Consider the following 230,686-nt stretch of genomic DNA (forward strand, 5'->3'; position numbering starts at 1 on the left):
TTGCATTTCTTAATATGCTCTTTAAAAATTTCAGCCTGTTCTTGCTGCTGTGTAAATCCTTTACTGATTCTAGCATAAATACGCTGTGATTTTTTCTGATTTACATTATCAATATCATCAGAAATCTCGCTTACATCTGGAGATATCTTAATGGATTGCAAGTGCATATTATAGACACGAATAATATCTTTTCCGCGCTTAATATCAGCATAAACAACATTATTATCTGATTTAGGAAAAACAATCTTTCCTTCGTCTATAATAGGAAATTTAGAAAAAATAGCCTGTCCCGTTTTAATTTTTTTACCATCAATAAAAATATAACGGTGCGGATATACTTTTAAATCTAAATGTGCAGAATTTGAATATTCTTGAATACACAAAATGTCAGGATCTTTTTCGTCGATAAAAGATTTAATATTGGACGGAATATCATCACGATCCAACCACTTAAAGACATTAAACAGACGTACATTATAACTCATCACAGAAAAATCCTTTTCGTCCTTCACATACTCTTTTCCAGAAAACTTATAAAATTTACTAATAAATGTAATTCCTGTTAGCAAAACCAAACCAGACAAAATAAGACGTTTTTTAAACTGAATTCCCCAATAGATAAAAAACAATGTGTTGGCCACAAAAAAGGCCGGCATAAACAAAGTAAGCACCGATAAAAGCGGAAAACTTTTAGGTGCTAAAAAAGGCAAAACATAGACGCTAAATGTAAGCACAGTCAGCACTATGTTCAAAAAGAACATTATTTTATTAAACCAAGAAAGGTTTTTCATATTTATCTCCTACAAGTTTATTTTCCAGCTTTAAATAAAAACTCTTTTTCTTCTTTTGTCAAGCAGTCGTATCCTGACTGGCTTATTTTGTCTAAAATCTCATCAATCTGTTGCTGCGTTTTATCTTTCGTAACAATTCGCGATGTGGTTTTTTCTGTAGGTTTTCTGTAATTTTTATGAACTTTTGTAAATGGGGTCGTAGGTGATTTTTTAAAGAGATTCGCAAAGAAATCTAAAGTTTTAGAAACGATAGTACTTAAATCGGTACCGTTTTGTAGCAATTTAATATAAAGAAAACCGAAGAAGGCACCAGCTAGATGAGAAATATGCCCACCCATGTTTCCAAGACGAAACTGCATCAAATCTAAAATTATAATAACAGCAGTAATATGCCAAAGCTTTACATTTCCAAATAGAAACAAGCGAACATTCATTAGCGGAGAATAAGTTGTTGTAGCGACCAAAATTGCCATGATGGCAGCAGATGCTCCAACAATGGAACCTCCAATATTAGACAGATAAAAACTCAGTGCAAAAGCCACTCCTGCAAAAAGAGCACTTAAAAGATATAATCCTAAATATTGCTTTTGAGTAAAATATGTTAGAAACAAAGAGCTGGCAAAATTAAGCACCATCATATTAAACAATAAATGCAAAAATCCATCATGAAAGAAAGCGTACGTTAAAAAAGTCCAAGGTTTAAACATAAAAACCTGAGGATCTGAAGACAAAGCAATCCAACTCGGAAAATTAAAAAAACCATTTGAATAGTTATAGAAGAAAATAAGCGATACAATAAAACATGCTATATTCCAGTACATGACACGCATGGCAATACCTCCTAATCTATATTGTAATTTTAAATCGTCTAAAATATTCATAGAAACTCTTTTGTTTTAGAATTTGTACTTTAAAGTTAAAAATTAATTCCAACGGTTGTTATTAAACTGATTTTTTTTCCAGTACCACATCATTAAAAAACCAGTAATTGCACCTCCAACGTGAGCAAAATGCGCTATACCTGTACCACCACCGCCAAACAGAGAAGTACCTTTAACACCTAAAAACAAATCCATTAATAAAAGTCCAGGAACAAAGTATTTAGCTTTGATTGGAACTGGAATAAACAAAAGTGCCAATTCTGCATTAGGAAACATAAAAGCAAAAGCAGTCAGCAAACCGTAAATAGCACCAGATGCCCCAACAACAGTTCCAATGTAAGAGCTTGTAAATCCGTCAAATTGAGCTGAACTTACTAAGCTTTGCCATCTCGTATCGATTTTTCCCTGACTTAAAATATTTAAGATATCAGCTTTATGAAATCCGTTTGCTGTCAATATATTAATGGTATCCTCAAAAAAGTAATAATTTACCGCTGTATGAAGCAATGCCGAACCTAAACCACAAGAAATGTAAAAAAATAAAAACTTTTTACCTCCCCAAAAATGCTCTAAAGCAGATCCAAAAGAAACCAATGCAAACATATTAAACGCAATATGCATAATTCCGCCATGCATAAACATATGCGTAATAGGCTGCCATACACGGAAACTTGGATTTTCTGGAAAGAACATCGCAAAATACTCGTAAGATACTGGCACTAATTGAGAGCCAATAAAAAATATAATATTAATAATAAGCAGTTGTTTAACTACTGGAGTCATATTCATCATAAAGCAAACTTTTTATCTATATCTTCAACACGCATGGTAATGAAGGTAGGTTTTTGAAAAGGTGAAATATTCGGATCTTTACAAGCAAACAATCCGTTTACCAAATTATCTTGTTCTTTTTCGGTTAAATAAGATCCCGTTTTAACCGCTAAACTTTTGGCCATTGACTTGGCAATTGTATCGTTCTGACTGTAACTATTTGCTGGAATTCCATCTTGCAAATCACTTAATAATTGCTCTATTACCTGCGAGACTTCACTTTCTGTAATATTTACAGGGATTCCAGAAATTACAACATGATCGGTTTTGCTTTCATCAAAAACAAATCCGGTAGTTTCTAAAGAAGGTTTTAATTCTTCAATTAATTCCATTTCAGATGCCGAATAAAACAAATCTAAAGGAAAAAGCAACTGTTGGCTCGAAGCTTGATTAACGGTCATATTCAGCAAAAATTGTTCGTACAAAATTCGCTGATGTGCACGCTGCTGATCCACAATAATCATTCCTGATTTTATAGGCGAAACGATATATTTTTTATGAATTTGATACGTTTTCTGCGTTGCTTGTTCTACATCTTCATCATTAAATAAAGAAGAAGTCACTTCTTCATTTTCGAATGTGAATGGCGAGCTTTCTATGCTTTCTGGATTTTCGACATCTAAACCAACATATAAACTTTCCCAGCTTGTGGTTGGTTCTACCCTTTTGGAATAACCAGAATACGATGACCCAGAAGAAGATGATCCCGACGAAGATGAAAAAGAAGACCCCGAGCTATATCCTGATGATCCCGAAGCTGCTTTACTATAATGCTGATTGGTTTTATCGTCAGTAAACGGATTAAAAGTCCCATCTACCTGAATCGTAGGCACTTCTGCCTCAACATTTTTATAATGATAAGGTGTATCTAAATTAGCATCCCGATCAAAATCTAAAACCGGAGCAACATTAAACTGCCCTAAACTATGTTTGATAGACGCTCTTAAAATAGCATACAATGCTTGCTCGTCATCAAACTTAATTTCTGTTTTAGTTGGATGTATATTGATATCAATTGTATTTGGAGGAACTTGCAGATACAAGAAATAACTTGGTTGCGAACCATCTTTCAATAATCCATCGTATGCAGACATTACAGCATGATGCAAGAAACTGCTTTTTATAAATCGATCGTTTACAAAAAAGAACTGTTCTCCTCTATTTTTCTTAGCAAATTCAGGTTTGCATACAAAACCTTGAACGTTTATAATTTCGGTATCCTCGTTTACGGGAACCAATTTTTCATTAGTTTTTCCAGACATGATACCAACAATTCGCTGGCGATATCCTGCTGCAGGAAGATTGTACATCTCACTGCCGTTATGATAAAAACTAAAATGAATATTTGGATGTGCCAATGCTACACGCTGGAACTCATCCATCACGTGACGAAATTCAACCGTATCGGACTTTAAGAAATTACGGCGAGCTGGAATATTAAAAAACAAGTTTTTAACCGCAAACGAAGTTCCTTTTGGCAAAACTGCCACCTCTTGCGAAACAAATTTACTTCCCTCAATTACAATATGCGTTCCAAGTTCGTCCTGATCCTGTTTGGTTTTCATTTCCATGTGCGCAATCGCCGCGATAGAAGCCAAAGCCTCTCCGCGGAAACCTTTTGTTCCAAGCGAAAATAAGTCTTCTGCCTGTCGGATTTTGGAAGTAGCATGACGGGCAAAACACAAACGGGCATCTGTAACGGTCATTCCAACACCATTATCAATTACCTGAACTAGCGATTTACCAGCATCTTTTATAATTAATTTGATATCAGTTGCTTTGGCGTCAACAGCATTTTCTAACAATTCTTTTACGACTGAAGCTGGTCTTTGAACCACTTCTCCAGCAGCAATTTGGTTAGCAACGTGATCAGGAAGCAATTGAATAATACTCGACATTAAGCAAAAATAATTTTAAAGTTTAGATTAGGTTTTTTATAAACCAAGAAGTACAAATTTAGTGAATTTTGATTGGCTTTTAGAATAAGAATAATCATAAAAAAAACAAAAAAACCTATACCGTTATTACACAGTATAGGTTTTAATATTTTTTAAAACAAACGTGCTTATTCGTTTTCTATTTTTTTCGGAGAATCTTCAATTTGAATGGCTCCCGAAGCTAACAATGGCTGATTATAAACGTGAGCTATTGAAGCCTGCTGACGAATATAGGCCATTTTTATTGCCGCAATTGCCGCTTCAGTTCCTTTGTTTCCGTGAACTCCCCCACTTCTATCAATAGATTGCTGCATATTATTATCTGTTAAAACACAGAAAATAACCGGAACATCAGTTTGAACATTCAAATCTTTAATTCCTTGTGTAACGCCTTCACAAACAAAATCAAAATGTTTAGTTTCTCCTTGAATTACGCATCCAATTACAATAACTGCATCAACATTTTGTGTCTGAAGCATTTTTTTAGCGCCGTAGATTAGCTCAAAACTTCCTGGAACATTCCAACGGATAATTTGTTGGGCAGGAACATCGCAATCCACCAAAGCATCAAAAGCACCATTATAAAGTCCTTCTGTTATAGTATCATTCCATTCAGAAACAACAATCCCAAACCGAAAGTCTTTCGCGTTTGGGATTGTGTTTTTATCGTATTCTGATAGATTTTTATTTTCAGTAGCCATCTGTAATATTTTAGATTTTTGATTTTAGAATTTAGATTCGTAATTACAAATCTACAATCTTAAATCTAAAGTCTAAAATTTTTATTGTGCTAATCCAATCAAAGCATCAACAGACGCTGCTTCTGGAGTATTATCGTAATTATCTTTAATATCATTAAAGTATTTCAAAGCATCTTCTTTTTGCCCTAATGCTAAAGCAGTTTTTCCAGCTTTTAACAAGAAACGAGGTGTTGTAAAATCGTTTTTGTTAGACTCAGCAGCTTTTACATAAAAATCTAAAGCTTCTTTTTGCTGATTTTTTTGAGAATAAGCATCTCCTGTAGCGCCTTTAGCTAAAGCACTTAAAACTACATCTTCTGATTTGAATTCACCTAAATATTTAATTGCCTCATCAAATTTACCAGTATTTAAGTAAGCGATACCAGCATAGTAATTTGCTAAGTTTCCAGCATCTGTTCCAGAATATTCGTCAGCGATTTTAATAAATCCGAATTTACCTTCTGAACCGTTTAATGATAATTTGAATAATGAATCGCTAGAAACACCGTTTACAGCTTTTTCAAAGTTTTGTTGCGCAACAAACATTTCACTTGCAGCCTCTTCTTGTTTAGGAGTTGCTATAAATTTTTGGTAAGCTAAATATCCAATTGTAGCAACCGCAATACCAGCAACTAAACCAATAATGATTTTTTGATTTTTAGCCACCCAATCCTCAGTTCTTGAAGCTGTTTCGTCTAATTTTGAGAAAACTCCAGCTGTTGTGCTGTCTTTTTCATCAATAACTACTTGTTGCTCTTCAGTAACCACTTCTTTTACTTCCTTTTCTTTTGGTGTCTTATATCCTCTTTTATTGTAAGTTGCCATTTAAAATTTATTTAGTGAACGGCAAAAATAAAATTTTTATTGAAACTGAGGTAAAAAATTTCAATTTTATCACTATTTTAAAAGAAATATTTTCATGATTCGCTTGCCCTTTCGCAAAAGCGGTAAAATAAATAAGCCTAAGAAAGGGCTAAAGCCAATTATATCGATAATTTTCGGTAATTTGCAGCCTCAAATTTTTACTGCTCAAAAGCCGTAAATATTACACTTGGAGTCCTTACAAATGCATTTAAACAAAATCTCATTATTTAATTACAAGAACTTTTCTGAAGCAAGTTTTGATTTTGACATCAAAATAAACTGTTTTGTTGGAAAAAATGGCATTGGAAAAACTAATGTGCTCGATGCTATTTATCATTTGGCATACGGAAAAAGTTATTTTAATCCGCTTGCTGTTCAAAACATCAAACATGGCGAAGAGTTTTTTGTGATTGATGCCGAACTCGAAAAAAATGAGAGAACCGAGCAAATTGTTTGCAGTTTAAAAAAAGGACAGAAAAAAGTTCTAAAGCGAAATGGAAAACCTTACGACAAATTCTCAGATCATATTGGTTTTATTCCGTTAGTTATTATTTCGCCGGCAGATAGAGATTTGATCGTTGAAGGAAGCGAAACGCGCCGTAAATTTATGGACAGTGTGATTTCCCAATTAGACGCTACTTATCTGCACGAATTAATACAATATCAAAAGGTAATCACACAGCGAAATGCACTTTTAAAATATTTTGCTTTGAATCATGTTTTTGACAATGATACCTTATCTATATATAACGAACAATTACAAGGCTATGGAAAATCGATTTTTGAAAAACGAAAAGATTTCCTAGAACAGTTTATACCTATATTTAATAGACACCATCAGGCAATAACGGGATCTGAAGAAAGTGTGCAATTGGTTTACGAAAGTCATTTGTTCGAAAAAGACCTTTTAACGCTTTTGCAGGAAAACACCAATAAAGATCGAGCGCTGCATTATACCTCTGTTGGAATCCATAAAGATGATTTGTCTTTTGAAATTGATTTGCATCCAATAAAAAAATTCGGGTCTCAAGGTCAGCAGAAATCTTTTCTAATTGCTTTAAAATTGGCGCAATTCGAGTTTTTGAAAAAACAAAGCGGTGTAAAACCTATTCTTTTGTTTGATGATATTTTTGATAAACTGGACGAAACGCGTGTAGCCAAAATTGTAGAAATGGTAAACAGCGAAACGTTTGGACAGCTTTTTATTTCGGATACGCATCCAGAAAGAACCGAAGCGATTGTAAAATCGACACATCAGACTTATAAGATATTCAATTTGTAATTCGGGAAATTTGGTACAATTTGTATCAGTTTTCAGAATTAATCACAAAATAGAAATCAGTAAATTAGCCTGAACAAAAAAAACTTAAAAACAACTGCAATAAAATATATAAGGATTATGTTAACGAAAGAATCATTGCAATTTTTAGACGATTTAAAAAAGAACAATAACCGCGAATGGTTTCAGGAAAATAAAAAACGATATGAAGTTTTTAAGAAAGATTACCATCAATTGGTAAGCGATTTTCTAGATGCGATGAAACCGCTTGATCCTTCATTGGAATTATTGGAAGTTAAAAACTGCACATTCAGAATAAACCGTGACATTCGTTTTTCTAAAGACAAATCTCCTTATAAAGCACATTTAGGCGTTTGGATGTCAGCTGGTGCAAAAGGCGCAAATCGTGCCGGATATTATGTTCATATAGAAAAAGGTGCGAGTTTTATTGCTGGCGGATTTTATTCGCCTGAAGCGGAAGACTTAAAGAAAGTCCGTAAAGAAATCGCTTTTTTTTACGAAGATTTACAGGAAATTTTAAACAACAAAAACTTCAAGAAAGAATTTGGAAGTTTAGACATCAACGAAAACAATTCACTTAAAAGCATGCCTCGCGGTTATGAAAAAGATCATCCTGCAATTGAGTTTTTAAAATTAAAAAGTTTCACCGCAACTCAGGTTTATAATGTTTCTGAGGTGACGGAAAAAGATTTCGTAAAAAAAATGAGCCAAAAACTTATTGCTTTAAAACCTCTAAACGAATTCATCAACCGCGCTTTGGATACTGAAGAATTTTAGTTTTATTTGCCACAGATTTCACAGATTCTCACAGATTAATTTTTCGCAATTGCAAAATCATTTTAATCTTTTTAATCTGTGGCAAAAAACAACAACAGAATGAAAAGGAAAATACTTTTTCTTGGAGAATCTTATCGCGCCGATGCTATCACTTGGATGAAAGGCCTGAAAGAATTTGGTAATTTTGAAATTATTACTTGGGAACTTCAAACTTCTAACAACCATAGATTTAAACGTATTTTAGAGTATTTCTTCTCTCCCCTTTCTATTCGAAAAACAATCCAAAAAGAAAAACCAGACATGGTAATTGCTGAAAGAACCACTAGTTATGGTTTTCTTGCAGCGATTTCTGGCTCTAAAACCATTGCAATCGCACAGCAAGGACGAACCGATTTATGGCCTGAAGAATCTAAATTGTATCCTTTTAAAAAATTCATCCAAAAATACGCTTTCAAAAAAGCACATTTAATTCATGCTTGGGGTCCCGTTATGGCAATTCACATGAAAGCTTCTGGAGTTAACATGAACAAAGTTCTGATTCTTCCTAAAGGAATTGACTTGTCGCTTTTTACTCCATCAACAAATAATTCAAACAAAATTGAAGCAATTGTTACGCGCTCGCTTCAGCCAGAATACCGACACGATTCTATTTTAAAAGCTTTCGGAATTTTGAATCAAAAAGGAATTGATATTTCATTAACGATTGTTGGAGACGGAACAAGACTGCAATATTTAAAAGATTTGGCGAGAGAGCTGCAAATCGAAAATAAAGTGATTTTTACAGGAAGAATCCCAAACACAGAACTTCCAAAATTATTACAGCAATCGAATATTTATATCAGCATGCCAATTACCGAAGGCGTTTCGGCCTCTTTGTTTGAGGCAATGGCTTCTAATTGTTTTCCTATTGTTTCTGATATTCCAGGAAATCAAAGTTGGATTAAACATCGAGAAAATGGTCAATTAATTACAATTGACGACACTGAAATGTTAGCCAATGAATTAATCTGGTCTTTTGAAAATCCCCAATTGCGAAACGAAGCGATTACTCGAAATAGAAAATTTGTGGAGGAAAATGCGAATTATGACATTAATATGAAGGTTATTTCGGAGAAGTATCATGAATTGCTGAATCTGCATGATATTTAAACGCAAAGAACGCAAAGCTTAGCGAACTTTGCGTAAACTTTGTGCCTTTGCGGTAAAATACAGCCACAAATAAATTATAATTCATACTTTTGAACTATATTAAAAAGCCTTTTATTTATGGAAATCCAATCCAATTTTTCTTTAAAAAAATATAATACTTTCGGCATTGAAGCCAGTGCCAAACAATTTGTTGCCGTTCATTCTATTGCTGAATTAAAAACAGTTTTAGCAGCAAACAAAAACGAGAAAAAATTTATTTTAGGAGGCGGAAGCAATATGCTTTTGACAAAAGATATTGACGCTTTGGTGATTCATATCGATTTAAAAGGCAAAAAAACAATTAAAGAAGACGACGATTTTGTTTGGGTTGAAAGTCAGGCTGGAGAAACTTGGCACGATTTCGTACTTTATACAATCGACAATAATTTTGGCGGATTAGAAAATATGTCTCTAATTCCAGGAAATGTCGGCACAACGCCAGTTCAGAATATTGGCGCTTATGGAACGGAGATTAAAGACACTTTCGTTTCTTGCGAAGCCATGAATATTGAAACTCAGGAAATGAGAACTTTCAACAATGCTGAATGTAATTTTGGCTACCGCGAAAGTATTTTCAAACATGAAGTAAAAGACCAATATATTATTACTTCGGTTATATTTAAATTAACCAAACGCAATCATAAAATCAATACCTCTTACGGAGATATTTTGGCTGAATTGGCTAAAAACAATATTACAGAACCAACATTAAAAGATGTGAGTAATGCCGTAATCGCTATTAGACAAAGCAAATTACCAGATCCGAAAGAACTAGGAAACAGCGGAAGTTTCTTCAAAAATCCGATTTTATTGAAATCTGATTTTGAGAAAATCCACCAAAAATTCCCAGAAATGAAATTTTACGAAGTTTCAGAAACCGAAGTAAAAGTTCCTGCTGGCTGGCTGATTGAACAAGCAGGTTTTAAAGGAAAACGTTTTGGAGATGCTGGAGTGCATAAAAACCAAGCTTTAGTTTTAGTAAATTACGGAAACGCGACAGGACAAGAAATTTTAGCCGTTTCAAAAGAAGTTCAGAAAACCGTTTTTGAAAAATTCGGCATTCAAATTGAGGCAGAAGTAAATGTGATTTAAAAACAAAACTTCATTAATGAAATCTTTTTAATGAAAAAATTAAACGTAGGGATTCTTATAATTCATTTTTTAGGAATGATTTTCCTAATTGATGGCATTTATCAATTACGATTATTTACTGTTGCAGATAAAATTATTTGCATGAAGCATCAATTTCAATTTCAGAAACCTGAAATCTGGAATAGATTATTCCCTACAAATGAAGATGCTTTAAATTTCTGGCCAAGTGTCTATATCTGGATCTTTTTAGCTCTTGTGGTTGGCATTTTTTATGTGGCATTCCTGAACTGGAAAAACAGACTTTCTTCTATAAATACTATATTATTGGCACTTGCGCTATACATTCTTTTAAGATTAAAGTTTTTCAGAAAAGAAATATTTTCACATCTTTTCCGACCACTTAGAGTATTGCTTTCAGATAGTTTTGCCATACAATGTTTAATAGAAGGAATTATCTTTACCATTATTGGTTTTGTCCTTATTTATTTCGGCGCAAATTCAAAATTGTTCAACTTAAACAAAGCAACAATTGAGAATTAAACCTTGAGTTTATTTGTAAAACCTCTTTCTTAAACCACAAATAATGTACACACCTGATTTATATAAAAACGAAGATGCAGAGGAAATCAGAGCTTTTTTGAAAGAAAATAGTTTTGGAATCCTGATTAATCAGACCAACGGAAAATTATGCGCTACTCATATTCCGATAGAATTGGAAGTGAATGCTGACGGAAAAGAAATTTTGCAAGGACATATTTCAAAACTGAATCCGCAAGCCGAAGGCTTCAGAGAAAACGATCAGATTTTGGCCATTTTTACAGGTCCACACAGTTACATTTCTTCTTCTTGGTACGATCATGAAAATGTGCCAACTTGGAATTATTTAGCTGTACATATTTACGGAAGAATCAAAATTGTGGATTACGAAACTTCTGTAGAACAATTGAAAAAGCTTGTAGACAAATACGAAGCGAATTCTAAGAATCCAGTACGAGTTGAAGATTTATCTGAAAAAACAATGCGAGAAGCTCGAGGAATTTTTGGTTTTGAAATTGAAATTGACGAAATTCAAGCCACAAAAAAACTCTCCCAAAACCGCGACGATCATAATTATAAAAACATAATTTCGGAATTGGAAAAAACCGAAAACCCTCAGTCTATTGCTGTTGCAAAAGAAATGTCAAAATGCCGAAAGTAAATCTGCTTTAGCTATTGAAATTATCGAATTGATAAGTACATTTGCAGTCGCAGAACGTGAAAATTAATAGAACCAAATAAATCAGATGCTTATATACATATTTTACTTTTTTATTGCTATTGTCGTAGTTCAATTATTTTATTATTTAGGAGTTTTTGGGAAATTTGCTTTTGCCAAGCCACAACATGTGAAGCCTAAAAATCTACCAGTTTCTGTAATTGTTTGCGCTAAAAACGAAGAAGAGAATGTAAAAAAATACGTTCCGCTTTTGGCACAGCAAGATTATCCAGATTTTGAAATTGTCTTAATTGACGATGCATCTAGCGATGAAACTCTTGAAGTTTTTGAAGAATTTGAAAAAGAATTCTCTAATATCCGTTTGGTAAAAGTCGAAAATAATGAGGCTTTCTGGGGAAATAAAAAATACGCTTTAACGCTTGGAATAAAAGCGGCGAAAAAAGATTATTTACTTTTTACAGATGCAGATTGTTTCCCAAATTCAAAAGATTGGATTACTTCTATGACTTCTCATTTTACGATGAACAAAACAATCGTTTTAGGATATGGAGGTTATGAAAAAGTAGAGCGTTCGTTTTTAAACAAAATTATTCGCTTTGAAACTGTTTTAACAGCAATACAATATTTTTCTTGGACAAAAATGGGACTTCCTTATATGGGAGTCGGCAGAAATCTTGCTTACAAGAAAGAAGAGTTTTTTAATGTAAATGGTTTTATTGACCACATTCAGATTCGTTCTGGCGATGATGATTTATTCATTAATCAGGCCGCAAATAAAACAAATACTACTATTTCTTATACGCCTGAAAGTTTTACCTATTCAAAACCTAAGACCACTTACAAGGAATGGTTTACTCAGAAAAGAAGACATATTTCTACCGCAGAACATTACAAGTTCTTTGATAAAATGCAGTTAGGATTATTCTTCGTTTCACAATTATTTTTCTTTTTATTAGTTATTGTATTATTAGCATTTCAATTCCAATGGATTGCCGTATTAGCAATTTTAGCAACACGCTATACGGTTGTATGGACCGTAATTGGATTTTCAGCAGGAAAATTAAAAGAAAAAGATATTAAAATTTGGTTTCCAGTTGTTGAGATAGCGCTTATATTAACGCAAATTAATATCTTTATAACTAATATCTTTTCAAAACCCGTATATTGGAAATAAATTCTAAAATAGAAAAAGCAAAAAAAGGCGATCAGATCGCCTTTACTTTTTTATTAGATCATTATTGGAATGAGGTGTATTCGTTTATGCTCAAACGAACCGAAAACGAAACCACCGCAGAAGATATTACCATAGAAACTTTCTCTAAAGCTTTTGATAAAATAGCTTCTTATAATTCAGAATTTCAGTTTAACACCTGGCTTATTGCAATTGCAAAAAATGTCTATATTGATTTGCTTCGAAAAAAGAAAACCAATCTTTTTATAGAAATCACAGACAACGAAGACCAGCAGGCATATAATATTGCCGACCCTACTCCATCTGCAGAAGATGCTTTAATTAAAGAACAGAATCTTTCCCGTCTGCTTCTATGCATCAAAGAACTTAAACCACACTATCAAGAAGTAATTCAGCTTCGTTATTTTCAGGAAATGTCTTATCAGGAAATTGCCGTTAAGATAAACGAACCCTTAAGTAGCGTCAAAGTGAAACTTTTGCGAGCTAAAAAATTATTAGCCGAAATTATCGAACGTAACAGATAATTTATTATCTTTAAATAAAGAATAAATAATTACTCGTTTTATTCTTAAAATAAACAGATTTCCATAATAATAAAACTGCAACTTTTACGTTGTTAGCTCAAACCTAAACCTTTTCTGCGTATGATTTAAAGTTACTTAACCTTAAAACCCAAAAATTATGTCTAAATTAAGCATTTATGAAAACAAGTGGACCGATCTTGTTTTCGAGAACAAAAACAAAGAATACGGCGCTTATCAGCTACGTCAGGAGAATTCCAAAAACTCTGTTACAGCTCTCTTTATGGGTTTATTGTTAATAACGGCTTTAGGAAGTGCACCTGTACTTATTAGTAAAATTACGACTTCAACTATCGAAGTTGAGCCAGAACCAACAATCTACAAACCTACGGTTATCCCCGTGGATCCAATTGTTGTGCCGCCACCGCCAGCTCCACCTGCACCTGTGGTTGAACATAGTTCAGCACCAAAAACAGATGCGGTACAGCTAACAAATCCTGTAGTTGCGAGAACACAAGATGCAGTTGAAAATATTGCAGCAAATACAGAAAATGTACCTGCTACAGACAATAATACAACTGGAAATGGGCCTGCAATTAATGCAATGCCTTCTTCTGGAGGAAATGGAGATGTTGCTTCGGTTGCACCGCCAACCAACGATCCTGTTTCTGTTGCGGTTTTGGACAAGCTTCCAGAATTCCCAGGTGGAATTGGACAGTTTTACAAGTATGTTGGAAACAATTTCCGCAGACCAGAACTTGATGTAGAAAAAACATTAAGAGTGTATGTATCGTTTGTAGTTGAAAAAGACGGATCGCTTACAGATATTATGGTAAAAAACGATCCTGGTTACGGAGTGGGAAAAGAAGCGATTAGAGTTCTTAAATCATTGAAAACAAAATGGGCTCCAGGAATTCTAGACGGAAAACCAGTGAGAACTGCATACAACCTTCCAATCACAATAAAAACAGAAGTCGAATAATATAAATATTTTGAAAAGTGAAAAAGCAGAACTTAAGTTCTGCTTTTTTGTTTACATTTAATTCATCAATAAAACTCTATCTAATTAAAAACTCAGCCTTAATGGTTTTCTATAACAGCATTAGTAATCGGAAGTCTTACTCCTGATTTCGAATATTTTCTCCGCATGAAAGTTAAAAGTGATTACAGCCATACTCTAAATGGTATTTTCTGGTTTGATTTACCTTTTGCTCTTTTACTAACTTTTCTCTTTCATAATTTAACTAAAAATCTCTTGTTTCAAAATCTTCCATTTTTTATAAAAAACAGAATTCTAATTTTTGCAGATTTTGACTGGAATGTTTATTTTAAAAGAAATTGGTTTATCGTTTTAATCTCTTTATTGGTTGGAATATTTTCCCATATTTTCTGGGATGCTTTTACACATAAACATGGTTATTTTGTCAATCAGTTTGATGCTTTTCAAAACATCGTATCAGTATTTGGAGTAGAAATTCCGTTTTGGAAAATAGCGCAGCATTCAAGCACTCTTTTTGGAATTATTGTTATAGTATATGCCTTCTCTAAACTTCCAAAAGTTTTTTATCCCCAAACCGCTATTAATAAACTGTATTGGATTGCTGTTGTTTTATTTACCGTTACGATTATATCAATGAGATTTGCATTAAATCCAAAAGCTTTAAATATTGGAAATTTAATTGTGACTTTTATAGCATCCTTTTTAATTGCAATAACAGTAGTCCCGTTAATAATTAAATTTAAATCAAACCCAAAAAATTAACAAAATCGACTACATTTACTCCTTCAAAACGGAAATCATTTTAACTAAATTAAAACAGAATAATGGGAATATTTTCAGCAATTCTTGGCAATGCAGGTTCTGTAAGTCAGGAAGATTTAATTAAGAAGTACGGGCAACTTTTGACGGCAAATGAAGAAATCGAAATGGGTTTTAAACTTATTCGCGATACTTTTATTTTTACCAACAAAAGATTAATCTTGGTTGATGTACAAGGAATTACAGGAAGTAAAACAGAATACAAATCTATTGGTTATAAAAGCATTACTCGTTTTAGTGTAGAAACAGCTGGAACTTTTGATTTGGATGCCGAATTAAAAATCTGGATTTCAAGCGAACAACATCCGAGTATTGTAAAACAATTTAATAAATCGGTTAATGTTTATGAAGTGCAAAAGATTCTTGCTTTTCATGTTTTAGGATAAAAAATAAACCCGGCAAAATGCCGGGTTTGTTTTTTATGATTACACACAACTCTTATTTCTTTTTGGTTGTAGTTTTCTTAGTAGTTGTCGCTTTTTTAGTTGTAGTGGCTGCTGGAACTGTATTTACAATCTTTTGTTGCACATAAGGTTTATACAAACCGTCTTTTTCTGCTCTTTTCTTAGCTTCATCTGCTCTTTTCTGAGAATCTGGATGCGAGCTCATCATTTGATCAATAAACGAAGCTTGTGATCCTTCGCTCATTTTTGCTAAAATCCTAAAAGCAGATTCTTCAGCATTGACATCGTAACCATTTTTCTTCATGAAATTGTAAGCAAATAAATCTGCCTCAGATTCTTGTTTACGACTGTATTTACTATCAATAATTGCGCTTCCAATTTTTCCAAGCTGACTATCGGTAACCGTCGCCACTGTTGCTGACTGAGAAGCTGCTCCATCCATTAAAGCTTCTTTTTGATAAGCCGCGCGAATAGCATCTCTGGAATCATTGTTTGCTACGTGTCCGATTTCATGCCCAATTACAGCAATTAATTCATTGTCGTCCATAATATCCATTAAACCTGAATATACACGAACGCTTCCGTCTGCAGTTGCAAAAGCATTTACTTCTTTCAACTTATATACTTTATAATTTAAAGTAAATCCGTCACCAGAAGCATGTTTTCCAAAAACACGATTTAATCTTAAAGTGTAGCCATCTGTTGGTCCAGCAATTTCATGTTCGGCATCTAATTTATCAACTGCTTCCTTAGATAGTTTTGCTGCATCGGCATTACTAAAAGTAAAACCTGTAACACCTTTTTGAACTGCACCAATAGCCTTATCGCCAAAATTAATCTGTGCATTCATTTTAGTTAAACCAAATGCTGCAAATAAAAGTCCTCCTATTATAAATTTCTTTTTCATATTTTTTACAATTACAATTTAACAACAAATGTAGCATAACAAAATGCTATTTTAATTTCACACAAAACTTGTTTTTCAACAAATAAAGATATAACATTTTCATGAGCTGATAATCAATCTATAATGGATTTTGCTTCTATCCTAAAAAGAAAAACCGGCAAACTCTTTAGATTTACCGGTCTTGAATCATGTATAGCTTATTTCTTTTTTGCTGTACTTGTTTTCTTTGTTGCTGTGGTTGTCTTTTTTGTCGACGTTACAGGAGTTGTATTGACAATTTTCTGTTGCTCATAAACATGATACAAACCATCTTTTGTTGCTTTTTTCTTAGCATCGTCTGCTCTTTTGCCAGAGTCAGGGTGCGAACTCATCATTTTGGTCATAAAAGAAGCCTCTGCACCTTCACTTAAATTTTGAAGAATTCTAAAAGCTGACTCTACAGCATTTACATCATAACCATTTCTTTTCATAAAATCATACGAAAATGAATCAGCCTCAGATTCCTGCTTTCTGCTGTGTTTGCTATCAATCATTGCACTTCCTATTTGACCCAATTGAGATTTGGTCAAAGTCTCAATTTTTCCTGACTGCGATGATGCAACATCCAATAAAGCCTCTTTTTTATACGCCGCTTTTATCGCATCTCTTGTATCATGATTAACAACATGTCCAATTTCATGGCCAATAACAGCAAGCAATTGATTATCATCCATAATATCCATTAAACCTGCAAACACACGAACACTTCCGTCAGCACACGCAAAAGCATTAATATCTTTTACTAAATATACCTTATAATTTAAAGTAACTCCTTCATTTGCGATGTGTTTCCCAAATAAACGATTTAAACGAATTGAATATCCATCTTTTGAATCGGCAACTGGATTATTTGCATCCATTTCTGCAATAGATTGCTTGGCTAAAGCTGCTGCATCTGCATCACTAAAAGCAAATCCTGAAACACCTTTTCCTAAAGCTCCCATAGTTTTATCTGAAAGTATTTGCGCATTTGTTTTGGTAAAGCTTAAAATTGCAAATAAAGTCCCTAACAAAATAATTCTTTTTTTCATGTTTTTAAAACTGTTAAAATTAAAAGCAAAATTAGTACAGCCTATTTCTCACAAGATCCTAAGAAGCCAAATTTGTAACAGATTAAGGTTAAAACTTTATATTCGATAAAAATCAAATCGAACATCAAAACATTAAATACAAGCTAAAAAAACAGCCTTTAAATATTTTTAAAAGCAACCTATTAACAATTTAACGCAATTATCTTCAATATCTCTCGCAAACATGATATGTAAAGGAAAAGCAAATAAACATCTCAAAATAAACTACATTCCGTATCTTTGTACTTTGAACATTGATATATGGAAACAGTCACTGAAAATATACAAACCACAAAACCAAAGTGGTTAAAAGTAAAATTACCTATCGGACAAAAATATACTGAACTTAGAGGTTTAGTTGATAAATATAGTTTAAATACCATTTGTACTTCTGGAAGCTGTCCCAACATGGGAGAATGCTGGGGCGAAGGAACAGCAACTTTCATGATTTTAGGAAATGTTTGTACGCGTTCTTGCGGTTTCTGCGGTGTAAAAACAGGCAGACCAGAAACGATAGATTGGGATGAGCCTGAAAAAGTAGCTCGTTCTATTAAAATCATGAATATCAAACATGCTGTAATCACCAGCGTTGACAGAGACGATATTAAAGACGGTGGTTCTATCATTTGGATGGAAACCGTGAGAGCCATCAGAAGAATGAACCCTCAAACTACTCTTGAAACTTTGATCCCAGATTTTCAAGGAATTGAAAGAAACCTTGATCGTATTGTAGAAGCAAATCCTGAAGTTGTTTCGCATAACATGGAAACTGTACGACGTTTGACTCGCGAAGTTCGTATTCAAGCTAAATATGGCAGAAGTTTAGAAGTACTTCGTTATCTGAAAGAAAAAGGAATCAACAGAACAAAATCTGGAATTATGCTCGGTCTTGGAGAAACTGAAGAAGAAGTTTTCCAGACTATGACCGATTTAAGAAATGCAAATGTAGATGTTGTAACAATTGGACAGTATTTACAGCCAAGTAAAAAACATCTTCCTGTAAAAGAATTTATAACACCTGAACAATTTGCCAAATATGAAAAATTTGGTCTTGATTTAGGTTTCAGACATGTTGAGAGCGGACCTCTTGTTCGTTCTTCCTATAAAGCGCAAAAACATATTTTATAAAAAAGTTTAATCGTTTAATCGTTTAATTGTAAAACCGATTAAACGATTAAACAGTTAAACGAATAAATAAAAAATTGAAAACAAGAATTGCTATTAATGGATTTGGAAGAATTGGAAGAAATTTATTCCGATTGCTTTTAAATCACCCCGAAATCGAAGTCGTTGCTATAAATGACATTGCAGACAACAAAACCATGTCGCATTTAATTAAATATGACAGTATTCACGGTGTTTTGAAATCAGAAGTAAGTCATGACGAAAATAGTATCATTGTAGACGGAAGGCATTTTTTCTTTTTTCATGAAAAAAACATTTCAAACATAAACTGGAAGTCGCATTCGATTGATATTGTGATTGAATCGACAGGTAAATATAAAACGCATGAAGAATTAAATGCGCATCTGGAAGCTGGAGCAAAAAAAGTAATTCTTTCTGCTCCATCAGAAGTTGACACGATCAAAACGGTAGTTCTTGGTGTAAACGAACATATTTTGGATGGAAACGAAGATATAGTTTCTAATGCAAGCTGTACAACAAACAATGCAGCTCCGATGATCAAAATTATCGAAGAATTGTGCGGAATTGAGCAAGCTTACATTACGACTATACATTCTTTCACGACAGACCAAAGTCTTCATGACCAGCCACATAAGGATTTACGCCGTGCGAGAGGTGCCAGCCAGTCGATTGTTCCAACAACTACAGGTGCAGCTAAGGCATTAACAAAAATTTTTCCTAAATTGCACAATAAAATGGGTGGCTGTGGTATTAGAGTCCCAGTTCCAGACGGTTCATTAACAGACATAACCTTCAATGTAAAACGTGCCGTGAGCATTGAAGAAATAAATAAAGCATTCCAACAAGCCTCAAAAACAAATTTAAAAGGAATATTAGATTATACCGAAGATCCGATTGTTTCGGTTGATGTAATTGGCAATACAAATTCTTGTTTATTTGATGCACAGCTAACTTCGGTTATCGATAAAATGGTAAAAGTTGTAGGCTGGTACGATAACGAAATTGGCTATTCATCAAGATTGATCGATTTAATTTTACTGATAAGGAAAAAATAAGATTCATTGTAATAGCATTGCCATACATGAAATACTATCTTTTTATTGTTGTTTGTTTTTTTAACTCATTTTTGTATTCTCAAGCTAAAAAGAATACAGATAGTATTACCTATTATAACAAGCTGGCTAATTCTAACCTTAACAATAAAAAGTTTGATCAGGCGGTTTATTACACCGAAAAGTCGATTAATTTCTGCGAAGAAAATGGCAAAAAAGAGAACCTGGCCAATCAGACTTTTAAGCTTGGAAAAATCTATTACAATCAGAGAAAATTTGAAGACGCTTTAAAAAACTTCCATAAAACGGTTTCTTTATTTGATACTTTAAAACCAAGCTGCACAAAAGTTTTGGCATTGCATTATATTGGCGTAACCAATACTGCAAAAGGCGATTACAAAACGGCTAATGTTTATTATACAAAAGCCAAAGATTTACTAAAAAACCTGAATATCAATGATAATGCAGAAATATTAAACTATCAGAAAGCTTTAGCATTTAAAACCAATAACGATCTTAAATCGGCTCTAAAGACTTTTAAAGCGATCACTAAAAAACCAGACAACAATGCAATTATAAAAACCAAAGTAGATACCTACTATCAGCTTGGTTTAATTGAAGGGCAACTTAAGAGAAATGATTCGGCAATTATATATTTTAATAAAGCCTTAGATTACAATGACAAAATCAATGATTTTCCGAAGAAATCGAAAATCGTTTTAGCCATAAGCCAATACTACAAACAAAATAAAAACTATGATTTGGCATATTCCTACCTAGACGAGCATTATCAGCTGGAAAATTATATGCTAAAACTAAAAAATGCCAAAATTGATTTGGATGAATTTCAAAAATTTAAAAAAAATCAATCTTTAAGCAACACAATTAAGAAAGAAAGCGAAGAAAAATTTCAACTCAAAACATATCGCTATTCTAAATTGGTTAGTATTTTGGCAATTGCTTTGATTTCGATTTTATCTCTTTTGAGTTTAGCACTGTACAAAAACAATATTATCAGAAACCAGAACAATTTATTGCTTCGGGAAAAGAATAAAGAATTGATTCTGGCCAAAAACAAAGCTGAAAAAGCATCAAAAGCAAGATCTGAATTTTTGTCTACAGTAAGTCATGAACTCCGGACACCTTTGAACGCAATTAACGGAATTACCCATATTCTACTGGAAGACAAACCGAAGAAAAAACAATTAAAATACTTAGAATCTTTAAAATTCTCTGGGAATTATTTGACCACTTTTATCAACGAAATCTTAGAGATCAACAAAATTGATTCGACTAAAGTCGAAGTTGAAAATATCAGTTTTAATCTTAAAGAACTGCTTTTCAATATTCAAAGTTCATTAAAAGAACTGGCAACCGCCAATAAAAATTACTTCAACCTAGAAATAGACAAAACCATTCCTGACAATCTCATTGGAGATCCAACAAAATTATCTCAGATTATATTAAACTTAATCAACAATGCTTTAAAATTTACTCAGAACGGCCACGTAAATGTTATCGCAAAACTCTATTCTCAAGAAGAAGAAAACGCAACGGTTTATTTCGAAATTGTCGACACTGGAATCGGAATTCCAGAAGACAAACTTCAATCTGTTTTTGAGAGTTTTTCTCAAGGTTCTATCGAAGTAAACAGAAAATATGGAGGAACAGGTCTTGGTCTTACAATTGTAAAAAAATTAATAGAACTTTTAGGAGGCGAAATAAAATTAAAAAGTGAAGTAGGTAAAGGCTCTACATTTACCTTCAAGTTAAACTTCAAAATCAACAATGAACCATTGGAAGTAATCGAAGAAGTAAAACCTTATAATGACAAACAATTGAAAAACAAATCTATTTTATTGATTGAGGACAACAAGATCAATCAAATGATCACTCGCAAAATGTTGGAAAACAAAAATATCACTTGCGAAATTGTTGACAATGGAGAAGATGCTGTCGAGCTTTTAAAAATTAAACGCTTCGACATGATTCTAATGGATGTTCATCTTCCTGGAATTAACGGAACGACAGCTACCAAATTGATTCGCGAATTTGACAAAGCGACTCCAATTATTGCCTTAACAGCTATTTCGCTTGATGAAAACCGAGATATGCTTCTTTCTTTTGGAATGGATGACGTAATTACAAAACCTTTTGTACCAGACGATTTCTACACTACTATTGCTAAGTTTTTTGATTAACTGAGACACTAATTTTCTGAGATGCTAAGATTTTGAGTTTTCTTTTACATACTCTAAAATCGTTGCATCAAAATCTTGCTGATGGTTGATGAAAGAGTTTTTTATTGGCAAATAATACAATTGATCTACTAACTCAGAGTCTTTCAATCTTACATAATCTTTTTCGGTGGTGATTATTTTTCTTCCGTTTGCTTTATTTCGAATTGAATTTAAATCTGCATCAGAAAAATGATGATGATCTGGAAAAGTTAAGCATTCATCACTTTCATTTTTTAGGTAGTCAAAAAATGGTTTTGGTTTTGCAATTCCAGCCAGCAGCAATTTTGATTCTGGTTTGATTTCGCTAACGGCAATTTTTTCGTTTTTACCATAAATGACCATATCGTAATCTATAAAAGTAAAAAAGACTTTCTGACTGCCTTCCAACTTCAATTTCAATCTAATCTCAGTTTGTTCTTCTTCTGTTAAAATTTTAGGACATTTTGTAACAACTACTATACTCGCCCTTTGTGCTCCGCTCCTGCTTTCACGCAAATTCCCTGTTGGCAGCATAAAATCGTCTGCATATAAATCACCATAAGAAGTCAGTAAAATATAAAAACCGGCTTTTACTTTTCGGTGCTGATAGGCATCATCCAACAGAATAATTTCTGGCTTTTTGTTTTGAGAAAGTAATTGCTGAATTCCGTTTGTACGATTGGCATCAACAGCAACCATTATATTTGGAAATTTTTGATAAAACTGAAAAGGTTCATCTCCCAAAATTTCGGCATTCGAATTTTCATTAGCCAAAACAAAACCTTCCGACTTTCTTTTATAACCGCGGCTTAAAGTGGCAACTTTATATTTATCAGACAACAATCGAATCAAGTATTCTATTTGTGGTGTTTTACCAGTTCCGCCAACACTTAAATTTCCAACAGCAATAACTGGCAGATCAAATGAAGTGGATTTTAGAATTCCTTTATCAAAAAGAAAATTACGGATTGAAGTAATGAATCCGTATAAAATGGCGAATGGAAAAAGTATTTTTCGAAGTAAGTTCATTATTTTAGTTTATTCAGAACATTAGATTTTATTAAAGATTTCATTTGTTGAATAGCAATTTCATTCAATTTTAGCAATCTTTCATTTTGAACTACATTTTGTTGAATCAACATAGCATTTATACTTTCAAGATTTGACAACACTACTAATTGTTCAATTGACGCACCATCTCTTATATTACCTTTTTCATCTGGATTTTCATCTCGCCACTCTTTTGCCGTTTTACCAAACAAGGCAACATTTAGCAAATCAGCCTCATCAGCATAAATAAAGTTTTTTTGATTTTTACTTACAATTAACGGAATTAGTTTTTCTTTAATAGCATCGGTATGTATCGTATAATTGATTTTTGAAATAGTCCTTTGCAAACTCCATTCAAGCTTTTTATTACTGCTTTCTTCTTCTTTTAATCTTTGAAATTCTTTTATAAGATAAAACTTAAATTCAGCACTCAACCAAGTTGCAAACTCAAAAGCGATATCCTTATGTGCAAATGTCCCTCCATATCGCCCAGATTTGGAAACGACTCCTATAGCATTTGTAGTTTCAATCCATCTTTTTGGAGTTAATGAAAAACTATTAGAGCCTGCCATATTTTTAATTCCATCGAATTCGATGGAATTAAAATTTGGGTTATTAAATTTTTCCCAAAGACCAATGAATTCAATGGTGCTCCTATTTCGCATCCAGTTTTGCAGAATATAATCGCTTCGCTCACTATCTCGTTGTCTTGCAATATCAGTAAGAGACATAAAATCTTCTTTGTTATCCTCATAAACTGCAACATCAATTCCCAGAACATTTATTTTCTTATTCTTAGCCATACCATCATATTCATTTTACGAAAGTATAATTTTTTTCGTTAATTTGTTTGAGGTTTCTTACCACATGCGAAAACTTGAAACTTGAAACCTTCAACTTGAAACAAAATTAAAAATGAAAATCAAAAATATTATATCGGCTCTTGAAGAAATGGCTCCTTTGGCTTACGCCGAGGATTTTGACAATGTTGGACTTTTAGTCGGAGATTCTGAAACTGATTGTACAGGAGTTTTAGTCTGTCATGATGCCTTAGAAAGTGTTATTGATGAAGCTGTTGCTAAAAACTGTAATCTAGTTGTTTGTTTTCACCCGATATTATTTTCTGGAATTAAAAAAATTACAGGCAAAAATTATGTGGAACGCGCTATTTTAAAAGCGATCAAAAACGATATTGCTATTTATGCCGTTCATACCGCACTTGACAATCATTCGCAAGGCGTAAATAAAATTTTCTGCGATGCATTAGGATTGATAAACACTAAAGTTTTGATTCCGAAACAAAATTTCATTCAAAAATTAGTCACTTTCACCGTTCCAGATAATGCAGATAAAGTTCGAAATGCCATGTTTGAAGCTGGAGCCGGAACAATTGGAAACTATGACAATTGCAGTTTCAACACGCAAGGTTTTTTTACTTTTCAAGGAAATGAAGACAGCAATCCTGTAATTGGAGAAAAAGGAAAACTGCATACAGGAGAAGAAATTAAAATTGAAGTGGTTTTTGAAAAACATCTTCAGTCCAGAATTTTAAAAGCACTTTTTGCGAATCATATTTACGAAGAAGTCGCTTATGAGATTTACGATTTAAAGAATGCTCACCAAAATATTGGTTTAGGAATGATTGGTGAGTTTGAAACTGAAATGGATGAAAAAGATTTCCTTGTTTCTGTAAAAGAAAAAATGATTGCCGACGGAATTCGTCATTCTGCTTTTTTAGGCAAAAAAATAAAAAAAGTTGCCGTTTTGGGAGGATCTGGAAGTTTTGCCATAAAAAATGCAATTCAGGCTGGAGCCGACGCTTTTTTGACTGCCGATTTGAAGTATCACCAGTTTTATGAAGCTGAAAACAAGCTACTTTTGGCAGATATTGGTCATTTTGAGAGCGAACGCTATACAAAAAATTATATTGTTGATTATCTTCGAAAAAAAATTCTTAATTTTGCAATCATTTTATCGGAAGAAAATACAAATCCAGTTAAGTACTTATAGAATATGACGAATACGAAAGAATTAAGTGTTGAGGACAAGTTAAGAGCAATATACGATTTACAGCTTATTGACTCTAGAATTGACGAAATCAGAAACGTTAGAGGAGAACTTCCTTTAGAGGTTGAAGATTTAGAAGATGAAGTTGCAGGTTTGAGCACTCGTTCAGAAAAACTGAAAGGTGAACTTGAAGTGATTGAGGAGCAAATCAAAGCAAAGAAAATTGCTATTGAGGAGCATAAAGAGGTTATCAAGAAGTACACTAAACAACAAGAATCAGTACGTAACAACAGAGAATTTAATTCTTTGACAAAAGAAGTTGAATTTCAAGAATTAGAAATTCAATTGGCTGAAAAGCAAATCAAAGAAATGAAAGCTTCTATCGAGCACAAAAAAGAAGTTATTTCTAATTTAAAAGAAAAACTTGATGCTAAAAGCTCTCATTTAAAACATAAAAAATCTGAGTTAGATGCTATCATGGCTGAAACTCAGAAAGAAGAGACTTTCTTAACTGAGAAATCTGCTGAATTTGCAGCACAAATCGAAGACAGATTATTGGCTGCTTACAACAGAATCAGAAGCAGTGTTCGTAACGGATTAGCTGTAGTTTCTATCGAAAGAGGTGCTTCTGCTGGATCTTTCTTTACAATTCCACCTCAAACTCAGGTTGAAATTGCTTCAAGAAAGAAAATCATCACAGATGAGCATTCTGGAAGAATTTTAGTTGATACGCAATTAGCTGAAGAAGAAAAAGAAAAAATGGAACAATTGTTCGCAAAATTCTAATATCAAGTCCCGATTAAATCGGGACTTTTTTTTTGCCTTTATTTTGCCACTAATTCCACGAATTTTGACAAATTATTTTTTTAATCTATTCGTTTTGAGAATAAAAAATTCGTGCCCATTTGTGTAATTCGTGGCAGACCTTTTTTTATCTTTAGAAAAAATTTAAGTTTTGGGAATTAAAAAAGGCATTCGTTTTATCACATTAAAATCAGTCGGATCTTATATTAATTTTTTGAGTTATGTGCGTCCGCAAAAAGCAATGGAGCTTTCTTATGCTCTTTTTAGCCAACCGCGAATTGGCCGATTGAAAAAAGAAGAACTTCCGAAAGTTTTGCGACATACAGAAACAGAAACGTTTCATCATAACGAACATCATTTTCAAACCTACATCTGGAAAGGAAATGAAACTAAAATCCTATTAGTGCACGGTTGGGAAAGCAATGCCGCACGATGGAAAAAAACATTACCTCACCTTCAAAAATCCGGAAGTACTATTATTGCCATTGACGCTCCAGCTCATGGACAAAGCAGCGGAAAAGAATTTAATGTGCCACTTTATGCTGAGTTTATCAATAAAGCAGTAGAAAAATACCAGCCAGAAATTATCATAGGACATTCTATTGGTGGTGCAGCCTGCGTTTATCATCAGTATTTGTTTCCGAATACCAGCATTAAAAAAATGGTTGTTCTTGGCGCACCTTCTGATTTAAAGACTTTGATCGACAATTATATTACGATGCTTAGTTTGAACAGAAAAATGCTACCTCTTCTAGAAACCAAATTTGTAAATCGTTTCAACTTTAAACTAGACGATTTTTCAGGACAGAAATTTGCTTCAGAATTTACTATTCCTGGTTTTATTGCTCATGATACTTCAGATAAAATTGTGGCTTTCGCCGAAGGGAAAAAAATAGCAAGCAATTGGAAAAATAGTCAGTTTATTGAAACCTCTGGTTTAGGACACGGAATGCATGATGATGAATTGTATGACAAAGTGATTGAGTTTCTTTTTTCTCCTGAAGGTTCTGAGCCACTAAGTCGCTAAGGCACTAAGTTTTTCCCTTAAAAAACGGCAGTATTGTCATTTCGACGAAGGAGACTCGAGCGATAGCGAACAGGTGAAGCAAATCTTCGCAAGTAACTCCGTAACGAAAACCCAATCTTTGTCGAGCTTCTCACGAAGATTTCTCCTTCGTCGAAATGACAAGATTGCGTGAAATCTATTAATCTAAAATCTGCAATCTAAAATTTTCAAACAACAATCTTAAAATACTTCAGCAATTCCTTCTCTCCTTTTCCAGTAACAGTAATAGCTCTCGAATTTTCAGTTTTTCTGAGCCAGTCTTCTTTCAGCATTTTATTAAAAAGCAATGTTCCAATTGAACCGGCAATATGATTTCTGCGTTCGCTCCAATCCAAGCACGGTTTTAAGAAAATTCGTTTTTGTTTTTGTGCTTCTTCCAAATTAATTCCAAAATCTGAAAACCACTTTTCCCCATCTGAACTTATTTCAAAAGTGTTATTTTGATTAACGATTATTTTTTGCTCCAATAAACTATCCGTTAAAGCCACGCCAATCTTTCCCGCTAGATGATCATAGCAAGTTCTGCAGAATTTTATGGGAGGATAAGTTTTATTTTTCGAAGCAACTACAGGTTTCGGAACTAAACTTGCCATTGCTTCAAGCGCGTACGCGACTTCTTTATTTGAAAATCGGTAATATTTATGACGTCCTTGTTTTTCTACACAAAGCAAATCGGCATCGAGAAGCTTCCCTAAATGCATACTAATATTTTGCGGAGATGTGTTGACGCTTACTGCCAGTTCTGTAGCTGTAAAAGCCCTTCCGTCCATTAAAGTCCACAAAATTGAAGCGCGCGTAGGGTCGCCAATTAAGGATGCTGTTTTTATAAATTGATCTTCCATTTAGATGTTCATAGTTAAGTGCAGAATGAACTATTGCCTTGTAAAGTTAAATAACTTTGCTAAAAACATTCCACATGAATTCAACTTTATTCCTTCAATCTGAAAGCAGCGATCCTTATTTGATCTATAAAACCATGTTGCAAAACAATCCCGTTTATTGGGATGAAAACAATAAAATATGGGCAATATATTCTTATGAAGATTGCGTTTCTATTTTGAAAAATCCTAAAGCCGAAATTCCGATTATCAATCCAAACAACGAACAAAAACTAAACAAAAAGGCATTAGAAATTTTAAATAACTTGACAAGATTATCAAACGGGATACAGCATGAAATTTCAAAAGAAATCGCAATGCTGTTGTTTTCAAAAATGAAATCTGTAGATATCAATTCAATTATTTCCCAATTAATAAAAAGCAATTTAGTTGAAAATAAAATGGATTGGGTAAATTCGGTTTGCAAAAAACTGCCAGTTCTAGTCGTTTTGAAAAGTTTTAATTTTGAAGAAAAAGATTGTGAGTTTATTGCAAACCAAATAGAATCTTTGGTTAAAATAATGCTTCCGCAGAAAACAGAAGAACAAGTAAAATCTATAAATGAAGTTTCAGCAACAATATTTTCAATCGTAGAAAAACAGCTTTTTCAATTAAACTTTTATGAATCTTTATCAGCCAAAATTTCGGAATCAAATTCTCATTCGCTTGACGAAATTAAAACAATAAGCATTAGCAATTTAATTGGATTATTTATTCAGAGTTTTGATGCGGGAAGAGGAATTTTGAGCAATTCGCTATTGCAGATTCTGAATAATAAAACTTTTTCTAGTAAAACAGAAATTGAAAAATCGGTAATAGAAACTTTGCGCTTTGATCCTCCAATTCAAAATACTAGACGAATTGCCGTTGGAGATATTATCATCGGCGAAAGCCCAATTAGAAAAAACGATTCCATTTTAGTTGTACTTGCGTCGGCAAATCGAGACCCGAAGAAATTTGAAAATGAATCAAAATTTGACATTGAAAGAAATAATAATGCTGAAAATCTAACTTTCGGAATTGGCGGTCATATGTGTCTAGCGAAACATTTCTCTATTCATTTAACTACCGAAGCTTTATGGTTTCTGTTTAATGAATTTAAAACCGTTACCATTTTAGAAAATAATATTCAATACGAACCCATGATCAATGCCAGATTACCGAAGAATATCTGGATTTCATTACAATAAAAAAAAAATAAAAATATGATAGCTGTAATTTTTGAAGTAATTCCGAACGAAGGAAAAAAAGAAGAATATCTAGACATAGCTGCAAGTTTGCGTCCAGAATTAGACCATATTGAAGGATTCATTTCTATAGAACGATTTCAAAGTTTTACCGATCCTTCAAAAGTGTTGTCTTTATCATTTTGGAAAGATGAAGAAAGTATTCAGCAATGGAGAAATCTGGAAATGCATCGTCACGCACAGGCAAAAGGCCGAAATGAAGTTTTTAAAGATTATCATTTGAGAATCGCGACTGTGGTTCGTGATTACGGAATGTTTGATCGAAAAGAAACGCCGAGTGATAGTTCAGTTTTTCATGATTCGTAGAAAAGTTGCTAAGATTCTAAGGTTCTATGTTTTTTCTCAAAAATCTAAAATCTAAAGTCTAAATTCTAAAATTCTAAGATATCTAAACTTTTGCCTACTTTTGCAGTATGGAAGAAAATTTGAAACGTCTCAATAAATTTATAGGAGAAACTGGTTATTGTTCTCGTCGTGAAGCCGATAAATTGATCGAAGAAGGACGCGTTACAATAAATGGCGCTGTGGCTGAAATGGGAACTAAAGTTTCGCCAGATGATGAAGTACGTATTGACGGAAAATTAATCGTTGAAAAAAACGAGAAACTGGTTTATCTGGCTTTCAATAAACCAGTGGGAATTGAATGCACTACCAACTTAGAGGTTAAAAATAACATTGTTGATTATATCAATTATCCGAAACGTATTTTCCCAATTGGAAGATTGGACAAAGCCAGTGAAGGATTAATTTTTATGACCAATGACGGCGATATCGTAAACAAGATTCTTCGTGCTAGAAACAATCACGAAAAAGAATATACCGTTACCGTTGACAGACCAATCACAGATCGTTTTATTCAGCGAATGGGAAATGGTGTTCCGATTTTGGATACGGTTACTAAAAAATGTAAAGTAGAGCAAATTAGCAAATACACTTTCAAAATCATTTTAACGCAAGGATTAAACCGTCAGATTAGAAGAATGTCTGAATACCTGGGTTATGAAGTTACGGCGTTAAAACGTATCCGAATCATCAATATTTCTTTGGATGTTCCTGTTGGAAGATATAGAGATTTAACCGATGCTGAAATAAAAGAATTAAATCAGTTGATTGAGCCTTCGAGTAAAACGGAAGAAGCAAGTTTTCCTAAAGTTGAAACTTCGCCTTCAGCTTCCACTCCAACTAGAAGAAAAAATTTCATTTCAAAACACGATCCTCGATTTAAAAAAAGAGGAGATAATAAATAAACAAAAATCCCATTCAACTACCAGAATGGGATTTTTCATTTTATTCTATTTCTTTTCTTTATTCAAAAAATCATAATACAAAGCTTTAGATAAAAAGCTAGCGTCTTGATAGTTCCATATCATTTCTTCTCTAACTGATTCTGCATATTTTCCATCTAAATTGTTCTTTTTAAAATATTCTCGTCGAGCTTCATCATTAAAATTTAACCCGCTAAGGAAAACTGGCTCTACTCCTTTGTTTACAGAAATATTGTAATTCGTAATTAAACCACCCCAGTTTATATAACTGCATAAAAGAATCGTTCCGTAGAAATACCAAAGCATTTGATTGAAAAGAAAAGCATTTGTTTTCTGTTTGCTGATTTTTTGAAATGAAACTACTAATCCGATAATGGCTAAAATTAGAAAAGCATACACTCCTAACCTTTTATAAGTAAGACCATAAAAAGAAACATATTCTGAATTTTTAATAATCGCACTGATAATTAAAACTACATTTAGCCCAAGCCATACTTTAGCCAGCATTTTTAAAGAAGAAGCTTTTTGATCAAAATTAAACCCTCCTTTAAAATAAAATAAGATTACGCCCACTGCCATTAAGATTGAAAAAATTACGGCGTTTACGCGTTCGTGCGTATCAGAACTTAGATTTGTTTTTTCTACTGCTTCAAAAAACTGTTCGTAATTGTAGGTTGCTATAAAAACTAGCAGCATTATATTTAAAAGAAACAAAGTAATTGCGCCACTTTTCCTTTCAAAATCAAGATCTAAAAACGAAAAAGTACTTTGATTTTTTACTTCAGAAATATTGCTGAAGTCATTACTTAACTTAGGATTGTACTCATAACAAGTGTCTGGAACCCAATAATTCCAAAAACTGAATGAAATGTAAAATCCTAAAATGCACATTGCAATTAATTGCGGAAAATTGATATCCAATTCATAATCTGTAAATAATGAAGAGAAATGATCGCTTCCGAAAGAATACACGATAAAAAACAATCCGAGAAAAATAATTGGAATAAGAACAAAGGCAATTAATTTTTTAGCAAAATCATTGTGGATTTTGCGCTCTGGAAGCCATTGCTTAAAAATAAATATTCTACCCACAGTAGTAAATCCGTTTAAAACTATTAGAGGAAAAACCTGAATCATTTTCTGTTCTCCATTTTGTGTTTTAAATTGTAAAAATAAAATGGATAAAGCTAAAGCAAAAAATGATGCTGCATCTCCGTACCATGCAAAGGCGAAACAAGACAAGATAGAGGTCATTACAAGAACTAAATGCGATCTGTCGACAAACTTCTCCTGAAAGAAATAACTAATCAAGAGCGTAAGAACTACACCGAAAATAGAAATATTGATTCCCACAGATTGATTGTAAAAAAGCAGTATAAAAACCGCTGTACAGGCTAAGATAATTTGAGGTTTTTTCATGATTGATAGATTTAAAAGTACTTTGTAATTCAAAGTTTTTGGGTAAAAAAATAGAGTTATTTATGATTTCATTAATTTTTCAAGGTATGATAAGTGCTCTTTAAAAGCTGCACGCCCCAGATCGGTTACCTGATAAGAGGTTTTTGGCTTTTTGCCCACAAATTCTTTCTTCACTTCGATATAAGCTGCTTTTTCAAGTGCAGAGGAATGACTCGCTAAATTACCGTCGGTGATATTCAAAAGCGCTTTCATCTCGGTAAAATCTACCCAGTCGTTAACCATCAGAACGGACATTATACCCAGTCTGACACGGCTTTCAAAATCTTTATTTAGTTTATCAATAATTCCCATTGGGTTATTTGTATTTTTTGAACATCACTAATCCATATACAATATGTAGGATTCCGAATCCGATAATCCAGAAAATCAAACCATATCCTATATTAAAAAGTGCAATACATCCTAAAATCAGTTCCGAAAAACCTAGATATTTAATATCCGAAAATGTATATTTTTCTGCGTTTATAACGGCTAATCCGTAAAATATTAATGTCGATGGTGCCACTAAACCAAAGTAACCGTGGTACATCATTGCTAAGGAAAACACTCCACCTGCTAAAAGCGGAACACCTAGATTGAACAACATCTTTTTTGTTGCTGAAGTCCAGATTGGCAAATTGTATTTTCGGCTTTTTCGAATGGTAAAAAAGATTCCGAATGCAAAGGCAAATACTAAAATTGTGATTCCGATCCAGAATAATTCTGAAACGAGATTGGCAGAATATAATCTATGCTCATCATTTAGATAATCCATTCCGCTTGCTTTAAAAAGCTGGTAAACATAGATTCCGCCAATTAAAGCCGAAAGACCCGCGAAAACTCCCGAAAGTCCGCTTAATGATATAAATCGTGAAGAGCGCTCCATCATGGAACGAATATGTGCTAAATCTTCTTGGTGCTTTTGATTCATAATTAAAGTACTTTGCGATACAAAGTTATTATTTATTTTGAATTGACAAATAAAAAAAGTGAAAATTATTTTTCAAAAATAAAATACATTGCTGCAAGGCTTTGGAAACCCTTGTAGATCTGAAGAAATATATAATTTACAATGAGATTCAGATTTTATTTTAAGCCTCAAAAATACCTACAAGGTTTTGGAAACCTTGCAGGAAACTGAGTTTATTTATTACCGTAAAGTTGCGTGAGGGATAGGAGCATGCTACCGAAGTAGCACGGATAGCCCGACCGTCCCGATATAAGAAGGCGTATTTACATAAAGTATATTGGCCTTCTTATATCGGGATGGTCACGCCCAAATTATAAAAGCGAAAAAGCCCATTCTTAACGAACAGGCTTTTACTATTATGAAATTTCGAATTAAAACCATCTTCTTCTTTTGAATAGAAGAACTCCGAAAGTAGATAGAATTATAGAGACTAAAAGCAGAATCCAGATTCCATATTTACTTTCTTCTAAACCGTTTGGCACGTTCATTCCGTACAAACTGGCGATTAGGGTTGGAATCATTAAGATGATCGAAATAGAAGTCATCTGTTTCATGATTGTATTCATATTGTTTGAAATGACAGAAGCGTAAGCATCCATCATTCCTGTTAAGATGTTGTTGTAAATATTGGCGGTATCTTGTGCCTGATTTAATTCGATTTCGACATCTTCTAATAATTCTGGGTCGTAATTGGCTTTGTGTGCTTTTAGATTTTTAATTCTTTGAAACAAAACGTCATTTGCCTTTAATGAAGTGATGAAGAATACAAAACATTTTTCGATCTGAAGCAGCGCCTGTAATTCTTCATTTTTGATCGATTTCTCTAAGTTATCTTCGGCAAGTTTTATTTTATGATTGATTTGTTTTAGATATTTCAAATACCAAACACTTGATGACAAAAGCAATCTTAGTACAAGATTGAAATTATCTTCAATTTCAATGTTTTTACGTTGTGAATACGAGACAAAATCGGCAATAATTTCTGTTTTATAAAAACTGATTGTCACACAGATATCATCTTTAAAAATGATTCCGAGAGGAACGGTATGAAAAGGAATTTTGATATCACCACTCTTAACTGGAATACGCATAATAATAAGCGTCCAGCCGTCTTCGATTTCGATACGGGGTCTTTCGTCGATATCCTCGATATCATTGTAAAAAGCTTCGGGAATTTGAAGTTCTTCTACTAAATAGTTTTTGTCTGATTCTGTTGGAGATTCGATATGAATCCAGCAATTTGAAGTCCATTTTTGGATTTCTACCAATCCGTTGTTGTTTGTGTAAAAGGCTTTCATTTCAAAATACAGGTTTTTAGCGCAGCATTTTGAAATTTCAAAAGCTGCTTAATTTAATACTAACGAATAATAATAATCGTCCATTTGGAGAAGTGTTTTTTAAGTGGTGCAAAAGTATCCTTTATTTTTAAGAACCAAAACTTTAAACTATTAATTATATATTAAAATGATATTTTTAAATTCCAAATTTAAAATTCCAAATTCCAATTTTTCAACGGCAAAGAACGCAAGGCCTTTCTTTAATCCTTTACATGTTTTGAGTTCGCAGAGCTTCGACTTAAATCAATCATAGCCAGAGTCAATCTTGTTCTATGTGTTATTTTTTTTAGTTGTATTATACAAAAAAGCCCGTTCAACAGAACAGGCTTTGTAATATATTCTTAGAAAGAGAATTATTTTCTTGCGCTTCTCATTTTTCTTGCTAAAAGTGTATTTTTAAGCAACATTGCAATTGTCATTGGTCCTACTCCACCAGGAACTGGCGTAATAAACGATGCTTTTTTACTTACTCCGTCAAAGTCAACATCTCCTTTGATCACGTATCCTTTTGCGTTTGAAGCATCTTCTACGCGTGTAATTCCAACGTCGATAACGGTTACTCCTTCTTTTACCATATCGGCTTTTAAAAATTCTGGAACTCCTAAAGCTGTAATAATAATATCGGCGTTTTTAGTGAATTCTGCTAAGTCTTTTGTACGGCTGTGCGTTAACGTAACTGTAGAATCACCTGGATTTCCTTTACGGCTCATTAAAATACTCATTGGACGTCCTACGATATGACTTCTTCCAATTACGACTGTATGTTTTCCTGCTGTTTCTACTTTGTAACGCTCTAGCAATTCCATAATTCCAAATGGTGTCGCTGGAATAAAACTTTCCATTTCAAGCGCCATTCTTCCAAAGTTAGTTGGGTGAAATCCGTCAACATCTTTGTCTGGATCGATTGCTAATAAAATTTTTTGCTCGTCGATATGTTTTGGCAAAGGCAACTGAACGATGTATCCATCAAGATTATCATCTTCGTTCAATTCTTTAATTTTAGCCAATAATTCGTCTTCTGTAATCGTTTCTGGTAAAGCAACCAAAGTTGAATCGAAACCAATCTCTTGGCATGATTTTACTTTACTTCCTACGTAAGTTAAACTTGCTCCGTTGTTACCTACTAAAACGGCTGCTAAATGAGGCACTTTCCCTCCAGCTGCTTTTATTGATTGAACTTCGGCTGCAATTTCGTTTTTAATGTCGTTAGATGTTTTTTTACCGTCTAGTAGTTGCATTGTGTGTTGTTTCAGGTTTTAATTTTTGTTTCAAGTTTCAAGTTTCATGTTATTGTTGAAACTTACTATTTATTGAATTAAAAAAGTTTCAAGTTTTGGTTTCTTAACTTGAAACCTTAAACTTGAAACTCTTTTTATTATTTCGGCATTCCTCCTGGCATACCACCCGGCATCCCTTTCATACCTCCCATCATTTTCATCAGATTTTTTCCGCCTGGGCCTTGCATCATCTTCATCATTTTGCTCATTTGGTCAAACTGTTTCATCAGCTGGTTTACTTGCTCGACTTTAGTCCCCGAACCTTTTGCGATTCTGGCTTTTCTTTTTACGTCGATAATCGCTGGTTTGCTTCTCTCTCCTGGAGTCATCGAATAAATGATCGCTTCGATATGTTTGAAAGCGTCATCTTCGATCTCAACATCTTTCATGGCTTTTGAAGCACCTGGTATCATTCCAACCAAGTCTTTCATGTTACCCATTTTCTTTACTTGTTGAATCTGCGTTAAGAAGTCGTCAAATCCGAATTCGTTTTTAGCGATTTTCTTTTGAAGTTTTCTTGCTTCTTCTTCGTCAAATTGCTCTTGAGCTCTTTCAACAAGAGACACAACGTCTCCCATTCCTAAGATACGCTCTGCCATACGTTCTGGATAGAAAACATCAATTGCTTCCATTTTCTCACCAGTACCAACAAATTTGATTGGCTTGTTTACAATCGATTTGATTGAAAGCGCAGCTCCACCACGAGTATCACCATCTAATTTCGTTAAGATAACTCCATCAAAGTTTAAGATATCGTTGAAAGCTTTTGCTGTATTTACAGCGTCTTGTCCTGTCATAGAGTCGACAACGAACAATGTTTCTTGTGGCTGAATTGCTTTGTGAACACGAGCAATTTCGTCCATCATTTCCTGATCTACTGCTAAACGTCCTGCTGTATCGACAATAACAACATTGAATCCGTTTGCTTTTGCATGTTTAATTGCGTTTTGAGCAATTTCTACAGGATTTTTATTTTCTGGTTCTGAGTAAACCTCAACACCTATTTGATCTCCTACAACATGCAACTGATTAATCGCCGCTGGACGGTAGATATCACACGCTACAAGAAGTGGTTTCTTGTTTTTCTTTGTTTTTAAGAAGTTAGCTAATTTTCCAGAGAAAGTCGTTTTACCAGAACCTTGAAGTCCTGACATCAAAATCACTGTTGGATTTCCTGAAAGGTTTACTCCAGCAACGTCTCCACCCATTAATTCGGTAAGTTCATCTTTTACTAACTTAACCAATAATTGTCCTGGCTGTAATGTTGTTAATACATCCTGACCAATTGCTTTGTCTTTTACTCTAGCGGTAAAATCTTTAGCAATTTTAAAGTTAACATCGGCATCAAGTAATGCACGACGAACTTCTTTTAAGGTATCGGCAACGTTTACTTCTGTAATTTTACCGTGTCCTTTTAATATATGGAACGCTTTATCTAACTTATCACTTAAATTATCAAACATATCATTTTCTTTATATGAAGTGCAAAGATAATCTAATTAGATATTTCAGGCAATTTTTATTTAAGCGCAATTTAACCGCAAAGTACGCGAAGGTTCACGCAAAGAACGCTATATTTTTTTGCTCGCAAAGTCGCTAAGTCGCAAAGTTTTTTTCCACGCAGATTTAAAAAGATTTCAGCAGATTCGCGCAGATTATTATTTAAAATCTAAAAAATAAAATCTGCTAATATCTGCAGAATCTGCGTGAAAAAATCTTTTCAATCCTTTTAATCTGTGGCTATAATAAAAAAAGCGCAAAGAATAAACCTTTGCGCCTTTGTTGCTATGTCTCTTTGAACCTTTATTTTAGAATTGAAAATAAATGAAAGGCTGTGAACCGGCTACTGCGGTTGCATAAACAATCCAATAAACAAATCCTAAGATTATTGCTTTTACTAATAATGGCGTTTTATCGAAAACAGATTTCATTCCGTTTGTGAATGAATCTGGCAAGAAATGCCAAACATAACCGAACAGCATCAATCCGAAAACATTTTTATAACCTAATACAATTGTTTTCCAAAGTTCTGGTTCGAATGTCAATTGACCAATATTATTAATTACCTGCAAAGCTGTTTCGAAATCTCTAGCTCGGAAGAAAATCCAACAGAAAACTACAAAATGGAATGTGATTAGGATTGAGAAAAATCTCCACAAGAAATTTGGACTTTTGTCTTTCTTCGAAGGAAAAAATTCCATAAATATTTTATGAACTGCCAATGCTAATCCGTGAAGTGCTCCCCAAACGATAAACTGTGCTCCTGCTCCGTGCCACAAACCTCCTAAAAGCATCGTGGTAAACAAATTGAAATTGGTTACTAAGGTTTGTTTTATTTTGCTTGACAATAAAAATGACAAAGCGAAAATTAAAATACTGACTCCTGCAATGATAAGCGGAATTATACTTTCATTATAACAAGACATTCCCCAAAGCAATAATCCGAAGAAAAATAAACTTGGGAATAAATATCCTGCAAAAGAACCTTCTCTGTTTCCTCCAATCGAAATGTATAAAAAGTCTTTTAACCAAGTCGAAAGCGAAATATGCCATCTTCTCCAGAAATCGGTAATCGAAGTCGATTTGTATGGAGTTCTAAAGTTGACTGGCAATTTAAATCCAAGCAATAACGCAATACCAATTGCCATGTCTGAATATCCAGAGAAATCACAGTAAATCTGAATGGCATATCCATACGAAGCCATTAAGTTTTCGAACGAAGTATAACTCATCGGCGTATCAAAAACACGATCAACAAAGTTTACTGATATATAATTTGAGATAACTGTTTTTTTGATTAAACCTCCAATAATTAAAAACAAAGCGTTGTTTACATCTTGTTTGGTCAGGTTTAATTTTTGATAAATCTGAGGCAAAAAGTCTTTCGCGCGTACAATTGGTCCAGCAACTAATTGCGGGAAAAACGAAACGAAGAATAAATATTCGATGTAATTTTTTGTCGGTTTAATTTCTTCTCTATAAATCTCAATAATGTAACTCATGGATTGGAACGTATAAAACGAAATTCCAACAGGAAGAAAAACATTGTGAAGTGCAAAATTACCATGAAACATATCATTGTAAGTCACAATCAAAAAGTTCATGTATTTGAAATAGCCTAAAAGGGCTAAGTTCAAAATAACACTTATCACCAAATATAATTTCTTAACACCATCTCTGCTTTCTCTATAAATAATCTGGCTCAAACCATAATCTACAACCGATGAAAGCAATAGCAGTAGAAAGTAAATTCCGCTTGATTTATAGTAAAAGAATAGTGAAAAGAGAATAACATACGTTAATCTCAAATAAAATGTTTTGCGTAAAAAACCATACACAAAATAGAAAACCAGAAATAAACCTAAGAATAAACCGGTATTGAATAAAAGTTTTTCGTCTTCATTATAAACGAACCAACTTTTAACTTGCTCTATTGTAATTGCACCAAAATTTTGAATAAACCAATTATTAATGCTATCTATTGTTGTCAACTTACTTCTTTGATTTAAAATTATCGTATGATCTTAAAAACGCCTGAGTAAACAAATCTCCTTGTTTCTCGTATCCTCTTTTTGAATAATGAACCCAATCGGGTCCTATTAATCCTTGTACTTTTAATTGTCTGATGCCGCTCATTCCTCCAAACTCCTCGTATAAATCCCAAACGGCAAGATTTTCTTTCTGAGCTATATTAAGAATTTGTTTGGCATAATCATCAACATAAGTGTTTGGTTTTCTTCTTAGCAAAGATGGCGGAGGTGTCATTACAATGATCGGCGCATCTATTTTCTGTGCTCTTATATTGCTTATAAATTCTTTTAGCTCCCGAATGTATTTTTCTGGATCTAAATGATCATAGCTTTCATTTGTTCCTAAAGAGAAAACCAGTAAATCTGGATGCAATGATTTTAATTGCTCAAAGAATAACGGATATTTATTGTAATCTGAATATTTTGCTCCGTTTACTCCAATTCCGCTGTAAATAATTCCGGGAGTGTCTTTTTCTAAAACAATTCCGTTTAACTCGTAATCCTTTGCTTCTTTGTTCGGAATCAAGAAAATTCGGCTCAAAGCATTTTCAGAATTATAATAGTGCGAATACGAATCTGATTTTATTGCTAAAGGAACAAATTCTGACATTGAAATCGTCTTTTGTCTCGTTTCCTTTGTGGCAATTTTTAAGGTTCTTCCCGCTCTGATATTATTAGACTTTAAATGATTGTCTCTTTTAATTTCTGTAATCGAAACATTGTATTTGTCTGCAATTGTACCCAGCACTTCGCCTTTTTTAATTTTGTGTGTAATAACTTTTGGCTCTGTTGTCTGGATAGAATTGATTTTTGACGAAATTGCCAAATCAAACATATCCTGATTTTGTGGCGTAATAATTTTTATCGTATTGAATTTGTAAGCTAAATCTTTTACGTTCATTTCCATCACAAATCCGCCAGAATCTCTCCAAAGCCCTATTCCGCTTAACCCAATCGGACAATTCTTAACTGGGTGAATGTTTCTGTAACTTTCCCAAGTCCTATTCGATTTGAAACGTTCGTTGTACGAACCATTTGTTTTAGCTAATTGATACGGAAATACTAATCCGCGTCCAGCATTACCAAATTTCTGCTGCAGTTTTTTTCTGATCTCATTAGTCATCAAATCACCTTGAATGTGCGAATCTCCGATATGCACAATATTGATTTTTTGACTCTTCTGATCTTCGTTCTTTTCCAGTTTCTGAAAAAAATCGTTTAACGCTTTTGCATTATAAATTTGACCATCAGAAGGAGCATCAATTATTGCTGTATCTGCTTTTTGAATCATACTTTTGGGTGTTGGATGTACATCTGTTTTTGGCGTTTTTTCATTTGTTGCAAAAAAAAGACAACAAAAGAAAAAAATAAGTTTGTTTATCATACACTATCTTTTGTTACTGAAACGGAATCGGGTCTGGCTTTTCTTACTGGTTTTGGCTTAGTTCCTTCAGCATCTCTTTTTTCTCTGAGCACTTTATATTCTTCGTATCCTTTATTCAATTGTCCGTATAGCAAATTACCAATTGCTTTTGCACCACGTTGGTTAAAGTGGGTATAATCTTTATTTGCTTTTGCAGGAGTTTCATCAACCCATTTAATCATAGAACCATCTCCTCCCATCAAAGTATATAAATTCACAAATCCTGCCTGCGCTTCCAACGCGTAGTGTTTTTGTGCTTTCATTAATGGAACTACAGCAGAATCGGTCTTCATTTCTAAATCATATTTTGTTGATTTATCAGCAGTAGAAACAATCAGGATTGAAACTCCTGGGAACGATTCTTTAATTTTATTTACGGTTTTAGTCATTCCTTTTTCATACCAAGAATAATTTTTTGTTCCGTAATTTAAAACATTTGTTCCATAATGTAGAATAATTAAATCGTATTTCAGACTATTATTAAAAGCTCTCATTACATCGGCATTGAACATGGAAATTGGAAGTCCAGAATTTCCTCTCTGCGAGAAATTATCAACATGAACTCCACTTCCGTTATCAAAATTAAATCCGTAAATCGGAATAGAATCTGCTTGAACGAAGTTTGCTTTGAAAGCTTTTAAACTTCCAGATGAAACTTTTAGTGTATTTACTAGACCATTTGGAGAAAGGCTTTTCTTAATGGTATCTTTTCCAATAATGAAATTAACTTTTCCTGTTTTAGAGGAATGCCCATAATATAAGGTTGCATTATCTAAAGAAGTAGAATATTTATTAAGTCCAGCTTCGTACTGAACCCATGTTGAATTGGATTTATCATTTGCAAAAAACACATGTCCGTTAACTCCGAACGGACTTATTGGTCTTTTTACATTTAAATAAGATTGTGTTTTCCAGTTTTTAGAATAGGTTGATTTAACTGAACCTCTAGAGGCTGCAGATTCTGAAGTAATCGAAACAAAACCAACGCCATTTCCTCCAAAACGCTCCTGATAATTAGTACGAACGTCTTGTACAATTAAATCTCCATCGGTCATGGAATCTCCATAATAAGCAATCCTAACCTTATTCTGAGGATTTTTTTCTAACTGATACAATTTCTCGTAAAAGGAAATCAGGTATTGATAACCTTTGTAGTTTTCAAATGTTTCGGCTGGAAACTCGATTCCTTCGGTTTCATCAAAAACAATTTTCTGCCCGTTTAGTGCTCGCTCACTTTTTGCAATACTGTCTTTATCTAGCGATAATGAATCGTCGGCAACAGACTCTAAAAGCAGACTGTCTATCAATATATTTTTAGAATCTAATTTAGTCTCAGAAAATATTTTGTCTGGAAGAATTTGCTTAAACCCAATAAAAGCAACCAGCGCTAACGCAACGATCGCAAAAGACTGAAAAAAATAAGATTTTGTATTCACCTAAATAATTATAAAATATGAAGAACTGCATTCAAAAATTAAACCAATCAAATAATGGTTAACTTATTGCAGAAAAAATTTGTGCAAAGATAGAATAACATTTTGTTTCTAATTCATTTTAACAAGAAAGAAGAACAAAAAAAAGAGGTTAGAATTTCTAACCTCTTGAATCAAAAAAAAAATAAAAAAAACAAAGCTAATGATTAACTAAAATTTAATGCCGAAGCATTTTTAAGTTAAAATGAAATATTCTTTATAATCTTTAGATTTTTTCATTTATGAATTTATTTTAAGATCGCATATTGGAATGTTGGATAACCTCTTTCTCCTGCTGCACTTAAACCTCCTGTAAATTTCAATTTATAAATATTTCCTGCAGGATCTTTAACAACATAGAAACGATCTGTTCTTAAAACAAATTGAGAAACAGGAAGACCAGTAGGCCCAATCACACTTGTTCCTCTCCAGTTAGAACCAATATTTCTTGGATCGTTGTTAAACTTAGTGTTATCAACATTTGCCAATGTAAATGCTTCATATGTAAATGCACTTGTAAGAACTTGATAAGTCTGAGCTCCTCCTTTACTATTATTTACTACATAATCAGCATACAAATAAGGAGTTAATCCAGTTTGTCCTGGAATAACATTTGTAAATGAAGTAAAGTTTAGATCCCATTGTACTTTTTGTGGCTCAACGCTAACTGTTTTCTTATCTAAAAGGCTAAAGAATGTAAAGTTAAATGCACTATTTTTTGAGACTACAACTTCATCGTGAGTTGTTGCGTCAATGTTTGCATATTGAATTTTATAATCATTTCCGCTTTTCAAAACTCTGATTTTTTTCCAACCTCTTGAAGTTCCAGCCACAGCTCCTTCAGCTCCTAGACCAACAGCTGCCGGATTATTCCCCATATTAATCAAGTAAACCTTATTTTCTGAATCAGTTGCAGAAACTGCTGCGATAGTAGTTTTTGTAAGGTCTCCAGTTGGATCATCAACTAAAGCAGGATTTCCGGTTCCTTGAGAAAATAGCATCGTTGGATCTTCAGCTTGAACTTCATCAATATTAGTTGTCTCTAATGCTTTAGCAGACATTTTTAAAGATGAATTTAATACTACTCTGAATTCTGATCCTGAATAGAAACCCAAATCCCAAGAAGTTCTTACTACACTAGTCAGTTTTCCGCTGCTTAAGTCAACAAATACCTGATTTGCTTGAGCAGAACCTCCTAATTCAGGAGCTAAAGCAGATCCTAAAGAAGCTGTTTCGTTAAAATTAACCTGAATTGTTTTGTTTTCAGCTATTGTAGAGTTTATTGTTGCACTTGAAATTGTAAACACAACATTTTTCACTTCTCCTTCAATAGCCTCTTTTAATTTTTTAAAAGTAAAACTAACAGAAGAAACATTTTGTTCGAAAGGAACAATTATCTTATTTGCAGCAATAGCTGGCGTAGTGCTATAATCTGTACCATTTGCAACTGAAGTTTCAGTATAGATAATAGTCAATGACCCAGCAGATGCAGTTGGAGAAGCAAATTTAATTTCGATTGGAGTCGATTCATTTGCTAAATTTACTGATGTCGCAGCAAAAGCAACCGAGTTTACAACCGGCTCAGCATCGTCACTATTACAAGCTGTAAAAGCCAGTAAAATAAAGGACATAATTAAAATAAAGTTTTTTTTCATTGGATTTATGTATTAATTAAAATTTAGGTTATATGTAAGTTTAAGAAAGTAAGAGCGTCCGTATCCTAATAATAAATCGGGACTTCCAGAAGCGTGTGCGCCACCTGTTGAACCTCCACTTTGAACAGTCTGCACATTGGTTATGTCAAATAAATTTCTAGCGCCAACTGTGACTTCAAATTGATTCTTGAAAAATAATTTTCGAACAGAAGCGTCCATCCAGCTGTAAGGACTGATCTCACTTAAAAAGAATTTAGCACTTCCATCTGTATCCGTTCCCGCTACAAATTGCTGTTGTTTTCCATTGTACTTATAGTAAAGAGCAAATAGTGTATTCCACTTCGGAATATTGTATGAAATACTAGAGTTTAAGTTTAAAGAATACAAGAATTTATCATCAGATGTTACATTCAAAGCTGCCAGGTCCAATTTTCGAGAAATTCCTACCAGTGCAGCTCCTACTTTTATATTCCAATTTTTATAAGAATACTGTTCTGTGGTAGAGATATTCCACATTTGGTATTTATTAATGTTTACATATTTATAAACTAACGGATTTACATCTGTCAAGACCATATCGATTCGGTCATCGACATTCAAATAAGTAACTGCCAAATTATTTGCAATCTGAGCACCTGAATCAAAAAAGCAAGATCTTTTAAAACTAAGCTCATATGAAGTACTATTTTCGGGAACTAAATCGGGATTTCCTTGAAGATTATGATTTGAATCGACAAAATAAGTGTAGAGTTCATCAAAATTAGGTGTACGATAAGATTTTCCAAGTGAAGCTCTTGCTTCTAACCCTTTTTTAAAGAGATATCTCAATCCTAAAGAACTTGCGTATTGATTATCAAATTGTGCTTGAAAAGAGTATCTAAGACCTGGGCGTATAGAAAATTTATCATTTAGATTAATTTCAGCTACAGAGAAAATATCATAATTTTCAAGTCTTTTCCTTACGTCTTTAAATTGCTGCTGATCATCTTTAAAAGTTCCTGCTGCTGAATTATAAAACCCATTCTCATTTGTGATTTCATATCCCATTTGAAAATCAACTTTTTTACTATCAAAGAAATTACTTAGTGTTCCTGTAGAATAAAATACTTCCTTAGACTGGTATGTTTGTCTATCGTTAGCGAATTCTTTTTCTGTTTCAAGCTGATAATTGAATTTCTCCAAATCCCTTTCTTGCTTTTGATGCGAAACTGAAACATTGTAATTAAGTTTAGAAAAAAGCTTTCCGTTAGAATTTAAATGGTGATAAAAGCGATTTGTTATAAATCTTTTATCATTTGTATAATAGGTATTTGGAAAAGGAAAATTATCCTGCGGAATTATAATTGGATTATAATAATGAACATTTTCTCCATAGTAATCAAACTTGTAAAAAATTCTAAAGTCATTCTTTTGATATCCCAGCATTGCATTTCCTACTAATTGTTCTTTTGGCAACCAGCTGAAACCTCGCAAACCATCATTTCCAGTATAATCTTTTCCTTCTTTATCGTCATAAAAGCCTGCGAAATCATTACGATTTCCTCCTATATTTATAAACCAGTTTTCATTAAAGTTATGGGCTATCTTAGCTGCCTGAATATGACGACCTTTATCAAAAAGACCATATTCATTTCCTACGGTTTCTTCTTGAACTGTTGCGCTTATCTGCCATCTATAACCACCACCTTTTTTAGTTATTATATTCAAGATACCTGTCACTGCATTTGCACCATGAGTTACTCCCATAGAGCCTTCTATAATCTCGATACGCTCCACGTCATCAAGATTCACTTGCGTTAGATCTACATTTGTCCCCATTCCAGTGTCACTTACCAATGGTATATTATCAACTAAAATTTTAAAATACTGTGAATCCAATCCAAACATAGAAACAGTCGAGCGTCCATCACTTCCACTATTTCGAATTGTAATGTTTAAGTATTGGTTCAAAACATCCGCAAGATTATTTGCTGCTAATTGTTTAATATCTTCTTTTGAAATTACACGTACATTAAAAACAGACTTCTTTATAGATTGTTGCTCAAACTGCCCTGTAACAACAACTTCCGATAATTTTTCAGCCGATTTAATAGTATCTTTTTGCTGCGCAAAAGAATAAGTACAAAAAAGTAGTCCAGCAAAAAAGGTAATTTTAATTTTCATTATTTTTATTCAGTCTTAATAATTGATGCAAATATATAACTATTTTTAATTGTTCTAAATTAAATTTATATATTTGCGAAAAATTTAAAAACAAAACAATAAGTTATGATTTCAAAAAGCCTTTTTATGTCAGCCGCTTTGGCTTTAACATGTAGTCTTGGTTTTAGTCAGGACAAAAAACAACAAGACATTAAGTCAATTAAATCAATGTGTGGTTGTTACGAAGTGAAGTTTAATTTCACAGAAACATTTTCATATCCAAAAGACACTCTTACCTATAAGCCATCAGAAACAAAACATGAATCTGCATTAGAATGGGTAGAGTTATTAGAGGATACTCCAAACAAAATTGTTATGCAGCACTTATTGATTGTAAGTGACGATATGATCATCAAACACTGGAGACAAGATTGGCTATACGAAAACACAGACTTATACTCTTTTGACAAAGGCAATACTTGGAAATACAAAAAGCTAGACAAAAAAGCGGTTAAAGGACAATGGACTCAAAAAGTATATCAAGTAGATGATAGTCCAAGATATGAAGGGTCTTCAACATGGGTTCACGTTGACGGGCAAGATTACTGGGCAAACGTTGCTGATGCACCGCTTCCAAGAAGAGAGCAAACAAAACGTAACGATTACAATGTTTTAAAAAGAAGAAACATTCACGAAATCACTTCTACAGGATGGAATCATGAACAAGACAATGACAAATTGGTTCGTGACGATGCTGGAAAAGATGTTTTGTTAGCACAAGAAAAAGGATTTGACGTTTATACTAAAGTTGCAGATGTTAAATGTCTGGCAGCTCAAAAATGGTGGAAAGAAAACAACGCGCTTTGGAAAAATGTTCGTGACAAATGGCAGACTCTTTTTGACAGACACCAAGATTTAAACCTAGAGGCAAAAGTTGACAGAAAAGCACTTTACTCTCTTTTATTTGATTTAAAACCAGATACTGCAAAAGCAGAAACAGATAAAATCATTGACAAATTTGTTAAGTAATTAGAATTAGTTGTTAATAAAAAATCCGGAAGTTTTTAAAGCTTCCGGATTTTTTTGTTTGTTCTATTAATTACTGAGCACACTCAGAATAAGTAACAGCGTGTCTTGATAAATCTGTCCATTTTGGATCTGCTGCAGATGCAGTGATTAATTTGTCACATCCGCTCCACAACGTTGCAAATTCTTTTTTGTATTCTTTTTTCTTTAATAAAAATGCAGGTGCATCTTTTTTAGCAACATAGTAAGATTTAGCATCTCCACCTACAAATTTAATACCTCCAACTCCTAAAGAAGTAGTTTCTTTTGCATGTGGATCACAGTATATTTTAAATTCTTTACTAAATGCAGGGTTTAAAAGTTGCATTAATAATTTTGATTTTTTCTTTTTGATTTGCACATCAGCAGTTTCAAAATATGCGTAACCTTCCTTTAAGTACTCTTGGTTCAGTTTATCATCGTTCCATTTTTGAAAATCTGTACCAAAATCAATTTTTTTAGTCAAATTATCAAGCCCACTAGGTGGCAAGTACATAAATTTAATATCTTCTGGTTTTAATTTGTGCTTTTTTCCAGCAGCGTCTTGTAATTTAATAAATTCAATTAACCCTTTGTCTCTATCAATATCACGAATAGTTCCGCTAATTTCTGTTCCGTCTGCTAGCGTAATGTAAGCTGTTTTACTGTGCGAAAATCCATAAGATGGGTTAATTAAATCTTGAGCTTTTGTTGCTGTAAATGCAAAAAGAAGCATCATTAAAAGTAAAGGTTTTTTAATCATTTGTTTTTGGGTTTAAATTTTGCCTACTCTCACGATTTTCGGCTTCCTCGTATTTATTTTATAATATCGTAAGCCGATTTTTCTTCTTTGTTTATTGGCACTTTTAGCTGTAAAATAACCAATTATTTCCTCCTGTAAACATACTTATAAAAACAACATACACAAATCTCGTTAATACTTATTTACACGAAAATTCATTTAAAAAAAATCCGGAAGTTTTTAAAGCTTCCGGATTTTTTTATTTTTTAATTTTTATTATAATGGATTTTGCACAATTAATGGATTGGCATCAATTTCTGCTTGTGGAATCTGAAAAATAAATTTATTGTCTCCAACTGGAATATTAAATTTACCAAATGCAGTATGATTAGATCCTACATAATCCCTTCTAAGAGCTACCCCTAAACGTTTCATATCAAACCAGGCGTAGCCTTCTCCCCATAATTCAATTCGTTTCTGAAGAATTATTTCGTTTATCAAGTCATTTCCAGTATTTGTTGACAATATATATGCTGGATCCCTAGTAACTGTTATATCATATAAAGTTTTCCTAGCCAATGCTTCGTTTCCTGATCGTGCGTAAGCTTCAGCTTCTATGTAATACATTGATGCTGCTCTTAAATAAATATAGTCCCCCGCATCGATTGTTGGATCAATAAATTTTAAATTAGCGTAAGCAGGCAATGATGGGTATGTGGAATTACCTATTGGAGACACAAATGCATTTCTCCTAAAATCGGTATTAGGAATTAAATCATATAGGCTTTTGTCGATATTTTTATAAATACCTAAACCTCCCGCATATCCAGATTCATTAGTATTATCAAAATGAGAGAAAAAACTTGCCACAAAAGTACTTTGTGCAGATGTTATTGATGCTCCCCACATTGTATCTTTATTACTAACATCATAAAAACCTTGCATCCATTCGTTCTCTGTTAACAATGGATAATTCTGTCTAGCAGTATTTGCTAAAACAGCTGCTTCAGAGTATTTACCCATTTCCAGATAAACATCGGCTAAAAATGCTTGAGCAACAGATTGATCAACTGCGTTATTGTTTTTACGCTTAAATCCCTGAAGTAATTCAACCGATTCATTTAAATCAGCTTGAATCTGTGCATACACTTCAGCCACTTTAGACCTTGCTTTACCTTCAAAAACAACTTCAGTATAAAGAGGAACACATAATTTATTTTCATTGCCAATATAAGTTGGTCCGTACATACGTGCCAACATAAAATAAAAATAACCTCTTAAAGCTAATGCTTGTCCTCTAATTGCTTTTAACTTATCATCTGTAACTTCTTCTGGAATTCCCGCCAATACGACATTTGTAGTTTTAATTTGTGGATAATATGTACTCCATGCTAGTCGCGACCTATTATTAGTTTGCTGTCTTGCTTGATAATTATAAAAATTACTGTACCAGCTTGATTTTGTCATAAGCATGTCATTACTCATTAAATCTGTAGCGGTTAAAATAGATTTGTGTCCATAATCTTCATGATTATTTATAGATAAGCCATAGGATCTTAAAGCAGAATAAATTCCGTTTACAATTGCCTCATTTGCTTCTGCTGAAGAGGCTAATTGCTCATCATTAATAGTAGATTCTGGTGTCGTGTCAAGAAAATCGCTTTCGCAACTTGTAAAAATCAACAACGACAATGATAATATTATTATTTTTTTCATGTTTTTAAAAATTTACAGTTAAACCAAACGATACAGATTTCATAACACCGTATACATTTAGAGATTGTCCGTTGTTAGTTCGTGCACCTAAATTGTTCAATCTAGGATCCATCCCTTTTCTTTCTGACCACAAAGCTAAATTTGACCCCATCAAACTAAATTTTGTTGATTGAATTCCAAGATCTGAAAGCTGACTATTTTTAAAATCATATGATAGTGAAACATCTTGTAAACTGATATAGTTAGATTTTATCAAGAAATAATCTGATGTTGCCATTTGAAGAGTTGAAACATGATCAATTCTTGGAATATCAGAATTTGGATTGTCAATCGACCACGCTTTGTTTACATCTTTATGATAGTTTTGTCCAATATTATCTGAACCTGAATACATCGATGTTTGATAGAGGCCATCATACAAATATCCTCCGAACTGGTATGCAAAACTTCCTTGTAATGTGATATTTTTATATCTTACCATAGTTCCAAATCCTCCATAAACATCAGGATTCGCATCTTTTTTACTTAAGTATTGTGTTGCATTTCCATAAACATTAGTAGTTACTTTACCTACTACATTTCCAGAAGTGTCTTTCTGATCCATATACCATAAAGCGTCTCCATTAGTTTTATCTACACCTGCAAATTCTCTCATATAATAAGAATATGCTGGTGCCCCAACTTCGAATCTAAAAATACCATTTGTAAATGGACTAGGCAATGCGGTAACTTTGTTTTTGTAATGTGTTGCATTGGCCCAAATATTAAAATCAACAGTGTCAGATTTTAATATATCAAGACCTAAGTTGACTTCTATCCCTTTATTTGACATATCTCCAATATTCTCAGTGATAAAAGACACTCCTGTAGATGGCGAATTAGGACGGTTATAAATTAAATCACTTACATTTCTTTCAAAATATTCAGCTTCAATGTTTAACCTATTAAATAACTGAATATCAAATCCAATATTTAAGTTCTTAGATTTCTCCCATTTAATATCTTTGTTTCCTTGATAAACTGTTAGAATACTTGCGTTTCCGTCAGCATCAGGTACAATTTCGTATTGAGTCTGGTACGCATAATAATTTCTTGAACTTCCGAAATAAGAGCGGTGACTTATTTGTGATGTTGAAGGATAATAAATATTATCATTTCCTTGTTCTCCATAACTCCCTTTAATTCTTAAATCGGTAATCGTTTTAGACTTAGGAAAAAACGATTCTTTTGCAACAGACCAGGCTCCTCCAAATCCGTAGAAATTACCCCATCTATTCTCAGGAGAAAAGACAGATGAACCATCTCTTCTAAAACTACCATTTATGAAGTACTTACTTTTGTAGTTGTAATTAAATTTAGAAAAATAACCTTCAACTTTATACAGATCATTATACCCGTCAAAATAGCTATACACTGTTGCATTGCTTACAATAGTTAAATCAGGTATTACAATATTATTTTTTTGTCCAGCTAACATTTTTGATGTAAAATCAGATGACTCATGACCTACTAAAATATCTAAACTATGATTTCCAAATGTTTTTTTCCAAGATAATAATTGTTGATTCGTTATGGTATAATCAGTTTTTGTGGCTGTTCCAATTCTACCATTAACCCCGATTGCATCTCCTCCAAGTCCAGTGGCTGTATTTAAATAATAACCTGATAATAGGTCATAACCTAAATTATATCTAAAATTAAAATCTTTTAAGAAATCTATAGAAACATAGCCTCGAGCTCCAAATTTATTTTCTTCATTTAAATTTGTATTCAACAAAGTAGTTGCGTAAGGGTTAAGATTGGAACCATAAGGTCTATCACCAGATTTATTAAATTCATAAGCTTTTGTACCATCCGCATTCATAATAAAGCTCCCGTTATTATCTCTTTGCCAAATTGTATAAATAGGTGCAATATTTCTTGACCAGTAAAATAAATTACTATAAGTAGTAGATGAAACTTGCGATATTGGTGCATTTTGATCTGAATTTGCATAATTTAAATTGGCACCAACTTTAACTTTACTATTTACTGTATAATCTAAATTTGCTCTAACAGTTGTACGTTTAAAATTAGAGTTAATAGTATATCCATTGTCTGCAAGATATCCTACAGATAAATAAGTATTAAGCTTCTCGGTACTCCCTGAAAGACTAAGATAATGTTCTGTTCTTAACGCATCTCTAAATAAATTTTTAGCCCAATTATCATGGTATAATAATTTAGCATTTGAGTTAATTTCTCCAGTAACAGGATCTATTACTTGATTGTCTGGAACATTGTAATTATTATATCCTAAAGAGTAAGTATCTCCATTAATCAAATTTTGAGTTGCTGTCACTGATGCATTTGCAGATGTTTGGCCTTGATAAATTAATCCATTTCTAATTCTATTATAAATAGCTTTATAATATTCTCCCGGATCAGTAATCATATCATATTCTGGAACTGCTCTCGAATTAACTCCAATTTTAGTTTCATAAGTTACATTCAACTGTCCTTTTTTACCTTTCTTGGTTGTAATAATAATTACTCCATTAGCTCCTCTGCTTCCATAAAGAGCATTTGACGACGCATCTTTTAAAAAACTAATAGATTCAATATCTTGAGAAGCAATTGCATTAATATCTCCATTATATGGTATACCATCAACTACGTATAATGGCTCATTAGATGATGAAATAGAGCCAATACCTCTAAATCTTACTTGAGGCTTATCTCCTGGTTGTCCAGAATTAGCAGCGATTTGAACACCAGCCACTTTTCCGCTTAGAGATTGAACTGCATTTGAAGATTGAGTATTTTCTAACTGTTTGGAATCAATTTTGGTCACGGCTCCTGTAATTTCTTGTTTCTTTTGTGTCCCATAAGCCACCTGAACCACAACTTCTTCTAATTGTTCACCACCTTCCTGCATTTTAATATTTACAGAAGATGAATTTCCAACGGTAACCGACTGATCTTTCATCCCCATGTAAGAAAAAACCAGAACATCTCCTGTTTTTGCTTTAATCTTGTATTTTCCATCAAAATCGGTTTGAACTCCATTGCTAGTTCCTTTTACCACAACATTCGCACCTGGAATTGGTCCGCTGCCATCTGATACAATTCCTGAAATTGTTTTTTCCTGCGCAAAAAACAATTGAGCAGTCAACAAAAACACAAGAATTGCAAATCCTTTAAATTTTCTTTTCATTATAGTTTGTTTGAATTAAGGGGCGCAACTTATAAAATTAAATTAATTTTAACAAGATTTTACACTTATTTAACATCAATAAATATAATAATAAACTTACAAATACTTAAAACAAAAAAACCATCTATTATTAGATGGTTTTAATCCTTTATCATTTATACTAAAGCTTACTAATTCAAAATAGTTAAAAAACGAATATTAGGAGATATCTTAATGACTATGCAATTAAATACTGTGAAATATGATGCAAAACTAATATAGAATCAAACTGCAAATATTACCGGATAAGCCAAAAAAGCAATAAAAAAAGCCAATAGTTCGAAAACTATTGGCTTTAAAATTTCTTAGGCTTTAATTCTTACATTCTCTCTGGAACTTCAATTCCTAATAACTGGAATGCAGATTTGATTACCTCTGCAACCTTTTGAGAAAGCTGCACTCTGAATATTTTTTTAGTTAAATCAACTTCTCCTAAAATATGTACTGATTGGTAAAAAGAGTTATATTCTTTTACCAAATCATAAGTATAATTGGCAATTAATGCTGGACTATGATTTTGAGCCGCATTCTGAATTACTTCTGGAAAAAGTTCGATTTGTTTTACCAATTCTTTCTCTTTTTCATGCAATTCTTCGATTTCAATTTTCGCAGAGAAATCAAAATCGGCTTTACGGATTATGGACTGAATTCTCGCGTAAGTATATTGAATAAACGGACCTGTATTTCCAGCAAAATCGACAGATTCTTCTGGGTTAAACAAGATACGTTTTTTAGGATCTACTTTTAAAATGTAATATTTTAAAGCTCCCAATCCAATTGTTTTATACAGTATTGCTTTTTCTTCGGCAGAATAGCTATCCAATTTCCCTAAATCTTCTGCGATTTGTTTGGCTGTATCGGTCATATCTTGCATCAAATCATCAGCATCGACAACTGTTCCTTCACGGCTTTTCATTTTTCCAGATGGCAAATCTACCATTCCGTATGATAAGTGATATAAACTTGAAGCCCAGTCAAAACCTAATTTCTGTAAGATTAAGAATAATACTTTAAAGTGATAATCTTGTTCATTTCCTACAGTGTAAACCATTCCTCCAACATCTGGCATGTCTTTAACACGCTGGATTGCAGTCCCGATATCTTGGGTCATATAAACCGCTGTTCCATCAGAACGTAAAACAATTTTTCTGTCAAGACCTTCGTCTGTCAAATCAATCCAAACAGAACCATCTGGATCTTTTTCGAAAACGCCCTTATCCAAACCTACCTGAACAACATCTTTTCCTAATAAATAAGTATTGCTTTCGTAGTAATATTTATCAAAATTAACTCCAAGATTACTGTAAGTTGTTGCGAAACCTTCATAAACCCATTCGTTCATTTTTTTCCAAAGCTCAATCACTTTTTCGTCACCAGCTTCCCATTTCTTAAGCATATCTTGCGCTTCGATAATAATTGGCGCTTGTTTTTTGGCTTCTTCTTCCGTTTTACCAGTTTCTATTAAACCGTTAATTTCATTTTTGTAAGCTTTATCAAACTCAACGTAGTATTTACCAACTAATTTGTCCCCTTTTAAACCAGATGCTTCAGGCGTTTCTCCGTTTCCGAATTTCTCCCAAGCCAGCATTGATTTACAAATATGAATTCCTCTATCGTTGATAATTTGAGTTTTATACACTTTTTTACCAGAAGCTTTTAAAATCTCTGCAACAGAATATCCTAACAAATTGTTACGAACGTGTCCTAAGTGCAAAGGTTTATTAGTGTTTGGAGAAGAATATTCTACCATAATTGCCTTCTCTGCCGGATTTGGAGCTACAAAACCAAACTGTTTTTGATCTTTTATTCCGTTAAAGAAATTCACATAATAACTGTCTGAGATAACAATATTCAAGAAACCAGAAACTACATTAAAGCGAGCAACCTCAGAAACATTCTCAACAAGATAATTTCCAATTTTATTTCCCAATTCAGCCGGATTACTTTTAATCACTTTTAGCAAAGGGAAAATTACCATTGTAATATCTCCTTCAAACTCTTTTCTAGTAGTTTGAAACTCGATTTTATCAACAGTAACATCAAATAATGCTTGTATTGCTTTTTGTATAGAAGGTGTAAGAATTTGTGATAATGACATGTAAACTTATTTTAAAGTGAGCAAAGATACTGCTTATTCATCAATTAGAGAAAATCAAAAACATATTAAATTCAGAAAAAGAATTTCAATTTGACAAAAAAGCACATTTTTTAATTGTTAAAATTATCAAAAAATCAAAACCGTAATCTCTTACAAAACAGCCAACGAGAAAAAAAACACACTTTTTTATTTAATTTCTTGTAACATATCAACTGTAAAAGAGTCTTAATAGAGACTCTAATTTTTTAAGGTCAAGAAAAAGAAAAAAAGAAAAAACTAACAAAACGAAATCATCATCATCAATCAAATCAAAAATAATCAGTAAAAAAATCATGAAATTAAAATTCTTTCTGTTTGCGTTATTAGGTATAATCGCAACTGCACAGGCCCAGAATACTGGAAGTATTACTGGAAAAATTACAGAAAAGTCGAACAATGCGCCGATTTCTTATGCAACTGTTTCGCTTAAAGAAAATGGAAAAGTGGTTTCTGGAGTAAATACAGACGATAACGGAGACTATTCATTTAAAAACATTGCTTTAAAAAGTTACACTATCGAGATTCAATATATTGGATTTAGAAAATATATCGGTTCTGTTCTTTTGAGCGAAAACAAAAAAAATGCTACTGTAAATGTAGCTCTTGAAGAAGAAGCAACGCAATTAAAAGGGGTTAACATTATCGCAGAACGTTCTACAATCGAACAAAAAATTGACAGAAAAGTAGTTAACGTTGGTAAAGATTTGACAACTGCAGGAGCTTCGGCATCTGACATCATGAACAATATTCCTTCTGTAAACGTAGATCAGGACGGAAAGCTTTCGCTTCGCGGAAATGATAATGTTCGTGTATTAATTGATGGGCGTCCAACGAATATTGATCCTGCTCAATTGTTAAAACAAATTCCTTCAACTTCTATCAAGAAAATTGAATTGATTACGAACCCAAGTGCAAAATACAATCCTGAAGGAATGTCTGGAATCATTAATATCATCTTGCACAAAAATGCAAACACTGGTTTTAACGGAAGCTACAGTGGCGGTATTACTTTTGGTAAAACGGCAAAATACAATCAGTCTTTAGATTTAAATTACAAAACCGGGAAAGTAAATTTCTTTGGAAATGTGGGGCAAAACTTTGGCACTTACCAAAACACAGGATTCATCCAAAGATTTGATCAAGATATAGTTCAAAATATAGCTGTTTTGAATGATAATGATTCTTACTTATACAAAATCGGAATGGATTATTTAATTGATGATCATAATACTTTGTCTTTCTACACCAATCAAAACAAATCTAACGGAAAAGGTTTTGTAGACACTGATATTGATTACAATAATGTAACGGGTTCTGATATTTCTAATATCTTTCAGAAATCAAGCTATTGGGGACCTGACAGAGTTGGAACATACAATTTGGCCTACAAACACATCTTTAAAAAAGAAGGTCACACTTTAGATTTTGAAGCAAATTATAGTGATAATAAAAAAACTCAAAATGCTGCTTTTGATACTAAGACGACCAAAATTGACAATACTGCTTCGGGTATTGTATACAATGATTTTCTGCAAGGAACTAGAAATTTAAGTACTGTAAACGTAGATTATGTTAATCCGTTAAACGAAAAAACAACCCTTGAAGCTGGAGCTGAGGCAAGAATCACGAGAACAGATAACGATTATGTGACTGGAAATCCTTTGTTACCAGTAGCAGATCAAACGTCTCATTATACTTATGACACAGATATTTATTCTGCTTATGTAACATTTGGACAGAAATACAAAAAGTTTAGCTATCAATTGGGTGCGCGTTTTGAAAGCTATAAAGTACAAGCTAACTTAAATTACGGTCAGACTAAATTTGATGATGATTATATTACATTGTATCCATCAGCATATTTAACGTATAATTTGAATGAGAAAAACACGTTGCAGTTTAGCTACAGCCGTCGTGTAGACCGTCCGAGTTTAGAACAGACAAAACCTATTCGTGAATTTGCTACTCCGTTAGTTACTTCATTAGGAAATCCTGAATTAAGACCTCAGTTTACCAACTCAGTTGAAGTAAATTATACTAAAACTCTTGAAAAAGGAAGTTTTACAACTGGAGTTTTTGTGAGAAGTATTAATGACCAAATCAGCAGAATTTTATATCCTGATCCAGCAGATCCGAGCATGGAAAAACAAATCATGAGTTTTACCAACTACGATCACAATACAGCTTACGGATTTGAAGTTTCTTTCAATTACAAAATCACAAAATGGTGGGATATCCAACCATCGATTGATTTCTCAAGTATTAATCAGCAAGGTATTGTATTCCAATACGATCCTGCAACAAATACAAGTAATCCAATCGATAGAAAAATTACTGTTGCTGCTTTCAACGGACGTATGAACTCTAATTTTAAAGTAAACAAACGTTTAAGTTTCTTAGCTTTCGGATTCTATAGAGGTGCTACAGACGGGCTTCAAAACAACAGCCACGAAATGTATAAAATGGATATTGGTACACGTTACACCTTGTTGGACAACAAAATGAATTTAAGTGTTCGTTTCAATGACGTTTTCAATACAATGAAATATGCTTTTGATACCATGTACCCTTATCCTCAAGCAGGTCAGTTTAAATGGGAAAGCCAAACGGTTTACTTTGGTTTGACTTATAACTTTGGAGGCGGAAAAATCAAAAATTTACAGCGTAAACAAAGAGACGACAATACTAACAAAGGCGGGGGTGGAATGTTCTAATCTTGTCTGAGAAAATTTTTTAAATAATTTTTTGAATAATTTCTTGTAGAAAAAAAGTCTGGAGATTGCCACCTCCAGACTTTTTTTTTATTCTATTCTATAAAAAGTTACGCAACTCCTTTATTTCTTCTGGATTTGCCGTTTCAGAATTATCTGTGATTGCTGAAGAATGATAATAAGTAAGATCTAATTTTTCTTGCAACAGTTTGATATTTGAAGATCTTAAACCTCCTCCTGGCATAATTTCAATTCTGTCTCCCGCTAGTTCTTGAAGCCTTTCTAGAGCCAAAATTCCTTCTTCTACATTCACACCTTGACCTGAAGTCAAAATGGTTTTGAAGCCACAATCAATCACATCTTCAAGTGCTTTTTCAGGATTTTTAACTACATCAAAAGCACGGTGAAAAGTACACGATAATGGATGCGCCAAATGCACTAATTCCTTATTCTGCTTTTTATTTACTTTTCCGTTTTCTTTTAAAATTCCGAAAACGAAACCATCAACGCCTAGTTTTTTATATTGCTTGATATCTTGTTTCATTTCGGTAAGTTCTTCGTCAGAATAGACAAAATCACCACCTCGAGGCCTTATAATAACATGCATTTTTATATTTATACTTTCTCGAACCTTTACTACCAAAATAGAGTTTGGCGTAGTTCCTCCCAGTTTCATATTTTCACATAGCTCAATTCTATCCGCGCCATTTGCTTGAGCAATTACTGCCGATTCATAATTGAAACAAGCTATTTCTAGTTGATTTTTTTTCATTTGTATTGTATTAAAATGGCTTCGACTCCGCTCAGCCTGACAAGCTGCAAAAAAATTATGTTCAATCTTTGTCTCCCTGAGCGGAGTCGAAGGGCGCTCCTATTGGAACGTGGGCTTCGACTCCGCTCAGCCTGACAAGTCTCTTTGTTATAGTAAACAGAACCGACGGCTAATTTAATACTAAACATCCTTTTTATTAAAATTTTTATGAGTTGTTTTGTTCAAACATTGTGAAAGTTTTTTCAAATCCTCCCATTTATCTTTTATTATAGCTTCTTTCTTTTTTCTGCTCCAGCCTTTTACTTGCTTTTCAAATGCAATGGCTTGGATAACATCATTAAACTCTGTACAAAACACCAACTCCAAAGGCCTTTTATTAAATGTATAGCTTTCTTTATTTAAACCATAATTATGTTCACTTAGTCTTCTATTTATATCATTTGTCATTCCTGTGTAATAACTTCCATCAGAGCATTTTAAAATATAGACGTAATATCTTTTCATAATTTTTTACTTCAAAAACAATAAAAGTAAGAAATTTAATTCAAAAATATTAAAAAGAGCGTGATAATAGAAACGTGGCTTCGACTTCGCTCAGCCTGACAAATAGAAATCAAACACATACAATCGTCAAAGCTTTGTCACCCTGAGCGAAGTCGAAGGGCGATCCTATTGGAACGTGGGCTTCGACTTCGCTCAGCCTGACAAATAGAAATCAAACACATACAGCCATCAAAGTTTTGTCTCCCTGAGCGAAGTCGAAGGGCGCTACTATTGGAACGGGAGCTTCGGCTTCGCTCAGCTCAAATGGCTATAAAAAAAACCTGCTCCGAACAAGAAGCAGGTTTTAAAAAAATATAATGTAAGATGATTATTTTACCATTTAATAATCGCACTTGCCCAAGTAAATCCACTTCCGAAGGCTGCTAAAACTACAGTATCTCCAGATTTGATTTTACCTTGTTCCCAAGCCTCAGTCAAAGCAATCGGAATAGATGCTGCTGTTGTGTTTCCGTATTTCTGAATATTGTTATGAACTTGGTCGTCTGTTAATTTGAATTTATTTTGAATAAATTGCGAAATTCTCAAATTTGCTTGATGCGGAATCAACATATCAATATCTGAAACCTGAAGACCATTTGCTTCCAATCCTTCATTGATTACTTCAGCAAAACGAACTACAGCATTTTTAAATACAAATTGTCCGTTCATATACGGGTAATAACTTTCATCATTCGGATCATTATCTGCAATAATATCTGTTACCCAACGCGCTCCCATTCCTGGCGCTTGCAAAGCCAATTCTTCCGCATGCTCACCTTCAGAGTGCAAATGTGTAGATAAAATTCCTTTCGTTAAATCTTCTTCACGGCTTAAAACTGCAGCTCCTGCTCCATCTCCAAAAATTACAGAAACTCCACGCCCGCGTGTTGTCATGTCTAATCCGGTAGAGTGAACTTCAGAACCAATAACCAAAATATTTTTATACATTCCGGTTTTAATATATTGATCTGCAACAGAAATTGCATAAACAAAACCAGAACATTGATTTCTAACATCCAATGCTCCAACTGTTCTCAAACCTAAATCTCTTTGAACCAAAACTCCTGGTCCTGGAAAATAATAATCTGGACTTAATGTAGCAAAAACTACAAAATCAATATCTTCTTTGGCAACGCCAGAACGTTCTATCGCAATTTTAGCTGCTTTTACTCCCATTGAAGTTGTGGTATCTTCTCCACGGATAATGTGTCTTCTTTCCTGAATTCCAGTTCTCTCCTGAATCCATTCATCATTGGTATCCATTATCTTAGACAAATCATCGTTAGTCACCACATTGGAAGGAACATAATATCCTAAACCAGCTATTTTTGAATGATACATAATCTATTATTATTTATTAAAAAATTGGATTGCAAATTTACGCATACTTTAAAAAATACGTACACAAAATACTATTTTTTTCGTTATTAACAATTTAATATAGTTTAATTATACATTGCATTGCGCCATTTTATATCGTAAAAAATCAATAATACATCTTAATTTCTGCTAAAAATTGAAAAGTGCATCTGAGGTTTGTTGAACATTTACTTAAAAACCAGTTTTATTTAAAAAAGAAACCCGAGAATCTTTTTTTAAATCCTCGGGCTGTTATATTATAAATAATTTAATGCTAAGAAAACTTCCTGCTCAATCGGCAAATCTATTTCGCTTTCAAAGAAAATCAATTGCCTTTTGTAAACTGTTTCAATTAAATAATGGCTTCCTCTAAAATAAGTTCTTCTAATCTTTACCATCAATTTTGATTCTGAAACCATTTTAAATTGATGCGGATAAACTAATGTTTTATGTGTTTCGTCTGCGTAAGACAATAATAAATGAGTCGGAATTTCATTTACTTCTCCAAACAAAGATGCCACATATTTAACCTTTGGATCTTCATATATTTTTGAAGGATCGTCTTTTACCAGTACTTCTCCGTTTCTCATCACGATTGCCTGATCGGCAAAAGACAAAGCATCTGTACTATCATGTGTTGCAATAATACATGTAATTCCTTTTTGTTTTAGATAACGAAATAAATTACGACGTAAAGCATTTTTTCTAAAAGCATCTATCTGACTAAATGGCTCGTCTAACAAAATTACTTCTGGTTCTAAAGCCAAAACTCTAACCAGCGCCACTCTTTGCTGTTGTCCACCACTTAGAAATTTAGTCTTAACATTAGCAAACTGATCCATTTCTACCATCTCCAACAATTCCTGAACACGAAGCTTTTTCATGTTTGCAAAACCGTTCGAGAGAAACTTACCTACGTTTTCTGCCACCGTTTCGTATGGAGACAAATCAAAATCCTGTGCCAGATATTTCATATAAGGCATCCCTGGAATCAAATTGAACTTTGGTCCCAAGATTGGTTTATCACCATAAAAAATCTTCCCTTCATCCAGATCGTATAATCCGTATATAAGCTTGAGTAGCGTACTTTTTCCGCAGCCACTCTCACCAATAATCGCAATATTCTGGCCTTTTTCAATAGAAAAGGAGATGTTTTTTATAACGGGGCTTTCGGTGTACGAAAAAGATATATTTTGAATGTCAAGCATGAGTTGTAATATGAGTCGTCAAATTTACAATGTTTAATTTCTAAAGTCAAAAAAAAGCTGCTTCAATTATTTGAAACAGCTTTTTTGATAATTTATTTTATTAGAAACTATTTTCCAGCTTCTGCTTTAGCGTCATTTACCATTTTGTCGTTTGCTGTAATTGAGAATTCAACACGACGGTTTTGAGCTCTACCTTCTGGAGTATCATTTGTTGCAATTGGATCTGCAATTCCTAAACCTGAAGTTTTGAAACGGCTTGATTTTAATCCTTTTGAAACTAAATAAGCTTGCACAGAAGCAGCTCTTTGTCCAGAAAGTGTCAAGTTATATTCTGGTTTCCCAGTATTATCTGTGTAACCAAAAATTTGAATATCTGTATCTCCATACTCATTAAATACAGGAACTAATTTATCTAAATTAGCTTTTGCTTGAGTTGTCAAAGTAGATTTATTAGTATCAAAACGAACTGCATTTTCGTTTAATGTCAAGTGAATACCTTCACCAACTCTTTCAACAGAAGCACCTGGCAAAGCTTGATCAATTTCACGAGCTTGTTTATCCATTTTATTACCAATCAAAGCTCCAGTTCCTCCACCTACTGCAGCTCCAATTGCAGCTCCTAAAGCAGCGTTTCCGCCTCGTCCGATATTATTTCCTAAAATACCACCAATAACACCACCTGCAACTACACCAATTCCCGCTCCTTTTTGTGTATTATTTGCGTTTTTTACTGAATCACAGCTTGTAAAAAAACTAGCTATAACCATTAAACTACTTAAACCTAAAACCGTTATCTTTCTCATTTTCTATATCTTTAAAATATTAATTAGCTCTTTGAAATTGGTAAACCACATCTTTTACCTGACCACCTACATTGATATTATCAATTAACTGAAAAGAACTTTCAGTTACACCTGCAACTTTAAGCAAATAACCATCTCTTACTTTCTTCGCTTTTTCTCCTGCATTAAGAATTTTCAACACAAACAAACCTTGATTGTTGATACTCCATACAATTGGCGAAGAAAATCCAGTACAACTTGGCGAAGTCAAAGCCATTGTTCCTTTATTATTATTCGAAATAAAGCTCCAAGTACTTCCAATAAAACATTTTGAATCTGCAAGATCAAATGAATTTACTTTGATATAATCAGAACCTGGGTAAGAAACATTGGTAAGTACCCAATTTCCTTTTAGCGCTACTTGAGTCGATTTGTCAAGTTTTGTCGAAAGCGTAGTAGCCTCAGAAGATGAAGCTGTTGACGAAGCTGATTTACACGCAAAGAACATAGCGGCAATCAAGCATATAAAAATACTCTTCTTCATTTTGTACAATTTTTTTTTAGATTAATACTTGCCTTTTTAACAATTATTGTACCACAAATATACGATTCATAAAGATAATTTTCGTTTTAGAATCTATTTATTTTCTTTCAAAATTAACATTTGCGACATTTTGTCACCCAAAATACAATTGGTATTTTATTTGAACGAATGAAAATCATCAAATTAAATCAAAAATTAAAAAATATGGCAACAGGTAAAATTAATGTTTCAGTAGAAAACATTTTTCCTTTAATTAAAAAGTTCTTATACAGCGACCACGAAATTTTCTTACGCGAGCTTGTTTCTAATGGTACTGATGCTACTTTAAAATTAAAACATCTTATTAGCATTGGTGAAGCTAAAGTGGAATACGGAAACCCAATTATCGAAGTAAAAGTAGATAAAGAAGGTAAAAAAATCCACATTATCGATCAAGGTTTGGGAATGACTGCTGATGAAGTTGAAAAATACATTAATCAGGTAGCCTTTTCTGGTGCTGAAGAATTTTTAGACAAGTACAAAGATTCTGCTAAAGATTCTGGAATTATCGGACATTTTGGTCTTGGTTTCTACTCTGCTTTTATGGTAGCTGAAAAAGTTGAAATCATTACGAAATCATACAAAGATGAGCCAGCGGCACATTGGACATGTGACGGAAGTCCTGAATTTACTTTAGAACCAGCTGACAAAACTTCACGCGGAACAGAAATCATTCTTCATATTGCTGAAGATTCTCTTGAATTTTTAGATGATTCTAAAATTAGTGGTTTATTAAACAAATACAACAAGTTCATGCCTATTCCGATTAAATTCGGAACAAGAACTGAAACTCTTCCTAAACCAGAAGATGCTCCAGAAGATTACGTTAATGAAACGGTTGAAACAGACAACATTATCAACAACCCAAATCCAGCTTGGACAAAACAGCCTTCTGAATTATCTGACGAAGATTACAAAAACTTCTACAGAGAATTGTATCCAATGCAATTTGAAGAGCCATTATTCCACATTCATTTAAATGTAGATTATCCTTTTAACTTAACTGGTATTTTGTATTTCCCGAAATTGGGTAATGATATGCAAATCCAAAAAGATAAAATTCAGTTGTACCAAAACCAAGTTTACGTTACAGACAACGTAGAAGGAATTGTTCCTGAATTTTTGACAATGTTAAAAGGTGTTATCGATTCTCCAGATATTCCATTGAACGTTTCTCGTTCTGGTTTACAGGCAGACGGAGCTGTTAAGAAAATCTCAAACTACATTACTCGTAAAGTAGCAGATAAATTAAAAGCTTTATTTAACGAAAACCGTGCTGATTTTGAAGCAAAATGGAACGATATTAAAATCGTTTTAGAATACGGAATGCTTTCTGAAGAGAAATTCTACGAAAAAGCAGGTGCATTTGTTTTGTATCCAACTGTAGATGACACTTACTTTACATTAGAAGAATTAAAAGAAAAACTAAAAGAAAACCAAACTGATAAAGATGATAAATTAGTAGTTCTTTATGCTGGAAATAAAGATGCTCAGCATTCTTACATTGAAGCAGCAAAAGACAAAGGCTACGAAGTATTGCTTTTAGATTCTCCTATTATTTCGCATTTGATTCAAAAAATCGAAAACGACAATAGCGGATTAACTTTTGTACGTGTTGACTCTGATCACATTGACAATTTAATCAAAAAAGAAGAAAACACTATTTCTAAACTTTCTGATGACGAAAAAGCAGCTTTAAAAACTTCTTTAGAAGCTTATATTCCAAAAGCATACAGCGTTCAATTGGAAGCTATGGATTCTCAAGCAGCTCCATTCATCATCACGCAACCAGAATTTATGCGTAGAATGAAAGAAATGAGCCAAACAGGTGGTGGCGGAATGTTCGGAATGGGTAATATGCCAGAAATGTACAATCTGGTTGTAAACACCAATTCTGATTTAGCTTCAAGTATTTTAAATACAGAAGACAAAACACACCAAGAGCATTTAGTTAAGCAAGCTTTAGATTTAGCTAAATTATCTCAAAACCTGTTAAAAGGCGAAGCGCTTACTGCTTTCGTAAAAAGAAGTTTCGAAATGATCAAATAAGCATTTAGATGCTATCTTAGTAAAAGCTGCCCAAACTGGGCAGCTTTTTTTATTTCTCATCTCTTCAACCATAATTTTTTCTTCAAAAATTCGTTATAAAGCGCTATAGATTACCACTAAATGATCTTTATTGCAATTCAAATTTTTTATTACATTTGACTGCCTTATTAATCTAACCCAAAACAAAAAGACCCTATGAAAAAAACTGCTATTTTATTAACAACCATTTGTGCTACAGCACTTTTATATGTCTCTTGTTCAAGCGACAATAACGACCCGGCCGTTTCAACAGACTTGACCAGCATTGGAGCTTCAGTTGCCGTTGACGCTTCAAACGAAATGGATCTTAACACCAGTCTTTTAATCAGCACAAGCACCTCAACTTCTGGAAAACCTGCCGATACACCTCCTGGAATTTGCGCAACAATTACCATTACAACGCCAAATGGAGGAAATTACCCTAAAGTCTTTTTAGCCGATTTTGGAACAGCAGGATGCAAAGACGAAAATAATCTTACGCGTAAAGGAAAACTAGAAGTAACGCTTTCTGGACCCATTACAGAAACTGGAAGCAAAATGACAATTAAAAGAATTGACTATTCTATAAAAGACATCAAATTAGAAGGAACTATTGAATATACAAACACTACAACTGTTGCTTCTACACCGCAATGGACTAGAAAAGTTATGAATGGAAAATTAACAGATTTACAAGGAGGAGTTTATACCAATTCAGGAACTTACACTACTAAACAAACTGCAGGCGCAGACACGCCTTTGATTTTATCTGACAACGTTTATGAAATTATCGATGGCACGCATACCGTAACATCTTCAAATGGTGTAGCACTTACTTTGACAGTAAAAGAACCGCTAATTAAAAAATATTCATGCCTATTTATCTCCAAAGGACAATTAAAAGTACAAGGAGGTATTTTAAACGGAGTTATAGATTACGGAAACAATGACTGCGACTCAAATTACACGTATACGCACGAAAATGGCACTTCGTTTATTTTGTCGATGTAAAACCTTTTCTTGCATTACTTTAGAATCCCAATTTAGAAATAAATTGGGATTTATTTTTTTTATAAAAAATAAAACATCACCCCCTATTTACATTTAAACTATTTTCTTTATTTTGCACCAAAATCTCAAAAACTAATGAAAAAAACACTAATTGCTTTTGTTACTCTTGCAGTATTAGCATCTTGCAGCAAAAAAGAATCAGCTGCTGATAACCTACACATCACAGGAAACATTAAAGGTTTAAAAACCGGAACTTTATATATCCAAAGAATTGTCGACACTTCTCTTGTTGCTATTGACAGCATCAAAATTGATGGAAACTCAGCTTTTGAAAGAGATATTAAATTAGAATCTCCAGAAATGCTCTATTTATATTTGGATCGAGGTGTAACAAACTCATTAGACAATAACATTTTATTCTTTGCCGAGCCAGGAACTATCAATATCGATACTAATCTGGACAACTTCATTGCTGGTGCAAAAATTACTGGATCTAAAAACCAGGAATTATATGAGGAATACCAAAAAATAAACACACGTTTTAGAGACGAAAACTTGTCTATGGTAGAATCAAAATTCAAAGCTTTAAAAAGACAAGATCAAAAAGCAGTTGACAGTATTGACGCGAAACAACAGTCAAACATCAAAAGAAAATATTTATACGCTACAAACTTTGCCATCAACAATAAAGATCACGAAGTAGCGCCTTATATTGCTTTAGCAGAAATTTACGATATCAACCTTAAGTTTCTTGATACGATTCAAAAATCAATGACTCCAAAAGTGGCTCAATCACTTTACGGAAAGAAACTAACTAAGTATGTGGCTGAAGTTAAAAAAGCAGAACAAAATGCTCCAGCAGCTGCAACAACTCCAGCTCCAGCTGAATAAAACATAAAAGCAACAATGAAAAACGTCCTGAATTATCAGGACGTTTTTTTTTATGCTTAAATTCAACAAAAATCCCACAAAGGATATAAATGCTATCGCCAGCGATTTTCAATCTTTAAAACACAATTAAATCACCACAATGCAATACGTTTCATTTAATATGCTTTCTGTGGTTGAAACCGCGAGCTATATTTGAAAAACTTCCGTAAAGAAAACCACCAATCTTTTTCGAATTCCTAGTGTAACTTCTTCTTCGCCGAAAAATTGGCATTTGGAATTTTAGAATTGAAATTTTAAAAAATGGCATAAAAAAAACCGCCACATTTCTGTGATGGTTTTTGAGCCGATAGAGGGACTCGAACCCACGACCTGCTGATTACAAATCAGCTGCTCTAGCCAGCTGAGCTACATCGGCCTATTTTGCGAGTGCAAAGATATAAATGTTTTTTAATATTCCAAAAAAAATTTCACACCTCTCTCTATAATTAAAAAAACCATTCGCCGAGGCGAATGGTTTCCGTTTTTTGAGCCGATAGAGGGACTCGAACCCACGACCTGCTGATTACAAATCAGCTGCTCTAGCCAGCTGAGCTACATCGGCGTCATTACGGGTGCAAATATAAAGCGGTTTTTCAATTTCCCAAAATAAATTTGCACTTTTTTACACTTTTTTTTGCTTATAATGCGTTGATTTTTTCAATCAATTGATTAGCAGCTTGTTCTAATTCAACATTAATTTGCTTGAAGTGTGCTTTTTTATTTTCAACGTTCTTTGCGTTCACTTTTGTAATCAAAGTATCGAATGCAGCGATAGCTTCATCGACCAAAGCATTCGTTTCTGGAGTAGGATTTCCTGTTGTTGACATCTCAAACAAGTAAACAGCTTCAATAATATCTCCTAATACGAAGTTGATGTCTTTCTTTAAATTCTTAACGTTTGCCATTTTTCTTATTATTTTAATTTGCGTCTGCAAAAGTACATATTATCTTTAAATTTAATGCTAAGAAATGTAAATTTCTAAAATTGAAGCTTTTCCGCTCAAATTAAATGCATTTATCGCAGCTGGAATTAAGACAGTATCTCCTTTAATATAAGTATGCTTAAATCCGTCATATTCGATTTCGAAACTTCCTTCAATACACATATAAACCGTAAATGTTTCTCCGTTCTTAACTACTTCCACTTTGTCTTCTAAAGGAAGGAAATTAGTTGTAAAATAAGGACAGTCAACAACAGTATTTGAAGTATTCACTTTAGACTCGTATTTTTTCTGCGTATCAACTTTATTATAGTTAATGGCATCTAATGCAAGATCTACGTGCAATTCTCTTTTATTTCCTTGTGCATCTACACGATCAAAATCGTATAAACGATATGTAATATCAGAAGTCTGCTGAATTTCGGCAACTACTAATCCAGCTCCAATTGCGTGAACCGTTCCGGTTTCTAAGAAGAAAACATCTCCAGATTTTGCTTTCACATCATCTAAGATCGAAACCAAAGTATTGTCGTCTAAATGTTTCAAGTATTCTTCTTTACTAGAATCTTTTTTAAAACCAACAATAATTCTAGCATCAGCATCGGCCTGCATTACATACCACATTTCAGTCTTTCCGAATGAGTTGTGACGCTCTTTTGCCAATTTATCGTTTGGATGCACCTGAATAGAAAGATCTTCTCTTGCATCTAGGTACTTAAAAAGTAACGGAAATTGTTTTCCGAATCTTTTATAAACTTTAGTTCCTAAAATCGCATCTGGTGTTTCATCAATCAAATCCATTAACGATTTTCCTTTTAAAACTCCATTTGCAACTACACTCACATCGCCTTGTACAGTAGACAATTCCCAGCTTTCGCCAGTAATTTTAGAAACGATTGGTTTATTTAAAATAGTTTTTAATTTTTCTCCTCCCCAGATTCTTTCTTTTAAAATCGGTTCAAATTGCAAAGGGTATAGATTTTGACTCATATTTTTAGGCTAATATATTTTTGTTTAATTAATTCTAATTTAATACTATTTTGGTACTCTACGATACTAATTCTTGAACGATTTCTAAGGCTTTCGGTATATGTTTTGCAGCATTTGCACTGTCAAATATAGAAATTAGCAAACCATTTTTATCAATTATATAGGTAACGCGTCCTGGCAGAAGTCCGAACAAATTATTGCGGACACCAAAAAGTTTTCTTAATCTTTTATCTTGATCAGAAAGCAAAATAAAAGGCAATTTGTGTTTAGCTGCAAATTTATGATGTGATTTTACACTATCGCTGCTAATACCAATTACCTCAGCTCCTAAATCTTTAAAATCTTCGTATTGATCCCGAAAACTGCAAGCTTCAGTTGTACAACCAGGCGTATTATCTTTTGGATAAAAGTAAATTACCACTGGCTTTCTTCCTAAAACGCTTTGGCTTTCAAAAAGTTCTCCATTGTTGTCTTTCGCAGTAAAATTCGGAACTATATCTCCTATTTTTAATGACATTTTTTATTCTCCTTTATAAGTTACAAAATTTCGTTCCGTTTCGTTCAGCACCACTTCAAGATCAAAGTCGGCATGAATTCGTTGTCTAATTTTATTCCATATCACAACAGCAATATTCTCTGCAGTCGGATTCAAATCTGCAAATTCAGGAACATCCAAATTCAGATTTTTGTGATCAAACGGAATTTCTACTTCTTCTCGTATAATATCCGCCAATACTTTCACATCTAAAACAAAACCAGTTTCCGGGTCAATTTTTCCTGTAACACTTACTGTTAAACCATAATTATGACCATGAAAGTTCGGGTTATTGCATTTTCCAAAAACAGCATCGTTTTTTTCAAATGACCAATCCTTTCGATGCAATCGGTGTGCCGCATTAAAATGCGCTTTTCTTGATATGGTTACTCTCATTTATGTTTCTGGTTAGTTGGCTATAATTTATGGTCTTCTAGATAATGATCAAATTCGTCAAAAATTATCTTAAACCATACGGTATAAATTTCGGGCTGTTTTTCAATATCTGCTTTAACATCTTCAATACTCATCCATTTCCAGTCTTCTACTTCGTCTGGATTTATGTTTGGCTCCTCATTATAATAACCAATCATGACATGGTCCAGTTCATGTTCTGTCAAACCGTTATCAAAAGGCGCTTTGTATATAAAATGAAACAACTCTTTTAATTCGGCTTTAAAACCCATTTCTTCAAACAATCTTCGGCTTCCCGCTTCAATGTTGGTTTCTCCTTCTCTCTGATGACTGCAGCAAGTGTTTGTCCAAAGCAACGGAGAGTGGTATTTATGATGAGCACGCTGTTGCAGCATAATTTCGTTTTTACTATTCAAAATAAAAACCGAAAAGGCACGGTGCAAAAGCGCTTTTTCATGTGCTTCTAATTTTGGCATTAAGCCAATCTGTTCATCGTTTTGATTAACTAGTATTACGTTTTCTTCTGTCATAAGGCTTCTTAAGCAAACAAAAATACGAAAAAAGAAATGGCTTAAAAATGCTAATTCAGCTTGTCTAAAAGTAAGCTTCTGACCAAATTTCTATTTTACTGATTTACAATATTATAATTTATGCTAAAAATTTAAAAGCTGTTAAAATTAAGACATAAAAACTACATTGTCTTCTTTTACGTAACTAATAAAAAGTTAAAACACACTTAAAAAAATCTCAATAATAATAAACACTGTAATTTGAAGCTAATTCTCAACGTATCTTTGATATACAGATTAATCTACTAAGAACTTATGAAATCTAAAAACCTAATTTTCAGCCTCTGTTTTTTGATTCCGCTTTTTATTTTTCAGGCCTGCGGACAAAACACAAAAAAACAAACTGCAAAAACAGCCGTTATGGAAAATAAAATCAGTAAACCCGGAAATCCTTATTATTCAAATACCGATACCACAAAACTTAATGTAAGCAACGCCGAATGGAAAAAGGTTCTTCCAGCAGATGTGTATGCCGTAATGCGTGAGGCTGATACCGAAAGACCTTTTACAGGCAAATATTGGAATACCGATGAAAAAGGAACTTATTACTGTGCTTCATGCGGTAATTTGCTTTTTAGATCGACCGCCAAATTTTCGAGTACTTGCGGATGGCCGAGTTTCTTTGAACAGGAAAACAAAAAAAGCATTGTTTTTAAAGAAGATAATTCTCTTGGAATGGAAAGAACCGAAACTCTTTGCGGACGCTGCGGCGGACATTTAGGACACATCTTTGACGATGGTCCAGAACCAACTGGAAAACGCTACTGCATGAATTCGATTGCTCTTGATTTTATTCCAGACACTAAATAAACTACAAATGAAAAATATACTTTTAATATGTCTTTTTGCGCTTTCGCTGAATGGCATTTCGCAAAATAAAAAGTCGAATCTGGAAACCATCACACTTGGCGGAGGCTGTTACTGGTGCGTTGAGGCTGTTTACGAAAATCTGGACGGAGTAAAATCTGTTGTTTCTGGATTTTCTGGCGGAAAAGTCGCAAATCCGACTTACGAAGAAGTTTGCACAGGAGAAACTGGCCACGCCGAAGTGGTTCAGATTACTTACGACAAAAACGTAACTGATATTAACGAAATCTTCAAGGTCTTTTTTACGGTTCACGATCCGACAACTTTAAATCGTCAGGGGGCAGATGTTGGAACGCAATATCGTTCTGTTATTTTCTACAAAAACGAAGAACAGAAAAAAGCCGCTCAAAGCATTATTGTCGACCTCAACAAAGCTAAAGTGTACAACAATCCAATTGTGACAAAAGTTGAGCCGTTCAAAGTTTTTTATAAAGCAGAAGATTATCATCAAAACTATTATGCAAACAATAAAAATCAGCCGTATTGCAAAATGGTCATTCAGCCTAAAATAGAAAAGTTTGAAAAGGTTTTTAAAGATAAACTGAAAAAGAAATAAATAGTAACAATTGGTATTGTAAAGCTTCGGAGAAGCGAAATATTTATAACAAGAATATTTCTGCCATACAAAGCTCCAGAGGAGCGACATATATTTTTATAACCTAAATATATGTCGCTCCTCTGGAGCTTTTTTTATTTGTTTATATAAAATTCTATAAATATTTCACCCCGCTGGGGTTTATCGATAGAATAATATTAGAAATATCCTATTAACTAACGAAGGCTGACTTCAAAAAGGCAACTTTTTTTATTTTACAAACCCTTGTAAATACTGGGTTTTTCTTTTAATTGAAAAAATATTTTATTTTTTTTCTCTTTTTTGTCCAATCCTGAAAGTTCGATTGTTATTAGGGTATAAACAATTAAAAAATTATACATTATGGAAACTAGACTTAATTTATTCGAACAAGGACAAAAAGCAGTTAGTACATTATTTGGAATCAGCGGTTATTTGAAAAAAGCAACAATCGAATCATCTCTTATGGAATTAATCAATTTCAGAATCTCTCAAATCAACAACTGCGGTTATTGTTTAGATATGCATTCAAAAGAAGCTTTAGCCGCTGGAGAAACAACACAGCGTTTATTTGGATTAAGCGTTTGGAGAGAAGCTCCTTATTATACAAAAAGAGAAAGAGTTGCTTTGGCTCTGGCAGAAGCTGTAAATGCCTGCGATGTTCCAGACGAAATCTACGAAATTGCAAAAGCTGAATTTACAGAACAAGAATTAATCGATCTTACGCTTGCCGTTGCTGCAATTAACGCTTGGAATCGCCTAAACATTACTTTTGCCAACACGCCAGGAACTTACAGAGTGGGACAATTCGGGTAAATCCTAATTGATTTTATTCTCTAAAAACAATTAACTTTATAAAACTTAAAAGCAGATTATTCAATTATAAAACATAAAAAAATGAATGAGTTTTTATTGATTTTCAGAAGAGATTTTAAAACAAAAGAAACCCAGCCGTCTCCAGAAGAATTGCAACAGCATTTACAGCAATGGCAAAACTGGTTTGGAAGTTTGGCCGCGCAAGATAAACTAGCAAGACCTTTACAACGCTGGGACGGACAAGGAAAACTTGTAAAATCGAATAAAGGGATTACCGACGGACCTTTTGTTGAAATTAAAGAATCTATTGGCGGTTTAATCATTATTAAAGCCAAAGATTACGATGAAGCTGCCGAAATCGCACAAGGATGTCCAGTTTTAAATTTTGGCGGAAATGTCGAAATTAGAATGGCGGTTTAGATTTTTGAACTAACTTATATAAAAATGCCTTTGTATCTTTACTTAGGCATTTTTCCTTAAAATATGGAGCACAAAGAACTTATTCCCAATTTATTCAGAACCGAATATCAAAAAATAGTTTCAGTTCTCTGCAGCTTATTTGGAATTCAGCATATCGAAATTGCAGAAGATATTGTAAGCGATACCTTTTTGACCGCTTCAGAAACTTGGGCCATTAAAGGAATACCAGAAAATCCGAGCGCGTGGCTGTATACCGTTGCCAAAAACAAAACAAAAAACTACCTGAAAAGAAACAATGTTTTTGAAACCAAAATAGTTACCGAAATAAAACACAATACTCCATTAAACAATCCTGAAATCGACCTTGATTTATCTGATCAAAATATTGCTGATAGTCAACTCGCAATGATATTTACGGTTTGCAATCCCTGCAATTCTGAAGAAGCTCAAATTGCTCTTGCTTTAAATCTATTATGTGGTTTTGGAATTAATGAAATCTCTGATGCATTTTTATCTAATAAAGAAGTTATTTACAAAAGGATAAATCGCGCCAAAGAAAAACTGAAGGAAGAAAATATAAAAATTCAGCATCCGAATAACGCTGAAATAAAAGACAGAATACAAACTGTTCTCAAAACTATTTACCTGCTTTATTCCGAAGGGTACTACTCTATTTCGCAAAATACTACTTTACGAAAAGACCTTTGCACCGAAGCCATGCGTCTGACTTATTTATTGATTCAGAACGAAAGCACAAATCTCCCGCAAACCAATGCTTTAATGGCTTTGATGTGTTTTCATTCGTCAAGATTTGATGCCCGAACGGGTTTAAACGGTGAAATTATTTTATACGAAGATCAGGATCAATCGCTTTGGAATCAGGAATTAATAGACAAGGGAACTTATTTTCTAAGCCAATCCTCAACCGGAAATACACTTTCAAAATACCACTTAGAAGCTGGAATTGCGTATTGGCATACTATTAAAAAAGAAACAACTGAGAAATGGGAAAACATTCTGGAGCTCTACAACAATCTCATCATTTTAGAATATTCGCCAATTGTGGCTTTAAACAGAACCTACGCCTTATCTAAAGTAAAAGGAAAAACAGAAGCAATTAAAGAAGCCGAAAAACTGAATTTAACCGATAATCATTTTTATTATTCTTTACTTGGAAATCTTTATTCTGAAGTTGATGTAAAAAAGGCATTAGAACATTTTGAGAAAGCAAGAGATTTAGCCAAAACCATTGCAGACAAAAACATTATCAGCAAAAACATCGAACAGTTGAAGTGGAAAACAATTTAGCTTTTTTAAGCTCCAGAGGAACAAAATATTTATAGAAAAGAATAAGCTCTGGAAGAGCGAAATATTTATAGCAAAAATATAAATGTCTACAGCATAAAGCTCCGGAGGAGCGACATATTTATATAAAAAAAATGAATTTTATAACATTTCATCCAACAAAAAAGCTGTCCTTTTGAGACAGCTTTTTTGTTATTCTGATTTTGAATACTATTGCTTTGCTACTTTTTTAAATCTCATCATTGGCACATCGCCCTGAATTAAATTTAATTTGCCATCTTTATCAATAGAATAACTTGTAATTAGCCTGATTTGTTTTAAAAACTGCTGTTCTCCCCCACCTTCACAAAACATCATTGTAGTTGGTCCCTCTTCTCCAAAAGTTAAGGACTTTCCTTTTAAGATATAAGATGCACTATAACCATTACATCCGTTATTCCCATATACCTTTGTTTCTTTTTGATCAAAAGTAAGCTGTGGTTTTTTATTTGGATATAATCCTTCAAAAGCAATTCTTGGTCCAGAGATATATTCTAATTCCCAAGTTGTACCAAATAAGTCGTCGGCACTTTTATCTGTTTTTGACGTCTTGCATGAAGCAAATAATAGCGTTAAAACTGAAAGGATGGCAAATGTGTATTTTTTCATAAAAATGTTTTTAAAGATTTATAATTTGTTTTTGTTTTTGAACTAAAATAATTCTATAAAATCCTATTCTCAATATTCATGCCCAGTTACAGCTTTTCTTAAGTTTAAATTTTATCCGAAGCCGTTATTTTCTGTCTCTAAGTTACTACAAATTATTTAAAGTTTTATAGCCCAGATGTTTAAAATAAAACAAGTGACACTATTTTTTTTGTAATTTGCATCAATCAAAAAGACCAAAATCATCAATAAAAAACCAAAAAATGAAACAATTCCTATTTTTGTTTGTATTTGCATTGACCACTTCGCTTGTTCAATCGCAAGAAAACCTTCCAACAGATTATCTCACAAAAGAATTTCATCAAGGACGACGCGAAGCTTTTAGAGCTTTAATGCCTGCCAATTCTGTAGCAGTTGTTTTTTCTTATCCCGAAAGAGTTTTTTCTAGAGATATCGATTATAATTACCACGCAAATCCGGACATGTATTATTTATCAGGATACAAAGAACCAGATGCTATTTTATTAATTTTTAAAGAAGCACAAGGCACCGAAAAGTACAATGAAGTTCTTTTTGTTAGAGAAAAAAATGCAAATCGCGAAATGTGGACAGGAAGACGTTTAGGAATTGAAGGCGCAAAATCAAAGCTTGGCTTTACCACTGTTTATAACGGAAAAGATTTTAACGCGTTTGCCATTGATTTCTCAAAATTCGATAAAGTTATCTATGATGAATTCCCGACAGATGCAAAAGAAAGCGACCATCCTGACAATTTATACGTATTGCTGAAATCCTTTAAATCTAAAGCAGGAATTACAAAAGCAAATGAAGATTCTACAAATTTATTCTCTAAAATTACCAGTTCTCTTCGCGAAATAAAAACGCCTGAAGAACTTGTCTTGATGCGCAAAACGGTAAAACTTTCATGCATTGCACATAACGAAGTTATGAAAGCCGTGGGGCCAGATATGAGCGAAAATGAAGTTGACGGAATTCATGCTTACATTCATAAACATTATGGCGCAGAGGCAGAAGGTTATGGTCCAATTGTGGGAGCTGGAGCAAACGGATGCATCTTGCATTATTGGGAAAACAACGCCACAAAAATTGACAATCAATTATTACTAATGGATGTTGGTTCTGAGTATCACGGTTATTCTGCAGACGTTACTAGAACAATTCCGGCAAACGGAAAATTTACTGAAGAACAAAAAGCGATTTATCAAATCGTATATGATGCTCAAGAAGCTGTTTTTAAAATCTGCAAAGAAGAAACTCCGCTAGTGGCTTTAAACGAAACCGCAAAAGACGTCATAGCCAAAGGTTTGATTAAATTAGGAATTATCACAGATCCAAAAGATGTAAGATTATATTATCCTCATAGCTGTTCGCACTTTCTGGGTTTAGATGTTCATGACAAAGGAACTTACAACGGACCGCAGACTCTTATAAAAGAAAACATGATTCTTACTGTTGAACCAGGAATTTATATTCCAGCAAACAGTAAATGCGATAAAAAATGGTGGAATATTGGCGTTCGTATCGAAGATGATATTTTAATGCTTAAAGATTCGTATGAAAACCTGTCTGCAGATTCTCCTAGAAAATGGCAAGATATAGAAGCTTTAGCCAAACAAAAAAGCACTTTTAATGATATGAAATTACCTAAAATCTAATTCGTTTCATTTTAGCCACAGATTAAAAGGACTATTAAGATTTTTAAATTAAAACTGAAAAAAATCTGTGTAAATCTTTTTAATCTGTGGCAAATAAAAAATAAACCAAAGCCTCAATTATTTTGAGGCTTTTTCTTTTGATTTTTCCCGAACTTTACATTTTTAAATTACTCAAAAATGAAAGCACTAACATTTTCTTCATTCGGAGATTCAGATGTTTTAGAATATATAGAAATCCCTAATCCGCAATTAAAAAAAGATGAAATCTTAGTCGAGATGAAAGCCATCGGACTAAATTTTGCCGATGTTTACCGCCGAAAAGGGAATTATCATTTAAAAGGAAATCCGCCTTTTATTGCAGGTTATGAGGGCGCAGGAATTGTGGTTGATGCCAACAATCATCCAGAATATAAAGTTGGTGATCGTGTGGCTTTTGCTGACGCTCCATTTGCCAATGCAGAATTGGTTGCTTTAAACGTAGATCACATTATTCCATTATCTGAGAATATTTCTTTTGAAACTGCCGCTTCTGTTTTGCTTCAAGGCTTAACCGCTCATTATCTTGCCACAGACAGCCATAAAACTGCCAAAGGAGAAACCGTTCTAATACATGCGGTTGCTGGCGGAGTTGGGCAGCTATTAACTCAAATCAGTAAACTTTTGGGTGCAACTGTTATTGGTTTAACCTCATCGGCTGAAAAAGCAAAGATCGGATTTGAACAAGGCGCAGATCACGTTTTTCTTTACAATGAAGATTGGAAATTACAAGTTTTTAAAGTTGTTCCAAAAGGTGTCGATGCCGTTTATGACAGTATTGGAAGTACTTTAATGGAAAGTTTTGAAATCACTAAAGAATGCGGACAAGTCGTTTTCTTCGGAATGGCGGGCGGAGATCCAGCACCTGTAGATCCTAGAATGCTGATGGACGGTTCTAAAACTTTAACTGGAGGCGATTTATGGAGTTATTTGAATTCGAAAGAAGAACGAATTAAACGCGCAACTGAGTTATTCGATTGGATTACAGAAGGAAAAATCAAACTTTCTGAACCAACTTCTTTTAAATTATCAGAAGGAAAACTGGCGCATGATTTTCTAGAAAGCAGAAAAAGCACTGGAAAAATTATTTTGATTCCTTAACGGATCGTCTTTTCTGTCATCCTGACGGAGCAAGGATCACACACGAAGCTCCACAAAGAGCATCTCCAATCTTTGCCGAATTACTAGTGTGATCCTTCCTCCGTCAGGATGACAAGCGATACGTTAATAAACCTACAATTGATCAATCGCAATTTTAGTAATTTCAGATAATTCTAAAATCCTTCCAACATCTTCTTTATTGGCTACAAAAAACAAGTAATTATCTCCATTTGTATTGTAACTCATTAATTCGAAACCGCGTTTTTCTAGAGCTGACTGAATATAAGGAAACAAATCATGACTATAGGTTTCTTCCGGATATTCGAAATTAAGATCTTCGCCAATCATTTCAGAAATAAAATATTCAGCATCTTCGGGATCAAATTTCCAGTCACTGTTCCAAGCATCAATACTTTCAAAGAAATCAAAATGACCATCAACAATATCGTGATATTCATTTGTTCCTTTTTGATAGTCTTTAAAGAGTTTTTTAGATTGCTTTTTTAGTTCTTTTTCTTCGATATTTTCTCTTGAAACTAATTTGATAAATTCTTCAAAAGATTCTAGAGTAGCTTCTTCATTTTCTACTAAATTTTCAGACGAAGGAAGTTCGACCGTTTCTGGAATTTCAATATTTAAATATTGGCAGATTCCCTGTAAAACCAATTTAAAATCTCTAATTCCAATTGCTTCACTTTCATTCTTCGGATTATTTACATCCAAGAGTTCGCTTTCCAACAATCCCTTTGTATAATCGAAGAAATGTCTTCCTGAATATAAAATTTTAAAATCGTTTACTTCTAAACTATTGGTGCAGCAAAAAAAGATTACAAAGTTTTTTATTGAACGTTTAAAAAACTTTTTCTCTTCTGCAGTTGGCTCCGAATAAAACTGAATATGTATAAAATCATATTCTAAACCTTCTTGTATGGCTTCGTCTGAAAGAACACCAATATTCACTTTTTTATAAAGCTCGTTTAGAACTTCATACGAATTGTTGAAACCTGCTTTTTTAATTTCTTCTTTTCCTTCTTCATGATCGAAAGAACTTGGAAAGAAAAATAAATTTACAATAACATCTTCTTGAATTCCTTTTACTTTTAATTCAAGGCTAGATTCTTGGTTATATAAATACGAATAAATAGGATCGACAACATCAAAAGAAATGATCGATTTTGGATCATTATTTCTATTAAATAGATTGGAGAAAAAGCTCATAAAAATATCTTGTATAAAAACTAATCGTTTGAATATTTAAAACTCTGATTCATTTTATTAAAAGGAATTACCTCATTGACAATCGATTCTAATTCGAAATCTGTTAATAATCCTCTAGCCGATTCTACTATTTTTGGAGAAACATGTATTTCATAATCAATAATATCGCGTTCTAAAATAGCGGACAGAATTGTATTTTGCTGTTCTGTCAAATACTTTTTGTGCGATTTAAAAACCGATTCAATGTCGTTTCTAAATTCTTCATCAGTAAGTTCATTGTAAACATCTTGTTTCGACATATCGATCAATAAAACTTTGAAGATAAAATCCTGAAGATTTTTTGCCAGATAATTTACTTCGTTCATGTCATGCCAAACAAAAACGATCGGCACATCGCCATTATTTTCTTCGTTTAAAAAGAAACAATAATGATCGCCACCGCCACTTTTAGCAAACGGAATAAATTTAAATTCTGGATTTATGTTTCGATAATCTTCTGGATCTTGAAGTTCTTCTATTTCTTCTGCAACCGATTTTAAATTCAATGATTCAAAATCATAAGAATGTAGAAGCAAAGGCGGATTTTCTTTTAAAGTAGGATAAACCTCAGTATACCAATTCGGACCATATTCTCCGACATCAAGCATGCCGTCTGCGTCTAACTGTTTGTATAAGAGCGGAAATTCAAATCCGTATTTTTTTTCGATTTCTTGTATTGTCATCTTTGGGGGAATATTCTATTAAAATCAGAATACTAAGATAACAATCTTTTCCTACATGAAAAGTGCGAAGCCAATTATTTCAAGGATTCCGCAATGATAAAGATGTTTTTTAATCTGTAGAATACTCAAAACTAATATCCATTTTATCGAAAGGAATAATTTCATTAATTATTTTTTTCATTTCTATATCGGTTAATAACCCTCTTGCGTCTTCATTGCCATAAGAAAATGAAATTTCATAATCTATAATTTCACGTCTTAATATATTTTGCAAAATATCTTGTTCTTTATCTGTTAAATATTTTGCGTGAGATTTAAGTACATTCACAAGATCATTTCTGAATTCTTCATCCTTAACCTTATTAAAAGTATCTTGCTGAGACATATCTTGCAAAATCATTCTAAAAATAAAATCCTGAAGATTTTTAGCCATATACTCTGCTTCATTATCATCATGATAAAGAAAAACTACAGGCAATTCGCCTTTATTCTCTTTATTCAAAAAGAAGCAATAATGATCTCCAGCTGCATTGTGTGCAAACGGTATGAATCTAAATTCCTCATTTATGTTTCTATAATTATCAGGATCCATAAGTTCTTCGATTTCTTGAGAAACTGATTTTAAATCCATTAGCTCAAAATCATAAGAGTGTAAAAGTAGAGGCGGATTATCTTTTAATTTTGGGTAAATCTCAAAATACCAATTAGGACTAAATTCTCCCCAATCTAGCATTCCGTCTACATATAACTGCTTATACAAAGAAGGATACTCAAATCCATATTTCTTCTCAATTTCTTGCGGCGTCATTTTATTATATTTAAAAGTTTAAAATATTTACAAAAATATAAAACTTTTACTACAAAATAAAATTGATTATTTCAAGGATTCCGCAATCATTAAGGCACATTTTTCACCATCAATTGCAGCAGAAATAATTCCGCCCGCATAACCTGCACCTTCTCCGCAAGGATACAAACCTTTGATTTGCAAATGCTCAAAAGTCATAGGATCTCTTGGAATTCTCACTGGAGATGAAGTTCTGCTTTCTGGCGCATGTAAAATGGCTTCGTTAGTTAAATAACCTCGCATTGATTTTCCAAAATCCTGAAATCCCTGACGCATAATCTGAGTTAAAAATCCTGGAAAAACCTGTCCCAATTCTACGGAAGTAGTGCCAGGCACATAAGATGTTTTCGGAATATCTGCTGAAACTTTACTTTGTGTAAAATCAATCATTCTTTGCGCTGGAACTTTTTGAGTTTGTCCAGCTAAATGCCAAGCTTTTTGTTCGATACTTTTTTGAAATTCCATTCCAGCCAAAGCACCGAATTTGGCAAAAGGCTTAAAATCTTCTAATTTCAATTCGACTACAATTCCAGAATTTGCTGTTGACTGATCACGTTTTGATGGTGACCAACCATTTGTAACTACCTCTCCCGGACTTGTTGCACATGGCGCAATTACACCTCCCGGACACATACAGAACGAGTACATTCCGCGACCGTTAACTTGTTTTACAATAGAATATGGCGCTGGTGGCAAATGTTCGCCACGGAAATCACAGCTGTATTGAATACTGTCGATTAATTCTTGCGCATGTTCTGCACGAACTCCCAAAGCAAAAGGTTTTGCTTCTATTAAAATTTTCTTTTGGTCTAATAATTCAAAAATATCGCGCGCCGAATGTCCTGTTGCTAATATTAATTTATTGGCATGAATTTTATCTCCGTTTTGGGTTACGATTCCTTCAACTTCATTGTTCTTTACTAAAATATCGCTTACACGAGTTTCAAATAAAACCTGACCTCCAAATTCTCTAATTTTATTTCGGATATCTTCAATAATTTTAGGTAATTTATTAGTTCCAATGTGCGGATGCGCTTCTACCAAAATGTCTTCAGAAGCTCCAAAAGCTACTAAAAGTTCTAAGATTCTAGTTACATCACCACGTTTTTTAGAACGCGTATATAATTTTCCATCAGAATACGTTCCTGCTCCGCCTTCGCCAAAACAATAATTAGAATCTTCGTTAACGATATGTTCGCGATTTATCGCTTTTAAGTCGCGACGACGGCCTCGAACGTCTTTTCCACGTTCCAATACAATTGGCTTCAAACCTAATTCAATTAATTGCAGTGCCGCAAAAAGTCCAGCCGGACCAGCGCCAACCACAATAACTTCTTGTGCATTCGAAACGTCCTTATATATAGGAAGCTGAATTTTGGTTTCCTGAAAAGGTTCGCCTTTTAAATAAATAAGAACTTTCAAATTAATTTTAATCGCTTTCTGACGTGCATCAATAGAGCGTTTTAAAATTGAAACGTGCTGAATTTCTTGAGCAGAAACTTTAATCTGCTTAGACAAATGGTCTTTTAGCAATGATTCGTTTGCAGCAATTTCTGGTGTTACTTGAAGTAAAAGTTCTTTAGGCATTTTGTCTTTTTTATTCTATTAGCTTTTCTTTCTATGAAAAGAAGATGCAAAAGTACTATTTTGAAATGAGATTTTATATTTACTCTAAAATTTGCACACAGATTTAGACAAATCAAAGCAAATTTTCAGTACAAAGAATATCGTAGAGACGCACTGCAGTGCGTCTCTACATACAACCTTTAAGAAAGACTTTGTATCTTTGTTCCTCACAACCTTTGCACCTTAAAAAAATGTCTAGAAAAATAAAACTAATCTGGGATTTCCGTGGTCCTGCTTCTGCAAAAACAGCAGAACATCACGAGATCCATTTGAAAGAATATATAGTAATTGAAAAGCTACCTTTAAATATTACAGGATTTAAAATCATAGACGATATGTACGCCATAGCTTTTATGGTCGTAACCGATGAAAATATGATTCAAGTAAGAGATGCTTTGAAACCGCATCGAGGGGAAGTTTATAGTGAATAAAATTCCAAAAAAGAAAATTCCAAATTCCAATTACTGGGAAATCTCAATTACTTAGAAAAATCTCAAATAAAAAATTCCAAATCCCAATGCTTTAGATTGCTTGGAATTTGGAATTTGTATTTTTTAATATTTTATTATTTTGGAATTTGGAATTTCTAAAATTGGAATTTAATTAGCCACCTCGCTGATAAACTTAATACGCATTAAACGTAATTCGTCAATATCGTAATCGCCATCAAATTCTTTTAAGGCATCTTCGATTTTATCAGATTCAGATTCCATGAAATAATCGTGAATTTCTTCTTGTTGATCATCATCAAGCATGTCATCAATCCAATATTTTATGTTAAGTTTTGTTCCAGAATAAACGATTTGCTCCATTTCTTTAATCAGCGCATCCATCGAAAGTCCTTTTGCGGAAGCGATATCATTTAATGAAAGTTTTCTATCAATATTCTGAATGATATATAATTTATTAGCAGAATTTACTCCTGTAGATTTTACTACCAAATCGTCTGGGCGAATAATATCATTGTCCTCAACATAACGGCTGATTAATGCAACAAATTCGCTTCCATATTTTTTAGCTTTCCCTTCTCCAACACCATGAATATTGTATAATTCCTGAATTGTTATCGGATATTTTAAAGCCATATCTTCGATTGACGGATCTTGGAAAACTACAAATGGAGGAACTCCAAGTTTTTTGGCTACTTTTTTACGAAGTTCACGAAGCATTCCCGTTAAAACTTCGTCTGCAGTACCAGAAGATTTTCCTCCAGACACAATAGTTTCATCATCGGCTTCGGTGTATTCATGATCTTCAGACATCATAAATGAAACTGGCTTTTTAATAAAATCAAGACCTTCTTGCGTAATTTTTATTACGCCATAAGTTTCAATATCTTTTGACAAAAGCCCTGTCACCAAAACTTGTCTCAATAAAGCCATCCAATATTTTTCGTCGTGACTAGAACCAGAACCAAAATAAGGTTGCGTATCTGTTTTGTGCGCTTTAATTACAGCATTAATACGTCCTATTAAAGTAAAAACAATTTCTTTTGACTTGTAAATATGTTTCGTATCCCGAACAATTTCTAGCAACTTAACCACTTCTTCTTTGGCCTCTACTTTATGTTTTGGATTACGAACGTTGTCGTCCATATCGGCTCCTTCGCCTGTTTCGCTGTCAAATTCTTCACCGAAATAATGAAGAAGGAATTTTCTACGCGACATTGAAGTTTCGGCGTAAGCCACAACTTCTTGTAAAAGTGCAAAACCAATCTCTTGCTCGGCAACTGGTTTTCCAGACATAAATTTCTCCAGCTTTTCTACATCTTTATAAGAGTAATAAGCCAAACAATGCCCTTCTCCACCATCACGTCCTGCACGACCGGTTTCCTGATAGTAGCTTTCTAATGATTTTGGAATATCGTGGTGAATTACAAAACGAACGTCTGGCTTATCAATTCCCATTCCGAATGCGATTGTTGCTACAACGACATCAACATCTTCCATCAAGAACATATCCTGATGTTTAGCCCGCGTTTTTGCATCTAAACCTGCGTGATAAGGAACAGCACTGATTCCGTTTACTTGTAAAACTTCAGCAATAGATTCTACTTTTTTACGGCTTAAGCAGTAAATAATTCCAGATTTGCCTTTATGCTGTTTGATAAATCGAATAATATCCGATTCGATATTTTTTGTTTTTGTACGAACCTCATAATATAAGTTCGGTCTGTTGAAAGACGCTTTAAAAGTATTGGCATCAATCATATCAAGGTTTTTCAGAATATCTTCCTGAACCTTTGGTGTTGCAGTTGCAGTAAGTCCAATAATAGGCACTTTCCCCAGCTGCTTAATTATATTTCTCAGATTTCTGTACTCTGGCCTAAAGTCATGTCCCCATTCTGAGATACAGTGTGCTTCATCGATAGCAACAAAAGAAATAGGTACACTTTGTAAAAAGGCTACATATTCTTCTTTTGTTAATGATTCGGGGGCGACATACAAAAGTTTGGTCAATCCAGACGTAATATCTTTTTTGACTTGCGCAATTTCTGTTTTAGTTAGGGAAGAATTTAATACATGTGCAATTCCATTCTCAGACGAAAGACTTCGAATTGCGTCAACCTGGTTTTTCATCAAAGCAATTAAAGGAGAAACAACAATTGCTGTTCCTTCTTGAATTAAAGCTGGCAATTGATAGCAAAGAGACTTTCCACCACCAGTCGGCATTATTACGAACGTATTCTTTCTGTCTAGGATACTCGTAATGACTTGCTCTTGCAAGCCTTTAAATTGGCTAAAGCCGAAATACTTCTTTAATTCTTTATGTATTTCAATTTCATTTGAATTCATTCTCTATATTAATGGTATTTTGTATAAATTTGCAACACATAAAGATACAACTTTCTTTTATACATACAAATTTTAAATATTCTGTTTTGATCACAAAAGAAAATATATTGGCGATTGCCAAGAAAACAATACTCTCTGAAAGTGAAGCAATTACAAAACTAATTGATTTTTTGGACGAAAATTTTTACGAAGCTGTCCAACGCATATACGAAACCAAAGGCCGTTTGATCGTAACGGGGATTGGAAAAAGCGCTATCATTGCACAAAAAATGGTGGCTACTTTTAATTCAACCGGAACTCCTTCTATGTTTTTACATGCCGCAGAAGCAATTCACGGCGATTTAGGAATGATTCAAAACGACGACATCATTATTTGCATTTCTAAAAGCGGAAATAGTCCAGAAATCAAAGTCCTTGTTCCTTTATTAAAAAGATTTGGAAACACCTTAATTGCTATTACAGGAAACACAACTTCATTTTTAGCAAAAGGTTCAAATTTGGTTTTAAACACAACTGTTGACACAGAGGCCTGCCCTATCAATTTAGCTCCGACAAATAGCACAACAGCACAGCTTGTAATGGGTGATGCTTTAGCCGTTTGTTTAATGGAGATGCGTGATTTTAAACCCGAAGATTTTGCAGTTTATCATCCAGGAGGTGCTTTAGGAAAAAAACTATTGCTTCGCGTAAAAGATATGATAGAAAACTCACTAAAACCAGCTGTAGCTCCTGATACATCTGTCAAAAAAGTGATTTTTGAAATCTCTGAAAAAAGATTAGGAGTTACTGCAGTAATTGAAGATAATAAAATTGTTGGAATTATTACCGATGGAGACATCCGAAGAATGCTAAACGACGTAGATACTATTGCGGACTTAACTGCAAGAGATATTATGTCTAAAAATCCAAAAGTAGTTTCGTCTGAAACTATGGCTGTCGATGCTTTAAATATTTTAGAAGACTACTCTATTACACAGCTAATTGTTTCTGACGAAGGAACATACAAAGGCGTTTTACATTTACATGACATTTTAAAAGAAGGAATCGTATAATGGCAAAAAAAAATCTTGGCGAAATGTCATTTTTGGATCATCTTGAAGAACTAAGATGGTTATTGGTTAGAAGTACACTTGCAACATGCATAATGGCATTTGTTACTTATTTTATTAGTGATTATTTATTTGATCAAATTATTTTAGGTCCGATAAGACCAACATTCTTTACCTATGTTTGGTTTTGCGACTTATCGCATCAGCTAGGTTTTGCTGACAGCATTTGTATTACAGAACTAAATTTTATTATTCAGAATACCGAAATGGAAGGTCAGGTTAACATCTTTGTATGGATGTGTCTTCTAGCTGGTTTCATATTGAGTTTCCCTTATATTTTATGGGAAATCTGGAAGTTCATCAGTCCGGCTCTTTATGAGAAAGAAAGAAAGAATGCGAAATTGTTCATTTTTGTCTCTTCATTACTTTTCTTTTTAGGAGTATTATTTGGGTATTTTGTTGTAATTCCGATGTCGGTAAACTTCGTTGCAACTTTCTCTGTAAGTGATGTTGTAAAAAACCAATTTACCCTAGAATCGTATATGGGAATGGTAAAAACAAGCATTTTGGGAAGTGCGATCTTTTTTGAACTTCCAATTGCCATTTATTTCTTAACGAAATTAGGATTAGTAACCCCACAATTCTTGAGAAAGTATTGGAAATATGCCGTCGTAATTATTCTAATCATTGCCGCAATCGTAACGCCACCAGACGTTGTGAGCCAAACTATTGTAGCAATTCCGATGTTGCTTATTTACGAAGTTAGTATTCTAATTTCGAAGATTGTTTATAAAAATAAATTAAAAGAAAATGTCTGATATCATTCAAGAATTTAACGATTATCGTTCTAAAATGAACGAAAAACTGCTTGCTGACAATAACAAAATTGTAAAGCGAATTTTTAATCTTGACACTAATGCTTATGCTGAAGGCGCTCTTGATGTAAAAACAAAAGAACTTTTGGGTCTAGTAGCATCAACTGTTTTAAGATGTGATGACTGCGTAAAATACCATTTAGAAACCAGCTATAAAGAAGGCGTTTCTAAAGAAGAAATGATGGAAGCAATGGGAATCGCAACTCTAGTTGGAGGAACAATTGTGATTCCTCATTTAAGAAGAGCTTATGAATTCTGGGAAGCTCTTGAAGAAGCGGGAAAATAATTAGAGAATGAGATAATTAGTCCATTAGATAATTTTCATATGATATGTTAATTCGTTTAATTGATTAATTTATTTTATTTTATTTTGCCAACAGAGATAATAATTATCTCATTATCAAATTGACACATTATCTAATTAAAAAAAATGAAGCTAAGAGCCGATAATTTAATCAAAACTTATAAAGGACGTAGTGTTGTAAAAGGGATTTCTGTTGAAGTAAATCAAGGAGAAATCGTAGGGCTTTTGGGTCCGAATGGAGCTGGAAAAACAACGTCTTTTTACATGATTGTGGGATTGGTAAAACCAAATCAAGGAAACATCTATCTTGACGATTTGAACATTACTGATTACCCAATGTACAAACGTGCACAGCAAGGAATTGGTTATTTGGCACAAGAAGCTTCTGTATTTAGAAAATTAAGTATTGAAGACAATATCTTGAGCGTTTTACAATTGACTAAACTTTCTAAAGAAGAGCAAATTGCCAAAATGGAAAGTTTAATCGAAGAATTCAGTTTAGAGCACATTCGCACCAACCGAGGCGATTTACTTTCTGGAGGTGAGCGTCGTCGTACAGAGATTGCTCGCGCATTGGCAACCGATCCTAAATTTATTTTATTGGATGAGCCTTTTGCAGGAGTTGACCCAGTTGCAGTTGAAGACATTCAGCGAATTGTGGCACAATTGAAAAATAAAAACATCGGAATCCTAATTACCGATCACAACGTTCAGGAAACATTAGCGATTACCGACAAAACATACTTAATGTTTGAAGGAGGAATTCTTAAAGCAGGAGTTCCAGAAGAATTGGTAGAAGATGAAATGGTTCGCCGTGTTTATCTTGGACAAAACTTCGAGCTTCGTAAAAAGAAACTGGAATTTTAAGAAAGTTATATCTGAATGGTAAAAAGTAAAATAAAAATTTCTTTTTACCATTTTTTTTAATCTAAGATTCTTAAAAAAGTTACGAATGAAATCAGAAAAACCAACTCAGGAAGATTACGATAATTGGCATAAAGATCCAAAGAATTGGTATTTCTTCAACACCTGTTATTATAATCCGAAAGACAAAAGATTGCTTCCCCCAAAAAAGATTCAATGGATGGGCTATACTATAAATTTTGCCAATCCATATTCTGTAATGCTTCTATTGCCTTTTATAATAATTGTTATTTTAGTTTTATTGAAATAAATTTAAAAAAGTATTCAGTGGTCAGTTTTTTAGTGATCAGTTTTGGGCTGAGACTAAAAAAACTGATTTTTTTTGATAAAAGACTGAACACTAAAAACCTAAATACTAATCTCTATTACTCAACCGTAATAAAATGCAATTGCTCTAAATCGCCATTGTAAATATTAACATCAACTCGGTGTTTGATTCCTGGCAGAGAAGCTTTTTCAGTAAACTGCCAAAACAGCCAATCATCTTCGATTTTTTCTCTGTAGAAATTATAATTGGCAATCCAGAAAAGATATTCGCTAAACTCTTCTTTTAAAAAATCAGAATAATATCGTTCACCAGAATAAATTATTGGACGAACCTGATAGTGTTTTTCGACTTTATTCAACCAACGTTTCAGCCCTTTTTTCAAACTATCTAAAGGCTGATTTTTAGGTAATTTTTCGATATCTAAAACTGGCGGAAGATCTCCCTTTTGTAATTTTACTGTTTTGATAAAAAGATCGGCTTGTTCTATAGAATTTTCGTTAGGACGATAATAATGATAAGCGCCACGCATAATTTTATTTTCTTTTGCTCCCTCCCAATTTCTTTTGAATTGTCTATCTACACGATCATTCCCTGCAGTTGCACGAATAAAAACAAATTGAACAGGGTATTTTTCATCTAAAATTTCGACTTCTTCCCAATCGACTTTTCCCTGAAATTCGGACACGTCGATTCCAATTACTTTTCCTTTATGATTTTCAAGAACCCGAATATTCCTAACATCAGAAAGGTGTTTATCAACCGCATCTTCATCTAAAACCTTTTCTGTCTTAAAACCTAAATAATAAGCAAGCCCTTTGCGATAATGATAAATTATCCCAATGAATAAAAGTCCGAAAAAAATCAATAAAAGTCCTCGAAAAAGTCTGCTCAGAAAAGATCTTCCAGCTGGTTTTCTTGAATATGTTTTACGATAAGTCGTTTTTCTTGCCATTAAACAGAATTACTTTTTCAGAAATAAATTATTGATAATAGACAGTAAAACGTAGAAAACAATAATCAGCGGAATTGCGATGTAGTGAAGTAATACCCCTAACAATACTGAAACAATCAAAAACACGATTTGAAGTGCATTGTCTTTTAAGCTGAATTTTTTAATTTTTAAAGAAAATAACGGAATTTCAGCATTCATAATGTAAGCGCTACCCAAAGTAACAAGTAATAAAACCCATTGATTTGTCAATAATTCAAGAATTACAAGAGACGAATCTGCATACATATCCAGAACTATTTGCAAACTAATAATGAAAATGGCATTTGCAGGAGTTGGCAAACCAATAAACGAATCTGTCTGACGAGTATCGATATTAAAGTTGGCTAATCTATAGCAAGCACCTAAAGTTATAATAAACCCTAAAAAAGGAACAATTGCTTGATTTCCTAATTGATCACCACCTCTCGCAAACATACTGTACATAACGTAACCTGGTACAACGCCGCTTGTCACCATATCTGCCAAAGAATCCAACTGTAACCCAAGCGGACTTGAAACTTTAAATAATCTGGCAAAAAAACCATCGAAGAAATCAAAAAAGATTCCTAAGCAAACCATGTAAAAAGCCATTAAAAAATCTCCTTTCGAGACAAAAACAACTGCAACACAGCCACAGAAAAGATTGATTAATGTAATTAGATTTGGAATGTGCTTTTTAATATTCATAGTTTAAAATTTTGATAATGGCAGAGAACAAATTTAGCATAATAACTCGATGCAAAACGAGTTTTTTCGAGAGTTTTTTATTTCAAAGTATGACTTTCGGAATATTTAACTAAAGGAACTTATTAGATGAGTAAAATATTATATTTTTGATAAAAATTTAAAAACAGGCCTCGATCTGCAAAAACATATACGTTGAAGAAATATTTAGTGTTTTTATTACTTTGGAGTTGTACTTTTCAGTATGCACAAACTGTTCGAAAATATTCGAATGAATTTATGAATATTGGTGTCGATGCCGCGGCTCTTGGAATGGCAAGTGCTGTAACTGCTTCTAGCAATGATGTAAATGCTGTTTACTGGAACCCAGCAGGTTTAACGCATCTTGAAGATCATCAAATAGCTTTAATGCACGCCAGCTACTTTGCTAATATTGCGCAATACGATTACATAGGCTACGCAAGCCCCATTGACGACAGAAGTGCTTGGGGAATTTCGATGATTCGTTTTGGAGTCGACGATATCATGGATACCACACAATTAATCGATAATCAAGGAAATATAGATTATGATAGAATCAGTCTTTTCTCAACTGCAGATTATGGTTTTACTTTTTCTTATGCTCGAAAACTGCCTGTTGATGGATTTCAGTATGGTGTAAATGCAAAAGTAATTCGAAGAGTAATTGGAAAATTTGCTAATTCTTGGGGATTTGGATTTGATATTGGACTTCAGTTTGAAAGAAACGATTGGAAATTTGGTTTAATGCTCCGAGACATTACCACGACTTACAACATTTGGAATATTGATGAAGAAGAATATGCCAAAATCGCTAATGCAATTCCGGGAGAAAATAACGAATTGCCAGAAAGCACAGAAATAACACTGCCAAAAGCACAATTGGGAGTTTCAAAAAGATTTGATTTTCATAACGAATGCAGTCTTGTGACTTCTGCGAATTTAAATATGCGATTTGAACAGACAAATGATATCATTTCTTCAAAACCTATAAGTATAGACCCAGCTCTAGGGTTTGAGTTTGGCTATACCGATTTGGTTTTTGTTCGAGCCGGCGCAGGAAATTTCCAGAATGTAACACAATTGGACAATACTGAAAAAGTAAACTTCCAGCCTAATATCGGTTTAGGATTTCGATATAAAGGCATACAAATTGATTATGCCTTAACCGATTTAGGAAATCAAAGCACTGCGTTGTATTCTAATATTTTTTCGCTGAAAGTAGATTTAGGTATCTTTAGATAATAATTAGAAACCAAAAAACATTAAAATTTTAAATCATGAAAACTGTCATGTCCAAAAAAGCACTTTTTATTTTATTATTCTTATCCAGTTTTATTGGTTTCAGCCAAAGTTTAGCTTTATCTAAAGACGCTAAAATTAGCATTCTGACTTGTGGCCTTGGAAACGAAACGTATTCTTATTTCGGACATACAGGAATTAGAGTTTTAGATCCTGGAAACAATTTTGACGTTGTTTACAATTACGGAACTTTTGATTTTAGAACTCCAAATTTTGTTTTAAAGTTCGCAAAAGGAGATCTTCAATATTTTGCAACAGTACACTCTTATGCAGATTTTTTTAATGAATATACTTATGAAAAAAGAAGTATTTATGAGCAGGAATTACTTATTCCTCAAGATTTAAAACAAAAACTTTTTGACCGATTAAATGCCGTTTTAGCTTCTGACGAGCGTTATTATACTTACAAATTTATCGATAAAAACTGCACTTCGATGGTTGTTGATGTGGTTAATAAAACTTTAGGCAGAAATGTAATTGCTAAAACAGAAGACACAGACAAAACCTATCGCTCTATTCTGTTTCCTTACTTTGATGGTCATTTCTACGATCAGTTGGGAACAAGTATTATTTTTGGAACAAAAGTAGATCAAATGGGAACAAGAATTTTTCTTCCATTTGAATTAAAAAACAGTTTAGACCAAACTACTTTTCAAAATAAGCCTCTCGCTGCCAAAAGCAAAACGTTATTAGAATTCACAAAAGAGACTCCAAAATCTTTGTGGAATAACATCTATACCTATCTTTTTATCTTACTTTTTGTAATCTTCGCCAGAAACAAAACAGTCGATAAAATCTACTTTTTAATTTTATCTCTTATTGGAATATTCTTTGTTATTATGGGATTTTATTCTTTTCACCAAGAACTAGCAATGAATTATAATGTATTATTATTCAGTCCGCTTTTATTGCTTTTAGTTTTGTTTTCCATTTTCAAAAACAAATTATGGACTTATCGTTTTTCATTAATCAACTTTATACTTTTAATGATCTACTTTTTGTTTTTGATTAACAAAGCGCATTTCTTTATCACTTTACCGTTGATCGTTACAAGCGGAGTGGTTTTAGTGCGAACAGCTATTCGCAACAAAAAACCAATTCCGATTATAATCTAAAAAATATTATTGACCTCTGTAGAACAAAACCGTAGTAATGGTTTTGAAAGTGATACTCAAATCAAGAAAAACACTTCTGTGCTTGATGTAGTATAGATCATATTGAAGTTTAATCAAACTCTCATCTATAGATTCTCCATAAGAATAATTAACCTGCGCCCATCCTGTAAGTCCAGGCTTAATTACATGACGCGTTTCATAAAAAGGCATTACAGCTGCGATCTCCTCAACAAAGAAAGGGCGCTCAGGCCTTGGGCCAATTACGCCCATGTCTCCTTTTAAAACATTAATAAATTGAGGCAGTTCATCAATTCTTGACTTTCGCATAAATTTACCAAACGGAGTAACCCTTTTATCATTATGAACAGCAAAAACAGCTCCATTGGTTTCTGAATTCTCTGTCATAGTTCTAAACTTATAAATCTTAAAAATATCTCCATTTTTTCCTACTCTTTCTTGAGTATAAAAAAGGCTTCCTTTATTTGCAAAGATGTTGCAAAGAAAAATTATTGGTATAAAAACTAGTGATATTAATAGCCCCAAAATAGAGAACATGATTTCTATAAGCCGAACAAAAGACAAATAAAGTTTATTGCTATTACTTCTGCTGAAAGGAAAAAATCTATAAAAATCTCTTTCTATATGATGAACAGGGATTCGTTGTGTCTTACTTTCGTAAACCTGAGTATATTCTCGTATAATAGCTCCTTTTTCTAACAAATGAAGCAATTGCTGATATAAATCTGGAGTGATCCCATCTGTATTTTGAGAAGCAATAATGATTTCCGAAACATGATGTGTCAATACAAAATGTTCTAGGGCATCCTTCTTTATTTCTTTTACGTAATGAAAATCTAGATTTTCATCTGCAACAGAATCGGAGTTTACAAAACCAATAATTTTATAATGCGGATCGACATTTTCTAATCCTAAAACTAATTCTTCAACTTCGCTTTGGTCACAAATCAAAACTACACTTTGAGAAAAACGATGAGAGGCTAGAAAGTAACAGTAAAACAAACGCCATATCAACAGGGTAATTAATATTGTAAAATAAAATATTAATATAACAAGCCTCTGTTTAGGCAATACAGGAGAAAGAATTGGTGTAAATAAATAAGCCAGAACAGTAGCACTTACAGTAAAAACGACATTCTGCAGAATCTGAAGCTGATTGCTTGCCACTTGTAAATTATAAATTTCAAAAATTACTCCGAAAATATAAAGATAGGCAATTAGTAAAAGAATACTCAGTGAGCTGTGAATATCGAACTCAAAATAATGATAGTCGAATATTGAGCTCAATAGATATAACGCTGATAAAATAAAAATAGCATCGAAAGAAAGGAGCAATATCTTCCTCTCCGAAATTTCGAAATGCATTTTCTTTTTTGAGAACATCATTTGTAGGTTTTAATTGGGTTAGGGCAAAGCAAATGTATCGCAAAAAAATATAACTAATCTATTAATTTTCTGTTTCTTCTGGAATTTTAACCTGAACAGAAAGTAAGCATAATGCATATACAAAAGCTGGGGCTGCCGTTCGCATTGCCGCGTGGTTAATTGTTAAAAGCCAAAAAATAAAGAATGACAGAAAATATAAATGTTCCTTATTATTTAAGTATAGAAAAAATGGTACTGTAAAAAGAATTAAAAAGGCTACAAGCCCAAAAACCCCATGTTCGGCAAGTAATCTTGTTATTTCGTTATGTGAAGCCACTTCTGCACCTAATTCTTCTGCCCTTTTCGATTTGCTAAGTCCTGCTCCAATTCCTAAAAAAGGATTATCCATAAAAAGCTTTATTTCTATATCCATAATCTCTTCTCTTCCCCCTAGACGGTCTTTTTTCTCACGTCCTAAAGCATCTTTATTAGCGTAGCGTTTCTCAATTAGCCCTCTTGTCTGAAAAGAACTGTATGTCCAAATTCCTAAACTTAGGAGTCCTGTTAAAACAACTATTAAACTTACTTTACTTTTTCCTCTTGCATTAGAAAAATAATAAAGTAAAAATAAAAGAGAGACAATCATTCCTACTGCAGTGATAATACCTCCTCTCGAAAAAGTAACAATACCTCTATAACTTATGAAAACAAACAACATAGAATTAATAAGAAACTCTAATTTAGATTTTGAGAATAAAATTAACTGTGTAAAGAATATAAACATTCCTAGCCCCAATATTGTCGAGACCTGGTTAGGTCCAAAGCCTCCAGATGTTTCAAAATTTGATTGTGTTCCTGTTACAACGTCTTTAATGCTTGGGGAATATAAAAACAGATATATGGTTGTGGAAATTATTGGAAATCCCATGGTTATTAAGATTCCTCTTAGGGTATCAAATTCTATCTTTCTTCTATACATGTAAATTGAACAAATAGCTATGCAAAATGGCCCTGATAAATTAAAAAACAAAGCTTTTTTTATGTCAATACTATTTCCAGCTTCTAGAGTTGTAACGAAAATAGCTGGAATCAATAATAATATAAACATTAAATATATTAATGCATTTTTTGAGAAATTACTATAAATCATTCCATATATAATAAAAAACATCACCGAAAACTTTACATACTCATTGTTCAAGTTTCCGCCTGTCATTCGCAAAAAAACCTCTGCACCTACTAAATAAGCACTTATAAAAAGCACTTCATTGTTTTTGTTTTTACTTTTATGGACAATTACACATCCTATAACAAAAATTAATATAGCGTATATCTTTGATAAAAAAGGAGCAGCAAAAATGATTAATGCCAGTAATGCATGAAAAACTATTACAAATAAATAACTAACTCTTGTGTTTTTCATTATAACATATTTATTCTGCAAAAGTAAGTAAAGATTCTAACCATATCATATACTCTTCTAAAATTGATTTTTCACTAAAATTTTTATTCACAAAAGAATTCAAATGCTCTCCCAACAATTTTCTGGTATCTTTCTCTTCTATTAATTTCTGAACTGAATTTACAAACTGGCTTAGATTATTTGAGTCAATAATCAAACCTTGTTTAACCGAAGGAATAACCTTTGAAATTTCACCAACATTTGTTGCTACTACAGGCAAATTAGCAAATCCATATTCTAAAATAGCTAAAGGCAAACCCTCTGAAAAAGAAGTTAAAACTGCAATTTCGCACTGTTGCAACAAATCTTTAATATTATTTACTGCCCCATAAAAAAATACTGTTTCAGAAAGCTCCTGGTCTTGTACCTTTTCTAATAGATGAGCACTATAGGTATCATTAAAATCTTTACCAACCAAGTGAAAAGTCCATTCTGGAAATCTTCGATGAATTTCTATTGCCCCATTAATAAGTAAGTCATGGTTCTTTTGAGGACGTAAATTTGCTACGCAAATTATTCTTTGACCATCTTTCCCTTTCAATCGGAAACTTTTTAAAGAAATAGCTGGTTCAACTATAAAATTAGGTAAGTAGATAATATTTTGGCAATTCAAATAGGTTCGAGCCCATTCTTTTAGAGCATCATTTACAGAAATAATCCCTAAAAAGAGAAAAGATGAAAATTTTAATATTATATTTTTTCTTAATGTAAGATTCTGTGAAACTCCATAATGATCATGCCAGACTACTTTAAGCTTTGGCATTGTCAATTTCACTAAAATGGCAGTAAAAAAAGAAGAACTATGTGTATGAATCAGTTCGACATTATTTTTCTTGATATAATTTCTTAACCTAAAAATTGCATTTAAATCTAGAGCAGATTTTTTTTCCAAAAATGAATAAACAACTTTTTGATTTAAATAATCTAAAAGCAAACCTTCATGTCTTGTTGCAATTAATCCTGAAAATTCAATTTTGTCAGCAAGAGAATTTGCATAGTTTACAGCCATACGTTCTGCACCACCAACCTCTAAGGAATCAATAATCTGTACAATTCTCATTTTATCAGCAATTTTGCAATTTCTTTCTCAAATACTTCTGTTGTAAAATTGCGTGACCATTCCATTGCTAATTGGCTTTTCTTTAAAAAAATATTTTCACTTATCATTAAATCCTCTATCTGTTCTGCATCTTTGATTAAATTCATTTCAAGCAGAATACCTCTTTGACCCAAATCAAGCATATAAGGCACACATGAAACTTTGGTGGCTATTGGAATACATCCCCAAAACATTCCTTCTGCTATGGCTTTTGGCCAGCCTTCACTTTTTGACGGCAAAATTACAAAATGACTTTTTTGATACGCTTTTTTTAAAGTTCCCTTATCTTGATTTCCTTTTAAAAAAATATATTGCTCTAAATTATTCTCCCTTATGTAATTTTCAAGAGAATTTCTTTCCTCACCATCTCCATATAATTCTAATTTAACATTATGGCCAATTTTTATTAATTTTTCAATCAATTTTACAGCATATAAAGGTCTTTTTCCTATCATCAAACTTCCTACAAAAAGAAATCTATAACATGAATCAACCTTGCTTTTGTCAATTACCAATTTTTCTGAATTAGAATAGGTAGCCGTAAAAAAGGGTTTAATATTTTTAGATTGATTATTCCAATCACCATAAACTAAAACTGTCATGTTTTTGGTCAAGAAAGTATTTTTCAACAAATACTTCTGCAGGTTATATGTCCAAGGCTGCTGGCTACTTGGATCCCAATTACCCGCGTATTTAGCAGTTTTTATTTTATTCGGAAATAGAATCTGAACAAAACAAGCAACTAATCCCATATTACCGGGACATCTTAAATGGATGTGATCTGCTTTTTTCATTTCCATATAAATATACCAAAAGATAATTGGCAACTTAAAAATAGAAACTATTCTACTTTTTAATGATACAAAACTAAAATCGGGAACATTTTTTAATTTTACATTATCAAACTGATAAGATAAATCAATAGGTAAAATATTTCCATTTTTTAATGGCGCAACAATTGTTACTTCATCTACATACTTCAACCAAATATTCATTTCCCCAATATATGGTCCATAACCAAAATATTGATTCTCTTTATAAATATGATTGACATGTGTTATTATTAAAAAATTCATTCTATTCTTTCTATTAATCTTAAAACAACTTTTTAGGCATTAAATATTTGTAAAATATTTAAGCTTTTCTATGCTTATAATCTCATTTACTCTTTTAACAAATGCATTACAAAGTCTATAATGTAAAACTTTGTTTTCATTTTACCTTTTAGGTTTATTTAAAACTAAGCTAAAGCATCCAAAAATGCGGCCAACTGTTTCTGTAAAAGCTGCTTTTTTTTGAGTTCCATTAATCACATTTGTAAATCGTATCAAGATCAATAAAAACGTAATAGCATTCCATTTCAAACGATCTTTCAAAATTGGATTAGGATTTTTTGTTCTCCAAACATACCATCCATTCCTAACTACCATTTTGCCATACTTAAATTGATTGGGTCTTCCAGCAGGGTCATGATAGTGTTTTAGCTTCGCTCCTGTATTTAAATATAATTTCCCTTTTTTTGCCAATCTTAAGCAGAAATCTGCGTCTTCATATAAACCATAACCTTCAAAATAAGTTGAAAATGAAAACTCTTCAAACACCGATTTTCTAAAAGATGAAACACCCCCCATCAATTGTTCGCTTTCATAGATCTTTCCGCTTGGAGGTAAAAAGCCTATACTTCTTCCATGAGAAAAATTAGGAGAAAAACCTGGAGGAGTATTACTGTCCAAATTCATTCTTTTTCTAAGTACAAAACGGCTTCCATCTTTTCTTTTCCATCCATCATAATAAAATTCATTAATCTTAAATTTATAATTTTCAGGAATTATGTCCCATTTTACTTCATTAGAAATATAACCGCCTACACCCAAAGCTTCTGGAAATAAAAGATATGTATTTAATAAATTTTGAAAATAATCCGGTTCAAGAACAATATCATCATCCAAAAAACATACAATGGCAATTGTTTGATCTAATTTGGAAATTCCATAATTCCGTTGTTTTGTTAGTCCTCTTTCCTCTTCAGAAACTAAAAAATATTTTAGTTTTTTGAAATTGTGACTTTCTATAGCAAGTTTTGTTTTGTCATTAATTGATCCATCAATAATCAAAATTTCATCTGGATATAATATTTGCTTCTGAACTGATTTTAACAATTTCACTAATGGCCCAGGGCGCATATAGGTACAAATAATCAAAGAGAACTTCATTTTTTTCTCAAATATTCGTTACTAATTTGAATAAAATAATCTATTCGGTTTAATTTATCTAAAACGAGCTTTCGATTATTTTTTTGAATTTGTTTAATTTCTAACTCAGTTCTTGAAGAATGAAAAGTAATTAAATCTTGAATTATAGAATTTTCTGAAACTATTAAAGAGTGTTGCTCCCAATCAATTTGATCTTCTAGCGGTAATTTTACATCTGTGTCAATTAAAACTGGAATTCTTCCCATAATTAAAGCTTCATAGAAACGAACTGAGAAGTTTCCATTACCTCTTAAACAAAAAACATATAGATTATTTTGGATATTATTAAAAAACTCTAATGTAGAATCTTCTTTAGAGCCAGCATTTTTATCTCTTGCTCTATATTTATTCCTAAAAATAAAATTACTTTCAATTTTACCTTCTTTTGATATTTTCGTCAAAAACTGAAACCTCTTCCATCCCGAAGGATAAAATGGATGATAATCTTCAGGATTTTTTAGTATTGTATTAATTAAATTTCTTTGGGCAAATAATAAAAATTCTTTAGTAAGTTTTAATAAAGAGCCATTCGCATTTCCTACAAATCCGATATTTGGCTTCTCACTTTTCGACAATGCAAAAAAGTCATTTTTTAGTATTCGATTATAGGGATCTAAAATAAATGACGGCAAAATATTATCTGAAGAAGTAAGCTTTGATTTAAAACCTCCTAAACGAAAGGTTGTCACATTTGGCTTATTTACACTAAATCCGAAATCTCCTGCAGCATAGACCCAAACCTGAATTTTATATTTTGATACGTCTTCAATCCAATTATTTAGAAAATTATTTTTATCCTCTTTCACAAAAGAAACAACATCTACAGGAAAAACTGCAATATCTGCCAACGATAAGGAATCTGTAAAAGAAAAATTTTCCATCGCTTTTTCATTTGGAGCATAAACCAAATCAAAAAGCAGAGGAAAAACTCTTTTCCTATTTTCTGGAGTTAAAAATTGATGTTCTGTATATATTCTAAGCATGTTTTAGCAAAATCTTTTCAATTTATTATTCTTTTAAATTTAGTGTCTCCTATGATTGCTGCATATTTTGAAAAACTACTATGGTACATTTGGTTCATTTTTACCAAAAAAACACAATCACTATCCACTAAAAAATAAAAATCAATAAATGTTTTACAATGATAATCAATATCTGAACTGTCATTTTCTAAATGCTTTGGCACCCCACTTAAAGTCTTATATTTAGTATTTAGTCTAACATAATTTAAAAAGAATTCACTATCAGAAAACACATACACAATCTTGTCAAGATATTGTTTTACTTCATTATCAATTGCCTTTATAACTTTCTGAGCCAGATCTAATTTTTCTTTTTCATTTAAAATTGTTTTTGTCGTATCTGTAAAATCCCCCATAAGAGTGGTAAACCTAGTATGAAATGCTATTCTAGGACCAGAATGAAGAACATCTAATTTATTCTGTAAGTACTCTGATGTTTTAAACAAATTATTGTAGTTATTTCTCCAGATCTCATTTATTTCGTTTTCATTTTTGTCGGGATAAAATCCTGATAAATAATCCACATTACAGTAGACAAAAAAAGTTTTTGCTTTCGATTTTTCAAAAAAATGGAGAGGTGCTGTTTTAAAGTCATTAATTAAATAGACAATCTTAGAATTAAAAAAATTGTATTTTAATTCTTCTTCTTTTATAATCCAATCCACTAAATTTGGTTCTAAAAAACTGGTTAGTTCAAACGGATGCTTAAAAAAGATTTTAAATTCATAATCTAAAATTTTAGAAATTTCATATAAAGAAATTATTCCTTTTAATCGATCTACTAATCCTCCATGTGGTACATTGCCATCAAAACAGACAATAATTCTTCTTTTTGGTTGTACACTAGAAAAATCATTTTTTTTAGAATAAAATTTTAGTAGAATAAAATGCTTATAAAGACGTGCAATTTGTTTTCTAATTAACTTCATATAATTTTAACTCTCTCTTTTTTTTTAATTCTAAACTATTGCATTCTTATAATTTTCTACTCCAATTTACGCTGGTATTCCATCCTTGTTTAAATGAAGAATGAAATTTAGTCCAATTAAGAACAGATTCTTTTCTAATTGATTTCATAAACAATTTTAATTTGTATCCTTCAATTTGTTTTGAATTCAAATATTTCTGTTTCACATACATAATTGTTGGTGATGGCTTTGGCTGATATTTTTCATCTGCCCATGCAAACTTAGGCTTAATTCTAAACCCTCCAAATGGAACTTTTAGATGTAAAATAGATGGATTTGGAAAGTATACTACATCAAAACCTTCTTGTCGCAGTTGCATCCCGAAATCAAAATCTTCTCCATAACCAAACTCTAATTCCATTGAGAATGAAACATTTTTTAAACAGCTTGTTTTCACAAAACTATTCCCAGAACCAAAAATGCTAGTTTGGTGGATATTTTTATAAACTAACTTTTCATGTTTTTGTAAATAAGATGTTGTGGCAACATAGATGCCGAACTGCTCTATTTTATCAAAAATATTACTTATTAAATTTTCATCAAACCTGTTATCGTCATCATTTAAAAACACCCATTCGCTAGAAACATGGCTAAGAGCAACATTTCTGGCATTACAAGCTCCTGTTTGATGAGTGAAAATATGTTTAATTTCAAATGGCCATTGTTTGTCTGTCAAATAATCTAATTCACTAATACTTTCTGCTAAAGGGTTTTGTTCTACAATGATTACTTTTTTAGGTAAGTGAGTCTGTTCAACCAAATCTTGTAAGACATCATACAAACAAGCTTTACGTCCAATTGTCGGAATAATAACATCGATAGTTCTGGATTCAATAACTTTCAATTTTGACTGAATCATTATATTAGAAAATTGAACATCTGTTTTATTTTGCTTTTTAAATCGTAAGCAACCTAATAATGCCAATATAGGAAAACGTTTTTCAAAAATTAAGAAATTCAAAAATAATATGAAGATCCAACGAGTACGATAATGCTGTTGTGTAAATTTAAATAGGTTAGAAACATTTGCCTTCACAACTGGAACCGAAATTCCTTTATCTATTACGAATCTTGGATCGGAATAACAAAATAATCCTTTTACGGATCCTATTTTTGCTAAACTATGTAAAAAATAATCAAAATTATTTGTGAGTTTAATGTTATTTTCAAATTGCAAAAGTGCTTTTGAACTCATTCCTCCTAAAGCGCTACTAGTTGACCATGTTGGATAAATAACGTTCTTTTTGGTATTAAAAAAAATAGATTCGTCAATATAACCAATGCTATCACACAAATATTTCTCTGAAGAATTATTGAAAGAAGCCATGATTCGGTCATGATGAAAAATTAAATCTAAAGCATCCCAATTTATATTAGACTCAATTGTAATATGACCCCAGATTAATCTATCTGTCGAAAATTTTTTTGCTAATATCATTAAAGTTGAGGCGACATTTAAGGAAGCATCAAACGAAATCACTTCTTGGTTCCTACAAACTTTTACAACTTTGTTATTTTGATGATAAACAACTACCATTAGATTTTATGATTGATTATTTTTTGATAAAATTCGAGGTTTTCTTTTACCAAAGTATTTATATCAAATTTAGCTTCTACCCTAATTCTTGCTTTTTTTCCCATTTCCAAACAAAGTGAATCATTTTGCAACAACTGGATTATTCTATCAGAATATAAATTATGGTTTTCAGGATGAACTAAAAAACCACTTATTTCATCTATTATAAGTTCTTGTGACCAACCAATATCACTGTTTACAATTGCTTTTTGCATAGCCATCGATTCGATGGTAACCATTCCAAATGTTTCTGCAAAAGTTGGAAAGACGCAGACATTAGCTTTTTTTATATAATTGTTTACTTCCTTATAAGGAATTTTACCAAGATATGTTACGTTTTTTAAATCGTCTTCAGTTAATTGATTTTTCATCAATTGCCACGTTGAAGTCGAATTTGTTTTTATATCAAAAGAATCTGCGCCAATTAAAACTAATTTTGCTTCAGGAATATGATTACGGACTTTCTTGAAAATTTCTGGCAACTCTAAAACACCTTTTTTTCTAATTAAAGTACCAATGTAGAGTATTGTATTTTTTTCAATTTTTTCTGGTTCTTTGTTTTCAAACTCTTTAAGATCGACACCATTATAAATAGTCTCTATTTTTTTTCCTATTATCTTAAAAAGCCTTTTTGAAACTTCTCCAGCAAATGTTGTTGGTGCTATAAATGCTTGCGCTCTCTTTATTGCCAATTTTTCAAACCAGAAATTTTTAATTTTTTGTTTTCTATTCTCTAAATGGCAAAAATAGGCATCACTTCCATGAAAACGAATTACTATCGGTACGTCCAAATTCATAAAAGCTACAATTCCAGTCCAATCAGGAGCTTCAATCAAGTCAATTTTTTCTTTTTCAATAACTGAATTAATATAATTTTGCATATGTTTTCGATGGAAAAACCATCCTAAAAGTTTATATTTTTTATTCTTAATTAAATGAATCACAATTCCATCCTCCTTTAAAACTTCTTGCCTTTTCTGACCATAAACAAAAACAGTAACTTTAATATTTTCATTTTTTAATGCTATAGTTAGATTTTTTACACTAGTTCCTATTCCTGCTGCATGGGCAACTTCAGGATGAGGAAATTCAGGAGTTAAAAAAGCTATATGCATATCGATCTATTTAATTTACAAAACAGTAAAACTACTTATAATTCTCTGTCTTAAGAATTATATTTTTTGCCAGATTTTGAAATGGAATTTCTATAACCCGATAAGTGAGGGTAGAAATAAAAACGGAGACAATTAATATTAATGCAAATCGAATGAAAAAATTAATAATCGAATTATCATAAAAATCTAATAAATGAAATTTTGCTAACCAAGCAATAACTATAAAATGAATTATGTACATACTGAAACTTATTCTTCCAATATATCTGATGTAGGGTTTTGAGATAAAATTTAATTTTCCTCTACTTAAAAGAAAACAAAAAGCCATAAAAAAAATACTTACAATAATATGACCTAAATAAAGAAAATCAACATTTGATCCTACTTGTAATAGAAGTAAAATGAAGAAAAAACCTAAGTTTTTGTACGTGATAAGTTTTAAATTCGCTTTATCCTCAACTAGAAAATATAAAATTATACCTAAGAGAAAAATTGGTAATTGACATGGAAAATAATAAAAGAGAAATTCTCTCCACAAATTAGAGGCTGGGATAAAAATAGCATGCTGAAAAAACTCCTGCAAAATAAGTTTAATCAATAAAGAGAAATTTAAAAATAAAAATGCTGTATTGATATTTTGTATTCGTTTAAACAAAAAAGGAAATAAACAGTAAAAAAACATTTCTACTGTAATCGACCATCCTCCTGGCACTAAACCATTAATCCAATATGGACTTAGTCCGTGACAGAAAAAAAAATTAGAGATAATACACGCAATCGTAATATGAGGCTGATTTCCAAACCAAAATGGTAAATTAAAAACAATTCTGAATAAATAATATGCAATACCCAAATAATAGATTGGTGCAATTCTAAAAAACCGTCGTATAAAAAAGTTTTTTAAAGGATTTCTCTCAGCAGAGCTTCTGTGCATATACGAACGAAATAAAGTAAAAGAACTCGCTATAAAAAAAAGCTGAACCCCTCTTGCTCCCAGACTAAATAAAACAGATAAAACATGGGGAAGCTTAACACCGCCCGGTTGAGCTGAATGAGTAATCAGCACCATTAAAATAGCTATTCCTCTAATAGCATCAATGTAATCTAACTTTTGTAATTTAACTACATTCATCTATAAAAAAAAATCTTTTAAAATTCTTGCTGTGAAAATTTTTGCTCCTTCGTCTGTCAAATGTGAACATGATGAGAAATACTTATCTTCAGTTACAACATTTTCGTAATTGTATATCTCTGGATATATTTTTTTAACTTGTTTAAAATATTCTAACCCTTTAGTATTTTCACACATAGGAGTCATTATTGCTATAAGATTTATGTTGTTTTTTTTACACAGAGTTTTAATCTCTTCATAATACTTATTTCGTCTAGGTTTGCTATTTGAAAGATCCGATTTTAGTTCGTGATTTGAATGGAACAATCCTAAATATCCCCCATCATTGAGGTCATTTCCTTTTTTGTCCAAAGCATTGCTCAACATTTCTCTAAAGCCTAATTTAGTTTCATATCGCATAAAACGATAAAATGGAAAAAAGTAAAATATATTATAATCAGGCGAATTTTTAAATTGGTTTCTTATAATTTCTGAATCCCAAAAATACGGCATAAATTTTAAGGCATTTGCTTCAGAATAATCTAACTCTGAACTTAAGCTTAAATCTACTTCAAGAATCACATTTTTAATTTTATTTTTTTTTGCCACTAAAAGTTTTAAAATCAAATCTGATTCGAATAATTTCGCCCCTTCCATTCCATAGTTAAAGGCTTTTAATCCTTTATGAGAAAACATTGGAGTTACCAAATGATAATACGCTCTTGATGATCCTAATATAACAACATCAATTGTTTTTGGTTCTGAATTATAGACATATCCTATTTTGCCTCTTTTAGCTGAATGTAAATAAGCTTTAGTGTAAATTATGTCTAAAACAACAGCTATTAAGAATAGTATTATAATAATTTTAAATAGAAAGAATAAAAATTTTCTCATTTCGAAAATTCGCCCATTTTAAGGAATATTAATGTTAGTAAAAAAATCTTTTAAAATTCTTGCTGTAAAAATTTTTGCTCCTTCGTCTGTCATGTGACCACAAGAAGAAAAATATTTATTATCCGTAACAACATTTTCATAATTATGAATTTCTGGATATGCTTTTTTAACTTTATCAAAATAATTCATCCCAGCAACGTTTTCACACATTGGCGTCATAACAGCAATAAAATTGATATTGTTCTTTTTACAGGCACTTTTAATTTCTTCGTAGTATTTATTGTATGGCAATGGATTTAAATTAACAATATTGTTTTTCATATTGCCATTCTTATGTTTTTCTAAAGGATAATATCCTAAGTTATCTAATGCATTGGTTTTTTCTTTTGAAACTATTTTATAAATTTCTCGAAAACCAATTTTAGAATCAAATTTCACATATCTGTAAAAAGGAATATAATACAATTCATTAAAATTTTCTTCGGTCGAAAAATGATTTTTTATGGTTTCTGACCAATGAATATAAGGTAAAAACTTTGTCGCTACTCCTTCAGATTCTTGATCGTTAGAAAGATTCAAATCTGCTTCTAGAATTACATTTCTAATTTCGTACTTTCTTTCGATCATTAATTTCAATATTAATGAAGCTTCAAACAAATGTCCGCCGCTCATTCCGTAGTTAAATGTTTTAAAACCTTTTTCTTCAAACATCTGCGATACAAAATGATTATTTGCTCTTGAAGAACCTAAAATTACTACATCGTACTTTTTTGCTGTAGAATTAAAAACAGTTTCTACTTTTCCACGGTTTCTTGACTGCATAAAAATATAAGTATACAATCCGTCTAGGATAACTGATACCAGAACTGTTAAGAGAAAAATCCCTAGTATGTACAATAAAAACTTCTTCATTAAAACTGGAAATAAATAAATTCTTTGTAATCTGAATATGTTCCAAAAGCTATAATAGCCATAATAGCTAAAGCCATTTTTAGCATACTCCTTTTTCCAGAAATTGGTTCCACTCTGGTTTTATTATTCCATTCAACCAGAACAAACAAACCAATCATTAGTAATAATTCATAATTGTAACGTTCGTTATCTAAATACTGAGCACTAAACTCGCCATTAGTGAATATCTTTTTTAAATATAAAACGGCGTCAGTGATTGTTTTTGCTCTAAAAAACACCCAAGCCACACAAGTCAATAAAAAAGTAGTTAAAATGCTAAATAGTACTCTAACAGAATCAAAATTCCATTTTAAAGTAATAGAATCCATATTGTTTCTATTACTATTAGACAATAATAAAGGAAGGAAATAAAGAGCATTTATAAATCCCCAAACAATGTATGTCCAGTTGGCGCCATGCCAAAATCCGCTAACAATAAAGATGATAAAAGTATTTCTAATTTTCATCCAGAGACCACCTTTGCTTCCTCCTAACGGAATGTATAAATAATCTCGAAACCATGAAGAAAGCGAAATGTGCCAACGGCGCCAAAACTCGGCTATATCTCTTGAAAAATAAGGGTAATTGAAATTACGCAATAACTCAAGTCCAAATAGTTTTGACATTCCCAGTGCCATATCTGAGTATCCTGAGAAATCGCCATAAATTTGGAATGCAAAATATACTCCACCCAATATAAGTGAGAAAGAATTCATTGAAGCATAATTGTCAAAAATAGCATTTGCATAAGTTGCGCAAGTATCGGCAATGACTACTTTTTTAACTAATCCCCAAACTATCTGACAGATTCCTTCTTTTGCTTGCTGAAAATTAAAAGTTCTTTTCACCTTTACTTCTGGCAATAAATGGGTTGCCCGTTCAATTGGGCCTGCCACCAAAAGCGGAAAATAACTCACAAAAAGCGAATAATCTACAAAATTATATTCGGCTTTAATTCTTTTAAAGTAAATATCAATAACATACGATAAGCCATGAAACGTATAAAAAGAAATTCCAACCGGCAAAACGACATTTAACAAAATTGGACTTGCTTTGAAACCAACGGTTGTCAACATTTGTGCAAACGATTCTGAGAAGAAATTATAGTATTTAAAAATTCCCAGAAAGCCTAAATTGACACTGACACTTAGCCAAAACCAAAACTTTCGCCATTTCTCATTGGTACTTTTTTCAATTCTAATTCCTGTATAATAATCTAAAAAAGTGGAAAAAACCAACAGAAACAAAAAACGCCAATCCCAACAGGAATAAAAATAATAACTGGCAATAATAAGAAGCGCATTTTGTGTGTTTTTTGTTTTGTTAAAAACAAACCAATACAAAAAAAACACGAGGGGTAAAAAAACAGCAAAAGCCAGAGAATTGAAAAACATAATTTATTTTAAAAATGGTAGTGCAATAAAAACGCAAAGAAAACAATTATTCTTTATAAATGATGATTTTAATTCCTTCCCAAATTCGCTTGGAGGCTTCTTGAGGAGAATGTTGATTGATAATTTTAAACCATTCTTGTGCTCCGTCAATAACAGACGATTTTTTATCAATGCCGCTCTCAATTATTGAAACAATATCATCCGGATTATTTATCCATAAGACTGTTTCTAAATTTGGCATTGAACGAAAATGAACATAATTGTATATTTTTTTAACGGACCAATCTGAGATTTTTTTATCAGTAACATCATAATTAATAAATGCACAGGCTTTATCGTGCGCAACATAATCAAAAACCATAGAAGATCCCAGATTGACAACCATTTCAGTATTTGCTATGGTATTCATTTGTAAATCAATATCTACCTGAGTTGGTAAAATTGTATTCCAACCTTCTCCTATTTTTTGCCATAATGGTTCAATTGGCACAATTACATCCTGATAATCATTAATGACTTTGTCATATCGATCTGAAAAATCAACTGGACAGCGTCTAAAAATAATCCCTAATGCATTTCCGTTTCTGTTTAATTCTCTAACTGCAACGGCTACATCCTCCAAATATTTGGAATCGTCAGGACAAGTGGTAATATCGTCTCCTGAATAACAGATATATTTTTTATCGAGATTTAGATTATTTTGTTCAAAAAAGTCTTCTCTTGAAATTAGTTTGCTTTTATCAAAATGAGATTCAAATTGAGGTGTTCCGGTTACCACAATCTGTGATTCTAGAATATATGGATAATAAAAAAGTAATTCCTTTTTCATCAAGTCGCTCCAGACAAAATAGTAATCTGTTTCGACAACCATTGTAGCTTTTGGCAGATTATCCCACGAAAAAATAAAAGTCGCGGTAGGAATTCCTAAATCTTGTGCAGCCAACAAAGGTGCAATTGCAGACATTGGTCTTTGATTAGTACAAAAAACCATTGCCGGTTTTTCTTTTTGAAGTGTTTCTAAACTTTTATGATAATACAGTGTTCTTCGTTCCTTGTTTTTAATTTTTTCTCGAATGCGATTTAAACCACATTTAGAAGAATGGGTAAATGATACCATTTGAGTAAACAAACTTTTTCCAGCTTTAAGAACAGTTGCATATGAAAAAGGAAATCTATATGTATCGTAAACACGATCTTGGGTTTTTCGAATATTAAGATTCAACTCAATTTGTTTGCGGGCATTTTTATAGCCTTCTGTAAATGGATTTGATTTAGAATTATGAATTCTTATCTCTTTAAAACCTAATTCTGTTAAATCAAACGGGGTGTTATTCCAGAAAACAACGTCGAAATTTTCCTTTAATCCAATAGCTTGAAAATCTGAATATGCAAAGTTGCGTAAGCCAATACCGTCGGGCAAAAGGATAAATATTTTCTTGTTTTGCATTATCTATTACTAATTTTTTCTAATAATTCGTTTTCCAAATTTTGATTCTTTTTAGGCAAACTCATTATTAATTTATTCCCAAAATCAATACTACCAATTTCTACATATTTGTACGTTACTTTGGAAATAAAATAAGTTATTACAATTATTAATACATAAAAACAGAAGAACATAAAATCATTATGTAAAATTACTTCAGGCAGGTGTAAAATAGCTGTGATTTTTTTACAAATTCCTCTAAAAAGATATCCAAATACATATATAATTAAAAAATGGTTTAAATACATACTAAAACTCACAACTCCTATTTTTTGAACAAAATCGTTGACCAAAAACTTCATATTAGTTGTATATGTTCCTATTGCAAATAATAAAAATATAGCTGCGTATATATATTCTCTTTTAATAAAATAATACGCATATTCTTCATCAAATTTGAAAAAGCAAAAACCTAAATATAATAAAAGAGAAGTTACTATCATTTTTTGTCCAGACTTAAATGAAAAAACAATATTCTTATTAACATGATACAAGACTATTCCTAAAATAAATACTGGCAATTGGTTTGGCAGCCAAAAATATAAGGCCCATTTATTAAAACTTCCAAAAATGAAATTTAAAAAGAAGATGGTTTTCTCTACAAAGTAATGATTTATGATTACAGATACTAGCATTGAAATTATTAGTAATAAAATCGTCTTTTTTAAAGAATTAAAGTATTTAAATAACATAGGAACCAACAAATAAAAAAGCATTTCTATTCCAATTGACCAACCTCCAGGCGGAATATCATTTATTCCTGGCAAATAAATACCATTTGTAAAAGTATAATTTGCTATTAAATTTTCAATATTAATCTCATTATGCTTAATGACACTTTTATAAAAAACATATACTATTCCTGCAAGATAATAGTAGGGTGCAATTCTAAAAAAACGACGAATAAAAAAATTACGATTTGTGAATTCTTTTTCGATTAATATTCTTTTAGAGTAAGAATTGAATAATGTGAAACTACTTAAAATAAAAAAGAGTTGAACTCCTAAATCTCCAGTACTACAAATTTTTTGAACAAAATCTGATACAATAAATGATTGCGAAGAATGAATAAGAATAACTAGTAATATAGCATACCCTCTTAAGGCATTTACCCATTTGTATTTATCACTATCTATCATTATTTAAATTTATTCCCTACTTTATTTACCACCTTTATTATTTGTTTTTCAATGGCCACAGAAATAGGATAGTTGTCAAAATAATCGTTTCCTCCTTTAAAGTGAACCTCTGTTTTTTTTAATGATAAATTATCTCCTTTTCTTAATTCTAAATCTTTAATTTGATTATATAAGAAAGGAAATAATTGATATTTATTCAATATTAATTCTCTTGCTTCTGAAATAGCTTCTAGATTATCTTCCCATTTAGCAGAATTAACTATCTCTTTTAAAAACAAATCGATGTGCTTGTCATTGGGATCAATTTGAATGAAGGAATTTTTAGGAAAAAAATTTTCTATCGCATTACATCCAAAATACAATGGCATTGTAAAACTTAAAAAGCAATCTATAATTTTTTCTGTCCAATAATAATCACTTTGAAAATTTTCATAAGCAATTGCGTATTTAGATTTATCCAGAACATCCCATTTATCATCGATAGGTTTTATGCCTCTGCCATAAAGATTCACAAAAGGCAAGTTTTGAATATTCTCTAAGAAATCCATTCTTGTGTTATGTCCTTTAGATGTTCTTTGATTACTCGTAATCCAAACAATTGTATTTTCTTTTTCTAGACTTTCAGCTTTAAGCTCACTCAAAAAATCATAATCTTTATTGACATGCCATGGCAATGCACCATGCGAAAGAATATTATTTTTCTTAATATCTAACTGATTATAAACAAGTTTTGTCTTTTTATTAGCATATTGTCTATACTTAGAAATCTCGTTTGGTGGTTCTAAGCATAAATGCAAAATATTATTCTCGTTAACTTTAATTGAAAAATCTTCCTTAGGATATTCTAAGATTACTAAATAATCACATTCATCAATATCATCTTCTGTAAAAGTAAAATCCTTCCACTTCATTGAATTATTTGGTGTTTGCCTTTTTAAGTCGGGATAACTAAAGTAACGTTCTAATTTAATTATCATATTATCTGTCTCTAAATTGTTTTTGATGATTCATTTGCCAAATTTTATCACCTTGAAGAGAGTCTAAAAATAATTCAGCGCTATTTCCAGTGCCAAAATCGGCATCACTTTGTTTTACCTTATGAGAGTCTATAATACTTAATGCTTTTGAAATATTCTTTTTTTCATAATCGACATTTATAATATCGGCGTGAACTGCTCTATTTTGTTGACGAGTACCAATATTAATAATTGGTATTCCATAATAAGGAGCTTCGCGAATTCCTGCACTGCTATTACCTATAATGAATTGAGAGTTTTTTAATAATGTCAAGAAATATTCAAATCGCAACGACGGAAAAATCCTGAAACGAGAATTGCCACTTAGTCTTTTGTAAGCATCCAGAATTATCTGGCTTCCTAAATCATTATTAGGAAAAACAACAACATAATTATGAGTATCATTCAATAATGCTTCAACAAAATTGGTTGCGTAGTCTTCCATCGAATCGATTTCAGTTGTTATGGGATGAAACATTACGATAGCAAACGAATTAAAATCAATTTGATAATATTGTTTTGCAATTTCTAAATCCGGAAGTTTATCAGAAAACATAATATCAATATCAGGAGAGCCAATAGTAAAAATAGATTCTTTTATTTCTCCCATTTGCTTCAAGCGTTTTGCAGCTTCGGCATTGGAGACAAAATGAATATGACTCAATTTACTCACGCTATGTCGAATCAATTCATCAACGGTTCCTGATATTTCTCCGCCCTCAATGTGGGCTACCAAAATATTATTTAATGATCCTACAATAGCTCCAGCCAGAGTTTCTACTCTATCTCCATGAACCAGAATCAAATCTGGTTCTACAATTTTGACATAATTTGAGAGTCCTTCAATGGTCTTGGCAAGTGTCAAATCCATGGTAGTTTCATGGGTATGATTCTTAAATGTATGTATGTTTTTGTAACCGCAACGCTGAATTTCAAGCAATGTATATCCGTATTCTTCTTGTAAGTGCATACCGGTAACTGCCACAAAAACTTCAAATGTGTGTTGAGATTCCAGAATTGAAATCAACGATTTTATTTTACCAAAATCAGCTCGTGTTCCGGTAAGGAAAAGGATTTTTTTATTCACTTACTTAACCTTTTTTGTCTTAATAAATTTTCTATTTTGTCCTAAATTATTTCTTGTAAAAAGACAAAAAAATAGGTTTAACTATTCTCTTTTTTAACTTATAAAAGAACAAATTAGTATTATTTATTTCTCTTTGATTCGTTTTGAAAACACTTTTATTTACTTCGCTCTTTTCGCTATTGTTTAACAAGTTTTTATTTTGGATTTCCACCATCCAATTCTCCACTTTATTTCCCATATGGAAAGCAAAATTATTAAAAGTGGATAATCTCATTTTATTGGCTAAATCAACAGGCAAATCAATATAATTATACTCAGAATTATTTCCTACCAAAGTAAGAGATGGTAATGTTGGAACAAATTCAAAAAGCAAAGATCTTTTAATAGTCACCACTTGATGATTACTTCCTACAATTGCTTTCGTTCCATTTTTTTCAATTACCGGCCAAGCTATATTTGGATCCGTTTCTTTATCCCAATTAGTGCTTTCCAGAAACTTATTATAGGACTCAAAATTTTCTGGTATCGCCTCATATTTAAACTTAACTTTTTGCAAAAAGATTTTACTCCAAGTTGAAAAAGAAGCGTATGTAGGTTCCGTTCTCGAAGAAATAGGAGACACTAAACCAACATCAGGAATTGAATTAAATATCTTCTCAACAGCTTGCTGCCATCCTTCAACAAATAAAACATCGACATCAGAAAGTGTTACAAATTCTTCTCTGGCACCTCTTGCAGCTCCAATCAAAGCATCCATTTTTCCAATATTTTGTCTGTGATGTATTAAACAATTAATTTTATCTTCTGAGTAAATTTTATTCAAGTAATCCGTAGTCTCAATACAGCTGCCGTTATTGACAACTGTGATTTCACATGATACGTTTTTTGTAACAGAAACAGATTCTAAACAGAGTTTCATTACATCAAAAACATTAGCATAATATCCGCTCATCTCGGGAATATAGACTACAATTACAACTCTGTGATTAGATTGTAAATCGATTGTATTCGCTTGTTTCTGAGGATTCATTCCTACTCTCATCGCTTAGTCTTTAAAATCACTAAAATCCAATTGATCATCTATTTCAATATCGCGTGTAGCAATTTTTCCAATCAAATCATCAAAATGTTCCGCTAAGATTTTCCCTGTTCCCGGGCGTTTTACCCAAATATTTTCTTTTGTAAATACTTCTCCTTTTTTTATGCTGGCAATCGTACAAACAGTTGCAAAAGCAAAATCAATTGTAACTTGTTCTTCTTTTGCCGGTTCTTTGATTCCGCCACGCATTTGCCAGATTTCATTCGAACTTATAATTAATTCTTTAGTTGCCTGCTCATCCATACTGCAAACAATATCCGGGCCTGTACGCTGCATATGGTCTGTAAAATGACGTTCCAAAATACTTGCGCCCAGAGCCACTGCACCCAAGCAAGCATTATTATTTAAAGTATGATCACTCAACCCAAAAACTTTATCCGAGAAAGCATTGTGCATTTCTATCATCGCTCCAAAACGAACTAAATGTATCGGTGTTGGGTATAAATTTGTAGTATGCAATAAGGCAACAGGAACTTTGTGTTTATCAAAAATAGCAATTGCTTTACGAATACTTTCAATAGTATTCATACCTGTACTTAAAATAACTGGTTTCCCAAAAGATGCAATATGTTCCAGTAAAGGGTAATTATTACATTCTCCCGAACCTATTTTATAAGCAGGCACGTCAAAATTTTTCAGTCTTTCAGCAGCTGCACGAGAAAAAGGAGTTGATATAAAAATCATTCCTTTACTTTCTACATAATTCTTTAGCTCTAACTCATCGCTTTCATTAAGCGAACAACGTTCCATAATTTCATAAATGGATACATCTGCGTTACCCGGAATTACTTTTTTTGCCGCTCCGGACATTTCATCTTCAACAATGTGGGTTTGGTGTTTTACTACTTCAACTCCTGCGCGATGAGCTGCATCGACCATTGCTTTGGCAACTTGTAACGATCCTTCGTGATTAATTCCTATTTCAGCAATTACTAACGGTGGATAATCAGGTCCTATTTTCCTTCCGGATATTTCTATATATGGATTCATAAAATGAGTTATGATTTATAATTTATGTCTTTGAAACAGATATTCTGCATAATCCATGTCTTCTGGAGTATCAATATCAATATTGGCAAAAATATGATTTACATTTAATGGATAAGCATTTTTTGAAATAATAGTATCTTCTAAAATCAAAGCCGCTTTGGTAATGTACAATAGTCCATTTTCGAAAAATAATGGCTCCAAATCCTGGCTGCGTTGCCCAATATCATAATTAAAAGGCAGGAATTTGTTTTCTTTTATTTTACCAAATTTTTGGTGATTTCTTGTCACTGTAAATAAGCTATCACAATTTTCTTTTTGATAAATTTCAAAAGATTCTTTTAACAAATTATCTGGTCTTAATGGATTTGTAGGTTGTAATAAAATTACATTTTCTACATTCTCTTCAAGAGATTCTAAAACATGTCTCATTGCAGAAACTGTGGGCTCTAAATCTCCAGATAACGTTTCTGGTCTATCAACTGCTTTTGCGCCATAAGATAATGCTATCCTTTTTATACTTTCATTATCAGTTGAAACGTATAATTCATCAATAATTTCACTATTAGCTAATGCATATTGTATAGAATGTACTAATAAAGGCAGCCCTCCAAATAATTGTATGTTTTTTTCAGGGATTCGTTTCGATCCTCCTCTGGCAGGAATTATAGCTATTGTTTTCACTCGAAATTTTTCTTTGCATTCAAAATAATCTCATTCATTCCTAAATTCCAGTTAGTAATAGAATATAAATTTCGTGGAATAGGTTCATATTCTATAGGATTCTCCATAAACTCGATCATCGCTTTTTCCCATTCTGAAACAAAATGAGGTTTTTCTATCAGTTTTCCCAGTTTTCCATATTGCATAACTTCTGGAACTCCCCCAATGGCAGAGGCAATACAATAATTTCCACAATGCAGGGCTTCTATTAAACTTAATCCAAATCCTTCATGCCAAAGAGTAGGAAACAAATAACAATCTGTCATTTGCAAATAAATAGCGACTTCATTGTTAAGGACTTTCCCTAAATACTCTACTCCATTTTGAGGCGTTTTAGGTTCACATCCAATAATCCACAAAACGACATCTTGTCTATTAGAATAAAATCTTCTCCATGCATCGAGCAAAAGGTTTAATCCTTTTTTGGGACGATCTTGCGAACACCAAACAAATACGGTTTTATTTCCAACTCCTTTACTTTCCTTTAAAACTTGTTTCTCTTTTTTCGAAAGCGGAAAAAACTTGTTAGTATCAATTCCATTATGTAAAACCGAAAATCGAGTGGGTAAAATCGTATAATAATTTTTGTGCGCCAAATAAGAATCATTTGTTAACAAAATCATCTCATCTATTGCTTCATAAAACCATCTTCCGTGATAATTTTCATGAAAAGGTGGAAATCCATGATAAAAAAACTGTAAGTAACATTGCTTTCTTAATCCTGTATTTTCAAGCATTGTTATCAATGGTTTCACCAAACCATAGTTATCGATTATCTGAATGATATACTTTTCATCTGGCTTAATAATTTTTTTTAATTGCTCCAGATAGGCGTAATATCGATTTTTATGCCATCGTTCCAAAAGCTTTATCTTGATATCTCTATTTACAGTTCCATAAACTACTGACGGTTCCGGACGCTCAGATGGCTTGCAAACGATATAATCTATTTGATGTGATGTAGACAGATAATTGTTATATAAGTTGGTCCAACTACCTGTAAGAGAAAAAGGTAACGGAAACTCTGAAATCAATATAACTTTGGACATGGTATAATTATAATTGCAACGTTAAGGTAATGCTCTTCAAATCTTCTGCTACAACATATTTATAAGTTGTATGCGAATAAAAAGAGGTCAAATGTAACAAAAGAACATCATTTATTTCTTTCAAGCTGTAATATTTAGGGATGCTTTTTCCCAAAAGTTTTTTTATATAATTTTTCAAAGTCTTAGCAGATGTATCTTCCTGAATCACAACTTTTAAAACCCTATTATTCAATTTTGGCAAAACCGAAAATAAAAAATTATCAATCACTTCTTTTTTATTCTGCAGCTCCAGGAAAATATCTGTTTTAGCAAGAAGTTCAAACTGATTTTCTGTGATGACATTTCCCCAATTTTCATTATTTACCACACTATTTTTCAATAGAGCGTTCATTTTGAAATGTTCCTGGTTTATTTTCGAAATCGTATTGTGCTGCAAACTAGTTGTTATTCTTTTCTTTAAAGAATTTCTATAAGTTGGATGCCATTGATGAAGCATTAAAACTTTTTTATCAAAAAATTCAACTTTTAGTCCGCTCAATTTCAGTCGAGCATGAACGTCTTCGTCTTCGCCTCCCCAGAAATTAAAAAATTCATCAAATCCTCTTATAGAAAGTAAAGCTTGCGTTGGAAACAATGAAAGGCCTTGAGCACCAATTGAACTTGTAAAAGCAATAGAATAATCATCAAACTCTTTGTTGATTTTAGTTTCTTGTTCACTCAAAAAACCAACTTTAAAATAATGAGAACTTTCAGGAGATTTGATCTCATTTAATGTCGCTAAAAATTCTTTATGAAACAACATGTCAATATCTGCGACAAAAACATAAGGCGTACTAATGTTTCGTAATCCTATATTGATTGCTTTTGCTCTCGACCACGGTTGATATAAATGATAGGAATAAATATAATCTGCGAACGAATATTGCTTCAAAACATTTTGAAGTTCAGTTCTATTATCTAAAGCGGATCCAAAATCTACAAACAATACTTTAAATTCATTGACAGTTTGAGACAACAAACTATCCAATGACCTTTTTACTCTTTCAACTTCTTTATCTTTATATATATAAAGTATCGTTATCATTGTCTTAAACCTTTCGGTATTTTAGTTTTTTGTTTGTTTTTTCTGCAACAAAATCAGCAGTTTAATATAACCAACAAATATATTCGGACTCCAATTATACAACACTCTTTTAATCTGTGATGTTTTGAAATAAGTACCTTCAATAGGAATCTTACGGATGTTCTTTTTTATAATTGCAATTGTTTTCTGTGTGTATTCTGTTTCATCTTGTCTCAAACAAAGTTCAAGAAAATGTAAAGCATACTCTGTGTAAACTCTCTTTTTATAATTCAAAAAATTATGGTTTGTTTCGTTTCCTTTTATTTGGGAAACATATTGAAACAATTTTATTTTTGAAAGACATTTTTCATAAAGTGATTTGCTGTCTTTTAATGAAGTTTTATTCTCCTCATTTCTTCTTCTATAGAGATATAATGGAAGATTTGTATTCAAAAAATTAAAATTATGATTTGTGTATAATTTCAAATTAAAAAACTCATCTTCAAATACATTATCTTCTTGAAACCTTAAATCTTTCTCTAATACAAAACTTCTGTTATAAATACTAAAACAGACGTTTGGAGGCATACCATCGATTGAATTTTCAGTGTTTTTAACTAAAGCATTGATCCTTTGGGGAAAACTTATTGTTAAGGTTTCTAATTCATGATCTTTAAAATCAATTTTGGTAAAGTTCAGAATCGAAATATTTTCATATTCCTTTAGCAATTTTTCTAAATCAGAGAGTGCATTTTGAGTTATTAAATCATCACTATCTACAAACCATAAATACTTTCCCGTTGCAATTTCCAAACCCGTATTTCTGGCAGATGCTGTACCTGAATTTGTTTTATGAACTATTTTAATGCACGCATTATCTACAGCATAATTATCGCAAATTTCTCCAGAATTATCTGTTGATCCGTCGTTTACTAGGATAATTTCAAAATTCTGAAACGATTGAACTAAAATACTCTCTAAGCAATCTTTAATGTATTTGTCTACATTATAGACTGGAATAATGATGCTGAAAAAAGGACGATTATCTGAATCTTTTTTCATTTTTTCTTAAATGTATAAAACAAAATCAGTCTGATAAATCTACTGAAACCTACAATTGAAAGATTCTTTATATATAGCCACGAAATCTTAAAAAAAAACGGAATTCTTTTTTTATCGTTTATATAACAGGTTGAAATATTCAAAAATAATTCCTCTTGTTGTGTTTTCGAAAAAAAATGCTTCTTATGTGACAAGAGATAATAATAAAAATCAAATTTGGAATTATTCTTTTTCTTTGAATAAAGGATATTTCCAGAGATACTTATAGAGGAAACTCTAATTTTAATCACCGATTCGTTTATTGTAAAAACAATACCAAAAGCTGAAAATTCCAAAACGCCTAAAACATCGGAATACCATGCCAATGGAAAATCAACGAATCCAATTTTCAACACTTTTTCTTTCAAAAAAATGTATTCGCTTAAAGAACTTCTGCTCCTTCGAAATAAAAAATCTGTAGATTTCTCTTTTGTTGGATGATAATAAATTTCGGAATTAGTGTTGCTTTTTTCATTAAAAATCTGAGTTGCATATCTAATTACATTAATTCCTTCGCTTTTTATTTCAGGTAATTTTTTATAAAACTCTTCGATAGTATTTTCTTCCAAAACATCGTCGTCACCTAAAATCATGATCCATTCTTCTTTCTCTGTCAAGGTAATGCAACGATGCCATTGTTGGGTAAGTGAATTTCCTCCAAGATTAGTCTCAAAACGATGGTATAGAAAATTAAATTTGTCTTTAAACTTTTTTAGTAAATCAAGAGGATTTTCCGGACTGTCATCATCACCTATGTAAACTTTAAATCGTTTATCAGTTTGATTTGCCAGAGATTGCAATGCTTCTTCAAAAAAACTTAGTTTATAATATGGAATAACTATAGCAATCATTTATTTTTTTTATACAATCCAAAGATTGAGAAATGAAAAAAAGTAGTGCAAAACAAATCAATCACAAACTTTTTACTCTGTAATTTATTTTTAAATTCTGATTTTGTGCTTTTAATAACGGAATCTAAATGCTTAAAAGTTCCCAATTGCTTCACAAAGAAATCAGCGTGTTTAATGCTCATATATTCAAAAAGACTTTTGCGATTATCATTGGTTAAATCGGTTTGTCTTGAACTCTTTTTTATTCTATAATAAAATTCTACTTCTTTAATTTGAACTACTTCTCCGCCATTTTTTAATAACGAAATCCAAAATTCCCAATCTTCTAAACCTGATTTCATTTGCTCATCGTATCCACCAATGAAATACCAATCTGTCTTTTTATAAAGTGCTGAACAAAATATTAAATTATCTCTTGATAAATTTTCTAAGGAGAAATCCGGTAAATTCCATTCTCCATTTTCATCACCAAATTTCATTGCCAGGCAGTATACTAATTTTAAAGAAGGATTCTCCTGAAACAATTCACTTCCTTTTTTTATATAATTCTGACCAATTTTATCGTCAGCGTCTAATGGTAAAATTAATTCTCCTTTTGCTGTAGCTATTCCTAAATTTCTGGCATGACTAACACCTTTATTTTTAGAATAAACATATTTAAATCTTGTATCTTTTAAAATCCATTTTTTCGCTTCCTCTTCGGTATTATCCGGACTACCGTCATTTACAATAATACATTCCCAATTTTCATAAGTCTGATCTAATACTGATTGCAGAGACTCATCCAGATATTGGGATTGCTTATAGCATGGAACAATTATAGATACTAATGGATTATTCATTTAAAACCTTTTTAATAAACCCAATCTGATTAATAACTTGATTTTTGTTGATTTTCTAAGATTCGCTAAAACTGCATTGGATTCAAACAAATGAGTAGCATCATTATTATAAGCTTTAAATTCTGAATTTAAAACATTCCATTTTTCCTCAGCAATAAATAATTTATTTTCTAAATCTGAACTCAAACCATCCAAATAAAAGGTCGATAAAGTTTGATTGATTCTCTCATAAGAACAATTGAATTTACAAACGCTTTCTATAAAAAATTTCCAGTCAGATACAATTTTTATGTTTTCATCATACAAACCGACTATATTAAATAAAGTTGCTTTAATAAACGCTGCTGGATGTGGTAAAGTATCTTTTACAAAATAAGAAAAAGGCAATTCTTCCGGATATGTTTTTATAAACTTTATATTTTTATCAACTACCTGAAGATTAAAATAAATGATATCTTTTCCTTCTAGAAACTTATTGTTTTCTGCCAATGCGTTATCATCAACAAAATGATCTCCACTATTTAAGAATATTAGATAATCGCCTTTAGCTTTCGCTATTCCTTTGTTCATTGCGTTATAGATACCTTTGTCAGGTTCGCTAACCCAATAATCAATATCTTTAGTTTGGCTTTCTATATACGCAAAACTACCATCTGTAGAACCGCCATCGATAACAATATATTCAAACTCCTTCCAGGTTTGATTGACTACACTTTCAATAGTTCGCTTTAAACCATCGAGATTGTTGTAGTTGATTGTGATGATGGATATTTTAGGCATTGCTTATAAATCTTAAGTTTATTTTAAAAAGAAATGACATTTTACAACATCGATTTTATAATATCAATCTCTCTTGCGGTATATTCTTTATACTTCTTGCTTTGAATCTTTCTTAAGAAATGAGTTCTTCTAAAACCCTTTCCATATATTAATTTTAAAATTCTAAAAGTTATTTTTTGCCCAAAGCTAAAAGTAAAATCCTCATTTATTATATGCTCATACAAATTCGCATATCTGCTATTATAAAGCTTATAAATTCTCAATAACTCTTCTTGTCGTTTTCTTCCGCCAGCACCACTTTTATGTTCTTCGTGAATGCGATACAATGAAATGGACTTGTGTAGAGGATAAAAAGGAATATTATTTTGTTTAGCTCTTAGAAACCATTCCCAATCAAAGCCAAAATTAAAATCAATATTTAAAATTCCCATTTCTAACCAGATTTTTCTACTCCAAAAAGAAGATGGCTGAATTATAGTATCCGCTAATTCTAATGGAATTGAATTGAAAGAAGCTTCTACATTACTTCCACGTGCAACCAAAGCACCATTGTTTTTCTCCTCAAAATGCAGGCAATTTCCAAAATAAATTCCGTCTCCTTTTTCATTATATTGAGCCGCAACAAAGTTCAAAATATTTGGCAATAAAATATCATCACTATTCAGCCACATTAAAATTTCGCCAGTTGCTCTGGTAAAACCTTTATTAATTGCATCACCCTGACCTTTGTCTTTTTCAGAAACCCAATAACTTAATTCTTTCTCATATTTTTTGATTATCTCAACTGAATTATCTGTACTTGCCGCATCATAAATCAGATATTCTAAATTAGGATAACGCTGACCCAATACTGACAAAATAGTATCCTCAAGAAATTGACCTTGATTATAAGAAGGTGTTACAATTGATATTTTGGGATAAATCATTATAGATTATGGTATATATTTTTAATTGTAATGTTATGAACTCGAAATTTCAATTAATTACTTAAATACTTTTTTTACAAGTTTAATAATGAACGGTGGTACGATATTATATATCAAAACTTTTAATACGCTCTTTTTTTTAACTACTACTTTTACTTCTTCTTTAGAGTAAAAACATTTAATTTTTGAAAAAAAATCGATTTTGTTTTGAATTAATTTATCATGGTATTGGTTATATAATTCATAAACTTCCTTCGACAATGTAACAGAATTGTATCTATCGTAATATTTAGAAAATAATTCCGGTTTTGTATAATTATATGAGCTAAAATGATAAAACACTAATTTAGAATTATCATTCATAATAAATTCGTCATTAGTCTTAAGTATTAAATTTCTTTCATGTAGATTCCATGGCGCAGCATTAAAACCATATTCATGTAAAACCTTAACCTTATTAAAAAAAATAGGCACCAAATTAATCCATAATTGATCTACAAATAACCCATTAGAAACTCGGCTAAAACCAATTTTTAAAGTTTTATCTTCCCACCAATCAAGTAAATCTCTCACATTTTGGCTTTTCGGATTGAGGGCTAAAAATCCTAAATTATATATACCGTAATTTAAAAATGAACTTTCTGCAGGAGAAAAATCATCTACACCTATTGGATTTAGAATATGCGGAGTTAATAAAACATCTTCTTCTTCTAAATATTTTTCTAATAAACTTAACTTATTAAAAATTTGAATATCAGGATCAAAATAAATAATTGTCTCAAGATTTTCATATTTACTTATTAAATACTTAAAAAAAGAAGCTTTAATTGAAGTGTTTAATTCTACAATGTCGTATTTTTCTATTATTTCATCAAAACAATAAATACCAAATTGAGAGGCAGGAATAATTTCTGTATTCTCAAAAAAAGAGTAGTCAATATCCTCTGAAATTTCATCACACAAACCAATTATAAATTTGTAATCAGAATTTTTATCTAACAATGAATCTCCCAATATCTTAGCTTGTGCCAAATAGTTATTCGAACAAATAGTGAATGCAATTTTCATTATAATCTGTATCCAAATATGTTTAATTGCAAATCAAAATAAGGGCCTTTTTTTTCTTTATATGGATTTTTCATGTTTTCCCAGGCTTCTTTTATATATACTTTGAAACCAGCAGTTTTTAATATTATTAACAATTCACCTATCATCTGAGGATTTTCGGCAAAACTATGATATTCAACAAAAATATTTTCTACGTTTTTTAATGAATCACCACAATCTTTCAAAATATCATATTCAGGACCTTCGATGTCAACTTTTAAGAAATCAATTTTTTCGTGCAAAAGATCTTTTAACCTTACGGTTTCAATCTCTATTGTATTCTCAGCTTTCTCTTCAACTATATGTCCTCCTAAAGAACCTCTTTTAGCAAAAACCAAAGGCTCTTCGTTAATCCAAACTGCCTTTTGATAAAGCTTTACGTCATTAATATTAAACTGATTTAAATTATACTCAGAAATATTAAAGATATCATTATCAGGTTCAAATGCAATTATTTCAGATTCAGGAAAAAGTCTTTTAAAATAAATAATACTCAATCCTATATTTGAACCACAGTCTATAATTTTAGGTTTTTTGTTATTTGCACTAAATTTATAAACCTCTTCTATAAATAGCTCATTAAGACTATGCAAATACCAAAATGAATCAGTAATCTTTATTTCTTTACCAAATAATGTAGATGTATTCTTTATAGATTCTTTTTTCAATGCAGAAAACTCATTGTACGAAAGACCTAAAGATTTATATTTTCTAAATTCAAGAATTTTCTTTATATTCTTCTTAATTAATTTCATTTTTCCAAGATCTACTATTAAAATCAAAAGTTTTTATTAATCTTGCCGGAGAACCAGCGATCATTGAATAATCAGGAAAAGATTTAGTTACTACTGAATGTGCTCCAACGACACAATTCTTTCCTAGTTTAACTCCCGATAGTATAGTTACTCTGTAACCAATAAAAGTATTTTCTCCAATTTCAATTTTCCCTTTCGAGAAAAGAGGCTGATCCTTAAGGGGTAAATCTATTGTAGGATCAAATCCGTGATAATGATCTGATATATAAACATATTCACTAAGCAAACATCCATCATTAATTAATATTTCATCTATTGCAGTAATACAAGCATAATTACCAATCCTTACATTATTTGAAATAACTATTTTAGGACTAAATGATTGATTTAAATACTTATCAAATGCCCCAAGCCATGCGGTATGTCCTATACTCGAATTATCTTTTATTTCTATATATCCTTCCCCATCCAAAATTTTAGGCTTTTCAAAAAAAGAATTTATGCCTACTTTAATTCCTAAAGAGTTATTTTGATTATAATATTTAGGTTCTATTTTCTGAAAAAATGATGACAGGTAGTTAACCATTTTTCTTTTAAGGAAGTTCATCATAGCTAAAAGATGTTTTTAAATTTAACTCTCCTCTCCATTTCCTATCAAGTACGGATTCAAATTTGTTTTTAACAATTAAATTTGTTTCTGACGCCCACTGATCTATTATAGTATTATTACTTACCAATGCAATATCAATTTCATACTTTCCATCTATAACTGGCAAGATTAACTCAAACTTAAAAACGTGATTTCCTTTTTTGATATCAAAATAATCTCCTTCATAATCACGACTATTACATCCAAGCATAATTTTTCCTTCAAAATTTCTAATAACAAGTCCTAATTCACAATTAGTAAAATCCTCATTTGAAGTAAATTCAAAACAAATATTTTCCTTTACATCTGAAGAAATACTGAATAAATTAGAATCTCTTATAAACCATCTTGTAAAAAAACCTACTGAATCATTACTGATATCGGTTCTTTTTCCATCATTAGCTAACTGATCTTCATTGAAATACTCGTCAATAACAGCATCTATACTTCCTTCAAAAACTACTCTTCCGTTCTCCATCACAATTCCCTTAGTACACAACTGCTTAACCGCAGCCATATTATGACTTACGAACAAAACAGTTCGGCCTCCTTCGCGAGAGATATCTTGCATCTTTCCGATTGCTTTTTTCTGAAATTCAGCATCTCCAACGGCCAAAACCTCATCAATTACCAAAATTTCTGGCTCCAGGAAAGCTGCTACTGCAAATGCTAAACGCACGGTCATTCCGCTACTATATCTTTTTACCGGAGTATCTATATAACGTTCGCATCCCGAGAATTCAATTATTTCATCCAATTTTGAAGTTATTTCTTTTTTCGTCATTCCTAAAATGGCACCGTTTAAGTAAATATTTTCGCGTCCCGTCATTTCACCATGAAAACCTGTACCTACTTCTAATAAAGAGGCTATTCTTCCGCGAGATTTTATACTTCCGGTTGTTGGTGCTGTAACTTTAGATAATATTTTTAAAAGCGTTGATTTTCCAGCACCATTTTTACCAATGATTCCTAAAACTTCTCCACGCTCAACTTCAAAGTTAATATCCTGCAATGCCCAAACATAATCAGAAGTTCCTTTTGTGGAACGATCATTTACATCACCAATTTTTAAGTACGGATTTTCCTTTCCACGTATCTGATGCCACCATCGATTTAAATCGTGGCTCAACGTACCTGTACCTACTTGTCCTAAACGATATTGCTTAGAAATATTTTCGGCTTTTAAAATTATATCTTTTTCCAATTATTAAAGTATAGATTATAAACTGTGCTGTTGGTCTAAAAAATTGGCTAAACCGTGTCAATAAAGCTTTTTTCTGTTTTATTGAAAACTAAAAGGCCAATAAAAAATATCATAATTGTTACTCCAAAAGTATAAGCTAATCCTAAAATAGAAATATTCCCTACATTTAAAAGCATATATCTACTAGTTTCGATTACATATGCCAAAGGATTATAATCAACAATCCAACCGTACTTTGGGATCTTTTCTTTGATTAATTCCATAGGATACATAACTGCCGATAAATACATTAACAATTGTATACCAAAACCAATTAAATTACTAAAATCTCTATATTTTGTTACCATCGAAGAAATTAACATTCCAAGTCCTAAACCAAAAATTCCCATTATAACAATCAAAATGGGGAAAAACAAAATCGAACTATTAATTGACAAATTCGCACCACTAAAATAATAGTAAATATAAAAGATTATAAAAATCAGGAATTGGATTCCGAATTTTATCAAAGTCGAAATCACTACTGATAGAGGAGTTATAATTCTAGGAAAATAAACTTTACCAAATATTGCGGCATTAGCTTTAAACGTATCTGAAGTACCATTAAGGCAAGCTGTAAAATAATTCCAGACTGTAATACCCGCTAAATTGAATAGAAATGGAGGAACAGATCCTGTATCAATTCCTGCTACATTATTAAATATTATAGTAAATGTTACAGAAGTAAACAAAGGTTGAATTAAGTACCAGAGTGGCCCCAAAACAGTTTGTTTATACACTGTTATAACATCTCGCTTAACAAAAAGGAGTAATAAATCTCTATATTGCCAAACTTCTCTAAGATTTAAAGAGAAAAACTTGTTTTTGGGTGTTATTTCAAACAGCCAATCATTTGTATTTTTAGAATCCATTTAAAAGAACTAAAAAAAACCTTATCATAAAAATTAACAAGATTTTTAATATTTTAGAGTTTGTTTAAAAATGCCAAAAGGTGTTTACAAAAAACACCTTTTGATTATACTGAATTTATATTTTTGTCTTTATACTATTTGTCTAAAACTTCGAAAGTAGAATTCATACTTTTAAACTCTGGAACTATCTTTTTCATTTTTGAAACAATATCATCATTTTCGTAAAAATCAGCAATTCCGATCAATTCATCAACCTCATTATGAAGATTTTCATACTCATCTTGAATTTCTTGCGCAATCATAATCTTATTATGATGTGTTGGAAGAGTCTTAGAAGTATCATTCAATAATTCTTCGTAAAGTTTTTCTCCAGGTCTTAAACCAACTATTTTAATTTTAATTTCTTTGTCAGGAATGAAACCAGCCAACTTGATCATTTTTCGTGCTAAATCAATAATCCTAACTGGTTTACCCATGTCAAAAATATAAATTTCACCACCATTACCCATAGCTCCAGCTTCTAATACCAGTTGACATGCCTCTGGTATTGTCATAAAGTAACGAATTATATCCTGATGCGTAATTGTAACCGGTCCTCCTTCTGCTATTTGTTTAGTAAATAAGGGTACAACAGATCCATTTGAACCTAAAACATTTCCGAAACGAGTAGTAATAAATTTTGTACCACCTTCAACCTTTTCCTTTTGGTTTTTTAAGAATAGGGACTGCACATATTTTTCTGCAATACGTTTACTAGCCCCCATTACATTACTTGGGTTAACAGCTTTATCGGTAGAAACCATTACAAATTTCTTTACCTGATATTTACAAGCTAAATCTGCAAGGTTTTTAGTTCCTTTAATATTAGTTTGAATTGCTTGAGAGGGGTTTTCTTCCATCAAAGGCACATGCTTATAAGCTGCTGCATGAAAAACAACATGAGGATGGTAATTTTTAAAAACTTTTTCTAAAGCTTTTTTGCTTCTTACATCAGCAATTACTGCAACAATTTTCGTATCGAAATTCATTCCCTGAGTTTCTAAGCATAAATTGTGTAACGGTGTCTCTGCATGATCCAAAACGATTACATTTTTTGGATTAAAATTCAGAACCTGCCTAACAATCTCGCTTCCAATTGAACCAGCCGCACCTGTTATTAAGATTGTTTTATCTTTTAATTGTTTCGAAATTGATTTACTATCTAAGACTATCGGTTTTCTTTCTAATAAATCTTCAATCTGTATATTTTTTACTTTCTGAGAAATTTCTTTTTGATTTTCCCAATCTGAAATTAATGGTACAGTATATACTCTGTAATTAAATTCTAAACATTGATCAACAATAATAAGTTGCTCATCTTTAGTCAAGCTTTTATCTGCAATAATAACACCTTCTGCAGCAACGGACCTCATTAATGCTGGAAGTTTTTTTCTTAAAATTAAAATTGGCAAATCTAGCATACGCTTAGATGCATTTTGATTATTTTTATCAACGAATCCAACAATTTTAAATCTAGAAGGTGTTTCAAATTTTAAAGCATTTGCAACAGAAATAGCATTTGCATCAGTACCATAAATAACTGTTCTAACAAGCTTGGTTGTAGTTTTCTCTGAAAAATACATTTCAAAAGTCTGTTTTACAATTACACGATACAAAAACAAACCGCAAAACGATAAAACTAAATTTATAAAAAGAGCTGTATTTAAAAATGCTTTATGCCCAGTATATAACTCAAATATTAAATTTATAAATAGAAAGAAAACCAAAACTGACATTTGAGAGAAAAGCAGTTTTATTGCATCAATATATGAGGAGTGCCTAATAATTCCCGAATATGTTCTAAAGAGCCAAAAGAAAAATATATTGACTGTTATTAAACTGGCTACAAAATAAAAATCATGAGAAGTTATAATGTAACCAATTGCAGTACCATCAAAAAGCAAATAAGTAAAGGAAAATGAAAAAAATAAAACCATTACATCAATAGCAACAATAATCCATCTAGGCAAATAACTCAAATTATTGATATTTGCTCTAAGATTTCTTGGAGAAAAGGTTTTATACAGCAAAGAGCTTATGTTATTTGGTTTTTCTGTATTCAATTTAGCATTTTTTAAGTCAGTAAAATTTGAACTTTATACAAAAATACAAATTAAAGGTTTTAAATAATTACTTCGTGGCGCAAATTAAATTTTAACACCTTTTTTCTTTTGCTTCAAAAAGTCTAAAAGATAGGTTCCATAACCTGATTTAAGTAGTGGTTTAGCCAATTCTTCAAGTTGAGCATCATTAATAAATCCTTGTCTCCATGCTATTTCTTCAATACAGCCTACTTTTAAACCTTGTCTTTCTTCAATAACTTGTACGAATTGCCCTGCTTGCATCAAGCTATTAAAAGTTCCTGTATCTAACCATGCAGTTCCTCTACTTAATATACCTACTTTTAATTTCCCATTTGCTAGATAAACTTTATTCACATCTGTAATTTCATATTCACCACGGGCGCTTGGCTTAATATTTTTGGCAATTTCAACAACAGAATTATCGTAGAAATAAAGTCCTGGAACTGCGTAATTAGATTTTGGTTCCAATGGCTTCTCTTCAATAGAAATAGCATTTTTATTTTCATCAAATTCAACCACTCCATATCTTTCAGGATCCGAAACATGGTAAGCAAAAACAACTCCTCCTTCAGGATCTGCATTGTCTTTTAAAAGTTGTTGCATATTGGTGCCGAAGAAAATATTATCTCCTAAAACTAAAGCTACTTTGTCATTACCTATAAAGTCAGCTCCAATTACAAAAGCCTGAGCCAATCCATTCGGATTTGGTTGTTCTGCATAACTAAAATTACAACCAATTGTACTCCCGTCTCCTAAAAGTTTTTTAAAATGTGGTAGATCGTGAGGAGTGGAGATAATTAAAATTTCATTTATTCCTGCCATCATTAATGTTGATAACGGATAATAAATCATAGGTTTGTCGTAAACCGGCATTAGCTGTTTACTTACAGCCAATGTCAATGGATGCAATCTTGTGCCAGAACCTCCAGCTAATATAATTCCTTTCATATTTTTTGATTTTAGATTTTAGATTTTAGATTTTAGATTTTAGATTTCTTTTGAAATTCTGTCGTATATATCTTTAAATCATTTTTTAATTTAAGCAAACATTTTTCTTAAACTGTCTTTATAATTTGGAACTTTTAAGTTATAAACTATTTTTATCTTTTTCTTATCTAATAGTGAGAAACTTGGCCTTTTTGCTGGAGTTGGATAAGATGAGGATGGAATCCCTCCAACTTTACAACTGTAGCCACCAAACTCCTTAATGCTTAACGCAAATTCATACCAACTAATTTCGCCTTCATTTGAATAATTATAAATTCCAGAAATCCATTCTGGCGATTCAATTATATCAATCATTGCTTGTGCCAAATCTGCGGCATAGGTTGGCGAGCCAATCTGATCATTTACTACATTGATTTCATCCCTTTCTTGCATTAGTCTCTTCATAGTTTTAACAAAATTATTTCCAAATTTGCTATAAACCCATGAAGTTCTAATTATAATGGATTCTGGGTTTTCTTGCAAACAAGCAATTTCACCAGCCAATTTACTTTCTCCATAAACATTTATTGGATTAGTTTTAGCTTCTTCATTTAAGGCGATAGATGAATTCCCATCAAAAACATAATCTGTCGAAACATGAATTAATTTTACATTATTTTCTTTAGCATATTTTGCTATTAACTCTACTGCCAAATGATTTACTGTAAAAGCTAAATCTTTTTCTGATTCAGCTTTATCAACTGCTGTATAAGCTCCACAATTAAATATAACATCAGGGCGAATTACTTCTAATTGAGATTGAAGTATTTCTAAATTGTCTAATGTAATTTGAGTTCTATTTGCAAATACCCATTCATATTGAGTATATAAAGGCGCTAAAACTAAAAGTTCAGATCCTAATTGTCCTGTTGCGCCAGTTATTAGAATTTTCTTCATTAAAATAAACTATTACAGTTTTCAATAAATGGCAAAATTTGATCTTTTTCAGAAACAATAGCCTCCTCAAGATTCATTCCCCAATCAATATTCAAAGATGGATCGTTATATATGATTCCGCCTTCAGAAGCTTTGTTGTAAAATTGATCACATTTATACATTACTGAAGCTGTTTCACTAACAACTGAAAAACCATGTGCAAAACCTTGTGGTACTAGTAATTGTTTTTTGTTCTCAGCAGTTAATAGAACACTAAAAGCTTTTCCATAAGTTGGCGAATTTTTTCTCAAATCTACTGCAACATCAATAATTTCTCCTTCTAAAACACGGACTAATTTTGTCTGGGCAAAAGGAGGATTTTGGTAATGCAAACCTCTCAACGTTCCTTTTTTTGAAAATGACTGATTATCTTGAACAAATTCAATATCAATTCCTAAATCTTCAAATTTAGTTCTACTATAAGATTCAAAAAAGTAACCTCTTTCGTCTCCAAATACTGTTGGTTTTACAATTACCAAATCTTTTATGAATGTTTCTTCGATTTTCATTTTTTAATTTTAAATTCATTAAAGAAATTAACAATAACCTCTTTTATTCTAATTTTATCTGTATTAGCTAAATTTGATCCTGATGGCAAACATAATCCTCTATCAAATAACTCTTCAGCAATTTTACCTCCATAATATGGATATTTTTCAAAAACTGGCTGCAGATGCATTGGCTTCCACAGCGGTCTACTCTCTATATTTGCTTTGTTAAAAGCAAGTCTCAAACTTTCCTTTTCTTCTTTTGTTTCCAAAAGTATTGTATTAAGCCAATAGTTAGAAATGAAGTCATTGCTAGAATTATCAAAGAGTTTTGCATTTTCAACTTCTTTAAAAATCTCTCTGTAAAATAAATGATTCGCTTGTCTTAAACTGATATTCTTTTCTAAAATTTTCATCTGTCCAAGACCAATTCCTGCGCAAATATTACTCATTCTATAATTGTAGCCTATTTCACTATGCTGATAATGTACCTCTGCATCTTTTGATTGAGTAGCATAAAAAATTGCTTTTTCCTTTTGTTCTTTATGCCTAGCAATTAATGCACCACCGCTAGAAGTGGTAATAATTTTATTTCCATTAAATGATAAAATACCAAAAGCTCCAAAACTACCACATTTTTTTCCTTTATAACTGCTTCCTAGTGCTTCAGCGCTATCTTCAATAATTGGAATCTTATATTTATCAGCAATAGCAGTTATTTCATCTACTTTATATGGCATACCATATAAATGAACGGCTATAATTGCTTTTGGTTTTTTTCCCTTTTTTATTCGGTCTTTTATAGCAGTTTCTAGATATTCTGGACAAATATTCCATGTATCAACTTCACTATCTACAAATACAGGACATGCATTCTGATATAAAATTGGATTTGCTGAAGCTGAAAAAGTCATACTTTGGCAAATTACCTCATCGCCAGCTTTAACACCTAATAAGATTAGAGCTAAATGAATAGCTGATGTTCCAGAGTTTGAAGCAGCAACAAAGTTTTCATTTCCAAAGTACCCCTCAAGTCTATTTTCAAACTCCTCTACATTTGGTCCACCAGAAGTAATCCAATTTGACTTTAAAGCATTCTGAATATACTCTTGCTCAAATCCGCTTTCTTGAGATAATGACAAATAAATTCTCTTATTGTCCATTATTAATATGCCAATAATCTAACGGATAACGAACGTCGTCCTCGCTAACATTACTTAACGGCAATGTAGAAAAAGATATTAATTTAGAATTTTCATCCAACGATTCTACTGCATTTGCGTAACCTGCAGGTATGTGGACAATTTTACTATCAGATTCAGAAACAAAAACGGTTTCAATGGTTAAATCCTTTGAAGGATTTTCCCAATTATCAATTTTTATAAAATGAATATTAAAAGAACCAGAAAGACAATAAAAATTTTTAGTATCTAATTTATGCCCCTGCCAAGCTCGGATTGGATTTTCCTTCGAATTACTTATAATATAAAACCTTTCAATATCAGTAAAGCTAAAATCATTTACATACGATATACTTCCTCTTTGATCTGAAAATTTTCCTCCCTGAATTATTTTAGGCTTCATGATTCAATCGTAAATTACTTTTGTTTAACAAATAAAATTTTGAAGAGTAAAGTAACAATAATGGCAAAATGACAATTAAGAATACTAGTGAATCTTGAACTTTTTGATAAAGAAAAATAACTAAAAAAGAAATCCCTGTCTGTACAACTGCATAAAGTGCCGAAACTACTCTATGTTGCATCTTATATTCATTACTTAATACTTGATATAGATGCAAACGATGGGCTTCAAAAATATTCTGTTTAAGGTAAAGTCTGTGAAGAATTGTACAGACAGCATCTACTCCATACACTGCTAAAAACAATAACCAAATAAGAGTTTCTGTTTTAAGGATTAATTTTAAAACCAAATAAATTATCCAGAAAGCAATAGCAATGCTTCCAACATCTCCTGCAAAACATTTTGCTTTTTTTCTATAATTAAAAAACAGAAAAACCAAGCTCGCAATCATTGCATATATTATAAAAACACCATCAGTAAAAAGCTGGATTTTTGTATTTACATACAACAGTGACCCCATTACTACTAAAGTATAAAGCCCCGTAATACCATTAATTCCATCCATGAAATTATAGGCATTAATGAGCCCTATTGCTAATACGTAACTTACTAAAACTGTCCAAATTGGGACGAAAGTAAATAAGTTTAAATCAAAAAAAATTAACGTGATGGAAAGGAAATGAATTGAAATTCGGATTTTATTTGATAAACTTTGAATATCGTCCCAAAAACTGACTAAACTGACTAAAGTAATTCCTGTAAAGAAAAAGAAACTAGCTTCAATGTTTTGAGCAAAATATAACAATGCTGCAAACCAAAAAATGATTCCACCTCCCCGCAAAGTAATTTCTGTATGTGAACTTCTTTGGTTTGGTTTGTCAATTATATTAAAATGATCTGCTACTTTAAAATAGAGCAACATAATAATCATTAAAACAATTCCTAAAATTGTGTACTCCATTTTATGACCTTACTCCCAATTAGTATCTTTTATTTCTTGATATACTTTCTTAATCCCCTCTTCTAGGCTAGTCTTAGCTTTCCATCCAAAACTATTTAATTTTGAAACATCCATTAGTTTACGAGGCGTACCATCTGGCTTAGAGGTATCCGTCAAAATTTCTCCTTCAAAACCAACTATTTTTTTCACCAAAATAGCCAGATCTAAAATCGAAATATCTTGTCCTACTCCAATATTTACTAATCCTTGTTCATTATAGTTTTCCATTAAATATAGACACGCTTCGGCAAGATCATCTGCATGTAAAAATTCTCTTTTTGGGTGTCCTGTTCCCCAAATAGTAACAGAAGAGTCATTATTACGTTTTGCAGTAATAAATTTTCTTAACATTGCAGGAAGAACATGAGAATTCTTTAAATCGTAATTATCATTAGGCCCATACAAATTTGTTGGCATAACAGAGATAAAATTACATCCAAATTGATCTCTATACGCATCACACATTTTAATTCCAGCAATTTTTGCAATGGCATAAGGCTCGTTAGTAGACTCTAATTCTCCTGTAAGCATATACTCTTCTTTTAATGGCTGAGGCGCCATCTTAGGATAAATACAAGAAGATCCTAAAAACATCAACTTTTTTACATTGTTTAAATAAGATTGATGAATAATGTTATTTTGAATCATTAGATTTTCATAGATAAAATCCCCTTTATAAGTGTTATTGGCAATAATACCTCCAACCTTTGCTGCTGCTAAAAAAACATAATCAGGCTTTTCTTCAGCAAAAAAATCTGCTACTGCTTGCTGATTTCTCAAATCTAATTCTGAAGAAGTTTTCAATACGAAATTTGTATATCCTTTTTCTTTTAATTGACGTAAAATTGCCGAACCTACCATACCTCTATGTCCAGCTACGTATATTTTATCTTGTAAATTCATAGTGTTACTCTTCGATCTTGAATATGAAGTATTCTAATATATCTAAATTAATATCTAATAGCTGATCTTACTTCATTTAACATCTTTTCTTTCTTAACATAATTAAGATCAGATATCATCATTTCTTTAACTAGTCCTGCCAAATCATATTTAGGAACCCATCCTAATTTTGTTTTTGATTTAGTAGGGTCTCCAATAAGCAAATCTACTTCTGTTGGACGGAAATATTGTGGATCAACAGAAATTACTTGTTTACCTATTTCAATTTGATACTCAGCATTACTACAAGAAGCAACATATCCTTTTTCTTCTACTCCTTCACCTCTAAATTCGATATCTATCCCTACTTCTGCAAATGACATTTTAACAAAATCACGAACATATGTAGTTTCTCCCATAGCAATAACATAGTCTTCAGCAACATCCTGTTGTAAAATACGCCACATTGCTTCTACATAATCTTTTGCGTGTCCCCAATCACGTTGTGCATCTAGATTTCCTAAATACAAACAATCTTGCTCTCCTAAAGCAATAGCGGCCGTAGCCATAGTAATTTTACGAGTTACGAAAGTTTCTCCTCGACGTGGTGATTCATGGTTAAACAAAATACCGTTACAAGCAAATATATCGTAAGCTTCTCTATAATTTTTGGTAATCCAAAAACCGTAAATTTTAGCTACACCATAAGGCGAACGCGGGTAAAATGGTGAATTCTCATCATAAAAGCCTTTTTCATTTTTATTCTCAGCTAAGCCACCATATAATTCGGATGTTGATGCTTGATAAATACGAGTTTTCTTTTCTAACCCTAAAATACGAACTGCCTCTAGAATTCTTAAAGTTCCTATACCATCTACATTTGCAACATATTCTGGAGAATCAAAAGAGACCTTAACATGGCTCATAGCTCCAAGATTATATATTTCATCTGGTTGCACCTCTTGAATAATTCTTATAACATTCGTAGAATCTGTCAAATCTCCATAATGTAGCTTAAAATTCACATTAGCTTCGTGCTGATCTTGATATATATGATCAATACGTTGAGTGTTAAAAGAAGAAGCTCTTCTTTTAACGCCATGAACCACATATCCTTTTTCCAGCAATAATTCTGCTAAATATGATCCATCTTGTCCTGTAATTCCTGTTATAAGTGCTACTTTCATTTATTTATTTTTTTATTTTTTTTATTATTTATCTTAAAAGATTCAAATGTTTTCATTAACCCAACTTCAGCAACAATAGGTAATGATTTTCCGAGAACACTAATTATTTTTTTATTACTGACTACGTAGTTTTCCGTTAACTTTTGCAAACGTTCTGAATTTAATGGCATATGAAAATAATCTCCAAATTTAGCCAGAAATTTAATAAAAGATGAATTAATATTCCATATTAAACTTTTCTTTCCTAAGGTAGAACCTAAAACTTTAATTAATTCATTAGTTGACAAAACTTCATTATCCGCTATATTATAAATACCAGAAGGAATCATTTTGTTCTCTAACAACTCCTTAATGACAAAACAAAGATTTTCAATGCTCAAAAATGAACGTTGATTTTTAAAAGCCCCTAAGGGCCAAGGTAAACCTTTAGAAACCAATTGATATAAAAGATTGAGATTACCTTTATTTCCTGGTCCATGAATCATGCAGGGTCTTAAGATATAAACGCGTTTACCATAAGGATTTTTTTGGCTTATAATATAATCTTCTGCCATTTTCTTTGCTATGCCATAGTGAGTTTTAGGATTACATTGAGCTTCTTCTGTTAAAATTCCGTCAACCTCATCAGCACATGCTTTAACCGTACTCATAAAAATAAAAATCTTAGCGTCCGAAACCAAAAAACCATCAAAAAGTTGTTTAGTTAACTCAAAATTGGCATCATAATATTCATTTGGTTGTGATACATTTTTCAGGTCATGTGCCTTTCCCGCTAGATGAATTATTGCATCTGTTTTAAGATCAAACTCCTGATTGGGAACATATCTGATACTCTTTGACTCAATTTCGTTCGAAGTTCCTAAATCTTTTTTAAGATTGCCCCCCACAAAACCACTACCTCCAGTTATGGTTATTTTCATTCTAATTTATATCTTTAATCCAATACTTTGATTCATTTTCTACAAAGATACATTTTAACCAGCCTTCTATTGAAGCTTTGTAATATAATTCTTTATCAACTTCTACATAAGGCAATTCAAAAAAGTTTTTATCCATAACAATGCTGTTTCTATCTATTACATATATATTATTAGTATTATAAAAAGGATATTTTTTAATTTCAGAGTTAGTAGTAATCATTTTTTTACCTGCTCCAATAGTCTCAAACGTCCTCATTGTTAATCCTTTCTGACCTGGGTGATTGATATCTAAAATAACTTTTGAATCTTTATATAATTCTAATATTTGATTCGTTGTTAAGCTTTTGAAGCTTAATTTCTTATAATCAAATAATTGAAAAGTCTTATCAAATTTCTTTTTATAAAAATAAACTAAACGACCATGAATAAAATAATAACAATATGAAGCCAAATTATTTAAATCGCACCATTCTTTTACTTTACTACTTATTGTATATCTATCTGAATGGGCTGTGCCAAGAAAAAGCAAATCATATTTAGATTTTTCATTAATGTCCTTATATATGTTTTTAAAAGAGTCTAAATAAAACAAAGGTCGAAAATTCAAATTAAATTTTACTGCATCATCAGGATCAAAAGTAAACTTCTTATCAAAGTATTTTAATATCTGAGTAGGGTGACTGTGATTTGTAAATGAATCCCAAGTATAAAAAATACATTCGCACTCCGGATGATCTTTCTTAAAATTTTGAAGAAAAAATTCTGGAACTACCTCACCTCTATTTACAAACAAATAATTATAAATTTCATTTTTAGTTTTTAGCAAGATCTCCCTGTAATAACTATCTATTTTTTTCTGATAAAAATTCCTTTTAACCCTTATAATTCCTTTAACAAAACTATTATTTGAAGGTCTTTCATCATAGTAATCAACTTGGGCACCAAGCTCCTCTAACTTTTTTATAATCTCCTTCTCTAGATTAAAGGTCTGGACGGAAAAGAAAAGTATTTTTTTATTATCCAGCTTATCTTTTAATATCATTTTAGCAGACCTTTCTTCTTCATTTCTTCAAGTGAAATACTTAACTTATCTTCTTGAATTTCTTGTTGCAAAACCCACTTAGAAAATTTCTCAATTCCCTCTTTAAAGTAAACTTTTGGCTCAAATCCTAATAAATTTTTAATTTTATTTAAATCCGCATAGTTGTGACGTATATCACCTAATCTAAATTTACTTGTTATTGTGACAGGAACATCTATTTCATAAGCTTTAATTAAGGAATTTGCCACCTCGAGAACATCTGTAGCTACACCAGTTCCTACATTAAAAACTTGCCCATTAGCTTCACTTTTTTCAATTCCAAGAATTGTCGCTGATACTACATCATCAATAAAAACAAAATCCCTTGTTTCTTTTCCGTCTTCAAAAATTTGAATCGGATTATTATTTCTAATTTGTGTCGAAAAAATAGATAAAATTCCTGTATAAGGATTTGACAATGATTGTCCGGGACCGTAGACATTTTGATATCTAAAAGCAACAGGGGCAATACCTATTGTTGGGCAAACAGTCATAATCATCTGTTCTTGATTCTGCTTTGTGATTCCATAAACCGAAGATGGATGTATTTTTGAATCTTCATCAGTTGCCAATAATTCCAGTTTTTGGTTGTCTGCATATGTAAGATCAAAATTTCCAGCTAACATATTTTCTTCTCCCCTATGTTTTGGATAAACAATTCCTAATTCTGGATGTCTATATTTTCCTTCTCCATAAATAGATCGCGAAGATGCTATTACAATTTTCTCGACAGAATTCTGATTATTTGCCAATATATCAAGCATAATTGCAGTACCTTGAATATTTACTTCAGTATATTTTTCAATACAATACATCGATTGCCCAGTACCTGTTTCAGCAGCAAAGTGCACAATTATATTTTGTCCTTCAAGAGCCAGTTCCCAGTCCTTTCTAGAAGTTACCGTTCCTCTAATAAACGTTACTTTATCTTTAATACTTTTATATAAGGGAGATGTTAACTCTGGAGTATCTCCATGAATTTGAGGAGATAAATTATCCAAGACTGTTATATTATATCCTTTATCAATTAATTTTAATGATAAATTACTTCCTATAAATCCGGCTCCTCCGGTAATTAATACATTTTTCATATTTTACTGAATTTTAACCCATTTCTGAGTTTCAAAATTAAATTCCTTAATTGGTTTTGCAGGTGAACCGACAGCAATAACATACGGCGGAAGGCTTTTAGATACGACTGAATTCGCTCCGACTATTGTTCCCTTTCCAATTACAACCCCTGGTAATACGGAAACAAATTCCCCTAGCCAAACATTATCATTAATTACAACTGGTTTAGCAATTAATGTTCTTTTATTCGGTATTATATTAGGGTTACTATCAAATTCATCACCGTTATAGCTACCATGCGAACAATCTGATATATATATTTTACTTGCTAAAAGTACATTACTTCCAATTATTACACTTTTCATGGCGGTTATATGAACATAATCATTCATTTGAACGTTTTCTCCAAAAAACATTGTTTGTTCGCGGTTCATTGGATAGGCTTCTAATCGACATCCAACTCCTGTGGTAAACCCCTTCGAAACTTTAATATATTTTGCACCTCGAAGATCAATTGGAAACCTTACAAGTCTTGCTTCCTTAAAAACAAAAAAACCTCGTAATTTACAATAAATTAAATATAAAACTTGAGCAATACTATAATTATTCATTTTTTTCTAAGAAACACTATTACAATTCTTCTGAAATATTTAAGAACAGAAAAAGTAACAGCTATTATATATGTACCAATACTTATCCAATTATTTTTAAAGGCAAATTTAAGATTTTTAAGTTCCCCTTTTTCCATTTCTTTTAGATTAGCACTCAGTCCACTTTCACCAAAACCAGTTTTTCCATCACCATAAATTATTAGTTTTTTATTATAAAAAAAACAGTTGAATTCCTGAGACACCCTAAAGAAGAAGTTTCCCTCTTCGGCATATTTTTGAGTTTCATCAAATAATCCAATTTTATCGACAATAGCTTTTTTCATTAAAACAGTTGAAGGTTGGAAAAAATTTTTAAATATTAAATTTATAAATTTCACATTTATCAACTCTCCTTCTAATCTATTTTTCATATAAAATCCTTCAAAAGCTGTTGCTAAAAAATCAACATTTGGTTTCTCTTCAAAAATTTTTGTTTGTCGACTAAGTTTATCTTGGAACCAAGCATCATCAGAATCTAAAAAAGCAATATAATCACCCTTCGCATTTTTTAAACCCGTATTTCTAGCTTTTGAAACTCCTCCATTTTCTTGTGAAATTAAGCTAATACCTATATGATTATTACATTCAATAAATGCTTTTACTATTTTAACAGAATCATCTTTTGAACCATCATTCACGACAATAACCTCAATCAAGCCATCATAATCTTGATTAATAACAGACTCTAATGCCCTTTCAATGGAACCTGCTGAATTATACATTGGAATAATTACAGAAATCATAATCAATTATTTTATTTAATTATTCGCTCCAAACTACACGTTTAATATAGTCGGTATAACTCAAAATAATTCTGACCATTTTTTCAGACACATTTGGCATAGAATAATCGGCCACCGGTCTGAAATTACGATCTTTCCCTCTCTTTTGTGTTTGTAATTGTACAAGGGCTTGCATAATTCTCTCTGGATTTAGACCAACCATCATAACTGAAGTTTCTTCCATCGCCTCTGGTCGCTCATGAGCATCTCTAATATTTAAAGCTGGAAAATTCAGTGTAGAAGATTCTTCTGAAATTGTACCACTATCAGATAAGACTGCAAAAGATTTCATTTGCAAAGCATTATAATCATTAAATCCCATCGGTTTTAAAAACTGGACTTCAGGTCTCATTGCAATCTGTTTCGCATCAATCATTTTCTGTGTTCTAGGATGCGTACTAACAATAATTGGAAATTTATATTTATCCGCAATTAAGTTTAGAGTATCCATTAGTCCTTTGAAGTTTTTCTCGCTATTTATATTTTCTTCTCTGTGAGCCGACACAACAAAAAATTTCTCGTTTTCAAGATTAAGTTTTTCAAGAATATTTGATGAATTAATATCATTCATGTAATGATTTAAAACTTCAAACATTGGCGAACCAGTTTTAATAATTCTATCTGCAGATAAGCCCTCCCTTAATAGATATTCTCGTGCAATATCACTGTAAGTAAGATTAATATCTGAAATATGATCTACAATTTTACGATTAGTTTCTTCTGGAACCCTTTGATCGAAACAACGATTTCCAGCTTCCATATGAAAAATAGGAATATGTCTTTTTTTAGCAGGTATTGCACATAAACAACTGTTTGTATCTCCTAAAACTAAAAAAGCATCTGGTTTTTCAGCTTCGAGAAGAGGATCAATTTTTATTAAAATTTGGCCTACTGTTTCAGTAGCAGTTACTCCAGCTGCATTTAAAAAATGATCCGGTTTTCTTATATTTAAATCTTCAAAAAAAATCTGATTTAATTCATAATCATAATTTTGCCCCGTGTGTACAATTATATGCTCAATCGCTTGTGAATCATCTAAAGCAGCCATAACACGCGAAAGTCTGATGATTTCAGGACGGGTTCCAACCACCGTCATAACTTTTAACTTTTTCATATATAATCTTTCTCTATCCTAAAGTGATAGTGTTTTTCAATAATTAGTTAATATTTTTATAAAATACTTAGAAAAGACACTTATTCATTATTATACATCTAAGAAATAGGTATCTGGATCATTTGGATCAAAAAATTCATTTATCCAAAAGTTCGTATACAATACTTCATCACCAATATTTTTAATATTATGGGTGTACCATATTGGCATATCAACGTACGCAGGCTCATTGCCATCTAAATAAAAATCGATTACTTCATGACTATCTATACGGCGTAGCTGAATTAGCGCTTTACCTTTTATTACCGCAAAACGTTCTATTTTTCTGGTATGAAAATGATTCCCTCTTGTAATTCCTGGAACAGTAGTAGAAAATGAAACTTGTCCTCCTACACCTAAACGAATAATTTCTACAAAACTACCTCTAGTATCTGTATGTTGGGTAAATTTTACTGGAAAATAATTTTTTATATCAATATAACTACGATAAGTATTAAACAAATTAAGTTCAAATACATTATCTATAGCTGGAATTATTCCTTTATCCTGATATTGTTCTTTATACGATGTTAGCAAAGCTAGAAGGTCTGACACTTTACATTGGGAAGTATGTTCTATAACTACCTTTTCATTCCCTTTTCCTGCTTTTATTTCTCTTAGAATAAATTCAACTAACTCTCCTACATAAATTAATTTTAGGTCGGCATCAATTTCAATAGAAGGACTTTCATTTCTAGATATTTTATGACTAAAAGTTGCTATTACTGAATTATAATTAGGTTGTCCAAAAGGTCCAAAAACGTTAGGTATAACCAGTCCACTAAATTTTCCCGAAGACTTTTCTGCCCATGCAGACATCATTTCACGGCCTTCTTTTTTAGATTTCCCATAAAGATTATCCCTTTCTTCCTGAGTAGACGACGAAAAAATAACATGAGCTTTACTGTTCGAAATTTCAAGAGAACGAATTAATTTTTTAACTAACCCAATATTTGAATCGTAGATGACTTGTGGATCATTATGTCGATTCATCGCGGCAAGATGAATTATTACATCACACTTTGCTACAAATTCATTTAATAGATCATCATCGTCAAAATAATCTTTCTGAAATTCTATTCTCTGAAATTCTTCCGGGTGAAGTCCTAATGTATTATATAAATGTGTACCAACAAACCCTGCCTGCCCAGTTATCCCTACTTTTAACATATTTATGTTTATTCTTTAAAAATATTCTTGATCAAATTAATTTTAAAGGACCCTACTATCCTGGCATTTGAATTACATCTTCCCCAAATACTTCTTTTCTTATAAGAGGTAATTTTGACAATAATGTTTTCATTCCTTCAACACCTTGCTGTTCGGTATTATGAGAATGATAGTCCTCAATAAATGAAATATCTTTTTCACCTTCTGAAAAATATTGTGCGTAATTCAAATCTCTATTGTCAGCTGGAATCCTATAAAAATCTCCCATATCTTCTGCTTTCAACATTTCTTCACGCGTACACAAAGTTTCATACAATTTTTCTCCGTGGCGTGTTCCAATAATTTTAATTTCGTTATTAGAGTTACAAAGCTCCTTTAATGCTTGTGCCAAATCTCCAATTGTACCTGCTGGAGCCTTGTTTACAAACAAATCTCCTGGATTTCCATGTTCAAATGCAAATAAAACTAAATCTACAGCTTCATCTAATGACATCAAGAAACGAGTCATATTAGGATCTGTAATTGTAATCGGATTACCTTCTTTTATTTGTTTCAAAAACAAAGGAATCACAGATCCTCTCGAAGCCATTACATTTCCATATCTTGTTAAACAAACAGTAGTATCTTTAGAATTCCTAGATGCGGCTACAGCAACTTTTTCCATCAATGCTTTAGATATCCCCATAGCATTGATTGGATAAGCAGCCTTATCAGTACTCAAACAAATAACTTTTTCTACTTTATTTGCAACAGCTGCATCAATAACATTCTGAGTCCCCATTACATTTGTTTTAGTAGCCTCTAGAGGGAAAAACTCACATGAAGGCACTTGTTTTAAAGCGGCTGCATGAAAAACATAATCAACACCACGCATTGCACGTTCTACACTACTATAATCCCTTACATCTCCTATATAGAATTTAAGTTTATCACTTTTTAAATGATTGCGCATATCATCTTGTTTTTTTTCATCTCGTGAAAAAATACGAATTTCTTTAAAGTGGTCTGTAGTAAGAAATTTATTTAAAACTGCATTACCAAATGAGCCTGTACCTCCTGTTATAAGTAATATTTTATCTTTGAACATATTAATATTTTCTTCCTTTAATTTAAACGATGAAACCCTATTGTTTCCTTTCTGATATAAAATTTAGATATTTATTCGCGACATTTTCGAATAAATAATCTTTTAAAATACTTTTCAAAGATTCTTCATCAATGATAGCATCTTCTTGAAAAAAATCTACCATTTTTTCAACAGATTCCATATGATCTATCTCATTTGAAAAAATACTTAAGCTTAACGGATATATCTTTAATAACTCAGCTGAAGTATCATTCATAATGGAACAAATATTAAGTATCTTTTTTCCTGAATACATGTATTCTATAAGTTTACTTGGCTCTTGATATTCATTATTGTTACCAATATTCAATAGAACATCAGCATTTTTTATAACTAAGTTCAATTCAGTTCTATCTATAAATCCATTTAACTTGATATGATCATTTAATAATTGTGGATATTGCTGAAAAAGTATAGCAGTATCAGTAAAATCTCCATAAAAATCAAAAGTAAAGTTCAAATCTGGATATCTAATCACTAATTTTTTTAATAAAATAAGCAAATTTTCTGGGGATCTAGTACTAGTACTTAAGGTTCCTAAAAAAACTATTTTTATTTTTTTCTCTTTCAAACTTTTTTCATTCGAATAGTTGTAATCAGTAGGAATAAAAACATTGTTATTTACAACTATTTTATTTTCTAAATTTGGAAATAGTGAAACATATTTTTTTCTAATTCTATCTGTCAATACACAATTTAAATCTGCCTTTTCAAATATTTTTTTCTCGAATGCCCTGTTTAATTTACCATAGAGAAATGTATTATTGACCTTTGCGTTGTAACTAAATGGGTCTATAGTATCTGCAAGCCAGTAAAGATTTTTATGTTTGTTTGCTAACTTATAACCAATTCGATGGGCAGAAAATGTCCATGATACAGTAATTAGCTTATCAATTTTATTTTCATCAATAATTTTTGAGGCCATAGGAACGGCAGAAAATTGCCATAAAAAAGAATGATCAGGCCAATATAAATTTGACCATGTCAAATCATAAATTTTTCTAAACATTTTTTTAACTGCAACTTTAAAAGTTATTCTCTGTTTACTTATGTCCAGAGAATTGATTTGAAGATTCCCCCTAAATTTATATTTGAGATTCCCTAAAAAATACTCCGTTGTCCTATAAATTTTAACTCCTTCAATTTCCTCAAATTCTAGATAAGTATTTTTATTAGCGGTAATAACATGTACTTCTATGCCTTCGTCAACCCATTTTTTTGCGATATTAAACCAACGGTAAGTATTAGGCTTAGCTTCAGGATAAAAATCATACGATACTATTAAAATCTTCACAATAAACTTATTTTAATTTTCTACTTTTTTTCTACTAAGTAACCCCCACATTAAAAATGTTGCCGACATTAAAGAGTATCTTAATTCTTCATTACTATATAACATAATCAAAACCAAAAATATAAAAGTTCTAACAATGATTGAATTAGACGTTTTTTTTGCGAAACTAATCAGCATATAAATAAATAAAAAACCAAATAAAAATCCATAAACCGCTAATATTGTCGTAATTGTATTGGTGTTATTTCCTACATCCAATCCAAAACCAATAAGGGCACGAGTGTATTTTTCAAAGAACAATGGATAATTTTTAATTCCTACACCAAAGAAAATATTATCCAAAAAAATATTGAAATTAGCTAGAACGGACATCGCTCTAGCGAGTGAGCTACCATCTCCAATGTTATCTTTTCCCATTTTTTCAAAAATCATGCTATACAGTTCGCCCGACAAAAGAACAACTATAAAACCAATCGACAGTAATGCAACAATTAAACTTTTATTTTTTATTGAGGCTTTACTTTTATTATTTGTAAACAAGAATGAGATAAAGATAATTCCTACTGTAATAAATGCCGCTGTAGAAAATGTGCTAAATAAAGCCAATATGAAAACAAAAAGATATTTTTTATTGATTTCACTTTTAAAAAACAACTCAAATAATATTGCTATATTTAAATAAATCATAAAAACACCTGGTTCCCTAAAAATGCTAGTATTCCTTACATAACTACCGTCAGCAAAAACAATAGCAACTCCTAAATTATACATTGTTGCTCCAGCCGAATTATATTGGACTGGGAATATTTCAAAAAAAGATAAGGAAATTGACGCAATTACAAATATGATTAATGAAATGAAACTTAAAATATAAATTAGTTTCAAATAAACATCTATAAAATTTTTATATGAATAAAAATTTACAATTATCAATGCTAAAAAAAACAACCATATTTGATAAACATAGCCCCCAGAAAAGTCAAAATTCAAAAAAACGGTGATAAAAACAGAAAAGACTATAAAATAAAAGACTAAACTACTCTTAGTTAAAATCGTCAAAAACTTTAAGTTAGAAATCGTCAGTAGATATACTGTTAATAAAAGGTATATTAGGTATTTTACTGCAATATAAACTAGATTCTCGTTGGTACCAAAATTAAAAGTATCATCAGAAACAAATATTACTATAAAAAATATAAGATAATGCATCCAATTAGTTTGATCATCTGATTCTTTATTTTTTATATTTATCATTAATTTTTTATTTATTATAATATTATAAAATCCTAAAATAAAAGTCTCTTACCAAATTCTTAGAAGTAATTTGGAGATCTTTTAATTAATATATTAAAACCTTACTATATAATAATATTTTTGATTGAACTACTTTTTATGAGCTTATTAAATTGATAAAAAATGCTTATCAATAATAGATTGTACAGATTGATTTTGCCCTACTATTTCAACAAACTTATTCTTTGCATTATTACACATATGCAAATATTCAGAATTATTTAAAGTTGACATTTTATTTATTGCGTTTGCCAATTCTTCGCCACTTCCATTTTTAAAAAACAATCCATTATTTAAATCAACTAATTCATCCATACCCATAATAGCAGAAACAACTACTGGTTTCCCCACTGAAAATGATTCTAAAATAGGAAGCGCTGCATGAGGTTTTGAAAATGGAGAGATTAAAGATATAGAATTAGCATAGTAATCAAATATATTATCAACTAACCCAATTTTAATAATATGTTTAGACTTATTCAAACTCTTAATTAATGAATTAATTCTCCACATATAGGGATCAAAAAATAAAATAAATCTTTTTAGCTTGTTATCTGGAAATCTGAAATCCCCTCCTAAGAAATAAATCCTAACATTTTCATTTAAAAAAGGTAAAGCTTGAACAAATTGCTCAAAACCTTTTATTCGTTGCATTCCTCCCATATACAAGAAATGTTTAAAATTTTGATTTTGATTTACTTCATGCGAAGTGCTTCTGCCCTTAACTACTACTGGATCATATACAATATTAGTTTTGTCTTCTAAACCAACTCTTAAAGCATTATCTCTAGATATTGCAATAATTTGATCACAATATTTATTTATGCCACTTTTTATTATACTTTTTCTAATTCCAAAAACACCTCTAGCAAGGGGCTCTCTAATATGAATAAAAGTTTCTTTTTTATTCTTTTTTGCTGCCAGCGCCCAATCAGATATAAAAGTAGAATTCAGATAAATTATATCAGATTCTATGTTTAAGTTTGATAATTCTTTTTTGGCGAATATATATTTACTTAAAAAAAAACTAATTATATTTTTTAAATTCCTAGAAAAATCAATTATATCAAAATAAGATGCTTCGCTATGAACAAAGATTCCATAAAATTTTGAATAAAATCTTGACTTTGCAATAGTTACTGTGACACCTAATTTCTCGATATATTGAACTGCTTCACTATCAAAGACGCATAAAACTTGAACCTTATTTTTAAATTTAAGTTCTTCAATAAGTCCTAACAAAGCAATTAGACCTCCCCCAACACCCCTTCCGTGGTGAATTATAAGAATATTTTTCAAACTAGTTTTTAAAAAAATTTAAGATAGTAGCTCTATTAAATGGAAGCAGCATTTTAACAAATTTATAATTAAACCAAACTTTATTCTTAAATCCTTTATGGGAATTAGATAAAATTAAAAATCGTTCTTTAATATATTTTTTACTAGTTCCAGAAGAAATTCCACCATATTCAAATATTGAGATGGCACTTTTTATGTAATGAAAATTATAGCCTTTGATAAATAAATTTAAAAACAAATTATAATCTGAAGATATTTTATAATTTAAAGAAAAAGGATATTTAACCAATATTTCTCTTCTTACAAAAGAACTTTGATGACAAAAATTAAGAGAATAGTTCAACTGATATATCTCTCTTGCTTTATCAAGACTTAAAACTCCATTTTTTTTTATAAAAACATCACCATAAATGACATCATGATTTTTATCTACCAGGGCCTCATTTAACAACTTAGAAATGTTATTTGCAAACAAATCTCCGGCATTCATAAAATTAACCCATTCACCTTTTGCTAATAGAACTCCTTTGTTCATTGCATCATAAATGCCTTTATCTGGTTCTGATAACCAAAGAGTGATTTTGTCTTCGTATTTTTTAATAATCTCCAATGTTCCATCTTTACTACCTCCATCAATTATGATGTATTCGTAATTATCAAAGTCCTGATTAATTACACTCAGTATTGTTTCTTCTATAGTATTAACCACATTATATGAAACTGTTATGATAGAAATAAGAGGTAATTGTGTATTCATTTTTGTTTACAAATAATAAAACTTACGCATTAACAACTTCTTTTCGATCTAGAAAATCTAGCTCTTCTTTTATTAAAAGATCTAAAACCTGATAAAAATCGAGATCATACTGCCAACCCAATTTTGTTTTTGCAGGCGTGTTGTCCCCATAAATATCTTCTATGTCAGTTGGTCTCATAAAATCGTTATCAATTACTAATTTATTTATTGAAACATCAAGTTTCTTAAAGACATACTCAATAATAGATCGCAACGTTATGCTTTTTCCTGAACAAATAATAAAATCATCTGCCTTTTCAGCTTGTAACATTAACCACATTGCTTCTACATAACTTGGTGAATATCCAAAATCTCTTTTAATATCAATACTACCGACCTTCAAAACCCAATTAGCATTATTCTTGTTTCTAACCGTTTCTTGCAAAACTTTTTTAACAAAAAAACCATTAGACCTCAGAAAAGATTCATGATTAAATAAGACACCATTACAAGCATATACCCCATAAGACTCTCTATAATTAACTACTATCCAATGTGCTGATGCTTTTGAAATAGCATACGGACTCAATGGATGCATCGGAGTATTTACGGTAACAGGTAAGTTTGTTACTTTTCCATACATTTCACTACTCGATGCTTGATAAAATCTAACATCCGGTTTAATTATACGAATGGCTTCTAACAAATTTAGTACCGAAACAATATTGAAATTTATTGTACCTATAGGTTGTGTAAATGACAATCCAACAGAACTCTGTGCCGCCAAATTATAAATTTCATCGGGTTTGTATTTATTAATCATGTTGATTATACTTGATATATCAAGTAAATCACATTCCTCCATAATTATATCACTATCAACACCAAGTCTTTTAAGTTTACTTAAATTATCTTCATGATGACTTCTTGTTACTCCAATGATTTTATAACTTTTGCTCAATAATAATTTAGAGAGATAAGCCCCATCCTGTCCGCTAATCCCTGTAATAAGAGCCGTTTTTGTGTATATTTTCCCCATTATATTCCTTATATCACTGATTTATAAACTTCTAAAGTCTCTAAGAAGGTGGCATCCCAGGAAAATTGTTTCAATCTTTCAAAACCTTTTTCACTCAAATTTTGTCTTAAAACCTGATTATTAATCAATTCATGTGCAGATTTTCTCAAAGATTCTGCATTACGCGGGTCAAAATAAAGTGCAGCCTCACCTCCTACTTCAGGCAACGAACCTCCACTACTCAAAAGTGCTGGACAACCACAAGCAAATGATTCTAATACTGGAATTCCAAATCCTTCGTATAAACTTGGGAAACAAAAAAATAAGGCATGGGCATAATAATTGGCCAATACATCATCATTAATTATTTTTCTTAAAACAACACGATTTTCTAAATTCAAGGTTTGTATTAAAACTACTTCTTGTGGAGAAAAATCACCACCACCTGCACAAATCAATTTCAAATTAGTATCAATTAATAACTGAGCTATAGCTGAAATAAAAAAATTAAAATTTTTATAATTTTCTCTGTTACCTACAAACAAAATATAATCTTCTTCAATCAAAGGCTTATTTTCAACATCAAAATTCTGAAGCGAATTTCCCAAATAGACAACATCTATTTTTGAAGGATCAACATCAAAAAATTCAATAATATCCTTTTTTGTTGTTTCAGATATTGCAATTACTTTACTCGAATTTTCTAACAAACGTCTCTTATTGTCAAAAATCTTAATATCTGATTTAAAACTTTCATATTGATTTGAAAATTTCTCGTGTATCATGTCATAAAAAGTAACCACAAAAGGCTTCCCTTTTAATCTATCAAGAAAATAATCATCATAATAAGTGGGGTGAAACAGATCAAAATTTCCTTTCTGAACTTCTCTTATCGATTTCCTTGTATTAAGATAATTTGTTATTCTTTTCTTTCCCTTAAAATGAGAATCAGGCAAAAACCTATTCAGTTTAGGGTTAAATCGTTTGTTATAATAAGCATTATCAGTAAAAAGAGTTGCTACCTCACAACTATTTTCTATTTCATCAAATCTTTTAATCAATTCAAAAAAATATCTGGAAATACCTCCATATTTTTGCTGAGTGAATATCTGTTCGTCGAATAGTATCTTCATTTTTTCCTTAAACTTTCTGGTAATATTTTTATAACTTTTGCAGGATTACCTCCTACGACTGTCCAATCTGGCACATCTTTAGATACAACGCTTCCCGCTCCAACTATAGCTCCCTCACCAATGGTAACACCTTTCAAAATAATGCAATTCATACCTATCCAAGCGTTAGCTTTTATTAAAATTGGTTTTGATTGAACAACATCCCAATTTTTATTGGTAATAAAATTTTGACCTAGTCTATAATCACTCAACTGCTGAATAATGTCATTCTCTCTGTCTTTATAATCTAAAGAATGTGAATTATGATCATATACATAACTTCCCCAAGCTATAAACACATTGTCTTCAATTACAATCTTATTCCTACATATAAGATTACTCCCTCCTATAAAAGTATTATTACCAATTATTACTTCCCCTTTTTCAGATTCGAAAGTAATTTGACAATTTAAAATTGTATCATTTCCAACCGAAAGATAGATTTTCTCTTTCAAAGGATTATTTAAATTAATTCTAAAAGCATCTAAAAGATGAGAGCTTCCAATTTTAATATAATCTTTAAAAGAATTATACCTCGATTTCGATTGGTATTTCCTTCTAATATTCAACAAAAACTCAATCATAATTTATTTAAATTATTTAATACAATTATTAGATTTATACAAAACATAAAACATTTTTAGAATTATTAAAATAGCCAATACTAAGCGAGCAGAGTCAATTCCAATATTCAAATAAAGAAACTTTGCTAAAGCAATTATAATAAAACTTCAATATCTTACCTGTCTTTCCAAATCTTCAAAATATCTATAAAAACAGCAGTAGAATAAGTAAAAAAATGAATACAAAACTAATACTTGCAAATAAACACAACTGATTTGAATTGACACCTATCATACTTTTTAACAATAGTTAATATAAAAAAAGAAAGCTATAAAAATAGTTTATAAAAAAGAATAAACTGAAGTAAACCTACCTTTTCCTTAGTAAAGAGAGAAGACGCTTACAACGGTATTTCAAAATTTTTAAAAACGGATTTTCTGGATTCCTCAAATTATTTTTCCCTTTTTTTAGATTTTGAATTGTACTTAAAGAAAACCAATTAGAATTAATTAATATATCATAAACATTCAAAACTATGTTTCTATTTCTAATTTGGTCTTGCATTCCCCATGTACTTTCAACATATAAATGCCTAACGCTCATAACTTGCGGAATATAATAATAATTTCCTTTTCTTAAATTCAATAAATGTAATGGCCAATCACCAATGGGTAAATTTACAAAGGCATCACTAAAAACTTCTTTGGGCACAGGGGTTCTAAAAACAATAGAGGCTGTAGGTGCTATATTGTTAATAGTCATATCTTGCAGACTAACTTCTCTTGCTCCCCCAATATTTAAATATAGCGAAGAAGCTTTAGTATAATCATTCCAATATCGTTCTTCAGAATTATGAAAACATCCCGTCAATTTAGGATTATTCTGCAAAACATCAACTTGTTTTTGCAATTTCAAAGAATCTGTCCAATAATCATCGCCTTCGCAAATTGCAATATATTGGCCTTTAGACTGTTGTAAAGCCCAAACAAAATTGGACATCACCCCTTTGTTTTCTTTGTGAGAAGTGTATTTAATCCAATTCCCTCGCGGGTGCTGCTCCATTATTCGTTCAACGACGCTATTTGTCTTATCGGGAGAACAGTCATTCGCAATAATCAATTCTATATCAAAATCGAATTCCTGCATTAAAACTCCTTCGATAGCCTGAGTAATATATTTTTCATGTCCATAAGTCATCATTACTACAGAAACCATGGGATTATTCATGTGTGTGTGTGTGTTTTAAATTCGATTTTTTTTTAATAATTTTTACGGTTGCGCTCTGAGCACACAAATCAGTTTTGTCAGAAATTATCAGCAAACATACTACCTCTAAAGCTTGGGCAAATTTTCGAAATAACAATTTACTAATCCACTAATTTAATAATAAGTACCCTTATTAGAAATGCCATTTTTGAAAAACTAACAATTAAACAGACATAACTTAATTTAGCTCAAAAGCGCGCAATTATTTTCCTGATAAGTAGAGCATCTCGAATAGTGCAGTTTTCTAAGTATTCTGGTTATATCTTTTTTTCTGCAAATAATAATTTATACATTCTTCAGGGAATTTTTTTATTTTCATTTCATTAATAACCAAATCGACATCGTATATCAACTTTTTCATTTCAATATGTCCATTGGAATTATCGTATACCAAATAATTTATTAAATTAATAAATTTTCGATTTTGCCCTACACTGCCAGAATTGTAAAGCGTAAAATTATTATTTTCATATTTAAACTGATGATGGGAATGACCGATTATATAATTATTATCCAAAATTATTTCGGTATCTGGATATATATATTTGTCAAATATTGTATGTTGACAAATATAGTTTCCTACTCTACAATCTTTGATGTATTTTTTTATAGCATCAAATTGCATGAAATCATCAAAATTTTGGCAAAAAAATTGTTGGACCAAACTGTTTTCACCCGGGTAGAAGCCATTAATAAATGCTTCCTCATGATTTCCAATTAATAGTGTAGCATTAGATAGTGAAGCTGCTAAATCAACACACTCATTACTCCAGGGAGCATAATTTACTAAATCCCCCAAACAAATAAATTCTTCACAATCGGCTTCAGTTTTTAACATTTTTTCAAATGCTGGAAGATTACCATGCACATCACTAAATATTAATGTTTTCATTGATCTCTAAGGCATATTTTTCGAATAATTCATCTATATTAAAATCTATTTCTCCCAACTCAGCTATTCCACTTTTTGAAAACTCAGAAAGGATTTTTGGCGTATCACTTTCAATATTGATGATTTCTATTTCTGGATTTAATTCAGCTAACTTATTTACAAAATATTTAAAACTTGTTTCTCTACCTGAAACAATATTAATAATTTTGGGTAATGTTTTCAAGTTTGTTAATTTGTACAAATACTGAACTGCTATTTCTATTGGAATAAAATCTCTTATTGCTTCTCCGTTATTATAAATTGTTATTTTTTTTTCAAAAAAACAATCATAAACAATTTTTGACAATCCATCTCTCCTAAAATCGCCATAAAAAATGGTAGAAAATCTTACATTTGATATATTTTCAATTGGGTACTTTAAACAAAAAAGTTCATTTAAATATTTAGAAAAAGCATAATTGCTCATTTCTTTAGAATTTAGATACTGATTTTCATCCTTCAAAAAACTCATTGAGCTTAAATTAATAAACTTTATTTTGGGTTTTATAGTACTTACAATTTCTAAAATACGCTTTGTAAGAATAAAATTAGCGTCCACAAACTCCGACAAGTCATTACTATTTATAAGTGCAGCATTATGAATAATAACATCTGCTACTTTAATTTTATTCGCTAAAGTATCATCATCCATACTTCTTGCAGAAATAATTTCACAATCATAATATTTTGCGAAAGTATTTGCGATTGCACCTGAACCTGTAAATAGTATCATAACCTGTTATAATTGCTTAAACCTAGATGAGTATCTTTTTCCAAATTCTCAACATCGTTATTGTCAACTACCAATTCTTTCCAATATCTAAGTACCGTCAACTCTTTGATCTCATATTCTGGCTGTATATTTTTTAGCAAAAAATCAGCAATCATTTTCGGTTCATTAAAACCACAAAGTGTTCTAGATGCAGTAGTTCCCGAACATCTTGCATTAATTTCAAATACATATGGAATATTATCTCTCATTCTCAACTGAATATTACAAGCTCCAAATGGTTTAATTGCCTCAACAACATTTCTGACAGCTTTTTCAATAATAGGATTTATTACAGAAAAACATTTATGTGTATCACCATCTCGCAAAATTCTTCTCATTACAATCACACCTTTACAACTGCCATCTAAATTCACAGTTCCACAAGTATATTCATCCCCTTCAATATATTCCATAACAATAAAATCAGATATATTATTTCCAATTTTACCACTTATTATTTCAAATTCAGCTTTATTTCTTGCTAAAAAAATATTTTTTGATCGAGCACCACCTACTTTTTGCTTTATAATTACTGGAAAACTTTCTTCTCTTGGAATAAAATCTTTCATAGAAACAGTTAGAGGTACAACTACTCCTGCTTTTATTAGTTGATTGTATGTTTCCTGCTTATTATCTGAAATATCAACTACTTCTGGTCGACTTACTACAACAGTAGTTCCAATCTTAGCAAAAGCTTCTCTATTTAAAGATAACGGCATCAGCTCTGCATCCAAACCAGGAAATAACAATGAAATTTTTTCCTTTTTACAAATTTCTAATAATTCTTCTATATACTTCGGACTATTTGCATAGGGTATTAAATAAGAATTATTCGTCGCATATAATCCTGCTGCTAATAATTCCCCATCTAAGGCTATAACATTATATCCAGTTCCTTCTAAGGATTTAAGAATACTTTGTCCTACACCACCTCCTACTCCTGTTACTGCTATATTATACATATTTTATTAATTATTTTGAACTCTTAAAATTAAACGGCAAATCAAATCAACTTCTTCCAATGTCAGATCATAATACAAAGGAAGGCATAGAACACGTTTCGAAACAGTATCTGTCACCTCCAAATCTTGGGGCTCCAAATAAGGTAAAGTATTGGCCAAAGATGGATAAAAATAACGACGGGTAAAAATCTCATGACCATCTAAAAACTTTTTTATATTCTGTAGCAATTCCTCGCTTTCTATCACTATAGGGTAATAAGAATAATTTTCATTGGACTCACTATGCCAAAGAGGGCGATAGGCTTTCAATCCCTTTAATTTTGCATTATAATGCATTGTTAACTCTTTTCTCTTATCATATATTTCTTGTATATACTTCAGATTTACCAATCCCATGGCCGCATGAAACTCTGAATTTTTTCCGTTTATACCCAATTCGGCAAAAGAATCAAAACCAGAAATTCCGAAATTACGGATATAGGCCAGTTTTTTCAATAACTCTGCATCGTTAGTAAGAATTAAACCACCTTCAATAGAATGATAGAGCTTCGTCGCATGCAAAGAACAGGTTGAAATATCACCATATTCAAATATAGATTTCCCATCTACTTTTACACCAAAAGCATGAGCTCCGTCATAAATCACTTTCAGATTGTGCTTTTTGGCAATTTTATCAATCACCTGAACATCACAAGGATTCCCGTAAACATGCGTTGCCAGTATCGCTTCAGTCTTTTCTGTGATGGCAGCCTCTATTTTGGTAACATCTATATTTAAACTCTTCTCCTCTATATCGACAAAAACCGGTGTGCATCCCTCCCAAACAATAGTAGAAGTGGTTGCAACAAAGGAAAAAGGTGTCGTAATAATTTCGCCTGTTATATTCAAAGCTTTGATTGCCATCTGCAAAGCCACCGTACCGTTAGTCACATACAATAAATGATTAACTCTTAAATAATCCTTCAGATTCATTTCCAAATCGCTTGCCAAAGGTCCCATATTGGTTAGCCATTTACGTTTCCAGATACCATCGACTAATTGTTGGTATTCTTCTTGAGGAGGCAAAAAAGGTTTCGTTACTGGTATCATATTTTTAAAATTAGATTTTTAATATCCTGTATGCTTTCAAATTTAAACATATAAGCAACTAATAAATAAGTCAAACTACCAGATAAACTTCCTAAAATTAATCTTACAATATCAATTTGACTAGTCAACATTCTATCAACTATAAAAGTAATTGCCGCCATTATTACAGCAAAAATGAAGATTGGCAAGATATCTCTCATTTGTTGCCACATACTGTACTCCAATATCTTTCCCGCATAATGTGTATTAATGAATAATGCTAATATAGAAAAGATTAATTGTCCCCATAACAAAGCATAAAATCCATAAAAAAAACTTATAATTAAAATAATTGTTAATAATATTTTTTTTAATACTTCTAATTTTAAAAACAAGTCACTTCTTCCCTTAACTTCCAGGACGATCAAATTATACAAATGAATTGGGTAAAGTATTCCTGTAAAGCATATAATTTTAAAAATTGGTACAACAGCAAGCCATTTATCAGTGAACAGGAAAACAATCAAAGGTTTAGCTAACAATCCCATTAATACAATAATTGGTGTAATTATAAATAGGACCATTTGCATAATTTGTTTATAAGAATTTCTAAACCTAGGAAGATCATCCTGAACTTTAGAAAACAGAGGAAAAACCACTTTATTAAGTGCCCCGGAAATATTCCCTACAGGGAGCATCATTAAGGTATTCGCACGAGTATAGTATCCTACTAGTGTGGGAGAATAAAACCTACCAATAACAATGTGATAAATATTTGTAAAAATAGTATCTAAAATGGCAGATATTGTTAATTTATAACCATAATAAAAATGCTGGATAAATTTATCTTTGCTAAAAATTAATTTCGGGTACCACTTCGCATTAAACCACAAAAAAAAACTTACAAAAAACACATTAACTAAAGTTGAAGCAATTAAGCTCCAGACACCATAATTCAAATATGCCATTAAAATTCCAACTACACTACTAATAACTAAAGCAGGTAAACTTATAATTGCCAACTTTTTAAATTTCAATTCTCTAGTCAGAATTGTATTTTGTACAGTACCAAAAGCTGAAAGTATAAAGGTCAAACCATAGACTCTCGTTATACTTGTTAAACTAGGTTGGTGATAGAATTTAGCTATCCAAGGTGCCACCATAAAAAGAATTCCATAAATTAGAATACTTCCCGCAAAATTAAAGTAAAACACAGTGGAATAGTCTTCTTGTGTACATTCTTGAGTTCTTATGAGTGAACTCGTTAATCCACCATTAAATAGAGCGGATCCAATTCCCATAAAGATGGTTAACATACCAATAAGTCCAAACTCTTCTGGTAATAAAAGTCTAGCTAATACCAGTGATACTACGAAAGATATTAATTGACTCCCAAACTGCTGTAAAAAAGTCCAAATCATTCCAGATACTGCTTGTTTTCTAAGTGACATTTTTTTATATATTCTCTATAAATGAAGTTAATGTATAGTTACATCCTTCTTAAAACCTGATTTATTTTTTCTTTTTATCTAAAGAATAAAAAGTATCAAAAAATGTTAAAGAATTGGTGGTTCAAGATAGCAAACGTAACATCTTTAAAATATTAATCTTTTTACATAAATTAAAATTACTTTACTGCATAATTTAATAAAGGACTAGTTTTACTGCTTAAAATCGTAACTTTATTTTTTACTTTAGTTAGATTAATCTATTTACTTACATTGCTATCATTTCTATATGCTTACTTATATTGAGATCACATTATTCAAAGTAACATATCCTAGTTTAATAAATCTATTTATGCTTTCCAATTCGCTAGCTAGTATTTCTTTAACTAATGCAACTAAATCAGATTTAAGCTTCCAATATAATTTTTTTAATTTGGCAGAATCTACAATTAACATACAAACTTGTGTTGGACGGTAGAATTCAGGACTTACAGGAATGATTATTTTAGCCTATTTCGTTGTGAGAAAGTGAAGAATTATATTTATAACTTTGGTTATTTATTTCTAATTTTCTGAACTTTGAAAGTATAATTCTTCATTGTTTTTTAAGTACAAAATTACTTAACTAAATCTCTAAAAATTTTCGAAAATAGCAAATAAAACAACATTAAAAACACTCCTATAAAACCACCCATTACAATTCCTTTTGCTTTACCAAATCTTTCTTTAGCTAATGGCAAAATTGGTCTATCTATAACTTGAATTAACGGCGTTTCTTTACGTAGTGTTACTTTAGCTAATTCTGATTGCTTAACCAGTTCTGTTAATATAGCAGTATTTGCCTGAACATCAACCTGCCGTCTCGAAGATATTGATTTACGTACATTCATTGCTGGATTTAGATTAAAAGTATTATCAGTGGCTACTGCTACACCTGTAATAGCTCCATTTAGCTCTTTCCGAATTGAATCGACTTGACGCTCTAAAATATCCATATTCATTCTAGCTTTCTTACTTTTTGTTGTAACATAAAACATTCCAACTTGTTTAGCCAAAGCTTCACAAAAATATTTAGCAAACAACTCATCTCCTGACATTACATCAATACTCGTTATTGCTATTTTTTTATCTTTCTGACCAACTGATAATCCTCCTTTTAATAAATTTGAATAGATACTCCCTATTATACTATCTTGTACGCGGGTAAACCTTTCTCTATCTGAATTCGGCAAAAATTTAATTGACTCCAATTTTGGTTTATCTGACCAGCTCTCCCTCCATTTATTATTTTGGATAAACATCTCTGCTAAAGAAATTACTTTTCCGTCAACCTTAACTGGTGTAAGTAATGTTTTCTCAACCATTGATCTTGATTTGAATAACTCAGTCAAATTTGAACCAGCAAAAATACCTCCTCCACTTCCTCCAATATCCAAACCAAATGAACTAGCAAAGCCTAGTGCTCCACCCAGACCTCCTGATTTTTCATCCTCTAATGCAAATGTTAACGTTGCAGTATAAACAGGCTTTTTAGTAAATGAGTATAATAAACCTAGAGATCCACCTATTATTCCAGCCAAAACTATAACTTTCCAATTTGACAATAAATACAGATACCAATCTCTTAATTTTTGTATTAAATCTTTTAATGATACTTCATCATTTTCAATATTTGCATTCATCAAATGTCTATTTAAAAGCAGTTACAATTAATAATGCTAAGCTAGCAAATGCTGTTCCAAGACCAGCCCATTCCCCCGCACTCATCTTTTTCTTTTCAGGCTTCTCAGGTACAACAATCTGTGAATCTGGTTCTACTCTTGGATAAGATCTAAAAAATAAAAATGAACTTGTTACGGCTGCTTTTCCATTGGGATAAATTATATAAGCCTTTCTCTTCCACCCTTTATTATCTACACCTCCAACAGAATTAATGTAATATTTAAATCCTTTTCCATTTCTATATGGAATTTCGGAAGTAAGCAAAACGTTACCTGTAACTTTTACCCCTTCGTTATACACTGCAACCTCAATTTCATCTCCAGGAAATAAGGTAACATTAGAATAATGATTTTTGTCTTTTACAATTTTTTCCCAATTGACAGGAATAGTCGTATATTTTAGTTCGTCTCTTAATTTTTTTGATAATTTAGATTTAAGTGTATCATTAGTTTTAATATCTGATTCTTCTATAATTCCTTCTTTTTTTTCTGAAGTTTCTTTCTTTTCCAAGTTAAGATTTATGCTTTCTAATTGCTCAATCTGTTCCTCTTTGATAGGTCGTTTAATCTTCATCCCATCTAAATTAGCTATAGATGTAAGTCCTCCAGCTCTCATTACTACATTGTAAACTTTTTCTTTCTTATTTGCTAGGACATATTTTCCTGGATAAGTAACTGCTCCACTTACTTTAACCATCTCTGGTTTCTCATAAACTGCCATTCTACGAATATTAATAACATCAAAAGGTCTTAAAACAAAGTTTTTAATTTGCTCGTTATTATCTGCGGTTATCTCCAACTCAACCAATTCTATACGTTTAGGATCCGCATCATCAATAGCATCAGATTTAATCATTCTAGCAATTTCAACTCTTTTTGAAGCAGAACCAGTTAATCCACCTACTTGAATAACTAAATCATTTAAAGTTAAATTTTCAAAATATTCATACTCTCCAGGATTTTTTACTTCCCCGTCTATAGTTACTTTATATTCTTCTCTAAATTCTAATATAGAATATACCGTCACTATATCTTCTCTTTTTAGTTCAATATCTGCATTTAAATCTCCTGACAAAGCAGCACCTAAATCTACATTAACAATTTCTGTTGTCAAATCTGTTTTTAAACGGATGATTCTTGCTCTTTTACTATAAGCATCTTCTTTTAATCCTTCTGCTCTTGTGACAAGATCTGAAATCCTCATACCTTCTGTAAAAGAATAATAATCTGGTCTAAAAACAGCCCCTTCAATCTTGATACGATTTTCAAATCGATTTAGAATCTTAGTAATTCTAAAAACATCTCCGGATTGAGGTTGATAGGAATTATATTCACTTTCGTTTATATCGTGGACTTTAAATTCTTTTCCTGTCTTTTGTAAAACATTTACCGAAGCTGTATAAGCAAATTCGTTAAATCCAGACGCAAAATTTAACAAATCAGAAAACTTCTCACCTTTTTTCATTTCAAAAATACCTGGACGCTTAACTTCTCCCTCAACGGTAACTCTTTGACTATAGGCAGGAATTCTAATTACATCATTTTCTTTTAAGGCAACATTATCAGATTGATCTCCTTTAACTAAGAATCTATAAATATCAATATTCTTATAAACTTTATTATTTCTTATCAATTCGATATTTCGATAACTACCATTTTTTCCGGGCCCACCTGCTAAATGCAAAGCATTATAAACAGTTGCTAATGAAGAAATCGAATAATTTCCTGGTTGCTTACCTCCTACGATTGTTACTTTTATAGTACGTATTTTTCCTAAACTAATGCTCACTTGAGATTGTCCCGAGCGAACGGTACTGTAAACTTTAGCAATAGCCGCTTTTATTTTTTGAGTAGCAGCCTCAATAGACATTCCAGAAACAGAGATTTGTCCTACATAGTCTATACTTATTTTTCCTTCTACACTTACAGGTATATTGGCATTATATTCTTGAACTCCATAAACGCTTACTTGTAATTCATCACCAGGGCCAAGAACATAGTTCATAGGAGTAGCCAAATTTAAATCAGGCTCAAAATTTAAAGTGGGATTATCAAATAGTTCCGAACCAAAAATTAGTGCATTTAAAGAATCTTTTACTTTCTCATTTTTTATTTCACTTTGTTTCCTTCCAAATTCTGAAGTTTTTTCTCCATTTTTTGATTTTCCCTCTTTACTTTTATCTTTTCCTCCATCTTTTGCATTTTTTCTTTCATAATCATTAAGCTTAACCTTAAGTTTGTTAAACTCAGTTTGACTCATCCCCTTTGAAAGCACCATTGATTCAACCTGATCAATAGTGGCATTATTACTTTTTAGCTGAGCACTAATTTTTGCTAAATCATCATCAGATAAGTAATCAACTTTTACTGTACTTAAATCTTTAGATTTCATAATATCTTGTGCTGTTGCATTAAAAGTAATGAATGCAAAAAATAGGGTAAGAACGTATATTATTTTTTTCATGTTTATGAGAAAATTATTTAAAAGAAATTTATTAATTATTTTCCTTTATGAGTATTGTTTTTGATAATAATCTTTGTACGCTCCTGAAGTAACATTTTGTAGCCATTCTTGATTATCCAAATACCAATTTATAGTTTTTTCTAATCCTTCTTCAAAAGTCACTGAAGGTTTCCAGTTTAATTCTTTATTAATTTTCGAAGCATCAATAGCGTAACGCAAATCATGACCTGGCCTATCTTTTACATATGTAATTAATCCTTCAGAAGTACCTTCTACTCGTCCTAATTTAACATCCATTATTTTACATAGTAACTTAACCAAATCTATATTTTTCCATTCATTAAACCCGCCAATATTATATGTTTCATGATTTTTACCTTCATGAAAAACTAAATCTATCGCAATTGCATGATCTTCCACAAAAAGCCAATCCCGCGTGTAATTTCCATCTCCATAAACAGGTAATGACTTATTATTTATAATATTATTAATAAAAAGAGGAATAAGTTTTTCAGGAAAGTGATAGGATCCGTAATTGTTCGAACAGTTAGTCAAAACATATGGAAGTCCGTAGGTTTCTCCGTATGCTCTAACAAAATGGTCAGAACTGGCTTTTGAAGCAGAATAAGGTGAGTTTGGATCATAAGACGTGGACTCTGTAAACAATCCCTCAGGTCCAAGTGAACCATACACTTCATCCGTGCTTATGTGATAAAATCTTTTCCCTTCAAAATTATTTTTCCATTGGCTTTTTACTGCATTTAACAAATTCATTGTTCCAATAACATTAGTTTTAACAAATGCTAGCGGATCCTCAATAGAACGGTCTACATGAGATTCTGCAGCTAAATGCAAAACTCCATCAAATTTATGCTGACCAAAAAGTTCGTTAATAAATCTTTCATCAACAATATCTCCTTTTACAAAAGTATAGTTTGATTTATTCTCAATATCTTTTATATTTTCCAAATTACCTGCATATGTCAATGCATCCAAATTGAAAATTTGATATTCTGGATATTTATTTACAAAACGTCTAACTACATGAGAACCAATAAATCCAGCGCCGCCAGTAATAAGTATTTTTTTCATTTGTAATATTTAATTTAAGAGCTCCGAATTCTGTTTTTCCAATTCACTGTAAATATCTTTTACATCTTGTGAATTTTCTTTTTGCAAAATTAAATTAGCGGTTTCTGTATAAACAAAAATAGTATTTTTTAAGCCCAAAAAGGTTGTATGCTTATTGCATCCAATAACCATATTACCATTTGAATCGGTTGAATGTCCTTTTGAATTTAAATAATCATATACTGATTCGAATGAGCCTAAATCTGACCATGAGAAAGAAGCAGGAACAACTTTAATCTTTTTACTTCGTTCCATTACAGCATAATCAATACTTATAGACGGGATTTTCATTGATAAATCTAAATCCAAAAAACCGTTTTTATTTTCTTCCCATACTTTTTTTGATTTCTCATAAACATCAGGTTGAAATTTCTTCAACTCTTCTAAAAGAACACTTGCTTTAAAGCAAAACATTCCACTATTCCATAAGAAGTTCCCTTTTGCAATAAACTCTTTAGCAGTTGTTTCATTGGGCTTTTCGCGAAAAGAAATCACATCATCACCTTCTGCTTCAATATAACCATAACCTGTTTCGGGTTTCGTTGGAATGACTCCAAAAGTTACAATAAATCCTTCAGTCGCTTTTGATACGGCTTCATTTATTGCTTTATTATAGTTCTCCATTTGATCTATAATATGATCAGAAGGAGTAATTACCAAAATATCATCAGGTTCAGATGCAAAAGCCGCAAAAGCTATTGCTGCAGCCGTATTTCTAGGTGTGGCCTCAATAATATTCACATAAGAAGTACTTGTTTTTTCCATTACGTTTCCACTTAGCTGATAATTATCAACATTTCCCACAACCATAACTTTGTTTACGAGATGACTATTTCTTTCAACAGTCATTTCAAACAAAGATTTTCCTTCGAATATTTCAAGATATTGTTTTGGCCTACTTTTACGAGAAAGTGGCCAAAGTCTACTTCCAACTCCTCCCGTAAGGATTACGTGCGTTATCGTTTTATCTGAACTCATATATTTTTAAATAAAAAAGGAAATCTAAAGTCTATTGTCTGCCAAAGATCCTAAAACTCCTTTTACATCATAAATTAAACTTTTTTCTTTTTGCAAACTTGAAAAATCTATTTGAAGAAACTCTGAATGAGCTACTCCTAATACTAATGCATCAAATTCTTTTTCAGGCAGAGAATTAATAGTCTCCAGCTTATATTCTTTATTAACTTCATCATTATTAGCTAAAGGATCAAAAATAGTAACCACTATTCCGTAATCTTTTAATGCTTTTATAACATCCACAATTTTTGTATTTCTAACGTCTGGGCAATTTTCTTTGAAAGTAATACCAAGCATTAACAACTCAGCTCCATTAACCGAAATACCTTTTTTTATCATTAACTTCACTATTTGTGAAGCTACATATTCGCCCATGCTATCGTTTAAACGTCTTCCTGCCAAAATTATTTCAGGGTGATACCCAAATTCTTGTGCTCTTTGTGCTAAGTAGTACGGATCCACACCAATACAATGTCCGCCGACAAGACCTGGTTTAAATGGCAAAAAATTCCATTTTGTAGATGCCGCTGTTAATACTTCCTGAGTATCGATATTCATTAAATTGAAGATCTTAGCTAATTCGTTAACAAAAGCGATATTAATATCTCGCTGAGAGTTCTCAATAACTTTTGCTGCTTCCGCTACTTTTATTGTTGGAGCTAAATGGGTTCCAGCAGTAATTACAGACTTATATAAAGCATCAACTTTTAAACCTATTTCTGGTGTTGAGCCTGATGTTACTTTTAGAATTTTTTCAACTGTATGCTCTTTATCACCAGGGTTAATCCTTTCTGGCGAATATCCTGCGAAAAAATCTTCATTAAATTTCAATCCTGAAACCTGCTCTAGAACCGGTACACATTGTTCTTCTGTCACTCCAGGATAAACCGTAGATTCGTAAATAACTACATCTCCTTTTTTTAAAACTTTACCAACGGTTTCACTAGATTTATAAAGAGGCGTTAAATCTGGCCTATTATTTTTGTCTACTGGTGTAGGGACTGTGACTATATAATAGTTACAGTCAGCAATATCATTTATAGAGGTAGTACAATATAACCCTTTTTCATTTGGTTTATCTACTAAAACACTATGTAAAACATCATCCTCTACTTCTAAAGTAGTGTCTATTCCTGATTTCAGAGAACTAACGCGCGATTCATTTATATCGAACCCAATTACAGAATATTTTGTTGCAAACAGTCGAGCCAATGGCAAACCGACATAACCCAAACCAATAACTGCAATTTTAATATTTTTTTCTAGCTCCATCTTCTTAATTTCTTTAGGCTTTTAAAAATTCACGGCTTCGCCGTTCCAAGTCACAATATCTGACTCAGATGCCTAAATTAATCATTTTCGCGCAAATATAGTATAATAACTCTAGTTAATCAATACGGTTTCCCGTAATACGTAAAAACAAATTGTTAATAAAAAAACGCTTACCCACAATGTGTTATTAATCAGGCTGTAAATAATTACTTTATAAAAAAAACAGAAGAAAAAAATCTAAAAAAAGACTTCTCTTCTGTTAACTTTTTATTGGATAACGCTGTTATTTATATTTTATTTTCAAGACGCACCCTAAAGCTTCAAGCACCAACACATAATAATTATTAGAAACTTCCTGAACAATTGCATCTTGATTGACAAACGCACCGGACTCTAATTTAATTTTATCTCCAACCTGAATACTCGAAACTGAAACATCCTTTAGATTTGGAGATTTTAAACTTGCTCTAATAATTTCAATTTCTTGATTTTTTACAATTGCCGGCTTTCCTAACCAAAACAAATACCTAACTACTCCTTGTGCTTGAAAAACTAAATTACGATCCGAATCAGGTAACTGCACAAAAACGTAGGAATTAAAAAGAGGCGTTTCAATTTTCTTCTTGCGATCTGACCACTGCTTTATTTGAGTAATCAATGGGCAATAGCATTCGATTCCAAGCTGGCTAAGCTTATCTGCTACTTTCTTTTCCCATTTCGGTTTTGTATAAACAACGTACCAATTCATTTTCTTTTTATTTAGGATGAAGCAACATATCCCACTCCATTTTAACTCTACAAATACAAAACCAATTTATGCCCCAATACCATTATAAACGAACCCGATTGATTCTAATTGTTTGGCATTTAAAATATTTCTTCCATCAAAGATAAAAGCTGGCTTATGCATAGAATCGTAAATTCTTTTCCAATCATAAGTTGTAAACTCATCCCATTCGGTTAAGATTGCAATCGCATGTGCGTCTTTACATGCATCGTAAGCATTATCAAAAACACTTAACGCATCAAGATTATTTTTATTTTCTCTCGTTTCCAAATAATCTAAGTCACTTAGCATTTTAGTTTTAGAAACCTTCGGATCAAAAACTGATATTTTAGCCTGTTCATTTATTAAATCATCAGCAACATAAATTGCTGCAGACTCTCTTGTATCATTTGTGTCTTTTTTAAAAGCCCAGCCCAAGAAAGTAATTTTTTTATCGGCAACTGTATTATATAAAGTCTGAACAATTTTATTTGAAAATCTTCTTTTTTGATGATCATTCATAATAATAACTTGCTCCCAATAATCTGCAACCTCATTTAATCCATACGATTTTGCTATATATACTAAATTCAGTATGTCTTTTTGGAAACAAGAACCGCCAAATCCGACTGAAGCTTTCAAAAATTTAGGGCCAATTCTACTATCCATACCGATCGCTTTAGCCACTTCATTTACGTTTGCGCCAGTTTTCTCGCAAAGTTCTGACATCGCGTTTATTGAAGAAATACGTTGTGCTAAAAATGCATTTGCGGTTAGTTTAGATAATTCAGACGACCAAACATTTGTTGTCAAAATTCGATCTTTGCTTACCCAATTCGAATAAACTTCTACTAAGGAATTAATTGCCTCTTCCCCTTCTTGGGTTGTATCTCCACCAATCAAAATTCGATCAGGGTTTAACAAATCTGCAACCGCAGTTCCTTCTGCTAAAAACTCTGGATTAGATAAAATTTGAAATTGAACACCATTTCCTGTATTATCCAATATACTTTTAATGGCCTCAGCAGTTCTCACTGGCAAAGTCGACTTCTCGACTACAATTTTATTTTGTTTTGCAACCCTTGCAATTTGTCTAGCACATAATTCGATATATTTTAAATCTGCTGCCATTCCTTTTCCTTTCCCATAAGTCTTGGTAGGTGTATTTACAGAAATAAATATCATTTGAGCTTCATCTATTGCTTTATCAACATCAGTAGAAAAAAACAAATTCCTGCCCCTTGCTTCTGCTACAATTTCAGAAAGTCCAGGTTCATATATTGGAATATTTTCAGGATTCGGATCATTCCAATCTGCTATTCTTTGTTCATTTAAATCAACAACCGTAACCTGAATATGAGGACATTTTTGAGCAATCACTGCCATTGTTGGCCCTCCAACATATCCTGCACCAATGCAGCAAATTTTTGTAATTTTCATTTGATCTATTTTATCTTGATCTTAAATTTATTTTAAATTATTCCAATACCACTCAACAGCTTCTTTTAATCCGTCTTGCAAAGAATACTTTGGATTATAACCGAGATTTCTTTTTGCTTTTTCGATACTTGCTAGAGAATGCGGAATGTCTCCTCCTCGATTTTCGCCATAAATAACTGGAACATCCTTTATTTTTGGATCAAAGTCTGATAAATATTCTTTTAAATATCCAACTAAGTCATTTAAAGTATTTCTGTCTCCAAATGCAGTATTATAAATAGTATTAATTGCTTCTAAATTTTGACAAGTCATAGCCAACTCATTCATTTGAATAACATTGTCTATATATGTAAAATCACGAGAATAATTTCCATCTCCATTAATTATCGGGCTTTCATGGTTCATAAATTGCTTTACAAACTTTGGAATTACAGCTGCATAAGCTCCATTAGGATCTTGCTTTCTTCCAAAAACATTAAAATAACGAAGCCCAATTGTTTCTAATCCATATGTCTTGCTAAAAATTTCAGCATAAAGTTCATTCACATATTTTGTAATTGCATAAGGAGACAATGGTTTTCCAATAACATCCTCTACTTTTGGCAATCCTTGAGAATCTCCATAAGTAGAGGAACTTGCAGCATAAACAAATCGTTTTACTTTAGCATCGCGTGCTGCTGTAAGCATATTTAAAAAACCCGAAACATTTACATCATTTGTCGTAATTGGATCTTTTATCGATCTAGGAACAGAACCTAAAGCTGCTTGATGTAAAACATAATCTACTCCTTCAACAGCTAAATTACAATCAGGTAAATTCCGGATATCACCTTCAATTAACTTAAAATCAGGATTGTTTAAAAATTCTTTTAAATTATAATGATGGCCTGTAGAAAAATTATCTAAACAAACGACTTTATGGCCTAAGCTTAAAAAATACTCAGTCAAATTTGAACCTATAAATCCAGCTCCTCCAGTAATCAAAATTGTATTCTTTACCCTGATTTCCATTTGTCAAAGTTTATTTTTGTCTAATTCGATTTAAAAATGTTTTCCAAAATCCATCTTTAGCTTCCTCCTCATGATAACCATTCGAATAAGCTCCGTAGCCGTAACCGTATCCATAACCACTACCGTATTTTGCTTTATTTTCATAACCATTTAACACAATACTTACGTTGCTCAACTCTCCACGTTTAAGTCTAGTATTCAACAACGTTATCATATCTTTCTTAGTATAATTTTGTCTTACAATATACAATATTACATCTGCAAACTGAACTAATTCTAATGAATCTGCCACTAAACCAACTGGCGGAGTATCCAAAACTATATAATCATATTTTTGCTTCAATTCATCAATCAATTCTTTCATTGCATCACTTAAAATTAACTCAGAAGGATTTGGAGGAATTGGCCCTGAAAGTATTACATCTAAATTAGGAATTGGTGTCTGATTCGTAATTTCTTCTAAATTATTTTGTCTTATTAAATAGTTGACAACTCCTAGAGATGATTTTAATTGAAATTCATCTGCTAATCTTGGTTTTCTTAAATCCAAACCAACTATTACTGTTTTTTTCTCGCTTAAAGCAAAAACTGTTGCAATATTTATAGAACAGAATGTTTTCCCTTCTCCACTAATTGAAGAAGTAATCATTAAAGTTTTTGATCCGTCAACTTTTTGTTTTTTATATAAAAACTGAAGTGAAGAACGTAAGCCCCTAAATGATTCTGAAAGAGCAGATTTTGGTTTATCAAAAACCGCTAAGCTTCCTGAGTCTTTATTAATACCAATTACTCCGAGCAATGGTATTTGAGTTAGCTTACTAATATCATCACCATTCTGAATTGAATTATTAATAAAGAAGATTAACAATACAAATAAGAAAGGAATTAAAATTCCTAAGAACAAAGCCATTACATAGTTTACAGAAGTCTTAGGTCCAATTAAACCTCCACCAATATCTTTTGCAGGATCAATAAAATGAATATCTGATAGATTAGATGCTCTTACAATTTCTGCTTCATTTCTCTTTTGAAGGAACTCTGTATAGATATTGTCATTCAAATCATATTTTCTTTTAATCTTCAGTAATTCTTGTTGTTCAGCAGGAAGTTTTTTAACAGTACTTTCTGCTTGTCCAATTTTGGCATTTAACAAAGACAAATCATAAACTAAAGAAGACTTTGCAGTAGCAATATTCTCTTGAAGAACATTTTTTACTGCCGCCATTTGATTGTCAAAATCTTTAAATATTTTTTCACTCTTTACAGCATAAGCCATTTCAGATCTCTGAGTAGAAAGAGCAATAAGCCTACCTACATTGGCAATAATATTTGGATCTTCGATTCCTGCTACAGAAGGGGCAGGTAATCTAGAATAATCAACGCTACTATTTAGATATGCTTTTAAAGAGTTATAATAAGCAATTTTTCTAGCTACTTGATCCTTTTCAGCATCAAAGCTCATTATTTTCTCTGAAACTTTAGAACCTCCGTCTTCTATTTCGTAAATATTTTTGTCTTTTTGAAAAGACTTTAATTCGTTACCTGTCTCCTTAAGCTGAGATTCCATTGCAACAAGAGTACTATCTATGAATCTAATAGTGTTTGTTGCAAATTGGTTTTTACCATCTAATTGCAATTTCATAAGCATCCTTACAGTAGCATTCAGATAGTCAACCATTCTTGCTTTATTTGTTCCTTGCATTGACAAAGTCAACAACGACCCCGCACTTCTTCCAGCATCTACGTTTATACCTTTATATTGAGAAACAGTTCCATCAAAATCATTAAACTTTACAAAGTATTCTTTACCTTTATAAAAACCTGGATTATTTACTATTTGAAGCTTCCAATCTAAAAATGGAAGACTAACACGTTCTCCTACTTTGTATTTTTTAATAAAAGTTGTAGGCTGTACTGACGTATTGCTATAAGAATTATTACTATAAGTAATTAACGAAACAGAATTAACTTCAAATGGTATCTGAATTTGATACTCATTTTCACTTAAAAATTTTATATTAATTAATGTATTTGCAAGCTGTCCCTTTGTTTTGTCAATGTCGACATAAAATGGTACCGCGCCATAAGAATCAATTAAATTGTATTTCCCCTGCTCTAAATAATTAATATAAAATTGAAGTTTATCTACGACTAGCTCATTATGAGATCTCGATTGCAAAATCGTAGAAATACCATTTACCTGATCCGAAACTCCTCCCCAATTGAATACCAAACTGGTATTTGATGTAAAAAAAGGATTACTTTCTTCTTTAATAGAAATCATGGTTTGCATTCCGTAAATTTTTTCTTTACGAATATTTATCTGGTAAGCAATAGTGAATGTAATAATCAAACTTATAAGAAACCATTTCCAGTAACTTACAATTTTCAACAGAAAGCCTTTAAAATCAAAATGAGAATGATTTTCAAAAATGGCGAAATCTTTAATGTCTAACATTTTAAAAAATCTATTTTTACTTTATAATTAAATAAACTGTTGTTGCCAAAGACAATAATGTGATTATTGTTCCTATTGATTGTATGCCCGTTTGCCCTGTTCCCCATGTTTTTTGTCTCAACGGTTTTACATAGATATAATCATTAGGCTGTAAATAGTAATATGGTGATTTCATTACGTTCACATCTGTAAGATCAATGTCATGCATTTGAACTCCTGTTGGAGTCTGACGAATTATGGTTACCTCTTTCCTATTACCAACCGTAGTAATATCTCCTGAATTTGCAACAGCTTCCAAAATGGTTACATTGTCTTTAAATAGCGTTTTTGTCCCTGTGCTTCCAACTTCACCATTAATAGTATACCTAAAACCAGCTAGCTTAACTGTAACAAAAATATTGGCTTCACTTTTAAAATATTCTTCCAGTAATTTTTTCTCAATTTTAACACGCACTTCTTCAAGGGTATATCCGATTACATTAATTTCTCCCAGAATTGGCATCCTAATATTTCCATGATCATCAACTGTAAATCCATCAAAGTAAAGTCCAGATTCTGTCTTTGATGTTTGACCACTTTGATTATCTGATGTATTAAAAATAGAAACCAGCTTTGGGTCAATCGCTTTTATATTAACACTTAAAACATCATGCACTTGCAACCTATATGGTTTTGATTCTACTGCTACAATCGCTGCTTGTTCTCCTGAATCATTTTTATCCTGAAGGTAAACCAAATCTTTGATAGGAATACATGAGGTAAATAATATTGAAATTAATAAGAATAGAAAAAAACTGTTTTTTGTCATTCGTTCAATTTTATGGCAAGTATCGATTTCGCTTATTGTTTAGAAAAATCTAACTTTTATTTGGGGTTTAGTTAATTGTTTTTAAATGTTTTTTCAAAAGGAACTCTATGCAAGATACTTCGTCCAAGTGTTATTTCGTCTGCATATTCTAATTCATCTCCAACCGATATTCCTCTCGCAATTGTCGAAATTATAATCTCAGAATCTGCAATTTGTTTATAGATATAAAAATTCGTTGTATCTCCTTCCATAGTTGAGCTTAACGCAAAAATAATCTCGGCTACATTTCCAGATTTTACTTTTGTTACTAAACTAGAAATATTTAACTGATTGGGGCCAACCCCTTCAATAGGTGAAATTTTCCCTCCAAGCACATGATATATTCCTCTAAATTGTCCAGTATTTTCTATCGCCATAACATCTCTAATATCTTCTACAATACATATTGTTTCATGATTTCTAACTGGATTAGCGCAAATCTCGCACATTTTAGTATCAGAAATATTATGGCAACTTTCACAAAACTTAATATCCTCACGCATTTTCAATAATGCTTGAGACAAAAAAGCTGTTTGTTCTTTAGGTTGCTTTAACAAATGGAGAACTAATCGAAGTGCCGTACGCTTACCTATACCAGGTAATTGGGACATTTCGTTTACCGCTTTTTCAATTAATTTCGATGAAAATTCCATGACGACAAAAGTAATACTTTTAATGGTTTAGCCTACATTACGATCATTAAATTCAAGACTCCATAAATATTGAAAAATCACTATCAGAAAAAACTTTAAAATATTTTTTAATATTGACTTGTAGCTAATAAAACCAGTGTACAAGCCACTTCAACTTGAATATCATTTAACTCCAATAATTGATACAATTCTGGATTTTCAGTTCCTGGATTAAAAATCACACGTTTAGGATGTGCCTCAATAATATAATTGTAATAGTCTCTTTGACGAGCAGGATTTAAGTATAAAGTAATAGTATCAATATTTTTAACCGGTATGGCTTTAGTTTGAATTTTTACTCCAGCAACTTCTCCAGCTTTTTGTCCGATTGCTAAAACAGAATGTCCTTTTCCTACCAGCATATTTACTGCTCTATTAGAATAACGTTCCGAATTTGTAGATGCTCCTATAACTAATGTTTTTTTATTTTTCATTGTTTTTGTTTAGACTGCAAAAGTAATCAAAAAGAACGATTAAACTTTATGTCTTTGATTCAGAATAAATAGCAATAAAAACAATATTATAACATAATTCCACATAAAAACATCAAAAAATAATTACATTTACTTCAACCAACCAATACAATATGGAATTATTTATTTACTTATTTGCTGCCTTGTTCTCAGTGCTAAACCCAATTGGAACTGTACCTATTTTTGTCGGATTAACACAACACGACTCTCAAAAAGAAAGATCCCGAATCTCTCTTTGGACCGCAATCAATGTTTTCATTATACTATTGGTTTCTTATTTCATTGGCCAATATGTTTTAACTTTTTTCGGAATCAGCATAGACGCCTTAAGAATTGCGGGCGGAATTGTAATTGTAAATTCTGGTTTTTCTTTACTTTCTGGAAAATTCAACAAGAAACGAGGAATCAATAAAAAAATTGAAAATGAAGCGCAACACAGAAATGATATCGCATTAACACCTTTAGCAATACCAATGCTTGCTGGCCCTGGATCGATGTCTCTTTTAATTGCTTTTTATCAAGAACATCATGAAATAAACGAAATTATAATTTCGTCATTGGCGATTCTTGCAATTGCTATAGCGATTTTTGCTATTTTAAAAAGCGCTCACTATCTAGCTAGAATTTTAGGAGCATCCGGAATTGTTGCTATTTCAAGAATTGTTGGTTTTATCGTTATTTCTATCGGAATTCAATACATAGTAAGTGCTATAGTAAATATTATAAAAGGAAATTTTTAACTCCAAAATATTCTTAAAAAGAAAGGGATAAAATCAAGTATGATTTTATCCCTTTCTTTTTATTAGATCTTTATTTTAACTTTTCGGCAAGAAAACTTCAGCCATCATACATCTTGCGCTTCCTCCCCCACAAGCTTCAATTGTATCAAGGCTTGAGCTTAAGATTTCTGCATGATTTTCCAATTGAGCAATCTGTTTTGGAGTTAAGCTCTGGTACGCAGAAGCACTCATAACAATATATCTCTTATCGTCTTTTCCGCGAACTTCTAACATATTTCCTGCAAAATTATTCACTTGGTCTTCTGTTATTAAAATAACTTCCTTTTGATTTTGTTTAAGATTATCCAAAACCATTTTTCGTTCTTTCTTATCATCGATAGAATCTGCACAAATAACAGCAAAAGTTTCACCTAAACACATCATTACATTAGTATGATAAATTAGTTTACGCTCGCCATCAACCGTTTGAAAAGCTTCAAAAATAACAGGAGCATAATCAAAATCTTCACAGAACTCTATAAACAATTCTTCGTCTGCTCTTGGAGATAATGCGCAATATGCTTTTCCATTAGCTCTATCTAATAACAAACTCCCCGTTCCTTCTAAGAAAATGCCATCTTCTTCTGCTGAAGTATAATCCATGATATTAGCAATTTCGAATCCTTTTTCTTCCAAAGTATCCAAAATATCTTCACGACGTTCTTGGCGACGATTTTCAGCAAACATCGGATAAAGTGCTACATCTCCATTTTCATGAAATGAAACCCAATTGTTTGGAAAAATACTATCAGGAGTATCAGTCTCTAAATTGTCATCAACAACAGTAACATCTACTCCGACTGCCCTCAATTTTTCAACAAAAGCATCAAATTCCTGTTGTGCTTTAGCATTAACGGTACTTGGTAAAAGTCCATCTAATACTTTTTGATAATAATTATTTACAGCCGTCTGTTCATTCATCCTGAATGCAACTGGGCGAATCATTACTATTGCGTTTGTTGTTTGTCTCATTTTTTATATTTTTTTGTTTCACGTTTCAAGCTTCAGGTTTCACGTCTTGCAAAAATTTGAAATCTGAAACTTGAAACAAAAAACTAATTTTAGTCTCTAATTAATGGAAGCGTTGAACATCTCAACAAACCTTCTTGCTTTGAAATTTCAGCATATGGAATTTCTTCAACAGTAAAACCATTTTCACGAAGCCAATTATTCAATCTCGTAAAATTCTTTTCAGAAACTACCACATTTTCATCAATTGAAAATACATTCGAAAACATATTATACATTTCGTTTCTTTCAATATGAAATAGATTTTCTTTTCCGAAAAGCTTCACTAAATAAAGATAATCTGCCTCCTCTCGAAAACCTCTTTTATAAATAATACCTTTATTTTTTCCAACAGGCTGAAAACAACAATCTAAATGCAGCGCATTATCTCTTGCTTCCAATTTAGATTTTACCAAATCAAATTCTTTTACAATCTTATTAGGAAATAACGATTTGATATAATTCACACCATGCATATTGGTTCTTGCTGTAATGTAGTCTTTATAATCACTTCCTTTATAAGTTCCAATAAAAATATGATCATTCCAAAGCATCACATCTCCTCCTTCGATATGAACTTCTTCCGGAGGGCGAACTACTTTTAATGGATCTATCTGATCAATTACATATTGAATAGCATCTAATTCGCGCTCTCTATCTGGAAGAATATTCGATTTCACAAAGACATCATCAATTACGAAACCAATATCTCTTGCAAAAATCTGATTGTAGTTTTCAATCATTTCTGGACGATAAACTGTAACATCATATTTCTGAAAAACAGCATTAAAAGCATCCATTTCAGCAACCATATCTTTTTCTAACGGATAAGTTCCCGCCTTAATATGTTCCAATGATTTAGGATCATAAGCCTCTTCTATAGTTGGAGTTGGTCCATTATGAACAGCAGAACCCAGAACTACAGCACGAAGTCGAGACGTTTCGTTCTTTACATTTAATTGCAACATAACTTTATTGTATTTTGAGCAAATATAAAAAAAGCTTCACAGTTAAGTGAAGCTTTCGTTTTTTATTTATTAGACTTAAACTCTCGTAAAGGATGTCCTGTATAAATTTGTCTTGGTCTTCCAATTGGTTCTTTATTTTCACGCATTTCTTTCCATTGCGCAATCCAACCTGGCAATCTTCCAATTGCAAACATAACAGTAAACATATCCGTTGGAATTCCTAAAGCTCTGTAGATAATTCCAGAGTAGAAATCAACGTTTGGATATAAGTTTCTTGCTTTGAAGTATTCATCTTCAAGAGCAGCTTTTTCTAATTTTCTTGCGATATCTAAAATCGGATCTTCAACACCTAAAGTCTCTAATACTTCTGTTGCTGCTTTTTTGATAATTTTAGCTCTTGGATCAAAGTTTTTATAAACTCTGTGTCCGAATCCCATTAAACGGAAAGGATCATTTTTGTCTTTTGCTTTTGCTAAGAATTTATCTGTATCTCCGCCATCTTTATTAATTTCTTCAAGCATTTCAAGTACAGCTTGGTTTGCTCCACCGTGAAGTGGCCCCCATAAAGCAGAAACTCCTGCAGAAACTGAAGCAAATAAACCTGCGTGAGAAGAACCTACCATTCTAACAGTAGATGTAGAACAGTTTTGCTCATGATCTGCGTGAAGAATAAATAATTTATCTAAAGCATTTACGATTACTGGATTTGCAGCATAAGGACCAGTAGGCAATTTAAACATTAATTGCATAAAGCTTTCTACATATCCTTTTGTATTATCGTAGTAGTTTAAAGGATAACCCATAGATTTTCTATAAGTCCATGTAGCAATTACAAGAAACTTTGCCATTGTTTTACAAATAGCCTCGTACATTTCTTTTTCATTATCAACATTAACTGCTTTAGGGTTAAATGCCGTTAAAGCACTAGTTAAAGCAGATAACACTCCCATTGGGTGAGCCGTTTTAGGAAAACCGTCAATGATATTTTTCATTTCTTCGTTTACCAAAGAATGCTTTTTGATACCATTTTCAAAATCTTCTAATTGTGAAGCTGTAGGCAATTCACCAAAAATTAAAAGATAAGATACTTCTAAGAAATTAGCTTTTTCTGCAAGATCTTCGATTGAATATCCTCTGTAACGTAAAATTCCTTCTTCTCCATCTAGGAAAGTGATTTCGCTTGTACAAGACCCTGAATTTTTATAACCTGGATCAAGTGTAATAAAGCCTGTTAAATCACGTAATTTGTTAATATCGATAGCTGATTCGTTTTCGCTTCCTGTGATTACTGGAAGCTCAATCTTTTTACCATCTATTTCTAATGTAGCTATTTTTGACATAATATACTGGAAATAATTCTTTAAATAATAATTTATCAAATCTAATGAATTTAAGACTAATTAAAAAAAGAATACTGCTATGAATTTGTTAAAACTCCAAAAAAAAACCATTCATTAAAAAATGAATGGTTTATCTTAATATATCTCTTATGATTATTTAATCTTGAAAGCATTTAAACCTGGGAAATAAGCAGTGCTTCCTAATTCTTCTTCAATTCTTAATAATTGATTGTATTTTGCCATACGATCTGAACGAGAAGCAGAACCAGTTTTAATTTGACCACAGTTTAAAGCTACAGCTAAATCTGCAATTGTATTATCCTCAGTTTCTCCAGAACGGTGAGACATTACAGATGTGTAACCAGCGTTTTTCGCCATGTTTACAGCTGCAATAGTTTCAGTTAAAGTTCCAATTTGGTTTACTTTTACCAAGATAGAGTTAGCAATTCCTTTTTGGATTCCTGTAGACAAACGCTCAACATTAGTAACAAACAAATCATCACCAACTAATTGCACTTTGTCACCAATTTTTTCAGTCAAATATTTCCATCCATTCCAATCATCTTCGTACATACCATCTTCGATAGAAATAATTGGATATTTAGCAGCAAGTTCAGCTAAGTAATCAGCCTGCTCCTCAGAAGTTCTGATTTTTCCAGTTTCACCTTCAAATTTAGTATAATCGTATTTACCGTTTACATAAAATTCAGAAGCAGCACAGTCAAGAGCGATCATAATTTCATCTCCGAAAGAATAACCTGCTTTTTCAACAGCCAATTTAATTGTATCTAACGCATCTTCAGTACCACCAGCTAAATTTGGAGCAAAACCACCTTCGTCACCTACAGCAGTACTCAAACCTCTATCGTGTAAAACCTTTTTCAAACTGTGGAAAATTTCAGTTCCCATTTGCATAGAATGCGTAAAAGAAGTTGCTTTTACTGGGAAAATCATAAACTCTTGGAAAGCGATAGGTGCATCAGAGTGAGAACCACCGTTGATGATATTCATCATTGGAACTGGTAATGTATTGGCAGAAACACCACCTACGTATCTGTATAATGGCAAACCAAGTTCGTTAGCAGCAGCTTTTGCAGCAGCTAAAGAAACTCCTAAAATAGCATTAGCTCCTAATTTAGATTTATTTGGAGTCCCATCTAAATCAATCATTAATTGGTCGATTGTGTTTTGTTCGAAAACAGAAGTTCCAACTAATTCTTCAGCAATAACAGTATTTACATTGTTCACTGCATTCAAAACACCTTTACCTAGATAAGCTTTACCTCCATCACGTAATTCAACAGCTTCGTGTTCTCCAGTTGATGCTCCAGATGGAACAGCAGCTCTACCTAAAACTCCATTTTCAGTTACTACATCTACTTCAATAGTAGGATTACCTCTAGAATCAAGAATTTGTCTTGCGTGAACTTTAATTATAATACTCATTATTTTTGTTTTTTATTAATAAATTATATATTTTTTTCGAAAGTATAAAAATATTTAATACTATAAACGCATTCTAGTTATTAAACACCTTTATTTATTAACTACATCGTTTTAGACTTTGCTGCTTTTAATATTCTCTACAAATTGGTCAAACAAATATGACGAATCATGCGGTCCTGGACTAGCCTCTGGGTGATATTGAACTGAAAAACAATTTTTATTCTTCATTCTCATTCCTGCAACAGTACCATCATTCAAGTGAACATGCGTAATTTCTAATTCTGGATGATTTTCCAATTGCTCTCTCTTAACAGCAAAACCGTGGTTTTGAGATGTTATTTCACCTTTACCTGTAAGGATGTTTTTTACTGGATGGTTAATTCCTCTGTGTCCATTAAACATCTTATAAGTTTCAACACCATTAGCCAAACCAATTACTTGATGCCCTAAACAGATTCCGAACAATGGCTTATTATCTGCCAAAATCTCCTTAGCAACCTGAATTGCTCCAAACAACGGATCCGGATCTCCAGGTCCATTTGACAAGAAGTATCCATCAGGATTAAACTCAGACATATCTTTATAAGTTGAATCAAACGGATACACTTTAATGTAACAATCTCTTTTAGCAAGATTTCTCAAAATATTCTTTTTGATACCAAGATCTAAAGCTGATATTTTATAAGTAGCGTTTTCGTCACCAAAGAAATATGGCTCTTTAGTTGAAACTTTAGAAGCTAACTCTAAACCTTCCATGTTTGGAACATTTGCCAACTCCTTTTTCAAATCTTCGATTGAAGTTCCATCTGTACAAATTACTGCATTCATAGCACCATTATCTCGAATGTAGCTTACAAGTGCACGCGTATCAACATCAGAAATACAGATTAAATTTTGTTTAGCAAAATAATCCTCTAAACTTCCCGAAGCATTTTCTCTAGAATAATTAAAACTAAAGTTTTTACAAACTAAACCGGCAATTTTAATACTATCAGATTCAACTTCAGAATCATTAACACCATAGTTTCCGATATGTGTATTTGTAGCAACCATTATTTGCCCAAAATAAGAAGGATCAGTGAAAATTTCCTGATACCCTGTCATCCCTGTGTTAAAACAAACTTCACCAAAAGTTTTACCGCTAATTCCGATAGATTTTCCGTGAAAGATTGTTCCGTCACTAAGTAATAAAATGGCGCTTTGTCGTGTTGTGTATTTCATTATTTAATTTGTATTGTTTTTTAATCAAGTTATAAAACCAAAAGATAGGTTTTAAGTGTAATTAGAATTTTGCAAATTTACTTCTTTAAAATAGCCCTTCCAAGATTTTTTAAAACTTTCATCCGTAAAAATAAAACCTATCATTTTAAATAAGTTACATTTTTATGGTTTCAAAAAAATCAAAAAAAAAGGATAAACTAAAAATTAGTTTATCCTTGATTTCTATAGAATGATCACTTTCATAATTATTCAGAAGCTTCAGTAGTCGTTTCTGTTTCAGCAGCAGGAGCTTCTGGAGCAGCAGTTTCAGCTTTTTTAGCTTTACCACCACGACGGCTTTTCGCTTTTTTAACTTCTTTTTTACCTCCGTTGTAAAGTTCATTGAAGTCAACAAGTTCGATCATCGCCATATCAGCGTTATCTCCCAAACGATTTCCAACTTTAATGATACGAGTGTATCCACCTGGACGGTCTCCAACTTTAGCAGCCACATCTCTGAACAAGTCAGTTACAGCATATTTGCTACGTAAGTATGAAAAAACAATACGACGGTTGTGAGTCGTATCCTCTTTTGATTTTGTGATTAAAGGCTCAACAAATTGTTTAAGCGCTTTAGCTTTAGCAACAGTAGTGTTAATACGTTTGTGCTCAATAAGAGAACAAGCCATATTAGCCAACATAGCTTTTCTATGTCCAGTCTGTCTGCTTAAGTGGTTGAATTTTTTTCCGTGTCTCATGACGTGTTTTTTTTATCTTCATCTTGCTACAATCCGCTATGGAGAGCAAAATATGAAGTAAATTATTCTTTATCTAATTTGTATTTAGCTAAATCCATTCCGAAAGTTAAATTCTTCACTGCAACAAGTTCATCAAGCTCAGTTAAAGATTTTTTACCAAAATTACGGAATTTCATTAGGTCATTTTTATTGAACGATACTAAATCACCAAGTGTATCAACTTCAGCCGCTTTCAAGCAATTTAATGCTCTCACAGATAAATCCATATCAACAAGCTTAGTTTTAAGCAATTGTCTCATATGCAATGACTCTTCATCATACGATTCTGTTTGTGCAATTTCGTCAGCCTCAAGTGTAATTCTTTCATCAGAAAACAACATGAAATGGTGAATTAAAACTTTAGCAGCTTCAGTAAGAGCATCTTTTGGATTAATAGATCCATCAGTTTTAATTTCAAAAACTAATTTTTCGTAATCTGTTTTTTGCTCTACACGGAAATTTTCGATTGCATATTTTACATTTTTTACCGGAGTAAAAATAGAATCTGTAAAAATTGTTCCAATTGCAGCATTCTGTTTTTTGTTCTCTTCAGCAGGAACGTATCCTCTACCTTTCTCGATTGTTAAATCGAAGTTCAATTTGATTTTAGAATCTAAATTACAGATAACAAGGTCTGGATTCAAAACTTGAAAACCTGAGATAAATTTTTGAAAATCACCTGCTGTTAATTGATCTTTACCAGAAACAGAAATAGTAACTGATTCATTATCGATATCTTCAATCTGACGTTTAAAACGTACTTGTTTTAGATTAAGGATAATTTCGGTAACATCCTCAACAACACCTGAAATAGTAGAAAACTCATGATCTACACCTTCGATACGAACAGATGTAATTGCATAACCTTCTAACGCTGAAAGCAAAACTCTTCTAAGTGCATTACCAACTGTCAATCCGTAACCAGGTTCTAAAGGTCTAAACTCAAATTTACCTTCAAAATCGGTTGAATCGATCATGATAACTTTATCGGGCTTTTGAAAATTAAATATTGCCATAAATTTCGACTAAGTCAATTATTATTTGTTGTACAACTCTACGATTAATTGTTCTTTAATGTTTTCTGGAATTTGAAGTCTCGCAGGTACAGAAACAAAAGTTCCTTCTTTAAGATCATTATTCCAAGTAATCCATTCATAAACATGACTTGAATTTGATAAAGAACGTTCGATAGCTTCTAAAGATTTAGATTTTTCACGAACTGCAACTTTATCACCAGGCTTAAGGTGGTAAGAAGGAATATTAACAACCTCTCCATTTACAGTAATGTGTCTGTGAGAAACGATTTGACGCGCACCTCTTCTAGATGGAGCAATTCCCATTCTAAAAACAACATTATCCAATCTTGCTTCGCATAATTGTAATAAAACTTCACCAGTTACTCCTTTAGTCGCTGATGCTTTTTCGAATAAATTTCTGAATTGTTTTTCTAAAATTCCATAAGAATATTTAGCTTTTTGCTTTTCCATTAACTGAACAGCGTACTCAGATTTTTTTCCTCTTTTTTTAGCCATCCCGTGTTGTCCAGGTGGGTAATTTCTTTTTTCGAAAGATTTATCATCTCCGAAGATTGCCTCGCCAAATTTACGAGCGATTTTGGTTTTAGGACCAGTATATCTTGCCATTTTAAAAAAAAATTTAAGGTAGAAATTATGAATTCAGGTCTAATCCTTCGATAATCTATGTTCTACCTTGTTTATACTATAAAAATAAAAAATTAAACTCTACGTCTTTTTGGAGGACGACATCCGTTGTGTGGCATTGGAGTAACATCGATAATCTCTGTAACTTCAATTCCACCGTTATGAATAGAACGGATAGCAGACTCACGTCCGTTACCTGGTCCTTTTACATAAACTTTCACTTTTTTAAGTCCTGCCTCAAGTGCTACTTTAGCGCAATCTTCTGCTGCCATTTGAGCTGCATAAGGAGTGTTCTTTTTAGAACCTCTGAAACCCATTTTACCAGCTGAAGACCAAGAGATAACTTCACCTTTCTTATTAGTCAAAGAAATAATAATGTTATTAAAAGTGGCAGAAATATGAGCCTCACCCGTTGATTCAACGATAACTTTACGTTTTTTTGCAGTTGCTTTAGCCATATTACTTATTATTTAGTTGCTTTTTTCTTGTTAGCAACAGTTTTTCTTTTACCTTTTCTTGTTCTTGAGTTGTTTTTAGTTCTTTGCCCTCTTAATGGAAGACCAGATCTATGACGAATACCTCTGTAACATCCGATATCCATTAAACGCTTAATGTTTAAAGATATTTCAGAACGTAATTCTCCTTCAATTTTGTAAAATGAAACAGCTTCACGAATTGCTCCGATTTCATCATCATTCCAATCTTGAACTTTTTTATCTTGGCTAACTTGAGCTTTTTCCAAAATCTCGATAGCTCTACTTTTTCCTAATCCGAAGATGTAGGTAAGTGCAATAACACCTCTTTTGTTTTTTGGGATATCTACCCCTGCTATTCTTGCCATAATTATCCTTGTCTTTGTTTAAATCTAGGATTCTTTTTGTTTATTACGTACAGTCTCCCTTTTCTACGCACGATAATGCACTCGGCACTTCTCTTTTTTACTGATGCTCTAACTTTCATAGTGAATATCCTTTAATATCGATAAGTAATTCTTGCTTTTGACAAATCGTATGGACTCATTTCTAGTTTCACTTTATCACCAGGTAATAATTTGATGTAATGCATACGCATTTTTCCAGAAATATGAGCAATTACGATATGTCCATTTTCTAACTCTACACGGAACATCGCATTTGATAATGCTTCAATGATTGATCCGTCTTGTTCTATTGCTGATTGTTTTGCCATAAATATATTAAGCTACCGCTTTTCTATTTTTACCAGTCTTCATTAAACCATCATAATGTTTGTTTAACAAGTATGAATTGATTTGTTGAATAGTATCTATTGCAACTCCAACCATAATTATTAATGAGGTACCTCCAAAAAACATTGCCCAAGATTGTTGTACATCCATAATACTTACAACAATAGCTGGGAACACAGCAATCAAAGCAAGGAATAAAGATCCTGGGAAAGTTATTAAAGACATCACTTTATCAAGGAAATCAGAAGTTTCTGCTCCAGGACGAACTCCAGGAATAAAACCACCGCTTCTCTTTAAATCATCAGCCATTTTGTTAGTAGGTACAGTGATCGCAGTATAAAAGAATGTAAATACAATAATTAAAGTTGCAAAAACAAAATTATACCAGAAACCAAACATATTACTAAATGCACCAACAATAGATTGTGATGTATCTGATTTAGACAATCCAGCTACAGCCGCAGGAATAAACATAATTGCCTGAGCAAAAATAATTGGCATAACTCCAGAAGCATTAAGCTTAAGAGGAATCCATTGTCTATTACCTCCTGCCAAATCTTGCTCGTAATCTCCTGTAGTTGTACGACGAGCATACTGAACAGGGATTCTACGTACTGCCATTGTAAGCAATACACAAGAGATGATAACTAATAACCACACAATAATTTCAATAACTAATAACATTGGACCTCCATTGTTATTGGTAACACGAGTTGTAAACTCTTGGATAAAAGCTTGCGGTAAACGAGCTAAAATACCAACCATAATTAACAATGAAATACCATTTCCAATACCTTTATCTGTAATTTTCTCACCAAGCCACATAGCAAAAATTGTACCAGTAACTAAAATGATAACAGACGAGAACAAAAATTCAGGAGAATTAAAGCCTAGCAAAAATGCATTACTAGGCAATGTTCTGTATAAATTATAGATATAAGTTGGACCTTGAACCAATGTGATAGCGATTGTCAACCAACGAGTGATTTGATTAATCTTTTTTCTACCACTTTCCCCATCATTTTGAAGTTTTTGTAAATATGGAATCGCAATCCCCATCAACTGAACAACAATAGACGCAGAAATATAAGGCATGATACCTAAAGCAAAAACTGAAGCCTTAGAGAAAGCACCCCCGGTGAACATGTCTAGGATAGATCCTAAACCATTTTTAGTTTGTCCCGCTAAACCAGTCAATTGCGTTGCGTCAATTCCAGGAAGCGTAACGTGTGCTCCAAAACGATATACTAAAAGTAATCCTAATGTAATTAAGATTCTATTCTTTAGTTCTTCGATTTTCCAAACATTACTTATTGATTCAATAAATTTCTTCATCTTAATAGATAAGTTATATAGTTACAGCTTCTCCACCAGCAGCTTCAATAGCAGCTTTTGCAGTAGCAGTAAATTTGTGGGCAGTTACTTTTAATTTTGCTTTCAATTCTCCTCTACCTAAAATCTTAACGATCTCATTTTTAGTAGCTAGACGATTTGCCACGAACTCTGTCATAGAAGCAGAATCAGTAATTGCACCGTTATCAACTAATAATTGAAGAGTATCTAAATTAACACCTTCGTATTCTTTGCGATTGATGTTTTTGAAACCAAACTTAGGCACACGTCTTTGAAGTGGCATCTGCCCTCCTTCAAAACCAATCTTCTTAGAATAACCAGAACGAGATTTTGCCCCTTTGTGTCCACGTGCAGCGGTACCACCTTTTCCAGAACCTTCTCCTCTACCTAATCTTTTATTTTGATTGTGTGTAGATCCCTCAGCAGGTTGTAAGTTACTTAAATTCATAACAGTATTTGTTATTTAGCTTCTTCAACAGAAACTAAGTGTTTAACTTTGTTTATCATCCCAAGGATAGCAGGATTTGACTCATGCTCCACAACTTGTCCAATTTTACGTAGACCTAAAGCTTCCAACCCTCTCTTTTGAGAAAGAGGACAGTTGATTTTGCTTCTTACTTGTTTTACTAATAATTTAGCCATAATTTCCTGAATTAACCTTTAAAAACTTTCTCTAAAGAAACACCTCTCTGTTTTGCAACAGTATGAGCGCTTCTCATTTGCAATAAAGCATCAAAAGTTGCTTTTACTACGTTATGCGGATTTGATGATCCTTGAGATTTAGACAATACATCGTGAATACCTACTGACTCAAGAACTGAACGAACAGCTCCACCAGCAATAACTCCAGTACCATGAGACGCTGGAATTAAGAATACGCGTGCACCACCAAATTTACCTTTTTGTTCGTGAGGAACAGATTGTCCATTCAAAGGAATTCTAACTAAATTTTTCTTAGCATCTTCTACTGCTTTCGCAATTGCTTCAGAAACGTCTTTAGATTTTCCTAATCCATGACCAACTACTCCATTTTCATCACCTACAACTACAATAGCAGAAAAACCGAAAGCTCTACCACCTTTTGTAACTTTAGTAACACGATTAACACTAACTAGACGATCTTTTAATTCAAGACCACTAGGTTTTACCAATTCTACATTTTTGTATTTAGACATAATATATTAGAATTTAAGTCCAGCGGCTCTTGCGCCTTCTGCTAATGATTTAATACGCCCGTGATATAAATATCCACCTCTATCAAAAGTGATGGTATCAATCCCAGCTTTTAACGCTTTCTCTGCAACTAATTTTCCAACAGCAGCAGCTACTTCAACGTTAGTACCTTTTCCTATTTCTTTTTCTCTAGAAGATGCAGCTAAGATAGTAACTCCATTTACATCATCAATAATTTGAGCGTAAATTTCTTTATTACTTCTAAAAACAGAAAGTCTAGGTCTTGCAGCAGAACCACTAACCGATTTTCTAATTCTGAATTTAATTCTCTGTCTTCTTTCAGATTTTGTTAATGACATAATCTTATATTTTAAGCTGATTTACCTGCTTTTCTTCTTAATACTTCACCCACAAATTTAACACCTTTTCCTTTGTATGGCTCAGGCTTACGGAAACCTCTGATTTTCGCAGCTACTTGACCTAAAAGTTGTTTATCAAACGATGTTAATTTTACGATAGGGTTCTTACCTTTTTCAGATACTGTTTCTAAAGATACTTCTGGAGCAATTTCTAAAACAATATTGTGAGAATACCCAAGAGCTAAATCTAATTTTTGACCTTGGTTTGAAGCTCTATAACCTACTCCAACTAATTCTAGTTCTTTTGTGAAACCTTCAGATACACCAACAATCATATTATTGATCAAAGATCTAAATAATCCGTGTTTTGCTCTATGGTCTTTATGATCAGACGATCTTTCAACTAAAACTTGATCGCCTTCAACAGTTACATTTACGTCCGAAAACTCTTGTACTAGTTGACCTCTTTTTCCTTTTACTGTAATAATACCGTCTTTAACTTCAACAGTTACACCAGCAGGGATTACAATTGGGCTTTTACCTATTCTTGACATCTTTATCTAGTGTTTAAAATTAGTATACGTAACAAATTACTTCACCACCTACATTTAATTGCTTAGCTTGTTTTCCTGTCATCAAACCTTTTGATGTAGAAACAATAGCAATTCCTAATCCGTTAAGGATTCTAGGTAATTTGGCAGCACCTGCGTACTTACGTAAACCAGGTTTACTAATTCTTTGGATATCTTTGATTACAGGCTCTTTAGTATCTTTATCATACTTCAAAGCAATTTTGATAGAACCTTGAACTGTGTTCTGCTCAAATTTGTAACTTAAGATATAACCTTGATCAAATAAGATCTTAGTTATCTCTTTTTTAAGATTAGATGCTGGAATTTCAACAACTTTGTGGTTTGCAGCCACAGCGTTACGAACTCTAGTCAAATAATCTGCAATAGGATCTGTATACATATGTATTTGATTGCGATTATGGTTTTCGGGAGATACTCATCTCCCGAACCTTTAATCAATTAAAAATTATTTTTTGGTTTGCAAAAGTAATAACTTATTGCCAGATTACCAAGATGCTTTTTTAACACCAGGAATTAATCCATTGTTAGCCATTTCACGGAAAGTTACACGTGAAATACCGAATTGACGGATGTAACCTCTAGGTCTACCTGTTAATTTACAACGGTTGTGTAAACGAACTGGTGAAGCATTTTTAGGTAATCTTTGTAAACCTTCATAGTCTCCAGCTTCTAATAAAGCTTTTCTCTTTTCAGCGTACTTAGCTACCGTTTTCTCTCTTTTAACCTCGCGGGCTTTCATTGATTCTTTAGCCATGTCTTAATTCTTTTTAAAAGGTAATCCTAATTCAGCCAATAATGACTTTGCTTCCTTGTCTGTTTTTGCAGTAGTAACAAAAGTAATATCCATTCCTGAAATTTTGTTTACTTTGTCAATATCAATTTCTGGGAAAATGATTTGCTCTAAAACTCCAAGATTGTAGTTACCTCTTCCGTCGAATCCAGTAGCTTTAATACCACCAAAATCTCTAACACGTGGTAAAGCAGAAGTGATAAGTCTATCTAAAAACTCATACATTCTTTCTCCACGTAAAGTAACTTTTGCTCCAATAGGCATTCCTTTTCTCAATTTGAAAGACGCAACGTCTTTCTTAGAGATTGTAGAAACTGCTTTTTGTCCAGTGATCTTTGTTAACTCATCAACTGCATAGTCAATAAGTTTTTTATCAGATACAGCTGCACCAACTCCACGGCTCAAAACGATTTTCTCAAGTTTAGGAACTTGCATCACGTTTGTATATCCGAACTCTTCTTTAAGAGCAGAGATTACTCTACTCTTATATTCTTCTTTTAGTCTAGGTGTATATGCCATTACTATAGTACTTGATTAGATTTTTTTGAAAATCTTACTTTCTTATCTCCTTCTACTCTAATACCTACTCTAGTTGTCTCCTTAGTTTTAGGATCAATTAAAGCAATGTTAGAAATTTGAATAGAAGCTTCTTTCTTAACGATACCACCTTGAGGGTTTTTAGCACTTGGTTTAGTATGTTTAGAAACCATGTTTACACCTTCAACGATCGCTTTGTTTTTTTCACGGTAAACACGTAAAACTTTACCTTCAGCCCCTTTATGGTCTCCAGCAATAACCCTTACGATATCTCCTGATTTTATTTTTAGCTTTATCATCTTAAAACGAATTAAAGCACTTCTGGTGCTAATGATACAATTTTCATGAATTGTTTTTCACGAAGTTCTCTTGCTACCGGACCAAAAACACGAGTTCCTCTCATTTCCCCTGCAGCGTTCAAAAGAACACATGCATTGTCATCGAAACGGATATAAGAACCATCAGCTCTTCTCACTTCTTTTTTAGTACGCACAACAACTGCAGTTGAAACAGCTCCTTTTTTCACGTTTCCGTTTGGAGTTGCATCTTTGATAGAAACTACAATTTTGTCACCAACAGAGGCATATCTTCTTTTAGTACCTCCTAAAACACGAATAGTTAAAACTTCTTTAGCTCCCGTGTTATCTGCTACTTTTAGTCTTGATTCTTGTTGTACCATAATTATTTAGCTCTTTCTAAGATTTCAACTAATCTCCAACATTTTGTTTTACTTAAAGGACGCGTTTCGCTAATTCTTACAGTATCTCCAATGTTACAGTCGTTTGTTTCGTCGTGTGCAACATATTTCTTAGTTTTCAACACGAACTTACCGTATAATGGGTGTTTTACTTTTCTTACTTCCGAAATAACGATAGATTTATCCATCTTATTTGAAGTAACAACACCTATTCTTTCTTTTCTTAAATTTCTTTTTTCTTCCATCTTTCAGCAGAATACAATTATTGTAACTCTCTTTTAGTTAACTCTGTAGCTAATCTTGCAACTGTTCTTCTAACGCTTCTAATTTGAAGTGGGTTAGCAATTGGAGAGATTGCGTGAGCCATTTTTAGGTCAGCATATACTTTCTTAGTTTGACTAAGCTTTTCTTGCAACTCCGCTGCAGAAAGATCTTTTATTTCTGATTGTTTCATAATAAATATAAATTATGCTTCGAAATCTCTAGCAACGACGAACTTAGTTTTTACTGGAAGTTTTTGAGCTGCAAGACGTAAAGCCTCTTTTGCAACTGACAATGGAACTCCTCCAACTTCAAACATAATTCTTCCTGGTTTAACAACAGCAGCCCAATACTCAACTGCTCCTTTACCTTTACCCATACGTACTTCAAGAGGTTTCTTAGTAATAGGTTTGTCTGGGAAAATTTTAATCCATAATTGTCCCTCTCTTTTCATGTAACGAGTTGCAGCGATACGTGCAGCTTCGATTTGACGAGAAGTTAAGAACATTCCATCTTCATGTACAGATTTAATACCAAACATTCCATTTGAAAGTTCATGCCCTCTTTGAGAGTTACCTTTCATTCTACCTTTTTGTACCTTACGGTATTTTGTTCTTTTAGGCTGTAACATTTTTCTTTAGTTTAAAAATTTACTTTCTTTTACGAGCGTCTGGTTTTCCACCTTTGTTAAAGTTAGATTTGCCTCTAGGAGCATCTCCACCTTTTCCACCACCTGTACCAGATTGTTTTTTGTCCATTCCAGCAAGTGGAGAAAGTTCTCTCTTACCGTAAACTTCACCTTTCATGATCCACACTTTGATCCCCATTCTACCGTAAGTAGTGTGAGCTTCAGCAAGTGCATAATCAATGTCAGCTCTGAAAGTTGATAGAGGAATTCTACCTTCTTTGAAACCTTCCGAACGCGCCATCTCAGCACCATTCAAACGACCAGAAATCAAAACTTTGATACCTTCAGCGTTCATACGCATAGAAGCAGCAATAGCCATTTTGATTGCACGTCTATAAGAAATACGGCTTTCGATTTGACGAGCGATGCTTGTCGCCACAAGATAAGCATCTAACTCAGGTCTTTTAATTTCAAAGATGTTGATTTGAACCTCTTTGTCAGTAACTTTCTTAAGTTCTTCTTTTAACTTGTCTACCTCTTGTCCACCTTTTCCAATAATGATACCAGGTCTAGCAGTAGTGATAGTAACGGTTACAAGTTTCAAAGTTCTCTCGATGATTACTTTTGATACACTAGCTTTTGATAAACGAGCGTGGATATACTTTCTGATTTTGTGATCTTCGGCAAGTTTATCACCGTAATCATTTCCACCATACCAGTTTGAGTCCCATCCTCTGATGATACCAAGTCTATTTCCAATTGGATTTGTCTTTTGTCCCATGCTGCTTAAGAATTGCTTTGTGTGTTATTGATAGCTCCAAGCACGATTGTTACGTGATTAGAACGTTTTCTTATTCTGTGTGCACGACCTTGTGGAGCTGGACGAAGTCTTTTTAACATCATTCCACCATCTACTCTGATCTCTTTAACAAATAATCCAGCCTCTTCTAAATTACCTTCACTATTTTTTTGCTCCCAGTTATTGATTGCAGACAATAATAGTTTTTCTAATTTTCTTGAAGCTTCTTTAGAACTGAATCTTAAAATGTTAAGTGCTCTTTCTACCTTCTGACCTCTTACCAAGTCCGCTACTAAGCGCATTTTTCTAGGTGAAGTAGGGCAGTTATTCAATTTTGCGAAAGCGATAGACTTATTAGCCTCTTTTCTCGCATCTGCTGTTTCTCTTTTACGAACTCCCATTGCTTCTTTTATTTTTTACCTTTATTTTTTGCTCCAGCATGACCTCTAAAAGATCTAGTTGGCGAAAACTCTCCTAATTTGTGACCTACCATGTTTTCTGTTACGTAAACTGGTACAAATTGACGACCGTTATGAACTGCGATAGTTTGTCCAACGAAATCTGGAGTAATCATTGAAGCTCTAGACCAAGTCTTAACAACTGCATTTTTACCACTTTCTACGTTTTCTTGAACTTTCTTGTCTAATTTATAATGAACGAAAGGTCCTTTTTTTAATGAACGTGCCATATCTTATTATTTCTTTCTACGTTCTACGATATACTTGTTACTCGGGTTTTTCTTAGAACGAGTTCTGTAACCTTTAGCTGGCAATCCGTTTCTTGAACGTGGGTGCCCTCCAGAAGAACGTCCTTCACCACCTCCCATAGGGTGATCAACTGGGTTCATCGCTACTGGTCTAGTTCTAGGTCTTCTTCCTAACCATCTTGTTCTACCTGCTTTTCCAGATACAACTAATTGATGGTCAGAGTTAGAAACAGCTCCAATCGTAGCCGAACAAGTTAACAAGATTAATCTTGTCTCACCAGAAGGCATTTTAATTGTTGCATATTTCCCGTCTCTTGCCATTAACTGAGCAAAAGTTCCAGCTGAACGAGCGATAACCGCTCCTTGTCCTGGACGTAACTCAATACAAGATATAACAGTTCCAAGAGGAATTCTGCTTAAAGGTAATGTATTACCGATTTCTGGTTGAGACTCTGGTCCAGAAACTAATTTCTGACCAACTTTCAATCCATTTTGTGCGATAATATAAGTTTTCTCTCCATCAGCGTAAGCCAATAAAGCGATAAATGCAGTACGATTTGGATCATATTCAATTGATTTCACTGTAGCTGGAATTCCATCTTTAGTTCTTTTGAAATCAATAATACGATATCTCTGCTTGTGACCACCACCCGTATAACGCATGGTCATCTTTCCTTGACTATTTCTACCTCCTGAGTTTTTTATCGGCGCTATCAATGAGCGTTCCGGCTTATCAGTTGTAATAGCGTCATAACCATTCACAACTCTAAATCGCTGACCCGGGGTAATAGGTTTTAATTTTCTTACTGACATTTTTCTATCTTAGATATTGTTGTAAAAATCAATTGTTTCTCCTTCTTGTACTTGTACAATTGCTTTTTTATAAGCATTTGTCTTTCCACTGATTAAACCACTTTTAGTGTATTTAGTAGATCTATCTGGTCTCACATTCATTGTGTTAACAGAAACGATAGTTACTCCATAAGCAGCTTCAACAGCTTTCTTAATCTCAACTTTGTTTGCTTTTTTGTTAACAACGAATCCGAAACGGTTTAGAACTTCACTTTCTTTGGTTACTTTTTCCGTTACTATAGGTCTAATAATAATGCTCATATTCCTATTATTTACTTAAATTTTCTTCAATTAACTCTAAAGAACCTTCCAAAAGCACTAAATTATTAGCGTTTAATATTGCGTAAGTGCTTAATTCTGAGCTAGTTACGACGTTTGAAGCCTTTAAATTACGTGACGACAAATATACATTTTTATTTGACTCACCCAACACAAATAAAGATTTTTTATTCTCTAACCCTAAAGCTTTCAAAACGTTAATGAAATTTTTAGTGTTTGGTGCTTCAAAATTAAAGTCTTCTAAAACTACGATATTTGACTCTTTTGCTTTGATCGAGAAAGCTGATTTTCTAGCTAATCTCTTTAAGCCTTTATTCAATTTGAATGAATAACTTCTTGGTCTTGGTCCGAAAACTGTTCCACCACCTTTAAACAATGGATTCTTAACACTTCCTGCACGCGCAGTACCAGTTCCTTTTTGTTTTTTAATCTTACGCGTACTTCCAGTTACTTCAGCTCTTTCTTTAGCTTTGTGAGTACCTTGTCTTTGATTAGCAAGATATTGCTTAACATCAAGATATACTGCGTGATTGTTTGGCTCAATTGCGAATACTGAATCAGAAAGTTGAACTTTTCTACCAGTATCTTTTCCGTTGAAATCTAATACTTTTACTTCCATTACTTCTGAATGATTACATAAGAGTTTTTGTGCCCAGGAACGCATCCTTTAACAACAAGTAGATTCTTATCAGCAACTACTTTTAAAACTCTAAGGTTTTGAATTTTTACATTTTCTCCTCCCATTCTTCCAGCCATACGCATTCCTTTGAACACTCTAGATGGATAAGAAGAAGCTCCTACAGAACCTGGCGCTCTTAAACGGTTGTGCTGACCATGAGTAGCTTGTCCAACACCACCAAAACCGTGACGTTTAACAACACCCTGGAAACCTTTACCTTTAGACACACCTTGCACATCCACAAATTCTCCTTCTGCAAAAATAGTAACATCTACAAGATCTCCTAATTTTTGTTCAGTTGCAAAATCCTGAAATTCAACGACTTTTTTCTTAGCAACAGTTCCAGCTTTTTTAAAGTGCCCTAAAGCAGCTTTAGTAGAATGTTTCTCGTTTTTGTCATCGAAACCAAGTTGCAACGCTTCATACCCGTCAACCTCTTTGGTTCTGACTTGGGTAACAACGCATGGACCAGCTTCGATTACTGTACAAGGAATGTTTTTCCCGTTTTCATCAAAGATACTAGTCATGCCGATTTTCTTACCAATTAACCCAGACATAAATATTAATTATTAATTACTAAAATTCCCTTCAATTTGAAAATAACAGAAATTTCCAAACAGGGAGTGCAAAAGTAGACATTAAAAACGAATATACCAAACAGTTGTAAAAATTAAATCGCTCATAATCAAAATCCAAGCACCAAAACAACACCAAAACCAACTTTAATCACAATAAAATTTGAGTCTGTTTTTTCAATCTTCAAGCAACCCAATCATAACAATTAATTAATAAAATCACAACAAAAAAAACTCGCACCCCTTTAAAACAAAGGCTTTTACAAAAAAGTAAAATTTTTATAAAATAAAAAAAATTAAATTTCACAAACTAAAAACAACTTTTTAAAACAAAAAAAGCGAGACAAAAAATGCCTCGCTTTTTATATAAAAAAATATAAAAAAAATTATACTTTAATCTCAACTTCAACTCCACTTGGCAATTCAAGTTTCATTAAAGCATCAATAGTTTTAGATGAAGATGAATAAATATCAATCAATCTCTTGTATGACATTACCTCAAATTGCTCTCTCGCTTTTTTGTTAACGTGCGGAGAACGTAATACAGTGAAAAGTTTTTTGTGAGTTGGCAACGGAATTGGACCTGTTACAACCGCTCCAGTAGTTTTTACTGTTTTTACGATCTTTTCAGCAGATTTATCCACCAACATGTGATCGTAAGATTTTAGTTTTATTCTGATTTTTTGACTCATTTTCTTAAAATTAAGCGTTACCTTTTGCTTTTTTGATTACCTCTTCTGAAATATTAGAAGGTGTTTCTGCATAGTGAGAAAACTCCATTGTTGAAGTTGCTCTACCAGAAGATAGTGTTCTTAATGTAGTTACATAACCAAACATTTCTGATAAAGGCACGTCAGCTTTGATAGTCTTAGCACCATTTCTATCACCCATGTCATTAACTTGACCTCTACGACGGTTCAAATCACCTACGATATCACCCATGTTTTCTTCTGGAGTAATAACCTCGATTTTCATGATTGGCTCAAGAATAACAGCTCCAGCAGCACGTCCTGACTCTTTATAACCCATTCTAGCAGCTAATTCAAAAGAAAGAGCATCAGAATCCACAGGGTGGAAAGATCCGTCTAATAAAGTTACCTTCAAACTATCAACAGCGTATCCAGCTAATGGACCTGTTTTCATAGCCTCACGGAAACCTTTTTCAACAGCAGGGATATATTCTTTAGGAACGTTACCACCTTTTACCTCATTAACAAACTGCAATCCTACAGGAACTTTACCATCAACTTCATCAGCAGGCTCGATTCTAAATACGATATCACCGAATTTACCACGACCTCCAGATTGTTTTTTGTAAGTTTCTCTATGCTGAGCAGATTTAGTAAACGCCTCTTTATATTCTACTTGTGGCTCACCTTGGTTAACCTCTACTTTAAACTCACGTTTCATACGATCAACTAAGATATCTAAGTGAAGCTCACCCATACCAGAAATAATAGTTTGACCAGAAGCCTCATCAGTTCTTACTGTAAACGTTGGATCTTCCTCAGCTAATTTAGCCAAAGCCATACCCATTTTATCAACGTCAGCTTTAGTTTTAGGCTCAATAGCAATACCAATTACCGGCTCTGGGAATTTCATAGATTCCAAGATAATTGGACTCTTTTCATCACACAAAGTATCTCCTGTTTTGATATCTTTAAATCCTACAGCAGCTCCAATATCTCCAGCCTCAATAAATTCGATTGGATTTTGTTTGTTAGCGTGCATTTGGTAAATACGAGAAATTCTCTCTTTGTTACCAGAACGAGTATTTAAAACATAAGAACCAGCATCTAAACGCCCAGAGTAAGCACGGAAGAAAGCTAAACGACCTACGAATGGATCTGTAGCAATTTTAAATGCCAAAGCAGCAAACGGCTCTTTTACATCTGGACGACGTAAGATTTTAGTTTGATCTTCTTCTAATAATTCAGCATCGTCAGGGTGAATTCCTTCAATACCTTCTTTATCTAATGGAGATGGTAAATACTTACAAACAGCATCTAACATAAATTGAACTCCTTTGTTTTTGAAAGAAGAACCAGCAAGCATAGGAATGATTGCCATATCGATAGTTGCAGCTCTTAAAGCATTGTTGATTTCTTCCTCTGTAATAGAGTTTTCATCTTCCATGTATTTATCCAAAAGATTTTCATCATAAGTTGCAATCTCTTCGATAAGGATAGAACGGTAGTGCTTTACATCATCAACCATATCAGCTGGAATATCAACGATATCAAAAGTAGCTCCTTGAGTTTCATCATGCCATACAATAGCTTGATTTTTAACTAAGTCAACAATCCCTTTGAAATCTGCTTCATCACCAATAGGCAAAGTAATTGCAACCGCATTCGATTTCAACATATCTTTAACCTGTCCGCATACAGCTAAGAAGTTAGCACCTTGACGGTCCATTTTATTTACGAATCCCATACGAGGAACTCTATATTGATCAGCAAGTCTCCAGTTAGTTTCTGATTGAGGCTCAACACCATCAACAGCACTAAATAAGAAAACCAAACCATCAAGTACACGTAAAGAACGGTTTACCTCTACAGTAAAGTCAACGTGCCCAGGAGTATCAATAATATTAAAGTGGTACGGTAATGATTCTGGAATAACCTTACCTTGTACAGTTGGAAAATTCCAAGTACAAGTTGTAGCAGCAGAAGTAATTGTAATACCTCTTTCTTGCTCTTGAGCCATCCAGTCCATTGTTGCAGCACCATCGTGCACCTCACCAATTTTGTGTGACTTTCCAGTATAAAAAAGAATACGCTCAGTTGTTGTTGTTTTACCAGCATCAATGTGAGCAGCGATTCCGATATTTCTTGTATATTTTAAATCTCTAGCCATTTCTTACGAATTAAAATCTAAAGTGAGAGAATGCTTTATTAGCTTCTGCCATTTTGTGAGTATCCATTCTTTTCTTAACCGCAGCACCTTCTTCTTTAGCAGCAGCTAAACACTCAGAAGCTAAACGTTGTGCCATAGATTTTTCATTTCTTCTTCTAGAATAAAGTATTAACCACTTCATTGCCATAGAAATTTTTCTGTCTGGACGAATCTGCATTGGAATTTGGAATGTAGCTCCACCAACTCTACGGCTACGTACTTCTACGTGAGGCATAACGTTAGTTAAAGCATCTTTCCAGATCTCTAATGAAGTTTTCTCATCATTTTGCTTTTTAGTTTCTATGATATCAATTGCATCATAAAATACTTTAAAAGCTGTAGATTTCTTACCATCCCACATTAAGTTGTTCACAAAACGTGTAACTAATTGGTCATTAAACCTTGGATCCGGTAAAAGTGGTCTTTTCTTTGCCGCTCTTTTTCTCATGTCTTTTTCTTAAAAGTTTTTAAATTACTTTTTTGCTTCTTTTGGGCGTTTAGCACCGTACTTAGATCTTCTTTGCGTTCTTCCTGCAACACCTGACGTATCAAGAGCTCCACGAACGATATGATATCTAACACCTGGTAAATCTTTTACCCTTCCACCTCGCACTAATACTATCGAGTGCTCTTGTAGATTATGTCCTTCACCTGGGATGTAAGCATTCACCTCATTACCATTTGTCAAACGTACACGCGCAACTTTACGCATTGCAGAGTTTGGTTTTTTTGGTGTAGTAGTGTAAACACGCGTACAAACCCCTCTTCTTTGAGGACAAGAATCTAAAGCAACCGATTTACTCTTCTTAGTGATCTGAGTTCTTCCTGTTCTTACTAATTGTTGAATTGTTGGCATAATTAATACTAAAAATTATTATGTTTATTAAATTCCCGCTTTTTACGGGGTTGCAAATGTATAAAATAATTTTCACTATACAAACGTTAAATCATTAATTTTCAACAACATTATTTATATCTATGATTTCACAAAGAAACATTAGATATTTGCTTTACATTTAACTAACAAAACAATTGCTTTTGAAACAATTACATTACATACTCATTTTACTTCTATCATCAAATTGTTTTGCGCAATCTTTCTACCTTAATATAACTGGAATAAACAAAAAACAAGATCAAACTATTGACTCCATTTTTTACATAAAAAAACATCCAAACATAAAATCACTAAACAATGAAATTTCAACAGTAACAAACAAACTAGCAAAACAAGGCTATATAGACGCTAAAACATTAGAAAACAAAAAGGCAAACGACAGCACTTATACTATTTTAATAGACTTGCAAACTAGAATAAAAGAGATACATATATATATAGGTATAAATAGTTTTTTTTACCACTCAAAAACAATAACAAAAGACAGCATAATAATACCCTATACAGAACTTGAAAATTTCTTAAATCAAAAAATATCAGACAACGAAAAAGCAGGATTTGCATTTTCTAAAATCAAACTTGAAAACATTAAAAAAAAGAATTCAATAATTTACGCTGATTTAAATTTCGATTCCGAAAAAAAAAGAACCTTAAATTCAATTATTGTAAATTACACAAACCCTTCTCTGAAAGACTATTTTCCAAAAGGAGCGCTTAAACAATTAAACAAAAAATACCTAAACAAAACTTTTAATCAAGAAACTGTCAAAAAACTTTATGACGATATTAATAGTTTTGAATTTGTTTCACAGCCCAAGTATCCCGAAATCTTATTCACTTCAGATTCGACCAAAATCTACATTTATCTTGACAAAAGAAAAGCGAACAATTTTGATGGATATATTGGTTTTTCAAATGACGAAAACAAAAAGTTAATTCTAAATGGTTATTTGGACATTTCACTAACAAACATATTACGAGCTGGCGAAAAATTTTCTCTTTATTGGAAAAGCGACGGAAACCAACAAAAAACCTTCAACACAAAACTTGAAATCCCCTATCTGTTTCAATCTCCACTTGGAATAAAAGCACAACTAAACATCTTCAAACAAGACAGCACATTTCAGAACACTAAAACAGACATCAATCTTGGCTACTATTTAAATCACAATTCCAAGATCTACCTTGGCTACCAATCTACCGAATCAAGCGATATTCAAAACATCAATAATTCTACTATTAGTGATTTCAACAATTCCTACTTCACTTCAACATACGAATACAAAAAAACGGACTCCAATAACAGCCTCATGCCTGGAAAAGCATTTTTAAGTTCGATAATAGGCCTTGGAAAAAGAGAAACAAATAATGATCTTGAAACAGCAGATCCTAGCAAACAATTTTATATAAATGTAAATGCCGCATACAATTTCGAACTTAATAACAAGAATTTCATTAACATAAATTCTCAAAGTTGCTATTTAGACAGCAAAAATTATATTACCAATGAATTATTTCGATTTGGAGGTATGAATTCAATCAGAGGATTTTCAGAAAACAGTCTACAGGCAAATTTTTATTCTGCATTTCTTACAGAATACAGATATATGTTTTCAAAAAGCGCTTACATCCATTCTATAGCCGATTATGCTATATATCAAGACTTAACCAATATTTCAAATCCTAAAAAAATTAAGAATTTAATAGGAATCGGCATAGGTGTAGGAATAGAAACAAAAAACGGAATTTTACGAATTATTCTCACGAATGGACAACAAAATCAACAGGAAATACAATTATATAACACTATCGTAAACATATGTTATAATGTTAAATTTTAGGGTTTACCAAAAAAAATATTTTTTTTATTAGGAAAGTTAACAAATTATTAAGAGTTTTGCGATACTAATTCAAAATATTTAAAAATGAAACTAAAGTTCAATGGATTCTTAGTGCTTTTATTAGTACTAGTTGCGCAATTGACATTTGCGCAAGAAAGAGCTGTTTCAGGAACAGTTTCCGATAATACAGGTATGCCTTTACCGGGGGTAAGTGTATTAGTGAAAGGAAGCAAAACTGGAACACAAACTGATTTTGATGGAAAATATTCTATTAAAGCATCTTCAAGCCAAGTTTTGGTATTTAGCTACATTGGAATGAAAACCCAAGAAGTAGCTGCAAGCTCATCTGTAGTTAATGTTAAATTATCAGGTGACGCACAAGAACTTGAGGCAGTTGTAGTAACAACAGCTTTAGGTATCAAAAGAGAGAAAAAATCTTTAGGTTACTCATCACAAAAACTGGATGAAAAAACAGTTAACTCAACACCAACAAACAACTTCCTAAACAACTTATCTGGTAAAGTTGCAGGTTTAGAGGTTAAAACTAACTCTAACTTTGGTGGATCTACTAACATCGTACTACGTGGATCAAAAAGTTTAACTGGAAACAACCAAGCATTAATGGTTGTTGATGGTGTTGCTATTAGCAATGACAACTTAAACTCAGCATCTTCAAAAAGCGGAAGAGGTGGTTTTGACTTTGGTAACTCTGCTTCTGATATTGATCCAAACAACATCGAATCGATTACAGTACTTAAAGGTGCTGCTGCGACTGCATTGTATGGTAGCCAGGCTGCAAATGGTGCGATTATGATTACTACTAAAAAAGGTAAGAAAAACAGCGCTTTAGGAGTAAGCTTCAGTTCTACAACTTCTATGGGTTCTTATGATAAAGATACTTTCATTAAGTACCAAAAAGGTTACGGAGCTAATGGTTATGCTGCACCAAATGATAGTTTCTATACAGCAGATGTAAACGGAGATGGTATTCCAGATCAAATTGTTGACATGACAGCTGATGCTTCTTTCGGTAATGCTTTCAACCCAAATTTAAATGTATACCAATGGACAGCTTTTGCTCCAGGCAACGCTAATTATGGTAAAGCTACTCCATGGGTTGCTGCTGCTAATGATCCTGGAAAATTCTTCCAAAAGTCTTTCAGCACAGTTAACAACGTTGGTTTAAGTGGTGGTGACGAAAAAGGTTCTTATAACTTTAGTTATACTAACAACAATGAATCTGGAATTTTACCAAACAGTAGATTAAACAGAAACATTCTTAATGGTAGTTTCACAAGAAACTTATCAGACAAAATTAAAACATCTGCATTCTTTACATTCTCTGACCAATCTACTGTAGGTAGAAATAGTACAGGTTATGGAGATAACATCTTAACTGGTTTCAGACAATGGTGGCAAACTAACGTTGATGTTAGAGAATTAAAAGACGCATACAATGTAAACGGACAAAACGTTACTTGGAATATGAATGATCCATTAAATGGAAATTTCTCTCCAGCTTACTGGAACAACCCATACTTTGACCGTTACAAAAACTTCTCTTCTGATGACAGAACTAGAGTTCTTGCAGGTGCTAATATCTCTTATGATATAACAAAAAACTTTAATGTTTTAGGACGTGTTACTGTAGATACTTCTAACGACAGACAAGAATTAAGAAAAGAAAAAGGAAGCCACGCTGAAGAGTTTGGTTTACAAGCTCTTGACGAAACTTCTGGATATTCATTATATACAAGAAGCTTCTTACAGACAACTTACGATTTCATCGCAACTTACGACCTAAAAATCTCTGAAAAAATTTCAGCAAAACTTTTAGGTGGATCAACTTTCATTAAATCTCACGTAGATTCTTTCGATGGATCAACAACTGGAGGTTTAGTAGCTCCTGGATTATTTACATTGGCTAACTCGATGTCATTTGTTGCTCCAATTGAGCAAGAGATCAACTACAACAAACTAGGTCTTTATACTCAAGGATCTATTGATTACAACAGAATCGTATTCGTTGAAGCTTCATACAGAAGAGATCAATCTACTGCTTTACCACAAAACAATAATAAATATGATTATTGGTCAGTTGGAACAAGTTTCATTGCATCTGAATTAATCAAACAAGATTGGTTAAACAACTTAAAACTTAGAGCTAACTACGCAGTTGTAGGTAACGACCCTGCTGCTGGTCTACTTGGATGGAAAATTAACAATGGATTAATTGGCGGAAACTTAATGTTCGCTAACAACTCTACTTTCGTTGACTTTAAAAACTTAAGATCAGAAAAATTAAAAAGCTGGGAGTTTGGTGTTGAGGCAGCTATGTTCAAAAACAGATTAAGTTTTGACGTATCTGTATACCAATCTAACACTACAGATCAAATTTTCAACGTACCACAATCTACATCTACAGGATTTGCAACTTCACAAATTAATGCTGGAGAAATGCAAAACAAAGGTATCGAGGTATCTTTATTCGGATCACCAGTTAAAACTAAAGATTTCGAATGGCAAGTTGGTGTAAACTGGTCTAGAAACAGAAACGAAGTTGTTTCTTTGAACCAAGGAAGAGATAACTTACAATTAGCTTCATGGCAAAATGGAGTTTCTTTAAATGCTACTGTTGGTCAACCTTACGGTACAATGAGAGGAACAGACTATGTATATGATGCAAACGGAAACAAAACAGTTGACGAAGATGGTTACTACCTACTTGCTACTGATAAAGTAATTGGAAACATTCAAGCTGACTGGATCGGTGGTCTTTCTAACAGATTTAACTACAAAGATTTCTCTTTGAACTTCTTAATCGATATGAAAAAAGGAGGAAGTGTTTACTCTCTAGATCAAGCTTACGGACAATACACAGGTCTTTACCCAGAAACTGCTGGTCTTAACGACTTAGGAAACCCATTAAGAAACTCTATCGCTAATGGTGGTGGTATTATCCTTGACGGTGTTTACGAAGATGGTACTCCAAACCAATCTAGAATCCCTGCAAACATGGTAGGAGCTGGTTTTGGTGTTGAAGTTGAACCAAACAAAAAATTCATCTACGATGCATCTTACGTAAAATTAAGAGAAGTTGGTTTCACATACAATGTACCGTCTAGATTCTTAGACAAAACAATGGCTAAATCAATCTCATTTAGTTTATTAGGAAATAATCTTTGGATTATTCACAAAAATTTACCGTATGCTGACCCTGAAGCTGGACAATCATCTGGAAACGTTCAAGGTTTTCAATCAGGTGTAATGCCAACAACAAAAGTATACTCATTTAATATTAAAGCGACTTTCTAAGATGAAAAAATTAATCCTCTCAATAACAGCATTGTCATTATTTATGACAAGCTGTGTAAGCGATGATCCTACATACAACAATGACCAGGACAAATCTTACGACGTACCTTCTGAGACGCTTTTCACGAATGCTGAAAAAGAACTTACAGATCAACTAGTAACTCCAAGTGTCAACCTAAGTGTTCTTAGATATGCATCTCAATATTGGGCTGCAACTCAGTACAACACTGAAGCAAGATTCAACATTACTACAAGAAGAATCGGAGACGGACACTGGAATGCACTATACAGAAGTACATTAGGTAACTTACAAACTTCAAAAGAAGTAATTTTAACTGAGGCTGGTGATGCAGCTGTGCAAAAAAACAAAATTGCTTTAATTGAAATCCTTCAAGTTTACACTTTCCAAGTTTTAGTGGATACTTACGGAGATGTTCCTTATACTGACGCATTAAAAGTAAAAGAAGTAATTTTACCTAAATACGAAGATGATGCAGCTATTTACCCTAAATTAATCACTAGATTAGATGCAGCTATTGCTCAATTAGATACTAGTGCTGATTCTTTTGGTTCTGCTGACTTTATCTATGGAGGTGATGTAGCAAAATGGAAACTTTTTGCTAACACTTTGAAATTAAAAATTGGTTTGAATTTAGCTGATGCTGATGCTGCACTTTCTAAAAGTACAGTTGAAAGTGCTTACAATGCAGGAGTTATCTTAAACAATACTCAAAATGCAACTTTCGACTATCCAGGAGCTGCTCCAATGTACAACCCTATTTTTGCTAACTTAGTAGCTAGTAACCGTAATGACTTCGTTGCTTCTGAAACTATTGTTAACGCAATGAATACTTTACAAGATCCAAGAAGAGCTATTTACTTCAATGCAATGCCTGACGGATCTTACAAAGGAGGTCTTAATGGTCCAACTAACATTTACCAAAATTTCTCTGCTATTGGAGATAAGTTAAAAGCTGCTGATTTCCCAGGTTTATTAGCTGAGGCTACTGAATCTAACTTCTACTTAGCTGAAGCTGCTGCAAGAGGATATGCTGTTGGAAATACTGCTGAGTACTACTATAACAGAGCAATCACTGCTTCTTTCGAAAACTGGGGAATTGCAAGTGAAGCTGCTGCTTACTTAGCTAAACCAGAAGTAGCTTATGCTACTGCTGCTGGAGCAACTTACAAAGAAAAAATCGGTCAACAAGCTTGGATCGCTTTCTTCAACAGACCATTTGAATCTTGGAACTCTTACAGAAGATTAGATTTCCCTGCTTTAGTTGCACCTGCTAACGCTGTTGCTGCTGCTGAAGGAGAAATTCCAAAACGTTATACTTATCCAATCAACGAGCAAACAGTAAACAATGCAAATTGGGCTGCTGCTTCTACTGCAATTGGAGGAAACAAACTTAAAGTTCACGTTTTCTGGGATAAATTCTAATTTATTCTAAAAACAATTATATCAAACCGCTCTGTTAATTCAGGGCGGTTTTTTTATATAAACATATTACCTATATTTGTCCAATGGAAAAAGAACATCAAATATTTGGCATTAGAGCCATCATAGAGGCAATTCAAGCAGGAAAAGAAGTAGATAAAGTTTTCATACAGAAAGACATTTCTGGTGAGCTTATGAAGGATTTAATGAAGGTAATGAAACGTGCAAACGTTAACTTCTCTTATGTACCTGTAGAAAAACTAAACCGCCTTACTCCAAATAATCATCAAGGTGCAGTAGCAACTATCTCTCCTATTGGTTTTATTGATTTAGAACATTTAGTTGAATCTACAATTGAATCAGGTCAAAAACCTCTTTTTCTAATATTAGATCAGGTATCAGATGCTAGAAATTTTGGCGCTATTATTAGAACAGCTGAATGTACTGGAGTTAACGGAATTATTATACAAAAAGCAGGTTCGGCTCCCGTTAATGGAGATACCGTTAAGACTTCTGCTGGAGCAGTATTCAATGTGCCTATTTGCAAAGTTGAACATATAAAAGATGCGATCTTTTACTTGCAAGGTTCTGGAGTAAAAACAGTTGCTGCAACTGAAAAAACAGATCAAAACATATACGACATATCGCTAACAGAACCATTGGCTATTATTATGGGATCCGAAGATCGAGGAATAAATCCTTCTGTTTTAAAAATAGTTGACGAAAAAGCCAAATTGCCAATGTTCGGCACAATTGGCTCATTAAATGTATCTGTAGCCTGTGGCGCTTTTCTATACGAAGCCGTTCGCCAAAGAACCTAAAAAAACACATTGAGAGATTAAGATGCGAATGAAATAATTAAACACCTTTAATTAATGCTTTCAAAATCTAATTCAAAATCAAAAGTTACAATATTCCGCTGCCTGTTTGTAATTTTACTAATTACAAACAGCTACGGACAAAATACTACGTATAATCAATTTTGGAATGAGATTCAGTTTAATCAGACTTTAAGCAAAAAATGGGCAACAGAAATAGATTTCGCCGCAGCTTACAGCAGTAAAGAATCATCTCCAAATTTATTTGATAACACCATTCAAAGATCCATTAGAGGTTGGGGACATTACTATTTTTCTCCAAGATGGAAATTCTCTGCTTTTATAGCCTATTTTAATAATAGAGATGTACCAGAAATAGGTCAGTTTGAATCTCCCGAAACACGTTTTGCACTTCAAGGCATTTACTATTTTCATAAAACAGGATACACTTTAAGCACAAGAATGCGTGCTGAATTCCGTCATATGAAAAATGAGGATGATGATTATGAAAATGTTTTTCGATATCGCCAACAGCTAAAATACATTCAACCTCTCAACAGTAAATTTTTAAGAGCTGGTGTTGTATATGCCATTACATCAGATGAGCTTTATTTTAAATCTGGAGCAAAAGTTACCGGCGAAAGTTTCTTTGATCGAAATCGATTAAATATTGGAGCAGGATATTTGTTTTCGGATGATTTTCAGGTGGAACTAACCTATTGCAACGAATATCTTCCACGAAACAGCGGAAATCAAACAACCAATGCGGCATCGCTTACCATTACTTTCAATAATCTTATTCGAAACCTTAAGAAGAAAATCGAAGCCAAAAAGCATCCTGAAATAAAAGATGAAGAATAATTAGTCTTCCTCTTTCTTTAAAAAACATTTAAGCTGTTCGATGATAGCATCTTTGTGAAGCTTAAAGTTGTAGCTTCTAACAAATTCAGTTCCTTGCAAATTGATTTCAGCAGTAATAGCTTCGTAATTAGAAAACGCTTCAAGATCTTTTTTATCTATCAAATAGAGAACTTGCATTATAGAATCGTTACGCCGATATTGTGTATCGTAATGCGCTAAATTATATGTTTTGCTATCCGCCAGATGAATTATTAAATCGTCTTTGCTCTTTTTTCCAACTTTCTTTTCTGGAAATGGTGTCGGCTGCAGTGCAATAAAATAATTTTCTTTATCTGTAACAATATTAATTTTCAACGATTTTGATTTCGTAGTATAAAAAACTGCTGGCTCAAAATAGTAAATCATACTTCCATCTGCCTGTACCCTATTTTTTACTTCACATTGAGCAATTACTTTCCCAGTAAAAACAAAACTAAAAAACAAAAGTAGAAACTTCATTTTCATAATGCTCAAAATTAAATTGTTACACTAACAAATTTACTTTTTTTATTTTAAAGAAAATTATTCATCGGTTTCTTCTTGATTTGCTTTTTTAACTACAATGTAATTTACTGGATGACTAGACGAAAAATACTCTATCTGATCCTCTTCCTCCTCATGGGAAAAAGTAACGAAATTTCCATTTTCATCAAAATGCCTCATAAAAGGATCATTGTTCGGATCAAAATCTGAACGCTGCCAATCGTAAACAATTGGCTTTGCATATTCGGGTGCTTTATAAAACAAACTCAAAACAAAACCAGTTATAAGTCCTGCCAAATGACCTTCCCAAGAAATAGATTGATCAACATCCGGGAAAACGTACCATATCATTCCACCATAAAGCAAAATCACAGTTAAAGATAATGCCACCAATCTATAATATTTAGTCTGAATACCTTTAAAGAAAATAAAACTAACTAAAACATAAATTAATCCACTCGCGCCGATATGAAAATTTTCTCTTCCGACAACCCAAGTAATTAATCCCGAAAATAAAATCCCGTAGCCTATAACACCTAATGTTTGTTTTGGATAAAAAAACTGCATCGCCGCCAATAGTATTACAAGGGGAATACTATTATTATACAAATGATCTAAATTTTCATGAATAAATGGACTGAACAAAACACCGCGTAAACCAATCAAGTCTCGAGGATAAATTCCGTATCGATAAAAATCAAAATCAAAACGGATCTGAAGCCAATATACTATCCATAAAAAGAGGACAAAAAACATCGGAAGTCCAATAACCGAATTTGAAAACCTAAAATTAGTGTCGTTCATATTTTTAGAAAATAACAATTAACAGGACTCAAAAAACTATCCAAAAATATTTTACTGATAATTTGTCATACTCCAAAATAAAAAATTGTCTCAAATCAGAACAATCGTTCTCTCTACAAACTGTTTTAACTTTTGAATGAATGAAATTTAAATCTTAAAATAGTAATTTTGTATTTATGGAAGCACCTTTAGCAGAGCGTATTCGTCCGCAAAAATTAGAAGATTATATAAGCCAACACCATTTGGTTGGACCAACTGGTTCATTAACACAGCAAATTTCAAAAGGAATCATTCCTTCATTAATTTTCTGGGGACCTCCTGGTACAGGAAAAACAACATTGGCTCAAATTATTGCTCAAGAATCCAAAAGACCTTTTTATATTTTGAGCGCTATAAATTCTGGCGTAAAAGATATACGCGATGTTATAGAAAAAGCAAAACAAAGTGGTGGACTTTTTACTGCTAAAAACCCTATTCTTTTTATCGATGAGATTCATAGATTTAGCAAATCACAGCAAGATTCGCTTTTAGCCGCTGTAGAAAAAGGCTGGATAACTTTGGTCGGTGCGACAACCGAAAACCCAAGTTTTGAAGTGATTCCTGCATTATTGTCACGTTGCCAGGTTTACATACTAAATGCATTTACAAAAGCCGATTTAGAAGCTCTTTTACAGCGTGCAATGAAAACCGATTCCTATTTGCTGACAAAAAAAATAAATCTAAAAGAAACAGAAGCTTTATTGCGTATTTCTGGCGGTGATGGACGAAAACTCTTAAATGTATTTGAACTAGTCGTTAATGCTTCAGCTGGAGATGAAATTACTATTACCAATGATCGCGTTTTTGAACTTGTACAGCAAAACACCGTTCTTTATGACAAAACTGGCGAACAGCACTACGACATTGTTTCTGCATTTATTAAATCTATTCGCGGTAGCGACCCTAACGGAGCCGTTTATTGGTTGGCACGAATGATAGAAGGCGGAGAAGAGGTGAAATTTATTGCCAGAAGAATGCTTATTTTGGCAAGTGAAGATATTGGCAATGCTAATCCAACTGCCCTTATAATGGCCAATAATACTTTTCAGGCTGTTACAACAATTGGATATCCAGAAAGCCGCATCATTTTAAGCCAATGTGCAATTTATTTGGCCACTTCACCAAAAAGCAACGCTTCTTATATGGCAATTGGCAGTGCGCAACAGCTGGTAAAACAAACTGGCGATTTGCCTGTTCCTATTCATTTGCGAAATGCTCCTACTAAACTGATGAAGGAATTAGGATATGGAGATGAATATAAGTATTCGCACGATTACGCCAATAATTTTGCTGAACAAGAATTCCTTCCAGATGCTATAAAAGAAACGGTTCTTTATAATCCTGGAAACAATTCTAGAGAGAACAGTACCCGCGAATTTTTAAAGAACCGTTGGAAAGATAAATATGGTTATTAAGCCGTATTTGTATTTAGAATTTAACTACAATTTTTTCTGAAACTAATTTATCATTCTGATAAGATTCAAAGTACCATTGTCCATCTTCTTTTAAGATTAAAGAACCCTGAACGTTATCTTTTATAGCGATATAAACATTTGGCTGAGAAGTTTTAAGAAGCTTCATTACTACCTTTGGTGTTTTATCAATCAATTGATAACCAGATTCTGTTGGTTGCGCATATAATAAATTTGGATCTTTCAAATCTGGCGAAGATGCAGTAGAAACTGGAGTTGCAACCACAGTTGTTGCCACAGCAGCTTTTACAGGAGCAGATGTTTTTGAATTCGCAACTGGATTTCCACTATATTTATAATGCAAAGCATAAACTGACTTAAAGGCATTGTCTAACGCTTCTTTATAAGCTATTTCATATTCTTTCTCTCTACTTTTTCCAGCTTCTGAAGTAAAAACTACTTGTCCAAAACAATCCTTGAATTGTATAATAAGTTTAGTTACCAAGAAAGCATTATCTCTTATTACATCCATATATAAAACCTGACAACGGTCTGTATATCCCTCAGGAAGTTGTTCATTTGAATAAAAAGCTTCGAAACCACCTTTAGTCAAATTTTGTTTACTTAAAGTTGCCAAACGATATTGATTATCAGTCTTCATAAACTCATATTTCAGAGGAATAATTACAGCTTTGTAATCATTAATAGACTGTGCAAATCCAACAACTGAACATAAAATTGCAGTAAGTAAAATTTTAATTCTCATCATTATAAATATTTTTTTAGTTCTAATAAATGGTTAATTTGTTTATAATTTTCGGAAACGTCTACTCGCTTTTCATTAAAGAAAATAGCATCTATACCAGCATTTAAAGCACCATTTACATCAGCTTCAAAATCATCTCCGATCATGATACTGCTTTCTTTAGATGTATTGGCTAATTTTAATGCATAGTCAAATATAATACTATTTGGCTTTTTAACTCCAGCTAATTCCGAATTTGTAATGGTACTGAAATATCCCCCAAGTGAAGCATTATTAATTTTCTTTTCCTGAACATGAGCAAATCCGTTTGTTATAATATGAAGTTTGTACTTAGGCTTTAAATATTCCAAAACTTCAATTGCCCCATCAAAAAGATAATTGTTGTCAGTAAGAAACTCGATATAGTCATTAGCAATTTCCAAAATATTCTCTTCTGAAATTACATAATTCAAAGCATCAAATGAAAACTTCAAACGATTATAACGTAGCTCCTGATGTGTAATTTTATCATTCTGATACAATCTCCAGCATTCTTGATTGATCGGAATATATTCTTTAATAAAATCTTGAGTAGCGATTTCTTGATACTTAGTTTTGAAAATTCGATCAAAAGCCATTTCTGAATTTTTATCAAAATCCCAAAGCGTATGATCTAAATCAAAAAAGATGTCGGTAATATTGGTGTTCATGCATTAAAAAATTCCTTCATCTACAAAACTATAATATTTTGATTCAGTTATAATAATATGGTCTAAAACTTTAACATCTAACTTGTTTCCTGCCTCGCGAATTTTTCTTGTAATTTGTTTATCGGCATCACTAGGAATCAAACTTCCAGAAGGGTGATTGTGGCACAAAATCAAGGCTGTAGCATATTTCTCAAACGCCAATTTAAAAATCAATCTGACATCAACAGTTGTACCGCCAATGCCCCCTTTACTCAGTTGAGCCTTTGAAATCACGTTGTTGGAATTATTAAGAAAAAGCACCCAAAATTCTTCATGAGATAAATCTCCTATTACTGGCTGCATTAAATCGAAAACCTTTTTACTCGAAGTAATTTTAGTCATTTCAACTGCTTTTTCTGATCTCCTACGCGCGCATAGCTCTAAAGAAGCAACAATTGTAACAGCCTTTGCCTCTCCTATTCCTTTAAATTTCATTAATTGAGCAATAGATAATTTTGCTAATGAATTTAATCCGCCAACACTAGCTAAAATACGCTGACTTAATGCAACCGCAGATTCATTACGACTTCCTGAACCAATTAAAATTGCTAATAATTCAGCATCACTCAAAACTTCTTTTCCCTTGAGCATTAATTTTTCGCGCGGCTTGTCATCATCTGACCAGTTTTTTATAGCGAAATGAGATTGTTCCATAACTATTTAAATTTTACAGAACGAAGATATTAAAAATAAGAAAAGTCTCTCAAATAATTATTATGTTTTCTGATTAGATAATTATAAAAAAAATGTGCCAACTGAAAAACAATTGGCACATTATCTAATTTTCTAATTGACGAATTTAGGCAATCAAACCTTTTACTTCATCAAAATTTAAACCTCCGTAATTTCCAGAACTCATTAATAAAAGCGCCGAATTATCTAAATTTAAGTTGAATAAGTATTCTTTAAACTCAGCTGGATTCGTATAAATAATTAAATCTTTTCTATTGAATGAAGTTGCAATCTGCCCGTAAGTTACTTCTTCTAACTGCTTAATTTTTACTGCATCAGGCGAATAGAAAACCACCGCAACATCTGCATATTCTAAAGCGCCTTCATATTCTTTTAAGAACTCAGCATTTAAACTGCTATACGTATGCAGCTCTAAACAAGCTACCAAAGTTCTGTTTGGATATTGTTCTTTTACCGCTTTTGTTGTCGCAGCTACTTTACTTGGAGAATGTGCGAAATCTTTGTACGCCACTTTTCCTTTTCCTTCGGCAATTTTTTCTAAACGCTTAGAAGCGCCCTTAAAGCTTGCAATTGCTTCGTAGAAATCCGCTTCATCAACACCCATATTTTGGCAAATCCATTTTGCTCCTGCCAAGTTATTTAAATTATGCGCGCCAAAAACTTCAATTGGCATATCGCCTTCTGGAGTCTTTAATAAAGTTACACCATCATTTACAGAATATTCTGGAGTTGAATACGCGATTTTTCTAATCGGATTTGTTGCTGCTTCAGAAACGCGTTTTACTTCTGGATCATTTTCGTTATAAACCAAAATTCCGCCGTTTGTGATTTTTTCGATGAAAATCTCAAACTGCTCCACATAGTTTTCATACGTTGGAAAAACATTAATATGATCCCAAGCAATTCCAGAAATCAAAGCAATGTTTGGCTGATATAAATGAAATTTCGGACGTCTGTCAATTGGTGAAGACAAATATTCATCTCCTTCCAAAACCATAAAATCATTTTCTTCTGTTAAATGCACCATTGTGTCAAAACCTTCTAATTGCGCGCCAACCATATAATCAACAGCAATATTATGATAATGCATTACATGAAGAATCATCGAAGTAATCGTTGTTTTACCATGAGAACCACCAATTACAACACGCGTTTTATTTTTAGATTGCTCGTATAAAAATTCAGGATAAGAGTAGATTTTTAATCCTAATTCTTGCGCTTTTAATAATTCAGGATTATCCGCTTTTGCGTGCATTCCTAAAATAATAGCATCGATATCTGAAGTAATCTTTTCTGGAAACCAGCCCAATTCTGCAGGAAGAATTCCTTTTTTCTCTAATCTTGATTTTGAAGGTTCAAAAATAGCATCGTCACTTCCTGTAACTTGATATCCTTTATTATGTAATGCTAATGCCAGATTGTGCATTGCGCTTCCGCCAATGGCGATGAAATGTGTCTTCATTTAAAATGTTTAATCGTTAAACTGTTTCATCGGTTAATCGAAATAGCAAATAACTAATAAAACGCTGTAATTATTTTTCAAAAATAAGGAAATATAACATGCTCTATTTGGTTTTGAAAATAAATTATTAATTTGTACGAAAATTATTTTTAAAAACAATTCTATCTTCCCAACCTTTTTTAAAATTTAATCATCTATAGATTAAAACTCTCTTATGAAAAATATATTACTTGTTTTATTATTTATTTCCACCTCAGTATTTGCACAACAAAATGAAAAGAAATGGGAAAAAGTAATTGATTTTGAAAATGAAGGAAAAACCAAATCAGCGAATGAATTAGTTGAAAAAATCTATAAAGATGCCGTTTCAGATAAAGATGAAGCCGAAATGATAAAATGTTTTTTCTACCATTCAAAATACTTGCTTCTTATTGATGAAAATGCTCAGAATAAAATCTTAAATAATCTAAAAACCGATATAAATCGAGTTTCTATACCTTCAAAAGCAATTTTGAATCTCGTTTATGCAAAATGCCTTAATGATTATTTTATTCAAAATAATTATTCCATCCGAAATAGAACAAATATCAACACTCTAAATGATGACTTTTTAACTTGGACAGCAGTCAATTTTACGGCCCAAGTCAATTTAATTCTAAAAAAAAGTTTAGAAAATGAACTTGTTTTAAAAAATACTCCGCTTTCAAAATACGATCAGATATTTGACTATTCGGCTTTAGAAGAATTTAAAAACGAAAACTTATTTGATTATATCATCAAAGAAAATATCGCCATTTATAGTTCAAAAGTTTATTCTGCGAGCTTTGCTCAAGAAGATATAGTTAAATACAAAAATGCCTTATTAGGAAGTTCTGCCAATTTCACAAAACTGAATTTAGACTTTATAACTTATGACGATTTAAGTTTAGCATTATCATTATACCAAAAACAAGAAACCATAGATCCAAAGCAGGAAAATCAATGGGAGCGCATTGAGTTTTTAAAAAACAAATTAAATCTCTCCAATGAAGAATATCTTGATGTCATAATTCGCTTTCAAAAAAATGTAAAAGACAATTCGCTTATTCAGAAAATTCAATTGGAAAAAGCCTCAATTCTTGATCGAGAAGCATCAAAAGAATTGAAGCCAAATAATAATATCGAGGCCATAGCAATTCTTGACAGCATAATAAAAGTAAACAATCGGTCAAATGCTTATAAACTTGCGATACAAAGAAAAGCAAACATTCTTTCCAAATCTTTATATGTCCAGTTGGAGAAATACATTTACAATGAACAAAATGCGAGGGCGTTTATTCATTACAAAAATGTAGATACTTTAAAAGTTTCATTTTATAAAATAACTCATAAACTGCTTCTCGATTTTAAAACAAGAAATCTAAACCAAGACAGTTTGGTGAATAGCATTGTTTTAAAAAATGCTCCTTCTTACACAAAAGAGTATTCACTGGTAAACAAAAAAGACTATTTTAAATATACCACCGAAATACTTTTGCCCAATATAAAAACTGGATCTTATTTAGTTTATTTTGAAAGCAATTCTGACATTAAAAACACGAAAGCTTATACGTATGAAACTATAACTTCATCAAACATTAGTGTTCTTGCCTCTCAAGAAAATGAAATCGAAAAATATCAGGTTTTAGATCGAAAAACGGGAAAACCTATAGAAAATGTTACCATAAAAACTTATAGTGCCACCTTTAAAACAGGAAAAAATGGAATCGCAATTTACAATACTAAAAATGTAAAGTACAGAGGTGATACTCTCGAATTGTTTACTTCAAACGATAGTATTCTAATTCACAAAGATTACATCAATTACAGTATAGATTATGATAAAAGTAAAAATGAAGAAGATGACGATTATAAAGGAAAAGTCGAATTTTATTTGGACCGAGCCATTTATCGTCCAGGGCAAACTCTTTATTTTAAAGGAATTGCTATTAAAAAGAAGAAAAACAAAACCAGCGTTGTTCCGCAAACCTCTTTTAAAATTATTTTTAGAGATGCATCTTATAATGAAATCAAGAAATTCGATGTAACGACCAATGAATTTGGTTCTTTTTCTGGCGAATTTATTTTGCCAAAATCAGGTTTGACAGGTTCTTTTGGAATTTCTGCTCAAGAATCGGATAATTCGAAAAATGATATTATTTATAATAAGAAAGAAAACGATCACCCGTTTTGGGATCATGTCGACTTAGAAAATTCTCAAACCTACTTTAGAGTTGAAGAATATAAACGTCCAAAATTTGAAGTCACTTTCGAACCTAAAAAAGAAACTTTTAAAGTAAACCAATCCATAAAAGTAAAAGGAAACGCCAAAGCTTTTGCTGGCAGTTCGATTTCTGATGCAAAAGTTACTTATAAAGTTACACGATATGCAGGCTATTACGCGAGAGACTACTATTCGTCAAGTTCAAATGAAGTTTTAGTAACAGGCGAAACCAAAACAGATGCATCGGGGAATTTTGAGATTGATTTTATCGCTGTTCCTTCTGAGGAAAGTTCAAAAAAAGATCTTCCAGTTTTCAATTATCTTATAGAAGCACAAGTAACTGATATAAATGGAGAAACTCACGATGCACAAACAAATGTAAAAGTGGGTTATCATGATTTGGTTCTAGAAACTGTAATTAATCCTCAAATTAATACAAAAGATAAAAATGAAATTGTTTTAAAAAGCAACAATTTAAATGGTGAATTTTTAGCTGTGAAAGGTGAAATAAAAATATATTTCGTAAGTCCGTTGCCTAGCAAATTCAAAAAACGAGTATGGCCTACGCCAGAAATTCAAATATTATCTGATAAAGATTTCGAAAAACTATTTCCGTACGAACAAAACGGTCAGGAATATAGCAAAGAAGATGAAGTCTTAGTGTATTCGAAAAAAGTAGACACCGAAAAAGATAAAAAAATCGCATTAGATTTTATCTCAAATTACAAATCTGGAAACTACAAAATTGTCTTTTCAGCAAAAGATAGTTTTGATAATTTAATAGAAAACACAACTAAATTCCAGATTAAACAAAGCAAAGATAAATTCAATCCAAGTGTATTATTTTCGGCCGTACAGATAAATGAAGATGCGAAAAAAGATGGTTTTGTATTATTAAAATTAACCTCTGTCGTTCCGGAACTTTATATTTCAACAATTGGAAATTATGATAGTAAAGTCTTTTTTGAAAAAATCATTCATTTAGAAAACAGCGAAACGACAATAAAAATTCCGCTAAAGAAAGAGTTTTACAACATATTAAGAATCGGGTTTCAAAGCATTTTTGAAAACGAAGTTTTTTCTAGTGATGTAGCAGTTGCATTAAAATCTATTACTCCAAAATTAGAATTTAATGTAGAAACATTCAGGAGTAAAATACAACCTGGAAATCCAGAAAACTGGTCATTCAAATTAAAATCAAAAGACACCAAAAATGAAGCTGAAATTTTAGCTTCCATGTATGACAGTTCATTAGATCAGTTTACAAAAAATGATTGGAATATATTAGCCATAAACGACTATAATTATAACAGAAGCTATAAGAAATCGTCATTTGGTTTTGATCAGGTTTCGGCCTCTATTATGTATTTAAATATACCTCTAAACCCACTTGAACTATTTAGTGAAGACACTAAATTAATGTCTTTTGGATTCGATTTTAACAGCAAAAATAATATTCATCAAAAGAGACTGTATCAAATGCAGGTTGCTAAAAAGGCTAAAAAACCTTTCAATGCAAAATTGATTTCTGGAATTGTAACTGATAATTCTGGACTTGCCTTGCCAGGAGTTTCTATTGTAGTGAAAGGTACAAGACGCAGTACTCAAAGCGATTTTGATGGTTATTATGAAATAGACGCTAAAGAAAACGAAGAACTTGAGCTTAGTTATATTGGCAGCAAAACCCAATCTGTATTAGTAGGAAACAGAAAATTCATTGATATTGTTTTAACCAATGATTCAAGCGCTTTATCAGAGGTTGTGGTAACTACTGCATATGGCATTCAGAAAAAAGCAAACTTATCTGCTGCTATTACTACAGTTAGTTCAAATGTTATTTACGAAGAAGACAATACTGTTTATGATATAAGTTCTGTAAACAAAAAAGCATTAGAAGAATTAAATAAAGTGAAAGCGAGAAAAAATTTATCTGAAACTGCTTTCTTTTTACCAAATTTAAAAACAGATTCACAAGGAAAAGTGAGTTTCTCTTTTACCTCTCCAGAAGCTTTAACAGCTTGGAAACTTCGCTTATTTGCACACAACAAAGAAGCTGTTTCTGGTTATTTGCAGAAAAACGTTGTAACTCAAAAGGAATTAATGCTTTTACCAAATTTCCCGCGTTTCTTTAGGGAAAAAGATACGATTGTTATCACTACGAAAATTTCGAATGTTACCGCCGAAGCCAAAACTGGAATTGCTGCTTTACAACTTTTCGATGCTGTAACAATGGAACCAATTGATGCTAAAATGCTAAATGCAGATAACATTAAAAATTTCACGGTTCCAGCGTATGGAAATACTACAGCAAGCTGGACCGTTACAATTCCTGAAGGTTTACAAGGCGTTCAATATAAAATCGTGGCGAAATCAGGTGATTTCTCGGATGGAGAAGAAAATATTATTCCTGTTTTAACCAACAATATACTTGTTACAGAAAGTATTCCGATTTGGGTTCGTGAAAATTCGACGAAAGAATACACTTTTGAAAACTTAAAAAACAATAATTCGGCAACATTAAAAAATCATCAATTTACATTTGAGTACACTTCAAATCCTGCATGGATCGCAATTCAATCTTTACCTTATTTAATGGAATATGAACACGAATGTTCAGAACAGACCTTTGCCCGATTTTATTCGAATGCGCTTGCTACAGAAGTAATTTCAAGCAATCCGAAAATTGCAGCCGTTTTTGATGAATGGAGAAAAAAGGGGAAAATCAATCCAAAATTAGAAGAAAATGAAGAGCTAAAATCAATTATTCTAGCAGAAACGCCTTGGTTAAATGATAATCAGAATGAAGATGAAAAGAGGAAAAGTTTTGCAGTTTTATTTGATTTAGAAAAAATGAAAACTTCGCAAGAAGTCACTTTCGAAAAATTAAAAAAGAAACAAAATTCTTATGGTAGTTTTTCATGGTTTGAAGGCGGTAATGGAGACGATTACATTACTAGACATATTTTAGCCGGATTAGGCCATTTGTCAAGATTGGTTAAAAATCAAAATCTTAAAATTGATGAAATTACTAAAAGCGCAATTCCATTTATAGATGGCAAGTTTTTACAAGAACATCAAAAAAGAGTAAAATTCAATAAAAAAACGAACAGTTTAATTTGGAGATGGCCATATTCTAATTTGCATTATTTATATAGCAGAAGTTTTTATTTAGAACAATATCCGCTTTCGGACACTTTAAAAAAAGTAACCAAATTATATCTAGAAACGGCAAAAAGAGATTGGCTAGATTATTCAATTTATGAAAAAGGACTGACAGCTTTAGTCTTAAATCGTTTTGGAGAAAAAGAAAGCGCTAAAAAAATCATTGAAAGTTTAAAAGAAAATTCATCTAACAATGAAAATTGGGGAATGTATTGGATTGCCAATAAACCAGGTTGGTACTGGTATCAAGCGCCTATAGAAACTCAAGCTCTTTTAATTGAGGCTTTCGCTGAAGTTTCTCAAGACACCAAATCTGTTGATGCAATGAAAGTCTGGCTGCTAAAAAACAAACAAGCTAAAAACTGGCCAACAACAAGATCAACTAGCGAAGCAATTTATGCATTATTACTTCAAGGCAGCGATTGGCTTTCTGTAAAAGACAATACAGTTATAAAATTAGGAGATGAAAAAATCATGACCAAAAAATTATCAAAAAATGAAAAAGAAGCCGAAACAGGATACATCAAACTAAACTGGAAAGCTGAAGAAGTAAAAAAAGAAATGGCTACGATTAGCGTTCAAAACAAATCTAAAATTCCAGGTTTTGGCGGTGTTTATTGGCAGTATTTTGAAAATTTAGATAAAATTAAAAACAACACTGGAGCTGTTTTATCTGTTTCGAAAGAATTGTATCTAAAGAAAAATACGCTTAAAGGTGACGAATTGCAAAAGATAACAACTAAAAATTCTTTAAATATTGGAGATTTAGTTACAGTCCGTTTAATTATTACTTCGAAAGAAGATATGGAATACATTCATTTAAAAGATATGAGAGCATCTTGTTTTGAACCTGTAAATGTTCTTTCAGAATATAAATACTCAGATCGTTTGGGGTATTACATGAGTACAAAAGATGCCGCAACGCATTTCTTTTTCGATCAAATCAATAAAGGAACTTATGTTCTGGAATATGATATTCGAGTAAATAACAGTGGAGAATTCTCAAACGGAATTACAACCATTCAAAGTATGTATGCACCAGAATTTGCAAGTCATACAAAAGGAATTCGAGTAAAAGTTGAATAGTTTTTTCGGACTAAGCGAGTTTGTCAGTCTGAGCGAAGTCGAAGACCCGTTCCAATTGGCAAGCCTTCGACTTCGCTCAGGATGACATTCGATTTCAAAATTAGCTTTAGTCAAGAAATCAAACAACAAAAAACCCGACAAGCTTTTAAAACTTGTCGGGTTTGATATTTATAATCAGAACTAAAGATTATTTAGCAATCGTCAATTCGTCAATAATGTTTTTAGCACCGGCGTATTTGTCAATAATCCAAAGTACGTAACGAATATCTACGTTGATGGTTCTTTGTAATTTAGGATCAAAAATTACGTCTCCAGCCATAGCTTCGATGTTACCGTCAAAAGCAATTCCGATTAATTCTCCTTTTCCGTTAAGAACTGGTGAACCAGAATTTCCTCCAGTGATATCGTTATCAGTTAAGAAGTTTACTGGCATATAACCAGCTTTATCAGCATACTGTCCGAAATCTTTTTTCTTGTTCAATTCTAATAAACGAGCTGGCAAGTCAAATTCCTGGTCTCCTGCTTTGTATTTTTTAACCATACTTTCCATTGTAGTATAGTTATTGATTTTAGCATCGTTACGAGGATCTGCAGGTAAAGCACGAACTTTTCCGTAAGTTAACCTCAACGTAGAGTTTGCATCTGGATATTTAATTGCGTTCAATTTAGATTCTCTTAAACCTTCAACCAATTTACGGTAAGCAGTTGCAAAACCATCATCAGCTTTTGCTTGATCGTCTGTTTTAGAACGGTATTTTGTCAATAAATCATTAGAAATAATATACAACGGATCGTGTACAATTGCTAATGGTTTTGGATCAGCTAAAAATGCTAATACTTTTTCTTTATTAGTAAAATAACTAATCTCAGTTGCTTTTGCTACATCTGCAGTAAAGTCACCATTATTAGCCGTTTTCATTTTTGCAATTTCTGAAGCAATTCCATATTCAGCACCTTTCGAAGCGTATAAATTCAATTGAGCTGTCAAAATGTCTTTTTCTAACGGAGCATGGAACTCACCATAGATACTTTCCACCATTGCATTGATTTTAGGAAGCATTTCTGCTTTCTTAGCATCATTTTCTTTGTAGTAAGCAATTAATGCATTTCCTAAATTAGCAGGTCCAGTTGCATAACTAGAAGTACGTAAAAGTTGCATCAAATAATTATCATGACGTGCTTTTAAGTTTGTTTCTCTGTAATAATCGTTGATAGTCGGAATTACATTTTCGTATTTCTCTTTGTTTGCAGGTTTACTTGCCCACTCGTAGAATTTATCTTCTTGTTCTGCTTTTGTATCAACCGTTCCAGCTTTTGTTAAAGCATCGATCATACCTTGACGATTTTTCCAATAGTTTGCTGTAGAAGCATATTTAGAAGCATACTGTAAACGAACAGTTGCATCTTTATCCATATACTTTTTCATTACATCCATTCCGGTTTTTGCACCTTCAACCCAAGCAGGATAAGCATATTTAATGTTTTGCTCAATTCCTCCAGCTGGCATCCAACGGTTTGTTCTTCCTGGATAACCTAAGATCATTGCAAAATCATTTTCTTTTACTCCTTTTAAACTTACAGGCAAATGGTGTTTTGGCTGCAATGGCACATTGTCTTTAGAATATGCTGCAGGATTTCCGTCTTTATCTGCATAAACTCTAAACATAGAGAAATCTCCAGTCTGGCGAGGCCATTCCCAGTTGTCTGTATCTCCACCAAATTTACCAACACTTTCAGGAGGAGTTCCAACTAAACGCACGTCTGTGTAATCTTGGTAAACAAAATAGTAATATTCATTTCCTTGAAAGAAAGGACGAACAGAAACAGTGTATTTTCCGTTTTCGCTGTTTTCTTTTTCAATTAAAGCGATTTCTTGCTGAATGATCTTGTTTCTTTCAGTTTCTGTCATAGTATCATTTACTTTAGACAAGATTCTTTTTGAGACATCATCCATACGAACAAAGAAACGAACGTATAAAGATTTAGGCTTTAGTTCTTCTGAACGATTTTTTGCCCAAAAACCATTTTTTAAATGATTTTGTTCTGCAGTTGAAAGTTCTGCAATCGCGCTATATCCACAGTGGTGATTAGTCAATACCAATCCGCTGTTTGAAACGATTTCAGCTGTACATCCTCCATTGAATTGTACAATCGCATCTTTTAAGCTATGATTGTTGATACTGTAAATTTCTTCGGCTGTCAATTGCAAGCCCATTTTTTCCATATCTCTATGGTTCAATCTTTCGATAAACATCAAAAACCACATTCCTTCATCGGCTCTCATTGGGAAAGCCATAAGGCACATGGTCAAGAATAAAATTACTTTTTTCATGTTATTTTGTTTAAGTGATGCGAATATAACTCATTTTCGCAAAAAAAATAAGCTAAACAATCATAAACTAAACATAATAAACAAAACAAAAAGGTGATTTTGCGAAATTCACAATTTTAGCAAAACAAAAATAACCTTTAAATTTTAAAAGTTACTTCACAAAAAATAATAAAAAGATTAGATAAAATGATTTTAAACTTTAATTAAAACCATTATTTATAAAAATAAACTTTCAAAATTAAAATTATAAATTAAATTTTTTCTTACAAATTGTTTTCTACTACATTTGCCACCCAAACAAAAATTAAATTAAAATGAAAAAATTATTAGTAGCAGTTGTAATATTATTTACAACTATGGCAAGTGCACAAAAAAACTCTATCCTATTAGGTGGAAATGTTGGATTCTCTTCTGATAAAATTGGAGATTCTAAATTGGAGAATTTTGAATTCTCTCCTAAAGTAGGGTATCAATTTGCCGATAAATGGACAGCTGGAGTTGAAGGTTCTATTATGAATGTAAAAACAACAGGAATGGACAAAACAGAAAAATATAAAATTGGTGGTTTTGTACGTTACTCAACTCCGCTTTCAGAATTATTCTCTGTTTATGTAGACTTAGGTGCAGGATATCAAAACACTTCACTAAACAATGCAAAAGGAATGTATGCAAGTTTTGATCCAGGATTATTTATTAATATGAAAAATGGTTTTGGTTTGAATTTCTCTATTGGAGGAATCAATTACAATAATCTTGACGGAAAAAATGATCCAAGACAAGAGCGTTTTGGTTTTAACTTTGGAAAAACTCTAAACATCGGAATTTCTAAAAACTTTGGATTGTAGTTAAAAGTAAGATTTAGCCATCTTAATACTTTTTGTTTTTTCGTGCAAAAAGTAAAAACCCGACAATAAATAATATTGTCGGGTTTTATATTTTTAGTAAAATACTTTTACTCGTTAAGCATTTTCCAAAGTCTGTCTTTTAAATCTGTTAAACCTTGCTGGGCAACAGATGAAATAAACATATAAGGAACTCCATTGAATGAAACATCCAATTCTGCTTTCAGCTCTGCTTTCAATTCGTCATCCAACATATCGCATTTTGAAATAACGACAAGACGTTCTTTATCTAACATTTCGGGATTGTATTTTGTCAATTCATTCACCAAAATATCATATTCTGCCTTAATATCAGCGGTATCAACCGGAATTAAAAATAACAACGTTGAGTTACGCTCAATATGACGCAAGAAATAATGACCAAGACCTTTTCCTTCGGCAGCACCTTCAATAATTCCAGGGATATCAGCAATTACAAAAGATTGAAAATCTCTGTAGGCTACGATTCCTAAATTTGGTTTTAAAGTCGTAAACGGATAATCGGCAATTTTTGGTTTTGCTGAAGTTAATACAGACAATAATGTAGATTTTCCAGCATTTGGGAAACCAACTAAACCAACATCGGCCAAAACTTTAAGTTCTAGAATAACATCCATTTCTATTCCAAGCAAACCTGGCTGTGCATAACGAGGTGTTTGGTTTGTCGAACTTCTAAAATGCCAGTTTCCTAAACCTCCCTTTCCTCCTCTTGCAAGAATCTGTTTTTCTCCGTGTTCCGTAATTTCAAAAAGTGTCTCTCCAGTTTCTTTGTCTTTTACAACAGTTCCTAGTGGCACTTCAATGATTTTATCTTCTCCATCTGCACCTGTACTGCGATCGCCACCTCCATCTCCACCGTGACCAGCTTTAATGTGACGTGCAAACTTTAAATGAAATAATGTCCAGAGTCCTTTATTTCCAACTAAATACACATGTCCTCCACGGCCTCCATCTCCTCCGTCGGGACCTCCTTTTTCAATAAATTTCTCTCTATGTAAATGCGTAGATCCTTTTCCTCCTTTTCCGGAAGAAACATATATCTTAACGTAGTCTACAAAATTTCCTTCTGTCATTTTCTTTGTTTATGTAAAGTTTCATGTTTCATGTTTCATGTTTCAAGTTGCGTAATGCATAATCTGAAACTTGAAACCTGAAACATGAAACAAATTTTCTCTCTACTCTTTCAATGCTCTCACAAGCACTTTATCAATCTTAACGCCGTCCATATCGATTACCTCTAGGACGAATTTCTGCCAAACTAGTTTTTCGCCTTCTTTTGGAATATGAGAAAGCTCAGTCATGATCATTCCGCTTACAGTATTTACTTCGTAATCGTTTGTTAGTTCGTCTAACTCGAAATAAGTTAAGAAATCATGTAACGAATAATGTCCGTCAACAAGCCACGTACCGTCTTCTCTTTCTATTAGCTGGAATTCATCTTTATAAAATTCAGATGCATCTCCAACCAAAGCTTCCAGAATATCATTCAAAGTAATTAAACCTTGAAAAACTCCATATTCATCCGAAACTAAAGCGTAATGAACTCCCGTTTTCTTGAAATTTTCTAAAGCTTTATAGGCTGTTGTCTGCTCCATTAAATAAGGTGCATCAGAAACTATTGCTGACAAATCAAAATTATCGTTTTCGATGTTAGCAAAAATATTTTTAAGCGTTACAACTCCAACAATATCATCATAATTATCATTATAAACTGGATAAACAGTATGCAGATCCTGAACTACCAATTCTTTGATCTTTTCTCTATCTGCTTTTAATGGAAGCATATCAACAGATTTTCTGTGCGTCATTAACGAACTTACTTTTCTATCTCCGATATGGAAAACACGTTCCACAATATCCTGTTCTATTTCCTGAACTTCTCCTACTTCCGTACCTTCTTTAATAATGGCTTTAATTTCTTCTTCTGTAACTTTTCCGTCAGCAGTTGGTTTTATCTGAAAAACATTCAGCAAAAAATCTGTAGATGAAGTCAATAACCAAATAAATGGCGCCGTAATAATCGAAATCACTTTCATTGGCATTGCCACCATTTTAGCAATAGCTTCTGGATAATTTAATCCGATTCGTTTTGGAAGTAATTCTCCCAAAACCAATGAGAAAAAAGTTAAAACTACCACTACAATTCCAACTGCGATTGAATGCGCATAAGGTTTAAGAGTTGCAAAACCTGCTACAAAAAGTTCTACATCGGCAGTGATTTTGTCGCCAGAATAAATACCCGTCAAAATTCCGATTAAGGTAATTCCGATTTGTACAGTAGATAAAAACTTATTTGGGGAATTGGCTAAATCGAGTGCCGTTTTAGCACTTTTGTTGCCTTTTTTCGCAGCAGTTTCCAGCCTGTTTTTACGGGCCGAAATCAAAGCAATTTCAGACATGGAGAAAACTCCGTTTAATAGAATTAGAAAAAATATAATTAGTATTTCCAATTGATAGGGGATTCGTTATAAAATAGTCTCGTTAAATGTAATTTGTATTCAATTTATTAAGGCTGTCAATTAAAAAACTAATTTTTCTAACCCAAAAACTTTGATTGTCAAAAACATTTGAAAAGCCCGTTTTAGAGTTAGAAAAATAGTTTTTTTGAGCCCGATAATTATCGGGTAGTAACGTACAGCTTAAAAAAGCTTCTACAAATTATCTATAACTGACGTTAAGCGCTCTGTAATTTGTTCAACTGTTCCGATACCGTCTACAGCATGAAATTTGTTTTGTTCTTTGTAATATCCAATTAGCGGAGCTGTTTTCTCATTGTATTCCTGATATCTCACACGAATTTTTTCTTCGTCTTGATCATCAGCTCTTCCACTAGTTTTTCCTCTTTCTAATAAACGTGCTACCAAAATCTCATCATCAGCTTCTAAAGCGATTGTTGCTGTTACGCTTGACCCAATTGTTGGTAAAAATTTATCTAAAGCTTCTGCCTGATTGATTGTTCTTGGATAACCGTCGAACAAAAATCCTGCAGTATCTGGATGTTTTTTAACCTCATCAATTAACATTGCAGTTGTTACTTCACAAGGAACCAATTCTCCATTGTCCATAAAAACTCTTGCTTTTTTTCCTAGTTCAGTATCATTTTTTAAATTAAAACGAAAAATATCTCCTGTTGAAAGGTGTGTTAAATTGTATTTTTCTTTTAAAAATTCTGCCTGAGTTCCTTTTCCTGCACCAGGCTTTCCAAATAAAACGATGTTAATCATAATTGAAATGAGTGTTGTTACCTCTGTCTTTCAGAAGTCTTTAAATGAATATATAGTTGTGTTTTGTTATTCTGCTAATTTGTAAACTTCAGTTAGGTTTCTTCCTAGACCATCGTAGTCTAAACCGTAACCTACAATAAATTTGTTCGGAATTCTAATTCCGATATAATCTATTTTTATATCTTTTTTATAAGCTTCTGGTTTAAAAAACAAGGTCGCAATTTTAAAATGCTTTACATTCTGCGCTTTAAACAAATGCTTTAATTCTTCGATTGTGTTTCCGGTATCAATAATATCTTCGATAATAATTACCGTTCTTCCAGACAAATCTTGGTTAATTCCAATTAGTTCCTTAACCGCATTTGTTGTTTCAGTTCCTTCATACGATGCCATTTTGATAAACGAAACCTCGCACGGTTTTTTATATTTTTTCAAAAAATCTGACACTACCATAAAAGCGCCATTCAAAACTCCAATAAAAATTGGCGTCTCATCTCCAAAATCATCTTCGACCTGAGCCACTATTTTAGTTAAAGCAAAATCAATTTCTTTAGCCGAAATAAACGGAACAAATTCTTTATCGTGAAGTTGTATCATTATTTTTCATTTTAAAATAATGGACAAAGATAAAGAATTAGAACTTAACTGCTTCTATCAAAATGGAGTGTATCGAGATATTTTTTAAGAATGTTAAATATCAGTTAATGTTTACAAATTATTTTTTGAGACTACCCGAATTTTAAGTAAATTGTTGTACTATAATTATTTAACTCCAAAAAACCAATGAAAAAATCCTTAACCTTATTTTCAATTCCGTTATTAGCCTTAATGACTGCCTGCAATGGTCAAGTAAAAAAAGAAGAAAAAGAAGCTTTGGCGAAACAGCCAAACAATGTTGTAAAAACTGCTATCGGAGATATTACTCTTCCTCCGCCCTATGCAACCGAATCAAAAAGCAACAATAGTAAAGTGATTGGCTGGCCCACTGACAAAACTCCAAAAGCTCCAGAAGGTTTTACCGTAACTAAATTTGCTGACGGATTTGAGAATCCGCGTTGGACTTACATTGCGCCGAACCAAGATATTTTTGTGGTGGAAAGCGGAACTCGCAACAGTAAAAACCAAATTACCGTTTTAAGAGATAAAGACAAAGATGGAAAATTTGAAACTAGAGAAGTTTTTATTTCTGGACTAAACAAACCTTTCGGAATGCTAGTCTTAAAAGACTTTTTCTACATTGCCAATACCGACGGATTATATCGTTATCCTTATAAAAACAATCCGCTTAAATTGGAAACTAAAGGAGAAAAAATTCTTGAACTTCCTGCGGGAGGTTACAACAATCACTGGACAAGAAATTTATTGGCAAGTCCAGACGGAAGCAAAATTTACGTTTCTGTTGGTTCCGGAAGTAATGTTGGCGAAAACGGGATGGACAAAGAAGTGCGTCGCGCAGCAATTTTAGAAATTAATCCTGACGGAACTGGAGAAAAAATCTTCGCCTCGGGTCTTAGAAATCCAGTTGGAATGGACTGGAATCCTGCCAACAAAGAACTGTGGACTGCAGTAAACGAACGCGACGAGTTGGGCGATGATTTAGTTCCCGATTATATTACAAGTGTAAAAAGAGACGGTTTCTACGGATGGCCCTATTCTTATTTTGGAAATATTCCTGATCCGAGAATGAAAGGCGAAAGAAAAGATTTAGTCGAAAAAGCAATTGTTCCAGATGTTCCCGTTGGTTCACATACTGCTTCATTGGGATTGGCTTTTTATACTAAAGATGCTTTTCCTGCAAAATATAAAAATGGTGCTTTTGTAGGTCAGCATGGTTCTTGGAACCGTTCTAAAATTTCGGGTTATAAAGTGTTATTTGTTCCTTTTAAAGATGGAAAACCGTCAGGAAAACCTGAAGATTTTTTAACAGGTTTTATTTCTGATGCAAACAAAGCAGAAGTTTACGGACGTCCAGTTGCTGTAACAGTTATGAATGATGGATCGCTTTTAGTAAATGATGATAGCAGCAATACGATTTGGAAGGTTACAGCCAATAAATAAATCACAATACTTAAATCTCAAATTCCAATTCCGAAAATTATTGGAATAATTATAAAAAGAAAATTTTAAACACATAGAGACATAGATTTTTGTTTAAAAAGATGTTATTAAGAAAACTCGTTTTCACACATAGTTTTGCTATGTGGCTTTTGATAAGTGAAACGCCTTTTTTGCCTCAATCAATGCTATGTTTCTATGTGTTAAAAATAAATCTCAATAGTAATCTGTTCAGATAAAATTCCAAATTCCTAGAATTGCTACATAAAATATATGTTTTTAAAAAAATACTATTTTCTAATTATTGTTTTTTCGATTTTACAAAATCTAATTGCACAAGAAAAAGAAGTCCAAAATATTGATTCTGTCAAAACTCAAAAACTGAATGAAGTTTTAATAAGTCCACTTCATATCAATCGTGATTTACAGACTAGTCCCGCGTCGATAGGCATTTTATCCGAAAAAGAATTACTTCGAAATAACACTACAGACATTAGCAATGTCATTAATACAATTCCTGGCGTTTTTATGCAATCGTCAAATATCACGACAACCCGAATTTCAATTCGGGGAATTGGCGCTAGAACTCCATACGGAACTAATAAAATTAGAGCTTTCTACGGAAGCATTCCGCTGACATCTGGAAACAGCGAAACGGTAATTGACGATATCGATCTTCAAAACATCAATCAACTTGAAGTCATAAAAGGACCGCTTTCGAGTATTTATGGAGCGGGTTTGGGCGGAGCGATTTTGATTTCTCCTCAAACCTTAAAAAAAGACAATTATCAAACTGAAATAAGTTCTGTTTTTGGTTCTTTTGGATTATTGAAAAATAGAGTTAGTTTTGATTTGAATGAAAAAAGTTCGTCTTTAAGTCTTAGTTATCATAATTTGAAGACAGACGGATGGCGTCAAAACAGCGCTTACAATCGGGAAGGAATTACACTTTCGGGAGAATTATTCCGAAAGAAAAACAGTAAACTGACATACTTCTCTAATTACACTTATTTGAAAGCTTACATTCCGAGTTCCATCAATAAAACTACTTTCGAAAATAATCCGCAGGCGGGCGCGCCAACTTGGGTTGCTTCACAGGGTTATAAAGAATATAAATCAAATTTGGGCGGATTAGCTTATGATTTCCAAATAAACGATCACCTCAACAATTCGACTTCGGTTTTCATCAATTATAAAGACAGCAACGAACCGCGACCTTTTGATATTTTACGTCAATATACTTTTGCTGCAGGAGTGAGAACACAGTTTTCAGGAGATTTTAAAGTTGGGAAAATCAAAAATCAATTTATTGCCGGATTGGAATATTTCAGAGATAATTACAGCGGTAATACTTTTGAAAATCTATATCAGCAAAATAACGGAAAAGGAAGTTTGCAAGGTGATCAACTTACAGCAACTGACCAGAAAAGACATTTTTACAATGTTTTTTCGCAAATCAGAACTTTACTTTCTGATCAATTTGAAATTCAGGCAGGATTAAATTACAACAAAACCAAATTCGAACTTCAGAATGATTTTCCCGCTTCCGCGAATGATCCGAAAGAAAAATATAGTTATGATGGGATCTTTTCGCCACAACTTTCTTTTCTATTTAAGCCGAATGAAATTCAGACTTTTTACTTTTCTGTAAGCCGAGGATTTTCTCTTCCCGCAACAGAAGAAACTTTAACTTCAACAGGAAACATCAATCAAAATATTAAACCCGAAACGGGTTATAATTTTGAATTGGGCGGAAAACTTCATTTCTTCAATAAAAAACTGTACACCCAAATTGCCGTTTACCGAATGGAAATTAAAGATTTATTAGTTGCCAAAAGAATCGGAGACGATCAATACGAAGGCGTAAATGCTGGAAAAACTTTTCACGAAGGGATTGAAATTTCATTAAATCATAATTGGTCAATAAATCGAATTTTCAATTTAAACTCTTACATCGGAACATCTATTGGAAATTATGAATTCAAAGAATTTGTCGACAACGGAAATGATTATTCTGGAAATAAATTAACTGGAGTTCCCGCAAATACGGTAAGTGCTGGTTTTATTTTAAACACGAATTCAGGATTTTATTTTTCAGCCGATTTTCAGTTCACAGATAAAATCCCAATGAATGATTCAAATGCTGATTTTTCAGATTCTTATTCTCTTTTGAATTTAAAAACCGGTTATCAATTCGAAATTTTATCTGGTTTAAAAGCACGTATAGACGCTGGAATCAATAATGTAACAAATGAAAAATATGCTTCCATGATTTTAACCAATGCAACAGGAGTTGGAAATGCGCAACCGAGATTTTATTATCCTGGATCACCTATAAATTATTACGGAATTATCTCATTAAATTACTTATTTTAGCATTGTATTAAATACCAAAAAACAATGCTATCCGAATTGCAAAAAAAACTGGATTACGTAAATGCATATAGAGAAAACCGTCTCAAAGCTGCGCAAGATGTACTAGAAAACCCCACGCTTTTTAGTGAATTGGTTTCAATTTGCTTTTCGCCCGAAGATAAAAACAATCATAAAGCGTGCTGGATTTTAGAATTTGTTTCGTACGAAGAATTACATTGGCTTCAGCCACATCTAGATTTTTTCTGTTCGAATCTGAAAGTTTTAAAAGACGAAAGCTCTATGCGTCCCATTGCAAAAGTGACACAGCTTTTGATAAAGTCTCATTACAAAAAAAATGAAAACGGCATAAAACTCTCCGAAGAAAATCTTCAAGATTGCATTGAAGCATCTTTCGACTGGTTAATTAATGACACCAAAGTCGCAACAAAAGCCTACTCGATTCGCACTTTATATATTCTAGGAAATTATTACGATTGGATTCATCCCGAATTAAAAGTAATAATTGATAAAGATTTCGGAGATCATTCAGCTGCTTACAAGGCCGTTGCCAAAGAAGTTTTGAAGAAAATAAAATAAGTTTTTAATAGCCACGAATTCACGAATTATTTTTTTATACATAATGCAAGGAAAAAAAATTCGTGAATTCGTGGCGGAAAAAACTTGTACTCAACGAAATTTTGGCTAAAAAAAGATTAAAAAGTATCTTTGCAAAAACACAACACAAAATGAATTATTTTTCTTCTGATTTTAAATTGGGAATATTAGGTGGCGGACAATTAGGTAAAATGCTTTTGTTCGACACCAGAAAATTTGATATACAAACTTACGTTCTAGATCCAAGCGACGAAGCGCCTAGTAAAATCGCCTGCAACAAATTCTTTCAAGGCGATTTAATGGATTACGAAACCGTTTACAACTTCGGGAAACAAGTCGATGTTTTGACTTTCGAAATTGAATTGGTCAATCTTGAAGCATTAACGCAATTAGAAAACGAAGGCCTAAAGGTATATCCATCTCCAAAAACTTTAAAAGGAATTCAGAATAAAGGTGTTCAAAAAGATTTTTACGCTAAAAACAATATCCCAACTGCACCATTTGAAAGATTCGAAAATTTAGATCAACTAAAATCTAAAATCAACGATTTGCAATTACCTTTTGTATGGAAATGCACTGAATTTGGTTATGATGGAAATGGCGTGAAAATAGTTCGCCAAGCTTCAGATTTAGATACGCTTCCAAATGTAGAATGCATTGCAGAAACTATGGTTCCGTTCAAAAACGAATTGGCGGTAATTGTGGTAAGAAATCCATCGGGCGAAATGAAAACATATCCGGTTGTAGAAATGGAATTTCACCCAGAAGCAAACCAAGTTGAATATGTAATATGCCCAGCAAGAATCGATGATAAAGTAGCCGAAAAAGCGAGAGCAGTTGCCTTAAAAGTTTCAGAGAATTTTAATCATGTTGGCCTTTTAGCAGTAGAGATGTTTCAAACTCAGGACGATGAAATTTTAGTCAATGAAGTTGCTCCTCGTCCGCACAATTCTGGTCATTATTCAATTGAAGCTAGTTATACTTCACAATTCGAAAATCATTTACGTGCTATTTTAGATCTTCCGTTAGGAAACACTGACAGTAAAGTTGCCGGAATTATGGTAAATTTAGTAGGTGCCGAAGGTCATTCTGGAAATGTAGTTTATGAAAACATCGAAACCATTTTAGGATGGGACGGTGTTACGCCACATATTTACGGTAAAAAACAAACTCGTCCTTTTAGAAAAATGGGTCACGTAACGATCGTAAACGAAAATATGGCTGAAGCAAGAAGAATTGCACAGGAAGTTAAGAA

Annotated in this window: 220 protein-coding genes and 2 tRNA genes (2 of these 222 cut by a window edge); 53 read left to right on the plus strand and 169 right to left on the minus strand. The window is 32.3% G+C overall.

Annotation, left to right across the window (positions count from 1 at the left end; all coding sequences use genetic code 11):
- The 6 genes from NCC77_RS20945 to NCC77_RS20970 form a co-directional block, all read right to left on the minus strand.
- Positions 1-791 carry the 5' portion of an endonuclease/exonuclease/phosphatase family protein gene (locus NCC77_RS20945; protein WP_250837322.1) on the minus strand. It extends 256 nt beyond the left edge of the window, so only the first 791 of its 1,047 coding nucleotides appear in the window; its start codon is at positions 789-791; its stop codon lies off the left edge, out of view.
- Between the two features lie 17 nt (positions 792-808).
- Positions 809-1,672, minus strand: coding sequence for a rhomboid family protein (locus NCC77_RS20950; protein WP_250837323.1), 864 nt, complete (start codon positions 1,670-1,672; stop codon positions 809-811).
- 42 nt (positions 1,673-1,714) lie between these two features.
- Positions 1,715-2,464: a rhomboid family intramembrane serine protease gene (locus NCC77_RS20955; RefSeq protein WP_250837324.1), complete on the minus strand. Its 750-nt coding sequence runs from the start codon at positions 2,462-2,464 to the stop codon at positions 1,715-1,717.
- Positions 2,461-4,401, minus strand: coding sequence for a DNA mismatch repair endonuclease MutL (gene mutL / locus NCC77_RS20960; RefSeq protein WP_250837325.1), 1,941 nt, complete (start codon positions 4,399-4,401; stop codon positions 2,461-2,463). The genes NCC77_RS20955 and mutL overlap by 4 nt, the downstream gene beginning before the upstream one ends.
- Before the next feature lie 167 nt (positions 4,402-4,568).
- Entirely contained in the window at positions 4,569-5,141 is a 573-nt protein-coding gene (gene ribH, locus NCC77_RS20965) for a 6,7-dimethyl-8-ribityllumazine synthase (protein WP_095929433.1), read from the minus strand.
- Positions 5,142-5,222: 81 nt separating this feature from the next.
- The gene (locus tag NCC77_RS20970; protein ID WP_250837326.1) at positions 5,223-6,005 is read right to left on the minus strand and encodes a tetratricopeptide repeat protein; all 783 of its coding nucleotides are present in this window, start codon (positions 6,003-6,005) and stop codon (positions 5,223-5,225) included.
- Between the two features lie 241 nt (positions 6,006-6,246).
- Here NCC77_RS20970 and recF point away from each other — a divergent pair, with 241 nt between their 5' ends.
- The 11 genes from recF (at position 6,247) to NCC77_RS21025 (ending at position 15,535) form a co-directional block, all read left to right on the plus strand.
- Positions 6,247-7,326, plus strand: coding sequence for a DNA replication/repair protein RecF (gene recF, locus NCC77_RS20975; RefSeq protein WP_250837327.1), 1,080 nt, complete (start codon positions 6,247-6,249; stop codon positions 7,324-7,326).
- A gap of 117 nt (positions 7,327-7,443) precedes the next feature.
- Entirely contained in the window at positions 7,444-8,121 is a 678-nt protein-coding gene (locus tag NCC77_RS20980) for a DUF2461 domain-containing protein (protein WP_250837328.1), read from the plus strand.
- 99 nt (positions 8,122-8,220) lie between these two features.
- Positions 8,221-9,270 carry a glycosyltransferase gene (locus tag NCC77_RS20985; RefSeq protein WP_250837329.1) on the plus strand — a complete coding sequence of 350 codons (1,050 nt, stop codon included), beginning with the start codon at positions 8,221-8,223 and terminating at the stop codon, positions 9,268-9,270.
- Positions 9,271-9,387: 117 nt separating this feature from the next.
- On the plus strand, positions 9,388-10,401 hold the full coding sequence (gene murB, locus NCC77_RS20990) for a UDP-N-acetylmuramate dehydrogenase (RefSeq protein WP_250837330.1): 1,014 nt from the start codon (positions 9,388-9,390) through the stop codon (positions 10,399-10,401).
- A gap of 30 nt (positions 10,402-10,431) precedes the next feature.
- Positions 10,432-10,941 (plus strand): hypothetical protein, encoded by a 510-nt coding sequence (locus NCC77_RS20995; protein ID WP_250837331.1) that lies wholly within the window; start codon positions 10,432-10,434, stop codon positions 10,939-10,941.
- Positions 10,942-10,984: 43 nt separating this feature from the next.
- On the plus strand, positions 10,985-11,599 hold the full coding sequence (locus NCC77_RS21000; protein WP_250837332.1) for an FMN-binding negative transcriptional regulator: 615 nt from the start codon (positions 10,985-10,987) through the stop codon (positions 11,597-11,599).
- An 85-nt stretch (positions 11,600-11,684) separates the two neighbouring features.
- Positions 11,685-12,791 carry a glycosyltransferase gene (locus NCC77_RS21005; RefSeq protein WP_250837333.1) on the plus strand — a complete coding sequence of 369 codons (1,107 nt, stop codon included), beginning with the start codon at positions 11,685-11,687 and terminating at the stop codon, positions 12,789-12,791.
- A complete protein-coding gene (locus tag NCC77_RS21010) occupies positions 12,782-13,333 on the plus strand; it encodes an RNA polymerase sigma factor (protein ID WP_095929424.1) in 552 nt (183 codons plus the stop codon). Before NCC77_RS21005 ends, NCC77_RS21010 begins: the two co-directional genes overlap by 10 nt.
- Positions 13,334-13,490: 157 nt before the next feature.
- Complete coding sequence (locus NCC77_RS21015) at positions 13,491-14,312, plus strand: energy transducer TonB (protein WP_250837334.1); 822 nt, start codon at positions 13,491-13,493, stop codon at positions 14,310-14,312.
- A gap of 111 nt (positions 14,313-14,423) precedes the next feature.
- Positions 14,424-15,092, plus strand: a complete 669-nt coding sequence (locus NCC77_RS21020; protein ID WP_284705101.1) for a DUF4184 family protein — start codon at positions 14,424-14,426, stop codon at positions 15,090-15,092.
- Between the two features lie 62 nt (positions 15,093-15,154).
- Positions 15,155-15,535 carry a PH domain-containing protein gene (locus tag NCC77_RS21025; protein WP_095929421.1) on the plus strand — a complete coding sequence of 127 codons (381 nt, stop codon included), beginning with the start codon at positions 15,155-15,157 and terminating at the stop codon, positions 15,533-15,535.
- A 52-nt stretch (positions 15,536-15,587) separates the two neighbouring features.
- Here the strand turns inward: NCC77_RS21025 and NCC77_RS21030 are convergent, their stop codons facing one another.
- Both NCC77_RS21030 and NCC77_RS21035 read right to left on the minus strand, forming a co-directional pair.
- Entirely contained in the window at positions 15,588-16,460 is an 873-nt protein-coding gene (locus NCC77_RS21030) for a M48 family metalloprotease (protein WP_250837336.1), read from the minus strand.
- 197 nt (positions 16,461-16,657) lie between these two features.
- Positions 16,658-17,530, minus strand: coding sequence for a M48 family metalloprotease (locus NCC77_RS21035; protein WP_250837337.1), 873 nt, complete (start codon positions 17,528-17,530; stop codon positions 16,658-16,660).
- Positions 17,531-17,830: 300 nt separating this feature from the next.
- Between NCC77_RS21035 and lipA the strand changes: the two genes are divergently transcribed.
- From lipA to NCC77_RS21050, 3 genes are all read left to right on the plus strand, one after another.
- Entirely contained in the window at positions 17,831-18,697 is an 867-nt protein-coding gene (gene lipA, locus NCC77_RS21040; protein WP_250837338.1) for a lipoyl synthase, read from the plus strand.
- Between the two features lie 74 nt (positions 18,698-18,771).
- Positions 18,772-19,770 carry a type I glyceraldehyde-3-phosphate dehydrogenase gene (gap, locus tag NCC77_RS21045; protein ID WP_250837339.1) on the plus strand — a complete coding sequence of 333 codons (999 nt, stop codon included), beginning with the start codon at positions 18,772-18,774 and terminating at the stop codon, positions 19,768-19,770.
- Positions 19,771-19,796: 26 nt separating this feature from the next.
- Positions 19,797-21,968 carry a tetratricopeptide repeat-containing hybrid sensor histidine kinase/response regulator gene (locus NCC77_RS21050; RefSeq protein ID WP_250837340.1) on the plus strand — a complete coding sequence of 724 codons (2,172 nt, stop codon included), beginning with the start codon at positions 19,797-19,799 and terminating at the stop codon, positions 21,966-21,968.
- Positions 21,969-21,992: 24 nt separating this feature from the next.
- On the opposite strand, the gene lpxK is transcribed toward NCC77_RS21050, so the two are convergent.
- Both lpxK and NCC77_RS21060 read right to left on the minus strand, forming a co-directional pair.
- Complete coding sequence (gene lpxK / locus NCC77_RS21055) at positions 21,993-23,015, minus strand: tetraacyldisaccharide 4'-kinase (RefSeq protein ID WP_250837341.1); 1,023 nt, start codon at positions 23,013-23,015, stop codon at positions 21,993-21,995.
- Complete coding sequence (locus NCC77_RS21060; protein ID WP_250837342.1) at positions 23,015-23,839, minus strand: KilA-N domain-containing protein; 825 nt, start codon at positions 23,837-23,839, stop codon at positions 23,015-23,017. Before NCC77_RS21060 ends, lpxK begins: the two co-directional genes overlap by 1 nt.
- A 112-nt stretch (positions 23,840-23,951) precedes the next feature.
- Here NCC77_RS21060 and NCC77_RS21065 point away from each other — a divergent pair, with 112 nt between their 5' ends.
- The 3 genes from NCC77_RS21065 to NCC77_RS21075 all read left to right on the plus strand — a co-directional run bounded on the left by NCC77_RS21065 (position 23,952) and on the right by NCC77_RS21075 (position 26,874).
- Positions 23,952-25,046, plus strand: a complete 1,095-nt coding sequence (locus tag NCC77_RS21065; RefSeq protein WP_250837343.1) for a Nif3-like dinuclear metal center hexameric protein — start codon at positions 23,952-23,954, stop codon at positions 25,044-25,046.
- A gap of 3 nt (positions 25,047-25,049) precedes the next feature.
- Entirely contained in the window at positions 25,050-25,829 is a 780-nt protein-coding gene (locus NCC77_RS21070; RefSeq protein ID WP_177212160.1) for a zinc ribbon domain-containing protein, read from the plus strand.
- Positions 25,830-25,998: 169 nt separating this feature from the next.
- Entirely contained in the window at positions 25,999-26,874 is an 876-nt protein-coding gene (locus NCC77_RS21075) for an alpha/beta fold hydrolase (protein WP_250837344.1), read from the plus strand.
- A 206-nt stretch (positions 26,875-27,080) separates the two neighbouring features.
- Here NCC77_RS21075 and NCC77_RS21080 read toward each other — a convergent pair whose 3' ends face one another.
- Positions 27,081-27,755 carry an ArsR/SmtB family transcription factor gene (locus tag NCC77_RS21080; protein WP_250837345.1) on the minus strand — a complete coding sequence of 225 codons (675 nt, stop codon included), beginning with the start codon at positions 27,753-27,755 and terminating at the stop codon, positions 27,081-27,083.
- 74 nt (positions 27,756-27,829) lie between these two features.
- On the opposite strand from NCC77_RS21080, the gene NCC77_RS21085 reads away from it, so the two are divergent.
- The 3 genes from NCC77_RS21085 (at position 27,830) to rluF (ending at position 30,285) form a co-directional block, all read left to right on the plus strand.
- Positions 27,830-28,981: a cytochrome P450 gene (locus NCC77_RS21085; protein WP_250837346.1), complete on the plus strand. Its 1,152-nt coding sequence runs from the start codon at positions 27,830-27,832 to the stop codon at positions 28,979-28,981.
- 15 nt (positions 28,982-28,996) lie between these two features.
- On the plus strand, positions 28,997-29,344 hold the full coding sequence (locus NCC77_RS21090; protein WP_250837347.1) for an antibiotic biosynthesis monooxygenase family protein: 348 nt from the start codon (positions 28,997-28,999) through the stop codon (positions 29,342-29,344).
- A 107-nt stretch (positions 29,345-29,451) separates the two neighbouring features.
- Positions 29,452-30,285, plus strand: a complete 834-nt coding sequence (rluF, locus tag NCC77_RS21095) for a 23S rRNA pseudouridine(2604) synthase RluF (protein WP_250837348.1) — start codon at positions 29,452-29,454, stop codon at positions 30,283-30,285.
- A gap of 45 nt (positions 30,286-30,330) precedes the next feature.
- Here rluF and NCC77_RS21100 read toward each other — a convergent pair whose 3' ends face one another.
- From NCC77_RS21100 to NCC77_RS21150, 11 genes are all read right to left on the minus strand, one after another.
- Positions 30,331-31,722: a DUF4153 domain-containing protein gene (locus NCC77_RS21100; RefSeq protein WP_250837349.1), complete on the minus strand. Its 1,392-nt coding sequence runs from the start codon at positions 31,720-31,722 to the stop codon at positions 30,331-30,333.
- A 60-nt stretch (positions 31,723-31,782) separates the two neighbouring features.
- The gene (locus tag NCC77_RS21105; RefSeq protein WP_095929406.1) at positions 31,783-32,073 is read right to left on the minus strand and encodes a winged helix-turn-helix domain-containing protein; all 291 of its coding nucleotides are present in this window, start codon (positions 32,071-32,073) and stop codon (positions 31,783-31,785) included.
- Positions 32,074-32,077: 4 nt separating this feature from the next.
- Positions 32,078-32,692 carry a hypothetical protein gene (locus NCC77_RS21110; protein ID WP_250837350.1) on the minus strand — a complete coding sequence of 205 codons (615 nt, stop codon included), beginning with the start codon at positions 32,690-32,692 and terminating at the stop codon, positions 32,078-32,080.
- Positions 32,693-33,102: 410 nt separating this feature from the next.
- Positions 33,103-34,029 carry a magnesium transporter CorA family protein gene (locus NCC77_RS21115; RefSeq protein ID WP_250837351.1) on the minus strand — a complete coding sequence of 309 codons (927 nt, stop codon included), beginning with the start codon at positions 34,027-34,029 and terminating at the stop codon, positions 33,103-33,105.
- Positions 34,030-34,421: 392 nt separating this feature from the next.
- Positions 34,422-35,306 carry a bifunctional 5,10-methylenetetrahydrofolate dehydrogenase/5,10-methenyltetrahydrofolate cyclohydrolase gene (locus NCC77_RS21120; RefSeq protein WP_250837352.1) on the minus strand — a complete coding sequence of 295 codons (885 nt, stop codon included), beginning with the start codon at positions 35,304-35,306 and terminating at the stop codon, positions 34,422-34,424.
- 137 nt (positions 35,307-35,443) lie between these two features.
- The gene (ffh, locus tag NCC77_RS21125; protein WP_095929402.1) at positions 35,444-36,808 is read right to left on the minus strand and encodes a signal recognition particle protein; all 1,365 of its coding nucleotides are present in this window, start codon (positions 36,806-36,808) and stop codon (positions 35,444-35,446) included.
- A gap of 345 nt (positions 36,809-37,153) precedes the next feature.
- Positions 37,154-38,836, minus strand: coding sequence for an MBOAT family O-acyltransferase (locus NCC77_RS21130; protein WP_250837353.1), 1,683 nt, complete (start codon positions 38,834-38,836; stop codon positions 37,154-37,156).
- Position 38,837: 1 nt separating this feature from the next.
- Complete coding sequence (locus tag NCC77_RS21135) at positions 38,838-40,166, minus strand: GDSL-type esterase/lipase family protein (RefSeq protein ID WP_250837354.1); 1,329 nt, start codon at positions 40,164-40,166, stop codon at positions 38,838-38,840.
- An 89-nt stretch (positions 40,167-40,255) separates the two neighbouring features.
- Positions 40,256-41,734, minus strand: coding sequence for an SGNH/GDSL hydrolase family protein (locus NCC77_RS21140; RefSeq protein WP_250837355.1), 1,479 nt, complete (start codon positions 41,732-41,734; stop codon positions 40,256-40,258).
- Between the two features lie 284 nt (positions 41,735-42,018).
- Positions 42,019-43,425 carry an HmuY family protein gene (locus tag NCC77_RS21145; protein WP_250837356.1) on the minus strand — a complete coding sequence of 469 codons (1,407 nt, stop codon included), beginning with the start codon at positions 43,423-43,425 and terminating at the stop codon, positions 42,019-42,021.
- A gap of 12 nt (positions 43,426-43,437) precedes the next feature.
- On the minus strand, positions 43,438-45,588 hold the full coding sequence (locus NCC77_RS21150; protein WP_250837357.1) for a TonB-dependent receptor plug domain-containing protein: 2,151 nt from the start codon (positions 45,586-45,588) through the stop codon (positions 43,438-43,440).
- Positions 45,589-45,693: 105 nt separating this feature from the next.
- Between NCC77_RS21150 and NCC77_RS21155 the strand changes: the two genes are divergently transcribed.
- Positions 45,694-46,596 (plus strand): DUF6607 family protein, encoded by a 903-nt coding sequence (locus tag NCC77_RS21155; RefSeq protein ID WP_250837358.1) that lies wholly within the window; start codon positions 45,694-45,696, stop codon positions 46,594-46,596.
- A 70-nt stretch (positions 46,597-46,666) separates the two neighbouring features.
- Here the strand turns inward: NCC77_RS21155 and NCC77_RS21160 are convergent, their stop codons facing one another.
- The 4 genes from NCC77_RS21160 to argS all read right to left on the minus strand — a co-directional run bounded on the left by NCC77_RS21160 (position 46,667) and on the right by argS (position 54,402).
- The gene (locus NCC77_RS21160) at positions 46,667-47,374 is read right to left on the minus strand and encodes a YgdI/YgdR family lipoprotein (protein ID WP_250837359.1); all 708 of its coding nucleotides are present in this window, start codon (positions 47,372-47,374) and stop codon (positions 46,667-46,669) included.
- Between the two features lie 255 nt (positions 47,375-47,629).
- Positions 47,630-49,069: a RagB/SusD family nutrient uptake outer membrane protein gene (locus NCC77_RS21165; protein ID WP_250837360.1), complete on the minus strand. Its 1,440-nt coding sequence runs from the start codon at positions 49,067-49,069 to the stop codon at positions 47,630-47,632.
- Between the two features lie 4 nt (positions 49,070-49,073).
- Entirely contained in the window at positions 49,074-52,265 is a 3,192-nt protein-coding gene (locus tag NCC77_RS21170) for a SusC/RagA family TonB-linked outer membrane protein (protein WP_250837361.1), read from the minus strand.
- A 358-nt stretch (positions 52,266-52,623) separates the two neighbouring features.
- Positions 52,624-54,402, minus strand: a complete 1,779-nt coding sequence (argS, locus tag NCC77_RS21175; protein ID WP_250837362.1) for an arginine--tRNA ligase — start codon at positions 54,400-54,402, stop codon at positions 52,624-52,626.
- Between the two features lie 332 nt (positions 54,403-54,734).
- On the opposite strand from argS, the gene NCC77_RS21180 reads away from it, so the two are divergent.
- Positions 54,735-57,155: a TonB-dependent receptor gene (locus tag NCC77_RS21180; RefSeq protein WP_250837363.1), complete on the plus strand. Its 2,421-nt coding sequence runs from the start codon at positions 54,735-54,737 to the stop codon at positions 57,153-57,155.
- A 97-nt stretch (positions 57,156-57,252) separates the two neighbouring features.
- Here NCC77_RS21180 and NCC77_RS21185 read toward each other — a convergent pair whose 3' ends face one another.
- The 6 genes from NCC77_RS21185 to NCC77_RS21210 all read right to left on the minus strand — a co-directional run bounded on the left by NCC77_RS21185 (position 57,253) and on the right by NCC77_RS21210 (position 62,360).
- Complete coding sequence (locus tag NCC77_RS21185; RefSeq protein WP_250837364.1) at positions 57,253-57,924, minus strand: copper homeostasis protein CutC; 672 nt, start codon at positions 57,922-57,924, stop codon at positions 57,253-57,255.
- 180 nt (positions 57,925-58,104) lie between these two features.
- Positions 58,105-58,428 (minus strand): GIY-YIG nuclease family protein, encoded by a 324-nt coding sequence (locus tag NCC77_RS21190; protein WP_250837365.1) that lies wholly within the window; start codon positions 58,426-58,428, stop codon positions 58,105-58,107.
- 372 nt (positions 58,429-58,800) lie between these two features.
- Positions 58,801-59,808 (minus strand): 3-oxoacyl-ACP synthase III family protein, encoded by a 1,008-nt coding sequence (locus NCC77_RS21195; protein ID WP_095929390.1) that lies wholly within the window; start codon positions 59,806-59,808, stop codon positions 58,801-58,803.
- Between the two features lie 275 nt (positions 59,809-60,083).
- Positions 60,084-61,034: an ABC transporter ATP-binding protein gene (locus NCC77_RS21200; RefSeq protein ID WP_250837366.1), complete on the minus strand. Its 951-nt coding sequence runs from the start codon at positions 61,032-61,034 to the stop codon at positions 60,084-60,086.
- 107 nt (positions 61,035-61,141) lie between these two features.
- The gene (locus NCC77_RS21205; RefSeq protein WP_250837367.1) at positions 61,142-61,837 is read right to left on the minus strand and encodes a YiaD family glycine zipper/OmpA-like lipoprotein; all 696 of its coding nucleotides are present in this window, start codon (positions 61,835-61,837) and stop codon (positions 61,142-61,144) included.
- Positions 61,838-61,856: 19 nt separating this feature from the next.
- On the minus strand, positions 61,857-62,360 hold the full coding sequence (locus NCC77_RS21210) for a lipocalin family protein (protein WP_250837368.1): 504 nt from the start codon (positions 62,358-62,360) through the stop codon (positions 61,857-61,859).
- Positions 62,361-62,564: 204 nt separating this feature from the next.
- Between NCC77_RS21210 and htpG the strand changes: the two genes are divergently transcribed.
- The 3 genes from htpG (at position 62,565) to NCC77_RS21225 (ending at position 66,368) form a co-directional block, all read left to right on the plus strand.
- Entirely contained in the window at positions 62,565-64,448 is a 1,884-nt protein-coding gene (gene htpG, locus NCC77_RS21215; protein ID WP_250837369.1) for a molecular chaperone HtpG, read from the plus strand.
- A gap of 195 nt (positions 64,449-64,643) precedes the next feature.
- On the plus strand, positions 64,644-65,477 hold the full coding sequence (locus tag NCC77_RS21220) for a hypothetical protein (protein ID WP_250837370.1): 834 nt from the start codon (positions 64,644-64,646) through the stop codon (positions 65,475-65,477).
- Between the two features lie 135 nt (positions 65,478-65,612).
- Complete coding sequence (locus NCC77_RS21225; RefSeq protein ID WP_250837371.1) at positions 65,613-66,368, plus strand: DUF4369 domain-containing protein; 756 nt, start codon at positions 65,613-65,615, stop codon at positions 66,366-66,368.
- 341 nt (positions 66,369-66,709) lie between these two features.
- Here NCC77_RS21225 and NCC77_RS21230 read toward each other — a convergent pair.
- From NCC77_RS21230 to idi, 7 genes are all read right to left on the minus strand, one after another.
- Positions 66,710-66,783 (minus strand) — tRNA-Thr (locus NCC77_RS21230).
- Positions 66,784-66,895: 112 nt separating this feature from the next.
- Positions 66,896-66,969, minus strand: a tRNA-Thr gene (locus NCC77_RS21235).
- A 76-nt stretch (positions 66,970-67,045) separates the two neighbouring features.
- Positions 67,046-67,312, minus strand: coding sequence for a hypothetical protein (locus tag NCC77_RS21240; protein ID WP_111364281.1), 267 nt, complete (start codon positions 67,310-67,312; stop codon positions 67,046-67,048).
- Positions 67,313-67,369: 57 nt separating this feature from the next.
- Positions 67,370-68,338 carry a type I phosphomannose isomerase catalytic subunit gene (locus NCC77_RS21245; RefSeq protein WP_250837372.1) on the minus strand — a complete coding sequence of 323 codons (969 nt, stop codon included), beginning with the start codon at positions 68,336-68,338 and terminating at the stop codon, positions 67,370-67,372.
- Between the two features lie 58 nt (positions 68,339-68,396).
- A complete protein-coding gene (locus tag NCC77_RS21250; RefSeq protein ID WP_250837373.1) occupies positions 68,397-68,855 on the minus strand; it encodes a peroxiredoxin in 459 nt (152 codons plus the stop codon).
- 3 nt (positions 68,856-68,858) lie between these two features.
- Positions 68,859-69,269 carry a 6-carboxytetrahydropterin synthase gene (locus NCC77_RS21255; protein WP_066033610.1) on the minus strand — a complete coding sequence of 137 codons (411 nt, stop codon included), beginning with the start codon at positions 69,267-69,269 and terminating at the stop codon, positions 68,859-68,861.
- A 20-nt stretch (positions 69,270-69,289) separates the two neighbouring features.
- Positions 69,290-69,817, minus strand: coding sequence for an isopentenyl-diphosphate Delta-isomerase (gene idi / locus NCC77_RS21260; RefSeq protein ID WP_073408979.1), 528 nt, complete (start codon positions 69,815-69,817; stop codon positions 69,290-69,292).
- Positions 69,818-70,111: 294 nt separating this feature from the next.
- On the opposite strand from idi, the gene msrB reads away from it, so the two are divergent.
- The 5 genes from msrB to NCC77_RS21285 all read left to right on the plus strand — a co-directional run bounded on the left by msrB (position 70,112) and on the right by NCC77_RS21285 (position 73,841).
- Entirely contained in the window at positions 70,112-70,666 is a 555-nt protein-coding gene (gene msrB / locus NCC77_RS21265; protein ID WP_250837374.1) for a peptide-methionine (R)-S-oxide reductase MsrB, read from the plus strand.
- A 7-nt stretch (positions 70,667-70,673) separates the two neighbouring features.
- On the plus strand, positions 70,674-71,279 hold the full coding sequence (gene msrA / locus NCC77_RS21270; RefSeq protein WP_250837375.1) for a peptide-methionine (S)-S-oxide reductase MsrA: 606 nt from the start codon (positions 70,674-70,676) through the stop codon (positions 71,277-71,279).
- Positions 71,280-71,660: 381 nt separating this feature from the next.
- Positions 71,661-72,113 (plus strand): carboxymuconolactone decarboxylase family protein, encoded by a 453-nt coding sequence (locus tag NCC77_RS21275; RefSeq protein ID WP_121360172.1) that lies wholly within the window; start codon positions 71,661-71,663, stop codon positions 72,111-72,113.
- A gap of 81 nt (positions 72,114-72,194) precedes the next feature.
- The gene (locus NCC77_RS21280) at positions 72,195-72,533 is read left to right on the plus strand and encodes a YciI family protein (protein ID WP_250837376.1); all 339 of its coding nucleotides are present in this window, start codon (positions 72,195-72,197) and stop codon (positions 72,531-72,533) included.
- A gap of 63 nt (positions 72,534-72,596) precedes the next feature.
- Entirely contained in the window at positions 72,597-73,841 is a 1,245-nt protein-coding gene (locus NCC77_RS21285; RefSeq protein ID WP_250837377.1) for an RNA polymerase sigma factor, read from the plus strand.
- A gap of 207 nt (positions 73,842-74,048) precedes the next feature.
- On the opposite strand, the gene NCC77_RS21290 is transcribed toward NCC77_RS21285, so the two are convergent.
- The gene (locus NCC77_RS21290; RefSeq protein WP_250837378.1) at positions 74,049-74,486 is read right to left on the minus strand and encodes an META domain-containing protein; all 438 of its coding nucleotides are present in this window, start codon (positions 74,484-74,486) and stop codon (positions 74,049-74,051) included.
- Positions 74,487-74,746: 260 nt separating this feature from the next.
- On the opposite strand from NCC77_RS21290, the gene NCC77_RS21295 reads away from it, so the two are divergent.
- Positions 74,747-76,159, plus strand: a complete 1,413-nt coding sequence (locus tag NCC77_RS21295; RefSeq protein ID WP_250837379.1) for an aminopeptidase P N-terminal domain-containing protein — start codon at positions 74,747-74,749, stop codon at positions 76,157-76,159.
- Between the two features lie 177 nt (positions 76,160-76,336).
- Positions 76,337-77,296 (plus strand): quinone oxidoreductase family protein, encoded by a 960-nt coding sequence (locus NCC77_RS21300; RefSeq protein WP_250837380.1) that lies wholly within the window; start codon positions 76,337-76,339, stop codon positions 77,294-77,296.
- A gap of 132 nt (positions 77,297-77,428) precedes the next feature.
- On the opposite strand, the gene NCC77_RS21305 is transcribed toward NCC77_RS21300, so the two are convergent.
- The 4 genes from NCC77_RS21305 to NCC77_RS21320 form a co-directional block, all read right to left on the minus strand.
- Complete coding sequence (locus NCC77_RS21305) at positions 77,429-78,514, minus strand: DUF6630 family protein (RefSeq protein ID WP_250837381.1); 1,086 nt, start codon at positions 78,512-78,514, stop codon at positions 77,429-77,431.
- A gap of 20 nt (positions 78,515-78,534) precedes the next feature.
- A complete protein-coding gene (locus NCC77_RS21310) occupies positions 78,535-79,236 on the minus strand; it encodes an SMI1/KNR4 family protein (RefSeq protein ID WP_250837382.1) in 702 nt (233 codons plus the stop codon).
- Between the two features lie 109 nt (positions 79,237-79,345).
- The gene (locus tag NCC77_RS21315; RefSeq protein ID WP_250837383.1) at positions 79,346-80,044 is read right to left on the minus strand and encodes an SMI1/KNR4 family protein; all 699 of its coding nucleotides are present in this window, start codon (positions 80,042-80,044) and stop codon (positions 79,346-79,348) included.
- 66 nt (positions 80,045-80,110) lie between these two features.
- Entirely contained in the window at positions 80,111-81,670 is a 1,560-nt protein-coding gene (locus NCC77_RS21320; protein WP_250837384.1) for an NAD(P)/FAD-dependent oxidoreductase, read from the minus strand.
- Positions 81,671-81,900: 230 nt separating this feature from the next.
- Here NCC77_RS21320 and NCC77_RS21325 point away from each other — a divergent pair, with 230 nt between their 5' ends.
- Positions 81,901-82,140: a hypothetical protein gene (locus NCC77_RS21325; RefSeq protein WP_250837385.1), complete on the plus strand. Its 240-nt coding sequence runs from the start codon at positions 81,901-81,903 to the stop codon at positions 82,138-82,140.
- Positions 82,141-82,308: 168 nt separating this feature from the next.
- Here the strand turns inward: NCC77_RS21325 and NCC77_RS21330 are convergent, their stop codons facing one another.
- Positions 82,309-84,504: a RecQ family ATP-dependent DNA helicase gene (locus tag NCC77_RS21330; RefSeq protein ID WP_250837386.1), complete on the minus strand. Its 2,196-nt coding sequence runs from the start codon at positions 84,502-84,504 to the stop codon at positions 82,309-82,311.
- Positions 84,505-84,590: 86 nt separating this feature from the next.
- Here NCC77_RS21330 and NCC77_RS21335 point away from each other — a divergent pair, with 86 nt between their 5' ends.
- From NCC77_RS21335 to NCC77_RS21355, 5 genes are all read left to right on the plus strand, one after another.
- A complete protein-coding gene (locus NCC77_RS21335; RefSeq protein ID WP_250837387.1) occupies positions 84,591-85,556 on the plus strand; it encodes a KpsF/GutQ family sugar-phosphate isomerase in 966 nt (321 codons plus the stop codon).
- Positions 85,556-86,371, plus strand: a complete 816-nt coding sequence (tatC, locus tag NCC77_RS21340; RefSeq protein WP_248728198.1) for a twin-arginine translocase subunit TatC — start codon at positions 85,556-85,558, stop codon at positions 86,369-86,371. Before NCC77_RS21335 ends, tatC begins: the two co-directional genes overlap by 1 nt.
- A complete protein-coding gene (locus NCC77_RS21345) occupies positions 86,364-86,714 on the plus strand; it encodes a carboxymuconolactone decarboxylase family protein (RefSeq protein WP_144217757.1) in 351 nt (116 codons plus the stop codon). Before tatC ends, NCC77_RS21345 begins: the two co-directional genes overlap by 8 nt.
- 144 nt (positions 86,715-86,858) lie before the next feature.
- Positions 86,859-87,599: an LPS export ABC transporter ATP-binding protein gene (gene lptB, locus NCC77_RS21350; protein WP_029272155.1), complete on the plus strand. Its 741-nt coding sequence runs from the start codon at positions 86,859-86,861 to the stop codon at positions 87,597-87,599.
- An 85-nt stretch (positions 87,600-87,684) separates the two neighbouring features.
- Positions 87,685-87,906 (plus strand): DUF5808 domain-containing protein, encoded by a 222-nt coding sequence (locus tag NCC77_RS21355; protein WP_095929367.1) that lies wholly within the window; start codon positions 87,685-87,687, stop codon positions 87,904-87,906.
- Positions 87,907-88,021: 115 nt separating this feature from the next.
- Here the strand turns inward: NCC77_RS21355 and NCC77_RS21360 are convergent, their stop codons facing one another.
- Together NCC77_RS21360 and NCC77_RS21365 are read right to left on the minus strand one after the other, a co-directional pair.
- Positions 88,022-88,876 (minus strand): glycoside hydrolase family 25 protein, encoded by an 855-nt coding sequence (locus NCC77_RS21360; protein ID WP_095929366.1) that lies wholly within the window; start codon positions 88,874-88,876, stop codon positions 88,022-88,024.
- A gap of 9 nt (positions 88,877-88,885) precedes the next feature.
- Positions 88,886-89,602 carry a CDP-alcohol phosphatidyltransferase family protein gene (locus tag NCC77_RS21365; protein WP_095929365.1) on the minus strand — a complete coding sequence of 239 codons (717 nt, stop codon included), beginning with the start codon at positions 89,600-89,602 and terminating at the stop codon, positions 88,886-88,888.
- Positions 89,603-89,794: 192 nt separating this feature from the next.
- On the opposite strand from NCC77_RS21365, the gene NCC77_RS21370 reads away from it, so the two are divergent.
- A complete protein-coding gene (locus NCC77_RS21370) occupies positions 89,795-90,862 on the plus strand; it encodes a putative type IX sorting system protein PorV2 (protein ID WP_250837388.1) in 1,068 nt (355 codons plus the stop codon).
- 35 nt (positions 90,863-90,897) lie between these two features.
- Complete coding sequence (locus NCC77_RS21375) at positions 90,898-92,034, plus strand: lipoprotein N-acyltransferase Lnb domain-containing protein (RefSeq protein WP_250837389.1); 1,137 nt, start codon at positions 90,898-90,900, stop codon at positions 92,032-92,034.
- 6 nt (positions 92,035-92,040) lie between these two features.
- On the opposite strand, the gene NCC77_RS21380 is transcribed toward NCC77_RS21375, so the two are convergent.
- The 74 genes from NCC77_RS21380 to NCC77_RS21745 form a co-directional block, all read right to left on the minus strand.
- On the minus strand, positions 92,041-93,435 hold the full coding sequence (locus tag NCC77_RS21380) for a sugar transferase (protein WP_250837529.1): 1,395 nt from the start codon (positions 93,433-93,435) through the stop codon (positions 92,041-92,043).
- Positions 93,436-93,499: 64 nt separating this feature from the next.
- On the minus strand, positions 93,500-94,840 hold the full coding sequence (locus NCC77_RS21385; RefSeq protein WP_250837390.1) for an O-antigen ligase family protein: 1,341 nt from the start codon (positions 94,838-94,840) through the stop codon (positions 93,500-93,502).
- A gap of 10 nt (positions 94,841-94,850) precedes the next feature.
- Positions 94,851-95,939 carry a glycosyltransferase gene (locus NCC77_RS21390; protein WP_250837391.1) on the minus strand — a complete coding sequence of 363 codons (1,089 nt, stop codon included), beginning with the start codon at positions 95,937-95,939 and terminating at the stop codon, positions 94,851-94,853.
- Positions 95,936-97,054 carry a glycosyltransferase gene (locus tag NCC77_RS21395; protein WP_250837392.1) on the minus strand — a complete coding sequence of 373 codons (1,119 nt, stop codon included), beginning with the start codon at positions 97,052-97,054 and terminating at the stop codon, positions 95,936-95,938. Before NCC77_RS21395 ends, NCC77_RS21390 begins: the two co-directional genes overlap by 4 nt.
- A 141-nt stretch (positions 97,055-97,195) precedes the next feature.
- Positions 97,196-98,191: a glycosyltransferase family 2 protein gene (locus tag NCC77_RS21400; protein ID WP_250837393.1), complete on the minus strand. Its 996-nt coding sequence runs from the start codon at positions 98,189-98,191 to the stop codon at positions 97,196-97,198.
- Positions 98,188-99,111 carry an exostosin domain-containing protein gene (locus NCC77_RS21405; RefSeq protein ID WP_250837394.1) on the minus strand — a complete coding sequence of 308 codons (924 nt, stop codon included), beginning with the start codon at positions 99,109-99,111 and terminating at the stop codon, positions 98,188-98,190. The genes NCC77_RS21400 and NCC77_RS21405 overlap by 4 nt, the downstream gene beginning before the upstream one ends.
- Before the next feature lie 119 nt (positions 99,112-99,230).
- Positions 99,231-100,181 (minus strand): hypothetical protein, encoded by a 951-nt coding sequence (locus tag NCC77_RS21410; protein ID WP_250837395.1) that lies wholly within the window; start codon positions 100,179-100,181, stop codon positions 99,231-99,233.
- 46 nt (positions 100,182-100,227) lie between these two features.
- Positions 100,228-101,757 carry a glycosyltransferase family 2 protein gene (locus NCC77_RS21415; protein ID WP_250837396.1) on the minus strand — a complete coding sequence of 510 codons (1,530 nt, stop codon included), beginning with the start codon at positions 101,755-101,757 and terminating at the stop codon, positions 100,228-100,230.
- Complete coding sequence (locus NCC77_RS21420) at positions 101,757-102,911, minus strand: glycosyltransferase family 4 protein (RefSeq protein ID WP_250837397.1); 1,155 nt, start codon at positions 102,909-102,911, stop codon at positions 101,757-101,759. Before NCC77_RS21420 ends, NCC77_RS21415 begins: the two co-directional genes overlap by 1 nt.
- Positions 102,912-102,942: 31 nt before the next feature.
- Positions 102,943-104,043 carry an acyltransferase family protein gene (locus NCC77_RS21425; RefSeq protein WP_250837398.1) on the minus strand — a complete coding sequence of 367 codons (1,101 nt, stop codon included), beginning with the start codon at positions 104,041-104,043 and terminating at the stop codon, positions 102,943-102,945.
- On the minus strand, positions 104,044-104,919 hold the full coding sequence (locus NCC77_RS21430) for a PTS sugar transporter subunit IIB (protein ID WP_250837399.1): 876 nt from the start codon (positions 104,917-104,919) through the stop codon (positions 104,044-104,046).
- A gap of 18 nt (positions 104,920-104,937) precedes the next feature.
- The gene (locus NCC77_RS21435) at positions 104,938-105,831 is read right to left on the minus strand and encodes a hypothetical protein (RefSeq protein ID WP_250837400.1); all 894 of its coding nucleotides are present in this window, start codon (positions 105,829-105,831) and stop codon (positions 104,938-104,940) included.
- Positions 105,831-107,264 carry an MBOAT family O-acyltransferase gene (locus tag NCC77_RS21440; protein WP_250837401.1) on the minus strand — a complete coding sequence of 478 codons (1,434 nt, stop codon included), beginning with the start codon at positions 107,262-107,264 and terminating at the stop codon, positions 105,831-105,833. The genes NCC77_RS21435 and NCC77_RS21440 overlap by 1 nt, the downstream gene beginning before the upstream one ends.
- Positions 107,265-107,310: 46 nt before the next feature.
- Positions 107,311-108,711, minus strand: coding sequence for a UDP-glycosyltransferase (locus NCC77_RS21445; protein WP_250837402.1), 1,401 nt, complete (start codon positions 108,709-108,711; stop codon positions 107,311-107,313).
- Positions 108,711-109,889, minus strand: a complete 1,179-nt coding sequence (locus NCC77_RS21450) for an acyltransferase family protein (RefSeq protein WP_250837403.1) — start codon at positions 109,887-109,889, stop codon at positions 108,711-108,713. Before NCC77_RS21450 ends, NCC77_RS21445 begins: the two co-directional genes overlap by 1 nt.
- Complete coding sequence (locus NCC77_RS21455) at positions 109,889-110,866, minus strand: glycosyltransferase family 10 domain-containing protein (protein WP_250837404.1); 978 nt, start codon at positions 110,864-110,866, stop codon at positions 109,889-109,891. Before NCC77_RS21455 ends, NCC77_RS21450 begins: the two co-directional genes overlap by 1 nt.
- A 1-nt stretch (position 110,867) precedes the next feature.
- Positions 110,868-111,992 (minus strand): UDP-N-acetylglucosamine 2-epimerase, encoded by a 1,125-nt coding sequence (gene neuC, locus NCC77_RS21460; protein ID WP_250837405.1) that lies wholly within the window; start codon positions 111,990-111,992, stop codon positions 110,868-110,870.
- 46 nt (positions 111,993-112,038) lie between these two features.
- Positions 112,039-113,034 (minus strand): glycosyltransferase family A protein, encoded by a 996-nt coding sequence (locus NCC77_RS21465; protein WP_250837406.1) that lies wholly within the window; start codon positions 113,032-113,034, stop codon positions 112,039-112,041.
- A 3-nt stretch (positions 113,035-113,037) separates the two neighbouring features.
- Positions 113,038-114,081 (minus strand): N-acetylneuraminate synthase, encoded by a 1,044-nt coding sequence (gene neuB, locus NCC77_RS21470; RefSeq protein WP_250837407.1) that lies wholly within the window; start codon positions 114,079-114,081, stop codon positions 113,038-113,040.
- A gap of 15 nt (positions 114,082-114,096) precedes the next feature.
- A complete protein-coding gene (locus tag NCC77_RS21475; RefSeq protein WP_250837408.1) occupies positions 114,097-114,762 on the minus strand; it encodes an acylneuraminate cytidylyltransferase family protein in 666 nt (221 codons plus the stop codon).
- The gene (locus NCC77_RS21480) at positions 114,759-115,850 is read right to left on the minus strand and encodes a glycosyltransferase family 4 protein (protein WP_250837409.1); all 1,092 of its coding nucleotides are present in this window, start codon (positions 115,848-115,850) and stop codon (positions 114,759-114,761) included. Before NCC77_RS21480 ends, NCC77_RS21475 begins: the two co-directional genes overlap by 4 nt.
- Positions 115,851-115,857: 7 nt before the next feature.
- Positions 115,858-116,934, minus strand: coding sequence for a glycosyltransferase family 2 protein (locus NCC77_RS21485; protein WP_250837410.1), 1,077 nt, complete (start codon positions 116,932-116,934; stop codon positions 115,858-115,860).
- Between the two features lie 21 nt (positions 116,935-116,955).
- Positions 116,956-117,975: a glycosyltransferase family 2 protein gene (locus tag NCC77_RS21490; RefSeq protein ID WP_250837411.1), complete on the minus strand. Its 1,020-nt coding sequence runs from the start codon at positions 117,973-117,975 to the stop codon at positions 116,956-116,958.
- A complete protein-coding gene (locus NCC77_RS21495) occupies positions 117,972-118,865 on the minus strand; it encodes a glycosyltransferase family 2 protein (RefSeq protein WP_250837412.1) in 894 nt (297 codons plus the stop codon). Before NCC77_RS21495 ends, NCC77_RS21490 begins: the two co-directional genes overlap by 4 nt.
- A complete protein-coding gene (locus NCC77_RS21500; RefSeq protein WP_250837413.1) occupies positions 118,862-119,707 on the minus strand; it encodes a glycosyltransferase family 2 protein in 846 nt (281 codons plus the stop codon). The genes NCC77_RS21495 and NCC77_RS21500 overlap by 4 nt, the downstream gene beginning before the upstream one ends.
- Positions 119,708-120,487: a glycosyltransferase family 2 protein gene (locus NCC77_RS21505; RefSeq protein ID WP_250837414.1), complete on the minus strand. Its 780-nt coding sequence runs from the start codon at positions 120,485-120,487 to the stop codon at positions 119,708-119,710.
- Between the two features lie 41 nt (positions 120,488-120,528).
- Complete coding sequence (locus NCC77_RS21510) at positions 120,529-121,413, minus strand: glycosyltransferase family 2 protein (protein ID WP_250837415.1); 885 nt, start codon at positions 121,411-121,413, stop codon at positions 120,529-120,531.
- A 57-nt stretch (positions 121,414-121,470) separates the two neighbouring features.
- Positions 121,471-122,481, minus strand: a complete 1,011-nt coding sequence (locus tag NCC77_RS21515) for a glycosyltransferase (protein ID WP_250837416.1) — start codon at positions 122,479-122,481, stop codon at positions 121,471-121,473.
- A complete protein-coding gene (locus tag NCC77_RS21520; RefSeq protein WP_250837417.1) occupies positions 122,481-123,302 on the minus strand; it encodes an FkbM family methyltransferase in 822 nt (273 codons plus the stop codon). Before NCC77_RS21520 ends, NCC77_RS21515 begins: the two co-directional genes overlap by 1 nt.
- On the minus strand, positions 123,262-123,885 hold the full coding sequence (locus tag NCC77_RS21525; protein ID WP_250837418.1) for an acyltransferase: 624 nt from the start codon (positions 123,883-123,885) through the stop codon (positions 123,262-123,264). Before NCC77_RS21525 ends, NCC77_RS21520 begins: the two co-directional genes overlap by 41 nt.
- A complete protein-coding gene (locus tag NCC77_RS21530) occupies positions 123,869-125,128 on the minus strand; it encodes an ABC transporter ATP-binding protein (protein ID WP_250837419.1) in 1,260 nt (419 codons plus the stop codon). The genes NCC77_RS21525 and NCC77_RS21530 overlap by 17 nt, the downstream gene beginning before the upstream one ends.
- A 47-nt stretch (positions 125,129-125,175) precedes the next feature.
- Complete coding sequence (locus NCC77_RS21535) at positions 125,176-126,039, minus strand: ABC transporter permease (protein WP_250837420.1); 864 nt, start codon at positions 126,037-126,039, stop codon at positions 125,176-125,178.
- A gap of 134 nt (positions 126,040-126,173) precedes the next feature.
- Positions 126,174-128,117 (minus strand): polysaccharide biosynthesis protein, encoded by a 1,944-nt coding sequence (locus tag NCC77_RS21540; protein WP_432442333.1) that lies wholly within the window; start codon positions 128,115-128,117, stop codon positions 126,174-126,176.
- Positions 128,118-128,225: 108 nt separating this feature from the next.
- Positions 128,226-129,110, minus strand: a complete 885-nt coding sequence (gene rfbA / locus NCC77_RS21545) for a glucose-1-phosphate thymidylyltransferase RfbA (protein ID WP_250837422.1) — start codon at positions 129,108-129,110, stop codon at positions 128,226-128,228.
- A 90-nt stretch (positions 129,111-129,200) separates the two neighbouring features.
- The gene (rfbD, locus tag NCC77_RS21550) at positions 129,201-130,046 is read right to left on the minus strand and encodes a dTDP-4-dehydrorhamnose reductase (protein ID WP_250837423.1); all 846 of its coding nucleotides are present in this window, start codon (positions 130,044-130,046) and stop codon (positions 129,201-129,203) included.
- Entirely contained in the window at positions 130,046-130,594 is a 549-nt protein-coding gene (gene rfbC / locus NCC77_RS21555) for a dTDP-4-dehydrorhamnose 3,5-epimerase (protein WP_250837424.1), read from the minus strand. Before rfbC ends, rfbD begins: the two co-directional genes overlap by 1 nt.
- Positions 130,591-131,736 carry a DegT/DnrJ/EryC1/StrS family aminotransferase gene (locus NCC77_RS21560; RefSeq protein WP_250837425.1) on the minus strand — a complete coding sequence of 382 codons (1,146 nt, stop codon included), beginning with the start codon at positions 131,734-131,736 and terminating at the stop codon, positions 130,591-130,593. Before NCC77_RS21560 ends, rfbC begins: the two co-directional genes overlap by 4 nt.
- Complete coding sequence (locus tag NCC77_RS21565) at positions 131,726-132,157, minus strand: WxcM-like domain-containing protein (RefSeq protein ID WP_250837426.1); 432 nt, start codon at positions 132,155-132,157, stop codon at positions 131,726-131,728. The genes NCC77_RS21560 and NCC77_RS21565 overlap by 11 nt, the downstream gene beginning before the upstream one ends.
- Positions 132,147-133,118: an MraY family glycosyltransferase gene (locus tag NCC77_RS21570; RefSeq protein WP_250837427.1), complete on the minus strand. Its 972-nt coding sequence runs from the start codon at positions 133,116-133,118 to the stop codon at positions 132,147-132,149. Before NCC77_RS21570 ends, NCC77_RS21565 begins: the two co-directional genes overlap by 11 nt.
- Before the next feature lie 9 nt (positions 133,119-133,127).
- Complete coding sequence (locus tag NCC77_RS21575; protein ID WP_250837428.1) at positions 133,128-134,060, minus strand: GDP-L-fucose synthase family protein; 933 nt, start codon at positions 134,058-134,060, stop codon at positions 133,128-133,130.
- A 47-nt stretch (positions 134,061-134,107) separates the two neighbouring features.
- Positions 134,108-135,226 (minus strand): GDP-mannose 4,6-dehydratase, encoded by a 1,119-nt coding sequence (gmd, locus tag NCC77_RS21580; RefSeq protein ID WP_250837429.1) that lies wholly within the window; start codon positions 135,224-135,226, stop codon positions 134,108-134,110.
- The gene (locus tag NCC77_RS21585) at positions 135,223-136,146 is read right to left on the minus strand and encodes an NAD-dependent epimerase/dehydratase family protein (protein ID WP_250837430.1); all 924 of its coding nucleotides are present in this window, start codon (positions 136,144-136,146) and stop codon (positions 135,223-135,225) included. The genes gmd and NCC77_RS21585 overlap by 4 nt, the downstream gene beginning before the upstream one ends.
- 1 nt (position 136,147) lies before the next feature.
- The gene (locus NCC77_RS21590; RefSeq protein WP_250837431.1) at positions 136,148-137,188 is read right to left on the minus strand and encodes a WaaS/CpsH family glycosyltransferase; all 1,041 of its coding nucleotides are present in this window, start codon (positions 137,186-137,188) and stop codon (positions 136,148-136,150) included.
- Positions 137,185-138,318 (minus strand): NAD-dependent epimerase/dehydratase family protein, encoded by a 1,134-nt coding sequence (locus tag NCC77_RS21595; RefSeq protein ID WP_250837432.1) that lies wholly within the window; start codon positions 138,316-138,318, stop codon positions 137,185-137,187. The genes NCC77_RS21590 and NCC77_RS21595 overlap by 4 nt, the downstream gene beginning before the upstream one ends.
- A 3-nt stretch (positions 138,319-138,321) precedes the next feature.
- Positions 138,322-138,909, minus strand: a complete 588-nt coding sequence (locus NCC77_RS21600) for an LbetaH domain-containing protein (protein ID WP_250837433.1) — start codon at positions 138,907-138,909, stop codon at positions 138,322-138,324.
- Positions 138,906-139,691: a glycosyltransferase family A protein gene (locus NCC77_RS21605; RefSeq protein ID WP_250837434.1), complete on the minus strand. Its 786-nt coding sequence runs from the start codon at positions 139,689-139,691 to the stop codon at positions 138,906-138,908. Before NCC77_RS21605 ends, NCC77_RS21600 begins: the two co-directional genes overlap by 4 nt.
- Before the next feature lie 19 nt (positions 139,692-139,710).
- The gene (gene wecB, locus NCC77_RS21610) at positions 139,711-140,844 is read right to left on the minus strand and encodes a non-hydrolyzing UDP-N-acetylglucosamine 2-epimerase (RefSeq protein ID WP_250837435.1); all 1,134 of its coding nucleotides are present in this window, start codon (positions 140,842-140,844) and stop codon (positions 139,711-139,713) included.
- Positions 140,845-140,934: 90 nt separating this feature from the next.
- On the minus strand, positions 140,935-142,053 hold the full coding sequence (locus NCC77_RS21615; protein ID WP_250837436.1) for a polysaccharide biosynthesis C-terminal domain-containing protein: 1,119 nt from the start codon (positions 142,051-142,053) through the stop codon (positions 140,935-140,937).
- Positions 142,054-142,108: 55 nt separating this feature from the next.
- On the minus strand, positions 142,109-143,140 hold the full coding sequence (locus tag NCC77_RS21620; protein ID WP_250837437.1) for a polysaccharide biosynthesis protein: 1,032 nt from the start codon (positions 143,138-143,140) through the stop codon (positions 142,109-142,111).
- 37 nt (positions 143,141-143,177) lie between these two features.
- Positions 143,178-144,473, minus strand: a complete 1,296-nt coding sequence (locus NCC77_RS21625; protein WP_250837438.1) for a glycosyltransferase family protein — start codon at positions 144,471-144,473, stop codon at positions 143,178-143,180.
- 12 nt (positions 144,474-144,485) lie between these two features.
- Entirely contained in the window at positions 144,486-145,727 is a 1,242-nt protein-coding gene (locus tag NCC77_RS21630; RefSeq protein WP_250837439.1) for a hypothetical protein, read from the minus strand.
- A gap of 147 nt (positions 145,728-145,874) precedes the next feature.
- The gene (locus NCC77_RS21635; RefSeq protein WP_250837440.1) at positions 145,875-147,065 is read right to left on the minus strand and encodes a glycosyltransferase; all 1,191 of its coding nucleotides are present in this window, start codon (positions 147,063-147,065) and stop codon (positions 145,875-145,877) included.
- Between the two features lies 1 nt (position 147,066).
- A complete protein-coding gene (locus NCC77_RS21640) occupies positions 147,067-147,822 on the minus strand; it encodes a glycosyltransferase family 2 protein (protein WP_250837441.1) in 756 nt (251 codons plus the stop codon).
- A 22-nt stretch (positions 147,823-147,844) separates the two neighbouring features.
- Positions 147,845-148,840, minus strand: coding sequence for a GDP-mannose 4,6-dehydratase (locus NCC77_RS21645; RefSeq protein ID WP_250837442.1), 996 nt, complete (start codon positions 148,838-148,840; stop codon positions 147,845-147,847).
- A gap of 8 nt (positions 148,841-148,848) precedes the next feature.
- Positions 148,849-149,952, minus strand: a complete 1,104-nt coding sequence (locus NCC77_RS21650) for a glycosyltransferase family 4 protein (protein ID WP_284705098.1) — start codon at positions 149,950-149,952, stop codon at positions 148,849-148,851.
- Positions 149,949-150,575 (minus strand): acyltransferase, encoded by a 627-nt coding sequence (locus NCC77_RS22995; protein WP_284705099.1) that lies wholly within the window; start codon positions 150,573-150,575, stop codon positions 149,949-149,951. Before NCC77_RS22995 ends, NCC77_RS21650 begins: the two co-directional genes overlap by 4 nt.
- A 349-nt stretch (positions 150,576-150,924) precedes the next feature.
- Positions 150,925-151,782 carry a glycosyltransferase family 2 protein gene (locus NCC77_RS21660; RefSeq protein WP_250837444.1) on the minus strand — a complete coding sequence of 286 codons (858 nt, stop codon included), beginning with the start codon at positions 151,780-151,782 and terminating at the stop codon, positions 150,925-150,927.
- Positions 151,783-152,065: 283 nt separating this feature from the next.
- On the minus strand, positions 152,066-152,713 hold the full coding sequence (locus NCC77_RS21665) for a metallophosphoesterase family protein (RefSeq protein WP_250837445.1): 648 nt from the start codon (positions 152,711-152,713) through the stop codon (positions 152,066-152,068).
- Entirely contained in the window at positions 152,694-153,485 is a 792-nt protein-coding gene (locus tag NCC77_RS21670; protein ID WP_250837446.1) for an NAD-dependent epimerase/dehydratase family protein, read from the minus strand. Before NCC77_RS21670 ends, NCC77_RS21665 begins: the two co-directional genes overlap by 20 nt.
- Positions 153,482-154,486 carry an ATP-grasp domain-containing protein gene (locus NCC77_RS21675; RefSeq protein ID WP_250837447.1) on the minus strand — a complete coding sequence of 335 codons (1,005 nt, stop codon included), beginning with the start codon at positions 154,484-154,486 and terminating at the stop codon, positions 153,482-153,484. Before NCC77_RS21675 ends, NCC77_RS21670 begins: the two co-directional genes overlap by 4 nt.
- 6 nt (positions 154,487-154,492) lie before the next feature.
- The gene (locus NCC77_RS21680) at positions 154,493-155,575 is read right to left on the minus strand and encodes a DegT/DnrJ/EryC1/StrS family aminotransferase (protein ID WP_250837448.1); all 1,083 of its coding nucleotides are present in this window, start codon (positions 155,573-155,575) and stop codon (positions 154,493-154,495) included.
- The gene (locus NCC77_RS21685) at positions 155,572-157,005 is read right to left on the minus strand and encodes a lipopolysaccharide biosynthesis protein (protein WP_250837449.1); all 1,434 of its coding nucleotides are present in this window, start codon (positions 157,003-157,005) and stop codon (positions 155,572-155,574) included. The genes NCC77_RS21680 and NCC77_RS21685 overlap by 4 nt, the downstream gene beginning before the upstream one ends.
- A 614-nt stretch (positions 157,006-157,619) precedes the next feature.
- On the minus strand, positions 157,620-158,684 hold the full coding sequence (locus NCC77_RS21690) for a Wzz/FepE/Etk N-terminal domain-containing protein (protein WP_250837450.1): 1,065 nt from the start codon (positions 158,682-158,684) through the stop codon (positions 157,620-157,622).
- A 7-nt stretch (positions 158,685-158,691) separates the two neighbouring features.
- Entirely contained in the window at positions 158,692-161,187 is a 2,496-nt protein-coding gene (locus tag NCC77_RS21695; RefSeq protein ID WP_250837451.1) for an SLBB domain-containing protein, read from the minus strand.
- Positions 161,188-161,232: 45 nt separating this feature from the next.
- The gene (gene rfbB / locus NCC77_RS21700; protein ID WP_250837452.1) at positions 161,233-162,279 is read right to left on the minus strand and encodes a dTDP-glucose 4,6-dehydratase; all 1,047 of its coding nucleotides are present in this window, start codon (positions 162,277-162,279) and stop codon (positions 161,233-161,235) included.
- A 9-nt stretch (positions 162,280-162,288) separates the two neighbouring features.
- Positions 162,289-163,296, minus strand: coding sequence for a mannose-1-phosphate guanylyltransferase (locus NCC77_RS21705; protein ID WP_250837453.1), 1,008 nt, complete (start codon positions 163,294-163,296; stop codon positions 162,289-162,291).
- Positions 163,297-163,320: 24 nt separating this feature from the next.
- Positions 163,321-164,607 (minus strand): nucleotide sugar dehydrogenase, encoded by a 1,287-nt coding sequence (locus tag NCC77_RS21710; protein WP_250837454.1) that lies wholly within the window; start codon positions 164,605-164,607, stop codon positions 163,321-163,323.
- 283 nt (positions 164,608-164,890) lie between these two features.
- Positions 164,891-165,355, minus strand: coding sequence for a UpxY family transcription antiterminator (locus NCC77_RS21715; protein ID WP_250837455.1), 465 nt, complete (start codon positions 165,353-165,355; stop codon positions 164,891-164,893).
- A 66-nt stretch (positions 165,356-165,421) separates the two neighbouring features.
- The gene (locus NCC77_RS21720; RefSeq protein ID WP_250837456.1) at positions 165,422-166,813 is read right to left on the minus strand and encodes a UDP-glucose 6-dehydrogenase; all 1,392 of its coding nucleotides are present in this window, start codon (positions 166,811-166,813) and stop codon (positions 165,422-165,424) included.
- A 27-nt stretch (positions 166,814-166,840) separates the two neighbouring features.
- Complete coding sequence (locus NCC77_RS21725; protein ID WP_250837457.1) at positions 166,841-167,824, minus strand: SDR family oxidoreductase; 984 nt, start codon at positions 167,822-167,824, stop codon at positions 166,841-166,843.
- Positions 167,825-167,834: 10 nt separating this feature from the next.
- Positions 167,835-170,282: a polysaccharide biosynthesis tyrosine autokinase gene (locus tag NCC77_RS21730; protein ID WP_250837458.1), complete on the minus strand. Its 2,448-nt coding sequence runs from the start codon at positions 170,280-170,282 to the stop codon at positions 167,835-167,837.
- A gap of 16 nt (positions 170,283-170,298) precedes the next feature.
- Positions 170,299-171,090 (minus strand): polysaccharide biosynthesis/export family protein, encoded by a 792-nt coding sequence (locus tag NCC77_RS21735; RefSeq protein WP_250837459.1) that lies wholly within the window; start codon positions 171,088-171,090, stop codon positions 170,299-170,301.
- Positions 171,091-171,161: 71 nt separating this feature from the next.
- Positions 171,162-171,782: a recombination mediator RecR gene (gene recR, locus NCC77_RS21740; protein ID WP_250837460.1), complete on the minus strand. Its 621-nt coding sequence runs from the start codon at positions 171,780-171,782 to the stop codon at positions 171,162-171,164.
- Between the two features lie 107 nt (positions 171,783-171,889).
- Positions 171,890-172,255 carry a CoA-binding protein gene (locus NCC77_RS21745; RefSeq protein ID WP_250837461.1) on the minus strand — a complete coding sequence of 122 codons (366 nt, stop codon included), beginning with the start codon at positions 172,253-172,255 and terminating at the stop codon, positions 171,890-171,892.
- Between the two features lie 152 nt (positions 172,256-172,407).
- On the opposite strand from NCC77_RS21745, the gene NCC77_RS21750 reads away from it, so the two are divergent.
- Positions 172,408-173,034, plus strand: a complete 627-nt coding sequence (locus NCC77_RS21750; RefSeq protein ID WP_250837462.1) for a MarC family NAAT transporter — start codon at positions 172,408-172,410, stop codon at positions 173,032-173,034.
- A 75-nt stretch (positions 173,035-173,109) separates the two neighbouring features.
- On the opposite strand, the gene ctlX is transcribed toward NCC77_RS21750, so the two are convergent.
- The 37 genes from ctlX to rpsL all read right to left on the minus strand — a co-directional run bounded on the left by ctlX (position 173,110) and on the right by rpsL (position 196,735).
- On the minus strand, positions 173,110-174,045 hold the full coding sequence (ctlX, locus tag NCC77_RS21755) for a citrulline utilization hydrolase CtlX (RefSeq protein WP_250837463.1): 936 nt from the start codon (positions 174,043-174,045) through the stop codon (positions 173,110-173,112).
- An 89-nt stretch (positions 174,046-174,134) separates the two neighbouring features.
- Entirely contained in the window at positions 174,135-175,049 is a 915-nt protein-coding gene (locus NCC77_RS21760) for a dimethylarginine dimethylaminohydrolase family protein (RefSeq protein ID WP_250837464.1), read from the minus strand.
- A 62-nt stretch (positions 175,050-175,111) separates the two neighbouring features.
- The gene (locus tag NCC77_RS21765; protein WP_095931490.1) at positions 175,112-176,389 is read right to left on the minus strand and encodes a citrate synthase; all 1,278 of its coding nucleotides are present in this window, start codon (positions 176,387-176,389) and stop codon (positions 175,112-175,114) included.
- Positions 176,390-176,542: 153 nt separating this feature from the next.
- Positions 176,543-177,835, minus strand: a complete 1,293-nt coding sequence (gene eno, locus NCC77_RS21770) for a phosphopyruvate hydratase (protein WP_095931491.1) — start codon at positions 177,833-177,835, stop codon at positions 176,543-176,545.
- Positions 177,836-177,946: 111 nt separating this feature from the next.
- The gene (carA, locus tag NCC77_RS21775; RefSeq protein ID WP_250837465.1) at positions 177,947-179,056 is read right to left on the minus strand and encodes a glutamine-hydrolyzing carbamoyl-phosphate synthase small subunit; all 1,110 of its coding nucleotides are present in this window, start codon (positions 179,054-179,056) and stop codon (positions 177,947-177,949) included.
- A gap of 245 nt (positions 179,057-179,301) precedes the next feature.
- The gene (rplQ, locus tag NCC77_RS21780; protein ID WP_250837466.1) at positions 179,302-179,793 is read right to left on the minus strand and encodes a 50S ribosomal protein L17; all 492 of its coding nucleotides are present in this window, start codon (positions 179,791-179,793) and stop codon (positions 179,302-179,304) included.
- A gap of 62 nt (positions 179,794-179,855) precedes the next feature.
- Positions 179,856-180,848: a DNA-directed RNA polymerase subunit alpha gene (locus NCC77_RS21785; protein ID WP_008464329.1), complete on the minus strand. Its 993-nt coding sequence runs from the start codon at positions 180,846-180,848 to the stop codon at positions 179,856-179,858.
- 21 nt (positions 180,849-180,869) lie between these two features.
- Positions 180,870-181,475 (minus strand): 30S ribosomal protein S4, encoded by a 606-nt coding sequence (gene rpsD, locus NCC77_RS21790; protein ID WP_008464326.1) that lies wholly within the window; start codon positions 181,473-181,475, stop codon positions 180,870-180,872.
- A 92-nt stretch (positions 181,476-181,567) separates the two neighbouring features.
- Positions 181,568-181,951, minus strand: a complete 384-nt coding sequence (gene rpsK / locus NCC77_RS21795) for a 30S ribosomal protein S11 (RefSeq protein ID WP_026727866.1) — start codon at positions 181,949-181,951, stop codon at positions 181,568-181,570.
- A gap of 8 nt (positions 181,952-181,959) precedes the next feature.
- A complete protein-coding gene (rpsM, locus tag NCC77_RS21800; RefSeq protein WP_008464322.1) occupies positions 181,960-182,334 on the minus strand; it encodes a 30S ribosomal protein S13 in 375 nt (124 codons plus the stop codon).
- Positions 182,335-182,336: 2 nt separating this feature from the next.
- Positions 182,337-182,453: a type B 50S ribosomal protein L36 gene (ykgO, locus tag NCC77_RS21805; RefSeq protein ID WP_002987490.1), complete on the minus strand. Its 117-nt coding sequence runs from the start codon at positions 182,451-182,453 to the stop codon at positions 182,337-182,339.
- Between the two features lie 12 nt (positions 182,454-182,465).
- The gene (gene infA / locus NCC77_RS21810) at positions 182,466-182,681 is read right to left on the minus strand and encodes a translation initiation factor IF-1 (protein WP_007136545.1); all 216 of its coding nucleotides are present in this window, start codon (positions 182,679-182,681) and stop codon (positions 182,466-182,468) included.
- 7 nt (positions 182,682-182,688) lie between these two features.
- A complete protein-coding gene (gene secY, locus NCC77_RS21815) occupies positions 182,689-184,035 on the minus strand; it encodes a preprotein translocase subunit SecY (protein WP_007803669.1) in 1,347 nt (448 codons plus the stop codon).
- A 13-nt stretch (positions 184,036-184,048) separates the two neighbouring features.
- On the minus strand, positions 184,049-184,501 hold the full coding sequence (gene rplO, locus NCC77_RS21820; protein ID WP_250837467.1) for a 50S ribosomal protein L15: 453 nt from the start codon (positions 184,499-184,501) through the stop codon (positions 184,049-184,051).
- 11 nt (positions 184,502-184,512) lie between these two features.
- A complete protein-coding gene (gene rpmD, locus NCC77_RS21825; protein WP_008464315.1) occupies positions 184,513-184,695 on the minus strand; it encodes a 50S ribosomal protein L30 in 183 nt (60 codons plus the stop codon).
- Between the two features lie 11 nt (positions 184,696-184,706).
- Positions 184,707-185,231 carry a 30S ribosomal protein S5 gene (gene rpsE / locus NCC77_RS21830; protein ID WP_085949269.1) on the minus strand — a complete coding sequence of 175 codons (525 nt, stop codon included), beginning with the start codon at positions 185,229-185,231 and terminating at the stop codon, positions 184,707-184,709.
- 3 nt (positions 185,232-185,234) lie between these two features.
- The gene (gene rplR, locus NCC77_RS21835; protein WP_035650451.1) at positions 185,235-185,585 is read right to left on the minus strand and encodes a 50S ribosomal protein L18; all 351 of its coding nucleotides are present in this window, start codon (positions 185,583-185,585) and stop codon (positions 185,235-185,237) included.
- An 11-nt stretch (positions 185,586-185,596) separates the two neighbouring features.
- Entirely contained in the window at positions 185,597-186,139 is a 543-nt protein-coding gene (rplF, locus tag NCC77_RS21840; protein WP_248728271.1) for a 50S ribosomal protein L6, read from the minus strand.
- A gap of 19 nt (positions 186,140-186,158) precedes the next feature.
- Positions 186,159-186,557, minus strand: coding sequence for a 30S ribosomal protein S8 (gene rpsH, locus NCC77_RS21845; protein ID WP_008464306.1), 399 nt, complete (start codon positions 186,555-186,557; stop codon positions 186,159-186,161).
- A gap of 105 nt (positions 186,558-186,662) precedes the next feature.
- Positions 186,663-186,932 (minus strand): 30S ribosomal protein S14, encoded by a 270-nt coding sequence (gene rpsN / locus NCC77_RS21850; RefSeq protein WP_008464305.1) that lies wholly within the window; start codon positions 186,930-186,932, stop codon positions 186,663-186,665.
- A 3-nt stretch (positions 186,933-186,935) separates the two neighbouring features.
- Positions 186,936-187,487: a 50S ribosomal protein L5 gene (rplE, locus tag NCC77_RS21855; protein ID WP_012022484.1), complete on the minus strand. Its 552-nt coding sequence runs from the start codon at positions 187,485-187,487 to the stop codon at positions 186,936-186,938.
- A gap of 2 nt (positions 187,488-187,489) precedes the next feature.
- Complete coding sequence (gene rplX / locus NCC77_RS21860; RefSeq protein WP_026727873.1) at positions 187,490-187,804, minus strand: 50S ribosomal protein L24; 315 nt, start codon at positions 187,802-187,804, stop codon at positions 187,490-187,492.
- Positions 187,805-187,815: 11 nt separating this feature from the next.
- Positions 187,816-188,184 (minus strand): 50S ribosomal protein L14, encoded by a 369-nt coding sequence (rplN, locus tag NCC77_RS21865; RefSeq protein WP_007803649.1) that lies wholly within the window; start codon positions 188,182-188,184, stop codon positions 187,816-187,818.
- A 2-nt stretch (positions 188,185-188,186) separates the two neighbouring features.
- A complete protein-coding gene (gene rpsQ / locus NCC77_RS21870; RefSeq protein WP_012022485.1) occupies positions 188,187-188,447 on the minus strand; it encodes a 30S ribosomal protein S17 in 261 nt (86 codons plus the stop codon).
- A gap of 17 nt (positions 188,448-188,464) precedes the next feature.
- On the minus strand, positions 188,465-188,656 hold the full coding sequence (gene rpmC / locus NCC77_RS21875) for a 50S ribosomal protein L29 (RefSeq protein ID WP_008464297.1): 192 nt from the start codon (positions 188,654-188,656) through the stop codon (positions 188,465-188,467).
- A gap of 12 nt (positions 188,657-188,668) precedes the next feature.
- Positions 188,669-189,094 carry a 50S ribosomal protein L16 gene (gene rplP / locus NCC77_RS21880; protein WP_008464295.1) on the minus strand — a complete coding sequence of 142 codons (426 nt, stop codon included), beginning with the start codon at positions 189,092-189,094 and terminating at the stop codon, positions 188,669-188,671.
- A gap of 19 nt (positions 189,095-189,113) precedes the next feature.
- Positions 189,114-189,872: a 30S ribosomal protein S3 gene (gene rpsC, locus NCC77_RS21885; protein ID WP_008464292.1), complete on the minus strand. Its 759-nt coding sequence runs from the start codon at positions 189,870-189,872 to the stop codon at positions 189,114-189,116.
- Positions 189,873-189,877: 5 nt separating this feature from the next.
- Entirely contained in the window at positions 189,878-190,291 is a 414-nt protein-coding gene (gene rplV / locus NCC77_RS21890) for a 50S ribosomal protein L22 (protein ID WP_007803631.1), read from the minus strand.
- Positions 190,292-190,299: 8 nt separating this feature from the next.
- Positions 190,300-190,578 carry a 30S ribosomal protein S19 gene (rpsS, locus tag NCC77_RS21895; protein WP_008464288.1) on the minus strand — a complete coding sequence of 93 codons (279 nt, stop codon included), beginning with the start codon at positions 190,576-190,578 and terminating at the stop codon, positions 190,300-190,302.
- 6 nt (positions 190,579-190,584) lie between these two features.
- Complete coding sequence (gene rplB / locus NCC77_RS21900) at positions 190,585-191,409, minus strand: 50S ribosomal protein L2 (RefSeq protein WP_008464287.1); 825 nt, start codon at positions 191,407-191,409, stop codon at positions 190,585-190,587.
- A 9-nt stretch (positions 191,410-191,418) separates the two neighbouring features.
- Positions 191,419-191,709 carry a 50S ribosomal protein L23 gene (gene rplW / locus NCC77_RS21905; protein ID WP_008464286.1) on the minus strand — a complete coding sequence of 97 codons (291 nt, stop codon included), beginning with the start codon at positions 191,707-191,709 and terminating at the stop codon, positions 191,419-191,421.
- 7 nt (positions 191,710-191,716) lie between these two features.
- Positions 191,717-192,346, minus strand: coding sequence for a 50S ribosomal protein L4 (gene rplD, locus NCC77_RS21910; RefSeq protein ID WP_111379744.1), 630 nt, complete (start codon positions 192,344-192,346; stop codon positions 191,717-191,719).
- Positions 192,346-192,963, minus strand: coding sequence for a 50S ribosomal protein L3 (gene rplC, locus NCC77_RS21915; protein WP_095931500.1), 618 nt, complete (start codon positions 192,961-192,963; stop codon positions 192,346-192,348). The genes rplD and rplC overlap by 1 nt, the downstream gene beginning before the upstream one ends.
- 404 nt (positions 192,964-193,367) lie before the next feature.
- On the minus strand, positions 193,368-193,673 hold the full coding sequence (rpsJ, locus tag NCC77_RS21920; protein ID WP_007803605.1) for a 30S ribosomal protein S10: 306 nt from the start codon (positions 193,671-193,673) through the stop codon (positions 193,368-193,370).
- A gap of 10 nt (positions 193,674-193,683) precedes the next feature.
- Positions 193,684-195,840: an elongation factor G gene (fusA, locus tag NCC77_RS21925; RefSeq protein ID WP_111364460.1), complete on the minus strand. Its 2,157-nt coding sequence runs from the start codon at positions 195,838-195,840 to the stop codon at positions 193,684-193,686.
- Positions 195,841-195,850: 10 nt separating this feature from the next.
- The gene (gene rpsG / locus NCC77_RS21930; RefSeq protein WP_026727879.1) at positions 195,851-196,327 is read right to left on the minus strand and encodes a 30S ribosomal protein S7; all 477 of its coding nucleotides are present in this window, start codon (positions 196,325-196,327) and stop codon (positions 195,851-195,853) included.
- 24 nt (positions 196,328-196,351) lie between these two features.
- Positions 196,352-196,735 carry a 30S ribosomal protein S12 gene (gene rpsL, locus NCC77_RS21935; RefSeq protein ID WP_007136570.1) on the minus strand — a complete coding sequence of 128 codons (384 nt, stop codon included), beginning with the start codon at positions 196,733-196,735 and terminating at the stop codon, positions 196,352-196,354.
- A 182-nt stretch (positions 196,736-196,917) separates the two neighbouring features.
- Here rpsL and NCC77_RS21940 point away from each other — a divergent pair, with 182 nt between their 5' ends.
- From NCC77_RS21940 to NCC77_RS21960, 5 genes are all read left to right on the plus strand, one after another.
- Positions 196,918-198,618, plus strand: coding sequence for a BamA/TamA family outer membrane protein (locus NCC77_RS21940; protein ID WP_250837468.1), 1,701 nt, complete (start codon positions 196,918-196,920; stop codon positions 198,616-198,618).
- 84 nt (positions 198,619-198,702) lie between these two features.
- Complete coding sequence (locus NCC77_RS21945) at positions 198,703-201,933, plus strand: SusC/RagA family TonB-linked outer membrane protein (protein ID WP_250837469.1); 3,231 nt, start codon at positions 198,703-198,705, stop codon at positions 201,931-201,933.
- 1 nt (position 201,934) lies between these two features.
- Complete coding sequence (locus NCC77_RS21950) at positions 201,935-203,377, plus strand: SusD/RagB family nutrient-binding outer membrane lipoprotein (RefSeq protein WP_250837470.1); 1,443 nt, start codon at positions 201,935-201,937, stop codon at positions 203,375-203,377.
- 83 nt (positions 203,378-203,460) lie between these two features.
- Positions 203,461-204,195 carry a 23S rRNA (guanosine(2251)-2'-O)-methyltransferase RlmB gene (gene rlmB / locus NCC77_RS21955; RefSeq protein WP_095931505.1) on the plus strand — a complete coding sequence of 245 codons (735 nt, stop codon included), beginning with the start codon at positions 203,461-203,463 and terminating at the stop codon, positions 204,193-204,195.
- 54 nt (positions 204,196-204,249) lie between these two features.
- Entirely contained in the window at positions 204,250-205,053 is an 804-nt protein-coding gene (locus tag NCC77_RS21960) for a DUF2490 domain-containing protein (RefSeq protein ID WP_250837471.1), read from the plus strand.
- Here the strand turns inward: NCC77_RS21960 and NCC77_RS21965 are convergent, their stop codons facing one another.
- Positions 205,054-205,551 (minus strand): hypothetical protein, encoded by a 498-nt coding sequence (locus tag NCC77_RS21965; protein ID WP_250837472.1) that lies wholly within the window; start codon positions 205,549-205,551, stop codon positions 205,054-205,056. It abuts the gene before it with no gap.
- A 63-nt stretch (positions 205,552-205,614) separates the two neighbouring features.
- Complete coding sequence (locus NCC77_RS21970; protein ID WP_250837473.1) at positions 205,615-206,379, minus strand: rhomboid family intramembrane serine protease; 765 nt, start codon at positions 206,377-206,379, stop codon at positions 205,615-205,617.
- 176 nt (positions 206,380-206,555) lie between these two features.
- Between NCC77_RS21970 and NCC77_RS21975 the strand changes: the two genes are divergently transcribed.
- Positions 206,556-207,833, plus strand: a complete 1,278-nt coding sequence (locus NCC77_RS21975; protein ID WP_250837474.1) for a replication-associated recombination protein A — start codon at positions 206,556-206,558, stop codon at positions 207,831-207,833.
- Between the two features lie 13 nt (positions 207,834-207,846).
- Here NCC77_RS21975 and NCC77_RS21980 read toward each other — a convergent pair whose 3' ends face one another.
- The 4 genes from NCC77_RS21980 to NCC77_RS21995 all read right to left on the minus strand — a co-directional run bounded on the left by NCC77_RS21980 (position 207,847) and on the right by NCC77_RS21995 (position 211,479).
- Positions 207,847-208,596 carry a hypothetical protein gene (locus NCC77_RS21980; RefSeq protein ID WP_432442334.1) on the minus strand — a complete coding sequence of 250 codons (750 nt, stop codon included), beginning with the start codon at positions 208,594-208,596 and terminating at the stop codon, positions 207,847-207,849.
- A 2-nt stretch (positions 208,597-208,598) separates the two neighbouring features.
- On the minus strand, positions 208,599-209,285 hold the full coding sequence (locus NCC77_RS21985) for a YjjG family noncanonical pyrimidine nucleotidase (RefSeq protein WP_250837476.1): 687 nt from the start codon (positions 209,283-209,285) through the stop codon (positions 208,599-208,601).
- A gap of 3 nt (positions 209,286-209,288) precedes the next feature.
- A complete protein-coding gene (gene radC, locus NCC77_RS21990) occupies positions 209,289-209,978 on the minus strand; it encodes a RadC family protein (protein ID WP_250837477.1) in 690 nt (229 codons plus the stop codon).
- 145 nt (positions 209,979-210,123) lie between these two features.
- Positions 210,124-211,479 carry a UDP-N-acetylmuramate--L-alanine ligase gene (locus NCC77_RS21995; RefSeq protein WP_250837478.1) on the minus strand — a complete coding sequence of 452 codons (1,356 nt, stop codon included), beginning with the start codon at positions 211,477-211,479 and terminating at the stop codon, positions 210,124-210,126.
- Between the two features lie 214 nt (positions 211,480-211,693).
- On the opposite strand from NCC77_RS21995, the gene NCC77_RS22000 reads away from it, so the two are divergent.
- Entirely contained in the window at positions 211,694-217,969 is a 6,276-nt protein-coding gene (locus tag NCC77_RS22000; RefSeq protein ID WP_250837479.1) for an alpha-2-macroglobulin family protein, read from the plus strand.
- Between the two features lie 187 nt (positions 217,970-218,156).
- On the opposite strand, the gene NCC77_RS22005 is transcribed toward NCC77_RS22000, so the two are convergent.
- Complete coding sequence (locus NCC77_RS22005) at positions 218,157-220,301, minus strand: S46 family peptidase (protein WP_250837480.1); 2,145 nt, start codon at positions 220,299-220,301, stop codon at positions 218,157-218,159.
- Positions 220,302-220,615: 314 nt separating this feature from the next.
- On the opposite strand from NCC77_RS22005, the gene NCC77_RS22010 reads away from it, so the two are divergent.
- Positions 220,616-221,146 carry an outer membrane beta-barrel protein gene (locus NCC77_RS22010; protein ID WP_250837481.1) on the plus strand — a complete coding sequence of 177 codons (531 nt, stop codon included), beginning with the start codon at positions 220,616-220,618 and terminating at the stop codon, positions 221,144-221,146.
- A gap of 107 nt (positions 221,147-221,253) precedes the next feature.
- On the opposite strand, the gene obgE is transcribed toward NCC77_RS22010, so the two are convergent.
- The 4 genes from obgE to hpt all read right to left on the minus strand — a co-directional run bounded on the left by obgE (position 221,254) and on the right by hpt (position 225,003).
- Positions 221,254-222,255, minus strand: coding sequence for a GTPase ObgE (gene obgE, locus NCC77_RS22015; RefSeq protein ID WP_248728288.1), 1,002 nt, complete (start codon positions 222,253-222,255; stop codon positions 221,254-221,256).
- A gap of 102 nt (positions 222,256-222,357) precedes the next feature.
- A complete protein-coding gene (locus NCC77_RS22020) occupies positions 222,358-223,632 on the minus strand; it encodes a hemolysin family protein (RefSeq protein WP_284705100.1) in 1,275 nt (424 codons plus the stop codon).
- A gap of 201 nt (positions 223,633-223,833) precedes the next feature.
- A complete protein-coding gene (locus NCC77_RS22025; RefSeq protein WP_250837483.1) occupies positions 223,834-224,406 on the minus strand; it encodes an adenylate kinase in 573 nt (190 codons plus the stop codon).
- Between the two features lie 66 nt (positions 224,407-224,472).
- Complete coding sequence (hpt, locus tag NCC77_RS22030) at positions 224,473-225,003, minus strand: hypoxanthine phosphoribosyltransferase (protein ID WP_250837484.1); 531 nt, start codon at positions 225,001-225,003, stop codon at positions 224,473-224,475.
- A gap of 186 nt (positions 225,004-225,189) precedes the next feature.
- Here hpt and NCC77_RS22035 point away from each other — a divergent pair, with 186 nt between their 5' ends.
- The 4 genes from NCC77_RS22035 to NCC77_RS22050 all read left to right on the plus strand — a co-directional run.
- A complete protein-coding gene (locus NCC77_RS22035; protein WP_250837485.1) occupies positions 225,190-226,464 on the plus strand; it encodes a PQQ-dependent sugar dehydrogenase in 1,275 nt (424 codons plus the stop codon).
- Between the two features lie 270 nt (positions 226,465-226,734).
- Complete coding sequence (locus NCC77_RS22040) at positions 226,735-228,837, plus strand: TonB-dependent receptor (RefSeq protein WP_250837486.1); 2,103 nt, start codon at positions 226,735-226,737, stop codon at positions 228,835-228,837.
- Between the two features lie 24 nt (positions 228,838-228,861).
- Positions 228,862-229,413 carry a HEAT-like fold family protein gene (locus NCC77_RS22045; RefSeq protein WP_250837487.1) on the plus strand — a complete coding sequence of 184 codons (552 nt, stop codon included), beginning with the start codon at positions 228,862-228,864 and terminating at the stop codon, positions 229,411-229,413.
- A gap of 149 nt (positions 229,414-229,562) precedes the next feature.
- A protein-coding gene (locus NCC77_RS22050; protein WP_250837488.1) for a 5-(carboxyamino)imidazole ribonucleotide synthase crosses the window boundary here: on the plus strand, positions 229,563-230,686 show its 5' portion. It continues 28 nt past the right edge of the window; 1,124 of the gene's 1,152 nt are visible here — the first part of the coding sequence; it begins with the start codon at positions 229,563-229,565; the stop codon falls past the right edge of the window.

This window comes from Flavobacterium tyrosinilyticum, assembly GCF_023656565.1.
GTDB classification, from domain to species: Bacteria; Bacteroidota; Bacteroidia; order Flavobacteriales; family Flavobacteriaceae; genus Flavobacterium; species Flavobacterium tyrosinilyticum.

Coding starts and splice junctions, on each gene's coding strand:
- NCC77_RS20950 (WP_250837323.1), bottom strand. CDS start 1,672: ATGAATATTTTAGACGATTTAAAATTACAATATAGATTAGGAGGTATT.
- NCC77_RS20955 (WP_250837324.1), bottom strand. CDS start 2,464: ATGATGAATATGACTCCAGTAGTTAAACAACTGCTTATTATTAATATT.
- mutL (WP_250837325.1), bottom strand. CDS start 4,401: ATGTCGAGTATTATTCAATTGCTTCCTGATCACGTTGCTAACCAAATT.
- ribH (WP_095929433.1), bottom strand. CDS start 5,141: ATGGCTACTGAAAATAAAAATCTATCAGAATACGATAAAAACACAATC.
- NCC77_RS20970 (WP_250837326.1), bottom strand. CDS start 6,005: ATGGCAACTTACAATAAAAGAGGATATAAGACACCAAAAGAAAAGGAA.
- recF (WP_250837327.1), top strand. CDS start 6,247: ATGCATTTAAACAAAATCTCATTATTTAATTACAAGAACTTTTCTGAA.
- NCC77_RS20980 (WP_250837328.1), top strand. CDS start 7,444: ATGTTAACGAAAGAATCATTGCAATTTTTAGACGATTTAAAAAAGAAC.
- NCC77_RS20985 (WP_250837329.1), top strand. CDS start 8,221: ATGAAAAGGAAAATACTTTTTCTTGGAGAATCTTATCGCGCCGATGCT.
- murB (WP_250837330.1), top strand. CDS start 9,388: ATGGAAATCCAATCCAATTTTTCTTTAAAAAAATATAATACTTTCGGC.
- NCC77_RS20995 (WP_250837331.1), top strand. CDS start 10,432: ATGAAAAAATTAAACGTAGGGATTCTTATAATTCATTTTTTAGGAATG.
- NCC77_RS21000 (WP_250837332.1), top strand. CDS start 10,985: ATGTACACACCTGATTTATATAAAAACGAAGATGCAGAGGAAATCAGA.
- NCC77_RS21005 (WP_250837333.1), top strand. CDS start 11,685: ATGCTTATATACATATTTTACTTTTTTATTGCTATTGTCGTAGTTCAA.
- NCC77_RS21015 (WP_250837334.1), top strand. CDS start 13,491: ATGTCTAAATTAAGCATTTATGAAAACAAGTGGACCGATCTTGTTTTC.
- NCC77_RS21025 (WP_095929421.1), top strand. CDS start 15,155: ATGGGAATATTTTCAGCAATTCTTGGCAATGCAGGTTCTGTAAGTCAG.
- NCC77_RS21030 (WP_250837336.1), bottom strand. CDS start 16,460: ATGAAAAAGAAATTTATAATAGGAGGACTTTTATTTGCAGCATTTGGT.
- NCC77_RS21035 (WP_250837337.1), bottom strand. CDS start 17,530: ATGAAAAAAAGAATTATTTTGTTAGGGACTTTATTTGCAATTTTAAGC.
- lipA (WP_250837338.1), top strand. CDS start 17,831: ATGGAAACAGTCACTGAAAATATACAAACCACAAAACCAAAGTGGTTA.
- NCC77_RS21050 (WP_250837340.1), top strand. CDS start 19,797: ATGAAATACTATCTTTTTATTGTTGTTTGTTTTTTTAACTCATTTTTG.
- lpxK (WP_250837341.1), bottom strand. CDS start 23,015: ATGAACTTACTTCGAAAAATACTTTTTCCATTCGCCATTTTATACGGA.
- NCC77_RS21060 (WP_250837342.1), bottom strand. CDS start 23,839: ATGGCTAAGAATAAGAAAATAAATGTTCTGGGAATTGATGTTGCAGTT.
- NCC77_RS21065 (WP_250837343.1), top strand. CDS start 23,952: ATGAAAATCAAAAATATTATATCGGCTCTTGAAGAAATGGCTCCTTTG.
- NCC77_RS21070 (WP_177212160.1), top strand. CDS start 25,050: ATGACGAATACGAAAGAATTAAGTGTTGAGGACAAGTTAAGAGCAATA.
- NCC77_RS21080 (WP_250837345.1), bottom strand. CDS start 27,755: ATGGAAGATCAATTTATAAAAACAGCATCCTTAATTGGCGACCCTACG.
- NCC77_RS21085 (WP_250837346.1), top strand. CDS start 27,830: ATGAATTCAACTTTATTCCTTCAATCTGAAAGCAGCGATCCTTATTTG.
- NCC77_RS21090 (WP_250837347.1), top strand. CDS start 28,997: ATGATAGCTGTAATTTTTGAAGTAATTCCGAACGAAGGAAAAAAAGAA.
- rluF (WP_250837348.1), top strand. CDS start 29,452: ATGGAAGAAAATTTGAAACGTCTCAATAAATTTATAGGAGAAACTGGT.
- NCC77_RS21100 (WP_250837349.1), bottom strand. CDS start 31,722: ATGAAAAAACCTCAAATTATCTTAGCCTGTACAGCGGTTTTTATACTG.
- NCC77_RS21105 (WP_095929406.1), bottom strand. CDS start 32,073: ATGGGAATTATTGATAAACTAAATAAAGATTTTGAAAGCCGTGTCAGA.
- NCC77_RS21110 (WP_250837350.1), bottom strand. CDS start 32,692: ATGAATCAAAAGCACCAAGAAGATTTAGCACATATTCGTTCCATGATG.
- NCC77_RS21115 (WP_250837351.1), bottom strand. CDS start 34,029: ATGAAAGCCTTTTACACAAACAACAACGGATTGGTAGAAATCCAAAAA.
- NCC77_RS21120 (WP_250837352.1), bottom strand. CDS start 35,306: ATGCAACTACTAGACGGTAAAAAAACATCTAACGACATTAAAAACGAA.
- ffh (WP_095929402.1), bottom strand. CDS start 36,808: ATGTTTGATAATTTAAGTGATAAGTTAGATAAAGCGTTCCATATATTA.
- NCC77_RS21135 (WP_250837354.1), bottom strand. CDS start 40,166: ATGATTCAAAAAGCAGATACAGCAATAATTGATGCTCCTTCTGATGGT.
- NCC77_RS21145 (WP_250837356.1), bottom strand. CDS start 43,425: ATGAAAAAAAACTTTATTTTAATTATGTCCTTTATTTTACTGGCTTTT.
- NCC77_RS21150 (WP_250837357.1), bottom strand. CDS start 45,588: ATGAAAATTAAAATTACCTTTTTTGCTGGACTACTTTTTTGTACTTAT.
- NCC77_RS21155 (WP_250837358.1), top strand. CDS start 45,694: ATGATTTCAAAAAGCCTTTTTATGTCAGCCGCTTTGGCTTTAACATGT.
- NCC77_RS21160 (WP_250837359.1), bottom strand. CDS start 47,374: ATGATTAAAAAACCTTTACTTTTAATGATGCTTCTTTTTGCATTTACA.
- NCC77_RS21165 (WP_250837360.1), bottom strand. CDS start 49,069: ATGAAAAAAATAATAATATTATCATTGTCGTTGTTGATTTTTACAAGT.
- NCC77_RS21170 (WP_250837361.1), bottom strand. CDS start 52,265: ATGAAAAGAAAATTTAAAGGATTTGCAATTCTTGTGTTTTTGTTGACT.
- argS (WP_250837362.1), bottom strand. CDS start 54,402: ATGTCATTATCACAAATTCTTACACCTTCTATACAAAAAGCAATACAA.
- NCC77_RS21180 (WP_250837363.1), top strand. CDS start 54,735: ATGAAATTAAAATTCTTTCTGTTTGCGTTATTAGGTATAATCGCAACT.
- NCC77_RS21185 (WP_250837364.1), bottom strand. CDS start 57,924: ATGAAAAAAAATCAACTAGAAATAGCTTGTTTCAATTATGAATCGGCA.
- NCC77_RS21190 (WP_250837365.1), bottom strand. CDS start 58,428: ATGAAAAGATATTACGTCTATATTTTAAAATGCTCTGATGGAAGTTAT.
- NCC77_RS21195 (WP_095929390.1), bottom strand. CDS start 59,808: ATGTATCATTCAAAAATAGCTGGTTTAGGATATTATGTTCCTTCCAAT.
- NCC77_RS21200 (WP_250837366.1), bottom strand. CDS start 61,034: ATGCTTGACATTCAAAATATATCTTTTTCGTACACCGAAAGCCCCGTT.
- NCC77_RS21205 (WP_250837367.1), bottom strand. CDS start 61,837: ATGAGAAAGATAACGGTTTTAGGTTTAAGTAGTTTAATGGTTATAGCT.
- NCC77_RS21210 (WP_250837368.1), bottom strand. CDS start 62,360: ATGAAGAAGAGTATTTTTATATGCTTGATTGCCGCTATGTTCTTTGCG.
- htpG (WP_250837369.1), top strand. CDS start 62,565: ATGGCAACAGGTAAAATTAATGTTTCAGTAGAAAACATTTTTCCTTTA.
- NCC77_RS21220 (WP_250837370.1), top strand. CDS start 64,644: ATGAAAAAAACTGCTATTTTATTAACAACCATTTGTGCTACAGCACTT.
- NCC77_RS21225 (WP_250837371.1), top strand. CDS start 65,613: ATGAAAAAAACACTAATTGCTTTTGTTACTCTTGCAGTATTAGCATCT.
- NCC77_RS21240 (WP_111364281.1), bottom strand. CDS start 67,312: ATGGCAAACGTTAAGAATTTAAAGAAAGACATCAACTTCGTATTAGGA.
- NCC77_RS21245 (WP_250837372.1), bottom strand. CDS start 68,338: ATGAGTCAAAATCTATACCCTTTGCAATTTGAACCGATTTTAAAAGAA.
- NCC77_RS21250 (WP_250837373.1), bottom strand. CDS start 68,855: ATGTCATTAAAAATAGGAGATATAGTTCCGAATTTTACTGCGAAAGAC.
- NCC77_RS21255 (WP_066033610.1), bottom strand. CDS start 69,269: ATGAGAGTAACCATATCAAGAAAAGCGCATTTTAATGCGGCACACCGA.
- idi (WP_073408979.1), bottom strand. CDS start 69,817: ATGACAGAAGAAAACGTAATACTAGTTAATCAAAACGATGAACAGATT.
- msrB (WP_250837374.1), top strand. CDS start 70,112: ATGAAATCTAAAAACCTAATTTTCAGCCTCTGTTTTTTGATTCCGCTT.
- msrA (WP_250837375.1), top strand. CDS start 70,674: ATGAAAAATATACTTTTAATATGTCTTTTTGCGCTTTCGCTGAATGGC.
- NCC77_RS21275 (WP_121360172.1), top strand. CDS start 71,661: ATGGAAACTAGACTTAATTTATTCGAACAAGGACAAAAAGCAGTTAGT.
- NCC77_RS21280 (WP_250837376.1), top strand. CDS start 72,195: ATGAATGAGTTTTTATTGATTTTCAGAAGAGATTTTAAAACAAAAGAA.
- NCC77_RS21285 (WP_250837377.1), top strand. CDS start 72,597: ATGGAGCACAAAGAACTTATTCCCAATTTATTCAGAACCGAATATCAA.
- NCC77_RS21290 (WP_250837378.1), bottom strand. CDS start 74,486: ATGAAAAAATACACATTTGCCATCCTTTCAGTTTTAACGCTATTATTT.
- NCC77_RS21295 (WP_250837379.1), top strand. CDS start 74,747: ATGAAACAATTCCTATTTTTGTTTGTATTTGCATTGACCACTTCGCTT.
- NCC77_RS21300 (WP_250837380.1), top strand. CDS start 76,337: ATGAAAGCACTAACATTTTCTTCATTCGGAGATTCAGATGTTTTAGAA.
- NCC77_RS21305 (WP_250837381.1), bottom strand. CDS start 78,514: ATGAGCTTTTTCTCCAATCTATTTAATAGAAATAATGATCCAAAATCG.
- NCC77_RS21310 (WP_250837382.1), bottom strand. CDS start 79,236: ATGACAATACAAGAAATCGAAAAAAAATACGGATTTGAATTTCCGCTC.
- NCC77_RS21315 (WP_250837383.1), bottom strand. CDS start 80,044: ATGACGCCGCAAGAAATTGAGAAGAAATATGGATTTGAGTATCCTTCT.
- NCC77_RS21320 (WP_250837384.1), bottom strand. CDS start 81,670: ATGCCTAAAGAACTTTTACTTCAAGTAACACCAGAAATTGCTGCAAAC.
- NCC77_RS21325 (WP_250837385.1), top strand. CDS start 81,901: ATGTCTAGAAAAATAAAACTAATCTGGGATTTCCGTGGTCCTGCTTCT.
- NCC77_RS21330 (WP_250837386.1), bottom strand. CDS start 84,504: ATGAATTCAAATGAAATTGAAATACATAAAGAATTAAAGAAGTATTTC.
- tatC (WP_248728198.1), top strand. CDS start 85,556: ATGGCAAAAAAAAATCTTGGCGAAATGTCATTTTTGGATCATCTTGAA.
- NCC77_RS21345 (WP_144217757.1), top strand. CDS start 86,364: ATGTCTGATATCATTCAAGAATTTAACGATTATCGTTCTAAAATGAAC.
- lptB (WP_029272155.1), top strand. CDS start 86,859: ATGAAGCTAAGAGCCGATAATTTAATCAAAACTTATAAAGGACGTAGT.
- NCC77_RS21355 (WP_095929367.1), top strand. CDS start 87,685: ATGAAATCAGAAAAACCAACTCAGGAAGATTACGATAATTGGCATAAA.
- NCC77_RS21360 (WP_095929366.1), bottom strand. CDS start 88,876: ATGGCAAGAAAAACGACTTATCGTAAAACATATTCAAGAAAACCAGCT.
- NCC77_RS21365 (WP_095929365.1), bottom strand. CDS start 89,602: ATGAATATTAAAAAGCACATTCCAAATCTAATTACATTAATCAATCTT.
- NCC77_RS21375 (WP_250837389.1), top strand. CDS start 90,898: ATGAAAACTGTCATGTCCAAAAAAGCACTTTTTATTTTATTATTCTTA.
- NCC77_RS21380 (WP_250837529.1), bottom strand. CDS start 93,435: ATGTTCTCAAAAAAGAAAATGCATTTCGAAATTTCGGAGAGGAAGATA.
- NCC77_RS21385 (WP_250837390.1), bottom strand. CDS start 94,840: ATGAAAAACACAAGAGTTAGTTATTTATTTGTAATAGTTTTTCATGCA.
- NCC77_RS21390 (WP_250837391.1), bottom strand. CDS start 95,939: ATGAGAATTGTACAGATTATTGATTCCTTAGAGGTTGGTGGTGCAGAA.
- NCC77_RS21395 (WP_250837392.1), bottom strand. CDS start 97,054: ATGAATTTTTTAATAATAACACATGTCAATCATATTTATAAAGAGAAT.
- NCC77_RS21400 (WP_250837393.1), bottom strand. CDS start 98,191: ATGAAGTTCTCTTTGATTATTTGTACCTATATGCGCCCTGGGCCATTA.
- NCC77_RS21405 (WP_250837394.1), bottom strand. CDS start 99,111: ATGGAAAATTTTTCTTTTACAGATTCCTTATCGTTGGCAGATATTGCA.
- NCC77_RS21410 (WP_250837395.1), bottom strand. CDS start 100,181: ATGAAGTTAATTAGAAAACAAATTGCACGTCTTTATAAGCATTTTATT.
- NCC77_RS21415 (WP_250837396.1), bottom strand. CDS start 101,757: ATGGTAGTTGTTTATCATCAAAATAACAAAGTTGTAAAAGTTTGTAGG.
- NCC77_RS21420 (WP_250837397.1), bottom strand. CDS start 102,911: ATGCATATAGCTTTTTTAACTCCTGAATTTCCTCATCCTGAAGTTGCC.
- NCC77_RS21425 (WP_250837398.1), bottom strand. CDS start 104,043: ATGAATGTAGTTAAATTACAAAAGTTAGATTACATTGATGCTATTAGA.
- NCC77_RS21430 (WP_250837399.1), bottom strand. CDS start 104,919: ATGAGAAAATTTTTATTCTTTCTATTTAAAATTATTATAATACTATTC.
- NCC77_RS21435 (WP_250837400.1), bottom strand. CDS start 105,831: ATGAAGAAGTTTTTATTGTACATACTAGGGATTTTTCTCTTAACAGTT.
- NCC77_RS21440 (WP_250837401.1), bottom strand. CDS start 107,264: ATGTTTTTCAATTCTCTGGCTTTTGCTGTTTTTTTACCCCTCGTGTTT.
- NCC77_RS21445 (WP_250837402.1), bottom strand. CDS start 108,711: ATGCAAAACAAGAAAATATTTATCCTTTTGCCCGACGGTATTGGCTTA.
- NCC77_RS21450 (WP_250837403.1), bottom strand. CDS start 109,889: ATGATAGATAGTGATAAATACAAATGGGTAAATGCCTTAAGAGGGTAT.
- NCC77_RS21455 (WP_250837404.1), bottom strand. CDS start 110,866: ATGATAATTAAATTAGAACGTTACTTTAGTTATCCCGACTTAAAAAGG.
- NCC77_RS21465 (WP_250837406.1), bottom strand. CDS start 113,034: ATGAGAGTAGGAATGAATCCTCAGAAACAAGCGAATACAATCGATTTA.
- neuB (WP_250837407.1), bottom strand. CDS start 114,081: ATGAATCCATATATAGAAATATCCGGAAGGAAAATAGGACCTGATTAT.
- NCC77_RS21480 (WP_250837409.1), bottom strand. CDS start 115,850: ATGTCCAAAGTTATATTGATTTCAGAGTTTCCGTTACCTTTTTCTCTT.
- NCC77_RS21485 (WP_250837410.1), bottom strand. CDS start 116,934: ATGATAACGATACTTTATATATATAAAGATAAAGAAGTTGAAAGAGTA.
- NCC77_RS21490 (WP_250837411.1), bottom strand. CDS start 117,975: ATGAAAAAAGATTCAGATAATCGTCCTTTTTTCAGCATCATTATTCCA.
- NCC77_RS21495 (WP_250837412.1), bottom strand. CDS start 118,865: ATGATTGCTATAGTTATTCCATATTATAAACTAAGTTTTTTTGAAGAA.
- NCC77_RS21500 (WP_250837413.1), bottom strand. CDS start 119,707: ATGAATAATCCATTAGTATCTATAATTGTTCCATGCTATAAGCAATCC.
- NCC77_RS21505 (WP_250837414.1), bottom strand. CDS start 120,487: ATGCCTAAAATATCCATCATCACAATCAACTACAACAATCTCGATGGT.
- NCC77_RS21510 (WP_250837415.1), bottom strand. CDS start 121,413: ATGATTTATCCCAAAATATCAATTGTAACACCTTCTTATAATCAAGGT.
- NCC77_RS21515 (WP_250837416.1), bottom strand. CDS start 122,481: ATGAAAATTGCATTCACTATTTGTTCGAATAACTATTTGGCACAAGCT.
- NCC77_RS21525 (WP_250837418.1), bottom strand. CDS start 123,885: ATGATGAACTTCCTTAAAAGAAAAATGGTTAACTACCTGTCATCATTT.
- NCC77_RS21535 (WP_250837420.1), bottom strand. CDS start 126,039: ATGGATTCTAAAAATACAAATGATTGGCTGTTTGAAATAACACCCAAA.
- rfbA (WP_250837422.1), bottom strand. CDS start 129,110: ATGAAAGGAATTATATTAGCTGGAGGTTCTGGCACAAGATTGCATCCA.
- rfbD (WP_250837423.1), bottom strand. CDS start 130,046: ATGAAGAAAATTCTAATAACTGGCGCAACAGGACAATTAGGATCTGAA.
- rfbC (WP_250837424.1), bottom strand. CDS start 130,594: ATGAAAATCGAAGAAACATTCATAAAAGATTTGGTAATTGTAAAACCA.
- NCC77_RS21560 (WP_250837425.1), bottom strand. CDS start 131,736: ATGGACAATAAGAGAATTTATTTGTCATTATCTCAAGAAAGCGGATTT.
- NCC77_RS21565 (WP_250837426.1), bottom strand. CDS start 132,157: ATGAAGCCTAAAATAATTCAGGGAGGAAAATTTTCAGATCAAAGAGGA.
- NCC77_RS21570 (WP_250837427.1), bottom strand. CDS start 133,118: ATGGAGTACACAATTTTAGGAATTGTTTTAATGATTATTATGTTGCTC.
- NCC77_RS21575 (WP_250837428.1), bottom strand. CDS start 134,060: ATGAATTTACAAGATAAAATATACGTAGCTGGACATAGAGGTATGGTA.
- gmd (WP_250837429.1), bottom strand. CDS start 135,226: ATGAAAGTAGCACTTATAACAGGAATTACAGGACAAGATGGATCATAT.
- NCC77_RS21585 (WP_250837430.1), bottom strand. CDS start 136,146: ATGAAAATAACCATAACTGGAGGTAGTGGTTTTGTGGGGGGCAATCTT.
- NCC77_RS21590 (WP_250837431.1), bottom strand. CDS start 137,188: ATGATATTAAAAGATAAGCTGGATAATAAAAAAATACTTTTCTTTTCC.
- NCC77_RS21595 (WP_250837432.1), bottom strand. CDS start 138,318: ATGAAAAATGTATTAATTACCGGAGGAGCCGGATTTATAGGAAGTAAT.
- NCC77_RS21600 (WP_250837433.1), bottom strand. CDS start 138,909: ATGAATAATTATAGTATTGCTCAAGTTTTATATTTAATTTATTGTAAA.
- NCC77_RS21605 (WP_250837434.1), bottom strand. CDS start 139,691: ATGATTTCTGTAATTATTCCAATGTATAATTCAGCAGGTTCCATTGAA.
- wecB (WP_250837435.1), bottom strand. CDS start 140,844: ATGAAAAAGTTAAAAGTTATGACGGTGGTTGGAACCCGTCCTGAAATC.
- NCC77_RS21615 (WP_250837436.1), bottom strand. CDS start 142,053: ATGTTAAAAGTAGGGATAACTGGGCAGGCAGGGTTTGTTGGTACACAT.
- NCC77_RS21620 (WP_250837437.1), bottom strand. CDS start 143,140: ATGTTCAAAGATAAAATATTACTTATAACAGGAGGTACAGGCTCATTT.
- NCC77_RS21630 (WP_250837439.1), bottom strand. CDS start 145,727: ATGATAAATATAAAAAATAAAGAATCAGATGATCAAACTAATTGGATG.
- NCC77_RS21640 (WP_250837441.1), bottom strand. CDS start 147,822: ATGAATACACAATTACCTCTTATTTCTATCATAACAGTTTCATATAAT.
- NCC77_RS21645 (WP_250837442.1), bottom strand. CDS start 148,840: ATGGGGAAAATATACACAAAAACGGCTCTTATTACAGGGATTAGCGGA.
- NCC77_RS21650 (WP_284705098.1), bottom strand. CDS start 149,952: ATGAAGATACTATTCGACGAACAGATATTCACTCAGCAAAAATATGGA.
- NCC77_RS22995 (WP_284705099.1), bottom strand. CDS start 150,575: ATGATTGAGTTTTTGTTGAATATTAGAAGGAAATACCAATCGAAATCG.
- NCC77_RS21660 (WP_250837444.1), bottom strand. CDS start 151,782: ATGAATAATCCCATGGTTTCTGTAGTAATGATGACTTATGGACATGAA.
- NCC77_RS21665 (WP_250837445.1), bottom strand. CDS start 152,713: ATGAAAACATTAATATTTAGTGATGTGCATGGTAATCTTCCAGCATTT.
- NCC77_RS21670 (WP_250837446.1), bottom strand. CDS start 153,485: ATGATACTATTTACAGGTTCAGGTGCAATCGCAAATACTTTCGCAAAA.
- NCC77_RS21675 (WP_250837447.1), bottom strand. CDS start 154,486: ATGTATAATATAGCAGTAACAGGAGTAGGAGGTGGTGTAGGACAAAGT.
- NCC77_RS21680 (WP_250837448.1), bottom strand. CDS start 155,575: ATGATACCAGTAACGAAACCTTTTTTGCCTCCTCAAGAAGAATACCAA.
- NCC77_RS21685 (WP_250837449.1), bottom strand. CDS start 157,005: ATGTCACTTAGAAAACAAGCAGTATCTGGAATGATTTGGACTTTTTTA.
- NCC77_RS21690 (WP_250837450.1), bottom strand. CDS start 158,684: ATGAATGCAAATATTGAAAATGATGAAGTATCATTAAAAGATTTAATA.
- NCC77_RS21695 (WP_250837451.1), bottom strand. CDS start 161,187: ATGAAAAAAATAATATACGTTCTTACCCTATTTTTTGCATTCATTACT.
- rfbB (WP_250837452.1), bottom strand. CDS start 162,279: ATGAAAAAAATACTTATTACTGGCGGCGCTGGATTTATTGGTTCTCAT.
- NCC77_RS21705 (WP_250837453.1), bottom strand. CDS start 163,296: ATGAGTTCAGATAAAACGATAACGCACGTAATCCTTACGGGAGGAGTT.
- NCC77_RS21710 (WP_250837454.1), bottom strand. CDS start 164,607: ATGGAGCTAGAAAAAAATATTAAAATTGCAGTTATTGGTTTGGGTTAT.
- NCC77_RS21715 (WP_250837455.1), bottom strand. CDS start 165,355: ATGAATTGGTACGTTGTTTATACAAAACCGAAATGGGAAAAGAAAGTA.
- NCC77_RS21720 (WP_250837456.1), bottom strand. CDS start 166,813: ATGAAAATTACAAAAATTTGCTGCATTGGTGCAGGATATGTTGGAGGG.
- NCC77_RS21725 (WP_250837457.1), bottom strand. CDS start 167,824: ATGGAAATCAGGGTAAAGAATACAATTTTGATTACTGGAGGAGCTGGA.
- NCC77_RS21730 (WP_250837458.1), bottom strand. CDS start 170,282: ATGTTAGACATTAAAGATTTCGCCATTTTTGAAAATCATTCTCATTTT.
- NCC77_RS21735 (WP_250837459.1), bottom strand. CDS start 171,090: ATGACAAAAAACAGTTTTTTTCTATTCTTATTAATTTCAATATTATTT.
- recR (WP_250837460.1), bottom strand. CDS start 171,782: ATGGAATTTTCATCGAAATTAATTGAAAAAGCGGTAAACGAAATGTCC.
- NCC77_RS21745 (WP_250837461.1), bottom strand. CDS start 172,255: ATGAAAAATAAAAAAACATTAGTTATAGGAGCATCTACAAATTCGGAA.
- NCC77_RS21750 (WP_250837462.1), top strand. CDS start 172,408: ATGGAATTATTTATTTACTTATTTGCTGCCTTGTTCTCAGTGCTAAAC.
- ctlX (WP_250837463.1), bottom strand. CDS start 174,045: ATGAGACAAACAACAAACGCAATAGTAATGATTCGCCCAGTTGCATTC.
- NCC77_RS21760 (WP_250837464.1), bottom strand. CDS start 175,049: ATGTTGCAATTAAATGTAAAGAACGAAACGTCTCGACTTCGTGCTGTA.
- NCC77_RS21765 (WP_095931490.1), bottom strand. CDS start 176,389: ATGTCAAAAATAGCTACATTAGAAATAGATGGTAAAAAGATTGAGCTT.
- eno (WP_095931491.1), bottom strand. CDS start 177,835: ATGAGTATTATAATTAAAGTTCACGCAAGACAAATTCTTGATTCTAGA.
- carA (WP_250837465.1), bottom strand. CDS start 179,056: ATGAAATACACAACACGACAAAGCGCCATTTTATTACTTAGTGACGGA.
- rplQ (WP_250837466.1), bottom strand. CDS start 179,793: ATGAGACACGGAAAAAAATTCAACCACTTAAGCAGACAGACTGGACAT.
- NCC77_RS21785 (WP_008464329.1), bottom strand. CDS start 180,848: ATGGCAATATTTAATTTTCAAAAGCCCGATAAAGTTATCATGATCGAT.
- rpsD (WP_008464326.1), bottom strand. CDS start 181,475: ATGGCAAGATATACTGGTCCTAAAACCAAAATCGCTCGTAAATTTGGC.
- rpsK (WP_026727866.1), bottom strand. CDS start 181,951: ATGGCTAAAGCAACTGCAAAAAAACGTAAAGTTATCGTTGAATCAACG.
- rpsM (WP_008464322.1), bottom strand. CDS start 182,334: ATGGCAAGAATAGCAGGGGTAGATATCCCAAAAAACAAAAGAGGTGTT.
- ykgO (WP_002987490.1), bottom strand. CDS start 182,453: ATGAAAGTTAGAGCATCAGTAAAAAAGAGAAGTGCCGAGTGCATTATC.
- infA (WP_007136545.1), bottom strand. CDS start 182,681: ATGGCAAAACAATCAGCAATAGAACAAGACGGATCAATCATTGAAGCA.
- secY (WP_007803669.1), bottom strand. CDS start 184,035: ATGAAGAAATTTATTGAATCAATAAGTAATGTTTGGAAAATCGAAGAA.
- rplO (WP_250837467.1), bottom strand. CDS start 184,501: ATGAATTTAAGTAACTTACAACCTGCTGAGGGATCTACACACAATCAA.
- rpmD (WP_008464315.1), bottom strand. CDS start 184,695: ATGGCTAAATTATTAGTAAAACAAGTAAGAAGCAAAATCAACTGTCCT.
- rplR (WP_035650451.1), bottom strand. CDS start 185,585: ATGTCATTAACAAAATCTGAAAGAAGACAGAGAATTAAATTCAGAATT.
- rplF (WP_248728271.1), bottom strand. CDS start 186,139: ATGTCAAGAATAGGTAAAAGCCCAATTGTAATCCCTGCTGGTGTAACT.
- rpsH (WP_008464306.1), bottom strand. CDS start 186,557: ATGTATACAGATCCTATTGCAGATTATTTGACTAGAGTTCGTAACGCT.
- rpsN (WP_008464305.1), bottom strand. CDS start 186,932: ATGGCTAAAGAATCAATGAAAGCCCGCGAGGTTAAAAGAGAGAAAACG.
- rplE (WP_012022484.1), bottom strand. CDS start 187,487: ATGGCATATACACCTAGACTAAAAGAAGAATATAAGAGTAGAGTAATC.
- rplX (WP_026727873.1), bottom strand. CDS start 187,804: ATGATAAAGCTAAAAATAAAATCAGGAGATATCGTAAGGGTTATTGCT.
- rplN (WP_007803649.1), bottom strand. CDS start 188,184: ATGGTACAACAAGAATCAAGACTAAAAGTAGCAGATAACACGGGAGCT.
- rpsQ (WP_012022485.1), bottom strand. CDS start 188,447: ATGGAAGAAAAAAGAAATTTAAGAAAAGAAAGAATAGGTGTTGTTACT.
- rpmC (WP_008464297.1), bottom strand. CDS start 188,656: ATGAAACAATCAGAAATAAAAGATCTTTCTGCAGCGGAGTTGCAAGAA.
- rplP (WP_008464295.1), bottom strand. CDS start 189,094: ATGTTACAGCCTAAAAGAACAAAATACCGTAAGGTACAAAAAGGTAGA.
- rpsC (WP_008464292.1), bottom strand. CDS start 189,872: ATGGGACAAAAGACAAATCCAATTGGAAATAGACTTGGTATCATCAGA.
- rplV (WP_007803631.1), bottom strand. CDS start 190,291: ATGGGAGTTCGTAAAAGAGAAACAGCAGATGCGAGAAAAGAGGCTAAT.
- rpsS (WP_008464288.1), bottom strand. CDS start 190,578: ATGGCACGTTCATTAAAAAAAGGACCTTTCGTTCATTATAAATTAGAC.
- rplB (WP_008464287.1), bottom strand. CDS start 191,409: ATGTCAGTAAGAAAATTAAAACCTATTACCCCGGGTCAGCGATTTAGA.
- rplW (WP_008464286.1), bottom strand. CDS start 191,709: ATGAGCATTATTATTAGACCTATAGTAACGGAAAAAGTAACCAAAGAA.
- rplD (WP_111379744.1), bottom strand. CDS start 192,346: ATGGAAGTAAAAGTATTAGATTTCAACGGAAAAGATACTGGTAGAAAA.
- rplC (WP_095931500.1), bottom strand. CDS start 192,963: ATGTCTGGGTTAATTGGTAAGAAAATCGGCATGACTAGTATCTTTGAT.
- rpsJ (WP_007803605.1), bottom strand. CDS start 193,673: ATGAGTCAAAAAATCAGAATAAAACTAAAATCTTACGATCACATGTTG.
- fusA (WP_111364460.1), bottom strand. CDS start 195,840: ATGGCTAGAGATTTAAAATATACAAGAAATATCGGAATCGCTGCTCAC.
- rpsG (WP_026727879.1), bottom strand. CDS start 196,327: ATGAGAAAAAGAGCGGCAAAGAAAAGACCACTTTTACCGGATCCAAGG.
- rpsL (WP_007136570.1), bottom strand. CDS start 196,735: ATGCCAACAATTCAACAATTAGTAAGAACAGGAAGAACTCAGATCACT.
- NCC77_RS21945 (WP_250837469.1), top strand. CDS start 198,703: ATGAAACTAAAGTTCAATGGATTCTTAGTGCTTTTATTAGTACTAGTT.
- NCC77_RS21950 (WP_250837470.1), top strand. CDS start 201,935: ATGAAAAAATTAATCCTCTCAATAACAGCATTGTCATTATTTATGACA.
- rlmB (WP_095931505.1), top strand. CDS start 203,461: ATGGAAAAAGAACATCAAATATTTGGCATTAGAGCCATCATAGAGGCA.
- NCC77_RS21960 (WP_250837471.1), top strand. CDS start 204,250: ATGCTTTCAAAATCTAATTCAAAATCAAAAGTTACAATATTCCGCTGC.
- NCC77_RS21965 (WP_250837472.1), bottom strand. CDS start 205,551: ATGAAGTTTCTACTTTTGTTTTTTAGTTTTGTTTTTACTGGGAAAGTA.
- NCC77_RS21970 (WP_250837473.1), bottom strand. CDS start 206,379: ATGAACGACACTAATTTTAGGTTTTCAAATTCGGTTATTGGACTTCCG.
- NCC77_RS21975 (WP_250837474.1), top strand. CDS start 206,556: ATGGAAGCACCTTTAGCAGAGCGTATTCGTCCGCAAAAATTAGAAGAT.
- NCC77_RS21980 (WP_432442334.1), bottom strand. CDS start 208,596: ATGAGAATTAAAATTTTACTTACTGCAATTTTATGTTCAGTTGTTGGA.
- NCC77_RS21985 (WP_250837476.1), bottom strand. CDS start 209,285: ATGAACACCAATATTACCGACATCTTTTTTGATTTAGATCATACGCTT.
- radC (WP_250837477.1), bottom strand. CDS start 209,978: ATGGAACAATCTCATTTCGCTATAAAAAACTGGTCAGATGATGACAAG.
- NCC77_RS21995 (WP_250837478.1), bottom strand. CDS start 211,479: ATGAAGACACATTTCATCGCCATTGGCGGAAGCGCAATGCACAATCTG.
- NCC77_RS22000 (WP_250837479.1), top strand. CDS start 211,694: ATGAAAAATATATTACTTGTTTTATTATTTATTTCCACCTCAGTATTT.
- NCC77_RS22005 (WP_250837480.1), bottom strand. CDS start 220,301: ATGAAAAAAGTAATTTTATTCTTGACCATGTGCCTTATGGCTTTCCCA.
- NCC77_RS22010 (WP_250837481.1), top strand. CDS start 220,616: ATGAAAAAATTATTAGTAGCAGTTGTAATATTATTTACAACTATGGCA.
- obgE (WP_248728288.1), bottom strand. CDS start 222,255: ATGACAGAAGGAAATTTTGTAGACTACGTTAAGATATATGTTTCTTCC.
- NCC77_RS22025 (WP_250837483.1), bottom strand. CDS start 224,406: ATGATTAACATCGTTTTATTTGGAAAGCCTGGTGCAGGAAAAGGAACT.
- hpt (WP_250837484.1), bottom strand. CDS start 225,003: ATGATACAACTTCACGATAAAGAATTTGTTCCGTTTATTTCGGCTAAA.
- NCC77_RS22035 (WP_250837485.1), top strand. CDS start 225,190: ATGAAAAAATCCTTAACCTTATTTTCAATTCCGTTATTAGCCTTAATG.
- NCC77_RS22040 (WP_250837486.1), top strand. CDS start 226,735: ATGTTTTTAAAAAAATACTATTTTCTAATTATTGTTTTTTCGATTTTA.
- NCC77_RS22045 (WP_250837487.1), top strand. CDS start 228,862: ATGCTATCCGAATTGCAAAAAAAACTGGATTACGTAAATGCATATAGA.